Raw genomic sequence first — 230,686 nt, 5'->3', positions numbered from 1 at the left:
TATGGACTTCGCGACGCTATTCGACATCATTCGCGGCTCCGGCTACGACGGATACCTCGGCATAGAGTACGAGGGGGATAGCCTGCCGGCCCGGGAAGGCATCGAGAAGACCCGCGCCCTCGCCGAGCAAAGCTGGCCGCGCACCCCGGTCGTAACCGAAGCGGCAGTCGAACGGATCGACAGCACCCTGAGCGGCTTCGTCCGGGACGGCGACATCGCCGGCATATCCGCCCTGATCTATGAAAAGGGCGAAGAGAAGTACTTCGGCGCCTTCGGTGACGCGGACCGCGAACGCGACGTGCCCATGGACCGCAACACCATCGTACAGATCTACAGCATGACCAAGCCGATCACCGGCGTGGCCCTCATGCAACTGTACGAGCAAGGCAAATTTAAATTGGACGATCCCCTCGCGGATCACCTCCCCGAGTTCGCGGATGTCCAGGTCTATGCGGGCGGCGGCAGCGCAGGTAAAATGCAAACCCGGCAACCGGAACGTCCGATAACGGTCCGTGACATTACCCGGCACACCGCTGGCTTCTACAGCGGCGGGGATACGCCCGGCCTGCAGGAAGCCTACGCTGCTGCGGACGTCATGAACTACGAGAATACGCTTACGGAAATGGGCAGTCGGCTCGGTCGCCTTCCCTTGCTATTCGATCCGGGTAGTCAGTGGCATTACGGGCCATCGGTCGATGTCCAGGCTTTGCTGGTGGAGCGGCTATCCGGACAGTCCTTCGACGACTACCTACGCGAGCACGTACTCGATCCCCTGGGCATGAACGACACCCGCTACTTCGTTCCCGAAGCGGACCGCGACCGGCTCTCGGCCGCCTACCTGCGCGACGATGACGGCACGCTCTCCCAGCTCCCGAATGAGGACGCGCACGCATTTAATACCGAGCGGTGGGCGCTGACCCCCGGAGGCTTCGGACTCACCTCCACCCTGGACGATTACATGACCTTCGCCCGGATGCTGCTCAACGAAGGCTCGCTGAACGGAACTACCATTCTTCAACCGGCCACGGTCCGTTTGATGCGCACCAACCAGCTCGCCGATGACGTAAGCGAGCGGCTCTGGCTACCCAGCAAGGGGCAGGTCGGCTTCGGGATCGACTTCGCCGTGCGCCAACGCCCGCCCGCCACGGCGGAAGAAAACCCGGGGGCGGTTGGTGAATTTTTCTGGGACGGCGCCGCCAGCACGGTGTTCTGGGTAGACCCGGCCAATGAGTTAACGGCCGTCCTGTTCGTACAGCTATTTCCCTTCGACCGGGTCGGTCTGCACCACGATTTCCGGCGCGCGGTCTATGGCCCGTTTCGGGGGGTGTCAGCGGAATAGGACCGGCCTACTCCATATTCCCCGCGTCGCTTACCTTCCGGTACCGTTCTCCACAGCCTTCGATGCAGTGAAAACTTAGCTCCAGGGTCTCTCCCTGCAGCTCGAACGGTAACGGCCGCGCGCCCGCACAGTCCGGCGTCAGCGTACCCTCCGCAGTGGAATAGCTGCCGGTAGTTTCTTGATCTGCGGGAATGGCGGGAACGCAGAAGTTCTTATTCGATCGGAAGGTCCCGTCGGGCCGGAATACGAGTACCTTATCCGAAGACACGGGGCGAAAGGTGCCCGACCCGTCTCCCGGATCCGCGTACGATTCCCGGAGCTGCCAGGTACCGACCAGTTCGGGGGAATCTGCCGCCCCGTCTGTGGAGCAGGAAAGGATCGAGAGCAACAGGGTACTGACAAGGAGAATAGCAAGGCGCATAGCTGGATTTACCCGGAAGACGCCCCGCCGCCCTGAATCGTTGGCGGATGCGGCAGTTTACTACGCTTGTCCAGCATCAAAGGGGCCGAACCTTGCCCCCGGCTCCGACATACATCAAGAAACCAGCAAAAATGAAACAGTTACGTTACGACGACTACGGCGGAATTGACAAGATGTACCTCGCGGAGGTCGACAAGCCCGAGCCCGGTGCGGAAGAAATCCTGATTGAAGTAAAAGCGGCCGGCATCAATCCCGTCGACTGGAAGATCCGAAATGCGAAAATGAAAATGGTCGACGGTCACCAATGGCCGCGCCGTATGGGGCTCGAGTTCGCCGGCATCATCCGCCAGGTCGGCGACAAGGTGACCAACTTCGAGCCCGGAGAAGAGGTCTTCGGAGCCATCAGCCTGAAGGAAATGGGTGCCATGGCCGACTTCGTCGTCGTGACCCCCGATCAGATACACGCCAAGCCTCCCTCCATGAGCATGAGTGAGGCGGGCGGTCTGCCCCTCGTCGGAGCAACGGCCTACCAGGCGCTGCACGAGAAAGTCGACATGCGCGGCGTCGATGTCCTGATCAACGGCGGCAGCGGCGGCGTGGGTAACTCCGCCATCCAGTTGGCCCGAATGGATAACGCCAATGTTACCGCGGTGGCCGGCCCCCACCACCAGGACATCATGCGCGAACTCGGTGCCAACCGGACCGTCGATTACGAAACCACCGACGTGACAAAGGAGGACCACCGTTACGATATCATTCTTGACGCTTCCGGCACCTTGCCCTGGTCAGAAGCCAAAGCCCTGCTGAAGAAATACGGCACCTACCTTAATCTGCAGCCTGGCCTGACCAGCTACGTATCCAGCTTCGTCAACAACAAACTGAGCGATAAGAAGCACGTACCGATGCTAACGGACATTACGCATCACAGCCTGCACAAGCTTTACGACCTGGCCGAGGAACACGGCTTTAAGGTGAAGATCGGCCGCGAATACGGCCTCATGGAGTACAAAAAAGCCTTCACCGAACTGGAGAACGGTGAAGGCCCTGCGGGTAAGTGCGTCTTCCTGCCCTAAACGGCCGGACCACGATTACCTATTTGGCTTGAGCCATGCGAGCTGCGACGATTACTGGACGTAAGCGACTTGCTTGACGGCCCGTACGATTTTCTCCGCGTTCGGGAGGAACTCTTCCACGAAGCTGGCGGCGTAGCCCAGGTTTACGTCGGCGGAGTTCACGCGGATGACCGGCGCATCCAGGTAGTCGAAAGCCGACTTCTGGATCTCGTAGGCAATCTCGGAACTTACCCCGGCGAAGGGCCAGCTTTCGTCGATGACGACGCAGCGATTAGTTTTCTTGACGGATTCGACGATGGTCTTGCGGTCCATCGGGCGGATGGTGCGCAGGTCGATCACCTCTGCACTAATGCCCTCTCCTTCGAGGATCTTGGCGGCCTCCATGGTGGGCAGCATCATTTTATTGTAGCTCACCAGGGTTACGTCCGTACCTTCCCGGCGAACGGCGGCTTTGCCGATTTCGACCAGATACTCGCCTTCCGGTACCTCGCCTTCGTAGCCGTATAGCAACTCCGATTCCATCACGCAGACCGGATCGGGGTCACGGATGGCGCTCTTCAGGAGGCCTTTCGCGTCAGCGGGATCGGTGCAGGATACGACCTTTAGGCCGGGCGTGTTGGCCATCCAACTCTCGAAGGTCTGGCTGTGCTGCTGCGCCAACTGACCGGCACTGCCACTCGGGCCGCGGAAGACGATCGGGCAGGAATACTGGCCGGCCGACTGGCTGAGGGTCTTGGCGGCGTTGTTGACGATCTGGTCGAAAGCCAGGATGGCGAAGTTCCAGGTCATGAACTCCACGATCGGCTTGAGGCCGTTCATGGCCGCGCCTACGCCTATACCAGCGAATCCGAGCTCGGCGATGGGCGTGTCGATCACGCGCTCCGGACCGAATTCGTCCAGCATACCCTTGCTGACTTTATAGGCACCATTATACTGGGCGACTTCCTCGCCCATCAGGAAAACGGTGTCGTCACGACGCATTTCTTCGATCATTGCTTCACGCAGGGCGTCTCGGAGGGCTAATTTTCTGGCCATATTCGGTTTTAGTTTGCTAGCAGACCACCCGGAGGTGGGGCGGGCAAAAGTACGCTTTAGCGGCTAATTGCCCTAATGAAGTCAACCCGCTTTCCCCCCGGTGGGTTGTTGGAATAGTTCTGATTCGGTCACGCCGTTCGCTTATTCATCACTGCCCGGCAGTTCCGACATTCTTTCTCTACCTATGAAGCATTTCAAGCGCTCTACTACCCTACTTACCGCAGCCAGCCTGTTGTTACTGAGTTCCTGCAACCGGGGGTACGGTTGCCCGGGCACCAACTTTTCCGTGGAAGAGCTTGTTTCCGGACTAGTAGCGCTGCTCTTTTAGCGCAGTCTAACTCCCCAAGCCGTACCGAATGAACTGGACCCCGATTGACCGTATACACGACATCGAGGCGATTATCGAGCGCAGTCACCGCGTTCCCTGCCTGATACTCAAACACAGCACGACCTGCCCCATCAGCAGCCTGGCCAAGCACCGGCTCGAAAAGCAGTGGGATCTTGACGAAGCGGACCTTGAGCCCTACTACCTGGACTTGCTTCGCCACCGCGACATCAGCAACCACATCGCCTCTACCTTTGCCGTCCGGCACGAATCGCCTCAGGTGTTGCTGATCAAGAATGGAATGAGTGTCTACGATGCCAGCCATCTGGACATCCGCGTAGATGAACTGCGGCAGCCCGCCTAATGCAAGGGGAACTATTTCTTACCAAGGACGGCAGTCATAGCCTGCGGTCCCTGGAAAACCCGGCCCTTACCTATCACAGCACGCACGGTGCCATCAACGAAAGTCGCCACGTATTCGTAGAGGCCGGACTGCGTCGGTTGCTGGATGACGGGAAAACAGAGATTCGTATCCTGGAAATGGGCTTCGGTACCGGCCTGAACGCGTTGCTTACGCTGACTGAGCTTTCTAATTATCCGCACGCTAGCATATACTACGACACGTACGAACTCTTTCCCATCGACGAGGAACAGGCCGGCAAACTCAATTATCCGCAACAATTGGGGATAAACGCCGACACCTTTCAGGCTCTTCATCAAACTGAATTCGGAATAGAAACGCTCATCACCGACCGTTTTCATTTCCGCAAGTACCGGGAAAATTTTCTGGACGTCACACCGTCTCCGGTATACGACCTGATCTACTACGATGCATTCGCGCCGGAAGACCAGCCGGAGCTGTGGACGGCTTCCGCCATGGAGCGGTGTGCAACCTGGCTTAAGCCTGGGGGGGCGCTAGTCACCTACTGCGCTAAGGGGCAATTCAAACGTAACCTGCGGGCGGCGGGCTTTCGGGTGAAGGCACTACCGGGACCCGTCGGAAAGCGAGAGATCACCCTGGCGGATCTTGTTGATCTTGCCTAGCTTGCCGTAAAGCTCCATTGATTTCTTGTTGTAAGCCAGTGCGGCTTCCTCCGCGGTTCCGAACATACCGATATGCACGCTTCGGCGATTGACCGAAATGACGGCGCGGTAGCGATTATTTTCTTTATAAACGCCGGTGTAACCTATTTTGCTGGAGGAACGGCGCTTCCGGCTGGCTACGGAACGACTCCTGTACTCCAGGTTCTCGATCCGGCAATCCAGCTTGCTGCCATTGATCGATCCGACAAGTTTCCGTTCACCGGTTCGCTTGTGGGCTAGGTACCGCTCGGCAATTAACTTATGCAGGTAGATGGTTTCGGTCCGGTAGCCTTTCTTTGCCGTATCGCATTTGAAAGTCTTCTGGAATACCACGCAGCCGGAGGAGTGTAGGCGGAGATTGTTCAAGAAATCCAGTTCTTGTAAATGGGCATCTCGCTGTAGATCCTCGTATACATGGTCGTCCAGGATGGCCGTTTCCGGCGCATTTTTTAAGGGAACTCGGTGTTGCATGAGAATAATGTGTGTTATAGAGCTTGTGACAACTGCAAGAACAAAAAGCGAATTTGGTTGCGATTTTTTATCACAATTTTCTCAAATATAGTACTTATGATAAAATACAACCACTGAAATCAGGTAACAGACTCGATTTTTGATATACCGTGAGTGCCATACTAAAATCAGCATCTTTGTGAAAAATATTGACATTCTTGCCCGGACTGCTCAGTTGGCGCGCCTGGCCGACTCCAAGGTGGCCGACAATCCCCGCGTTGGTGCCGTCCTGCTACACGATGGCCGGATAATCGGAGAAGGCTACCACCACGAGGCCGGCGAGGCACACGCGGAAGTTAACTGCCTGGCCTCCGTGCGCGAGGAGGATAGAAATTTAGTCGCTGATTCTACCCTCTTCGTGAGTCTGGAACCCTGTTGCATAAAGGGTCGAACCCCGGCATGTACCGGGCTTATCCTCAAGGAGCAGATCAGGAAGGTCGTTTTTGCCCAACGCGACACCAGCGACGAGGTGTCCGGTCGAGGTGCCGGCATACTCCGGGAGGCCGGAGTGAGGGTAAAGGAATACCCGGACTTTGCGCCTACCGAGGCCACCAATGCGAACCGATTCATTTTTACCACCGAGCAGCGACCTTACGTTCTGTTGAAATACGCCCAGTCCGTAGACGGCTTCCTGCGCCCCCGGGACCGCGGGAAAAAGTACTGGATCACGAACGATATTTCGCGCCGCCTGGTGCATCGCTGGCGCACCAATACCAACGCTATCATTGTCGGTGCGCGCACCATCATCGAAGACAACCCGAAGCTGAATAGCCGGCTCTTCCCCGGTCCTGACCCCCGCCCGGTGATCATCGATCTGCGCGACCGGCTCACGGGCAAGGAAGCCATCTTTGGTTCAGGACAAAAACCGCTAGTGTTTACCGGTCGCAAACCGGCTAAACTCAAGGCCGAAACCATCGAGATCAAGGATAAGGAACTGAATAAAAAGGCCATGAAAAAGATCATGCGCAAACTCCACGCCCTCAAGTTCGGGCACGTAACCGTGGAGGGTGGAGCCGCCACGCTGACGGCCTTCCTTCAATTCGGTTTCTGGGACGAAGCCTGCATATTCACCGGCACCCCGCGCTTCGGCCGCGGATTGGCCGCGCCCGAGTTGCCCCCTTCCGCCGAACTCATCAGTACGGAGTACATCGGGACCGACCGGCTGGAGCGCTACCGCCACGCTCTAAAGGGTTAGGCTACCTGCGCGACCGACTTCGCCACTTATTTCTCCGGCATATTCCGGACCGCATCCGCGATGATATCGCAGGCCTCCCGGATCTCCGCTTCCGAAATGACCAAGGGCGGCGCAAAACGGATGATGTTCCCGTGGGTAGGTTTGGCAAGCAGTCCCCGATCCGCCAGTTCCAGGCAAAGATTCCAGGCGGCTTCCCCCTCCGGCGAATCATTGATGACCAGCGCGTTCAATAGACCCTTACCCCGGACCAGCTTCAGCCGGTCCGGATATTGGTCCACGAGTTGCTGCATCCGCTCGCGAAATAAGTTACCGAGCTGCCGAGCGTTCTGCGTGAGCTTTTCGTCCCGTACCACTTCCAGCGCTTCGCGGGCAACCGCGCAGGCTACCGGGTTCCCCCCGAAGGTACTGCCGTGCTGACCGGGCCGGATCACCCCCATGATGGCATCGTCGGCCAGCACCGCGGATACCGGATAGGTCCCACCGCTGAGGGCCTTACCCAGTATCAGTACATCCGGACGGGTGTAAGTTTCCTGGCGCTCGCAGTGACCGGCACAGCTGCAATCGCCGCAGATACGCAACAGTGCACCGGTACGACCGATGCCCGTCTGGATCTCGTCGGCTATAAACAGTACGTTGTTGTCCCGGCAGGCTTGCGCCACGTCGGGGATGTAGTTGTCATCGGGAACGAAGACGCCAGCCTCCCCCTGGATCGGCTCAACCAGGACACCGGCGATGGTGGACGGGTCTTTCGCCAGCTGTTGACGTAACGCATCCGTATCTCCATACGGGATAGATTCAAAACCCGGCGTGTACGGGCCGAAGTTGCCGCGTGCGTTGGGGTCGGAGCTGAAACTGATAATCGTAGTCGTTCGACCGTGAAAATTCTGCCCGCAGACGATGATGCGCGCCTGATCCGGAGGAATGCCTTTCACTTCATATCCCCACTTCCGGCAGATCTTGATGGCGGTCTCCACGGCCTCGGCCCCGGTATTCATCGGCAGCACCTTGTCAAACTGAAAGTATTCCGTCAGGTACTGCTCGTAGGGCCCCAGGCGATCATTATAAAAGGCGCGACTGGTCAGGGTAAGCCGCTCCGTTTGCGCCTGCATTACGGACACGATACGGGGATGGCAATGCCCCTGATTTACCGCCGAATAAGCCGACAGAAAGTCAAAGTACTGTTTCCCGTCGGTATCAAATAGATATACGCCGCGCCCTTCACTGAGCACCACCGGCAGGGGATGGTAGTTGTGTGCGCCATGACGATCTTCCAGATCGATGTATTCCTGTGCGGTCATATGCATGATTTGCAACGAAGGTAGAATATTACCATCCACCCGCGCCGCCGCCGCCGACACCGCCCCCTACCGATCCTCCGCCGGCCGATGCCGAACCGGAGGTGCCGGGCGGTGTACTGCTGCTTCCCACTACCCGATTGAAGTTGTCATTGAACCGGTGAGCCTGAAAGGCGCCGGCGCCACTCATCCATACCGGATTATACCCGTGCTGGCTGAGGAGGTCTCCAAAATAATCCGACCACTTGGTGTGGATCCCCAGGGCGATGGCGTAGGGAAGCAAAGCCTCGTAGTGGTCCTTATCCATCTTGGGAGCGTTCAGCAGGCGCTTCCGCTTTTCCTCGGGCAATCCGAGATAGTCACGCAGCGCCTCCAACTCCGTGCGCAGCGCGACAAGTTCGGCGGAGGGTTTCCGAATCAGCCAGGCGTACAGGAAGATCCCGATGCCCCCCAGCGATAAAAATCCGACAAAGGCCGGCAAGGCCCATCCCGTGGTATCCGATTTGAGAAGTAATACAGCGGGAATCAGGGTTGCCGTAAAGATGCCAACCAGGGGCAGCACCTTCCATCCGTTGGTCTGTACCTCGCGTCGCCCCGCATAAGTTTTTTTGACGCGCTCGGCATGCTCGTTGGCGATTTTCTGGAACTGCTTATCGTAGTTTTCTTCCAGCCGTAGTTCCGGCCCGTCAGCAAACAAGCGTTCGTACACGAATAGCTGTTCGGGGGCGAGCGCCGATGTTGGAGGTGCTTCTTCCGACGCACGCAGCACATACGTGTAGCTCGTTGAGAATACCCCGGCCTCTTCCACTTCCTCGATCCGCAGGTAGCCGCGGGTAGCCAGATAGAGAATGCTGGCGGTGAAATTGGGGATTGCGTTCGTATCGAAAGTGGTGTATACGTAGCCGGCAGCGGCTGGGGAGAGATCACCGGGAGGCGCGTAAACGGCTCCAACCGGGGGGCCTTCCGGATCGACACCATATTTCCGCCAACTCTGGTAACCGTACCAAAGCATGCCGATAGCAGCCAGCAGAAATAGCATGACGCTCCCTTCCCCCCGCCACCAGGGCACCGCGACGGATTCCTCAGCCGACATGGAGCCGGGTTTCGGTTCGTCAAAGTATCCGGGAGCGAAGCCCACCGCTACGGATAGCTGTTCACCGTTTCCCAGTTGCCCGGTAGCGGTAAAGGACATCCGTCCGCTATCCGCGGCGGTCATGGTGCAGTTTCCCGCCGCTTCCCGATTGCGGCCGGTGTAACAGCTGCGTTGCACCACTTGCAAATCCGGCGGAAGTTCGACCTCCGCACTGGCCCGCCTTACCGGCAGCGTGACGTCCGGTCCGATAATCTCCACCTGCAATTCATCCAGCTCTCCTTCGCGCACGACGGCCCGATCGATGCGATATCGTATACGGTAACCGTAGGTTCCGGGCCGTAGCATTACGTCCTTCTGCCCGGCGTAAATCGTAGTCGTTCCCCCACTTTTTTTAGTATGATAGTTCTCCTCGCGACCACCCCGCTCTACGGATAGAATACGCAGCGGATGCCGCCGGGAATCGGGTAAGGACCGGGTGATGCCCCGTTTAACCTGGTCCCCCTCGCTGATTACGGTGATGGTCTCCGTAATTTCCACGGACCGATCCGACCGCGGAAGCATGACGGCTCGCCAATCTGAAAATTGCTCCTGCCCCGGAAGGCTCAGGGCAAACAAGAAGAACAGGGAGAGGATAATTGAGCGCAAGGGATAAACTTTGGTAGGGAAAATAGCCTTTTCGTCAGCTTCCCGGAGAGTCCTTTCGACGAAGGTCCCCTACCGGCCCCCGGAGATAGACTATCTTTCGATATGCTGTGGATATTTCTTCTTTTTTCCGGCATGGTCATCCTCTACGCCCTCCTGATCTGGCTACCCAACCGGATCGTACAACCCCGGCGGCGACTGATCAATCTGGACCCCGGTGACCTTGGCTTTAAATTCGAGGAAGCAAACCTGAAGACGGCGGGCGGCCTCCTCCTTTCCTCCTTTTACGTGCCGGCCACCGTACCGCCGCGCGGTAACCTCGTGATGCTGCACGGGAAGGACAGCGCCAAAGAGGCCTACCTGGAATACCTGCCCCAGCTTATCCCCTACGGATACAATGTATTCCTGTTTGATGCCCGCGCCCACGGACGCAGCGGCGGACGGGTCACGACCTTCGGATATCACGAGTGGCGAGATGTCGTCGATGCGGTCCGTTACCTCAAGCATCTTTCGCCCGGTCTGCCCACCGGGGTGTTCGGGCACAGCATGGGCGGAGCGGTGGCCCTGCAGGCGATGGCCCGTACCAGCGAGATCGATTTCGGCATCATCGAGAGCGCCTTCACCCACCTGGGTGACATCACCCACGCTTACGCCTGCCGCGAAACGGGCGTAGCCCTACCCCGCCCCTTCACCGACGCACTCCTCGACCGCGCCGAACGAATCGCCGATTTTCGCCACCGGGATGTAGAGCCCGAGCGGGCCGCCGTCTCGGTCTGGCAACCCGTTCTAGTCGTCCACGGGGAAGCAGACCGCAGCATCGACGCCGATCACGGACGTCGACTCTACGCCGCGCTCGCCTCTACGGACAAGGAACTGTACATCGTACCTGGGGCGGCCCACGACGACCTGACCGAGACCGGTGGCGATACCTACTTCCGCAGGTTGCGCCTGTTCCTGCAGTTGGTTTGCGAGCGTGACTAGTTTCGAAAGCGGAAGGAAAGCGTAATTTAGTGCCATGCACAAAGCGAGTCGCGAAGAAATTCACCTGGTCGCCCGAAACAGCGATTGGCGAACGGAGGATGTCAAGCGAACGCTGGAAACCGATGTTTACGCCTCCGAACGAGATTGGCGCCGGCTGCTCGAATATTTGCTCCTCGGTGCGGGCGCGTCCTTTTTACTGAGCGGCATTTTTTTCTTCTTCGCGTACAACTGGGAGGCCCTTTCCGGACGTACCAAGATCGGTATCGCTCTCGGCACCTTTTTGATAGCCGGTCTTACCGGGTCCTTTGCTCCCCTCCCACGGCTCACCCGCTCGGTAGTACATACTGCGGCCGTCGTGCTGATCGGTGCCGTCCTGGCGGTTCTCGGCCAGGTGTATCAGACCGGCGCCAACGCCTATGATTTTTTCTTTGGCTGGTTGGTGCTCAGCCTACCGTGGGTAGTCTCCGTTCCCTTCGCGCCCCTCTACCTCGTTTTTGTCGGCCTGATCAACGCCGCCTTCATCACCTACACCCAGCAAATCGGTATCGAGCTCTCTTTCCTGGTTACCGGCATGCTCCTCTTCGGCTGTAACCTGATCTGCTGGATGTACCTCTGGTCCCGCTTCCGTACGCGCCCGAGTTTCAACTGGCTGTTGCAGCTGGTCGCCTTCTGGGCGGTCATCGTAGCCACCGTCAACATCAGTGCCGGGGCCTACGACGACTACCCACAGCAGCTGTTCTTTACGGTTCTCTTCGCCGCGCTGGCCTACGCCGGCTGGGTCTTGCTCGCCCTGCGCCAGCGTTCGATCTATTACCTCGCGCTGGTGGGTGGAGGCAGCCTCATCACCCTGAATTTTCTGCTGCTGCGCTGGGCGAATTTTCTCGATAGTTTCCTGCTTGCCGGCCTGCTCATCCTGGGTGGCGTGACCCTGCTGGTCCATTACCTTAACCGACTCAACCGCAGCTGGCGTGGACAGACGAACGATTGATTACCTCCAGGATCGCGCCCGGTCGCCCTTTACGATCCGGGAACCGGAACTGGAGGCGGACGAGCGCCTACGGCAGGGAAACGACAGCGACCAGGCGCTCCGCGTACTCTCCGGGCTGGGCGGTTTTCTGTCCAGTCTGCTGTTCCTCCTGTTCCTGTGGCTCACCAACTTGCTCGAGGAGCCAATCGTCTCCGTAGGCCTGGGTATCGTGCTCATCATCGTCACGATCCTCCTCGGGCGGACGCACAGGGAGGCCTTCCTGGCCACCACGACCGTATGCGGCTACCTGGTGGGCGTTGGCTTGATCATGGTGGGCCTGCCGCCGTCCATCGAAACCGCTTTTCTCGTTATTCCGGTGCTCGTTATCGCGCTGGCTACGGTGGTGTTCACCCGCAACTATTACCTGATCCTTTTGGCCGCCTTGTCCCTGCCCGGTTGCCTGGTATTTCTCCACTTGGTAGAGCAGTCCCCCTGGTGGACCTGGCTGGCACTGTTCGGTTGCGCTGCGATTCTGACAGGGCTCACTTTCTACGAGTACCGGCTGGTAAGCGACCGGCGACTCTCCCCGTTCCGGTCCGGTATCGCCGTGGGATTTATGCTCACCCTTGTCTGGTGCCGCTGGGTCGGTGTTCTCTTTCCGAATGCCGGCGGGATTCCGACCGTCCTGCCGCTCTTCCTGGGCTGCCTGCTGCTGCTGATTCTCAGCTTTCGTAATCAGCACCTGCTGGGTATCGGCCTTGCCATCGCGGGACTGGCCTACTTTACCGTACAGTACTACTACGATCTGCGGTGGGACCTGCTCGGAAAATCGATCAACCTGATGCTGGTGGGCAGTCTTCTGTTGGTAGCCTATTTCGTCCTCCACCGGATAAATGCCCGCAGCCGTGAGTAATTGGCGACGCATACTTCCCTTCCTCGGCGTACTCGCGGTTGTCGCTTACACCATCTGGTTCGTTGCCGACAAGGAACGAATCATCTCACGGGGTGAACTGGCCTTATTCGAACTGGCGCCCGTGGACCCGCGCTCCCTGCTACAGGGTGACTATATGCAGCTGCGGTACCGGATTGATGACGACCTCGTTCGCTCGGAGATACCGCCGCTCGGCTACCTGGTCTTCACTACGGACGACGCTAACGTAGCCCGATTCCAACGAATACAGCCCAACGTCTCCCCCCTAGCGGAAAGAGAACGGATAATACAATTCAGGCGGCGGCGCGCAGGTAGAATGCGCTCCGGAATCGTCAAGCTGGCCGCGGACAGCTACTTTTTTCAGGAAGGCACCGCGGAGCGTTTCGCCCGGGCCCGTTACGGAGGCCTGATGATCGATGAATTCGGTGAGGCCGTATTGGTCGGCCTGTGGGATGAGGATCGACAGCCTATAGCTCCGGCGCTGACCGGTCAATCCCTAGATAGCGGTCAATAAGATCGTGCCCCCAGTAGATAACCGGCGTAAGCAGGACGGCCATGGTAAACTTGAAACCGTACTGGACGGTAGCGACGGCAAGCAGGCGAGACCAGGGCCACGGTTCACTTACGCCCCCAAATAACTGGGGACCTAGCATGAAGGCGATGTAGAGAACTACGAAACTGTCGACCAGCTGACTGACCAGGGTCGACCCCGTAGCGCGGAGCCATAGGCGCGCGTTGCCCGTCCGCTCCCGAATTCGGTGAAAGACGAAAACATCGGTAAGCTGCGCCACGAGAAAGGCCGTGAGGGAGCCGACGATGATGAATAGCCCCTGACCGAAGGTTACCCGGAAGGCCGCCTGATTATCTGGAACACCTTGTACCTGCGCTCCGTCGCGCCACCACTCCGCCGGTTCGAGCTGAATAGCGAGAAAGATCATGAGAAAGGCATAGCCGATGAGGACCACGGTCAAGTAGCTAAGCAGGCGTACGCCCCGTTCGCCGAAGTACTCGTTCAGCAGGTCGGTGATCACGAAGACAACCGGCCACAGGAGTACGCCGGCGCTGAATTGCAGGGCCCCCTCTTCCCCAAAAAGATTGAGCTTCCAGGGTTCCAGACCGAGGGTGGTTTCCAGGGCGAATATCTTCACCCCGATCAGTTCGGCCACCAGCGCGTTGGCCACGAAGAATCCGGCCAGATAGATGAAAAGCCGGTTTGGGCGGCTATGGACAACGTCCCGGAGAGCTTTCAAAGGATTACTGGAATTGGTGCCACTGACAAACGCCGGAGGGCTAACTTACCGTCCATTACGGTACACCCCACCCTGCATGCGCATTTCTCTGTGGCTTTTTCTGGTTATTTCGGCTTGTACCTTGCCGGCTCAAAATTATGAAGATCGCATCAACCCCCTGGTCGGTATAGGCGACACCAGCCAGACGCACCAGGTCATACTCCGCGACTACACCCGCCTGCGGGGTACGGTGATGAGCATAACTCCGGACAGCCTGTACCTTCTCATGGCCACCGTCCCCGAACCCGTGGCCATTCCCACCGATGAGCTTCGCCACCTGGGCCTCTACGTTCCCGAGCAGTCATTGCCATTTCGGGATACACGCTCATCCGTTGCTATCCGCGATCTCGACGATCTCACCTATCTCCGTACGGCGCTTCCTTATTCAAGCGATCGGCGATTCAAATCGGTCATGCTGATCTACAACTCCATCGACTGGAGCCTCAACGATCACTTCCAGATCGGTACCGGACTGGCCGGGCCGCTGGGCATCCTGTTCAGCCAACGCTACCGCACCTCGCTGAATGACTACCTGCACATCGGGGTGAGCAACGAATTTCTGATCGTGCCGATCGCCGCCGCTGCGGGGGAGGAATTTCCGGTAGTTGGCGACCTGACCTCGATGCTTACCGTAGGGAGTGCCTCCCAGTTTTTTCACGCCGGCGTCGGTATGTTCTACGGCGGTGGCGGAGGATCGATCATGAACTTCCGCGTAGGTACGGGCGTGCGGGTAAGCCGCCGGTTGCACCTCTACGGAGAAATGCTAGGGTACTTCGACAAATTTGACGGTCTGGGCATCCTGCCATCGCTGAACGTGTCCGTCGCCAAGCGGAGGCACCGCTGGTCGTACGGCGTCATGGGGGTCTTTCTCGATGCGGAAAGCGTATTTGCCGCCCCGATTCCCTACATCAGCTATACCGTCTACCATTAGCACGCTAGCTTTGCGGCCGTGCAAGCGATTATCGGAACGGACCCGGCGGAAGCCGCCCAACGCCTCAGCCGCGGTGAACTCGTGGCACTACCGACCGAAACGGTATATGGCCTGGGCGGCCACGCCCTGAATCTACGGGCCGTCACCAATATCTTTCGCGCCAAGAACCGCCCCAGCTTCGATCCGCTAATTCTGCATCAATCGGACACGGACCGCATCTTTCGTTACGCCCGCCGCGTACCCGAGGGAGCCCGTGCGCTGGCGGAGGCCTGCTGGCCGGGACCACTTACCCTGGTGTTAGAGCGCCAACCTACCGTACCCGACCTGGTTACCGCCGGCCTGGGGACCGTTGCGCTGCGGGTACCGGACCACCCCCTGACGCGCGATGTGCTATCCCGCGTCGACTTCCCCGTAGCCGCGCCAAGTGCCAATCCCTTTGGTTACGTCAGCCCCGTGACCGCGCGGCACGTAGCCGACCAACTGGGTGACCGGATCGATTACATCCTGGACGGTGGCGCGTGCCGCGTGGGCTTAGAAAGTACCATCGTCACCTTTGACGGGAACGGCCAACCGATCGTCCTACGAAAAGGAGGCACGCCCGTCGAGCAGCTGGAGGACATTCTGCAGCAATCGGTCAGCGTACGGACCCATGGCAGTAGCCGACCGGAAGCCCCGGGCATGCTATCGCGGCACTATTCTCCCGGCGTACCGCTTACACTGGTTGAGCGAGCGGACGGGTCAGGTACCGCCGAGCACGCCATAGTACGGTTTGGATCTCCGGCACGCAACGCATACGAGTACAGTCTTTCGGAGAATGGCCAGCTGGAGGAGGCTGCTCACCGGCTGTTTGTCACCCTGCGCTCACTCGCGGACGCGGGATACCGGGAAGCTACCGTTGAAATGGTACCGGAAAACGGCCTGGGTCTGGCCATCAATGACCGTCTACGCCGGGCGGCACGGTAGCCGGTTTAACAATCCACCCTTTGCTGCGTTTTGGGAAATGCAACCCCCCTGACTATGCGTATTTTTTCAGCCCTGCTGCTGTTTTTACTGTGTGCCTGTGGCTCCGAACCGGAACTGACCGAGGAGCAAGTTTCCGCCCTGGAGGGACGCTGGGAACTCGTCGAGGCCCGCCGGGACAACGTCAAAACCGGCGTACTCGCCGGGCTTTACTTCGCTTTTGGTGAGGATGGCCGCTTCGAAACGAACCTGATGGCCGAGGATGCCCAAACGGGTACCTACGAGCGAACCGAGGAGGAGATCACCACGACGGGCGTAACGCCGGCGATGACCTACGAGATCGTCGCGCTGGAGGGGGACCGCCTACTTTTGCGTTCCCACTTCCAGGGCTTCCTGTTCGATTTCGATCTACAGCGGGGCCGGCCCGATTCGGAAGGACCGCCCTCCAAATAGATGATTACCGCAGAAAGAAATGCTGGAGATCACCGACGGTTTCAATCTGGCCGGCTTCTTCCTCCGTGAGGTAGTATTCTAATTTGCTCTCCAACCCGGCCACGAGCAGCTCGATGTCCATCGCGTCAAGAAAGAGGTCTTCGCGCAGCCTGGTGAAGGAATGCAGGCGGTGGTCCGGCGTGCGGAGCTCACTACTGAGCTTATGCATTAAGGCGGCGGTGCGATTTTGGTTGGGCAGAGCCCGGATGGCAGAAGCGTTCATAGGTTTCATTTGGCCGTGTCGTGGCTCTTGGGTAGTTAAGCGAATATTCGCTGGAAAGAACGTAAGGGAGTCTACAAGCGTTGCCTGAACCCTAAAATTTCTTCCAATTCAAACCGTTAAGTGTCTTCAGGCATTCCCTTCGGGCAAATGGGTTGTCCCTGATGCCGATAATCGAATAGTATTATGAGTGATTTTACCGGGCTTGAACGTCATGCCCCCCGCCGATGGAATACGGAACCCTTCGGTGAAAACAGCTGGACCATGTTTAAGGTCATCAGCGAATTCGTGGAAGGTTTTGAAGTGATGAATCGTATCGGGCCGTGCGTGAGCATCTTCGGTTCCGCCCGTACCAAGCCCGACCATAAGTATTACAAACTTGCCTCCGAGATCGGTCGGCTCCTCGTACGCGAAGGCTACGGCATCATCACCGGTGGTGGGCCCGGCATCATGGAAGCCGGCAATAAAGGCGCCCACGACAGCAAAGGGGCCAGCATCGGCCTGAACATCGACCTCCCCTTCGAGCAGAGCAGCAATGCCTACGTCGACCACGATAAGGACATCGACTTTCGCTATTTTTTCGTCCGCAAGGTGATGTTCGTGAAGTACGCCCAGGCTTTCGTCTGCTGCCCGGGAGGCTTCGGAACGATGGACGAGCTCTTCGAGGTCCTCACGCTCATCCAAACCAAAAAGATTTCCCCGGTACCGGTGATCCTCGTCGGGACCGAATACTGGTCCGGCCTGCGCGACTGGATCTTCAACACCATGTCGGAACGGGAGAAGACCATCAGCCCGGAGGATATGGACCTGATTCCCATTGTCGATAGCCCGGAGGACGTGCTGTCCATCATTCAGGAATTTTACGACGAGAAAGGCGGTCGGCTGGAGCCTAATTACAAGCTTTAACTTGCCGCCCCGGCCGATTCCGGTTCGGCTTCGAAGATATTCTTGTTTTCGAGCAGGCGGGTCGCGTGCTTGACGGAGCGGCGGTGCAGGAAGATATCCCTCACTATCTGCTTACGGTCGTGCGGGTTGCGGATGTGACGCCGGGCGTCCCGCAGCAGCGCGGCGATCTCGCCTTGAATAAACAATCGGTAGCTAAGTCCGCCGGCGGCCAATTCCAACAGGTGGTAAAGCATCTGAAAGAGCCGGCGCATGACCAGCGGATCTAATTTGGCGTAGCAGCGCATCTCCGACATCAGGGTCTGTAACACTTCCTGGTAGCTGTGCCTGGCGAACCAGACCTCGCCCCCCTCTTCCCTTCGGTAGTAATTGTACAGAGGGACCTCCATCAGCTTGGCGAGGATCTCCGTCTGCCGGTCGATGACCATCAGGGCGGTACCCGGGTCGTTAATGCCGGGTGACAGGGCCTTCAGCGCGATTTCGGTGAGCTGTTTAAGGTTCGGCAAATACCAATCGTCAAACTGACTCCGAATGGGTTCCACCGCCGATAGGACCTGCTCCACCTTGTCTTCGTCGAGCATTTGTTCCGACTGCATCAGGGGGAGGCCCTTGGGTACGTACTGCCCCTTACTGACGCCGATGTAAAAACGGGTGGCGCTCTCCTGCGCGAGCTTAGCCAGCGTGTCGTGGTCGACCGAACCGACGTAACCACTTATGGGAGAAGGCACGACGTACCATTCCCCGACGTTCTCCGGCACGCCCTGCTCCGCGTACCCCTGTTCCAATAGGGCGCTCTGGAGCTCCAAACTGTCCATCGCTTCCTTCGCGGTCGCGTTGACGATGCTGTCTACCTGGATTCGCTTGGTGATGGCCGTGACGAAGTAGACAAATAAACAAAGGCAGACAATGCCGAAGAAAACGCAGATGAGGATCGAGAAATTCGGGATCTTGTAATCGTCGCTACTCCGGATGGACAGAAGCACCGCGATATTCAGCACGATGGTGGCCAAGTTCAGGCCCATGACGAACTGCAGCGAACGATCCCCGGTCAATTTGGGCAGCAGTCGCGGGCTGTAGCTATTGGCCACCTGGTTGAGCAGAATCATGATCTGCGAGAAGGTGAAAACGGTCAGGGTGATGAGTCCGCCAATAAACATCCCGAGGATGGTCCGGGCGGTGTCCTGGCTCGTGATGGCCAGGGCGGGGAAGGTCTCCGAGGTCCAGTCACTGATCGTCGTGTTGTTCTCTAACCAGAAGAAGATGTAGCCGAACACCACGGCGGTAAAGATCATCGGCACCGGCAGGAACGCCACGCTGCGTACGGCTTCCTTACCGTAGTTCTCGAGGATGCGGTACAGCTTCTTAATACCGGGGTATTTCACGGACGGTTCCTTTAGTTTTCCCGCAGCGAACGGAGTATTCGCGCGACGGCGGGGCACACCAATGTGTTCCTCAGCGTCAACGGAAGGATGGGCAACATGTTTTTGCGGTCGGTGTGCGGATATTCCCGGCAGGCACGGGGCCGCGCTTCGTATACGCTGCAGTAATTATCGTCGCCCAGAAAAGGGCAGGGCGCCTGGTTAAGGACGTAATCACCCTCGTTATCCATATGGAGGTGACGGTCTACCAATTCCGCAGGACGAATCCCGAGATGACGGGCCAGCCGGTCGATATCGATGTCGCGAAATATCGGGCTGGTGGTTTTGCAGCAATTGGCGCAATCCAGGCAGTCAATGCGGCTGAACGCCTCCTCGTGCTCTCCGTGGAATTGCTCGTCCAGATCCCGTGGCGGACGGGCCTTGGTACGGGCTACCCATTTCTTGTTGGCCTTGTACTCGTGGCCGGCCCGTTCCATTTCCTTGGCTACGTCCATGCTTAAACGGCGATCGGAGCGCGGATCGCCGGCCATGGGTCGTAGTCCAGCAATTCGATATCGTCGTACTCCATGTCGAACATGGAAGGGGCGCGGTCCGCGAAGTGCAGCCGCGGCAGCGACCGGGGTTCCCGGCTACGTTGCAGCTTTGCCTGCTCCAGGTGATTCAGGTAGAGGTGGGCGTCCCCGAGGGTATGGACGAAATCACCAACCTTGAGATCGCACTCCCGTGCCACCAAATGGGTGAGCAGGGCATAGCTGGCGATATTGAACGGAACGCCCAGGAAGACATCGGCCGAACGCTGGTACATTTGGCAGCTTAGCCGGCCTTCGGCGACGTAAAACTGGAATAGCGTATGACAGGGGGGAAGTCCCGACTTAACCATTTCGGGTATCTCGGCAGGGTTCCAGGCGGTCACGATGTGGCGGCGACTATCCGGCTTACGGCGAATGTCCTCGACGACATTCCTTAGCTGGTCGACGCCGTTGAAGTTGCGCCACTGGCGTCCGTATACCGGGCCGAGCTCGCCCCACTCCCCGGCAAATGAAGCGTCCGCTTCAATACGTTTTGTGAAGGTTTTCATGGCCTCCTTCCATTCCGGGCTGTGCTTCGGCAAACTATCGGCCTGACCGGTTTCCTCCAGGTAGTGCTGGAACGGCCACTCGTTCCAGATACGCACTCCGTTCTGTACGAGATAGCGGATATTCGTATCGCCACGGATGAACCACAGCAATTCGTGAACGACGCTCTTCCAGTGTACCTTTTTCGTAGTCAGCAGCGGGAAACCGGCCGTCAGGTCGTATCGCGTCTGGTGGCCAAAGACCGATAGGGTGCCGGTCCCGGTCCGGTCGCCCTTCCGGATTCCGTCGCGCAAAATGTGATCCAGAAGATTGAGATATGCCTGCATGTCTGAACGATTGTGCCTTCACCCCGCCGATTGGGGGCGAAAGGTAAAACTATCGTGACGGATTCGCTCTTTAGAGACAAGTTTGTAAATCGACTTATTATGGAGGCCAACTTATTTTCCGGTAAAACGGCTATCGTGACGGGCGCGGCGACGGGCATCGGTCTAGCGATCGCCGAGTACCTGATCGAAAGGGGCGCCACGGTGGTGGTCAATGACCTGGACGCGGAGCGCACCGAAAAGGAAGTCCGCCGCCTCAACGATCTCGGCCGCGGCAAGGCCCTCACCTGTGCCGGCGATGCGAGTCGGGTCGACTTCGTGCGCGACATGGTTGACTATGCCGCCGGCCTCGCGGGAACCCGATTGGAGATGATCGTCGCGAACGCCGGCCTGACCGAGTTCGGAGACTTTTTAGACTTTACCGAGGAAAGCTTCGATAAGGTAACCTCCCTGAATCTGAAGGGAACGTTCTTCCTCACCCAGGCGGCGGCCCGGCATTTTCGGGATGCGGGTACCGGAGGGCGCATCGTACTGATCGGCTCCACGGTGGGCAATCGGGCCTACCCCAACCTGGTGGCCTACGGTATGTCGAAGGCGGCCATTGCCATGCTGGCGGAACAACTCACCCTGGATTTATCCCCCCACGGTATTACCGTGAATACCGTTTCCCCCGGAGCGACCCTCACCGAGCGCACGGAAGAGGAAGAACCGGATTACGCTGGCGTCTGGGCACAACTGAACCCGGACGGTCGCGTAGGGCTTCCGCGGGACGTCGCGGCGGCGGTCGGCTTTTTTCTCGGACCGGGAGCCGAGCACATTACCGGGCAGCAGATACTCGTGGATGGCGGATGGGCCAACTATTCCGCTTCGCCCTTTTTCGTCGACACCCTCCTGGCGGCGGAATCGAAAAAAGCGGATGTCTAGTTTCACCTTTTGTAGGTTTGCACGTTCAACAGACTGAACTACCTCACTAATTCGAATCTACTATGCATCGCAAGACTTTTTACGGCTTTTTGCTCTGCGCCCTCGTCCTCGCTTTCGGTTGTAACACGCCCTCTAATGGTTCCACCGAAGAGACGACGGATAACACGCCGACTTCCGAATCCGGTATGGAAACCGGAGGCAGCAGCATGCAGGGCAACGACCAATACACCGTCTCCATGCTGGATACGACGATCAAGAGCCCCCGCAAGGAACTCAAGGGAACGATCGACGGAGTTGACGTGACCATAAACTACGGCAGCCCCGCAGTCAACGAGCGCACCATCTACGGCGACCTGGTTCCCTACGGACAAGTATGGCGCACCGGTGCCAATGAGGCCACGCGGATCACCTTTTCCGAAGACGTTACCATCGGCGAGGAAAATAGTCTGGTTCCCGCCGGTACCTACTCCCTCTTTACCCTGCCGGCCGATAAAAACGACTGGACGATCATCCTGAACAAAACGGCCGATCAGTGGGGTGCCTACGATTACTCCGAAGACGACGACCTGATCCGGGTGAAAGGGATGTCCGAACCGGCCTCCTCCCCCGCCGAGCGAATGGATTTCGCTCTGGACGGCCAGTCGGTCGAACTCATGTGGTCGGACCTCGTCGTCAGCTTCCCGGTAATGGCGGCCGCCCGCTAACCTACTGTTGGTTTACCGCCCGGAGCCGCCGCCCCCCGGTTTGTTGCCCCGGCCGAAAATATCGCGCCCCTCGCTTGGTCTAGGTACCTCGCGGGGGGCTTCTTCGTATTTATGGTCGAAGACTTGCTCGTTTTCCCGCCAGTGCCCGGTTTGGTCTATCTCGAGGAGGTGATAGCTTCCGTCCGGGACTTGCACCGGTCCCTCACCGTTGCTCCCCGGCATCATGATCAGGTTTTCATAGATCAATCCCCCCAGTTCATCGTCCTCCCGTAGGGCAACAGTAGCCTCCGCGGCGTACTCCAGGATAATCCGGGCGCGGTCAGCCAGTAGCAGTCCGGAATCGGTGTAGGTAGTGAAGACGGGTAGTCCGAACTTCGGCCTTCCCTCCTCGTCGAAGTACAGCACATCCAGCACCTTGCGGCGGCGATAGGTGCTGTAACTATCATAACCCAGCACGAAGTAATACGGACGCCCTTCATAAGTGTCGCCGGGTAAAATGTCATAGACCGCGTATCCCAGCCAGTTGTCCGCGCCAACCAATGCATTCTCCGGGTTTTCCAACCAGTCATCCCCACGATCGACCAGGGGAATCAATTGCAGGTCCTTTGCGTTCCGTTGTATCGCCCCGTAATGACGGTATTGCTCGCGATCGACGTTTAGCTCCCAGGTAAAGATCCGGAATGTGCTGTCGGGGGCATACTGGATAGACAGGCCGGGGACATCCCCGAAAGCGTAGTCGAAGGAGTGAGGACGGTCGAGTGTTTGGACCAGCTGCTTGATCAGATCACGCGTAGCTTCGAACCGCTGGCCTTGGGCGCTATCGGTATAGACCCGCTTCACCAAAGTAGCCATGCGCTCCTTTCCCTCCTGCATCTCGACATGGTCGGCGTCCGACAGGCCCTGGGCCCTGACCAGCGAGGAGAAAAGAAATAAGGAACAGAGAAAGAACAGCTTTGAAAAGTCCATAGGTAGTCGGTAAATCCACTATAAGACGCCTCAGGCAACCGGAAAGTATGACCTGACCGGCTACATTTGCATAATGATAACAGTCGACTTTTCTAAGCGTACGGCTCTGGTCACTGGAAGCAGCCGCGGAGTAGGTCGGGCGACGGCCAAGCTACTGGCCGAGGCCGGCGCAAGGGTATGCGTTCATTACCGCAACGGACAATCCGAGGCGGAAGACGTGGTGGCTTCATTGAACGGTACGGGACATGCTGTTTTACAGGCCGACTTGGCAGACCCCCAATCGGCCCGAGATCTCGTGGACCGGGCGGTTCAGAAGCTGGGCTCCGTCAACTTGCTCGTCAATAACGCGGGAGTATTCCTCCCCCACCCCGTCGACGGCAGCCAGGACTTTGAAGAATGGCTGAGCATATTTACGCGAACCCTCAACACCAACCTGATCGGCCCCGCAGCGGCCGCCTACCAGGCAATTCAGCATATGCGTGAGCAAGGCGGTGGAACGATCGTGAACGTGGGCAGCCGGGGTGCTTACCGCGGCGAAGCCGGCCAGATCGGGTACGGCGCCGCCAAGGCGGGGCTACACAGCCTGAGTCAGTCGCTTGCCCAGGAGGTGGGGAAAGACAACATCACCGTACACGCCGTGGCACCCGGCTTCATTGAGACCGCGATGGCCCGGCCGCATCTACAGGGCGAGGCTGGAAAAGCGGTGAAAGCGCAAAGCCCGCTCAACCGGGTGGCAACGGTGGAAGAGGTGGCCCGGGCGATCCTGTACCTGGCCAGTCCGGAAGCCAAATTCACTACCGGGTCGGTACTTGATTTGAACGGTGCCAGCTACCTTCACTAATTATGGACGATACGGGCTGGTACGACATTTCGGAAACCTTCATCTACCACTTTGCCGAGTGGATCAAGCTCGGGGTGGAACTCTGTGGCGTGCTGGTCATCGCCTGGGGAGTGGTTGCATCGCTCTGGCTCTATGCTTCGCGCATCTTTACGCGAAAGGAGCAGGACTTCGTAGCCCTTCGCCTCACGCTGGCTCGCTACCTCATCGTAGCCCTGGAGTTTCAACTTGCGGCGGATATCATCAGCACGGCAATTGCGCCAGACTGGGATCAGATTGGCAAATTAGCCTCGATTGCTACCATTCGGACGGTCCTCAATTATTTCCTGGAGCGGGAAATCGACGAAGAGGTTGAGGCGGTCAGGAGCGGAGACCGGGAAACCTTCGAATCACGCATGGACAAAGCAAAGGATGCACCGACCGACGGAATCTGATCAAGCTGTCGCCTCAATGTAGCTGCTGTCAACGGGCTCCTGAACGGCCACTCGCCACTGCCTGCCGGAAAGCTGCATGGCACGGAATCGCGTCGTAGCGCGCGAGCTGTAATAGATCCATTCTTCCACCGGCCTTTCCCCGTGGCCCGCTTTGAGAACGCCCCGATTTTGGGACAAGACATGATATCGTTCGTCGCCGTTGCGCAGCGATGGGGGCGCGTCCGCTGCATCGAACCCCAGCATTTCCCGCTCCTCCGCGTCCAGAGGCCGTTCTTCAAAGTACACCCACTGATTTCCGTCCGGATAAGTGTAGAACTGCCGGACGGGTCCGGTAGCTAAGGGGCTGGCCTGCAGGACCTTTGAAACTTCGCGGTCGGGGACGTCGGTCCACTCGATGACTTCGGCACCGGTCAGGCGGTAGGGGGCGTCCCGCACCTGAAAGGCAGCTCCAATGGGGGCGTGGCAAAGCGCGAAATCATAACTCAGGTGATCGGCGTGCTCCTGGTGGTCGGAACTGGCGGGTGCTGCCGGTATGGGTGTCGGCGTCGGCGGGATGGGCTTGGATTGCACTTCCCTTCCTACTTCTTCCATTTCCCGCTGCATTTCCTCCGGGATGAATTTTTTCAGGAAACCAAGGTCAGGCATCTCGAATTGCTCCTCGACGGGAACGTCAACTATATCAAGGTATTCTTCAATCGCGCGTTCCACTTCTTCACCCAATGCTTTATCGGGAATCCCCCCCATCAACTTGACCTCCCGTTTATCCCGGGCGCGAAGTTTGAGCGCGTACAGCTGGGTCGTTTTGTTGCCTGACTTAACACTTCCGCTTCGTTTTAAGTACAGTTGCTTCACTTCCCGGGAAATGACGACCTGGTTTCTACTCAGACTGGGCAACGGGCCATGGGATACGGTCAACTGCTGGCTATTCACGGAGATGACCGTGCGATTCAGGAAGAGACAAAGTCCATAGTAGGCAACCAATAGGCCAATCAGCAGATGAACGCTGATGTATAGCCCAGCTCCGAAGAACAGGAACAGCAATAGAATACCGTTCCAGATGGCGGCGAAAAATAATAGGCCGTAGGCCGTGGAGGTACGCCAGCGGTAAGTGATGTTTAACCGATTGCCCTGACGCTCGATCTCCAGATTCTCCTGTTTTAACATGGGATTGAATATAGCACGCACGAAGTATTCCCCCTACGTTTATGCCTTCCGAACCTGCCGTGTTACGTCTGACATATAGGAATAGCAAATACCGCGATCATGGCCGATAAGTCGGAAGACCAGATTTACGATGAATTCTACGACGCCGTCAACATGGCACCCAAGGAGCTGGAAGAATGGTTGGACACCGAAGCATCCAAATCCGTCGGTGACGATAAATCGGGAGAAAGTACCGGTCACAAAAGCGGGAAGAAGATCGTTAAGATCAAGCGTAAAAAGAAGGATGACCTAACCCGGGGCGACTACGATCATATGCAAAAAGTCGTCAGTTACGTACATCGTCACCTGGCCCAGAGACCAGACGGTGACGCGGCCGGTACCGATTGGGCCTACAGCCTGAAGAATTGGGGACACGATCCCACCAAATGACCTTGCCCCTCCACCATTCGAAGAGCCATTCGCGTTGGGCCCCACAAATGCTTTGTCGGTGGCTCATTCTGCTATTTGCCGTATTGCCCTTAGGTGTCGGTAGCCAGCAACTGTACGACAACCAGATAGCGACCATCCGGGACATGCTTTCCCGCCGGCAATACGAGCAGGCGATAACGCAGAGTGAGGCGCTGATTGAATCCGGGCGCCAGCAACGGTTAGCTGATGTCGAGGGGCACGGCCAGTATTTACTCGGCCGGGCCTTATTGGAAAACCCGAAGGCGCGTGCCGAGGACCGGGTAAGGGGGATACAAGCCCTGCGCGTAGCTACCCAACGCTTCAATGATGCCGGCCAGGTGGCAGTGGTGGACACCATTACGGCCACCTTACGGGCCATCGCGGATTCCGCGGATGAAGCGTTTGCCCTGCCCTATCTATCAACCAAAGCGATGGGGTCCCGGCGGCCAACGGTGGAAGAAATCGACGAAACCGCCCTGACGGCGATCGTGGCCCTGCAAAACAAGGAGATCGAAGCGCTAAATGATAGCCAGCTCCGACAACTGCTTCGTATTCAGCAGCAGGACCTGGCGTTGGATTCCTTCAAATTTCAGTCGCTAAACGACAGCTTACGGTATCTGCGGCAGAATATTTTGCTAGAAGAGCAACGATCGCTGACGCGGGAAGAGGTCCAGCGTCGAAATTTTTTCATCGTGCTCGCCATCGGCATCTTGGTGGCTCTCGGCCTCCTCTACTTACGCTATCGCTCGGGGCAGCAATATCAGGAACGCATCCGGCAGGAACAGCAGCGATCCGACGAGCTGTTGTTGAATATCCTGCCCCAGTCCGTAGCGCGGGAGCTGAAAGAAACCGGGAAGGCGACCGCGCGGCGACACGAGCACACCACGGTCATGTTCAGTGACTTCGTCGGTTTCAGTCGCATCGCCAGTACCCGTGAGCCGGAAGATCTGGTGGCCGACCTGGACCGGACGTTCCGGGCCTTCGACGAGATTATCGAGCGGCACGGACTCGAAAAGATCAAGACCATTGGTGACGCGTACATGTGTGTTGCCGGCGTACCCGAAGTGGATCCGGAGCATGCCATGCATACCGTCCGGGCCGCCCTCGATATTCAGCAGTACCTCGCCGGCCACAGTGAGTTCCACGCCCGGATCGGCATTCATAGCGGACCGGTCGTCGCGGGTATCGTCGGACGGGATAAGTTTGCCTTCGACGTCTGGGGAGACACCGTCAATCAGGCCGCGAGGCTGGAAACCGCGGGCTGTGCCGGCGAAGTCACCATCAGTGAGGAAACCCGCAAGCTGCTGGGTACCGCCTTCGACTGTGAGCGGATCGGTACTTTCGAGGCTAAGAATATCGGCACGATGGATCGCTACCGGGTCTTGGATAACCGGCTCACGAAGAATCCATCGTAACCTTCTCGCTGCGGCAGATAACTATGGCTGTACTCCAGCTCCCAGCCCCGCCCGGCCTCCGAGGATAGAAAATGCTCCACCCGCTGACCGTTCTCCCGGGGCAGGATACTGCAGGTGGCGTACACCATTTTCCCTCCCTCCTTCACCATTCGGGAATAACTGGACAAGATGTTATCCTGCTCCGCCACTACCCGGTCGATCGTCTCGGGCGAAAGCTTCCACTTGGCGTCCGGGTTACGACGCAATACCCCGAGTCCGGAACAGGGCACGTCCAGCAATACGCGGTCGGCTTTTCCGGCTAGCCGCTTGATGACCTTTGTTGAGGTGATGGGACGGGTCTCCAGATTCGCTACGCCATTGCGTCGGGCGCGGCGCTTCAGTTCCTCCAGCTTCCAGCCGTGGATGTCGAGGCTAAGCAGCCGCCCCTTATTTTCCATCAGTGCGGCCAGGTGCAGGCTTTTACCCCCCGCCCCGGCACAGGCATCGATAACCAGCTGACCCGGCTCCACCTCCAGGGCGGGTGCCGCCTGCTGGCTGCTGAAGTCCTGCACTTCAAAGTGCCCCTGCTGGAAGGCCTTCGTACGAAAAAGATTTTTCCGCTCGGTGACCAGCAGAGAATGCTCCGCGATCGGTTCGACCACGATTCCTTCACGCGCCAGCTCTTCAATGACTTGCTTGCTATCCGCCTTCAGTGTGTTGACCCGTAGCACCACCGGCGCCTGATCGTTCAGGGCGGCAATCGTGGCCGGCCATTCGTCCGCTAGTTGCTCCTTCCCCACTTCATCCAGCCAGTCGGGGATACTCTCCCGCAGCACCAGCCGGTCTTCAGCCGCGATCAGCTTCTCCTTCACCCCCTGCTCATCCAGGCCGGCAAATTCCCGCCAATCCGGCAATGTAAAGCCCGCATGAATCAGGTGAATACCTATGAGTCGCCACCATTCAGCCGTACCCTTCGGCTCACTTCCCTCCACGTAGGCGTACAGCCGGTAGTACCGCACGATACCGTACGTATGCTCGGCGATGAACGCCCGGTCCTTACTGCCGCGCCGCTTATCGGCCTTCAGCACCCGCGCAATTTCTCGGTCGGCGTAGGCTTCCTCCTGGAAGATGTTTTGCAGGGCTTCGGCTATGGCCTGGATTTGGGCGGCGTAGAATTTCTTACTCAAGGGGTGAAGGGGTTAGGGGGCAAAAAGGTAAAGGGGTAAAGGTAGCGCGGTAGACACGGCTTCGTAGTCGTCCGGCACATTATATGAAGTTGTCACGCAGTCTGTCATGCCACCTTTACCCCTTCCAACCTTAGCCCCTTTACCCCTTGCCTCTACTCCACCGTAGACCCATTTATCGTATTCCCAAACATGACGGCGTTCATGAACAGCCGGTTCGTACCGTACCAGAAGGCGCGGAAGTTCGGGTTACTGGCAAAGGAGATCGTCCGGCCGCCACGGCTGCCACTGACGAGGACCGCGGCGCTGCCGGCGGCCTTTTCGGCGAAGCCGCGCGGGCTATAGCCGCTGATGAGGGGATCGTCACTGTAGCGCACGGGCGTTGCGTAGACGTTCTCGGCCGGTTCGTAGAGGAGGGTACCACTGCGGAAGACGGGGATTTCCTCCCGGTTCATGCCGAATAGCAGCGGGTGGGTCAGGTCGGCTTCGGTGCGGTAGATCGATCCACCGAGGACTTGACCGCCGCGGTCCCGATCGGCCTTTTCGTAGGGGCGCTGGGTGATGGCACTGTCTGGATTCGTGGTTTTCCGGACGGTGATGTCCGCCAGACCGTGGTCGGCCGCCCAGGTGCCGGCTCGCTCGACGGTGATGAAAACCTTATCACGGCCCATCCATCCCTGAAGGGCTTCGGCGACGGATTTATCCAGGCCGCTGTACCAGCCGTCGGGCATGATGATGGTATTGTAGCGGCTCAGGTCGGCGCGGCCGACTTCGTCGATGGGAAGCTTCGTGATCGGGATCCCGAACCGCTGGTCGAGCAGGTGCCAAGTTTCGCCGACATCAAGACTGCTGGTGCTGCCTTCGATCAGCAGGGCGATCTCTGGCTTGCGCAGGGTTTGGTAGGCGGAGCGGGAGCCAAGCATCAGCCCGCCGGGATCAACGGTGCCGCTGTTCGTAGTCACGATGTCGATGCCGGTTTCATCCTCTACCTCACTGACAATGCGGTGCAGTTCGTCGGCGTCCATGTCCTGGCCGTAGACCGGCACCATGGCCGTTCCCCGGCCCAGTTGATCCGCGCCCTGGCCAAGGGAGAAAGCCTGGTCGCTCACTTTCACCCGGACACCGGCATCCTGCAGTAAGTAGATCGCCTTCACCGAGTAATAGTCGTCGGAAGGGATAAAGTAGGCGTACTGCGCCTGCGTACGGTCGATATCGGGCGAGGTTTCGCCCATGGTGTAGTCCGACCACTCCATTTCTCCCGGTGCGCCGCCGCTCACCTGCCGATACGGGAGGTTGAAGGCCATGGGCAGCGAGAAGGTGGATACATCATAGAAGAGGCTGTCCTCGAATTCCAGGATCGGTTCGAAGGCCGCCTCGCTGAAGGGGGTCTTAGGTACGTAGTAGGCCGAACCTTCGTCGTTAGTACCATACTGTACGGGTAGTCCGTGGCGCGCCAGGATGTCGGCCAGTTCCCGCGAACGGCCGGGGTCGCCGTCGGTGTCGATGACGTACCCGTCTTCGGTCACGCCGTCCAGATTAAACTCCCGTTGGTAGGTCAGCAGGTCGTCGTGCAGGTTTTCCAGTGCTTCGTAGGTGCTCAGCGCGGTGGTCACCTGATTCCGGATGGTAAAAGGAAAGGTGAGGATACCGTTTTCGGATTCCTGCAGGTGGCCCCGCGAGCTGGCCTGCTCGAAGAGGATGCCCACCGTGCCGAAGATATCCGGGTAGGTAGATCCCTTGCCGTAGTAGAAGTCGTCGTAGCCCTCCCCACTGTAGTAGAGCGAGCCGATCTTATCCAGGGCGGCGGCATGGTATTCGCCGATGCGTCCGGTCAGCTCCTGGTTGACGGGGGCGGTCATCGGGTGCACGCGGGTAGGCTCGCCGGGCATGAAGAAGAAGGTGGCATCCGTACCCATCTCGTGGTGGTCGGTGAGCACGTTCGGCTTCCAGCGGTGGAACTGCGCGATCCGCGCCTGACTCTCGGGGTGCTGTACGGGTAGCCAGTCGCGGTTCAGGTCGAACCAGTAGTGGTTGCTCCGCCCGCGGGGGTAGGCCTCGTTGTATTCGCGGTCCTGGCCGTCGGCGGTCATGTTTTTGTTCTTGTGGCTATTTGCCCAGCTGGCGAAGCGGTTGAAGCCATCGGGGTTGTAGCAGGGGTCGAAGACGATAACGTTGTTGCTCAATAGCTCCCCCACCTCACTCATCGGCGCCGCGGCCAGGTAGTAGGCGGCCATTGGCGCGGCGTTTCCTCCGCTGGGCTCGTTCCCGTGGATACTGTAGCCCTGGTAAAGGACGCCGGGTACCTCCTCCAGGTCACCATCGCTCATGCCGCCCTCCGGGCTGCTCCAGTTTACGTGCATCTGGCGCAGTTCTTCCAGCCATCCGTGGTTTTCGGGGGTGGTGAAGATCAGGTTCAGCAAGGGGCGCTGCTCGTAGGTGTGACCGATCACTTCCAGACTTATGCGGTCGCTGCTCGCGGCGAGGGCACGCATGTAGGCCTGCAGCAGGTCGTGGCTGATGTGCCAGTCGCCGATCTGCCAGCCCAGAAACTCCTCGGGCGTGGGGATATCGGGATCGTAGTCCAGATCGGGGAGGTAGTAGGTCAGTGGCCGCCCCTCGTCACTATTGGCCGTTGGCCCGTCGGTCAGCGACTCAGGTAATATTTGCGCCGGAGCGCGGGCAGAAAGCAGGATGGCAAAGAGGAAGAGTAGATTGGTAGCTCGTTTCAATGGTCAGGGGGATTTTTATTCTTTTGTCTGGTAGATCGTTGGTCTCTGGGTGGGTGGTCGCAGCGGTTGGCGGGGGCAGGGTTAGCTTCTCGTTGCGGTAAGCTTGACCTTTTCCCAGGTAGCCTATTACCTGCGCTCCGTCGCCCAATTTATAAGTTTCTTAACCGAAGTTGTGAGCGGGGGGCGGTATTCTTGTCGGATGAGGTGCGTCAATCCGGGTAGCTACACGATATTTTTTTTGCTTTTGCTGGTCGGCCAACCGACTTGGGCACAGAACGTTACGGACACGGCATCGGTAGCTCGGATACTGCGTCGCGAAGGGGAGAAACTACTCCGGAAACCCGAGATTCGTTCCCTTTCGGTGGGGGTTTGGGTAGGCGGTGAGCCGGTAACCCGCCACTTCGGAGAGCTAAGTGCGGGTGAGGGAAATACACCTACCGACCGAACCGTCTACGAGATTGCCTCGGTCACGAAGACGATGGTCGGCTACCTCGCCGCGGCTACCGTCGAGACCGGGAAGCTATCCCTGGACGAGGATGTACGTACGTATTTACCGGCGGCTTATCCCAACCTGGAGATGGATGGCGAGCCGATTCGGATCAAGCACCTGCTGACGCATACCTCCGGTTTGCCCGGCTTCCTGCCCCTGGCCTGGAATGGGGTGTTCGAGACCTTCGCCGCCGACGTGCCGGACCGCTTCCACGAACTGGAGGAAGCATATGGCAAGGAGCAATTCTGGAAAGATCTCGCCACCGTCCAACTCACCGAAGCACCCGGTACGACCTACTCCTACAGCAGCGCGGGAACGGAATTACTGGCCTATATTCTGGAGAGCGTAAATGAAATGCCTCTGAGTGAGCAGCTTAGCTCGCTTCTGACGGAGCCGGCCGTAATGGACCACACCCACCTGCGTCTCGCGGGTACCAACGATGCGGTACGCGGCTACTGGATGGAAAACGACGAACCATCCGCGCTGAGCTATAATTCCCTGTGGGGCGGCGGGGTCGGCGTGACCGCTACCCTACCCGACCTGCTGCGGTACGCCGCGTGGCAACTAGGTAGTGACGATCCGGCGGTGCGCCGCTCGCACGAGGTGATTTATACCGACGGGAAATCGCGCCATATCGCCTACTGCTGGAACGTTTGGCGGGACAAGTACGGGACCTCCTACAACCACCACGGTGGCTCGTCGGGGACCCAAAACTGGCTGTACATTTTCCCGGACCGCGCTCTGGCGATCTCCCTCATCAGCAATCACAGCGGGCCCAAGACGGCGGGTCAGTTGAATCAGACCGTGCACCGGATCGTCAGGCAATTAGTGGACACCCGCCGCTAGGGCTAGGACAGGTCCACCGTCCGCCAGTAGGCCGGGAAATTACGGATGGCATCCACGTCCCGTTGGTGACACAGAAAGGGGCGGACGTCCTCCGCCAGCAGATCGAAGTCGAAGTCGGCGATGGTGCGCTGCAGAAACTTGCGGAGCTGGCTTTCGTTGCTGACCCGGAAGCGCTCGTCGAGGTAGCCGTAATCGGGGGCAGTACGTTCGAGGCACCAGGCGAGGTCGTAGAAATCCCTTCCCTTGGGTCGTTCACGCCCGACGATGGCGGCTATCTTCTGGCTGGCGAGCAGGGAGAGGGGAACGGCCGGCACCTCCGTTCCGATGCCGACCAGATTGATCGGAATAAGTTCGCGGTTATAGTGGAATTGCTGCTTCTCGGTGTCCATTTTGATGAACAGCTTGGCCTCGCGGTGACCGCTCAATTCGTAGCCGTAGAGCAGGCCCGGGAATTTGATGCTGCAGTGATAGGATCCCTCATAGGCGAACTTCAGTTCGATGCGAAAGCCGCGCAGTTCCATTTGTCTTTTGATGATGCGGGCCGTTTCTTCGAATTCCGCTACGGTGAGATCCTGGTTATCGAAGTCCAGCCCCTCGCTGAAGCGCTCGGTGCCGTAACAGATCCTGAGACAGGTGCCCCCGAGGAAGGTATAGCGGTGGGCGAATTTGCTGGTGAAGAGGATGGTGAGGATCTCGTACTGGAGGTACTCGCGGATGAGGAAATGCTTGCGTATGTGCAGCTCTTCGGGGTAGGCCTTGAGAAAGTGGTTGAGGTCAATCATCCGCGTAAACTTCTAATAGGACGCGATCCGCTGGCGAACTACCTGTCGGTTCGTAATGTAGGCGAAAAGCGGCAACCGGTCCCGGTTCAGTTCCGCCACGATGCCCCAGCGGTCGAAGCTCACTATACCGGCCCAAGCATGGTATCATAACCGTGGCTTTAAGCAGGCTTGATCGAGCAGGGCTATTCGGAGTAGGCAGTGTGGTAAAAATTGCCGCGCCCGGGCAAACTTTCAGAAGCGAAAGTCAAGCGTGATCGTGCGATACCTCAGCCGTGCCCCGGGATGAAGGTATACGGGTCAACGTTGCCGGAGCGCTTCGGGATGCCGGCGGGCGTAGGAAGATCTCGTCGCCTATGGGCGGCGGTACGGCCATTTCGTATCTCTTCAGCTAGGTATGAAAAGGAAATGGCTGGATGTCGACTGCCGCCTTAGCTTGAAGCTAGGCTCAGTAGCAACTATTTTTCACTGGTACGGAAAATTTAACCTCACTCTCAAATCATGAGAGTGCGTGCTTTCATATTTGCAGGAGTAAAAAGGCATAGCGCTAAGCACTTATTATCTCATTTTTTTAAAAATTCACCCTTTATGATCAATTCTAAGCCATTACTTCCTGAACAGCTAGCTTCCGTGAATGGAGGTGCCGACGGGGACGCTGCCTATGCAATCGGGGTAGTCGCGGGGGTGGCCGCGGCTGTCGTTTTGCTTCCGGTCGTCCCACTCATTGCTTTTTATGACATTTTCACCAATAAATTGTAATCGTATTATGAAGACATTAGATAATCAAACCTTGGTCACTGCTTCCGGGGGCCTGGCTCCCGTAGTCTTCGCTGTTGCCGGCGGTCTCGGATTCGGCGGCGTCGTTTACCTCATTGATCACCGCGAAGAAATCGTGGAAGGATTTAAGGACGGTTTCTGCTCCCTTTGGGGGTGTGAATAATGGATTTATACGCCCGGGCCGCTAAGCGACCCGGGCGGTTTTAATACTGGCAGTATGATTACTTCTTATGCGTTTCATCGCGTTCGTATTCCCCGCTCGTTGATGGTTACCTCATGTTTGATACTACTAGTGCTTGGTGGCACGGGTATATATATTCAAGAAGTACGCAAGACACAATTTTGGTGGTGGTATGGAATTGCCCCTAGCTTTCTGTCGGCGGTGGGTTTTCCATTTGCATTTACCCTTTTAAAGCTCTTACCAGGAGGTAAGCGAAAGCAGCGGGTCATTCTCTTATCTGTGAGTATACTGGTCTGGCATGCACTTTACGAAGGTGTTCTTTGGCTGGAAGGTCGCCCCTATGATTGGTGGGATAATGCGGCGGCGGTAGCGGGCTCCTTAATCGGTGCCTTCTTGCTGGAGTTGGTGTATTACCGGGTTTTACCAATTACCGATAAGCAGGTAATATCCGGGGAATAAGGGATACCGTCTAGCCACCCGAATGGGGTCTGCCAGGCAGTTTCTGCGGCCAAAGCGGCTAGTTTCGCGCACCTGCGCCCTGCCGCCCCGTTGCTACCTTACACCCGCCAAAACACGTTCACCTGATCATGTACGATAAGACCACCCTTGAAGCCTTTTACGAAAAGGAGGCCAGCCAACCCGAAAAGCCCTTCCTCCACCAGCCCTTCGGCGAGCGGTGGGAAACCTACACCTGGGGCGAGGCGGGCCGGATGGCCAGACGGGTAGCTACCTATTTACACCAACAGGGCCTGAAACCGGGTAGCCACATAGGGCTGGTGAGTAAGAATTGCCGGGAGTGGATCATCGCCGACCTGGCCATCATGATGGCGGGCCACGTGAGCGTTCCCTTCTTCGCCACCCTCACGGGCGAGCAGATCGGCGAGGTGATCGAGCTGGGGGATATCGACCTGCTCATGGTGGGCAAAACGGAAGTGTGGGAGAGCATGGCTACCGGCATACCGGACGACCTGCCTATCATCGCCTTTCCCTACTACGACGGCAACGCGCGGGTGAGCCGGGGAAAAGCCTGGGAGGAAATCCTCAACGAATGCCAGCCGATGGAGGGCAATCCCCTTCCCCCCCGCGATAGTCTCTGGACGCTGATCTTCACTTCGGGGACCACCGGCACCCCCAAGGGCGTCATGCTAAGTGTAGAGAACCAAATCGCCCTTATGCGGGAGCTCCACGATGAAAATCCACTCAAGATGGATTACTCCGGCAACAACCGCTACTTCAGCTTTCTCCCGCTCAACCACGTGGCCGAGCGCGGTACCATCGAAACGATGTGCCTGACCCATGGGGGCGAGATCTTCTTTACCGAAAGCATCGAGCGCTTCGCGGCTAACCTACAGGATGCCCATCCTACCTTCTTCTTTGCCGTGCCCCGAATCTGGGTGAAGTTGCAACAGGGCGTTTTGAAAAAACTGCCGCATAACAAACTGGACACCCTGCTCAAAATTCCCCTGGTGTCCTGGTTTATCAAACGCAAGGTGCAGAAGGGCCTGGGCCTGGACCAGTCGCGTCGCAACGTATCCGGGGCCGCCCCCATCGCCGAAGCGACGAAGAAGTGGTTTGCCCGTATTGGCATCCCCATCTCGGAAGCCTACGGCATGACGGAGAACGGCGCCGTGAGCCACATGATCTACGCCGATCAGCACCGTCCCGGTTCGGTCGGTCGTACGCTGCCGGGTACCGAATGCCGCATCGATCCCGAAACCCAGGAAGTACTGACCCGGTCGCCTAATACAATGGTCGGCTACTATAAGTCCCCCGATAAGACCGCCGAAACCCTGGACGCCGACGGTTGGCTGCATACCGGCGACCAGGGCCGCATCGACGAGGACGGCTTCCTCTACCTGACCGGCCGCGTCAAGGATACCTTCAAAACGGCGAAGGCGAAATTCATCGTCCCGAGCGAGATCGAAGACAAGTTCGCCGGCAACCCCGACGTCGACCAGATGTGCATCCTGGGTCTGGGGATGCCGCAACCCCTGCTCGTCGTCTCCCTATCGGAGATCGGCCAGGACCGCGACCGCGACGCCGTGCGCACCGACCTGGAGCAGCAGCTCGCCATAGTGAACGAAAAGCTGCCGAGTTATAAAAAGGTGGCTTCGGTAGTCGTGGCCAAGGAGCCCTTCAGCGTGGAGAACGATCGCCTTACCCCCACCCTGAAGGTGAAGCGGCCGCAGGTACACAATTTCTATCGCGAGCGGATGGAGGGGTGGATCATGGGCACGGAGCGAGTGATTTTCGAGGGGTAGTTGGCGGTCGTGCGGGTACCGGTCGGACGATTACCGGTCGCGCCGCTACCGGTTGGACGGCTAACCGTCCGACCGCTTTACGTGCCGGCGACCTTCTAAAAGTTAACCCTGAGTTGACATAACCCATCGCGTCCCGCTCTTCCGGCTCCGTCTTGCTTGCTTCCCGGCTCCCGAAGTCACCACGGATGAAAATCTGATGTCCCCGACCTGCAAACCGAAGTGCCCCGGAAGGAAAACGGGCCGTCCGTTAGTTGAGCTAAATGCAGCTCCTACCGGCCGTTAACGACCAGCATAACGCCAGGGAAATCGAGTCCGCTAACGTGGCGTTGAACCCGAAATATCGTTGCTGCCGCGGGGCGAAAACTTTAACTAAGCAGGCCTCATTTTACATACCTCCAGAATCTAAAATGGGAATAGTTTCGTAGTCTCAAATCAACCTCATTGAGACACCTCCATCTCCATTTTCTCGTCCTCTCCGTGCTTACATCATTGGTCGCCGAGGCTCAGTTGCAACGGGGAGATCATCTGCTTGGGTTCGGACAACACATCGCATTTCAAAACGTAGCGTACGACACACCGCTGGACGATGGGCTATTGTCTTTCGGAAGTGCAAGTGGAACGGGCGCCTCCATTCAGGTGTATTCGCTACCCAATTACAGCTGGATGCTTACAAATAGGTTCCAGTTGGCGGCCGGTCTCACGACGGCGGGACATCAGGGACTTGGCAGCGCTGACCTCTTCGGCTTGAACGTCGGCTTACGTGGGTACCTAACCAACGATCCCCGTGGTGCCGTCTATGCCGGCGTGGACTACCTGCGGCTAAGCGGTGAAACGGTGGGTGAACATGCCCTATCGGGTATTTATCCGAACGGGGGATTTACCGTGAATCTTGGCGAGACGGTGCAGATGTCTAACGAAGTTGGCGTATTGCTGGCCAACCACGACGTTTCCAGCCAATTGCTGTTTTCGATACAACTCAGCTTTTTACTGTGCCCTGCCGCGGCGGACACGGACCGCAAGGCACCCGACGTCGCCTCGGGCACCTTTATGCTGGGCACCGGCGGACTCAGCTATACCAGGGTAGCAACTACCGGCCAAAGTCAGCTTTTAGTGAGCCCTGAAGTGCACTATTTTGCCACAAGCACCACCGCTGTTGGGATTCGCGGAAAATATCAACGCGTCCTGGATAATAATCGCGGCATGGAAGGCCCCGCCCGCGCGGTCGGTGTCGGTATGTCCTTGCGCCAATTCCTGTATCCCCTCCAGCGTACATTCGTTCCCTTTGCGCAGGTCGGGTTCATTCACAATCGGTTGGAAGCGGATATACATAGTCTGGGCGACTACTTCTACCATTCGACGGAGGGAAGGTTTGTATCGCTGGACGCGGCAGTCGGCGGGCTGATTTTTCTAAAACCGGCACTGGCCCTGGAATTAGGAGTAGGATACACGGACATTCGTGCGGAAAGCCACCCCGCAGTCGGCAAGGAGCGAGCGTTGGCCCTTACGCTTGGCGGACGGTTTTTAATTAATTGACCTCCCGAAAATTAACCCTGAGTTGACATTGCTAGAGGCCGATCCGTCTCGTCAAGGTAGCGGCAAGGCTTCCCGATATACTTTTAAGGTTGATTTGGAGTTTAATTCTGGTCTTTTACACTCACCTATTACTCATGCGTTGTATATATTTCGTCGCGGCGGCTATGCTGTCGCTCTCGCTATCCGCACAACTTAAAAGAGGGGATCGCCTGGTTGGCTTCGGCCAACACGTCGCTTTCCAAAACGTGGCCTATGATATCGCGCTCGACGATGGCCTGCTAGCATTCGGGAGCGCAAGCGGTACCAATAATTCCACGGTTGTATTTTCCCTGCCCAACCACAGCTTCATGTTGACCGACTGGCTTCAGCTCGGTTTAAGTATGCGGACCGAAGGCCACCTCAGCTTAAAGAATAAAGATTACTTAGGGCTTGGGATAGGGTTGCGCGGCTACCTTCTAAATTCACCTCGTGGTGGGCTATACTTAGGCGGTGACTATCTAAACTTCTCGGGCTACTTGGTCGGAGAAAAGAACGTTTCGGCATTCTACCCGAACGGTGGGGTCACCATTCCCATCGGGGACGCCGTACAGCTGTCCAATGAGCTTGGATTCCTGGTCGCCAACCGGGATTTCCCGTCGCAAATGGTCTTTTCCGTTCAGCTAGCATTTCGGCTATCGCCGACCAAGAACGAAGCGCTGGCAAATGTTCCGGATGTAAAAATCAATGACTGGATGTTCGGTACGGGCAGCCTGTCCTTCAGTCGGGTTTCTTCAAGTGGCGTTCATCAACTCGTGATCAGCCCGGAGGCGCATTACTTCGCGACGCCAACTACCGCATTCGGCTTGCGGGGTAAATATCAGCGTGTTCCGGCGAATAACAGGGGGTTCTCGGGCGAGGCCACCGCCTGGGGAGCCGGCTTTACGCTCCGACAGTTTTTTCATCCCCTACGGCGACAATTCGTTCCCTTCGCCCAGTTGGGCATGCTGCATAACTGGCTGAAGGAGGAGAATCGGTATTACGGCTACTACGGTTCCGGGCAAATTGAGGCCAGGTATTTCTCCTTCGATGCCGCCATCGGGGCCCTCATCTTCCTACGTCCATCTATCGCTCTGGAGATGGGCGTTGGCTACGGCACCCTGCGCGGTGAAGGCCAGCGTGGCGTAAACAACGAACGCTCCATCTCGCTGACCTTCGGTGGACGCTTTTTTATCTCCAAAGAGTAACTATCCGCCAGTGGTCGGAACGTTAGCCATGAGAACGACCGCCTGACCCCGATGCCAAAGGTGACCCGGCCGCAGGTCCACCATCGCTACTGCAAACGAATGAGACGGTGGATCACGGGCGGGGATCGCGTGATGTTTGGGTAGCCTGGGTAGTCGGACCACCGGGAGTGAGACCAGACTGAATGATAAATATGTTCGGACGAATGACCGCCGAAAGGGCCGGCTACTTGGTGCGGTTAGCTAAAGACAGGCGCGGCCGTTGCCATCATCCATAATAATTGCCGTACTTTTCTTGGGACCCCGAGTGATCCGATGAACACTGCCGCATTACCTGCCCTGCTCCTTCTATGCCTGTTTCTGACAGGGGCCTGTACCGATCCGATACATCCAAACTTCGTCTTCGAGGAGGGCTTTCTGGTGGTAGACGGACGGATTACGGACCAGCCGGGAAAGAGTTTCGTGTCGATCCGGCGCAACGTACTCCTCTATGAGAACTATCGCCTGGTCGCCGTGGAAGGAGCCCGGGTGACGAGCCGGGACGACCTGGGGGAAACGGTAGAATGGGTATCCGACGATACGGTCGGGTACTTTCGGCCACCCGACGATTTTACGGCGATGCCGGGGCGCCAGTACGCGATCACCATAGCAACGACCGAAGGTGAACTGATCGAAAGTCCGCTGCAGGCCCTGCCACCACCGGTCTCCATTCGGGATGTAGACTATCGGTTCGACCAGGAGGCCTACTTCAGTGAATTACGGGACCGCTTCGTTCCGGCTCTGACCTTCTATACCACCGTAGCCGATCCACCCGATGTACCGAACTATTTCCTATACCGGTTGCGCAAATGGGAGCGGCAGTCCATCTGTGCTACCTGCACGCAGGGGCGTTATCGCGGCGGTGTCTGCGTGGAGGATCCCAACCTACGCAACGTTGCTTACTACGACTATCTGTGCTCCACCACCTGTTGGGAGGAGAGCCGGGTGCCGGGGCGGCGTGTATTCCGTGACGAATTCAGCGACGGTACGCTGACGGAGGGGATCGAAGCGGGGCGCATCGACCTCGACCGTTCCGGCGGCTTGCTGGTGGAAATAGAACAGGCTTCCATCAACAGTTCGACCTACGATTTTTCACGGAATCTGCTTGATCTGACCGAAGGCGGAGGCGGCCTCAACGCCCCACTGCCGGCCCCCCTCATCGGCAATCTCGTCGACAAGAGCGCTTGGTCTACCACCGTCCTGGGTAACCTCAGCTTGGAAAGCCTGACGGTGGCCCGAATATTCGTAGACCGGTCCGAACTGGGCGGAACGCCACTACCCCCGGAAAGACGCGTCAATCTGGAGCCTGCGGGGCCGGACCGCCCGACCGCGCCCTGCGAAGGAGCCAACCGCTCCCCCATCGCGCCCGACGGGTGGCTGGAATAACGCGCGATCATCCTTTCCAGCCTATGCAGCACGTATTCCTCGCTTTCTTCGTCCTTTACAATTCCCTTTCTCTTGCCCAGAATTATCCGCTTTCCGTATCCATCCTGACCGAATCCGGAAGCACCATGCCCTACGTGAATGTGCAGATAGAAGGGACGGAAAAGGGGGGCACTACGGATGAGGCAGGGAAGGTCAATTTTACCTTATCGGAGGGGCGCTATGCGGTACTGGCGACCTACGTCGGTTACGCCCCGGCCCGAATATCCGTAAGGGTGCCGGAAGAGGGGACCGTGACCATCCGCCTGGCTCCGGCCGGACAGGAACTCAATATGGTAACGGTACGGGCCGATAATTTGCGGGAGCGCCTGGAACGGCCCATACTGGGGGTGGAAAGACTGACCGTTACCGAGATCGAGGAGCTGCCCGCGGCCTTCGGGGAGGTGGACGTTTTACGCAGCCTGCAGCTTTCCAGTGGCGTCAATTCGGCCGGCGAAGCAAGCAACGGCCTGAGCGTGCGGGGCGGGACCGTAGACCAGAACCTCATCCTGTTAGACGGGGCACCGGTTTTCGCCCCGACGCACCTCTTCGGACTTTTTTCGGTGTTCACCCCCGACGCGGTGGGCGGGGTAGATCTGTACCGCGCGAATTTACCGGCCCGCTTCGGTGGGCGGGTCGCCTCGGTGGTCGACGTGCGCTCCAAAACCCCGACGGCCGACCGGCTGCAGTTGCGCGGAGGTATCGGTATCGTGTCGAGTCACTTGGGGCTGGAAACGCCCCTAACCGCTGACAAACGACTGAAGCTGCTGGCCGCCGGCCGCCTCGGGCTCAATGATTTCGCCTTCAAGTTCGTGGATCGCCTCAAGAAAACACGCAGCCGTTTCGGGGACGGCACGCTGCGTTTGCGGTACACGGCGAACCAGCAAAATATCTTCAGCTTCTCGGGCTTTTACAGCCGTGATTTTTACCAGGTCGACCTGATCAACCGGTTGGCGGGTGTGGTATCCGAGGTCAATCAGCAGCAGTACGCTACCTTGAACTCGACCCTCGACTGGCTCCATACGCCGAACGACCGTACCGGTTTACGGCTAAGGCTTACCCACAGTGACTACCGGCCGGAGGTTTACTTTCCGCAGCCGGATTCGGACCGCCGGGTCGAGTACGATTCCCGGATCCGCCAAGCCGGCGGGGAAATAGCAATAAATTATCGATCGGGTGACCGGCACCGGTTATCCGGCGGAGCACAGCTGACGGGCTACCGCATCGATCCCGGCAATCTGCGGCCGGCGGGGCTGGCGGGGCTCAATCCCGTGGCCCTGCCCCGCGAGCAGGCGGTGGAGGTAAGCGGCTTCATCGAATACGAATGGACGGTGAACGATCGGCTAAGCCTCTCCACCGGACTGCGGTACACCCACTACTGGCAGCTCGGCCCCGGGGAACAGCGGCGGTATACGGCAGGCGAGGTGGTAACCAGCGAAAGCCTAACCGATACGAAAACCTTCGGTTCCGGCCATACCATGGCGGAGTACGGCGGCCTGGAGCCACGCATCTCCTTGAACTACGCGCTGCACCCCCGCCTCAGCTGGAAGGCGGCCTATGCCCGCAACCGACAGTATCTGCAGAATATTTACAACGCCACGACGCCCCTGCCCTCCAGTCGGTGGAAAGTAAGCGACAACGTCATCCGTCCCCAACGGGCCGACCTCTGGAGCAGCGGCTTTTTTTGGTTGCCGGCCTCGGAGCGTTACGGCTACAGCCTGCAGGCCTACTACCGCAAAACCACCGATGTGTTGGAATACCGGCCGGGAGCCGATTTTTTTCTGGCTCAGGAGGTGGAGACGGATCTGCTTCAGGGTACGGGTACGGCATACGGACTGGAAGCGGGTATCAGTCGTAAACAGGGTCGCGTCACGGGGGAGATCAATTATGCCTACGCCCGCACCTTCACCCGCGTACCCGGCCCTACCCTGGCCACGAGCGTGAACCGCGGCGAACGGTACCCCGGCTACTTCGACCAACCGCACACGGCCAACTTTCACGTGGTGTACGACAACGGTAAGTCGCACCGTTTCGGATTCAATCTGGTGGTGCAGAGTAATCGTCCGTATTCCGCGCCCAATGGTACACTGATCGTGGGAGACCAAAGGGTGCCGGTTTTTCTGGAACGGAACAACGCCCGCCTACCCGTCTACCATCGGTTGGATTTCAACTGGACGATCCACAACGCCAGCCTAAAGAAGCGGCGGTGGGTAGGCGATTGGACTTTCACGGTCTATAATCTGTACGGACGGAATAATGCCCACAACATCTACTACCTGCCCCGCCAAACGCGCAGATTGAATAATGTATTCGGATCCAGTCCGCTGGAAAGCTATCGGCTGACCATTTTCGGAGCACCGATCCTCAGTCTGAGTTACCAGTTCAAGTTTGAATGAGCACCCTTTCGCCAGCCACCGGCCTACACCGATCCGTCCCCGTAGCGGTAGGGTTCGCCCCCGTACAGTTGGTCGGTAAAAATAGCCTCGTCGATGCCCGCCCGATCTTCCGGCTCCGAGGTGATTTCCACCAGGTTGCCCGCGGGGTCACGGATGTACAGCTGCAGCGAGCCCCCCGGTAATTCCCGGATGCGGCCCCACGGACGAACGTCCAGGATGCCCAGCTCCTTCATCCGGTGAAAGACGGCGCTGAAGTTATCTACGCGCAAGCAGAAGTGCCCCCGAAAGGACGGCGGCCCGTCCGGCAATTCAGCCAGGTGCAGTTCCTGGTTTTCATTTACGACTAAGAAAGCACCCGGGTAATCCAGGCCCTCGACACGACGCTCGGTAAATCCGAATTCGTCCACGTAGAAGTCGCGGCAGGCAGCCAGATCATCGACGATCAAGGTGACGTGTTGTATCCGGGTCATAAGGTCTAAGCTTCGGGATTGGTGGGTGGTGAGGTGACTTGATATTGCGCGATCGTATTGCGGCCAAGCTGAAACATATGTACCTCGTCCGGTCCGTCGGCCAGGCGAATGCTGCGGGCGTAGGCGTAGAAATCAGCCAAAGGGATATCGTTGCTGACGCCCAGGCCGCCGTGCAACTGGATCGCGCGGTCGATGACGGTGCACGCCATCCGCGGGCAAACGATCTTGATCATTGCCACCAGGTCCTTAGCTCCCTTGATTCCCAGCCGGTCGATGTGGTCGGCGGCCGAAAGCGTCAACAGGCGGGCCTGCTCGATCTCGCAGCGGCTGCGGGCGATCTCCTGGCGCACACTGCTGAATTTGGCCAGCGGTCGCCCGAAGGCTTCCCGCTCCCCTACCCTGGCACAGCTCATCTCCAGGGCCCGCTGCGCCACCCCGATCAGCCGCATGCAGTGGTGTACCCGGCCCGGACCGAGGCGTCCCTGGGCGATTTCAAAACCCTTACCCTCACCCAGTAGGAGATTGCTCACCGGCACGCGCACGTCCGTCAGGCTGATCTCGGCGTGACCGTGCGGACTGTCGTAGGTTCCGAAGGCCGTCAGCGGGCGCTCCACCTTCACCCCTTCCGCATCCGCCGGCACGAGAATCATGCTCTGCTGCCGGTGACGGGGCGCCTCGGGGTCGGTTTTGCCCATCACGATGTAGAAGGCACAATCGGGATGCATGGCCCCGGTGCTCCACCACTTTCGACCGTTGATGACGTACTCGTCGCCCTGACGCTCGATGCGGGTTTGGATATTCGTTGCATCCGAAGAAGCCACGGCGGGCTCGGTCATGAGAAAGGCGGAGCGGATCCGCCCGTCCAGCAGGGGAAGCAGCCACCGTTGTTGCTGTTCTGGGGTGCCGTACTTGGCCAGCACTTCCATATTACCCGTATCGGGAGCGCTGCAGTTGAATACCTCGCTCGCCCAGAGCACCCGTCCCATCATCTCGGCCAGGGGGGCGTACTCCAGATTGGTGAGGCCGGGACTGAAGTCCCCGTACTCTTCCGGCAAAAAGAGATTCCAAAGACCGGCCGCACGGGCCCGCTCCTTTAGCTCCGCCATTCGGGGAAACACCTGCCAGGGGTGTTGCTCCGTCCATTCCCGGTAGGCTGCCTCCACCGGGTAGACGTGCTCGGCCAGGAAGGCTTCGAGGTGACGAATGTTATCGAGCGTTTTATCACTGTGGGCAAAATGCATGAGCGGCTGGGCTTGTCCGGCCCGTAAGGTAGGATGAGCCGCCCCGGCCGACAACCGGACCAGCGGTATATTACTTCTCGTGCAACGCTTACGTCTTACCGTGCTGCTCCTTTTCGCGCTCGGATGCACCGATCCGGCGCCTTACCGTCCGAGCGACCTGAAGCCGGTATCGCGGCAGGAGTTGATCCGGCGCGCATTGCGCTTTGCGTACCCGAACGGCCAGCAAATGACCTACCGAAACGAAGCCGGGGAAATCATCCCGTACGACTCGCTCCTTACCATTCCCAACCCGACGCTTTACGCCCTCGACTATTATGAAAACGATGCGGGAGAGATCGTAGAAGCGGTGATCCGGGAGTCGACGGAAGCTGACCGGGATTTCCAGAAACGCTACCAGCAGGTAGCCAATACCGGCCCGGAGCTTCGCAAGGTCGAGGTGAACTGCTCGGACAAAGCGGCCTTTCTCCAGGGCGTATTCGAGCGTGACCAATCCTCCCGCCACGCCGGCCTATTAGACCGAAAAACCGATCACGAAAACCTGGAATTAATCACCAGCTTTTTGGATAAGTGTGGCGTGCCGGACCACGACGAAATCGACGATGTACAGCGTGCCGCCATATGGACGGTACTGCAGCACGGCCCGCGTGACGTACGACTGGCCTACCTCCCCCAACTCGAAGCCGCGGCCGGACGCGGCGACATCGGTCCGGGGGCCATAGCCATGATGCGCGATCGATTATTGGTCGAAGAGGGAAAGCCTCAGCTGTACGGTACGCAAGTGCATACCGACCCCGGAAGCGGCCAGAATAGCCTGCACCCCCTTTCGGACCCGGCCACCGTGGATCGGCGTCGCGCGGAAGTCGGCCTGGGACCGCTACGGGAATATCTGCAGCGGTTCGCTATCGACTTTGCTGTGCCGCAGCGGTAAAAGATTCCGTTTCCTTACGCAGCTTTCTACCTGCGCTCCGCCGCAAAAAGCTAACGTTTGGAAACGCCCAGACGTGCGAAGGCCCGGGCCGCCGCGCCGAATTTCTCCATCCGCTCATCCCGCGTGCCCCCGTCGCGGTAACGGCGGTAGAGCTGCTGGGCGATGACAGCGGTTTTCAGGCAGGCAAAAGCCTCGTACCAGGGCATGCGATTCAAGTCGAAACCGGTGGACTCCGCGTAGCGCTGTTTCAGGTAGTCCTTATCGGGCCAGTCGCCGACCAGGAGAGGGATGGGCATTTCGGCGGGGTCAATCTCCGGGTCCGGCCAGAAACTGAGGGTGCCGGCCAGGTCGATGAGGGGATCGCCGGTCGTGGCCATGTCCCAGTCGAAGACCGAAGTCACCCGGTCGGGCTCCCCGGGCTGGAACTGGCAATTATCGAACTTCAGGTCACCGTGGACGATGGATACCGCCTGCGGCTCCGGCACGTTTTCGCGGAGGGAGCGGGCCAGCCGCTCGACGTCGTCATTCGCTTCCGTTTGCGCCAATTTCCAGCGCTTAATCCAGCCTTCGAGCTGGCGTTTCGCGAAGCCTTCCGGTTTGCCCACATCCTGGAGGCCCGCTACTTCCACGTCTACAAGGTGCAAGTCCGCCGTAACCCGCATAAGGGCGTCCGTCAGCCGGCGCTCCACGTTATCGACATCAGCGAATTCGCTTGGCAGGCGATAGCGAATAACGACGCCCTCCCGGCGTTCCATGACCACGAAATCGGCTCCGATGATTCTGGGGTCCGTACAGAGATGTATGGCGGCGGGCGCAGGTAGAAAGCTTTCCGGCAAACGGGATAGCACCTGATATTCCCGACGCATATCATGCGCACCCGGAGCGATGGTACCGAAGGGCGGGCGGCGCAGGACGTAGGCGCGGTCGCCAAAACGAAGTTCGTAGGTCAGGTTCGCGTGTCCGCCCCGGAACTGGGTAATGGACAGTGGCCCCTCCGTCTCCGGAAGGTGACGGCGCAGGTAGGGTGCTAACTTTTCCAGGGGAAGTTCTTCTCCCGGCCGGGTATCCATGGCACGATCGGACATGCCGTCAAGGTAAGCGATTACTTCCGACTGACGGGGTACAGCTCCTGGTCGATATCGATGATCAATTCCCGCCCCATCCGCTGCAGTTCGGCGCGCTGGGCGTCGAGGAATTTACGGGTAAAACCGCGCGTGCCTTTCCACATATTGCGCATCGGTTCTTCCTGGCTGAACACGGTCGCACTTCCCCAGGCGGACCGCCGATCGTTGCCGTCGGTGACGGCGTAGGATGCTACCAGATCGGTGGGTACCGGCGTGATAGACTCCTCGCCCATTGTGCTGTAAGCGACGATAGCAAACACCACGTACATCCGGTTGACGTAATAAAACTGCCCTGGAGCCTGGCTCAGGGTGATGCTCAGTTTTTCTCCCCCCAGCTTTCGTTCCAGCCCCAGACTGTCGGCGGCCTGTATAACACCTTCGCGTACGTAGGCCAGCTGCTTTTCCGGGTCGAGGGAACATTCCAGGGTGTTGTTCCAACTCCAGTAGAGAATAGCGGGAATGAAGCTATTTTTTATTCGTTGGACCTCCGGACCGGTTCGGTTGTCGTCCGCATAGCGCAACACGATAGAAGAGGCAGCCGCCACCGGTGCTGTACCCTCCGCCTCGTACTCGGCCAGGTAGGTGCCGTAGCGAGCGGGACTCACGCAGGAGCTGGTGAACACCAGACAGGCAAAAAATAAGCGTAGTAGCATAGGGATAGGTGGGTGTACGAATGCGAGACGAAGGTATTTGAGGGCCAAAATCGTTACAACCACATCTCACCCCATGGCTGGAAAATTGCAGCCGGATTGCGCACCGGGCGGAAGATGGATTGTTTACCAGACATGAATCCGCCAACCGTACTCTACGCCTTTGATGAATTCGCCGTCCGTGCCCAGTGGCGCGTAGTAGACGATATCGTTATGGGGGGCCACTCCGAGGGCCACTTCGCCATCACCGAAGAAAAACACGGCCGCTTTTTCGGCGACGTAAGCCTGGAAGACGGCGGGGGATTCAGCTCGGTCCGCCACCGCTTCGAACCGCCCGTGGACGTCGCCGCTCACCACCGTCTTTTCCTGCGGATCAAGGGGGACGGCAGCGACTATAAACTTCGCATCAAAGCGGACCCGAAAAAGGATTTTGCCTACGTCCACCCGTTTTCCACCAGTGGCGACTGGGAAGTTATCGAGGTGCCGCTGACCGAGATGTATCCGGTCCGAAAAGGGCAAAGGCTCGATCAGCCAAACTTCCCCGGAGACCGGATCGGGGAAGTCAGTTTCCTGATCGCGAACGGTCGGGAACAGGCTTTCCAGCTCCTCATCGATCGAATGGAACTCTTGTAGCTTTCCCCGGCAAAGCCTATATTTAGGGTATGCCCGGCCCGAAAGAAACTTACACGTACGAACATCTGCTCCGCTTCGGTCAGACCTTGCTAGCCAGCTCGGTGGTCACCCTGGCGTTGAGCCTCATCTCCGTAGTTCGTGGCGAGCCTCTCGACCTGACCCTCTATCTGGACTTAATTCTGGTCCTGACTATCGTCCTGTACGCCCTTAATTACAGCCACATGTTCAACGGTGGCCTCGTGGTCGGTGAGGACGAGATTCGCAACAGCCGGCTCGTTTTGCACGATCAGGTGTGCAGCAAGGAGGAGATCCGCCGCATTCAGTTCGTAGCCTTACCTGCCCGGTTTACGACGCTCCTGACCGGATCCCGACTACGCATGACCGTCGTCTGTAGCCTGCAGGAAGATAACCTCGTGGTCGAAGTCAGTGACCTGCGGCACTCCCAGGATTTCATCGATGCGGTTGAAACCTTTGCCGCCGAACACGACCTCCCCGTGCGCTGGCAGAACGAGAAGGGGGAGTTCCTCAGCGCCGAATCCGATCAGCAACAGATCAGCCTGTAAAGTAGCCCTACCGATCGGCAGCAGGTACGTACCACAGCTGTGCCTGACAGTCGGTACCCCCTTCTAATTCCTCCTGGACCGTACGATCTACGATTTTGACACCTTCGGCCGCCATCCGTTCGAAGGTATCTATGCCCGTTTCGCCGAAGCCCTGACGGGTCCGGTGGATATTGAACCGGTTGCTAAAGGTGCGCCCGAAAGCCTCCTCCACGCCACTTTTCCCGAGCATAAACCCGAGCAAACCGCCCCAGGTGGCCGTGGGATTATCCGAGTCCCAGCCGGCCAGCGTACCTATTTTGATCGTCTCTTTAATATCCCCCTCGCCGTAGAACAGGCTGACCAGGCCGGCGGCAAAGTTGATGCCGGCGGCAAAACATCCACCGCAGTATAGCCCGCGCGCACCGACATCGTAGCCGTCTTCCTGCCGGACCTGGTACCGCTGGTATAGACTGTCGCGGGTAGCTTCCCAGGGTTTACCGTCGGCGTAGGCATCGGCCACGAAGTCGTACATAGCCGCGGCGTAGGAGGTATCGGGCAACACGCCGCGAGCCGCGCGGGCCAGTTCAAACACCCGGTAGCGCATGGGCAGTTCGTCCGGCAACGTAGCGGCCAGACTGTACATCGTAACGTAGAATTCGGAGATCGCCGTTGCTTGCCCGCTGGCCACGGTACGGATCGGAAAGAAGGCCATACGACGGGCCATGTCCGGGCGCCCGGGAGCAAACAGGCCGAATATCTCGGTGGTCAACTGGGCGTCGATCATATCGTAGTGTTCGTTGTTGCCCGGCTCGCCGGTGGCGGGGGGCAGAACACCCTCCCGCATCAGATCGAGAGCGCGCTGGTTCGAAACCCAGAGGTAGTTTTCCTCCTCGGCCCGGATATGCCGCAACCAGCCGTCGCGAATTTGCTCCGGGCTAAGCATGGCGGTTTGGTGCTCCGCCAGTAGCCACTGGTACATATATTCGATATCGGTATCGTCGTCGGCTCCCCACACTTCGTCGGGTCCGCGAAAAACAAAATCGATGGTGGGACTTAAGTCACTGGGTACCCCTTCGGCCCAAATACTGGGCTGATCGGCGCCCCCCCAATCCGCACGGGTGTAAAAGGGACCCGTACTCAAATCCCCGGCGTCGCCGATTTTATCCATTTCCGTGACCAGTCCGGTCCAGTTGGCAATGCACTGCCCCAGCCAGAAACCGTATAGTTTTTCAGCGTATCCGGCACGGGAAATCCGCATGTCCGTAGGCGCGGGCGAATAGGATGCATCTTCGGGACAGGGCGGAAGGGATATTTCCTGGGCGGTTGTCGGCACACCATAGAGGAGGAGGGCGGCGGCCAGTATGTAATGTCGCACGGGAGAGAATTGAACGGTCAGCGAACAGTAGATCCGCTACGGATCGCGTTGGAGTGATATGAAGCTAAGATATCCAACCATATTGATAGTCTGTCTACTGACGATTGTGGCCTGTAGCGAGCCGACTGACGAAGACGGGTACCAATTGCTCTTCAACGGCCAAGACCTGGACGGCTGGGAAGGAGATCCAACCTACTGGCGCGTCGAAAACGGTGAGATGATCGGCGAGATCACCCCCGAAACGGTAGTCGACCGAAACACCTTCCTGATTTGGCGGGGTGGCCGTCCCGCCGATTTCGACCTCCGCGTGGAATACCGGCTTAGCCCCGACGCGAACAGCGGCATCAATTACCGTAGCGAGGAGGTCGAGGGCGTACCCTTCGCCCTACGCGGCTACCAGGGCGACATGAACTATGCCGGCACCTACACCGGGATGAACTACGAGGAACGCGGCCGTACCACCATCGCCCGGCGTGGCGAGAAGGTCGTGCTCCCCCCGGTCGGGGACACCCTCGACGATTTCATTCTCCATAACCGCTGGGCACCCCGCCGGATCACGGATACCCTCTCGGATCCGGACGCTCCCCTGCGCGGCATCAATCCGGACCAGTGGAACGAGTACCGCATCCTCGCCCGGGGCAACCGGCTGCAGCACTTTATCAACGATACGCTCCTGAGCGACGTGACCGACGAAGACCCGGTGCACCGCCGGTCCGAGGGGTTGATCGGGGTGCAGGTGCACGTCGGTCCGCCCATGCAGGTACGCTTCCGGAACTGGCGCCTGCGGAAGATAGACGGAGAAGAGTGAGTTACTCCGCGGACGGGTAGATCAAATGATAATAGCGCAGGTCTCGGTCTACAATCCGCCAGGCCCGCAGCAAGCGGGCGTTTAGCTCGGATTCTTCCGGCACGGCGAAGGTCTGCCAGGCCAACACCGGGCAGTCGGTATTCAGTACGATCGTATCGCTCGTTTCGGCAGCAAGGTGTCGCAGGGCGGCCACTTCACAATTGTTCTGTTCGAAGCTCGGTTCATCCGCGAAGGTGTATACCAGGGCGATCGTAATCGGAAGTAAAAGATAAAGGGAGCGCCGTGCGGGCTGCATCGAACGGTAAACGGCCCGAACGCCCGCCACGTAACCGATCAGGCACAGCAGCGTGATGGGAAGGATGGTGTCGTACCGTAATATGTACGGTCGGTATTCCCGGTATCCCCCGAGCGGAAGGAGCAGGATGTACAGGCTAGCAAAGACGAGGCCGTAGCGATACCACCGGAGCAGCTGCTTATTACCTGCGCTCCGCCGCAAAAATCCATAGTTGATGGCCAATCCGGCCAGCAATACCGGCCAGGCCAGCTTTCCGGTGAATTGCCGGAAAATGCCCAGCGGAAGCCGCGCGTAGCGTTCGTCCAGGGAAATCGCATTATCGATGGTCAGGCTGTTAAAGCTACCGATCCACAACGCGTAGCCGGACAGGGCGGCGGCCCATAGGGCGAGTAGCAAATAGGATCGGTCTGCCCGAATGTCCGCCCAACCGGGCCGGTGCCGCAGGACATACCATCCGGCCGTGGCACATGCTACGCCGATGGTCGCGGGATTCAGCGGTCCGCTCAGGCACACGACCGCCGCCAGGGGAATCCAGAGCGCGATCTGCCATGCGGGCAGCGATTGCCGACCGTGGCCGTAGCGATCGATAAAGGGCAGCAAAAACAGCAGCAGCAGGGCGGCGGGCAGGGCGTAGAAGAAGGTGTAGGTGACCGAGGGGTCTACGATGCCGATGTGGCTGCGGTAGCCATTAGCCTGGAAGAAAGGGATGAAGAGCAAAGCAGTCACCCACCATCCCCGCGAGCTTAGCTTCCAGTGCCCCGTTACGACCCGGACGAATAAGGCCACCAGGAGCAGTTGGGTACCGATGCGGGCCATGGCGGCCGCCAGGTAGACGCTGGAGACCGGATCGGTGAAGTGCTGTAACCAAACGGGAAAGTGCAGGAAATAGGCCCGGAACGACCAGTGACAGAAAAAGCGATTGGGATTAGGATAAATCTGGCCTTCCAGCCAGGTAGATACTCCAAACGGATCGGCCAGCACGGAAAGCACTTCGGAGGCGGGAACCAGGTTCCAGGCCACGTCCCCATCCAGCGGATGGTGGTAATACTGCAGGAAGGAGTAGGCCGTGTCAGCCAGTACAAGCACCGGTATTAGAGCGAATAGCCAGCGGCGGTACCTGGACGACATAGGGTAAAGGTAATTACGTTAGCGAAGTCCGGGACTCCCCCCTTTACGCAAATTGGCATACTTTAGGCAAATGAAGCACCTTCCCTCGCCGCTCTGGATTGTTCTGCTGCTCTGTGTGTCAGCATGCGCCGCGGATACCAATACGGAAGAAGAACCCTCGCCGCCGCCCAACATCATCTACATCCTGGCGGACGACCTCGGCTACGGCGACCTCAGCTGCTACGGGCAGGAACTCTTCGAAACCCCGAACATCGACCGGCTGGCTGCCCGCGGGATGCGCTTTACCCAGCATTACAGCGGGAGTACCGTCTGTGCACCCTCCCGTTCCTCGCTGCTGACCGGCCTTCACACCGGGCACACCTTCATTCGCGGGAATAAGGAAGTCCGGCCGGAAGGTCAGTGGCCCCTGCCCGACAGCATCTATACCCTGCCCGAAATGATGCAGGACCAGGGTTACCGCACCGGGGTTTTCGGCAAGTGGGGGCTGGGTTACCCCGGTTCCGAGGGCGAACCGAACCGCCAGGGTTTCGACACCTTCTATGGCTACAACTGCCAGCGGCTGGCCCACCATTACTATCCCTATCACCTGTGGGATAATCAGGAGCGCGACTCGCTTCCCGCGAATGCCGGCGCGGCAAAGGGAAGTTATGCCCCTTCGCTGATTCAGGACCGGGTGCTGGACTTCATAGACGATAATCGCGACCGGCCATTTTTCCTCTACTACGCCCAGGTCATTCCCCACGCCGAATTGGCCGCACCGGACAGCCTGGTCACCGGCTTTGCCGAGCAGTTTGGCCCCGAGGAGGCCTGGCAGGGGACGGACGCGGGACCCAATTACCGGCAGGGTAACTACGAGTCCGTCGAGCGCCCGCACGCCACCTTCGCCGCCATGATCACGCTCCTGGACGAGCACGTGGGGGAGATCGTGGCCAAGCTGGAAGAACTTGGACTTACGGATAACACCCTCGTCATCTTCACCAGCGACAACGGGGCCCACGTAGAGGGTGGTGCCGACCCGGACTTCTTCGACAGCAACGGCCCGCTGCGGGGCTACAAACGCGACCTGTACGAGGGCGGGATACGCATACCGATGATCGCGTCGATGCCCGGCACCGTACCGACCGGCGAGACGGACCATATTTCGGCCTTCTGGGACGTCCTGCCGACCCTGGCGGAATTTACCGGCGCTCCGCCCCCCCCCGACCTGGACGGTATATCCTTTCTGCCCCTTTTGCGCGGCGGCGCGCAGGTAAAGACCCATGACTACCTGTATTGGGAATTCCACGAGCGGGGTGGCCGGCTGGCTATCCGGCAAGGTGACTGGAAAGGGGTGCGCTACAATGCCAAAGTCGAGCCCGATAGCCCCCTCGAACTCTACGACCTCGCCACCGACCTGGGCGAAACTCAAAACATCGCCGACCAGCATCCGGAGGTCGTCGCCCGGCTGGATTCCCTGCTCCGGGTAAGCCGTAGCGACTCCGAGGATTTTCCCTGGATCGTGGCGGCGGGAAAGTGAGTGATTGGTTGGCTTGCCCGGGTCCCGGAGCTCCAGCGTCGGGCAGCCACTCCCGAGCGCGGCTAGGGATGAATACCCTACCGACCGCTTCACAGACCTCCGTGTTCATTCCCACCAGGCGTGGCCCGCCTACAAGTCGGGAACCGGAAACCGCCCGCGGCTACATGAAAGGTAGATTACCAGTAAGTGCCAGAGGCATCCAATTCAAGCAAATTGGCGGAGCTAGAGCTCCTCCACCCGCCCAGGGTCCCGGAGCTCCAGCTCCGGGCAGCGACTACCGAGCGCGGCGAGGAACGTATATTACAGTGCGTCAGTTGTGCTCGCGAGTTATGCCAGGTCGTGTTTCTCTTGACCCGCTTTGAAGTCGGGAACCGAAAACCGCCCGCGGCTACATAAAAGGTAGATTACCCGTAAGTGCCACGTGCATCCAATTCAAGCAAATTGGCGGAGCTGGAGCTCCTCCACCCCGCCCAGGGTCCCGGAGCTCCAGCTCCGGGCAGCCAATACCGAGCGCGGCGAGGAACGTATATTATAGTGCGCCGTTGTGCTAGCGAGTTATACCAGGTCGTGTTTCTCTTGACCCGCTTTAAACTCGGGAACCGAAAACCGCCCGCGCCTGCATGAAAGATAGATTACCAGCAAGTGCCACGTGCATCCAATTCAAGCACATTGGCGGAGCTGGAGCTCCTCCTCCCCGCCCAGGGTCCCGGAGCTCCAGCTCCGGGCAGCCACTCCCGCGCGCGGCGAGGAACGTATGTTACAGTGCGTCAGTTGTGCTCGCGAGTTATACCAGGTCCTGTTTCTCTTGACCCACTTTGAATTCGGGAACCGGAAACTGCCCACGCCTGCGTGAAAGATAGATTACCAGCAAGTGCCACGTGCATCCAATTCAAGCACATTGGCGGAGCTGGAGCTCCTCCACCCCGCCCAGGGTCCCGGAGCTCCAGCGTCGGGCAGCCACTCCCGAGCGCGGCGAGGAACGTATGTTATAGTGCGTCAGTTGTGCTCGCGAGTTATACCAGGTCGTGTTTCTCTTGACCCGCTTTAAACTCGGGAACCGAAAACCGCCCGCGACTACATGAAAGGTAGATTACCAGCAAGTGCCACGGGCATCCAATTCAAGCACATTGGCGGAGCTGGAGCTCCTCCTCCCCGCCCAGGGTCCCGGAGCTCCAGCTCCGGGCTGCCACTACCGAGCGCGGCGAGGAACGTATATTATAGTGCGCCGTTGTGCTAGCGAGTTATACCAGGTCGTGTTTCTCTTGACCCGCTTTGAAGTCGGGAACCGTAAACTGCCCACGCCTGAATGAAAGATAGATTACCAGCAAGTGCCACGTGCATCCAATTCAAGCACATTGGCGGAGCTGGAGCTCCTCCACCCCGCCCAGGGTCCCGGAGCTCCAGCTCCGGGCAGTCATTACCTACCAAAACTCGTCTGCAAAAAGGGGTGCGAAAACCACCCGCTATTCCGGGTCCTGTGGTATTGACCAGCCAATCACCAACCTACCCTTCCACGACGTCGATCCGCAGATAGTTATCCTCCCCGACCAGTCGCCCGCCCTCGAGTTCGACTACGGAGACCGGAACGGTAAAATGAATCCCCTCCCCGGTGTCCACGAAAATTCGGTAGGATGCGCCGGTGTCGTCGGTGACGGTGAGCAACCCTTTATCCAGGTCGAGGACGTAGCTTCCCTGCAGCACGATGTGGTCGTCGGATAGCAACATAACCGATCCGTCATCCAAAAAACTGGCGCTAATGGCGCCCAGGTCGCCCGGATCGATGAAGCTACGCCGCGGCAACCTCTTTTCGTCGGTTGGCGTGGCCATCGGCCGGTTGCGTTCCAATAACAGGTAACTGCGGGAGAAACCGCGGTTCACCTCTTCGATGAATGCATCCGGCGGATAATCATTCGCTACCCCATCCGTCCGGGTGAAGGTGATGGGGACCTCGCCCCGCGGCGCTCCCATCACGATTCGCCCCGTGAACTGCTTATCACCAACACTATCGACCAGAATGATCTGGCTGTCCCGATACTGCCCCCGCTCCCGTTCGGATAAGACGATGACCGGTTGGCCAAAGGAGTTGTAAAGCGAAAACTCCGAAAATTCCAGCCCCGGGGCGGTGGCGCTCCAGTCTACCAGCCGGTTGACGAAATCCAGGGCATTCGGACGGGCATACACCGGAAATCCGGTGAAGCTTGGCTCGAAACTGGCCCAATACGTTTGTCCGAGATAGGTGTACTCGAATGGCTCCCTCGTTATCCAGGTCGTATCTAAGTCCAGAGTGGGACGATCGAGAGCGATTAGTCGCTGTCGGTCGGTATTCCCGATTACTCGAGGCGTGCCCGAGGCCTCTACGGACAAGACGTTACGCACGGCACCCAGGCCAAGCGTGGTATCGCGACCGCTGAGCAAGTTCGTGACGCGCAGTTCGTCTTCACCCACCTGGAATATGTCCCCCGAAGCCAGTGCACCGGCAAGCCCTCCGTCATTGAGAAATAAGTAATAGTCCCCGCCGGCTTCCCCATCCGAAGGCGCGGAGCATCCGCCAAACAATAGGAGGACGGACAGGAAACCGATAATCAGGTACTTCATAGACAAACTTCCGCAATACGGGCGACCGGCAGCAGTTGGGATTGCTCCGCAAACACTTCGCCCCGACCTGTACATACAGATCGGGGCGAAGAATGATCGTTAGGGCGGAATGAATCTTTAATTCAGAGCAAAACTGACGCCCGCACCGATGTTCCATCCCTGGAAGCCTACCTTGTCCCGAATGAAGGGTACGTCGTAGGGCTGGCTCAATCCGTGTTGGTAGCGCGCCTCGAAAAATACACCGGCCTTCTCTCCCAGGCGGGCCTTCGCACCAACGCCTCCGACGGCTGCGACGTGGAAGCGATCGTAGCGGATCGCGTCCAGGTTGATGGATGAGGAATAGAGGTCCAGTTCGATAAGTGCCTTCGCAGCGGTCGTCACCCGTCCCGAAGTAGCGTAACCCAGGGAGGGCCCGGCAATAAGGTAGGGTTGGATAGCGCTCTGGGTAGGCAGATTGAGCTGGATCAGCAGCGGTGCTTCTACGTAATCAAAACGGGTTTTGGCGCGCGCGCCGACGGGCAGGTTGATGCCTCCCAGATCGACGGATTCCTTGATGCCTATGGAGGCACCCCGACTGGTGTACTCCAATCCGGGTCGCAGACTGATGACCGGAGTCAGGGGAAGTTCCGCCGTAATACCGAAGGTGGCTGTACCGATTTGATCGAGCTGGTCCGTGACGCCGTCGAAGGCATCCCCGGATCGGATGTTGGACTGGCCGAAGCCACCGTATATACCCAGCGAGGTTTGTGCGGTAGCCAAACCGGCAAAGAGGAAAGTGAAAAGGGCAAGCAATTGGAGTTTCATGGTAGTCAATTTGCTGGTCAAACGGACTACCGAATTGCTTTGGCGCAAAGGAAGGGTTAAGGGGAGGGTTAAAGCTTGTTAACGACTTTGGTGCGCCGCGCCAATTGGTGTGGGATCACTACGTGCTTAATCGCTGTAGCTAGGCGCTTTCTAATTCTTTCTCGTCTCCCAACAGGATTCCGGCGAATACGGAAAAGGAAAGCAGGATGCCCGCCCCGATCATGATGTCGGTCCAGAATGCCGATCCGTACAGTTCGACTTTCAGGTAGGCTCCACCGAGAATGAGGAGGATGGCGGCGACGAATGTCAGGGGGTAGATAAGTTTCATATACTAATGCTTAGGTTTCAGGAGGACTAACTGGGTGTAACAGTCTTTAATACAACGAAATAAGGTCCGTAATTGGTTGACCGATTAAGCTTGCAAACCTCACTTTTTTTTCTTAAAAGCCCTATTTGGCAAAATATATCTGCTGCGGGTATCGAACGCCCGGCATCTACCTGTCTGGAAGCGGGTACGTATGCAGAATATTAGCAGGCGGGGTGCAAGACGGTAGGTCTTCGGACGGAGGCATTACTGGTTGTGGCATTGTCTGCTACGGTCCTGTAGAGTGACGGATTTTCCGGGGAGACGGGACGGGCGATGTATCTTGTCGGGGTACTTTATATTTCGATCGATCATGCATACATCCTTGTCTTTCGCCATTTTACTCTTCCTTTCTATGGGGCTTGGTGCCCAAATCACCACCGACTCGGTACAAATACCCGCTACGGATGTAGCTTTTGATATGGTTTCCCTGCCGGGCGGCTCTTATGATATGGGGGAAGCCGGTCGGACGGTGACAGTCTCCGCTTTCTCCATCAGCGCGCACGAAGTCACGCACGAAGCCTACCGCATCTTTCAGGAGCGCGAAAATGATACCCCGGTTGCGGCCGTTGATAATTGGGACGCGGACGCCGTGAGCCGGCCTTCACCGCCCTACCTGGATTTCACCTATGGCATGGGAACACGCGGCGGCTATCCGCAGGTCAATACCACGCAGCAGGCAGCCCTTCGCTACTGCGAGTGGTTATACGATAAGACCGGCCGCTTCTTTCGGCTGCCCACGGAGGCGGAATGGGAATATGCCTGTCTGGCCGGGGAAGAACCCGATCCGGCCGACCTGCACGATCTGGCCTGGCTCTATGAAAACGGAGAGGAAACCTACCATAAGGTGGGTGAAAAAGAACCGAATGCCTGGGGGCTTTACGATATGCTCGGCAACGTCAGCGAATGGACCCTCGATGAATACTACGACGACTATGCCGACCGGATCGGCGAGGAAGCCGACCCCTGGATGCGTCCCGACGGCAAGCACTCCCGCACGGTACGTGGCGGCAGTTTCGATACCTATACGGATGAGGCCGGATGCCGGACCCGGGAGAAGAGTAGTCCGCGCTGGCAGGCGCGCGATCCGCAAATACCGAAAAGCAAGTGGTGGAACGTAGACAGTCCGTTTCTCGGGTTCCGAATCGTCTCCCCGGAAAAACAACCCTCCGAAGAAGAGGTCCGGGCATTCTTTGCCGAGTCGATCGTGGACTGAGACAGCGGCATTCCGTATGGGCTCCGGCGGCTACCCTACGCAGCTAGCTAAACCCGCTTCTTGTGGGTCATAACTACGTCCAGAACACCCCAGCAAAGTGCTATCATGGCCAGGGCGAGCAAGACGGCGGGCCATCCATAGCCGTCGGTAGACCATCCATCGGCGGCAATGCCCGCCAGAAGGAGGAGCATACTGCTATAGAAGGAGACGAAATAGGGAATACGCATGGTGATGATCGCGGGTCGGGCGACACTGTTGTACATACACATAACCCACCCTTTTTTCCCGGGGTTCGGTCAATAATGCAAGTGGGCAAACAAAATTCAGTACTATACATCCGCAACTAATTACGCAACTATGGAAGCGGACGCATTGGCAGAGATGGGCTTTAACGGGGTCACCGCCCGCCTGAAGCGACTCAGCGATGCTTTTCTCTATCAAACCAAGGAATTCTATACCGGGCAGGGTGCGGGTATCGAGCCAAACTGGCACATGATCTTCGTGCTACTGGAGGAACACGACCAGCTTACCGTGACCGAAATGGCGGGCCGCCTGGGCCTGTCCCACCCCGCCCTGGTCAAGCTCACCAAAAAGATGAAGCGGAAGGGGTATATCGTATCGGTCCAGGACCGGGAAGACAAAAGACAGTACCAACTGCGTCTATCCGATAAAGCCCGCGAGGAACTTCCCCTGCTCCATGAATACTGGGCGGCCAGCGAACGGGCACTGGCGGACCTGATGAACGATTCGCGGGAGCTGCTGCGGCAGTTGTCCGTGGTGGAAAAGAACCTGACCGAAAAGGACTTTGCCGCTCGCGTGAGGGAGCACCTTACCTAATGCTAATCCCCTTAGACCTGTCCCGGTCTGCGACCGCCGGGAAACCGCATCCGGTACAGTTCCACCGCATGTATACCGCAGAAAACGACGCCCGAAACCACCAGCGGCACGGAAGCCAGCACTACACCGTAGAAGATGAAGAGGAAGTTCGATAGCAGGTGCCACATTCGGAAGCCACCCATATCTTTTTTGGTGGCAGCGAAGAAGCCGGCGGCAATGGCCAGATAACCCAGAAATTCAGTCAGCATCGTCATCGGTCGAAGCTTTACAGGTTGGACAATCTGGCGGTAAACACAGCGTGACGGTGCATTTACGTAACCAGTTACGCAAAGTTAACCGTATAAATGCGTAACGGGTTACGTTGTATACATATTTATTAAATTTTAATTGATTTTGACTGATATATGGCGTCGGAGCGCAGGGTAAATATGTATTCCGGGACCCATACCGTAACTTACTCTCCGCTTTTACTTAAACTTTCGATCATGCCATTAGACAGACGTTCCTTCCTCCAAAAAACCACCGCTTTGGCCGCCGCCGGCTTGGCCATTCACCCGGACCTCGCCGCCCGGGCTCACGTAAGCGGTGCCGATGTGATCCGCATCGGCCTCATCGGCTGCGGCGGCCGCGGTACCGGCGCGGCCGTTCAGGCGCTTTCTACCGAACAAAACGTAAAACTCATCGCGATGGGCGATGCCTTCCGCGATCGCCTGGATCAATCCTATTCCGGTATCAAGGGGCAGTTGGAGGAGCTGGAAATGGACCTCGGCCGCCTCGACGTGGACGAGGATCACAAGTTTGTTGGCTTCGATGCCTACGAGAAGATCATTCCGCTGGTCGACGTTGTCCTGATTGCCACCCCTCCGGGTTTCCGCCCCATCCACTTCGAGGCAGCCGTTGCCGCCGATAAGCAGATCTTCATGGAAAAGCCCGTGGCCGTCGACGGACCGGGCGTCCGGCGGGTCCTTGCCGCCGCCGAAGAAGCGAAAAAGAAAAAGCTCAATGTCGTCGTCGGCCTGCAGCGTCACTACCAGAAGATTTACACCGACGGCTGGATCGATATGCTGCAAAACGGTGCCATCGGAGACATCACCACCAGCTACGTCTACTGGAATAGCGGGGGCGTCTGGGTACGTCCGCGCCAGCCCGGGCAAACCGAAATGGAATACCAGATGCGCAACTGGTACTACTTCAACTGGCTCTGTGGCGACCACATCAACGAGCAGCACATCCACAACCTCGACGTCGGTAACTGGGTAAAGCAGGACTACCCCAAAACGGCCGCCGGCTTCGGTGGGCGCTACGTCCGCAACGGAAAGGAGCACGGGGAAATCTTCGACCACCATGCCGTAGAATACGAGTACGCCGACGGCAGCCGCATGATCAGCCAGTGCCGCCACTGGCCCGGCTGCGCCAATAAGGTCACGGAAGTATTCCAGGGCACCAACGGCTCCGCACCGGCTCCCGGTAAGCTGATGACCAAATCGGGCTACGCATTAATGGACTACAACGACCGCCGGGATCCCAACCCCTACCAGGTCGAACACGATCTTCTCTTTAAGGCCGTGGCCGACGGGGAGTATAAGTACGCCGATGCCGAAAATGGCGCGAAGAGCACCCTTACAGCGCTAATGGGGCGCATGGCGACCTACTCCGGACAAATCGTAACCTGGGAGGAGGCCCTGAACTCCGATCTCGACCTATCACCGGCCACTTACGCCTTCGATGCTCCACCACCGATTCTCCCTCTTGAGAACGGCTACTACCCTACCCCGGTACCCGGAGAAACGAAAGTCAAGTAGTCCACTGCACGGATTAACCTTACCGATCGGATGGCTGCTCGCGCTACTGCTGTGGGCGGCGAACGCCAGCGCACAGCAGGCGGTGGTCGACGAACGGCCGGTTATGGGCACCCCGTGGTCAATCACGGTTTACGCCACGGATACCGCTTCCGCACGGAGGGCTATCGTTGCAGCCTATGCGCGCGTCGAATCGGTAGAGCAGTCCATGAGCGATTACCGGAACGATAGCGAAATTAGTCGCCTGAGCCTTGCGCCGATACAGGTCTGGCACCCGGTCTCCCCGGATCTTTACCGGGTACTGCATTTCAGCCTTCAACTTGCCCGCTGGTCCGGTGGAGCCTTTGACCCGACGGTCGGCACGCTGAGTCGTCTCTGGAGGCGTGCCTTCCGACATCAGGAGTTCCCCGACCGGACGGCGATTGAACGCGCTAGAAGCAGCGTGGGCTATCAGTACATAGACATATGCGAAAAATCCATGCGCCTCGGTCGCGACAGCATGCGGCTCGACCTCGGCGGGGTCGCGAAAGGTTACGCGCTGGATGTAGCGGGAGAAGTACTGCGCCGGGCGGGTTTCCGCGCCTTCCTCATTGATGGGGGTGGGGACCTGCTGCTGGGTGATCCACCCCCCGGTCGTGCCGCCTGGCAGGTATCGACGCCGGTAGGGACAATAGATACGGCCCGCGTTGCCATCGCCACATCGGGGGCGACCTTCCGTTATCTGGAGTGGGAAGGCAGACGGTACAGCCACCTGATCGATCCGCGGACGGGACTGGGTATCGAAGAACCGCGAAGCGTTACCGTGTACGCCCCGACCGGAATGGTCGCCGACGGGATCGCTTCCGCGGTTAGCGTCATGGGCGAGGCGCCCTGGTCGGACCGCCGCGATCAATTCCCGGAGGTTTCTGTCCGGTGGTCGTTGCCAATGGGGCACTGGTAAATATGATGTTGGTGGAGGAACGGCGAACGGCATCTTAGTAGCAGTATTCCCTCCTTGTTCCGATACCCCGAATACCCATGCGTATATCGGATGCACAAACCGACATTTACAAGGCTAACTACGGCGGCGCGTCCGGCGTGTTGATCTCCGGTCTGGTCGGGTTCACGGCGGGTATAGGGGGTTGGTGGTCGACGTCAAGCGGGTCTACTGGATTCTGGAGGTTATTCTATTGGCCTCGGGTATGCTTAGCTTTTTGTGGCCCGCTGCATTCTACCTCCCGGCGCTGGCGAGCGGAATCCTGGAAGTGATTAGGGCGGTTAGCATGTTTCTCCGATTCGATCGCGGGTAAGCACAGCCGATGATCTTGTCTACAGCTTGGGAATATCCATCACACTCCTCCCGAAAGCGAAAATTCGCTCAAAAGAGCAACCCATCCCTTGACAGGTCCGTTATAGGACCGTAACTTCACAGCGAATTTTCGCTAACCCCAAATTGCAACGATCATGTCCAGTACGCTCACCGAACACAAAGTCCTGAAAGGCGGAGAATTTCTCATCGCCGACGCCGACTATCGGACCACCTTCATGCCCGAGGAGTTTACCGAAGAGCAACAGATGGTGAAGCAGATGGTCGACGACTTCATCGAACAGGAAATCCGGACCAATCTCGACAAGATCGAAAAGCAGGAAGACAACATCGCTCCCCGCCTGCTGGAAAAGATGGCCGAACTCGGACTACTCGGCAGCCACATGCCCGAAGCTTACGGTGGACTGGAGATGGACACGAATACCAACACCCTGATTTGTGATGTCATGGGCGGCAGTTCGGGATCCTTTACCGTCTCCTATGCGGCGCACACCGGCATTGGTATGCTCCCTATCCTCTACTTCGGCACCGAAGAACAAAAAGAAAAATACCTGCCCCGCCTGATCAACGGCGAGCTCAAAGCCGCCTACTGCCTCACCGAGCCAGGCTCCGGTTCCGACGCCATGGGGGCCAAGACCTCCGCTACGCTGGACGGCGATGCCTACGTGCTCAACGGCCAGAAGATGTGGATCTCCAACGCGGGCTTTGCGGATATCTTCATCGTATTCGCGCAGGTCGACGGAGACAAATTCACCGGCTTCATTGTACCCCGAAATCTCGACGGGCTTACCCTGGGTGCGGAAGAAGACAAACTGGGCATTAAGGGCAGTTCCACGCGCCAGGTCTTCTTCGAGGACGTACGCGTACCCGCCGAAAATAGCCTCGGCGAAATTGGTAAGGGTCACCTTATCGCCTTCAATGTCCTGAACGTCGGTCGTTTTAAGCTGCACGCCCTCAGCGTGGGTGGTGCCAAGCGGGCGCTGCAAGTCGGCATCCAGTACGCCAACGAGCGCATCCAGTTCAAGCAGCCCATCGCCAACTTCGGAGCCATCAAGTACAAGATCGGGGAGGCGGCCATCCGCATCTTCGCCGGCGAAAGCGCTCTCTACCGGGTCAGCCAGCAGATCCAGGACATGAATACCCAACTGAAGGAAGAAGGAAAATCCTTCTCCCAGGCTAAGCTCCTGAGCGCGGAAGAATACGCCATCGAGTGCGCCCTGCTGAAATTCCTGGGCTCCGAAACCCTCGACTATACCGTAGACGAGGTAGTGCAGATACACGGGGGCATGGGCTACAGCGAGGAAACCCTTGCCCCACGGATGTACCGCGACAGCCGCATCAACCGCATTTACGAAGGCACCAACGAGATCAACCGTCTGCTCAGCGTCGATATGTTGCTCCGTCGGGCCATGAAGGGCGCCCTCGACATCGTCGGCCCCGCCTGGGCGGTCCAGAAGGAGCTGAGCGGTATGCCTTCGCTGGAACGCCCCGAAGGAGAGTACGGGGAAGAGATCAAATCCGTCGCCGACTTTAAGAAGCTTATTCTCATGGTCGCCGGAGCCGCCGCCAAGGAGCAAATGGACGGCAAGATCAACCTGAAGGGAGAGCAGGAGATCCTGATGAACGTCGCCGACATGCTCGGTGATCTCCTGCAGGCCGAGAGCACCCTGATGCGGGTCCGCAAAATGCGCGCGGACGGTCTCGGCAAGCACGACATCGCCGTCTACGACGCCATCCTGCGCACCTACTTCCACGACGCCACCGCGCGGATGGCGAAGAACGCAACCGACGCCGTAGCCAGCTTCGTCGAAGGCGACCTGCTACGCACCTTCACGATGGGCATCAAGCGATTCACGAAGTACCCCCCGCAGAACGTGAAGGCCCTTCGCCGCCGCGTCGCGGATGTGCTGATTGAGGCTAATCTCTGGGCGCTATAGTGGCCAAGGGGTTATGGGAAAAGGTAGAAAGGGGTAAAGGCCGGTCGCTCACCATAGCCCCCTTACCCCTTCAGCCCTTAATCCTTTCTAAGAAAGAAAAAGGGGTTAAGGACTTGCGATCCTTAACCCCTTTTCTCGGTAGCCCCTTTACCCTCTGGTCTAAATCTTGACGACTTCGGCCTGGATGGGATAATCCGCGAGGATGCGGTTGGTGAAGGCCATGTGTCCGCGGGGGACGGCCAGGTACAACTTGCCGTGCTTGTAAGCGGCCAGCGAGCTGAGCAGGCGCCATTTGGTAACGACTTCGCGTACGTCGTCGGACTTCAGACCTAGTTCGAAGTAGCTTTTGCGACCGTTGACCTCACCGGTGACGTCGGGGATGAAGTATTCTTCGGAGTCCTTGCTGCGGCGAATCTTGGCGGGGGTTTCGTACCCTTCCGCGTTAGCCTTAATATTATCGAAGCCTTTCTTGGTTACGATCTTGTCAAGCAAGGTCTGGATCAACTCGGCATCTTTCTGCTGAGCGTCGGTGAGGATTCCGTTTTCCATTGTGGGTGGGAAGATTTAAGCTGGTAAATTGTAAAGCGAATATCCGTAAAATTATCCAGACCCGCCGGAGCGGCAGGGGTAGAATCGGCGTTGTTCGCAAGTGTTCCTATGAGAACGTCTTGAGGACTATTGCGGTTGATGCTTTGGGAAATTCCGGCCACCGTGTTGTACTTTACCCACCCTTGCTTAAACCAGAAGATCATGACTACCGACCAGCGTCCCTGGCTCGCCCAGTATCCCGCCGGCATTCCGGCAAACGTGGACGTCGAGACGCACGCTACCCTCAAAGACCTCCTAGCCGATACCACCAAACAGTTCGCCAACCGGCCCGCCTTCAATTGCATGGGCAAGGATATCAGCTACGCCGAACTGGATAAACTCAGCACCGCGCTGGGGGCCTACCTGCACTACCGCGGCCTGCAGCCCGGAGATAAGGTCGCGGTCATGATGCCCAACATGTTACAGTATCCCATCACGCTGCACGCCCTGCTCAAGGCCGGGCTGGTGATCGTGAATACCAATCCGCTCTACACGCCCCGGGAAATGAAGCACCAGTTTACGGACAGTGGCTGCAAGGGCATCGTTATCGCCGAGAATTTCGCCTCCAACCTGGAACAGGTCATCGGAGAAACCCAGATCAATACGGTCATCCTCACCACGATCGGCGGCATGCTGGGGTGGATCAAGGGCGGCCTGACCAACTTTGTCGTGCGCAACGTCAAGAAGATGGTTCCCACCTTCAACCTGCCCTCCGCGGTCAGTTTCCAGACCGCGCTCGACGAGGGGAAGAAGCACCCCCTGCCTAAGTTCGAGGGCCGTCCGGAAGACACCATCGCCCTGCAGTACACGGGCGGCACCACGGGCGTCTCGAAAGGAGCTATGCTGACCAATGCCAACCTGGTGGCCAACGCCCTGCAGGTCAAAGCCTGGTTGACGCTAAAAATGGACGAAGGCAGCGATCAGCGAATGCTGTGCCCCCTGCCCCTTTACCATATTTTCGCCTTCACCGTCAACTCCGTAGCGATTTTCTCCCACGGAATTTGCAACGTGTTGATCGTCAATCCACGGGACCTGAGCACCATCGTAAAGGCGTTCAAGGATAACAAGATCGCCGGCACCACCGGTGTGAATACCCTCTTCAACGGGCTACTCAACGACGATGATTTTACCGCACTGGATTTCCGCCACCTCCGTATGGCGGTCGGCGGCGGTATGGCCGTTCAGCGGGTAGTGGCCGAACGGTGGCAAAAAGTCACCGGCGTGCCCCTGACCGAAGGCTACGGCCTCACGGAAACCAGCCCCGTAGCGAGCTGTAACCCGCCAAACGAGACGCTTCGCCTCGGTACGATCGGCGTACCCCTGCCGAACACCATTATGCGCGTCTGGAACGAGGAAGAAAGCCGGGTTGCGACCTCCGAGGAACGCGGCGAAATCCAAATCAAGGGTCCGCAGGTCATGAAGGGGTATCTGAACCGCCCCGAGGATACGGCCAAGGTGCTCCGCGACGGCTGGCTCAGCACCGGCGATATCGGTATGATGTCCGAAGATGGCTTCTTCCGCATCGTCGACCGCAAGAAGGACATGATCCTCGTGTCCGGTTTTAACGTCTATCCGAACGAGGTCGAAGACGTGATCGCCGCGCATCCCAAAGTTCTGGAGTGCGCCGCCGTCGGTATCCCCAGCGAACGGTCGGGGGAAGTGGTAAAAATCTTCGTGGTAAAGAAGGACAAATCCCTCACCGAAGATGAACTGATCGCTTTCTGCCGCAAAGAGCTTACCGGCTATAAAGTACCCAAGGAAGTCGCTTTCCGGGATGATCTGCCGAAGAGTAACGTGGGCAAGATCCTTCGCCGGGAGTTGCGGGAGAGTTGAGTAGTCTGGTAGTGGGCCGTACCGCTGTAAATCATTAGCATGCATCTGGGCGACGGAGCGCAGGAAATAAGCCAATTCCTGAACGGAGAGAATCCGGTGACCATCGCCCGGAATATGATCGGCATGGAACTGATCACCCGCATAGACGGGGTGTTGACGAGTGGGCTGATCACCGAAACGGAGGCCTACTGGGCACCCGATGACCGGGCAAGTCACGCGCACGGGGGACGGCGTACCCGGCGGACCGAGCCCTTCTACGCCCGGGCGGGGACGAGCTATGTATACCTCTGCTACGGAATTCACGAGCTCTTTAACGTGATAACCGGACCGGCCGAAACACCGCATGCGGTCCTGATTCGCGCCGTGTCTCCCCGCCAAGGTCTAGAAGCTATGTTACAACGGCGTCATATGGAAAACTTAAAGCCGCAACTAAGCCGGGGACCCGGCGTTGTGTCGAAAGCTCTCGGGATAACGCGCGCTCATAACGCCCTCGACCTGCTGGACCCCTCCGCTCCCGTGCAATTGGCGTGGGGACCGGATCGCGTACCGGAGGAAGAGATCGCAACTACCCCCCGAATCGGAATCGACGGAGCCGGTGCGGAATGGGCCGCCCGCCCCTGGCGCTTTTACCGCCTGGGCACTCCTTACGTCAGTAAACTGAATGTCTTTAAATGAGTCGTTGGCCGTTTCCCGGATCTGCTTTTTACCTGCGCTCCGCCGCCCTATTTCTGCTGCTGCACCTGACGCTGGCAGTCTCCGCACAGGACGATGACCTGCGGTACTTCGACTATACCTACGTCGATAACATCCATACGGTCAAGCTGCGTATCGACGGTTTCCCCCACTCCTACCCCATCATCGAGCTGAACGGCGGCGCCCGGCTGCGCCTGAGCTTTGACGATCTGAACCAGGACCTCACCCGCTACTCCTACAGTTTTATCCACTGCAACCAGGACTGGACGCCCTCCAACCTGGGCCAAATGGAATACAACAGCGGCTTCGGTAACGATTACATCCAGGAATACGACTTCAGCCTGCGCACGCTTATGCCGTACACGCACTACGAGCTGGTCTTTCCCAATTCGAATATGCGCCTGGAGAAAAGTGGCAACTACTTGTTGGTTGTCTATGATACCCAACAGGATAACCGGCCGGTCATTACCCGTCGGTTCCTGGTCTCGGAGAACATCGCCGGCATAACGGGGCAAGTCACGCGGCCGGCCATCGTCGACAAGATCCACAGCCACCAGGAAGTGCAGTTGGTAGCCAACACCAAGCAATTACAGCCAAGGGCACCCCTGCAGGAATTGACCGCCACCATCCTGCAAAACGGCCGCTGGGATAATGCCGTCACCCAGGTGGAACCTAATCTGCTCGGCCGCGAAGTCGTCCAGTTCAACTATCAGGACCGCATCGTTTTTCGTGGGGGCAACGAGTTTCGTAATCTGGATATTCGGTCGGTACAGGCACCCCGTACGGACGTGCGCAGCATTACCAACGAGGGCGACCGCTATGCCATGCTCCTGGCACCGGAACTCACGCGGGGGGAGACGGCCTATTCACAGTACTTCGACCTCAATGGCGACTTCGTGAATTTCCGCAGTGATCGCCCGGTTTTGAACATCGCCGATGAAGAACTCCAGCAGTCCTTCCAGCGCCTGGACCTGGAGTACACCGGCGAATACGTAGAAATCACGCCGATCCTTAAAACACAGACCGGACTACCGCTCGAAGACGAGGTGTACGTATTCGGAGCCATGACCGAATGGCAGAAGAAGCCGCCCTACCGGATGGTATGGAACCCGGGCATTAGTGCGTACGTAGGTCGCTTTCTGGTCAAGCAGGGCTTCTACAATTATTATTACGTTACCGACGTGGACGTACCCGACGGAAGCCGCGCTGGCTACGCCGAGACGGAGGATAGCTACTCGGTCACCGAGAACGATTACATCGGCCTGATCTACTATCGCCCCCTGGGAGGCCGGTACGACCGGCTGGTGGGCACTACGGTGATCAATAGTAGCCTGTAGGCTGCTTTTCGTCCGCCGGTCTAGTTTCGGACGCCGTTTATAGATTAAATTTTCTTCCCGCGTCGAGAGCTTTAGTTTTGCTGGCCTAACAACATCAGCAGAATGCGGTTGCCTCTCTACTTATATCTCACCCTATTGGCTCCGGCCTGGATGATCGCGCAGAACGATACGGAATGGACCCTCGAGGAGGCCGTTACGTACGCCCGCGAAAACAGCCTGCAGGTTCGGCGGCTCGACAACTCGACGGAATTAGCCCGCCTGGATCTACAGCAGAGCAAGAATAACCGCCTGCCCAGTCTGAATGGCGGAACCAGCGTCAATCTCCTCCTTGGCCGGAGTATCGACCCGACCACCAACACCTTCGAGGCCCAGAATATCTTCTCCCAGGGCTATCAGCTACAGGGAGCCGTAACGATCTACGACGGCGGCCTGCTGCGCAACAGTCTGAGGCAATCGGAAATCGATCTGGAGGCCGCACAGACGGATGCCGCGGTAACCGCCAATAATATCGGCCTGCAGGTAGCCAATAGTTATCTGACGATTTTGCTGTCGCAGGAGCAGCTTACCAATGCCCGCGTGCAATTGGAGCTTATCGATACCCAGCTGGCAAACACCGATGCCCAGATCCGGGCCGGTAGTCTGGCGGCCGCGCAGCGCTTTGATCTCGTAGCCCAGCAGGCGGCCAACCAGCGGACGGTCGTTGAATTGGAAAACCAGGTACAGCTGGCGCTGCTGGACTTACAGCTTCTGCTCGAGCTGGACCCCGATCAGGATTTCAGTATTGTCAACCCCGTCCAGGACTTCGAGGAAGGGGACCTCTTCGCGGACTACGATCTGCAGCAAGTGCTGAATTCGGCCCGACAGACCCAGCCCTCCATCCGCGCCGCCGAACTGCGCCGGACATCGGCCGATCTGGCGATCGACGTGGCCCGTTCGGGCTTACGGCCCACCCTGCAACTGTTTGCCAACCTCTCAACCAATTACTCCAGTATCGCTAAGGATTTCGCTAACCCTGATGACTCGAATGCGGAGATTGTACAGGGTCCCGCGGTACCGGTCTTGATCAACGGGGAGGAAACCACCATATCTTCCTTCAACCAGACGGGCGTAGTTTATCCGAACCTCGGTTACTTCCCGCAGCTCGATCAAAACTTCAGCCAGGGGATCGGTATGAGCCTCAGTATACCCATCTACAACCAGAACCGGAACCGGATCAATGTACAGCGGGCCGAGGTTCAGCGGATTGGCACGGATATCGAGGTATCACAGGCGGAAAATCAACTGCGCTCTGATGTAGAGCGCGCACTGGGCGATTTACGTGCCGCCCGGCAAACGTACCGCGCCGCGGAGGTCAGCCTCAATGCCGCCCAGCAGGCTTACGACGCGACCGACCGCCGTTACTCGGCCGGTGCGGCGAACAGTTTGGATCTTACGACCGCAGCCAATCGTTTGGAACAGGCGCGCGTAGAACTCACCCGTTCCAAGTACCAGCTTATTTTCAATCGGGAGGTCATCCAATTTTACCTCGGTCAGGAGCTATCCCTCAATTAACCACAGCAAATTTTATCTAGCATGTCTCGCAAAGCCATATTTCTGGTCCTGGCCGTTATCATTCTTGCCGTCGTCGTCGGCCTCATCGTTAGCAACCGGCCCGAAGAGGGTACCCGGGTATTCGCCCAGGAGGTGGAGCTTCGTGACCTTCAGGAGGTCGTCAGCGCCAGTGGTAAAATATTTCCCCAGACGGAAGTAAAGATCAGCTCGGACGTATCGGGAGAGGTGGTCGAACTCTACGTCGAGGAAGGAGATAGCGTCGTACCCAACCAGTTGTTGGCCAAGATCGACGCCGACGCCTATCAGTCACAGGTTGCCCGCGGTGTCGCCGGCGTGAATAGCAGTAAAGCACAGCTCGCGAATGCCCGCGCACAAATCAAAACGCAGCAAGCCCAACGGGAACAGATTGCCGCGCAGCTCGCTAATGCCGAGGAAATTTTGGAACGTAACCAGCAGCTCTACCAGGACGGCGTCATCAGCGAGGCGGAGCTGCAAACCAGCCAGGCCAACGTGCGCGGCCTCGAAGCCAACCTGAGTGCCGCGGAAAGCAACATTCAGGCAGCGGAAGAAAGCGCCCGCGGTGCCCAGTACAATATTGAGTCCAGCGAGGCTACCCTGAACGAATTACGGACAAGTCTTCGCCGTACCACGATCTACGCCCCCATGGGCGGTGTCGTTTCCCTACTGAATGTCGAGCAGGGCGAACGCGTAGTCGGTACCATACAGATGACGGGTACCGAACTGATGCGCATTGCGAACCTGAATGCCATGGAAGTACGGGTGGAAGTGAGCGAAAACGACGTACCCTCCGTCAGCCTCGGCGATAAGGCGGAGATCGAAGTGGACGCTTACCTCAACCGGACGTTTTCCGGCACGGTGACGCAAATCGCGAACAGCAGCACGACGGCGGGGCTGGCCGACAATGTGCTCAATAGTGACCAGGTCACCAACTTCGAGGTCCGCATCAGTATCGACCAGGAGAGCTACAACGAACTCATCTCCGAAGGCAACACCTACCCTTTTCGCCCGGGCATGTCCGCGAGCGTCGATATCCTGACTAAACTGGCGGAGGACGCGGTGAGCGTTCCCATTGAATCGGTGGCCACCCGGGAAATGGATTCGGAAAGCGACGAGATGACCGGCACCGCTGACTTACAGGAGGTGATCTTCCTCGTGCAGAATGACACCATCGCTCAGGTACCCGTAACTACCGGCCTGCAGGATGCCAAATACATACAGATTCTGACGGGCGCTGAAGCGGGTCAGCTGGTTGTGGCCGGTCCCTACACCGCCCTTAGCCGCACCCTCAGTTCCGGTGAAAAGGTACAGGTAGTGGAGAAAGACACCTACTACGCGGATAACCAGGAATAAAGAAAACACCCCGGGTATCGCATTGGATCCCCGGGGTGTCAACATGGTAAATTAAAAAGCTTCAGGAAGGCCGGGCGAACAAGCGTTCGCCCGTGCCTTTGCGTTTTATCAAAGGTCTCTTCGTTACATTCACAAGGCTGATCCGTAGTATCTATTAGTATCGAACGCGATCGTCAGGCAGATAGGCAAGGACGATGAACTACGAACCAAAGGTGGCTACTTCAAATATAGGGCTTGCAAATACACGGCGCAACACCTATTTGGTGTTTTCATCAACCAGGCCGCGTGAAAATCGGCATTACCGATTGTAAACACGTGTCGGATTATGCGTCCGTAACCAACAAAGAAAGGAATGAATCTACCGGAAGAGAATCCCGGGGGTAAGCGTCTTAATCGTTGAAAACCTCGACGTCGCGATTTTTAACGATCAGATCGGTGAACTTACCCTTAAAGCGGGTGGCCTTGACGATGTGATTATCGATCCAATGGTAGTTACCACCCCGGGGCTTACCCATGAGCATCCCGTGGTATTTGAAGTTATGACGGTTGAGCCACTCTTCGGTTATCTCGCGGTGTTCTTCGGTCCGTGAGGTGAAGAAGGTGATGATGTGCCCATCCTCGTACCATTTGTTGACGATGCGCAGCGCATCCGGGTAGGGCAGGCAGGTAGACATACGCTCCGGTTCTTCGTTGGGGATATCGTCACACACCGTGCCGTCGATGTCGATCAAGAAGTTCTTGACGCCTGCGGGGAGGACCGGGCTGATGAGTTCGCCTTTTTCGTTGAAGGTTGTTTCCAAGTCTTTTTCGGGGGTAGCCATACTATTTTGTGGTATTCCGGGTCGATTTATAGCCTGGACGCCCGCCGCCGGGAAGGCCGAAAGGGGAGCGATTTCAAGCCGTAATGATGCAAAGGTACGGTACCCTAACGCATCTGACCGGCCGTTTGCTGTATAAGTTCCGTTATTTGCCGAATCCAAAGTCAATTCCATGCAACATGTCGCGCTCGTTACGGGTGCCTCTTCCGGCCTCGGTGAAGCGCTCGCCCCGCTGCTGGCCCGCCACGACTGGCGGGTTTACGGTATGAGCCGCAGGACGGTTGACCTGCCCGGGGTAACGCCCCTTCCCGCCGATATAAGTGACGAAACCAGTCTCCAAGAGGCCATGGGTGAATTAGTCGCCGTTGAGGGGCGGCTGGACGCGGTCATCCACTGCGCCGGCATCGGCGGCGCCGGTCCGGTGGAGGATATGCCCACGCCGCGTGCCCGCCGCATCATGGAAACGAATTTCTGGGGAAGCTGGAATCTTTGTCAGGCCACCCTCCCCTACCTGCGCGAGAGTCCACGCGGTCGGTTGTTACTCGTGAGTAGTATCGCCGGACATATGGGTATTCCTTTTCGGTCGGTGTACTGTGCCAGCAAAGCCGGTGTCATCGCGCTCTCCGACAGTCTACGGCTGGAATTACAGGGTTCCAATGTGCAGGTGGCCTGTATCAGTCCGGGCGACATTGCCACCAACTCGATCGCCACCCAGTACCGGCAACCCGCTGCGGAGGTGAATAGCCTTTACCGCGAGCGGTACCGGCGAGCGGACGACGCCATGGCGGGGAACGTGGACCACGGGATGACGGCGGATTACGTAGCGGAGCAGATATTTAAAATCCTGGGCAAAGACCAGTTAAGCCCGCAGTACGTTATTGGTGAACCCATCCAAAAAATCAGCACCTTAGCACACCGTCTTTTACCCGGCCGCGCGTGGGAATGGGTACTGGGTCGATACTACGGGTAAATGGGTTGAACAACCGCTTGGGGAAGGCGTTGAAAAAAACTATTATGAGTAATTATTCGCACCTGGCAAACGCCCATCCGGGCTATATCGAAAAGCTATATCAGCAGTACGTAGCATCACCCGATTCCGTAGACGATAGTTGGCGGGATTTCTTTCTCGGGTTTGATTACGGCTCGGAAAAATCCGGCGGCTCCGGCCTACCCACCACCGGGGAGGGCGAAGTAGATTGGACGCACGTTCAGAAGGAGCTCAATGTATTCGCGCTGATCAAAGCCTACCGTATCCGGGGGCACGTCGCATCCAGCATCGACCCGATCCAGGAATTTAAGGATCCGGAGGCAGGCCTCAACCTGGAAGATTTCAATCTGGGCGAGGAAGATCTGGATACGTCCTTCAAAGCCGCCCACCACTTGTTCATGCCGGAAGGGAGTACCCTGCGGCAAATCGTCGCGAACCTCAACCGGATTTACCTGAGCAGCATCGGTTTTGAAACCGATCACATCTTCCACCGGGAGAAGCGCCGCTGGCTACGGGAGCGTATCGAGAAACACCACCCGGAGGAAGCATACGGCCTGGATATCGACGACAAACGGCACATCCTGGAAACGCTCAACGACGCGGTCGGATTTGAGGACTTCCTCAAAACCAAGTACCCCGCCCAGAAGCGTTTCGGACTGGAAGGCGGAGAAGCCGCCATCGTGGTGCTGGATACGATCATTTCCGAGGCCTCGCGTGATGGCGTGGAGGAAGTGGTGATCGGTATGGCCCACCGCGGACGTCTAAACGTGCTCGCCAATATTATGGGCAAGAGCTACGAGAGCATCTTTCAGGAGTTCGAGGGAGTCATTCCCGATAAGCTTAGGGGTGACGGCGACGTGAAGTACCACATGGGGTACAGCTCCATCATCGCTACCCGGACCGACAAATCCGTGAACGTCAAACTGGCCCCTAACCCCAGCCACCTCGAGGCCGTCGGACCGGTCGTGGAAGGTTTTGCCCGTGCGAAGGCGGATGTTCTCTACGCCAACGATTACGACAAGATCGTCCCCATTCTGGTGCATGGCGACGCTGCCGTTGCCGGTCAGGGGGTAGTATTCGAAACCGCCCAGATGAGCGGGCTCGAAGCCTATACCACCGGTGGAACCATTCACCTGATCATTAACAACCAGATCGGCTTTACCACCGATTACGAGGATGCTCGCACCAGTATCTACGCCAGTGGGGTGGCCACGGTAATCGAAGCTCCGGTTTTCCACGTCAACGGGGACGACCCCGAGGCGGTGTACTACGTATCCAAGCTGGCAATGGAGTACCGCAATCGGTTTAACTCCGATGTCTTCATCGATATGCTCTGCTACCGGAAGAACGGCCACAACGAGGGTGATGACCCGGGCTACACCCAACCGGGTATGTACGAGCGCGTAAAGCGACACCCGAATGTCCGGCAGGTATACACCGAGCAACTCGTCTCCCGTAAGGACGTCGACTCGAAGCTGGCCAAGGAAATGGCCAAGAAGTTTAAGTCTCAGCTTCAGTCCGTTCACACCAAGGTAAAGAACAGCGACCTCCCCTACAGCTACCAACCACCGGAGAAGGCGTGGAGTGAACTCAATCGCGACCACTGGGAGTACAGCTACTTCGAGGAATCTCCGGTGACCGGAGTCTCTATCGACAAGATGAAGGCCATCCTGAAGCACATCACTACCCTACCCGATGGCTTCGAACCTGTGAACAAGGTTAACCGCCTCTACAACAACTACGAACAGTCGGTCAACAAAGATCAACTGGACTGGGCCCTCGGGGAACTCAGTGCCTACGCCACCCTGCTGATGGAGGGCCATGACGTTCGCATGTCCGGTCAGGACGTACGCCGTGGCACTTTCAGTCACCGACACCTGGTACTCAAAAGCCAGGACGGAGAGAGCACCTATAATCGCCTGGATGGACTAAGCGAGGACCAGGGGAAGATGCGGATTTTTAATTCGCTGCTTTCGGAATACGCCGTGCTTGGCTTCGAATACGGTTATAGCACCGCCAGCCCCGATAATCTGGTAATCTGGGAAGCTCAGTTCGGTGATTTTGCCAACGGAGCGATGACCATCTTCGACCAGTTTATAAGCAGCGGCGAAAGCAAGTGGGGCCGCATGAACGGTTTGACCGTACTGCTTCCCCACGGCTACGAGGGACAGGGACCCGAGCACAGCAGCGCCCGCCTGGAACGTTTCCTTCAGCTATGCGCGGAGTTCAACATGATCGTCGCCAACCCTACCCTGCCGGCCAACATGTTCCACCTGCTGCGGCGTCAGTTGACCTGGAATTTCCGTAAGCCACTCATCGTCATGACGCCGAAATCCGGCCTGCGTAACGATCGGGCAGTCAGTTCCGTCGACGAATTTGGACCGGGAACGCGCTTCCAGGAGGTCCTTGATGACCCGACGGTAAAGGATGCTTCCGGTATTAAGCGGCTTCTTCTCTGTTCGGGGAAGGTCTACTTCGACCTGGTAGCTTACAAGGAGGAAGAGAAACGGGACGACGTAGCTATTGTCCGCATCGAGCAACTCTTCCCTTTACCCATCAAGCAGATCAAGCAGATTCGGGAGCGCTACGCCGACGCCGAAATGTTGTGGGTGCAGGAAGAAAGTCGAAATGCGGGAGCGTGGAGCTATATCAGCGATCAGTTTCTGTACAACAAGAGCCTGGGGCTGAACCAAATTCTCCGCTATGTCGGACGACCGGCGACGGCCTCGCCAGCTACCGGTTACAAACCGGTACACGCCAAAGAGCAAAAAAGCCTCGTGGAGGCGGCGTTCGAAAAGGCGTAGAACGGAGTTCGCCACCCGATCTCAGCTTATTACCGATATCCGAACCCGGTCGTGGATGGTACCATCCACGACCGGGTTCGGCGCTTTACGGAAGTTGGGTGAGCATGTTAGTGAGCGGTGAAGTAAGCACCTGCCCTCTATTCCTCTTCCTCTTCCTCTTCGGTACCGGCAGGCCGACAAATGAGCGGCAAAAGGGAATCGTACCAATCGATCAGCGCTATGGAACGGGCGAGCGTCAGATCCTCACAGGCTTCGGCGAGCATGTTCTTGTCCAGGCGAGCTTGGCCCCTGATGATACGAAAGCGACCGTCACGGGGAAACAGGTCCACGGCCTCGTCCATTTTGATTAGCGCTTCGGGAAAAGCAGTAGAGTCGGTGAGCATCGCTTGGGCGTCCTGCATTAATCGCAGAGCCTGGCTGTAGTCGTCGACAACGTAAGCACAGCCCTCGTCCGTAGGAATGAAATTCAGGGTTACATCCTGGGCGCTGGTCACCTTTTTACCCTCGAATTCCGCAGGTATCCACTGATTGAAGGTTCCCGTCGCGGCATCGATTGCCTCACTGGTGAAATCTACCCCGAGGTTATTATAGTCGATGATGTCGTTGACGGTCACCAGGCCGGTAGGATGTATGAAGAGCTGCATATCCATTTGGCCGGTCGCGCAGCTGTCCTGAGGAATATCGGGGTAATCAATCACCCCATCGAGATAGCCCGCCAGATCGCCGTCGTTGCTAACAAAGCTCGCTGACTGCGTGAGATCGGTATACACCGTATCCCTGCCTATAACGACGTAGGGCTTGGGTTCTTCCAGTCGGAAACGGATGGGAAGGACGAATCGAAAGCGAACCGGCACACTGTCCTTAATGGCGGGGCGCCATAGGACTTCCCTGCTCATCCCAATTACACTACGGAGAGCCGATATGCCGATGCCACCACCGGGATCGCGAAGTATCTCCGGGCGGTTAATCATTCCGTTGGGTTCTACGATAAAGGCGACGACGGCGGTTCCACTGATATTCTGCTCCCGCGCTTCCGCCGGGTATAGCGCTCTTTTGTAAACGTAGTCGAGTAGGAATTGCTGCGCACACTGTGACTTGGCCGCAGCAGTCGTGTCGTATTGCTCACAGGGACTAGGAAATCGGGGAGCCTCGTCGGCAAAGCTGTAGATAGTCGTATCGATCGCAACGGTTTGCGTCGTATCCTGGCCACTCACCCACAGCGGAAGCAGAAGCAGTAAACCGACAAAGCCTTTAATTAAATGATACATACGGTTAAGAAGTAGGCCGCACCCGAATCGCATTAAAATACAGGTTCGGAGCCAGCGGGGTTAAGCTATAGTCCAGGCGTTTGGACACCACCAAGGTTGCGTTGGGTGAATACAAAAAGATCATGGGTTGATTTTCGTAGACGATCTCCTGAAAACGCTGGTACAAAGGTGCCCTGGCTACGGAATCTGTGGTAGCGGCTATCCGACGGATCAGGCTGTCCGCCTCGCTGTTGCTGAAGTGTCCGCGATTTGTACCGCTGGGCGGAATCGCCGTTGAATACCATCCCTGGGAGAAATCATCCGGAGTGGGGTCAAAGCCAAGGCCGTAGAATGAGGCCACGAAATTGCCGGCGTTTAGTCTATCGATCAGCGTCCGGCCTTCCTGCCTGACTACGCTGATATCTACTCCTACTTCTGCCGCGGTCTGGGCGATGTACAGACATACCCCTTCGCTGACCGGGTTGGCATAGGTCAGCAGAGTAAAACTGAGCTCCTGTTTATCTCCGTTTAGGCGTCGATCCAGAATCCCGTCCCCGTCCGTGTCCGACCAACCGGCCTCCGTCAGCAACTTCCGGGCTTGGTCGAGGTCAAAGGAGAGCGGGGTGAGCTCGCGGTTGTAATAATCTTTGGAAGGGAGCACCGGCCCGGTTATCCGCTGTGCCAGGTCGGGAAAGAATTTCTTGATAAGCAGGTCCACGTCAACGGTATGGGCCAGAGCGCGACGGGTCAGGCTATCGTTCAGTATCGGCTCATTCTGATTGAGCAGAATGGAATAATATTTAAAACTTGGAATGGAGACGAAGTCATAAATGGGTTTTAGATAGGCCTCGTCCCGGAGCATCAGGAACTGATCGATGGGCATATCGACAACCATGTCTACCAGTTGATCACGCAGGGCATTGGCCGTCGTGGTGTTGTCTGAAATAATTTCAAAAGTCAACGCCTGGGGTACAGCCTTCAGGTATTCCTCCCGGCGCTCTTTCGCCCAGTAGTCCTGCCGGAGTCGCAGCCGTATTCGCTGCCCGTCTTCCCATGACTTCAACTCATAGGGTCCGCTCCCGACTATCTTATCCGGCTTGTAGCCGCGTTCGGGACTATTGAAATCATCGGCGAACCGACGCATACCGTCGTTGGTCTCGCTTAGCCGTTCGGCATTCTCCGCATCAGTGAGTTCTTTTACAGCCACATCATCCAGTAGTCCTTCGGGATCGTAGGCGTACCGGGGGAAGACGTACAGGTCACCGATCGCCTCAGCGGACAAAACATAGGGTCGCTTCGTGAGCACACGGAAGGCCATGGAATCCGTTCCGGTCATGACCACGTCCGAGATCATGCTGTAATACGAACGATAGGGTCCCGCGCCAACTAGTGGATTCAGCAAAGCCTTGAGACTGAAGATCACGTCACCAGCCGTCACCCGGCTGCCATTAGGCCAGCGCGCAAGGCTGTCTATACGGTAATCGTACGCTAATCCACCGTCGGGGAGGGAGGTGACGGTGGGCACCGATGCCAGAGCAGGATCCAACTCGTAGGTTTCCGGGTTATGCCGGTTGAGCGTCTGAAATATGTGTTCAGCTACGTAGCGGGTAACGCTCTGTAAGGTGAGTAAAGGATTGAGCGTGGGCGGCTCGCTTTTGAGTACGATCCGTACTTCCTCACTATTTCTGCTATCCGGAAATTCGCCGGTTGGTGTAGTCTCCCCAGCGCAGCATAACATCATGCCGACCAAGGCGGACAATACTAACAAACGAAGATTCATGGGGCGTAGACAAAGTTCAAAAATGCAGGAGTCAAAGGTAGTAAACGCAACGCGCCCGATAGAGGCTATCGGGCGCATGCGCGTATATTAATCGTACTACTTCAATGGCTCCTCTTTGGGTTTCTCGGGTTTGGAGTGACCATTCTGGACCACTAGATGTTCCGGTAGTTGCATTCCACTCTGTTTTAGGAAGTCACTTAGCTGGGGAACCATGCCATATAGTCCCTGAACGAAATTACCTACTCCCTTACCGCTACCGTTATCATAAACAACGACTTTTTCTATGTCGATGTCTTTGATCGCGTCGGTCTGAATCCGACTAAGTTCGGCCAGTTTATCGAGCATCAGGTAGTTGATCGCGCTCTGCGCATCGCCACCGGAGGCCTGTACTAGTTTCTGGAAGCCGTCGGCCTGCTTACGCAATAACTCCTCCATACCCTGTGCTTCCGCCTGGTACTTCAGCAGTACGGCATCCGCTTCACCACGGGCGATCTCCCGCCGTCTTTCGGCCTCGGCCTGGGCCGCGATGATGGCTTTCTGCTTTTCTATATCGGCTACTACTACCTGCTCGGCTTCCATACGGGCCTTTTCGGTAGCAGCGCGGGCGATTTCGGCATCCTGCTCCGCGCGGTAAGCCTCTTCCCGAGCCTTGGCCTCCGCAACTTTTCGGGCCGCTTCCGACTGGCGACGGGCCTCCGCCATAGCGACGTCGCGGGCGGCGTTACTTTCGGCGATCTTGATTTCAGCGGTGTTCTTACCCTGGGTCGCCTCGGCGCGGCTGGCGGCCTCTCCAATCTGCGCGAAACTTTCCGCCTCGGACACCTTGATACGGCGTTCGCGCTGCGCTTCCGCTTCCCCGATCTCCGCCCGGCTATTGGCGGCGGCTACCTGAATACGCTGTTGCTGGAGGGCGGCGGCCTCCCCGATTTCGGCCCGGCTATTCGCGTCCGCTACTTTGGAACGCTGATCCTGCTGGGCTTCGGCCTCACCGATGCTGCCCGTCCGGAGCTCATTGGCCACCTTGATCTTGGCATCGTTGATGGCTTTCGCCGCGGCCTCCTGGCCTAATGCCTTGATGTACCCGCTTTCGTCCTGGATGTCCGTAACGTTGACGTTGATCAGTTCCAGACCAATCTTGTGCAGTTCTTCCCCGACGTTGCGGTAAACACTTTCTACGAATTTGTCGCGGTCGATATTGAGCTCCTCGATATCCATATTTGCAATCACGAGGCGCATCTGCCCCATGATGATGTCGTGGCTCAGGTTGCTGATATTGGTCCGGTCCAGCGCCAGCAGCCGCTCTGCAGCAGCCAGCATCAGGTGAGGCTTGTTGCTGATTCCAACGGTAAACTGTGCCGGAACGCTAACCCGGATATTCTGCTTGGAAAGGGCATCCTGCAGGTTCACGTCTATGGACAAGGGGGTCAGATCAAGGTATTGGTAGTCCTGAATAACCGGCCACACAAAGGTTCCGCCACCGGCGTAGCACTTAGCGGAGGCGTCACTACCCGTCCGCCCGTAGACAACCAGAATTTTATCACTGGGACAGCGTTTGTAGCGGCTCACCAGCCATACGGCAAAGATCATGATCAGCGCCACGATGGCAGCAGGCAGTATTAGAAATTCCATTTTACAAGGATTTATGGGTGAGTGTATTCCGGCCGCAAACGACGGTTTCCGCCGGCAACGTATAGTTGAAGTTATATAAGGTTTGGCGTATTAGCCACATGCCCAACCGGCCGAACCAGTACCACGCCGTCATCGGTGCATTCTTCGACGGTGATAAGCGTGCCCGTTGGGATCACCGCCTTTTGTGTACTGCGTGCCTTAAGTTCGCGTAGTCCCCCTTTTACTTCCACCCGGACGATACCCTCCCCCCCGGCGGGTATGCGGAGATACACCGTACCCTTTTGCCGAAGGGCATCTTCGGCCTGCCAGTTCACGTCGGCCTCTTGCCCGAGCAACCAGGAAACTACCAGCGAGAGTAGGTAAACCGCTACGGCGCCCGCCGCAACGCCGGCTAAAAGCGAAAGGAGAGGATTGGAAGAAGTGATGAGCATAATCCGCATCGTCCACGATCCAATTGACAAAAAGGTTAGGGTTGCCTTTACGATACCTACTCCACCCATTCCGGGAGAGGCTTCTCCTTCGGTGTCAGCATCGATGTCCATATCGAGATCCATACCGCCTATGATCCCCATGATCAATAGCAGTACCAATAATCCGCCGGTTATGAGCGAGAGGTAAGTAAGTAGCGTGATCATGAGTGAGCGGTTTTAATATAATATTAACGCTCAACCCATTACTTACCGTTTACCTGAAAGGTGGTCACCCGTCGATGGAATATCGCCCTTGGTCTATGATGACTCCATAGAAGGACTAGAAGGAAGCCTGCCGATGCAACTAGACCCGACTGAGCCCCGACAAATAGGGAGCATGGCAGCCGAGAAGAAGGGAGAGTACCGGCCAGGCAAACGCCATGAGATCTATCCGTAAATCAGGAACAGGATAACCCCCAGCATAAAGAGTATCGCGGCGGGTTGGAGGGGGGCATGCGATTGATTAGTCATGGCGAATGAAGGATGCTTGAATCAAAAACGAACGATCGACAAACAAGTTGCGTTTTAGCTTGATAAACCGACATTAAACTTGTTATCTGCCGTAAATATAGATTTTTATTTCATTTTACGGATACGTGTCAACACCATGTCCATTTTTTCACACACAAAAAAGGCCCTCCGCGGTAACGGAGAGCCTTTGACTCTTTAGGAAGTAGCGACCTGCTACAACTTGGAAACGATTCCGGTAAGCTTGTACTTGCCGGCAATCGTGCGTACGGCGGTTTGAGCATCAGTGACGTTGTCAAAGGAGCCGGAGTATACGCGATTGATCACCTCACCGTCCTCCTTGGTGACGGAACGGTAGTAAACGTCTTCCATTCCCTGATCTTTCAGTTCCTGGACTCGCCGGACGGCGTATGTCTCGTTCGTGTAGGCGGCCAACTGAATGGCAAATGATTCTTGTTCGAGGGCCACTTCCTCCGTAACACCCCGCGCTTGCTGCTTGCCGGGGGCAACGGTGGGCGAAGGTGGAGTTACGGTTTGCTCGTATGCGACCGGTTCTCCCTTCGGAGCCTCGGATATTGCCGGAGCGGGAGCGGGAGCCACGACCTCACGGGTGAAGACGCTGGGACGCTCGTCTCCGTCAGTTGCGGAAGCCGGACGCAGGACAGCGGATGGCGGTACCACTTCTTCGGCCACCGGAGCGGAAACTTCCGCCGCGGAGGCGACGTCCTGATGGGGAACCGGATTCCAGTTGCTGAAGCCGTCCGGCTGGATCGTGACTTCCGACCGGTTGTCCATACCGAGTTCCCTCGCGGCTGTGTTGCTCAGCGTAACTACGCACTCCGGGCATTCTTTGCCCCGGTCGGTAACCCGAACGACGACGGATCGGCCATTCTCAATATTCGTAACCCGCAGCAGTGTTCCTAAGGGCAGGACGGGATGACTTCCGGTTAGCTCGTTAGCCCGGTAGATTTCACCGTATGCGGTGGTAGTACCGTCGGCTTCCTTATCGTAGATTCCGGCAAGTCCGCCCTCACGGATCTCCGCGGCCGAGGCGTATGTTGTGGGGGTCGCCGTAACTTCTTTCGGATGGGTCGCGGGGGTGGGTTTATCCCACTCGAAGCTCTGAGCGCTAAGCGCGGTGGCCGATATGAGCAGACTAAAGCAAAGTAAGCGTTTCATCAAGGGGTGAAATTAGGGTAGTTAGGCGGGTAAGACGCATGGCCCTACTAAAAGTAAGGACCAAAAGTGACTTTACCCGGGTGAATATAACCGGTCAGTACGCCTTTTGCTCAAAATAGGGTCCGGTTTGGGGCTAATTTAACGCTTCATTATCGGTTTGCCACTTCCGCACCTCCCGCCAGGCGTAGGCCTCGTCTTCCCACCTGAGTAGCTCGACCACGTTCGGTCCTTTATAATTCAGGAACCAGGTTTCGATAATTTGTTTGGCCGCGTCATTACCCAGTGAAAAGTCCAAGAAGGTCGTGACGTCAAGGGTTCGGTCGGCCGGGTCGGCGGCCACGGCTATGATTTTAGTGTCAATCTCCCCCCGGTCGCGAAGCATCAACGCTCCTATCGGGACGACGCGCAATAAGGTACCGGTGGGTACGCTCTCCCCGATTACCAGAACGTCCAGCCCGTCCCCGTCACCACCCCGGTCACTGTCCATCAGCGTAGAAGGAACGAAGCCGTAATTGCCCGGATAGGGCAAAAAGCTGATCACCCGCGTCCCGCCGTCCTCAAGTGTATCATTTATGTAGCCACGCCCTGGATGGTATTCGATCTTGTGATTGGTCCCGGCGGGTATTTCAACGATGACGTTTAGCGCATCGCCGTCAATGCTGGGCAAGGTATAGGGGTCTACCAATACCGATTCAGCATCGACGTCGGAGTCGGCCGAACAGGCTACGAGCAAGCAACAACCAAGGTAAAGCAGCACGCGCATGGAGGTGTGTTTGGGAATTCCGCGCTAAGGTGCGAAATATCCTACGGTGCCCCCTACCCAGGTTTTCCCCTTATTGTAGCGCACCCCGATCATTTCACCCTTAGACAGGCGGACGAGATTGTTGACCAGTATCGGCCGTTCTTCATCCGGGGGCCAAAGGTACATCATGCGTAGTTCCACCCGCGCCGGCTCATCCGGCGTCTCCACGATCGGCACGTAGTTCACTTTCTTCTGTAAAATGTAGTGTTCCGGTTCATCGATCGCCTGGAGATCCTCGATCGTCGGGTGCAGGTTCACCCCCATACCGGCAAAGCTGTACAGTGGCTTTAGAACGTAAGCGGACAGGTCCGCCGGGTATTGGTCCAGTTCCGATAAAAAATGGGTTTCCGGAACGTAGGGGCTATCCAGAAAGGGGAGGCTGAACTTGCTGATCAGGAAAAACCAGTTCGGATGGCCCGCCCATTCCACCTCCGCCTCCTCGATCAGGTTAAACTTTCGTTCGAGATCGGTGCGGGCCTTTAATTCATCAAAGATGACCCGGTTAAAGATGCGGTGCACTTGCGTTCGCTCCCCGTCACGGTCGTAGTACAGTTTTCCGTCTACCAGATCTACCTCGGTGATACATACCTCACTGATGCCCAGTTCCGCACAGGCCACGATGAAGTCGATACGTGTTGTTTGGCTTTTAGGGTCCACCTCCAGGAGGATGACATGCCGCGGGTCGTGTCCGCCCAGAATTGTTTCTCGCAGTAGTTCCAGGTATTCCGCATCGCTGGATCCGTCGAAGCGGGCGGAGAAGCCATCGGGAATGGTAAAAAAGCGACGGAAACTGCGGTCGAGCAATCCCTGGAAGAAATAGAGAGAAGGGAAGCCCTGTACCTCCACTAACTGAGGAACGACCGTGCCATCTTCCGCCCGACAAACACCGAAGTCCAACTGCAGGAACAGCGGTCGCTCGTCCTGATTGGGTACATTCTCTCCGGGAGGAATGGCCCGGGCGGCCTGTTCAGCGTAACCGGGCGCGGTGACGGTCCCGATGATATCCGTACACGCCTGAAAGACTTTCTCCCGGAAGTCGGCGGGAAAGAAAACGGGGGTCTCCGCTACGTGAAACTTCGGGTCGTGATTGTACTGTCCACCCAGCCAGGCCAGCATGGCCTGGTAAGCTTCGTTGGAGAACGTATCGTTGTAGCGGCGGCGGATAGCTGGTATCATCAATAGGGTAACCCGCCCCAAATGGACATGTTTGCGACTACTCCCGTGTAGCCGCTACGGGGTCCTGATGGTCTACCGTCCCTACCCCGCCGTCGTGATCCAAATCCTGGTGGAAGATCCGCTCCATAAGGGAGAATAATTCGGGGTGCTTGTGGGCGAAGGCAGCCGGCCGATTGAAGAAGTATTCAGCTGCCACCGCAAAGAATTCGGCCTTATTGGTAAGGGCATATTTATCGATGTCAGAATCGCCATGCTGAATAGCCGCCATCTCGGAACGGATCATCTCCACCCAGGGGATCAGGTACTGATTGTCGAGGAAGTAATCGGGAATGCCGTCCGTCTCCCCGTCTGCTTTATCTAGCAGGTGGGTGAATTCGTGAATGCCGGTATTATTGCGCCCGGCGTTCTCGAATCCGGCGCGCAGGGCATGCTGGGATAGCAGGAGTTTCCCGTTCATATAGCCACCGCCTACCATACCGGCGATCGTGCGGTCCGCACCCTCCGTTGCAAAGGTTTCCTTGTTGAAGGTATTGGGATAGAGGAGCACCTCACGCAATTTCGGATACTGGTTCCAGTCGTCGAAGCCGAAGGTCGGAATGATGCCGCTGGCGGCTACCAGCACGCGGTCCAGTTCGGTCACTTCCGTATCGATACCGGTGATGGTTACCCGTTGGAAAAAGTAGCGCATCCGTTCCTGGAAACGTTTTTTCTCCTTCCGGTCGAGGGTCTTATAATAGGTCACCCTTTTCCTTAGCAGACGTCGCCATTGCTTCCGAAATTCGGGCAGTGGGCCCAACGGTTCGTCGCGAAACAGGTAATAAATCAGTCCGCCGGCCAGGCAGAGCACAAGCACGGCGACAAATGTGGTGGAGTAGGTCATTCGGTCGTTTAGATAAGGTTGTTTGCGGCGGAGCGCAGGTACAACGTAACTCAGTAAATCCCGTGCCCCGCCACAAATGTTCGAGACCCGGCACTCACCGACGGACGCACTCCCGACCCCAGGCTATATTGCGCCATGCAAGTATTAGATCGATTCCTCCGATACGTGGTTGTCGACACCCAGTCCGACCCTAATTCCCCCTCCCAGCCTTCAACGGCTAAGCAGTTTGACCTGGCTCGATTGCTATTTAAGGAGCTGCAGTCGCTGGGCGTTACGGATGTGGAGCTTGACGAACACGGCTACGTCTACGCTACGGTGCCGGCTACCGCCGGCCACGAAGACGCACCGGTCATATGCTTCTGCTCGCATATGGACACCAGCCCGGACGCCAGCGGAACGAACGTCAAACCCATCGTTCATGAAAACTACGACGGTACGGATATACACCTCCCGTTGGGTAGCCAGATCGTCATTCGGGCCAGCGAGTTCCCGGGCCTTTCCGACAATATGGGTGAGACCATCGTTACCTCCAGCGGCGACACGCTCCTGGGTGCCGATAATAAATCCGGTATAGCCGCCATCATGGCTGCCGTAGAGTATCTGATGCAGAATCCGGATGTACCGCACGGTCGGCTACGAATTCTATTCACGCCCGACGAGGAGATCGGCCGTGGCGTAGACGCCGTGGATATGGATAAACTTGCTGCCGACTTCGGATATACGATCGACGGAGAAGCCCGCGGCAGCATGGAAGATGAGACGTTCAGCGCGGATGCGGCCATCATTACCATCGAGGGGGTAAGCGCCCATCCGGGTTTTGGCAAGGACAAGCTGGAAAACGCCGTGAAGATTGCCGCCGATATCGTGGCGGCGCTGCCGCGTATGGGATTAAGTCCCGAAACCACGGAAGACCGGGAGGGCTTTATTCACCCGGTAAGCATATCAGGGAAAGCGGAAAGTGCCCGCATCGATTTTATCCTGCGCGACTTCGCTACCGACCAGCTGGTCGACCATGCCGGTGTCTTACAGGCCATCGTCGATGAGGTCGGACCGCGCTACCCCAATAGCCACATCAAGCTCGAGGTCAAAGAACAGTATCGCAACATGAAGGAAGTGATCCAGGATCACCCCCGCGTGGTTCGGCTGGCGGAGGAGGCCATTAGGTCGGTAGGTTTGCCCGTGCGAAAGGCAGCTATCCGGGGCGGAACGGACGGATCCAGATTGAGCTTTATGGGCTTACCCTGCCCCAATATTTTTGCCGGGGAACACGCCTTTCATTCTCCCTTTGAGTGGGCGAGCGTATACGAGATGAAGAAAGCCGCTGAAGTAATCGTAGCCATCAGCCAAAACAATGTGAAATGAGCATGATCTGGAAGACACCTCCTACCCTGGAAAGCATGAACGGAATGGGGCCGAAGACCCTGGGGGACGCACTCGGTATGGAGTTTGTCGACTTCGGCGATGACTATCTGGTGGCGGAGATGCCGGTGGACGAACGAACCGTCCAACCCTTTCGGTTACTGCACGGTGGTGCCTCCGTAGCGCTGGCGGAAACGCTCGGCAGCGTCGCGGGCTTCCTGGTGCTGGACGAGCCTGACAAGTATATCGCGGTGGGTGTGGACATTAATGCCAGCCACCTTAGAAGTGTCCGGGAGGGCGGTCGGGTCAGGGGTACCGTTCGGCCGGTCCGGGTCGGTCGAAGCGTACAGGTGTGGCAGATTGACATTACGGACCAACGTGGAAAACTGGTGTGTGTATCTCGCTTGACCTGTCAGGTAGTCCCCCGTCGATAATTTTTTTTGGATTTCGCCGATTGCCTAGACCGTCAAAAATTGCGCTTCGTCCCCGTCGGCCGTCACTTTGTGAGCAAGAGCCGCCGGGCGTCGGAACAAATTATCGGAGTAAACCTGCAAGGCTCCCTCACGTTGAATACATACTACCTGCGCTCGCCGCCCAAAGCTTTGAGGTTCAGTAGGTAAAGTTATAATTTTGCATCAAAGACACCCACTATGATTAAGTCTAACTACGTAAAGTCCAAGAAACAGTACAAAGTCTCCTTTGACATTCCGCAGGAACGAGTTGGCAAAGACCGGGACGTTCGTGTACTTGGCAACTTCAATGACTGGAGCTGGGACGACGGCCTCAAACTCAAGAGCGCCAAGAGTTCCTACACCGGCACCACGGAACTTCCGGCCGGCCATTACCAGTTCCGCTACCTCATAGACGGTCATCATTGGGCCAACGACGACAGCGCCGAAGCCTATACCGATAGCGGACACGGCACGCAAAACTGCTGCTTCTCCCTGGAGCAGGTAGCCGAGGGCACAAAGCCCGCCGCCAAGAAGGCTGCCAAAGCCCCCGCCGCCAAAAAGACAACGACTAAGAAGACCGGTACCAAGTCGGCCGAGAAAATAGAGGCTGCTAGCTCAGCGCCCGCCACCAAGCCGGTCGTAACGCCCAAGGCCAAAAAAGCCGCCCCCGCAAAAAAAGCTCCCGCTAAGAAGGCTACCGCTACCCAAGGCGATGACCTGAAGAAGATCGAGGGCATCGGACCCAAGATTGCCGGGCTACTGAACGAGGCAGGCATCATGACCTACTCTGACCTGGCAAAGGCCAAGGAAAAGCAACTCGCCGACGTCCTACAGAAAGCCGGAGCCCGCTTCCGCCTCGCCAAGCACGATACCTGGCAGGAACAAGCCAAACTTGCCGCCGAGGGGAAGACCGAAGAACTGAAGAAGATGCAACAGGAGCTAAAGGGCGGCCGCAAATAAGACACTTTTTAGTCACGCAGGCTATCGGGATGTGCCACTCCTTCGGGGAGTGGGTACAGTTCCATGTAGTAACTGGTGTATTCGATCCGGCAAATGGCGCCCGTGACCGCGTCAACCACGAACCCCGGCCACCACAGTAAATTGATGAACGTGATGCCATTCACCCGATTTCGCAGGAGTTGGGTGGATGGCTCGTGGTTTTCGAGCTCGTACGTCAGATAACGGGCCCGGGTAGTACGCGGGATTCGTGTGCGTAGCGGCGTACGCCCGAGAAAATGATTATCGAGGTACACGGCCGCCCCCGCCGGCCGGGAGTCAAACAGGACGTCGTCGGTGGTGCCGGAGAAAACGGTAGCACAGCTGCTGCATAGCATTATCCACACGGCACAGATCAAGTAAATTTTTTCCATGGGTTTAGATTTTGTCCTTCTAAGATGGGGGACTTGAACCTGTAAAATGCCGCCCGCAACTAACTATAGGAAGTATTTAACATAGCCGGCCTTTTCACGTTACCACCCTTAAGTCATATTAACTTTTAAACCCATTTTCCACGTGCCAGACACCGTTCTCTCTCACTCGCTCTTTACCGATTACGACATTAATTTATTCCGCGCCGGCAAGAATTTCCGCATCTACGATAAGCTGGGCAGCCACGTCATCGAAGTAGATGGAAAAAAGGGAACTTACTTTGCGGTCTGGGCACCCAGTGCCAAGTCGGTTGCCGTCATGGGCGACTTCAACGGCTGGGACAAAGGCTCGCACCCGCTTAACCCCCGTTGGGACAGCAGCGGCATCTACGAAGGATTCGTGGAGGGCGTAGAAAGTGGAACGATCTATAAGTATGCCGTCGAAGCCCAAAACGGCGATATCCTCGAGAAGGGAGATCCTTACGCACGCTTGTGGGAGACTCCTCCTAAAACGGCCAGCATCGTCTGGGATACCTATTACGAGTGGGAAGACTCAGACTGGATGGGTGACCGGTACAAGCACAACGGGATCGATAGTCCTTACTCCGTGTATGAGGTCCACCTCGGAAGCTGGCGCAAGAATGAAAAGAATGAAAGCCTGAGTTACCGGGAGCTCGCTACCGAACTGGTCGACTACTTGAAGGAGATGAACTACACGCACGTAGAGTTCCTGCCGGTGATGGAGCACCCGTACTTCCCGAGTTGGGGTTACCAGATTACGGGATACTTTGCCCCGAGTAGCCGCTTCGGTGGCCCGCAGGATTTCATGTACCTGGTCGACAAACTGCACGCGGCGGGCATCGGCGTCATCCTGGACTGGGTGCCCAGTCACTTCCCGAATGATGCCCACGGCCTGGCGCAGTTTGATGGAACCCACCTCTACGATCACGCCGATCCGCGTAAGGGTTTCCACCCCGATTGGAAAAGCGCCATCTTTAACTACGGGCGGAATGAGGTTCGCTCCTTTCTTATCTCCAACGCCCTCTTCTGGCTGGACCGCTACCACATTGACGGGCTGCGTGTAGACGCGGTGGCCTCGATGCTTTACCTCGATTACAGCCGCAAGCAAGGGGAGTGGATTCCGAACCAATACGGTGGGAACGAAAACCTGGAAGCAATCGAATTCCTGCGCGAGTTCAACGAAACGGTCTTCCGCGAGTACCCGGATTCCATGACCATCGCCGAAGAATCCACTGCGTTCAGCGGAGTTAGCCGGCCTACTTACATCGGTGGACTGGGATTCGGCCAAAAGTGGATGATGGGCTGGATGCACGACACCCTCAGCTACTTCAAAAACGACCCCGTCCACCGGAGCTACCACCACGGCGAGTTGACCTTTTCGCTGGTCTATGCATTCACCGAGAATTTCATGCTGCCCCTGAGCCACGATGAGGTCGTACACGGTAAAGGCCCCATCATCGACCGGATGCCCGGTGACGAATGGCAACGCTTTGCCAATATGCGCTTGCTTTACGGCTACATGATGACCCACCCCGGCAGTAAACTCAACTTCATGGGGGGTGAATTCGGTCAGTCTACCGAATGGAGCATCGAACGCGGAATCGACTGGAGCCTGACGCAATATAAGCCCCACGCTACCCTACAGGCTTTCGTAGCCGATCTGAATCACCTGTACCGCACAACGACCGCCCTGTACGAATACGCCTACAATCCGAAAGGTTTCGAGTGGATCGATATCGGCGATCACCAGAACAGTGTACTAAGCTACCTGCGGCGTGGCAAGGAAGAAGACGACGTGGTCGCCATCATCCACAATTTTACGCCTGCCGTCCGCTCGAAGTATCGGGTAGGTGTTCCCTTCGAAGGAACGTACACGCCGGTCCTCAACAGTGACGACGAGAAGTACGGTGGTACGGGTAACTATACACAGGAGGCCATGCAGTCGGTACCCAGCGAATGGAACGGGCGGCCCAGCCACATAGAACTGACGCTGCCTCCCCTGGCCACGTTAGTGTTCCGCTTTACACCCGACAAGAAGAAGGCTAAGAAAGCTAAAGCCAGCAAATAGCAGGCAGGACATTCAAAACAGAATGCAGACCGGAATGGGGGCAGTCGTACTAGCTACGTAGTCCAACATTCCGGTCTCTTTACTTCGGCTTAGGGTGGTGATGTTCTTGGAGCGTTGATTGGCTACGAGCAGGAAATCCTCCTCTGGCGAAAGCGCAAAATTGCGGGGCCAATCGCCGGCGACGGATTCATATTCCAGCGGGGTTAGGGCGCCACTCTCCTGATCGACTTCAAACACCACGATGCTGTTATGGCCACGGTTGGATCCGTACACGAACCGGCCGTCGGAGCTGGTGTGTATATCGGCGCAATAGCTTTCCCCGGTAAAATCATCAGGCAGCGTGGACCAGCTGTCAACGACCTGTAATTCCTCTCCGACACGGGAAATCTGGGTCACGGTGCTATTTAACTCATTAATCACGTAGATCCATTCGCCGTTCGGGTGAAGGCTCAGGTGGCGCGGTCCGGCGCCGTCTTCCATAGCCACGGATGGAGGATCGGCGGGGATGAGGTCTCCGGGTTCGCCGTCTATCCGGTAGTGCCAGACTTCATCCGTTCCGAGATCCACGGCCAATACTTCCTTATCGCCATTGATAAAGTAGGAGGAGTGCGCGTGGGGTTCTTCCGCTCCCCGCTGCCGGTGGTCCTGTAGGTCTAGGGGGTCGCTGAGTCGGCCGTCCGGATTGAGTTGTAGCAATTCCAGGCTACCCGCCGTATAGTTGGCCACGGTGACGTAGCCGTCTTCACTGACGTTAATGTGGCAAGGGCCTTCACCGCCGGCTGTTTGTCGATTGATGGGTTGCAGGCTGTCTCCCTCCACCGAGAAGCTGACAACGCGGCCCGCTTCGCCGTTGAGTTGCTCGACGGATACAAGGTGGCTGCGGTCGCTGTCGTAGGCGATAAAGGATGGATTATTGGCCTCTCCAACCCTGCTGCCATCGGTGATCGTTCCATCTTTCTCCAGCGTAAAACGGTAAATCCCCGGCTCGTGGACGCCTTCATCGTCGTAAGTACCCAGCAGAAAGGTCGTGCCCGGCTCCTCGGGGTTGACTGGCTCCGATTCGGGCGTGGATTGGGAGGCGCAGGCAACGAGGAACAGGAGGGGAAAGAGGTAGTGCGTATTAGACATCGGATGTGACAGTGGTGAAAATTTGGCAGACATCGGATGTCCTGCCGGTTGTCAGACGGCTAAATCTACCACTTTCCGCTAATCCAGGATGTCCATCTGCAGTAGCTTTCTGCCCAGCTCGATGTTGCACAGTCTGTCTGCAGAGTCAACATGACCGGCGTACTCATTATAGGAGCTGTATGGCCATTCTCCGGGATGCTTCACCAGATTAGCCTTTACCGGATTGTAGTGAACGTACCGCAGCCCGTAATGGAACGGTAGTAAGTGGTGCTTGCAGCGGGTGCGTTGTTGAAAGCGAGATCCGGTGAATCCGATGGTCCGATTGTACCCCTGTGAGAACCCCATCAGCGTCCTGCGGACGGCCTCGCTAATCGCATTCGTAGGCAAGCGTTTCATGACCTTTCCGTCCCGTTTCAGCACGACGTCCAGTGGATGATGCGGGGTAATCAATAAATGAAAATGGTTGGGCATAACACAGTACCCGAGGATGTCGGCAGCTGCCGCGAAATTCGACCTCACTTTATTGATAAAGTACAGATAGTTCTGGTGGCTGGTAAAGAGGGTACGGCGATCGTTAGCCCGATTGTACAGATGGAATACCTCCGGTAAAGCTTCCGCTTGTGGGAATTGTGCGTCCGTAATCATTGGATAGATATTGATGAGATCACAATGACGGAGTCCTCGCTCGCATGAGGTGAGAGTCGTGTTAATTCTTGCCTGACACATCCGATGTCTGACAAATTGACAGAACTGACACATCCGATGCTTAGGGGAGGGTTAGAAGCCTACACGTATCCCCGCAAACCAGTTCCGACCAGGTGCCGGCTGGTAGTAGCGACCACCGAATTGGGGGTTCAGATCATTGCCGAAGCTCATAGTTTGATCGAGCAGATTGCTCCCGCCGATATAAGCATCCAGGCGAGTACGGGCGAGATCTCCCCGCCACCCCAGGCGGCCCCGCACCAGATGGTAGGCTTCACCATAGACTGAGTTTCCATCGTTGAGGGGGATGGCATCGGTGTAGTTTTCGGTAATGGTGGTATAGAAGCCACCGGGAAGGGCCGCCGTTGCTTCAAGATTAACCACGTGCGGGGCGGTACCCGGGAGCCGGTTTCCGGAATAATCATCTCCCGCCCGCTCGTAAGAATCATAGGCGAAATCGTGGTAGGTGTAGCTTCCGTAGAGATTTAACCAATCGGTGGGACGGTAGCTAAGGGCCAGTTCCAGTCCACGCTGGTTGGTATTACCGGCGTTGCGGAACAATTGCGTGCCCCGCTCATCGGAATACGTACTGATGGCATTATCGAGGCGGAGGTAAAAGAGCGCCAATTCGTACTGTACACCGTTTAGATTCCCCTTTGCGCCGACTTCATAATTCGTTCCCCGTTCGGGCTGCAGGGAGACGTTAATACTGCCTTCGTTCGTGCGGAACTCATCGAGGGTCGGCGGACTGAACCCGCTGCTGACGGTAGCGTAGAGGCTATACCCACCAAAATCGCGAAGCACCGAAAGGCGGGGGCTTGCCACCGGGTCGATGCTGCTTTCGATGATGGCCGGCTCGCCAGCGGCATCGAACGTCCGGTCAACCCGGTAGCGGAGGTCACTGAAACTCAACCCCAGCGCAAAACGCCAGGCACCCAGATCGTATGTCGCCTGGGTGAACAGTACGTATTGCGTACTTAGGATTTCATCGCTGAAGTTCAGCTGTGTAGGGGTACCGGTTTCGTTGCCGAAGTTATTGGCCATGCGCATCTGTAACTGGGATTCGGCCCCGGCACTGATCTTCAAGACGGAGCCGGCCAGCGGGAGGGTGTAATCAAACGCCGTGCGACCGCCGGTGCCCAGGTTGGTTTCGCGCTTGTAATCAAAATTGAAGGGGTGATCAAAGTAGAAACCCGTACCGTAAAGGGTGGTAGCATTTTGCCAGCGGCCACTGGACCAATCGTGTGTCAGCCCGACAAGAAGATTGTCGTAGTTAATGCTGGCATTGGTTTCCGAACTTCCCGGACGGGCCTGGCGGCGATCGGCGGCGTACTGTTCGGCGTTGAGACCGCCGGGTAGCTCGTAGTACAAGTTAGTGTAGAGCGCATGTAGCTGTAAGCTTCGGTTCGTGCCGGTCGCCCAGCCGGTGGAGAACTGCGCCGTTTGCCGCCGGAGCGCGCTCTGCTCCCGGTACCCGTCCGTTTGTTGGTGGGCGAGCCGGAATTGGTAATGGCCGTCGTTGGGATTAGCGGACCGGTTTGCCGAACCCCACTGTACCTGCGCTCCGCCGCGAAAAAACCCGTAGGAGCCGCCCGAGATATCTACGCTTGCGTGTTCGGACAAGGTGTCGGTGGATAGGAGCAGCGTACCCGCCGTACCGGCGCCGTAAAGGCTTCCGGCTGGTCCGCGGATCAGCTCTACGCGGTCAATATTGTTTACATCGAGGAAGTTGAGCGGGGTGTCGCCACCGGGCTCGGTGAGGGGAATTCCGTTCCAGTAAATTTTAATATTCCGTACGCCGAAGGGGCTACGCAGCGTACTGCCCCGTACGCTGATCCGGTAGCTGCCCGGGGCCCGTTGTTCGAAGCGCACACCTGGCAGCCGGTTCATGGCCGGCAGGAGATCGGCCGTAGGGATCAGCTGTAATTCCCGTTCGGCAAGGGTACTCACGCTGGCGCCTACCCGATAGCCGGCCACCTCGTCGCGAAAGGCCGTAACGGTGGCGTCGGGGAGGGTGTAGAGCGTGTCCACCTGAGCCCAAAGGCCAGCTGAAAACAGAAGCAGAAAAAGGACACGGTACATGCAATCAATTTCTACCGAAAGCGCCCCAGCCCCAAAGTTGTTTTGTCGGTCCGTCGCCTACTTCCGATTATGCCGTTGCCGCAGGCTGTACTGCGAAGGTTACCCGACCCGTTCGACCGGGCAGGTCATACAGTGACTCCCGCCCCGACCGCGGCTCAGCTCGGCACTGGGAAGGGTGATAATCGTTTTACTGAGGGTGTGTACGTCCAGCTCCCCATTGCCCGCCCGATCAATGACCTCTTGGGCCGCTACGACCGTGTAGCCATTCTGCCGAAGGGCCTCGGCGGTAACCGGATTACGATCGTAGGTCAGCGCTACCCCCGGTGCTAGGGCGACTAGATTGCAGCCGTCCGTCCACTGTTCGCGCTCCTGGAACGGGCTGCGGCCGTTACCGGCGGCTATGAAGTTGGCTTCGGGATCAATCTCGTTGACAATGCACTCCTGGAGACTGGTGTAATGCAGGGTTTCACCCGTGTGCCGCCAGACTTCCACGCCGGACTGCCGCCCGCCTTCCAGGATAATGGGTTCGAAGCATACGTAGTCGTGCCGGTCGATCTGTGTAAAGATGGTATCCAGGTGCATGAAGCTACGTTCCGAGGGTACGCTCACCCGCACTACATTCTTTACCACGCCGCGCGCGAAAAGGTCGTCGGCCAGTTGGCGTATGCTGTAGGTGGTGGAGCGCTCGCTGTCGCCGATGAGCAGGAAGTCGCGATGGAGTAACATCACGTCACCCCCTTCCATATATACCTTTTCCCCCTGGCGGCTCGGGGGATATTTATCCACGTCGTTGAGGTTGATCACGCGTCCACTGTTCCAAAGTTCGGCGAACATGGGGTGGCCGACGATGACCATCCGCGTCAGATAGTTTTCCCGGCTACGTGCCTGCTTAGCTGCTTTGGTGACCAGCACGTGATCGTTGATGGTGACGGCAATGTCGCGGGTAAAAATGAAGTTGGGGATGGGATCGAAAAGCACCCGATCCTCCTCGGGTTCGTAGCCGGTAATGAGGACGTTAGCCAGCTGTTCCGGTGTCAGCTTGCCCAACTTTTCCACGTACATGTGGGGAAGCTCTTCCCACTGGACAATCAGTTCGAGCGACTCGGCGGTTACCTTCGGAGAGGCTTCGATCGCTTCCGCCAGGAGCGTTCCGATCTCGAGGACGCCGTCAGCACCGAGAAAGGTGCGGAGCAAATCGGTAAACACGTCGTGCTCCTCCTGGAGACGGGGGACGTAGACGATATCGTCAAAGAGGAGTTCCTCCGCGCGGCGGGGCGTAATGGTGGAAGTACCGGCGTCGGGTCGGTGAACGATCACGCGCTGTAGGCGATCGATCTCGGAATTTACTTGGATGGGCATGGAGCGAAGGTATGACAAGGTCGTGACGCTCCCCGAAGGATGGTGGCAGTTAGCCAAAATCTAAAAAAAAGCTAAATTTTGTGCCACTATCCCAAGAAGCTTCGGAATTTTGCCGTTACCGAGGTAACGTCCGTCTAACTACCTGATATATACTGATATGAAATTCGTTAGTGCCGTATTCTGTCTGATTGCCTTTTCCACCCTTTTTGCTAACCCAAGCTATACCTGGACCGCAGAGGAAAACAGCGAGCAGGAAGCGTACATCGAACGCTTCAAGCGCATCGCGATGGAAGAGATGGAGCGTTCCGGCGTTCCAGCCAGTATTAAGCTGGCGCAGGGTATCCTGGAGAGTAACTCCGGAAAAAGCTATCTCGCCCGGACGGCCAAAAATCACTTCGGCATCAAGTGCGGCAGCAACTGGAAGGGCGACGCCGTATACCGTGAAGATGACGACTATGACGACCGCGGCCGACTGACGAAAAGCTGTTTTCGCCGCTACCACAACGCGGATGCCAGCTACGTCGCCCATTCCGAATTCTTGCGCGACCCGAATAAGGCCTTCCGTTATGGCTTCTTGTTTCGCCTGGAACCGACCGACTATAAAGGCTGGGCGAAGGGACTTCGCAAGGCGGGCTACGCTACCAATCCGCGCTACCCGGAACTCCTCATTACGTTGATCGAGCGACACGGGCTGCACCAGTATGATGTTCCGGGCGAAATCGACCCCATCGACCTCGAGGTACCCGTGGAGGAGGCTATTACCGGCATCCTTAATACCAATGACGTCAATTACTACGTCAGCGGCGCTCCCGTTAATTTGCAGGCGGTAGCGCAGCAGGTAGATGTGAGCGTCCGCCGTCTACTCGACTATAATGAAAAGCTGGTATCGGAGAACCAGACCGTCCCTGCCAACGAACGCATTTATCTGCAGAAGAAGCGGCGCGCCTACCGTGGCGGTGACCGGTACCACACGGTAGCAGCGGGAGAAGACCTCTACGACATTGCCCAGCGCTACGGAGTTCGCGTCAGCAATCTTGCCCGCCGGAATCGCCTGGGGGAACAGGCAAGACCGGCGCCGGGCGAACAGATAAAGCTACGCGGGTGGAAGGTGCGCAATCCGCCCCGCCTGGCGCAGGCCGGAGCGGAGCCCGATCCCGTTGTTCCGATGACGCCGACGCCCGGCCGCACGACTGAACCCGCCACGATTGACGAGGATGGATTTCTGGATATGGGTGACCCCATCTCCCCGAATACCCCGATTCCAGAGCCGGATCCACAACCCGTAGTGGAGCCGGAGCAACCCGTCATTACCCCACCCGCCACGACACTGCCCACCAGTCCCAACCAACCCGCGGAAGTCTACCACGCGGTGGTATCCGGAGAAACCCTGTATGCGATCAGCCGTCGGTATGGCGTGAGCATAGAGGAGATCCGCCGCCTGAATTCCCTGACGGGAAATACCATCTCGGTTGGCCAGCAGTTGCGTATCCGCTAATTTACGGGCATGATCCGCCACCTCCTGCTCTTCTTTGCCCTGCTACCACTTAGCTTATCCGCTCAATTCATCGAAGAGGAAGGCGTATACGGCGAGGACTGGGGCGGTTACCTATGGGGCGTCCGGGGAGGATTGAGTCTGGGTAGTCAGGATTGGTCGAATATTGAAACGGAACTGAATCTTGGCTTCCACGGGGATCTGTTCCTCGAAAGCATACCCGCCCAGGGTACTTTCAGCTTTTGGGGCAGCCTGGGGTATCACCAAAGAGGGAGCCGGATCAGTCGTAGGCGCGCCATAACCTTTCAGGGAAACGGCGTCGTATTACCCGCTGACGACTTCGTGTTTAATAACGTAGCCCTGAGCATCGGCGGCAAGCAGGTCGTAGCTGCTCTCGGGCTCAGTGATGCATATTATATGATCGGCGTTCGTGCCGAATACAACGTGAGTACCAATCTGGGAGACTACGACATTCTCAGCTCCACGCAGGGGATTGCCTTCCGCAGCGCTTACCCGCTTGACTCTTACGAATTCATCAACCGGTTTACCTACGGTGCCACCGTTGGCGGCGGGCTGGTGATGCCGCTCAGTGAGCGCATCGGGGGCTTCGTCGAGTTGACGGCGCAACCCGACCTGAGCTTTCAATACAATCAGGGGCCGATCAACAACGTCCGCGATCCCTTTGGAAGTGGGAATACCACCCTTGGAGAACGAGCCATCCGCAACTTCACCATCGAGCTTAGCGTAGGCCTTCGGTTCCTGCGCAAATGGCGCTATGTAGACTAGCATGGGGTTAGGCGAATTGTTCCGGAGCCTTGGCAGTCTATTCTTTCCCAGCCTGTGCCTCAACTGTCGCAGGACACTGGCGAGCCCGGACGAACTGCTTTGCGTGCGCTGCGGTAACGAGATGCCCGTCTCCGATAGCTACCGCCATGCGGAAAACGCGGTCACGGACCGGTTGGCCGGCAGATTTCCGCTCACCTTCGGCGCGCACGCTTATACCTTTCGCGAGGGTACCGTATGCCAGGCCCTCATCCACGCCCTGAAATACCACGATCGGCCCGATGTGGGAGTTGCGCTGGGACGGCAATTCGGCACCATCTTACAGACGGCCGAGACCTTACACGATGTAGCGGGGATCGTGCCGGTACCCATTCATCGTCGGCGGCGCAGGCAGCGGGGATACAACCAGGCGGAGAAGATCGCCGAGGGGCTTGCGGAAGCACTTCAGGTTCGGGTGTATCCACGAGCGCTGCGACGGACGGCCTTTGCCGGATCTCAAACCAAGATGGGCAAACTGGAACGACTGGAAAATGTCCGCCATTCTTTTACCGCCGGCGAAGGAGATTTTACCGGAGCGCATCTGATCATAGTGGATGACGTATTGACCACCGGGGCTACCCTCGATTTTTGCGCACATGCCTTACTTGAAAAGCACGCGGGACTGCGTGTCAGCGTCGTCACGCTGGCGGTTGCGGAAAAATAGCAAGTCGGTAAGTCAGGAAAATGCAAGGAGTTGCCGAACAGTCCGGCAAAACGGCGGGATTGCTTACTTTTGCGCATGGAAGACAACAAAAGCACCCACGATCGCTTTGCCGTGCAGGGCCTGACCTTCGACGATGTCCTGCTACTACCGGCTTATTCCGAAGTTCTTCCCCGGGATGTGGACTTATCCAGTCAACTCACGCGCGGTCTTCGGCTGAATGCCCCCATCGTTTCCGCGGCTATGGATACCGTCACCGACGGCCGGTTGGCTATTGCCATCGCCCGACAGGGAGGGATCGGGATCGTACATAAAAATATGACCATCGCCCAGCAGGCTGCTGAGGTACGTAAGGTGAAGCGCTCGGAATCGGGCATGATCGTGGACCCGGTAACCCTTAAACACGACGCGACCGTCGCCGATGCCAAAAACCTGATGGCGCAGCACCGGATCGGGGGCATTCCCATCGTGAATGATTCCTTCGAGCTCGTGGGTATTCTGACGAACCGCGACTTACGCTTTGAAACGGCTTCCGACCGCCCGATCAGCGAGCGGATGACCACGGAAAAACTGGTTACGGCACCGGTAGGGACGACCCTGGAGCAAGCCAAGCAGATCCTACAGGGTTACAAGATCGAGAAATTGCCGGTTGTCGACGACAGTGGGACACTGGTTGGCCTGATCACCTACAAAGACATTCTAAAAGTTCAGAACTACCCCAATGCCTGCAAGGACTCCTACGGTCGACTGGTTGTTGGCGGAGCTATCGGCGTAACGGCGGACATGCTTGAACGGGTACAGGCCCTAGTTGAAGTCGGGGTTGACGTCATTACGATCGACACCGCACATGGCCACAGCCAGGGTGTATTGCAGGCCGTATCGCGGGTTCGGGATACCTTCCCAGATTTGCAAATCATCGGAGGCAACGTAGCCACTGGCGAAGCGGCAAAAGCACTGGCCAAGGCAGGTGCAGATGGGGTAAAGGTGGGTGTTGGCCCGGGTTCGATCTGTACCACCCGCATTGTCGCCGGGGTAGGCGTACCGCAGCTTTCCGCGATCGCCAATGCCGCCGAGGCGCTTAAGGGAACGGATGTACCCGTGATCGGCGACGGTGGCATCCGCTATTCGGGAGACATCGTCAAGGCGCTGGCGGCAGGCGCATCGACGATCATGGCCGGCAGTCTGTTTGCCGGCGTCGACGAAAGCCCCGGTGAAACCATCCTTTACGACGGTCGCAAGTTCAAGGTTTACCGCGGTATGGGATCACTGGGTGCCATGAATAAAGGAAGTAAGGACCGCTATTTCCAGGACGTGGAGGACGACGTGAAAAAGCTCGTACCGGAGGGCATAGAAGGACGGATACCTTACAAGGGCAGTCTCGCGGAAGTCGTTAACCAGTACCTGGGCGGACTACGCGCCGGAATGGGCTACTGTGGAGCAGCAACGATCACCGATCTGCAGCAGGCGGAGTTCGTGCGCATCACGGGTGCCGGTATTATGGAGAGCCACCCCCACAATATCACCATTACTAAAGAGGCTCCGAACTATAGCCGTAGGTAGGCAGCTACCTACTTTTTGATGGGGTAAGGCACAAAAAAAGGCCCGCCGGATTACCGACGGACCGCTTACATACACTCACCTTATCTTATACGCTTAGTTCGTTGATTATCTAACCCACACCTGGGAAAGGTGTTCAATTTTGTGAAAAAAAATTGAATAATTTTCCAATTACCCGATTCTGGCGGGCCTAAACGGGTTCATCTCTTACAATCTGCCCCTTTTGACAATTTTATTCACAAATGTGATTTAGCAATCGTTCCCGCGTAACTGCTTAACTTTGCCGTTCAAATCTGATCTACCATGACCGTACCGGCCTATATTTGGGCGTTGTTTTTTGGTGCCATACTTACGGTATCGGCCTGTAGCCAGGATGACTGCCAGGGCAGTGATATGGACATCGATGAATACGTCACGGCGAAAATCGACTCGCTCGGTGGTGACACCTCCATGCTCAACCGGCTGATTTACATCATCGACGAGCCAGGTGGAACGGAGCGCCCGACGGCGACAAGCCAGGTAGAGGTGACGTATACCGGCAAGACGACGGAGGGGGACGAATTTGACAGCACGGGAGACGTGCCGGTGACCTTCCCGCTAGACCAACTGATCCAGGCGTGGCAGATTGGGCTCCCACTCATCGGCCGCGGCGGTAGAATACGGATGTTCGTGGAGCCTCGCCTGGCTTACGGAGCGAACGAGGCAGCTAACTTATGCCCCAACACCGCGCTTATCTTCGACGTCCAGTTGATTGACTTCGAATAACCACTTAGTTATCCGTCAACTCACCCATACCGAAGTTCCCCGGCAAGCCCGGAGCTATCCGATCACGCTTCTATTACCCGACTGGACGAACCCACGCAACGTAGGGGCCGCTTTCAGATTGGCGGACGCGGCTGGCTTAAATGGCATTGTCCTGGCTGGATCCACCCCCCGCCCACCTAACTCAAAAATCGGCAAGACGGCCCGCTCCACCGTGCGCACCGTGCCCTATACCGAGGTGGCGGATCCCCTCACTTATCTACGTGCGGCGCGTGAGCGAGAGGCGTATATCCTTTCTCTGGAATTTGCGGACAATAGTCAATCCCTATTCGACTTTGCCCCTCCGGCCGGAGAGATCATTCTGATTGCCGGCAATGAGTCCGTAGGAATATCCGAGGACCTATTATCACTCAGCAATGCTGCGGTCCATCTACCCATGCACGGACAGAATACCTCCATGAATGTCTCGGTGGCCGTCGGGGCGGCCGTCTATTTACTGCTTATGAAGTTGCAATAGCGCCTGGACTTCTTCATCATCCACCAGTTCGGGATGCCAATTGAAGAGCAGGTCGTACTCGTCGTAATACTGGCTAAGGGCATCGTGCAGTAAGGCGAGGGCCCGCTGCCGGCGACCACAAAGCATGAGGATGGCGACGGTGCCGAAAGCCAGGGCGGCATCATCGTAGGCTTCCACGACCTCCTCCAGCATTTTGATGGCGTCTATTTCCCGTCCGTGCTCGACCAGGAACAGCGCGTAGGAAACGTAAGCATCGCTGAACTGCTCGTCCATCTCGATGGCCTTCAAGAACGCTTGTTCGGCCTCCAGGGGAGCATTCGTAGCCGAGCTGCAGAGGGCGAGGCCCAGCCAGCAATCGGCGGTGTGATTGGGTAGCTCGACGGCACGACCGTAGTTGTAGGCAGCTACGCCCCATTTTTCTTCCGCCACGCAGCATTCGGCGATGTACTGAAAGATATCGTACATCTGCGGGTCCAGTTCAACGGCACGGAAATAAGCGCGCTTGGCCTCGGTGATCTGATCGAGCATCTGATAACTGCGTCCGATGCGCATACAGGTTTCGTAACTTTCCTCCGCTTCGTCGGATTCAAAGTAAGCGTTGTACGCCTGCAGTGCCGGCTCGTACATTTCGAGATCGAAAAGCTTGTCGGCGTATTCCAGATCGTAGGAACTACGTGCCTCATTCAGGGACCGGGCATTGGCAAAGGCATCCAGTGCAGCGAGATCGTCACCACCGTCGTCGTGCCAGAGGCCGAAGTAGAACCAGGATAAGTCGCTGAAGGGATCGCGGTCGGTCTGCCGCTTCAGCAGGTCGCCGATCTCGCGCCGAAAGGCGGAAAGTTCCGGAGCATTCAGCAACTCATCGTAGGCGGGTTCCTGATAGGGATCCAACCGAATGGCTTCCGAGAGCGCTTCGAAGCTTTCGCGGTAGCGATTTTCCTGCATACAGAGTAGTCCATCGAAGAAAGCGAGCAGGCTCAGCTTCTCGTCTTCTTCCACGACGTTGTACAACTGATCGAGGGCGGTGCGGGCTTCTTCCTGGTGCTCGAAGTGAACGTAAATCTCCAGGCGCAGCATCATGACTTCTTCGTCATTTGGGGCGTAGATATTCAACTGCTCCAGGGTCGAAAGGGCATCGTCTTCTTCGAGATTGATCTTGTGGATCAATGCCTTCCACTTATAAAAATCGGGTGTGTACGTGTGTTGGGTGATGGCTAAATCGGCCACTTCCAGGGTTTGGTCGTAATCGTGCTTACCGAAGTAATGCATTAATAACTCTTCGAATTCCTCTTCGGAGAGAAAGACCGCATCCCCGCTGAGAGCCCCTTGTTCGTACCTGGCCACCAGGGCCATCAGCGCCTTTTCGCGCTGGTCGTTGCTCTTTCTATTCATACCGGTCATCGCCCCCGGCTTAATCGCCTGGACCATTGGCTGGGGATCGTGGTAAAAATACGGTTTCGGAGGCAGAAAGTTGCATGGACGGACGGGTATATAAACCGACTTGTCCGCCTCCGTCCAGTCGAGCTTAAGATGTTCCCAAACACAATATCTTGTCTAGGATGCCGCCGGTGAGAACCTCAATGCCCCGTCAACCCTTACCTTAGCCGGGAGTTATTCCGCTGCGCGATACGCGGCCTCCCCCGCCTTCATTACTGATCCAACAACCAACCGATGCCAAGACTGATAATCGTACTGCTGCTTGTCGTAGCGGCCAAAATCTCCGCCCAGGAACTTTACAACGTGCGTATCGGCACATTCCAGGACGTGCGCGCCGATGACTTTGCCGAGCTTTCCGAACTGGGTTTCGTGTACGGTCTGCCGATGGACGGCCAGCTCACGGATGTTTATATCGGTAATTATACGTCCGAGGACCGGGCTACCGACGTAACGGAGAACTTACAGAACAGAGGATTTCGCAACGCGGCTCCCTTCATCCTGCCGGTATCGGAGAAGGAGGCTACGGATTACATCCAGATTGCGCTTCGCGGACGCGGAAGAGAACTCAACTGGGCCGAGCTTGAGCGGGCGGGGACCCTCTACGTCGACGCAAGGGATGGGGTTACGAAGGTGGTTGCCGGCCCCTACGCGAATGCCGAGGCCGCCAACGCTGCCCTTGCCCGAATCCGTGAACTCGGCTACGGCGATGCGTTTACCCGGTCGATCAAGCCGGGAAGGCTAATCTCCGTCGGACTTTTTGAGACAGGCATAAAAAAGCCCCTGATTCCGATTGATTTGTCTCGAGCACCCGTACGACCTTCCGGTCCCCGGGACAGCATTTCACCTGCGCCGCCGCCGCCCGCACCTGTTCCCGCGGCGCGGCCGGCAGATACGGTCGCTACGGCTTCACCCGCCACCAAACTTCGCGGAGAAGCCGCCTTAGCCGAGGCCGTCCGGCCGGTCCCGGTGACCAAACCCAGCCTGCCTGAGATTGACGTCGAAACGAAACGACATTCCGCCGCGGAACTCCAACGGGTTCTCAAAGAGAAAGACTTTTACCAGGGCAGCATAGACGGATACTACGGAACGGGTACCCGCGGTGCCTTCGAAAAGGCCTGGAATGAGCTGGAGGAACTGAAAAATTACCGCCTTCTAGCCGGGATGAACGATCCGGGCCGCTCTACCGCCGGCCCCGTGAGCTGGCCGGAGATGCTCGTACTTTCAGTCATTGCCGGGGATCTGGCGGCCGGCCTGGCCAACGTAGATCGGGAGTCCGAGCTATCACGCGAACGAGCCGCTCTGTTTCAGGCAACCGGAAAACTCTCCGCGGCGGAATCTTCGGAGGCACGAAACTGGGAGTCAACCGTCTGGAACAATCTGAACGACTGGGCCGTAGAGGACCCGCTCCACGCGCGTTTGCTCAGTGCCCTGCGCGTAGCCTACTACCAGTCACAGGTTCGCCTGGAAGCCATGTACCAGCAACGCGGTCTTAGTGCCACAGAATCCCGGGATCTTGCCACCGCCGCGCTGCGGAACGTACTGGCGGCTGATTTGGATCGCTTTCTCTAAGCCATCCTACTCCTCTTCCATAGGCTGCTGGAGCCCGTCGTAATCTTCCCGCCGGGAGATGATCATCTGGTACAGCATATCTTTTAAGGCGGTCATTCCCTCACCCGTAACGGCGGAGATGTACAGGCTTGGCAGATCCGTTGGTACTTCCCCCGCGCGGAGTCGCTTCAGCTCCTCGTCGACCATATCGGCCCGGGTTAGCGCCAGCACGCGAGGTTTATCCAGCAGTTCCGGGTTGTACTGCTTCAGTTCGTGTAGCAGAATACGGTACTGCTTCTTGATGTCATCGGCATCGGCCGGAATACAGAAGAGCAGGGTTGCATTCCGTTCGATGTGGCGCAGGAATCGGTGCCCCAATCCCTTACCCTCGTGCGCCCCCTCGATAATCCCCGGAATGTCCGCCATGGCAAAAGACTTGCCGTCGCGATATTGTACCATACCCAGGTTGGGAACGAGGGTTGTAAATTCGTAATTGGCGATCTCCGGTTTCGCCGCGCTGACCACGGATAAGAGGGTTGACTTGCCTACGTTGGGCAGCCCCACCAGGCCGACATCGGCAAGCACCTTCAGCTCCAGGATGTACCAACCTTCGGTACCTGCTTCTCCGGGTTGGGCGTATTCGGGGCTTTGGTTGGTACTCGATTTAAAGTGGGTGTTACCAAGTCCGCCCCGGCCGCCTTCAAGGAGGACATACTCCTCTTCGTGAGCTGTGACCTCTACAAGAAATTCGTTCGTCTCCGCGTCGCGGGCAATGGTGCCCAGGGGCACTTCCAAGATGACGTCATTGCCACTGGATCCCGTTTTATTGTTTTCACTGCCACGCTGGCCGTGCTCGGCACGGATATGCTTCTTGTACTTAAATTGTAGCAGCGTCCAGAGATTGCGGTTACCGCGAAGAATGATGTGTCCGCCACGACCGCCATCGCCGCCATCCGGACCGCCCTTCGGGATTCCCTTCGCCCGGTAGAAATGCCGGGAGCCTGCCCCTCCGTCCCCGGAGGTCAGGTTAATCTTTACGTAGTCAACGAAATTTGCCTTTGCCATACGGGTTCTCAACGGCCCGAGGGCCCCGGTGTGCGCTACAGGCTGTCTTTGGACTCCCGGCCGATGATGGCATCGATCTCCCGGGAAACCTCTTCCGGCGTCAGGGAACCGTCAACGCGGTGGGCCAGACCCAGCTCGTCGTAGAAATCATAGACCGGCGAGGTGTAGTTGACGAAATTTTCGTAGCGGGTCCGAATGACGTCTTCCTTGAGGTCGTCGGCACGTCCGCTGGTGGCTCCGCGCCCCAGGATACGCGTTACGATGGTGTCTACCTCGACATCGAGGAGGATCAGCGCGTTGATCTGGCTGTCCCTTTCCCGCATAAGGTCGTTCAGTTCAGCCGCTTGTGGATCAGTGCGGGGAAATCCGTCAAAAATGATACCGGGAACATCGGGGTGTTGATCCACCCGCTTGCGAAGCATGGCGATCGTGACTTCATCGGGCACCAGGTGGCCGGCGTCCATATACGATCTGGCTTCCTTGCCGAGCGGGGTATTGCGGCTAAGTTCCTCCCGAAACATGTCTCCCGTACTGATGTGCAGGAAATTGTGTTTGTCCACCAATAAACCGGCTTGGGTTCCCTTTCCGGATCCTGGAGGGCCAAATAATATAATGTTGTACATAGTGGAGGTCGTGAGTGGGGCGCAAATATAGAAAAGGCAGCCGGTTAACTCCGAGCTACGTACTGGTTAAGTAGGAAGCGGAGGTTTTCGTAAAGGGGATCTCCGCTCCGGAGCACTTCATCAACATGACGCCACTCAGCCCGCAGAATATCCTCTTCGGTTTCGGGAACCAACTGCTGCTGCGTCGTCGTCATGCGGTACCAGTAAGTAGGCTTCAGAATGCGGTTTTTCTTACCGCGATAAGTGTGGTAGGTGACGGGTAACGGCTCACCGAGCACTAATTCCGCTAGCCCCGTTTCTTCTTCTACCTCCCGCAATGCGGCGGTGGGTCGATCCTCCCCGTCGTCTAGTTTCCCTTTTGGCAAATCCCAGGAGCCGCGCCGAAAAATGAAGAGTTGTTTGCCGTTCTCGGTGTTGGTTACCACGCCGCCGGCAGCTTCTATCCACCGGTAATGAGACTGAAAATCGGCCCATAGCGCTTCAACATCGTCCGTCAGCAACTCGATAGAGGTGACCTTCTGACTGGCTTTCTCCAGCGTGTCAACGTAGTTAAGCAGGCTCTTCTTCTTGCCGGTATACCGGGCAACGAGATGGGTGTCGGGGGCGGTGTCGCCGTATAGCCCGGGGGAGGAAAGCTCCCGGAGAGCCAGCGGACGATCGTTGATATAGATTACGTACATTTGCGCGAAATTTACAAACTATGGACACATCCCGTCGAATCGCCCGCCAATTATTGGCGGTCGAAGCCGTAAAGCTCCAACCACGGGAGCCTTTTACCTGGGCCAGCGGCTTGCGATCGCCCATTTACTGCGACAATCGCGTCTTGCTGTCATACCCGGCTATTCGCACGGAGGTGGTCGATGCCTTGGTTGAGGTTGCACAGACCATCCCGGGAATTGACGGGATCGCGGGCGTAGCTACGGCCGGCATCCCCCATGGTGCCCTGCTGGCCGATCGGATGGGTGTTCCGTTTGTCTATGTGCGCAGTTCCGCTAAAGAGCACGGACGCCGTAACCAGATCGAGGGTCGCCTGGATCCCGGCAAGCGTTACCTGGTGATAGAGGATCTAATTTCCACCGGCGGCAGCAGCCTAAAAGCGATCGAGGCACTGCGGCAGGCGGGGGCCGAGATTGCCGGTGCGGTAGCCATTTTCACCTACCAGTTCCCGGCGGCGGAAAGAGCTTTTCAAAACGCCCAGGTTCCGCTGGTCACCGTGAGTGACTACGAGAGCTTACTGGCAGAATCAAAGGAAGCGGGTCGCATCACCGACGAGGAAGCCCAAACCCTGGCCGAATGGCGACAGGATCCCCGCGCCTGGAGCGACAGCTTCTCCGCAGAACATTAGCTCACTTTTCGAATTACATCGATCCGGTCTACTTAAGTACCACCGCGAAATCAGGGTGTACGGCTATTAGGCAATAGAGTACCTCGTACTGATCCTTTGCCCCTCCTTTATGCTTTAAATACCTCGTATTCCGCATCGCTATAAACACCGAAGTTACCCCGAACCGCCTTCTATTTTCAACCACTTTGAACAACCAACATGTCGATTTTAAACGATTCTTCAGAAAGATTTTTACACGATTACCTGAATAACGCCTCCCCCACCGGCTTCGAAAGTGCCGGACAAAAACTCTGGATCGATTACATCCGGCCTTACGTTGACGAGATCGCTCTCGACACATACGGCACGGCTTACGGCGTCATCAACCCCGGCAAAGATTACCGCGTGGTAATCGAGGGTCACGCCGACGAGATCAGCTGGTTTGTGCACTACATAACCGATAACGGCTACCTGTACGTGGTTCGCAACGGAGGGAGCGATCACATGATAGCGCCCTCCAAACGGGTGAATATCCACGGAGAAAAGGGCATCGTCCGGGGCGTCTTTGGCTGGCCGGCGATTCATACCCGCCGGGGCGAGGATAGCAAATTAGCACCTAAGATCGAGAATATCTTCATTGATATTGGGGCAAAGGACAAAGACGAGGTCCATGAAATGGGCGTACAAGTTGGGAGTGTAATCACCTACCCCGACGATCTGGAAGTCATGAATGATCGCTACTACTGTGGCCGTGCGCTGGACAATCGCATGGGCGGTTTCTGTATTGCGCAGGTTGCGCGCCTCATCCGGGAGCGGAACATTGATTTACCTTTCTCGCTCTACATCGTCAACTCCGTACAGGAGGAAGTAGGATTACGCGGGGCCCAAATGATTGCCGATCGCATCAAGCCGCAGGTTGCCATCGTAACCGACGTGACCCACGACACGAATACGCCCATGCTTGACAAGAAAAAGGTAGGGGACGTCAAAGCCGGTAAAGGGCCCAGTGTTACTACCGCTCCGGCCGTTCACAACAAACTGCTCCAACTGATCATCGAGGCCGCCAGGGAGAACGATATTGATTTTCAGCGCGAGGCTAGCAGCCGGGCGACCGGGACCGATACCGACGCCTTCGCCTATTCGAACGGAGGGGTAGCCTCGGCACTGATCAGCCTCCCGCTGAAGTATATGCATACTACCGTCGAAATGGCCGCTAAGAGTGACGTGGAAGGTGTAATAGAACTTATCCTCCACAGCCTTGAGAAGATCGAAGACGGAATGAGCTTTAATTACTTCGAAGTGTAGCACCCTGGTTTATGCGCAATCCTCTGCTGAACTGGCTCTTCTACGGGCATATCTGGATTGCACTTGCGGCCCTGGCACTTAGCTGGCAGTCCACCTACCTCGCGGGCGGCCAGCCAAGTCTGGGTGCTATTCACTTTTTCGTACTGGCAGCTACACTCGGGGTGTACACTCTGCACCGTCTGCTTAGTTTCCATCGAGCCGGAGGACAGCCCGACGGGCGCCGTTATCGGGTAGTTGCCAAACACCCACGACTAACGCTGCTGGTAGGGTGCGGAAGTTTGGTCGCCGCTACGGCCACCATTCTCCTCATACCCCTGTCGCAATTTTGGCCGGTTGTTTTTGCCGTACCGTTCACGTATTTCTATCTCATTCCGATCTATCCGGGTGGCCCCCGCCTGCGCGATTTTCCCTACCTCAAAGTAATCTGGGTTGCCCTGGCCTGGACACTCATGACGCACGTCTTCCCTACCCTACCCCACCATTTGGGAATAGAGGCCCTGATCCGTTTCCTGTTTACGCTGGCCATAGCCCTGCTTTTTGATACGCGGGATGTAGCCCTGGACAGACGCCAACTCGTCAAGACGCTTGCCGCCAATTATCCCCGGCTCAACCGGCGTCTCGCCCTATCGCTCTTGCTGGGGTGCGCGCTGCTATCCCTCTACGCGTATCCCGGTGCTACAGGCGGTAAACTTGCTTTGGCCTACGGCACCGGGATTGGGTTTGGCGCATTCGTAGGCCCCGAACGGGGCGAGGATTACTATGCGGTGATCATCAACGGCCTTCTTCTACTCCCGCCGCTCGCGCTTACGTGGTGACGGAAGCATAGCGCTTAGCGATAAGCGCGGCACCGTAGGCGCTGGCCTGGGGAGTGTGGGCCACTTCCACGCGACGTCCGCTCCGTTCAGCAAGTAGATCGACCCAGGCCTGGGAGCGCGTAAATCCACCACTGGCGTAGATCACCTCCGCCGGGCAGGTAGCTTGTTCGACTTGTCGGAGAATCTCTATTACGTTGTCCGTCACTCCCAGAAGTACGGCGCGCGCCATATCCACGGCCGTATGGTTGCCGCGTAAGTTTTGGAAAGAGGCCGTAGCCAGGGCGTCCCAAATGGGCGCACGCTCTCCATTCAGGTAAGGAAGGAATCGAAGGTCGGTATCCGGTGCGCCAGTGGCGGCTTCGATCATATTTCCGATGTTATCGAAGTGGCTGCCCAACAAATCAAATAGCCATTCGATCACTTTTCCCCCGTTGTTGGTTGCTCCCCCAAGAACGGCGTAATCGTCAAATAAAAGGTAGTTGAAAAGCTGGTGATCGGTTCCGGCGTTGAAGCCCTTGTGCGTAACCCGCACCGCCCCGCTGGTGCCAATGGTCAGGGAAACCTTGCCCGGCTCCAAGAGTCCACTGCCAAGATTAGCCAGGCAGCCATCTGATCCACCTATGTACAGCGGAATATCGGCTACTCCCAGCCGGTCAGCGATGTCCGTTTTCCAGTTAAGACAATAGCCCGCAGGTACGACACGGGGTAAGCGAAGCGGAAAGGGCTTGCCATTCGCAGCCACCCGTAGCGCGTCCTCATCCCACTCGCGGGTTTCCAGGTTCAGCAAGCCGGTGGCGCTGGCCAATTGCTCATCGAGCAGATGACCGTCCGTTGTCCATTTGTCAACCAGGAAAGATTTAAGATCGCTGAGATAGGTAGCTTTCTCTAGCTCAGCCGGGCGTTCCTCCGTCAGCCAGCGCATTTTGACCATCGGAGACATAGGGTGGACCGGCGTTCCGGTACGGTGGCGAAGCTCGTCGCGCTCATCCGGGGAGAACTGATCCATTACGGCCTGTGAGCGGATGTCGGCCCACGTCATGATCGGCCCGGTCGGAGCTCCGGATGCGTCCAGCAGCAGCACGCCGTGCATCGGGCAACTGATCCCGATACCGGCAGGGCGCTGGGGAAGGACGGCCATTAATTCCCGGAGTAGTTTTTCGGCTACGGCGATGATCTCGTCGACGTCCTGTACCGCCGCCCCCTCGTCGGGATAATAGAGTTCGTATCCACCGCTTCGTTCCTCTACCATTTTGCCGTCCTCATCGAAGGCACAAACTTTGGCGGAGGTAGTACCCAGATCTAAACCGAGATATAGAGGCATGGAGAATACTTAGAGGGTAGCGATCGTGCGGTTAGGAATTCGATTGCCGTAGTTACGCATGCAGAGCACCTTTTTTTCGAGGGCTTCCACGACCGGAACCGTAAAGTCGACACCTTCCAGGATACCTGCTCCCCGTAGTCCGCCCGGACTTTCCAGGTTGATCTCCAACAGCCGGGTGCCGGCGATGTCTACGCCAACTAAAAACATACCGTCGGCAATAAGCTTCGGCCGGATGAGCTCGATCATCTTCAAAATTTCCGGGGTGATCTCGGCTTTTTTCCCGGATCCACCGGCGTGCAGATTGTTCCGCACATCGTCATCCGCACTCATTCGATGTACGGCCGCGTAATGGCCATCCACCATCAGGGGTTCGCCGTTCATCAGAAACAAGCGGATATCCCCCTTCGCCGCGGCGGGCATAAACTCCTGCGCGATAACGTACCCGTTCTGACTGATGACTTCCACGATCTGATTCAGGTTGGGGTGATCATCTTCCCGGACTACAAAAACGTTCTTCCCCCCGGAACCGAGCAGTGGCTTGAGGATAATATCATTATGCTCTTCTTCGGCAAAGCGGCGGATCTCTTCAATTCGCCGCGTGATGATCGTTCGTGGACGTACGCTTTCCGGAAACTGCTGGAGATACATTTTATTCAACGCATGGCTCAGACCGAATGGATCGTTGACGACGATCGTGCCCTGGTAGGATGCAAGTTGTCCGAAGCTGAGTCCGGCGTTGGTAGCCCAGTTCCGGTCCGCGGCATCTTCTCCCGGATCGTTGCGCAGGTAAATCACGTCCAGTTCGTCAGTGAAGATGGGGCGTGCATCCTCGAGGTTACCGTGAAGCGCCTGGTGGTAAGCTTCCGGCTCGGCATAGTCTCCCGGGGGGGCGAAGTAACCCAAACCGCCCACGCGACCGTCCTTTACGTAGTCGAGTTTGCCCACGGAATAATAGAATACTTCGTGTCCGCGCTGGTGCAGACGGTGGGCCAGGACGGTGGTGGTATAAGTCGGCCCTTCGGTTTCAACGCGATTGACAACGAAGGCTAGCTTCATAGGTGAGCTCATGGTAATGGTTTGGGGGAGAGTATGTATGAATTGTATGTTATGGCTACCGTGGAATCAGATCGAAGACCGTCATGCCCGCCCGTAGTCGGTTCAACTTCGGATGGCCGGCCTCGCGGTCTTCCCGGAAGTACCGAGGAATAAGCGGTGGTGGACGAAGGATACCCCTGCGGGTCAGTTCGTCGAGCAGGGGAACGTAATCCAGTCGCAACTTACCGACGAAAAGCGGCTCCAGATCACCACCTTGCCGCAGGTAATCCAGCAGTTCTACCAGGCCACGCAGGTAGACAGCGTCTTTCGTAAAGCCGCCGCCCCGGAATATGCGCGCCGTCGTATAGAAGGCGGTACGTGCTGACAGTCCGTGATGTTCGTGCAGCAGGGCAAAGGTGTCCGGGAACGAGTTGCCCCGAAGCATGTAGGCAATCCCTACGACCCGGGCCGCCAGATTGCGTAACCGACCGGGCGTGATACCATCGACAAACCATTCGCCAAGGACCGCCAGACCTTCCTGGAGGTCCTCGTAGCCGGGTGTACCGGAGTGGAGCAGCGTCAACGGTTGGGCCTGCCCGTTCCAGTATGTCAGAACGTGCGTACCGATCTCGTGCTGAATGAGCGCTTCGACCCGGCGGCGCGGCACCCGCAGCTTATGACCGATGTTCAGTACGCCCTGAGAGACCATGAGCCCGCTAAGATCGTCGCGAATAAGCGCGCTCGGCTTGGCCACCGGATACTGTTCGGATAAGTAGGCAAACTCGCTTTCACACGCAGCCAAGAATTCCCCGGCATCAAGGGTGGCTTCCTCATCCGACTTTTTTGGTGGTGGAACCACCGTCAGCAAACTGTTGGCAATATTCAGAAGCTCATCGTCCACGCCCCCGAATACCTGCATGCTGCCGTAACGAAAGTGCTCGTTACCGCGATTAGCCAGCATGTCCAGCATACGAAACAACTCGTCACGCTTGTCGCGCAGCGTGTAGGCAAGAGTTGCGTCTTTTACCCGGTCAATAGGCAGATTAAATAGTTCCCGCTTTACCCCTTCCGGATCGACCGGCAGAAAGCGATAGTGAAAGTTGGGTTCGGTGCGATATCCAGTCTCGGCGAAACGATCAAATGCCTCGTCGTCATTCGTCGCCGTTACCAGAAGCAGGAACGGAAAGCTATTGGATATCTCCACCAACTTACGGTCGATCTCCCACACCAGGTCGCTGACCCGATGATTACCCAATTGGTCAAAATGGGAGGCATTGTAGGTGGTTTCCAGACGAACGAAATCAAAAAACGCGCGACGTAGCGCCGTGTGGAGACCGTCACGGAAGTTTCGCAGGACCAACGGGAAGGGACGTCCACCCTCGCCGAGGAAGAAGGCGTTGATCTCCATGCCCAACAACAGGATATCGCGACGCTTCAGGTCTTTTTCTTCCAGCAATGGCCGAGGTCCGGTGTTCCGGGTTCTGAAGTCTTCCCTCAGCTCGATGGTTGGCGGGGAATCAGGTCCCTTCACGCTTTTCAGGTGATCGATCAGCGTTTCACTTACCGCGGAGGGGTGATCCGGGGCAGCATGGACGACCATCCGTGGCGTAGTTCCTTCGTCGTTGACCCAAAGTTCGAGCACCATAACGCCACCGAAACGATCCGATAATTCCGCCAGCAGGTTGCCCAGAAAATCGATGAAGTCTACTGGTGGGTCTTCATCCCACCCTAACACGCAGTAAGCAGTTTCATCCGCGTGCAGATCGTAATCGTGATCCTGCTTTCCGTACCGGTATACGGTCAGAAAGGGCACCGCCCGGGCAAGATATAGTTTACCGCCCCCGGGAAGCTCCAGCAAAACGGGGTCGTCGGCATCCAGCCGCGCTAGTACACCGTCCACATCGTAAGTGGTATGTGTCGTGATTTCAGCCATATAATTTATGCTTGTAGACTTTCGTTGACCCGAGCCCTCGCGGATAGGACGGGATCGAAAGTCCCGACCAGAGCTTCCTGCAACTGTTGCAACACCGAAGTATGCACCTCATTGGTGTGCTCGTCCATAAAGATCTTTTTAAACTCGATCGACAGCACGCACGACACCCCGGGGAACCGATCGTGCAGCCAATGATTGAAGTGCCCTCCGGGAAACTTCACGTTTTCACGTACGTCAAGTGGCTCGCCATTCAGCCCGTGGGCGCGCATACTTTCCATAAATACCTCAACGACGGGAGCCCACCGCTCCCGGTCCATATTGCCGGTACCGACGTTGACCACCGGGTTTGCTTCCGGGTCGGCGGGCATCCGATCGTTCTCTTCACGACGGTGATTGTAGGAGTGAATATCGTAGAGAACGAAACTTCCGAATCGATCGACAACGGACTGTAAAAAGCCCTCCACCTCTTGGTAGAAGTTGTCGTACGCGGACAAGGACCGGTCGACCATCGCGCTGTCGGGACGGTGTCGCCACACGTTCAACCCCCAGGCATCCGCCGGTTCGAGGTATACGGCACTGTCGCGACTTCGATTCAGATCCACTTCAAAGCGGCTGTGCAGGCCGACGATGTGCGGCTCCCGCAGTCGGGCCCAGGTGGCCGTGTGGGGGTCTTCTTCGTAACGCCGCTCCAACTCATCCAGGGCGAAACGGTCCTGCAACGCTTCGCGTACGGCCGCCCCGTCGTGGATAGCGGTTAGAACGAGCGGTGCCGGGGCGCCGGTAATAGTAAAGTAGCCTGATTGATCCTGCATACCTATCCAACTTGGGTAGCATGGTGATGTTTGGTGGCGTGCCTCGCCTTCCGCTACGAGATCAATTATCCCATAAAATTTAAGGATATTTGTCCTATGCAGCTCAGAGACCGTCTATTACCGTTCCTCCTCACACTTTTTGCTCTTCCCCTCGTAGGCCAACGCGCCATTACCGTCGAGGACATGCAAGCCTGGAATGAAATCCAGGGCGAAGCAGTCAGCGCGGATGGTAGCCATGTTGTTTACAGCCTGGTACCGGACGTTGGAGACCCGGTCGCGATCGTCCGGCGCGTAGCCGATGGCAGTGAAAAGCAATTCGCGAGGCTTCACGATGCCCGGTTCACCTACGACGGCAAATACCTTCTGGGAACCCTTAAGCCATCGCGCGATACCGTTTTGCACTACAAACGGAAGGAAGAAGCGAAAAAGCTAAAGGCGATGGATACCCTGCTCGTCTGGAACTTGGCTACCCAGGCAGCGGAACTCTACCCCGAGGTGTACGAGGTCAAGACCAGCGAACGGTCGGGGGACATTTTCGCCTATACCACCGCAAGCCTGCTACCCGACAGCCTGGCAAAGGGCCTGGATGAGGACGCCCGTCGTCTTGTCGTACGTCGTTTTGCCAACCAAGACAGCTTTTACCTGGAAGGGGTCGTCGACTTCCAGCTCGCCCGCGATCAACCCATTGTCGTTGCTCAGCGCACGAAAAAGGACAGCACCTGGAGTACCGGGATTTTACGCGTTGACCCCACGGACCTGGAATGGCAAACCCTCAGTTCGGGTTTTCCCCGCTACGGCGGGCTCAACCTGAGCTACGACGGCGAGCATGTGGGCTTCCTGAGTAGTGATGCGGATGAGGACGAAAAGCAACCCCCTTATGTCCTTCACTATTGGACAGCGGGACGCGATTCCGCGTTTGTGACAACTGACCGGGACATGGACTGGCTACCCAGTGGATACCGCATCAGCGACGACCGCCGGCCAAGTTTCAGTGAGGATGGATCGTATCTGTTTTTCGGCACCACGCCCCGCCGACCGGAGCTTGACACTAATGACATCTCCAGCGAACTCGCCGACGTCGAAGTATGGACCACGGAGGATCCCCTACTCTATACCCGGCAAAACAACACACTCGATCAGGACCGCCGCTTTACCTACCTGGCCGTGTACCGCACGACACAGGATGAATTCGAGCAGATCGCAACGCCGGAAATGCCGGAGGCTAGCCTACCCGACGACGGAAAGGGAAGTCACGTACTCCTTTATAACGAGTCGCCCTATTCCAAAGAAACCATGTGGACCGGTGGCCCGGGTGGGCGCGATGTCTGGATATTCGACCTCCAAACCGGTGAACGCACCCCGGTCCTGGAAGGTGAGCCCGGATATTTCCAATGGTCTCCGGAAGGCCACTACATCAGCTGGTACAATCCGGTTGATACCGTTTACCGTGCCTACGATGTCAGACGTAAGGAGATAAACGACCTAACGACCAACGAGACGGGCATCTTCTACGATGAACTGAACGATCGCCCGATGGACCCCTACCCCTACGGAACGGCCGGGTGGACCGAAAACGATGAGTCGCTCATCATCTACGATCGCTATGATCTTTGGGAAGTCGATCCCCGCGGAGGAGAAGCGACCCGCCTGACCAACGGCCGTGAAGACGGGATAAGCTACCGCTTTCAGGACCTGAACCCCGAGCAGGCAGCCGTGACCTATCCTCTGCTGTTGGTCTTCCAGCGTGATGCCGATTATTTCGGCGGTTATGCCCGATTGGACGAAGAAGAAGACGTGACTCAGCTCGAAGCGGGCCCCTATAGCTTCGGGCACTTCAGCAAGGCCCGTAACGGCGAGAAGTATCTCTATACCCGGGAAAGCTATACCGAATTCCCCAACCTTCGGGTCACGGAGCGCCTGGAAGACGTTGGCGAAGTTATCTCCGATGCCAATCCGCAGCAGGGTGACTTTGACTGGGGAACGATCGAGGAATACAATTGGATCGATCACGAGGGGCGTGAACTTCGCGGGCTGCTGGTGAAGCCGGCCGACTTTGACAGCACACGGCAGTATCCCATGCTCGTTAACTATTACGAGCGAAGCAGCGAAGGCCTCTACCGCCACCGGACGCCGCAGCCAGGACGATCTTCCATTAATTATCCCCACTACGCGAGCCGGGGTTACGTCATTTTTAATCCGGACGTAATTTACCGGGAGGGCTATCCCGGCGAGAGTGCCTACAACTGTGTGATGAGCGGTATCAGCAGCCTGCTACAGGAAGGGTTCATCGATAAGGAACGCATCGGCATGCAGGGACACAGCTGGGGCGGCTACCAGGCGGCTTACCTGGCTACGAAAACCGACCTCTTTGCGGCTATCGAATCCGGCGCGCCCGTCGTTAATATGTTCTCCGCTTACGGGGGCATCCGCTGGGGAAGCGGCCGGAGCCGCCAGTTTCAGTATGAGCGTACACAGAGCCGGATCGGCGGCACGATTTGGGAGTACCCGCTGCGTTACATCGAAAATTCACCGCTCTTCTTCACTGACAAGATCAACACCCCCATCCTGATTTTACATAACGACGCTGACGGGGCCGTTCCCTGGTACCAGGGTATCGAATGGTTCACCGCCCTGCGCCGTTTGGGCAAGCCCGCCTGGTTCCTCAACTACCGTGGAGAGCCTCACTGGCCGCTAAAGGCACCCAACCGTGCGGATTTCCAGACGCGTATGGCTCAATTTTTCGATTACTTCCTACTGGATGCGCCAAAGCCGAAATGGATGAACGAAGGAGTCAGCCCACTACAACGGGGAATCGAGCAGAATCTGGAGCCCGCCGGGGAGTAGTCCTTACGCGGGTAACCATTGGATGCTGCGCAGTTCGAAGGTCTCAAGCTGTGCATCGTCCAAAACTAACCGGAGGTGACCGCGGCCGTCCGTCCCCTGCACCACGGCGGTAAACACTTCATCGTCCGCCACCCGCCGGAAGCGGTGTCGCTCGCCGAGCCGGTACAAGCGCTCGTGATACGCGGCATGGAGCCTGTCGAAACCTTGGGTCTCCAATTCATCGTACCAGTAGGTGAAGCCGGCGAAGATGTGCTCCAGCAATGACGACCGATCGACAGCTTCTCCCAGGATGTGGTACAAACTAGTGGCGGATCGTTGCAATTCGGGGGGAAATTCGCGCTCGTTCACGTTGAGTCCCACGCCAATCACCGACCACTGTACTCCCGATCCGCGCAGACCGTTTTGAATCAGGATGCCGCCGAGCTTTCGATTGCCAGCGTACAAGTCATTCGGCCACTTGACCCGCAATTGCTTTTCGTCCAGAGTTGGAAGCATCGTCGTCAATCCGCGGTGTACCGCCAGGGAGGCATACTGCGTGAGGGCAAATATTCGGTCGACTGACAATTGGTCAGGCATCACCAGCATGCTAAAGGTCAAATTGTCGCCGGGCGAACTATGCCACCGGTTCGCACCCTGTCCCCTTCCCGCTGTTTGATCGTCGGTAATGTAAACTGCCCCGTGGGGCACTTCCTCCGCGCCGCTTAACGCCTGTAAGAGCGCATCATTCGTAGACCCCATATGGGCGAACCGGCGGGCAACTTTAGGTACGAGCAAATTGTTTGTTTTACAACTTTATAGCGGTAGCGCGCCGATTTTCGGAACGGTGTTTGCTACCTTCATTGTGCTAAATTCTCGATTTGAATACATCCACAGAATCTGTACGCAACAAGATTGCTCCGAAGATGGAGCAGCGGCTTGACGTAATCCTGGACAGTATCCGGGACATCAAAGGTAAAAACATCCTCCGGCTGGATTTACGGAAACTAGACGACCGGCCAGCGGAGTTCTTCTTTATCTGCGAAGGTGAATCCACCACACAAGTACGTGCCATTGCGGAAAACGTGCAGAAACGCATGAAGCACGAAATGGGCGAAATCACTAAAAACTCCACCGGCAGCCGGCCTTCCAACTGGGTTTGTCTGGATTATTTTGACACCGTGATCCACGTCTTCTATCCCGAAACCCGGGCCTTTTACCAGATCGAAGATCTCTGGAGCGACGCCGTTGCGACAGAATTCGACACCCTGTAAAGGGCAACCCCAAAAAGTGTGCGACTACCCAACGAATTAGGCCGCCGCACGTTAGCCTTTAGATATGAGCACAAACAATCAGAATAATAAGTCCGAGGGCAACGGCGGACCTAAATTCCAGAGCTACTGGATTTACGCGATCATGTCGGTCGTGCTGCTGGCCCTGGTGCTTACGAATTGGGGCACCGGCACTTCGAGCCAGATTCAACTCGACCGCCTCAACGAGATGATTAAGGACGATGCCATCGGTGCCATTACCCTCGTCAACGGCGAACGTGCCGAGATCTACCTCAAAGAGGACAAAAAATCTCTCCCCCGGTACGAAGACGCCGCGCCGGAAGGTATGGGTGGAAGCCGGTATGACTACTACCTGGAAGTCACTGATGCCAGCTCTTTCACGCGTTTCGTCGACCGCGCCTACGAGGAAGAAAATGTCAACTTTTCCGACCGTGTTCAGGTCAACTCCGAAAATCGGACGGACTGGCTCGGAAGTACGCTTCAGTGGTTACTTCCGCTCGCGGTCATTGCGTTCATCTGGATTATCCTGATGCGTCGCCTGGGCAGTGGCGGCGGGGGTCCCGGAGGTCAGATCTTCAATATCGGCAAGTCTAAGGCGACCCTTTTCGATCAGAACAGCAAGGTAAACATCACCTTTGCCGACGTGGCCGGACTGGACGAAGCCAAGGAAGAGGTGATGGAGGTCGTCGACTTCCTTAAAAACCCTAAAAAATATACCGCCCTCGGTGGTAAGATTCCGAAGGGCGTATTGCTGGTAGGCCCTCCGGGTACTGGTAAGACCCTGCTTGCCAAGGCCGTGGCCGGAGAAGCGGGCGTACCCTTCTTTACCATGAGTGGATCGGACTTCGTAGAGATGTTCGTCGGTGTAGGTGCATCTCGCGTACGCGACCTCTTTAAGCAAGCCCGTGAGAAAGCGCCCTGTATCATCTTCATCGACGAGATCGACGCCATCGGACGCGCCCGCGGCCGGGCAAATATGCAAGGTGGCAATGACGAGCGGGAAAATACCCTCAACCAGCTACTGGTTGAAATGGACGGATTCAGTACGGACAAAGGCGTAATCCTCATGGCCGCTACCAACAGGCCCGACGTTCTCGACTCCGCTCTGCTGCGACCCGGACGTTTTGACCGCCAGATCAGCATCGACCGGCCCGACCTTCAGGGCCGGGAAGCGATCTTTAAGGTCCACCTGAAGACGATCAAAACCAACGACACGGTCAACGCGCTCACGCTAGCGGAAATGACCCCCGGTTTTGCCGGCGCCGAGATTGCCAACATCTGTAACGAAGCGGCCCTGATCGCCGCCCGTCGTAACCAGGACAGCATCGGACTCGATGACTTCAATTATGCCCTAGACAAGGTCATCGGTGGATTGGAGAAGAAGAACAAACTGATCAACCCCGACGAGAAAAAGATCATCGCCTACCACGAGGCAGGGCATGCCATCTGCGGATGGTATCTGAAGCACGCCATGCCTCTGGTCAAAGTAACGATCGTTCCCCGCGGAGTTGCCGCCCTCGGCTACGCCCAATACCTCCCCAAGGAGCAATACATTACCCGTACCGGGCAAATGCTTGATATGATGTGTATGACCTTCGGCGGAAGGGCGGCCGAGGAAGTCGTGTTTAACGAAATCAGCACCGGCGCGCAGAATGACCTCGACAAGGTGACCAAGATGGCCTACGATATGGTCACGGTCTACGGTATGAACTTCGACGTCGGACAGGTGAGCTTTTACGGTATGAGCCGCGATAGCTACCAACGTCCGTACTCCGATGATACCGCCACCCTTATTGACGATCAAGTCAGGGAGCTGCTGCAGGGCCAGTACGAACGTGCCAAACAACTTCTGATCGACAAGCGCGAGGAAATGCAGAAACTTGCCGAAGCACTGCTCGAGAAAGAGGTGCTCAGCCGCAAGGACCTGGAAGAGTTGATTGGCCCGCGTCCCGCGGATGCCGAAGAGGGAGCGCAGGACTGGGCCGGCGTTGTCGACAACTCGCATGACCCCAATAACAACGGCAAAGTAATGCCCTAAGCGTGTAGTTCACGGCCACCCGACCGCCGCTCGAACATACCCGATTACCGACCTTTTGCCAGAATGGCCCCCAGCGTAAAAGCGTGGGGGCCGTTTTGCTTAGGGGTTTTCTTATCTTCACCGGACTTAGACCTTAGCAACCCTATTATCTCGATCAGTGACCGAGCCAGCTCCTCCCGTCGATGCCCTGCTACAAATGCACCAGGATGCCTTCAACCTGGTGTCGGAGGGGGTACTATGGGTTGACTCCTCGGGACGTATCCAATACGGCAACGAGAGCGCCGCGAAATTGCTGGGCTACAGCAACAACGCGCTACAGCGGTCTAGCTACTTTGAGGTCAATCCGCACTTCAGCGTACTGGGTTGGCGAAAGTTCTGGAACCGCTTAGGGGATATCGGGAGCGAGCACTTCGATACGGAATTTGTCAATCGCGACGGGAAGCTGTTCAGTGTCCGTGGCCGGGCGGCTTTCGATATATACAGCATCGATCCCGAGCTCTGCCTGATCGTCTTCTCCGCAACCGAAGCCGGCAAACGGGATGCCGACCTCCTGGAAGCCGTACAAACCGACGCCCAGATCGGGAGCTGGGAAATCAATTTCAGTTCCAAACAGGTTTATCTCTCTCCCCTGATCCGCCAGTGGCTCGGACTGGCTGCCGACCGTTCCTTTCTTCCGGCCGACGAGATGCTCGGAGTCGTGCAGGAGCAGTTGGTCACGGACTACGACCGCCTGCGTCCTGTTTTTAAGCAACTTAAAAAGGCAAAATCGGTAGAGGAAACCCGCATCATGCTGCGCAGCCGGTCATCGGACGAAAACACCAGTCCCACCGAATACGTGGTCCGCGCCCGATCGGTGGAAAACGAGCTCGAAGTATACAAGATTTACGGTACCCTGGCCCGTACCGATATCGGTGCGGTCGGGGTAACCGAACTTCCGCTGGAGGAAGAACTCTTTCGCCGCACGCTGGATCAGCAGCTGGAAGCAACGTTCATCATTACCTATTCGGAGCGCAAAATCGTTTATTCCAACGACCGCGCCGCCGAATTATCGGGCTACTCCCGGCGAAGCCTGCTGAACCTACCGATCACCACGCTGTCGGCCCGCCCGAATGCAGAGGAAGTAAGTGCGCTCTATCCTAAACTGCGCGAGGAACGCTACTTCGAATACCCTACCCAGATCGTACGTCAGGACGGTTCCTCCGTACCGGTCAACGCCCGTATGCATTACTTCTCCATCGGGGAAGAGGAATACATGGTGCTCGTCGCCCAGGACCGGAGCGAGGAAGTACACGATGGGGAAAATATTCAGCTCTACGCCAGCACCCTGGATTCCCTGCAGGAATGGGTCATCTGGCTCGACCCCGCCAAAAACGTCGCCCTGCTGAACGAGGCGGCACGCCGTAAATTGAGCAGGAAGACCAGCCGGGATATCGAGGGCATGGCCATCGATGAGCTTATGCCCGACCTGATCGTACCCTCCCTGTCCGATATTCGCCAGGAGAAGATCGACGGCCGATCGCGCAGCGCCACGGAATACATCTTCAGCACCGTCAGCGGTGACGATCGGACGCTGCAGGTGAGATTTGCTCAGGTAGAGGCAGGTAATCAACGGTACCTGTGCCTGATCTGCCGCGACGTCACCCTCGAGCAGAACAACCGCCGCAAGCTGCAGAAGACCAAGCGTCGTGTCGACGAGCTCACCAAGCAGTTACAGAGTGAAAACGAAACCCTGCGGGAACAGATCGAACAGGTCAATACCGGCGGGGCCATCATCACCGTATCCAAAAAATACCAGAAGATACTCGGCCAGATCGCGCAGGTTGCCGACACCGATGCGACCGTGCTCGTTACCGGAGAAACCGGTACCGGTAAGGAACTACTGGCCCAGTCCATTCACAAGTTCAGCAGCCGGGGCCGCAAACCCCTCGTTAGCGTCAACTGCGCCGCTCTGCCGGAAAACCTGATCGAAAGCGAACTCTTCGGTCACGAACGCGGAGCCTTTACCGGCGCGGTTGCCCAAAAGAAGGGCAAATTCGAACTTGCGGACGGCGGAACGATCTTCCTCGATGAGATCGGAGAACTGCCCCTCGACATGCAGGCCAAATTGCTGCGGGTACTGCAGGAAGGCGAAATTCAACGCATCGGATCCACCGACGTCATCCACGTGGATGTGCGCGTGGTAGCCGCCACGAATCGAGACCTGGAAAAGATGATCTACCAGGGCGGATTCCGCGAAGACCTCTTCTACCGGCTAAACGTCTTCCCCATTCACAATCTCCCTCTGCGGGAACGCCCGGAAGACATCCCCGTGCTCGTGAAGCACTTCGCCAAGGTGTACTCGGATCGGATGGGCCGCAATATTACCCACATCAACCCCAACGACATCAAGGCGCTCGAGAGTTATGAGTTCCCTGGCAACGTCCGTGAGCTTATCAACCTGGTCGAACGGGCGGTGATCACCTCCCAGTCGTCCACGCTCAATCTAAGCGCGAGTCTGCGAGCCCTGCGCCGGTCGGACCGGGTCGACGAAAACGCCTCCTTCCGCAGCGAGAAGATCGTGCCCTTCGAAACCATGCAGCGCCAGTACATCATCGAGGCCCTCAAGCGGACGAACGGCAAGGTGACCGGTCCCGGCGGAGCAGCGGAATTGCTCGACCTGAATGGACGTACGCTCATGTCCAAGATGAACAAGCTCGGTATCAACCGGAATAAGTTTACCTCCTAGGCATCCCAAGCGAACCCGCGATTTTCCCTAGCTTACCCGGATGAAACGTATCACCTGCCGCGAACCCGGCACTTTCGTCTTGGAAGAGGTCGCGGCTCCCGCTCCCGGCCCCGGAGAGGCCCACCTGCGTATTCACCGCGTCGGAATCTGCGGCACGGACTTACACGCCTTCCAGGGTAATCAGGCCTTTTTTACGTACCCGCGCGTCCTAGGCCACGAACTTTCGGCGTCGATCATCTCCATCGGTCTTAACGATCAGGGTCTGCGGGCGGGCGACCCGGTAATCATCATGCCCTACCTTTTCTGCGGTCATTGCCTGGCCTGCCGTTCGGGAAAAACGAATTGTTGCCAGAACCTCTCCGTGCTCGGCGTCCACGTGGACGGCGGTATGCAAGAGGAAATCACCCTCGACAGCAAGTACCTGCTATCGGCCGGCACCCTGTCGGAAGAGGAAATTGCCATCGTCGAACCGCTGGCCATAGGCGCTCACGCGCTGCGACGGGGGGGCGTTACCTCCGACGATACGATTGCGGTAGTGGGATGCGGCCCGATCGGTATCGGCATTATGGCGCTCGCGCGCACGCTTGGATGCCGCGTCATCGCCCTGGATACCAACCCGGCTCGCCTCGATTTCGTCAAGCAGGCATTCGGCGTCGCGGATACCGTATTGGCAAATGATGGCGCCGGAGCGCAGGTAAAAAGCATTACCGGAGGCAACCTGGCCACCGTGGTTTTCGACGCTACCGGCAACCGGCGTGCGCTGGAATCCGGTCATCAGTACATGGCGTACGGTGGGCGATACGTACTCGTCGGTCTAAGCAAGGACGAACTCAGCTTCCGCCACCCCGAAATTCACGCCAAAGAGACGACGCTTCTCTGTAGCCGTAACGCTACCCGGGAAGACTTCGAATGGGTGAGGCAAACGCTGGAAAACGGGGAATTCCCAACGCGCGAATACATTACGCACCAGGTCCCCTTCCCGGAAATGATCGAGCACTTCGACAGTTGGACCCAGCCCGATACCGGCGTTATTAAGGCCATGGTGGATTGGACCAATAGCTGAAGCGGTCCCATAGCCACTTTAAGCAAGGACCCGGCGCTCATTCCCATCACGTGAAATGTGGTTAATTTAACCGCTGTCACCCATCCTGTACACTCCGCTGCGGCCGAGCATTCGTCGATCATAACCTATGAAAACAAACCTAGCAGATAAGATTGTCGTCATTTCCGGTGGTGCCGGCAAACAGGGTAGCATCGGTCAGGTCATGCTGCAACGGCTGGTGGATGAAGGCGCGATACCCGCCATCATAGACAAAAGCGAACGGGGAAAAGAGTACGCCGAGCAACTCCAGCGGAAGGGCATCGATGCGCTGTTTATCCAAACGGACGTTACCCGGCCCGAGCAGATCGAAAGCGCCGTCCAACGGATCGGTGACAAATACGGCCGGATCGATGTGCTGATCAATAACGTAGGCGTAAATGACGGCGTAGGGCTGGACGGTAGCGTCGACGACTTCATGGCCAGCCTACGACTGAACCTGGTCAGCTTTTGGTGCCTGACAAAATACTGCTTTCCCTACCTGAAAGCCAGCCGGGGCAACGTGTTGAATATTGGGTCAAAGGTTGCCCTCACCGGCCAGGGATCGACTTCCGCTTACGCCGCCAGTAAGGGAGGGGTGCTGGCACTCACCCGGGAGTGGGCCGTGGATTTCGTCCCCCACCAAATGCGGTGTAATGCCATCGTGATCGCCGAATGCTATACGCCGTCCTACGAAACCTGGATCGAGGGCCTAGATAACGGTGAGGAAAAAAGGCGGTCCATCAACGAAAAGATTCCACTCGGTCAGCGGATGACCACCCCGGAGGAGATCGCGAATACGGCCCTGTTCCTGATTTCCGATCTTTCTTCCCACACTACCGGGCAGTTCGTCTTCGTCGACGGCGGGTACGTCCATCTCGACCGCGCCCTACTCTCCCAAGCCCGATAGCATGTCCGAACAGTCCGCCATCGTCAGCCGATCCGTTCTGCTGCCCTTCATCATCGTTACCTCCCTCTTTGCGCTGTGGGGCTTTGCCAACGATATCACCAACCCGATGGTCTCGGCCTTCAAGAAAGTACTCGAACTGGATAATTTCCAGGCTTCCTGGGTGCAGTTCGCCTTCTATTTCGGGTACTTCACCATGGCACTTCCCGCGGCGATTTTCGCGAAGAAGTATTCCTACAAGAAAAGCATCATCATCGGGCTGGCGCTTTACGCTACCGGCGCGCTACTCTTCTACCCCGCCGCTTCGTGGGAGAGCTACGGCTTCTTTCTGCTGTCGCTTTACATACTCACCTTCGGGTTGGCCTTTCTCGAGACGACGGCCAGTCCGTACATCATGTCGTTAGGATCGGAAGAAACCGCTACCCGCCGGCTGAACCTGGCCCAGGCCTTCAACCCGATCGGGGCCCTTGGCGGTCTGATTGTCGCCAAGCAATTTATCCTCTCCCGGCTACAGGTCGAGCAGATCGGTGCGGAAGCTTATTCTGCGCTTCCGTCCGCCGAGCAGACCGCGGTGCGGGTGGCGGACCTGCAAGTCATCCGCGATCCGTACGTAATGCTGGGCGTTGTGGTCATCGCCATGCTCATTCTCTTCCTCGTGGTGAATATGCCCGAGAAGGCGGAAACCGAGGACAAACTAGGTGTACGCGCCGCCATTGCCCGCCTGTGGAGGCAGCCCCGCTTCGCGGGAGGGGTAGTCGCCCAGACCTTTTACGTGGGGGCCCAGATCATGTGCTGGACCTACATCTACCAGTATGCCGAGTCGATCGGTATAGCCAATGCCGACGCCGTTCCCTACGGCATTTCCGCCCTCGTCATTTTTCTGGTGGGCAGGTGGATCGGTACGTACATACTCAAATTTGTCAGTGGGGGAAAATTGCTTTTCGCTTTTGCCGTCGGCGCGGTGGTAATGTGCCTGCTGACCATGTTTATCGTCGGATCGCCAGGGCTGTATGCACTGGTCGGGATCAGCTTCTTTATGTCGATCATGTTCCCCACGATCTACGGCATCGCGCTGGAGGGCCAGGGAGAAGACGCGAAATTCGGTGCCGCCTTTCTGGTCATGGCTATCGTGGGCGGTGCGCTCATGCCGACCCTGCAGGGACTCATCCTGGATATGGGCGGGGGTGGCTACACCGATACGCTCGTGCTCGGTGTACCGGAGGTAAATTTCAGCTTCATTTTGCCGCTGGTCTGTTTTGTGGCGGTCGGCCTGTACGGCTGGCTGGTCTTTACCCGGTGGCACGAGCCGGATCCATTGGTAGCGGAGGCCCCGCCCCGCCCCTAAAGCGCGCCCCATGACCCACTACCTGCTGTGTGACCTCAAAGACGATCCCGAACTGATCGCGGAGTACGAAGCCCACCACGCCCCCGGTCGGTGCTGGCCGGAGGTGACCGATGCCATACGCGAGGCCGGCATCCTGGAAATGCAGATCTACCGGGCCGGAAATCGGCTGATGATGGTGATGGAAACCGGAGAGCAATATACCGAAGAACGTCACGCCGCCATCAATGCCTCCCGGCAAAAGGTTCGGGCGTGGGAAGCCCTGATGGATCGCTATCAAGATCGCCTACCCTTTGCTGAGGCTGGCGTAAAATGGGTACCGATGCATCAAATCTTCCGCTTACAGGATCAAGCCTAGCCATTCCTACTCTCCGATAACGATCAGTCGGTGGTCCTCCAGGGCAGCCTGGCGGTAAGTCGACACTTCCAGAAAGTCCGGGTAGCGGGCCATCTCCAGGAACCGTTGCAGAGAAGGGTACCGCACGATCAACATCCGGTCCCACTTTTCATCCTTGGGCCCGACGAGGGTCAAAAGCGGCTGTCCTTCGAGAAGTACCTTTGCACCAAACACTTCCAGAATGGGTACCGCCGCCTTCAGGTACTTGGCATACATCGCCTCACCGCTAAGCGTATCTCCCGTAGCGATTGCACGGTACCGCAGTAGATTAAGCATGCGAACCGGTCGTGACCGGTCTAGTGTCTTCAATTGCTCGATTTGCTGTTCCGTTGAAGTTGTATAACCCATACCGTTCATTTGATTGCGGACTTATGAGAACATATCAAGATACGGACACGCTGACTGTATTCGAGAGTGCCCTCTTTCGTACCACCACCATAATGATCGTCGGTTCCGATCACCTGCTATTGGTTGATCCGAACTGGCTACCCGACGAAATCGACGAGATCGGCAGGCAAGTGGATAAATATAAAGGCGACCGCGACTGCCACCTCCTGTTCACCCACTCCGATTACGATCACATTATCGGTTACGGCCGTTTTCGGGATTTCAACGTGATCGCTTCCCGGGCCTTCGTCGACCAAGCTAAACGGGAAGACATCCTCCAGGAAATCCGAGACTTCGATGACCAGTACTACATCGAGCGCGATTATCCCATCCTCTACCCCACCGTCAATACCGTAATCGACGCGCCGGTCCATTCCATCCGGCTTGGAGGTGAAGATTACGAGATACACCAGGCCCCCGGCCACAACGACGACTCTATCGTCGTGCTCAACCGCTCCCGCGGCATTCTGGTGGCCGGCGACTACCTCAGCAATGTGGAATTTCCCTACGTCTACGATTCGGTGAAGCGATACCGCTCCACGCTGGACCTATTTGAAAAGCTGCTGCGGGAGCGGAACATCGGTCTGCTCATTCCCGGTCACGGCGACCCGACGGATAGTCAGACGGAGATGTGGAATCGCCTGACGGAAGCCCGCCGGTACCTTAACGATCTGGAGGAATCCGTAAGAAGGAAGCGGCCCTTCGATCTACCCGGCCTGTTCCGCCGGTACCGCTTTCCGAAAATTATGCAGTCCTTTCACGAGGGCAACCACCGGAAAATGGTCGCGTACGTCAGTGGGACGGACGGGGCTACTAGGAATGGATGATGGTGACCACCTACCTTAGCTCCCTATGAAAAGCGTTGATCCTGCGTTTACCGCCCTAATCCATTACGAAGCGGCACACCGTATCCTGATGGGGTATATGGACTATTACTACCGCTTCAAGCTGATCACCAAGCGAGCACGGCTGCGCTTCGAGCAGCGCGACTGGCACGGTACGCAGGCCGACGCGGTAAGCCGCATTTCCCTATACCGGCAGGAAGTAAGCAAAACCACCGCCAGCCTGCAGCAAATGCTGGAGGCGGTGCACCCGGACGATGACTTTTGGAAGCAGGTGAGCGATGCCTTCGCCGAGGAAATCGCGCACTTCAATACCCGCAACATCGCCGAAACCTTCTTCAATTCCGTCTACCGGCACACGCACGGTATCGGCGCGGACCCATCCGTAATGTTCGTGGTACGCACCGGCAGCTACCGGGAGTACCAGGGCCTGACTTCCATCACCTACGACTTCGATCTCACCGGTGTACCCTTACGGGACGTGATCTACCAGGTCCTGGACCGGTTCCCCTTTACGGTGGAGTGGGAAGACCGCAACCGCGACATCCGCCTCGTGGCCGAACGTTGGGAATCCCACCCGGCCGGCGGGGCACAGCGTCTCGAAGTACTGACCTCGGTTTTCTATCGGAACAAATCGGCCTACATCGTCGGCCGGGTATTGGATGGGGAGCACGTCTATCCATGGATCCTTCCCCTCCTGCATCCACCGGAAAGGGGCATCCTCATTGACGCCCTTTTGCTGGAAACCGACCAGGTAGTATCCATCTTCAGCTACCACCGCTCGTACTTTTTGGCGGACATCAGCGTCCCCAGTGACATGGTCGACTTTCTCCACACCTTCATGCCGAGTAAACGCATCAGTGAGCTATACAACGCCATCGGTTTCGAGAAGCACGGCAAGACGGTTTTCTACCGGGAGCTACTGCGCCACTTCCGCGATACGGCCAGCGATCCACAGGAGGTATTCACTTCCGCCCCGGGCATAGCGGGTATGGTAATGTACGTGTTTACCAGTCCGCGGCTGAATATGGTATTCAAGATCATCCGCGACCAATTCGCCCCGCCCAAACAAGTCAGTGCGGAGGTGGTGAAGGAAAAGTACGACCTCGTCAAGCGCCACGACCGGGTTGGCCGCATGGCCGACAGCTACCTTTTCGAGAAGCTCTCCCTTCCGCGGGAACGTTTCGCGGAGAGCTGCCTGGAAGAACTGCGTAAAACGGCGCCCTCCAAAGTGGAGCTGCTCGACGATAGTGTCATGATCTCCCACGTGTACGTCGAAAAGGAAATGACACCCCTGAATATCTTTCTCCAGCGGGCCGACGAGGCGATGGCCCAGAAGGCGCTCCGGGACTACGGACGGGCCATCAAACAACTGGCCGCCGCGAATATCTTTCCGGGTGACCTGCTCATGAAAAACTTCGGCGTGACCCGCGTAAACCGGGTTGTCTTTTACGACTACGACGAGATCGAACTGGTGACGGATTGCAATTTTCGGCACATTCCCGAGCCGCGGACGCCCGAAGAGGAGATGGCCAGCCACCCGTGGTATTACGTCGGGCCGAAGGACATCTTTCCGGAGGAATTTCCGGCTTTCCTGCTCCGTTCCGGTGCCCAACTGAATTACCTTAAATCACAGCACGGCGAGATATTCGACGCCGACTTCTGGAACGACGTCAAGCAGCGCCTGCTCGCGGGCGAGATCATGGACGTCTTCCCCTACCGTACGGGGTGGCGTTTTCTACAGACGCCTCCAAAGGTCAGCAACTGATTACTCCCTGCCCACTACCCATTTCGTACGAAGGGTACTCGTTTCGTCGTAACCCAGTCTGCGATAATCGCCGTGTAGCTCGAACTCGATAAAGCCGGCTTCCTGGTCCAGGTAAATTTCCAACGGCGCCTGACCGGGCGCCACGCGGTAGTAATCCGAAACGACCGTATGCTTTTCCAACCGGATACCGTCATGGGTATAGACAGCCGGAATGCTGTCGAGGTCGGCGAAGACCTTGACCTTGCCCTCGTGGCGATCGTCAACGGTGATCCGTCGGAGGCTGTCCTGGCTTTGAACGGTTTCGGCCGATCCGCGCTCGACCCGCAGGGAGTCACTGTAAAAGGAGAATTCTCCACCGTAGGGCAGTCGCGTGACCTCCCAGGCGCCGACCGAGCGGATGGAGTCCCCCTTATTCGTCAGCCAGTAGGTGAGCCCGATATCGGAATTCGGTCCCAGACGGTACCGCTTTTGCAGAACGAGTCCGGTTTTCGGATCCTGTTTACTGATGAGCAGGACGGAGTGGTCTTCCACCTTCTGTACCGAGTACGGCTCCCTGTCGAGAGTCGCGGGGGGCGGCCACGACCAATCGGCCTGGGGCGCCGGCCATGCCGTACTGCCGAACTGGAAACCGCTGCTGTCACGAGTAGTCGGCAAAACTTCCTGGCCGGCGTACTGCAGGCTCACCAGCCTTCCGCCGAGTCGTGGATCCACCTGAATGGTCAGGCTGTCGCGGGTCAGGGTGATCACGTCCTCCCCCTCCGCGTCTGCTTTATCCGGATTACAGGCACAGACGGTAAATGCCAATAGCAGCACTGAAAAATAGCTGGTGTATGCTTTCATCATCCGGTTTGGGTGGCTGAACGCTTAAGAAGATTTATTTGGACATGCACGAAGGTAGGCACCCGGTACCGGACCGATCCTCGTCGTGTAAAGGATTAACTAATCAGCAGACGCACCGCTTTCGGGGCAGGAAAACTGCCCGGGTAACCGCGTGCATCCGCGACGGTACGCGATCCGTATCCCTATTATCGGCCCCGGCCGGGAGCAGCGAAGCGTCCTTCATTGCATACGAATGCACTCCACCGGGAGCCATTGAAAGATGGGCGACCTCCCGTATCCTTCTCTTCGCGCCGGCCGTCCCGCGGGGCAGAAAATTTTTTCACCCATCGTGGGTAACCTTTTCGCCCTTCCCGCATAAACGGCAAGGAAGATACACTATAGAACACCGTATTTCAGCCGGTCCTCTGATAGCACCTAGGCTTTTTTAGATTTTTAGACGGTAGCGCTCGGCCCCTGCGGGTCGGGCGCTCCTTATTGTAACGCCATACGCTCCATCGGACGAACAGCAGCGAAAGGCTCGCTTTCTGGACGCTGGTAAGATCATCAACCCATTCGTTACGCCCTGGAAAGCAACTCGTGGAAGGTGGAAGCGGAGTCGGTCGGCTGCCGGGTGTCGCTGTCGGCGGTGGAAACGGGAACCACCCGGCAAGGCTTCCCCTCAAACGGAAAGGTATCGCCCAGCCCGCTGGCCGGCGATAGTTGCGCGCAGGGCAGCCCTCTTCGCTTCGCGCGGCGTACGCTTGAAAAATTCGGATCGTAGGCCTCGATAACAACGGATTTGCCGGGAAATAAGGAGCTTTTCCGGACTTCCCCTCTATAGCGCCCGCAATCAACCGGTAGTTGGACACTTTTCCGGAGTCCGGGGTAACACTTTTCGTGCTTACGGTATAAACGACACAGGAAGCACATGGTGGACTAGGATATTCCTAACCACTCCTTTGATAGCACTGATGCTTTGTATTTTGCGGTAGCGCCCGATCCCTACGGATTGGGCGCCCTTTATTTCGCCGCGGTCTATCTTGTCCGCCGCCCTATGACCGACCACCTTCTCCAACTGGCTCCCGACCCCAAGACCCTCGAAGCGGGTCGTCGGTTGTTCTACAGTCGCCGCTGGCGCCTGCTCGGCGGTGACGGCGAATGGCTGTGGGGAGAGTTCGACTACAACGGCCGGCGGGCCATCGAATCCGCCGTCCAGGTTGCGGAGGGTAAGTTCTTCTGCAGTTGCCGGGCACGGGCACGGCCCTGCGCCCACGGTCTGGCCCTGGTATTCTTGCTTAAAAACAACGCCGATCGCTTTACCGTCGGCCAGCCCCCGGACTGGGTGCGTTCGGTGCAGCACCATTCTTTCCGTCCCGCGCGCGAGATCAAGGACGAGGAAAAGGCCGACGACCGGCTGGCCGCCCGGCTCGACCTAATGACCGACGGCATCAACGAACTCGAGCTGCGACTGCTGGACGTAGCCCGCCAGGGCATTGCCGACACCCTCGGCCAGGGACCGGACACCTGGACCGCCATCGCCACCCGCCTCACGGACGCGAAGCTTCCCGGCCTGGCGGGCCGTATCCGCCGGCTGATCGATTTACCGGAAGAAGAAGCCGAGCATACCACCGCCCGCACACTGGGCGACCTCTTCCTCTTCATTCGGTCGTGGCGCATCCGCGATGAATTCAGCCCCGACCGGCGGAATGAGTTGTACCAGACGGCCGGCATCAACACCCGTCGCGGCGATCTGCTGCAACGTCCCGGCAAAGCCGACCACTGGCTGGTCATGGGTACCGTCGAGGGGGAGGAGGACCGCCTGCGCTACCGCCGGGTCTGGTTGCGGGGCGAAAAGAGCAAACGCTACACTCTCCTACTGGACTACGTTTTCGGGCGGGCGCCCTTCGAGCAATCCTGGCCGCTATCGGCCTCTTTCGAAGGCAGCGTGCATTACTATCCCGGCAGCTACCCGCAACGGGGCATCTTTCCAGAACCACGCGCGGGAGGCCGGCCGTACGATGGCCTGATCGGATATACCACATTCGAAGAAATGCTGGCGAATTATCGTCGGGCGATCGGCGTGAACCCCTGGCTCATTCACTACCCGGTGTACCTGGCGGAAGTTAGACCGCTCAAGGCCGGCCGCCAGTTACTGCTGGTGGATAGTCAGCAGAAATCCGTTCCCGTCACGCCGGCCTTCGACGGTTTTTATCGCCTGCTCGCGGTTTCCGGTGGGCAGGCGGTGGCCATCTTCGCGGAATTCGACGGCTACCGGCTGCGGCCGTTGAGTTTACTGACGGAAACGGGATTCGTGCCCGCGGAGCAGCCGGCCAGCTAGTCTTCCAGCTGCACGCGCACCATGCGCCACTTGCCCTGGAGGTCCTTGCGCCGTTCCACCCGCCGGTACCCCAGGTCGCGGAACATGCGCATCACCTGATCGCTGTTATTCTCGTTCGTTTCTGCGTAGACGTAGCCACCGGTGCGCAGAGCGGTAAGTCCGATCTCGCCGATCTTGCGGTAGAATACCAGGGGATCGTCCTCAGGCACGAACAGCGCCAGTTCGGGCTCGTGGACCAGCACGGATTCGCCCATCTGCTTGCGCTCGGACGGTGGGATATAGGGCGGGTTACTCACGATAATATCGTAGAGCCCCTCGTGGGCCAGTCGACCTTCCAGTACGTTCCCCTCCTTAAAGGTGACGTTGGATTGCAGCGCTTCCCGGTTCTTGTCGGCCACTTCCAGCGCTTCCTTACTGACGTCTACTCCTTCGCACATCCACTCCGGCCGCCGGTCCTGGATGGCCAGCGGGATACAGCCGGATCCGGTACCGAGGTCGACGATGTGCCGGGAGGTACCGGCCGGATGATCGTCGAGGATCCACTCTACCAGCTCCTCGGTTTCCGGACGGGGGATGAGGACGGCGGGCGTGACGGTGAGTTGCAGACCGTAGAAATCGGCGATGCCGGTCACGTACTGCACCGGCTCTCCGCCGTGCAGTCGATTGAGCGTCACCCAGGCGAGCAGTTCTTCGTCGGAAGTGAGCATACGGGGCCGGTTGCCCTGCCGCCAGCCGAAAACGTCTTCCATGACCAGTCGGGTGACAGAGGCGGCCTCACCGGCCCCGAGGGCCGTCTTGAGTTCACGGATGAAGTGTTTCGAAAGATCGTCGGTACGCACGGGGAGGACGTTGGCGGCCTGGGTCAGAAGGAGTTCTTCCACATCATCGATTCCATCGGCCGGTCGCTTACGCTGTTGTACTTCGCGTTGGGCTTCTTGTTGTAGTAATTCTCGATGTCGCCGTCGACACCAAAGTAGATCAATTGTCCGATCGGCATGCCGGCGTAGACGCGTACGGGATGGGTACAGCTGATCTCCAGCGTCCAGTGGTTACAGAAGCCGACGTCGCCCTTACCGGCGGTGGCGTGAATGTCGATCCCCAGCCGGCCCACGCTGCTCTTTCCCTCGAGAAAGGGGACGCTGCTGTGGGTCTCGGTGTATTCCAGGGTGACGCCGAGGTAGAGGGTATTCGGATGTAGGACGAATCCTTCCGGGCCGATGGTCATTTCCTCGATCTCGTTGTGTTGCCGGGCGTCGAGGATGTGGTCCTTGTACCGGGCCAGGTGCTTACCGAGATGCACGTCGTAGCTGTTGGTACCCAGGTTGGCCCGGTCGAAGGGCTTGATCACGATCTCGCCGCGGTCCATGGCCGCCAGTATCTTCTTGTCACTCCAGATCATGGCGCAAAGGTAGCGTTTCCGGTTTGTCCGGCTGGCTTTGACAATGTTAAGTGCTGCCGCTCCGCAATGGCGGGTCCTATTCCACGGCTTCTACCCGCTCGATTGCCACGGTGGCCTCGTAGGTTTCGACCGGCCGAAAATCCTCCAACCAGTAGTCGGTACTGTACACCGTGAGCTCGAAAGCGTCGTCTTCAAGGGGACGGGATTCCATCCGGTAGAGGATGTGCTTCGCGGTGGGAAAGCTACCGCCCTTTAACTCGTCTTCGTACAAGCGGTGCAGGAGGGCGTGCCCGTCCATAGCCGGAGCCAGTAGGCGCAGTACCAGTGCCGGGTCCGGATTAGTGAGAAGATCGGCGGCATCCTGTTTGGTGCTCACCCGGATCACCAACTGGCGTCCGTCGGGTTTGGGGTGGCCGCCGTTGAACGCCGCGTAGAGTAAGCTCCCAACCCGGTAGAATCCGGCGTGGTGCTCGGGTTCGGGGTATTCTTCCCACAGCCTCTCCGTGTCCATTTCGTGGCTGCTGTTCTGCCGCTGCCCCTTGGTCAGGGTGCCTTCGGGAAAGACGTAAGAAAGGAGAAGGTCGGCGGCCTCCGCCTTGGGCAGGTCGGCCAGTGACATATAGGCCATTTCCTGAATCTCCTTATCGGACAATTCGGATTGGTCACCGTATTCCGTCAGGGACAGGATCTCCCGAAAGTCATCGGTCGTCCAGTCTCCCGGTAATTGCAGGAGCGAATCGGTGGATACCTGGCTGACTACGAAAGTTACTTGCATAGGATAAGAACGTGGCGGAAGTTCCCTTGTGCGGCGGAGCGCAGGTAGAATGAGCGTCGTCGAAGTCCGGTCTCCCAAAACGACCGGCTTTATACCTGCGCCCCGTCGCAAAATTTTCATTATCACGCACGCGATCAGCTGGTTACCGTATATTCGCCGCGCACTACGCACCCGCAAACCTTAGCTGTTTCTTTCATGACACGTCACATCCTGATGGCGGCCCTGCTGGTGTTGGTCGTTACCGATCTACCGGGGCAATTCGAAGTACACGTAGATGCAAGTGCGCTTGCCCGGAGCTGGGACGTCTCCCCACTTGGGCTCAATCTGAATACCCTCACCGACGGAGACGATAATCGCGTAGCCGGTGCCCGCCCGCTGTCGGAGGCCATCGCGGAAACCGGCGTTACCTATCTGCGGTTTCCGGGCGGGGAAAAATCCGACGTCTACGAATGGGCGGCCCCGCCCTACGACGACCCGGCCACCTCCGGGCTCCTGCGTAAGGGAGACACCCTCGACTGGCCCTTCACAGACACCCGTTTCTGGAACAAGGAGCTGGACTCCTGGGCCAACGATAACTACAACTTTGACGACTTCATGGCGGACTGCCTGGCTACGGGGGCCGAGCCGGTCATTTCCGTGGCCTTTGACGGCATGTACAAACCGCCCACCGAGTTGAGCACCGCCACGCTGACGAAGGAACAAGCCCTCGAAATGGCCGTCGAATGGGTACGCTACGCGAATGTGACCCACGACTACGGCATAAAATACTGGATGCTCGGCAACGAGACCTGGAAGGATGAGACCTACGCCGGCGTAAGACCCGCCTGGGATGTCTACGGCCGGGATGTCGCCGAATTCGCGGCCGCCATGAGGGAGGTGGATCCCACGATCCTGATCGGGATTAACGGCGATAACACGAATGACCTGTATACGGTCCTCCAGGAATGCGCGGACGTCGTGGACTTCATCGACGTACATACCTATCCCGCTTTTTTCTATCCGCCTTTCGCTTATTATCAGGACTACACGGATTACCGCGACGATCTCATCGATCCCATCCATATGGTGAATACGGCGCAGGCCGCCATCGACCGCCTGAGCGATAAGCAACTGCGGGACAAGCTATTCGTGACCGTCATGGAAACCTCCGCCACCACTTTCTTCGTGGATGACGTGGTCACGCCCTGGCTGACGGGCAACCACCTGGGGCTGTCGCTAGCGAATTTCGACGTGATGGCGCAGCTCCTCGAGGACGACCGCGTGAAGATCGCGCAGTACTGGAACTCCCGGTGGATCAACCCCGATGCCGGCATATCGCATACCTACGATCTGTTCACCGGAACGAACGAGCTGAATGCCAGCGGTCAGGCCGTGGCGCTATTGGCAAATGAGGTCCTGGATGGCATGCTGGCAACTGAATCCGATGGACGGGTGCGCACCTTCGCTACCGGTTCCGCGGACGGTGAGTTGCTTACGATCTTTCTCCTCAACAAGGCCACGGAGGCTTCCCCCACTACGCTGACCGTGGATGGATTCGTAGACCTGGCCGTAGGCAGCCAATCCGTTTTCAGCGGACCATCGGTATCCGGAGTAAAGACGACTTACCGGGATGAAGAGACCGTCATTCTTGAGAACAACACGATTTTGTTGGACCTGCCGGCCACTTCGCTCACGGTTTTACGCTTCGACCGGGCGCAGACAGGAACGACGTCCCTCCCCGTGACCCTTATTGAATTCGATGGAGTCGCAAGCGGGGAAGGCAATCGTCTTTGGTGGTCGGCCCAGGAAACAGGTGCTTTTGCGGGTTACGGGATCGAGCGAAGTACCGGCGACGGCGATTGGCAACAACTCGCCTTCGTGCCGGCCAACACCGGCCCGTCACCTTCTACGTACGAGTACACCGACACACCGGGCACCACGGCGTACTACCGGCTGCGGCTGCAGGAGGCGGATGCTACCTTTCGGTATTCACCCACCATCCGGCTAACGGGAAGCCCCCTGAACACCTTCGCGTACCCAAACCCGACCCGCGGTCCCGTCCGCCTCTCCCGGGAACTGGTGGGCAGAGCGTTCAGGGTTACTAACGATATGGGCCGTACCGTACGCACCGGACGAATCGCCCCTTCGGGTATCGTGTCGCTTAGCGGACTACCCGGCGGAATATATCACCTCATCCTGGAGGATACTACCCCATTTCGTGTCGTGAAGCGGTAGGGTGGCTACACCTAATCCGGACTTCATCCGTTAATTTGGGTGAAAGCTTTCCCTATGCGCCGTAGACTATCCCTATTTATCCTCCTGCTTGTTTTCAGCGCCGCCGCCCGGGCCTCGACCATTCTTATCCCGATGGACGATAGCCAGACTGACCACCTGAAAGCCTACGGCATCGCGTACTGGGTACTCAACAACGACATCGAAGCCTGGTGGCTGCTCAATTACCGCGGCGGCAGTTTCGCCTTCCAGCACAGTCGTGCCTTCGAGCGGGAATGCCTGGCCCGGGGTGTCAAATACGAGGTGATTCCCGACAGCCGCTTTAACGGCATCCTGGAGGAGATTGCCGACCCCGAACGGAACATGGACGCGATGAAACTGGAGAAAGCACCCAAGATCGCCGTCTACACCCCCGACTACAACTTCCGGGAGGGTACGGAGGTCCAGCCCTGGGACGACGCGGTGACCCTGGTACTTACCTACGCCGAGATCCCTTATGAGACCATCTACGATACCGAAGTACTCAACGACGAGCTGGCGCAGTACGACTGGCTGCACCTGCACCACGAAGACTTCACCGGACAATTCGGACGGTTTTACCGCAGCTTCCACACCGCGCCCTGGTATCGGCGGCAGGTAGCGTACCAGGAAGAATTAGCGGCGAAAAACGGCTATGAGAAAGTCAGCCAACTGAAACTGGGCGTCGTTAAAAAGGTCCGGGAATACGTCGGCGGCGGCGGCTTCATGTTCGCCATGTGCTCGGCCACCGACAGCTACGACATCGCCCTGGCCGCCGACGGCGTAGACATCAACGCCCAGTACTACGACGGCGACGGTGTCGACCCCCAGGCCCAACAGAAATTGGACTTCAGCAAGACCTTCGCCTTCGAGAACTTCCAGCTGGAACGCAATACACTGGAATACGAGTTCAGTTCCATCGACCACAATCCCCGTCCCGTCACCCCCGAGCAAGACTACTTCACGCTATTCGACTTCAGCGCCAAGTGGGACCCCGTCCCCACCATGCTCACTCAGAACCACGTCCGCACCGTTAAGGGCTTCATGGGGCAGACCACCGCCTTCCGCAACCAGCACATCAAGAGCAGCGTCCTGGTACTCGGGGAGAATAAACCTGCCAGCGAAGCGCGCTACATCCACGGTCAATTCGGGGAGGGTTTCTTCACCTTCTACGGTGGCCACGACCCGGCGGACTATCGCCACCTGGTGAATGATCCGGAGACGGATTTGAGCTTGCACCCGAATAGTCCCGGTTATCGGCTGATCCTCAACAACATTCTCTTTCCGGCGGCTAAGAAGAAGAAACGGAAGACGTAGTAGAGGCTCGCTGCGCTCGCGGTAGGGGCCTGCGGCCGGTAGAGCTCGCTGCGCTCGCGATAGAGACTGGATGCGCTGCGCTTTTCAGCAGTAGAGCGCCCTTCGGTCGCGGTGGTACTTGAGTAGATGTTTATATCAGTTACCTGGCTAGAGCACTTTCCAATTGGCAAAGCGGGCCGGGTTGTTGAGCATATAGGTCAATAATTTGCCGACCTCTTCGGATAGCTGACAGAGTTCCCGGTACTGATTTTTGTCTATGTATTTAGTATCAAAAGCGAAATCAAGCCAGACCTGCGTCTCATAATTTTCAGCGATCGCTATCGATAGTTTTGAGCGATAATGTCTGGGATACGAGCGCACCCCGTACACTTCCGCGAGATTGGCACATACGGAGCGCGACGACCTGCGAATCTGATCAATCATACTGTACTCCACACGGGGGAAGTTGGCGGAAATACGATAAACGGATCGGGCCTGCACGAAGGCTTTGCGATAAGCCGCCCAGGTACGAAATCCAGAGGTATGCATCTTTAGGGTCAATTGATTTGTCGCAAACCTCTCCACTCCTGTTCCCACTAGTCGTCAACTAACCGTTTACTTGCGTATATATTCGTTTGCAAACGCTTAGAAAGAAATAAAAATAAGCTCGCCTCTACCCGCGACCGCAGGGAGCTCTACCGCGAACGAAGTGAGCCTCTACCGCGAGCAAAGCGAACTCTACACGCGACCGCAGGAAGCTCTACCGCGAGCAAAGCGAACTCTACACGCGACCGCAGGAAGCCTCTACCACGAGCAAAGCGAGCTCTACCGCAAACGAAGTGAGCCTCTACTTATGGCAGAAATCACACTTATTGATCGGTCGTGCCGAGGTGTTGATGGCCTTGCCCCGCGTGAGGCTCACCACCCAGGCAACCGACATGGTTAAGCGGTGCACCTTGTCGAGCATACTCATCTTACGGCTGCAGCGCGGACATTTGGCCGGCCAGAGGTAGTCCCTGAAAATCGATGTCATCATAGCGGAAATGATACTTTTGCAATTACAATTTAATACCTTGATTCAGATCTTCGTTACCGGCGGCACCTTCGATAAGGAATATGACTACGTGACGGGCAAACTGTTCTTCCGCGACAGTAGCCTGCCCAAAATGCTGGAAGTCGGCCGCTCCACCCTCGACGTCAATATTCGTACCCTTATGATGGTCGACAGCCTGGAGATCGGCCCCCAGGACCGCGAGAACATCGCTAACAATTGTCGCCGGGCGGAAACCGACCAAATCCTCATCACGCACGGCACCGATACCATGACCGACACGGCCGAGCACCTGGCCAAGGCCGACATCCGCGGGAAGACCATCGTCATTACCGGCGCCATGATCCCCTATGCCTTCGGCAGTTCTTCGGACGGATTCTTTAACTTGGGCAGTGCGCTGGCCTTCGTGCAGTCGCTTCCCGCCGGAGTATACATCGTGATGAACGGTCGCTATTTCACCTGGGACGGGGTACAGAAGAACCGCGCCACCGGATTATTTGAAGCTATTTAACCGAACCTACCTCCTATGATGCCCGCCTGGCTGGCCCGTTTCATGTTCCGCCTGAACGGTATGCGGTTCGTCGACCACAACCACGGCGACTGGCCGAAAAAATGCGTGGTCCCAACGGGTCCGCACACCAGTAATCGGGACTTTCCCTACGGCATCTACGCCCGGGCGGCGGCGGGGCGCTACATCCAGTTCGTAGCCAAGTCGAGCCTATTCAAGGGGCCGGCGGGATGGGCGATGAAGTTTATGGGGGGCGTCCCCGTCGTACGGGAGAAACGCACCAATTTCGTGCAGGCCGTTGCCCAAATCTTCGAGGAGCGCGACGAGTTCTATCTCTGCATCGCCATGGAAGGCACCCGGAAAAAGGTCGACCGCTTTAAGACCGGCTTCTACTGGATCGCCCGGGAGGCGAACGTCCCCATGGTCTTCGCCAAGTTCGACTTCGGCAACCGGGTGATCGAATTCTCCAAACCCTTCTACCCTACCGGCGACGTCCGCGCGGACTTTGACTTTATCTACCGCTACTTTGACGGGGTGGAGGGGCTGGTGGCTGGGAATAGTTTTGAGTATGATCCTTTGGTATTGGAGGAGCTGCCTTCGGGAGAAAGCTCAACACAGATTACGTCGGATTAGGGCACGGATTCTCACAGATTACATGATGTATCGCTTGATGCCCTCCTGCATGTTTTTGACGTTGAAGTTCATCAACAAGCCAATCTTGCAGCCTGAAAGCCGTAAGTAAGTCAGTATCTGTGCGGTATGCACCGGTGCAAAATCTTCAACGGCTTTCAGTTCAAGTATTACCCGATTTTCAACCAGCAGATCCACCCGGTAACCGCCATCCAATTGCACGCCTTGGTAGTGAACCGGAAGCGGTCGTTGTCGATCGACCTGCAATCCTTGCTGACGGAGATCGAAAGCAAGACACGTTTCGTATACAGATTCCAAAAGGCCGGGTCCCAAAGCTTTGTGGACACGGAAAGCAGCGCCACGCACGGCATACGTGATGTCATTTATTTCTCTCATGGTGGTCGAATAAGACCACTAAAATAAACAAAATGTTTTAATCCGTGAGAATCCGCGCCCTAATCTGTTACAATCTGTGTTTAAATTTTTTCAAGGACCATAGCCGAAGCCCCACCCCCACCATTACAAAGCGTAGCTAACCCATACTTCCCCTCCCGGGAGTGCAGCACGTTGATCAGCGTCACCAAGATGCGGGCACCAGAGGTACCCAGCGGGTGACCCAGCGAAACCCCACCACCGTGGACGTTCATATTATCCCCTTTCAGGCCTAGTTCCTTGGCGAAGGCCATGGGCACGACGGAGAAGGCCTCGTTCACTTCGAGGTAATCCATATCTTCCATCGTCAGGCCCGCACGCTCGGCGGCCAGGGGGGCGGCCTTCGTGGGGGCGGTGGTGAACCACTGCGGCTCGTGGGCGGCATCGGCGAAGGAGACGATCTTGGCCAGGGGCGTCAGGCCTAGTTCGTTGAGGGCGCGCTGGCTGACCAGGACGAGCGCCGCGGCCCCGTCGTTGATGGTACTGGCGTTGGCGGCCGTCACGGTGCCTTCCTTGGAGAAGGCGGGGCGCAGGCTGGCCATCTTGTCGAACTTGACCTTCTTGTACTCTTCGTCTTCGTCGATGACCAGGTCGTCGCCGCGGCGCTGGGGTACGCTGACCGGGACGATCTCATTCTTGAAAATTCCCTTCTCGGTGGTATCGGCGCTGCGCTTGTAGGAATTGGTGGCGTATTCGTCCTGCTCCTCGCGGGTGAAGCCGTACTTGGTGGCCGTGGCGTCGGCGCAGGTACCCATGGCGTTCTGATCGTAGGCATCGGTGAGGCCGTCCTTGGTGAGGCCGTCGATGAGCTTGCGGTCGCCGAACTTGGCGCCCCAGCGGGCATCGGCCACGTAGTAGGGTATGTTGGACATGCTCTCCATGCCGCCGGCCACAACCACGTCGTGGTGACCGAGCATGATGGTCTGTGCGCCAAACATGACGGCTTTCATACCGCTACTACAAACTTTATTGACGGTAGTACAGGGTACGGTATTCGGAATACCGGCACCGAGTGCGGCCTGGCGAGCAGGAGCCTGCCCGAGGTTCGCACTGACCACGTTGCCCATAAACACTTCCTGTACTTTATCTGCCGGAACGCCGGACTTCTCCAGCGCTCCCTTGATGGCCGCACTTCCCAGCTGCGTGGCGGAAAGCGAAGCCAGGGCTCCTCCAAAGGATCCGATCGGGGTACGGACGGCGGAGACGATGTAAACGGGGGGGTGGTTGTGCTTGGGCATGATCCTGAATTTTGGCTAAGATAGTTGTCTTGCTAACAGTTGGTAAATGGTAAAAGGTTGGACAGCTCATCAGTCCGGCTTAGCTCCCTCATCTCCCTTATCTTGAGAGCAATCCGCTTACCTAACCCACACACCTGACTGGATGATCCGGATCGGTTTCCTGTTTTTTTGCCTCTACGCTAACGGCATCCTCGCCCAAAAACCGCTCGTGGAAGCGGTGGAAGATAAGGGAGGTTATCGGATCGAAGTAACCAACCCTAGTTATCTCCCCGTGTCCATGATCTTCAATTTCCAACTACAAAATCTCCGGGTGGACGGCGGGGTGGATACCTTGGTCGTGCGACCGAACTCGCGCCAGACGGTGCACCGGTTATGGGCCGTCAGTCCAAATCGGGGCTACAGTTTTCGGTACGATTACACCTACCATACCGGCGATTACCGCGTTCGCCGGTACGACACGGCTTACGTCTACGAATTGCCGTTCCGTGGAACAGTGCCCCGCCGTGTGATACAGGGCTACAATGGTCGTTTTTCACACACTGATCGGGCAGCCCTCGATTTCGACATGCCCGAGGGCACTGAAATTCATGCCGCCCGCCCCGGCCGGGTGGTGGAAGTAATCAATAACAACGAATCAGGTTGCTCGGACCCAATTTGCATGAACTTCAGCAATCTTGTCCGCATCCTCCATAGAGACGGAACGATCGCCGAGTACGTTCACCTCCGCCAGCATGGCACAACGGTGAAAATAGGCCAGAAAGTAAACAATGGGGACTTAATCGGCTACAGTGGCAACACCGGCTTCAGCACCGCGCCCCATCTGCATTTCGCCGTGTACCAGCAGCGTTTTGGTCACCGCATCTTTTTACCTACTACTTTTCGCACCGCTTTTGGACAGGTTATCCTGGTACAGGGCAAAAGTTACAGCCCTCAAAAGAGCGAGTGATTTCCCTTGCGCTACGTAGCCTTTGCAGAACTCGTGCAACAGCATGAATTAAACGATGTTTCTTGCGACGGTGCGCTGGATAAAGCACTTGACACGGACAGGAACGCCCCATAGCAGCAAGAGACAATCGATGCCATAGCGGGCGTAACCATAAGGATGTCACAACTCATAATTATTCCGTGGTCCTTCGGGTATCCTGTGCAGGACCCTCCTTCGTTACGATGCGTTCGATATGCTGTCGCAGCAATCGCTCATCCGGTTTCGGGCAGTTGTTGCAGATCACCCCGCCGCCCGCGTCTACGAGTAAGTAGCGGGGTGCGCCCACCATACCGATGGCTTCTTCCACCTTATCCGTGCTCCCCGGCCAGAATAGCTGGTCAGTGGTAGGCATGTCGTGGCCGGCCACGTAATCTTCCCAGCGGTTACGTGGTGTCGCATAGCCCAGGTACACCAACCGCAAATCAGGGAAGGAACGAAGTAAGGCTTCCTCGTGGGGGTACTGTCGCACGCACGGGACGCAGCCCGGAAACCACAACTTATACAACACCGGGCGGCCGCGGAACTGCCGGGCGGGCACAATGGTGCGGGATGCCGGATCAGTAAAGGTCGCGGATAGCAAATTCATTACCCCGTCAGTAGTAGACCTCACCGCACGTAGCGAGTCCCGCAAATTGGAAAGAAAACTAACGTAAGGATCGGGGAGCTGCGAGGTGGCCTCGGCAACTAACTCATCCTTCACCGTATAGGTGGTCCGATCGTAGAGTTCCGATTCCACGAAGCGGGCTAGCCGTTCTTCCCGTTGCGGACTTTGCGCATCATGGTTTACTAGTATCCGCTCCAGCGTCGCCCGGCGAATAGCACTCTTGAGATCCTCCGCTACTCCATCTCCGACGGTTACGGAGGTATGGAAATTGCGCAAGCTGTAATACCCGGGACAATTCCTGCTGTTCTCATCACGGAGCAAGTCATTCAACCATATGCTGGTCGAATCGGGGAGCGATAGGGTGTCGGCCATAGCCATGCGTCGGTACCCCCGTATCGTCTCCATCTCCGTAGCGACCGCATATTCAGCTTCGGAGTGGACAAACGTCAGCAACCAGTCCGGATAGGCACCCCCGGCTTTCCACGCCGCCCGTTTGCTATCCAGCGAATCCAGCCGGTTCGCGTAGAATCGTTCCACCTCCGCCCATTCTCCCCGCACCGGTGTATCGGGCCCCTGTACGGGCAGCAGACTATCGAGCGTGGCAAGGGGGGCGTAGATCCGGTGTATTTCCTTGAATCCCTGCCCCGTCCAGACTACCGTGCGATCCTTTCCCGGAAACAGGTACGGAGACAGTTTGCCCAGCGGAGAAATGAACAGATAAGCACGTTCCGGCGCGTAAAGATGGGACGTAACCCGAAAGGTGTCACCGGGTGCTAGGGTATCGTTAAGCCCTTCGCGGTAAAATTCCATGTTTCGATGCTGCCAGCTCAGCGCGAGGCTATCCTCTCCGCGGTTGACCAGACGGAATTGCGTCGGCACCCGGTGGAGAAAGTCCAGGTCCGCCCAGGGCGGGGCCTGCTCTGCATTTTGCGGCGGAGCGCAGGAAGAAACCATGACCAGAAACAGGAAAGCTTGCCAACAACGACAGACAGGGAAACGCATACGACCGGGAGATGCCCTCAAGGGCCAATATGGTGTAAGCGGCCTCCGGTAATTTCACCTTGTTCTACCTTTACCCCATGAAGCAAATCAGCGAACTGCTCGGCTTACTCGATCTCGAACGCCTGGAGGTCAACCTCTTCCGCGGAGAAAGCCGCACCGTGGGTAGCGCCCGGGTATTTGGCGGGCAAGTGCTCGCCCAGTCGCTGGCGGCGGCCATCCAGACGGTCCCCGAAGACCGCTACGTCCATAGCCTGCACGGCTACTTCGTGCTGCCGGGCGACCTGGAGATACCCATCGTTTTCGAGGTAGACCGGATCCGCGACGGCGGAAGCTTCACCACCCGCGCCGTCAAAGCCATCCAGAACGGGCAAGCCATCTTTCACCTGACCGCCAGCTTTCAGCTCGATCAGCAGGGCTTCGACCACCAGGTCGATATGCCGGAGGTGCTGATGCCCGACGAACTGGTCAGCTACGAAGGCATGGCCAAGCAGTTCGGAGATCAGCTACCCAACAACATCCGCAAGATGCTCAGCATCGAACGACCGCTCGAGTTCCGGCCGGTCGAGTTCCTTAATCCCTTTAACCGGGAGAAATACGCACCCAGCCGCAACGTGTGGTTGCGTACGAAGGGCGAAATGCCGGACGACCGTCGTCTACAGGCCCTGGTACTCGCCTACGCCAGCGATTACAACCTGCTCACCACCGCCCTCCTTCCCCACGGGCGTGCCACCGACTACCGCAACCTGCAGATGGCCAGCCTCGATCACGCCATGTGGTTCCACCGGCCCTTCCGTACCGATGAGTGGCTGCTCTACAGCATGGACAGCCCCAGCACAAGCGGGGCGCGGGGATTTACCCGGGGTAATATTTTCAATGCGGAAGGCAAATTGGTGGCCAGCGTGGTACAGGAGGGGTTGCTGCGCGAAAAATCGTGAGTCCCGGACTTCTATTACAATCATTGACGTAGCCCGAAAACCGGCCCCATACATGGCAGATAAAATGTACCTCATCGTCGGTTTCGTGATCTTTGTTATCGCACTGATCGTGTTCCTTATCTGGCTGATCAGACACCAGCGGAGCACCACGAGTGAGACCCAGTCCGCCATTTCCGACCGGGACCTTTTACGCAGAATCGCCGGTCAGCCCGATGGCTTCGTTACGCCGGCCAGCCTTTCGGAGCAGACGCAGCTGAGCAAGGGGGTCGCGCGAATACGCCTGCAGGCATTGCACCAGGCCGGCATCCTCGACCAGGCGCATAACGCTGGGCTGACCAGCTATTATTCCCTACGACATCCCCTGACCGACCGGGAAATAACGGAGCTTTCCCCCGAGCCCTTCCTGACGGTAGAGGATGTCATTACGCTGTTCGAATTGTACGATTACCGCCCGCGAGACCAGGACCTCATTCTCAGCACCGGCCTACCGCTCCGGCTAATCCGCCGGGAGATGAAGTATTTCGCTGACCAGGGCGTTGTCGACACGCTATTCGCTTCGGACGGCTACGGAAAACAGTCCCAGCGGATCTACGTACTGAAGGAACCGTATCGGAGCCAACCGGACCAATTCCGCGGTCGCGCCGAAGCCGACAATCTGGAGCTGAGAACGATTCTGCGGAACGACAACTTTATCGTTTAACAATACCTAGTCGTCTGCCCAGCGATAGCTGGTCCGCCGACGGGTCGCAGGACGAAGGACGAAGGACTGAATAATTGAGGGACTGAATTGCTGAATAGGCTGCCGCACGTTGACCCGCTCCCCCGGTAGACGGGGCTACCGCTAGGCGGAAGAGGGACTGAATCACTGATCAGGCTGCCGCATGTTGTAGCGCTCCCGGGGCAAACGCGCTACCGCTCGGCGGACCGGGGAGAGCTTACTTGCCCGCCGAAGAGTCTAGTGACCATCGATGGCCGTGAGCGACCGTGGAGGGGACTAACCCATTTCGTACCTTTGCGGCCATATACCCGTTCCTTTCCCCAATACCGACCAAATGCTTACCGCCACCGGCATCTACCAGCAATACGGAGACCGCGTCCTCTTCGACCACGTGACCTTCACCATTGGGACGCGCGACAAGGTCGGCCTGGTCGGCCGCAACGGGGCCGGTAAGTCCACCATGCTCAAAATCATCGCGGGAGACATCTCTTCCGACGAGGGTAAGGTGCAGCGCGAGACCGGCTCAACGCTCGGCTTCCTGCACCAGGAGATGGACCTGCCCACCGGCAATACCGTCATGGAGGAAACCCTGACGGCCTTCGCCCACATCCAGGAGATGGAAGACCGGCTGGAGGAACTCAATAAGGAAATGGAGGTGCGTACCGACTATACCTCCGACTCCTACTCGGACATGCTGGAGGAATTCACCCACCTCACGGAGAAATTCGCGCTGGTCGGCGGGATCACGATGGAAGCGGAAGCCGAGCGCGTACTGAAGGGACTGGGCTTCGCACAAAAGGACTTCAACCGGCAGACCACCGAGTTTTCCGGCGGCTGGCAGATGCGCATCGAACTGGCCAAGATGCTGCTCCAGCGGCCGGATTACCTGATGCTGGACGAACCGACCAACCACCTCGATATTGAGTCGATCATCTGGCTGGAAAACTGGCTGAGCAGTTACGCCGGGGCGGTCATCACCATCAGTCACGACCGCCAGTTTCTTGATAACGTCACCAATCGTACGCTGGAAATAGAGCTCGGCAAGGTCTACGATTACAAAGCGGGCTACAGCAAGTACATAGAACTTCAGGCCGAGCGCCGCGAGAAGGCCGAAGCCGCTTACCTCAACCAGCAAAAGGTGATTGCCGACAAGGAGCGGACCATCAACCGCTTCATGGCCAAGGCTACGAAGACCAAGATGGCGCAGTCGATGCAGAAGCAGCTCGACAAAATCGAGCGGATCGAACTCGACGAGACAAACACGGCGGTGATGAACCTGCGTTTCCCACCCGCCCCCCGCTCCGGTGCCATCACGCTGAAGGCCAAGGACGTGACCAAAACCTACGGTAAGCTCAACGTCCTGCGCGGCGTGGACTTAAAAGTAGACCGGGGCGATCGCGTCGCCTTCGTCGGGCAAAACGGGCAGGGAAAGACTACGCTGGCCAAGATCCTGATCGGCAAAATACCGGCGACCAAGGGGGAGGTCGAACTGGGCCACAACGTAAGCGTGGGCTACTACGCCCAGAACCAGAGCGACGCCCTCGACGGCAATAAGACGCTGCTGGAAACCATGGAAGAGGCCAGTCCGCCCGAAATGCGGACCCGACTACGCGGCATTCTGGGGGCATTCCTCTTCACCGGGGAAGACCAGGATAAGAAGGTGATGGTCCTTTCCGGTGGGGAACGTGCCCGCCTCGCGCTGGCCTGTATGCTGCTGAAGCCCTTCAATCTGCTGGTACTGGACGAACCGACCAACCACCTGGATATGGCCAGCAAGGACATGCTCAAGCAGGCCCTGATGGACTACGACGGCACCCTGCTGGTGGTCAGTCACGACCGGGAGTTCCTAGCGGACCTGACGGACCGCACGATCGAATTCCGGGATCACCTGCTGTACGAGCACTTAGGCGACGTCAACACCTTCCTCGAAAAGCGGCAGCTGAATGACATGCGCAGTGTCGAGCTGGAAAAGCCGAAGCAGAATGGCTCATCGTCGGATATGGCGTCCGGTCTTTCAGAAGCTCCTTTACCTGCGCCCCGTCGCAATCTGAATAACGAGGAGCGGCGTGCGCTTCAGAAAGAGGTTAGCAACGCCGAGCGCAAGATCGAGCGTCTGGAAAAAGAGATCGAAAAGATCCACCTGAAGATGTCCGACCCCAACTTCTACGACGATGCGGAGCGGGTGGAAAAGGTGACCGGCCAGCTCAAGGAAAAGCAGTCCGAGCTGGAGAAGGTGATGGAAGAGTGGGAGGCGGCCAGCACCGAATTGGGCGACTGACCCCATACCTATGGGGCGGTAAGTATCAGGTAAGTGTAAGCTTTCCGGCAAATATTTCGCGGGCAGGAATTTTACCTTTAAAAAATTCCTAATTCTGAGCTAATCGCTATACTTTTTGGCGGCACCAAGCGTATAATACGCAACGGGTTCGCCTGGTGTTCATTTGTCTCTCATAATCCCGGAAAGTTGAAAACTCACCCCATGAAAACCGTACTCGCACGACTGACATTTCTGGCATTATGCCTGATGGCCTTCGCGAATACGAACCTCACCAACCTTGGCAATCCCGCCAACTACCAACGCTTCTCGCTGCCGTTTTATGCCCAACCGGTAGCCGTGACCTTTGACCCCGGCATGCTGGTCGACGAACCGGCTACGCTGAGCAATGCGTCCATACGCCATACCTATAATCAACTGGAGAAACGCCCCACGCAGGTCCTGCTGAATCACCTGCTGGCGGCAAAGGGGCAGTACCGGCTGAACGACTTCTTGTTCTTCAAACTGGCCCGCCACACGCTAAATTCCATTTACGGCGGCGAATCTCCCCTCGTACAGAACATCACCCTGTATAAGCTACTGATCGACAGCGGATTCGATGCCCGGCTCACCTTCCGAGGCGACCAGCTCTTCGTGAACGTATACACTACGGAGGACCTGTTTGAGGTGCCCATCATCCAGTCGAACGGACGCACCTACGCCAACATCAGCTGCCTGGCGGGCGACTGCAAGGGCCGGCAGCGGCTGTATATCTTCAACGAGCATCCCAATCCCCGCGGCAAAAGCTTTGGCTTCCAACTACCGGCCTGGCCGCAGCTGGTGGAGCAGCCCACGGAAAAAGCCCTGGAATTTAAGTACCACGGCGTCACGCAAAAAATGAACGTCACCTTCGACAAAACGATGGTGGACATCATGACGGACTACCCCTTCATCCACGAGTACTGCTATCTCGATACGCCGCTCTCCCCCACCCTTTCGGCAAGCCTGATTCCGCAGCTGGACGCCCTGATGCGTGGCATGGATACCCAGCAGAAGCTGGAACTGATTACGAGCTTCACCCGCTCGGCCTTCGCCTACAAAGAAGATAACGAATACTTCGGCCGTTCGAAGCCAATGGTACCGGAAGAGGTCTTCGGTTACAGCTACAGCGACTGCGAGGACCGTTCGGCTCTCTTCTTCGCCCTGGTGCGGGACATGCTGGATCTTCCCATGGCCGTCATCGCCTACGACGATCACCTGACCGTGGCCGTCGGCACCGATATTCCCGGCGATTCCTTCAACTACCGTGGGCAGCGTTACGTCTTCTGCGACCCCACCGGCCCCCGCAACAGCAGCCGGATCGGGCAGGTACCCCCCGGCTACGAGGACAAAAGTTTCACCGTCATCGGAACGTATAACTAGTTGTTAACTAAGCGATTACCTGACAAATTTCTAATTAATTCATCCAGTTGTACCGAATTGTTACATTTGCGGCCCGAACGGCCTGAAACAAATCGCGACCTGAAGGCTTTGTTAGGTATTTAAAGAACAGTTGTATGTATTGGACCCTCGAACTTGCTTCCCACCTGGAGGACGCCCCCTGGCCCGCCACCCGCGATGAGCTGATTGATTACGCCATCCGCTCCGGTAGCCCCCTGGAGGTGATTGAAAACCTACAGGCCATGGAAGACGAAGGCGAAAGCTACGAGGCCATTGACGATATTTGGCCCGATTACCCACGCAAGGATGACTTCCTCTTCAACGAGGACGAATACTAGCCTTCCGATTTACGGACCGGCCAGCGAAAGCCGATGACCCACGGGTTATCGGCTTTCTCCGTAATATGGCGTCCATAATTCATTCCCCGCTGAAGTTCCGCCCCTTGACGAAAGAGAAATACACGATCGCCATCGACGGCTATAGCGCGTGCGGTAAATCCACGCTGGCCCGCGCACTGGCCCGCCGGCTGGGCTACAGCTACATCGACACCGGCGCCATGTACCGGGCCGTTACCCTCCATCTACAGCGTGAAGGCATCCACCCGGACGACGTCGAACGTGTCCGGGATGCCGTTCCGCATATCCATATCGAGTTTCGGCCGGAGGATAACCACGTCCTGCTAAATGGCGATGACGTGGAAGACGAGATTCGCGGACTGGCCGTCAGCCAGATGGTTTCCCCGGTAGCCGCCCTGTCAGACGTCCGGCGCGCCATGGTGGAGCAGCAGCGTAAGATGGGCAGGAACGGTGGGGTCATCCTGGATGGCCGGGACATCGGTACGGTCGTTTTTCCGGACGCCGATCTAAAACTGTTCGTCGTCGCGGACCAGGAAACCCGTACCGACCGGCGACTCAACGAATTGATAGCGGCCGGACGGGATGCCAGCCGGGAAGATGTGGCCGCGAACCTGAAGGAGCGCGATTACATCGACAGCCACCGCGAGGACAGTCCACTACGACAGGCCGAAGATGCCATCCTCCTCGATAACACCCATCTCAACCTGGAAGAGCTTATCGAACGCGGCGTGGAGATGGTCGAAGCCATTAAAAAAGGCTGAGGATCCACTCAAAGATGGCGATGGTTATCCAGACCAGGATCACCATGAATACGAGAATAGCTACGATCACGGCGATGACCACCGGCCAGACACTGCCGGTATGTTTGCCCTCCTCGTAATATTCCCGCATCAGTTCGGCGTTGCGGTAGTTGGCCTTGTATACCAGGTCAAAAATGTTCCCCAGGACGGGCACCGAGCCGACGATCGCATCGAGAAACACGTTGACCAGCATACGCGCCACCAGTTTGGGGCTGGCACCGTGGCGCGCCATCGTGGCGACCAGCGTACCGGACATTCCCAGCGAGAGCATATCGCCCGCCCCGGGTACCAGGCCGAGAATAAAATCGAGCCCGAAACGAATGTCCGTTCCCGGAATGCGAAACTTGGTATCCAGCACGCGGCTGAAGGTATCGACCCAGCGTAGCTGGGGAATCGCACGCTGCTGATCGGTCAGAATGGGGTGATCTCGTTTATCCATGTATACCCATCAAGCGTGGTAGCTGGGTATTGGTTCGTTACCACTAGCGAGGAAGTACCTGAATGGCCCGTACCCCTCTACTATCCGAAGTAGTTACCTCCAGGGTGTAGATACCGGGCGGAAGGGCGGACAGGTCGATATCCAAGCGGTCAACACCACTCGCCTGCTTCGTGTACAGGACCTGCCCCAGACTGCCTATAACGCGTAAACGCTGCAAGGGGGCGGCGGGCAGGTCCGCCAGGGTGATGGAGCCGGAGGTTGGATTCGGAAAAACGGTAAAGACAAGGCCTGCCATATCGGGATTGAAAAGCCCGGTGGTTGGTTCGCCGGGCAGGTCGGTACGGAAGTAGGTCACTCCTCCCCTTTCGTTGCCAATCACAAGCTCGATGCTACCGTCGTTGTCAAAGTCACCCACTCCCGGGGCCGTGTATCCACCCAGGTCGATGCCGGCGACGGTATCACCGAGAGAGATAAAGGGTTGTGTATAGTCGGTAAAGGAGTAGGCTTCCAAGGTGCCGGATCGGTTGCCCGTCAGTAGCAGAAACCGGTCATCGTAGGTGATCACCCGGGGCGTAGGGTGTCCGCTGCTTAAGCCGGGCTTGTTGGTGTTGATGCCGCCCAGCTGGAGGAAATTGCCCTCCGCCTGCTCGTCGGGGTCGAAGCGTGGGTTACCGGCAGTACCGATATTCCGGTAAAAGCGGATCCGTCCGTCAAAGCCGCCAACGACAAGGTCGTTGCGTCCGTCCCGATCGAGATCCACGACCTCCGGCTTGGCTTGTTGCACCGCGTCGATTTCCATGTAGTTGAAAACCGGGTCGGCAAAATCGGCCGGACGGCCCGGACCGGCCAGATTCTCGAAGTAGATCAGCTGCCCGGAACGCTGGCCGATAACGGCATCCACGTCACCGTCGCCATCCAGGTCACCGAATGCCGGAGCGAAGGCGGAGGTACTGGCCCGAAAACGGCTTAGGTCGAGGTAATCCGTGTCAATGAGCTCGAAGGAGGCCTCGCCGTTGGTCGCTCCCGTATTGCGGTAGAGGCTTAGCTGGCTGTTCAGCCCCCCTTCGCGGTCGTAATTTTCGGTGTTTCCGATGACGAGATCCGGTCGGCCGTCCGCATCGTAATCGAAGGCGGCGGGCAGGCCGCGGGTTCCTAAATCAATAGCGTCCCTTACCAGGTACTGGCTATCCTGAAAGACAAAGGCAGGGGCCGCATCGGTTCCGGTATTGCGATAATACCAGCCGACGTTGACGTCTTCGGCGTTCAGGGTCTGGCTCGGGGAGGCGAGGAGGTCGCGTTTGCCGTCGTCATCGACGTCCAGGTGGTAGGCCCCCGGGAAGTAGGGAATACGCACCGGTACGCCACTGCTCTGCCAGGCCGTATCCTGGGCACTGATCCAGGCCGTTTCAGCGTCCCCCTTATTCAGGCCGAGCACCAACTGCTCGAAGGAAATGTCTCCCAACATGACGTCCTTCAGTCCATTGCCGTCGATATCGAGTGTCAAAACGGTCGATCCGGAGTGCCTCGGCCCCACCCGCGTCGTGTCGGATAACGATTTGCCAAAGCAGGCCCCGGCGGTGGGGGCCAGATCGAGCGCGGAGGTCTGGCCGCTTTCGTAAAACCCTCCCCAGCAATCGGTTTCCAGCTCGTAGAGAAGCGTATCCGTTCCGAAGCCACGCTCCACGCTGTAATTCCTGTAATACTCCACATAACCACCGGCCACGCTAAAGGTGAGAATGTCGAGATCGCCGTCGCCGTCCAGGTCATCGACCGCGGGATAGTCGATGGAAGTGACAAAAATCGGGATGGTACCGTTATTGAATGGATACCGGAGTCCGGCGTAGGTCGGGTCTTCGGCAAAGGATAGCATTCCCCCGGCTGACCGGTACCCCCGGTGCACCCGGAAGCCGTCAAACTCCGCGGAGTAGGCAAAAAGGTCCGCTATCCCGTCGCTGTTGTAGTCGCGTAGCAAAACCCAATTCGTCAAATCCTTCGGGAAGCCCGCCAGGAAATCCGGGGCCGGCCGGTAATCGCCATTGCCATCCCCCCGCAGCGCGATTTGGGCATCACCGCCCCGGTCGAATATATACAGGTCCATTAGTCCGTCGCCATCCAGGTCGGCCCGCATGAACTGGGGCGCATTCAATCCACCCAACCAGGCCAGGGGCAGATTGCGCCCCGCTTGATCCGCTACGTCCGGATAAGCCGGCACCATGGCGAATTGCGCGACGAGCAGGCAGGGAAGAAGGAGTTGGGCGGCAGCAAGGAATCGGCGCATGTCATTTCGAATTAATCAAGGTACGCCGGTGGGCGGCGATTGTTTGTCTGCTACTGACCGATGGCCTGTTTTTCGGCAAGCAAAGGGCTGGCGTATATTACCGACCCAAGCTTACCATATGCCCCGATCCAAATTTACCCTCCTCCTAACGGTATTTCTATTCTGTTTGGCCGGACTTAATGCGCAAACCCGCGTGAGCGCCGCGGATGAGGGGCTGCTGATCGAGGGTACCAATTCGGGGGAGACGATCGAGCTGAACGGAGAAACGGTGGAGGTGACCCCCACCGACGGAGGTTGGCTGATCGCCGCCGAACCGGGCATCCAACTCCTGCGCGCGGGGGATCACACCGAACTCTACCACCTTTCCGAGGGAACCGGGCCGGACCGGCTACGGCGCATTCCCCTTTGGCTGTCCATTCTCCCACCGCTGATCGCGATCGGGCTGGCCCTGATCTTTAAGGAAGTAATCATCTCCCTCTTCGCGGGCATCTGGGTAGGGGCCTTCATTGCCGGTGGATTACGCTTCGAGGGCTTCCTGGGGGTGATCAAGGCGCTGTTAACCACGGTGGATACGTACCTGATCAACTCGCTGAATGACGGCGGCCACCTTTCGGTCATCGTATTCAGTTTGCTCATCGGCGGCATGGTCGCCATCATCAGCCGCAACGGTGGTATGGCGGGGGTGGTGAACCGGATGACGAAATACGCCACGAACCCGCGCCGGGGACAATTCGTCACCTGGCTGTTGGGCGTAGCCATTTTCTTCGACGACTACGCCAATACGCTGATCGTCGGCAATACGATGCGCTCCGTGACCGATCGCTTTCGCATCAGCCGGGAAAAGCTGGCCTACATCGTGGATTCCACGGCGGCCCCGGTAGCCTCGGTCGCTTTCATTACAACCTGGATCGGGGCGGAATTAGGCTACATCGGCGACGGCATCGAACAGGTGGAGCACTTCGCCAACACCACTCCCTACGCGGTCTTCATCGAATCGCTGAAGTACAGCTACTATCCGGTGTTTACCCTGGCCTTCATCCTCTACCTGATCTATCAGCGCCGCGATTTCGGACCCATGCTGGCCGCCGAAACGCGGGCCCGGACCACCGGCGTACTTAAGGCTACGGCGCTGGAAACCGATGCGGTCGACGACCAGGAGGACCTGGATCCCGTACCCGGGGCACCGCTGCGGGCACGTAACGCCGTAATCCCGGTCATGACGGTAGTGGTGATGACCATTGTCGGCCTGCTCGATACCGGTCTGAATTCGCTGGCCGGCGCGATGGAGAACCCGCCGCCCACCACCGACTGGGGTGCGGTGTGGGGCGCCCTGGACGGCGGATTTTTCGGTAAGCTGGGCCTGACCATCGGCGCCGCCGATAGCTATGTCGCTCTGTTGTGGGCCAGTATGAGTGGCGTGGTAGTCGCGCTGATCCTAAGCGTTAGCCAGAAGATTATGAACATCGGACAAACCATCGGGGCGTTGACGGCCGGCTTCAAAGCCATGTTCTCCGCGGTTATGATCCTCACCCTGGCCTGGGCCCTGGCGCTTACGACCGAGGAACTGCACACCGCGACCTTCCTCGTCGAATTACTCGGAGATGCGCTGAACCCCTACTTGTTGCAACCCGTCATCTTCGTCCTGGCAGCGGTGATCAGCTTCTCGACCGGGTCCAGTTGGAGTACGATGGCCATCCTTTACCCGATTGCTATTCCCCTTACGTGGACCGTCGCCATGCTTTCCGGTTGGGCGGAACCGGATGCCGCCGGCCTGCTGTACAATGTTATCAGTACGGTGCTCGCGGCGAGCGTGCTCGGTGACCACTGTAGCCCGATTTCCGACACGACGATTCTTTCCAGTCTGGCCTCCGATTGTCATCACATCGATCACGTACGCACGCAGTTGCCGTATGCCCTTACGGTAGGGTCGGTGGCGTTAGCGGCCGGATTCTTATCGACGGCGCTCGGTGGCGGCTGGCTGGTGTGTTTGTCTTTGATGGGTAGCGGTCTCGTACTTCTCTTTTTCGTCGTTCGGTTCGCGGGAAAGACCATGCAGATGGACGACTGATCAAGTTTTGGCGGTCATTCCGTCTTCCCTACATAGTAAACATTGATATTACCGTACGACGCGACCAGGCTGTCGAGCAGGGGCGCGATGTCCGGACGTTGCTCGAAGGTGCGCGTATTGGAGTAGAGGTAAGAAACGTCATCATTGTCGACGACGTCCGCTATCCAACCGGGCTCCAGCGCATCATTCCCGAAAACGTAGCCCCGCTTACGGATCAACCAGGTGATGATCTGCATGGAATTATCGTTGAGGACAATGACCTTCTCGTCCGGACCGGTGATTGCCTGCAGTTCCCTCTGGTATTTATAGGCATCCATTACCTGACCGTTAAACGAGCCGTAGTAGCCCTCCCATCTCGGGTCGCGGAGCTCGGAGGCAAACACCGGGGCGGCGACCACCGGTGATATCAGCAAGGGAAGGGCGAGGGCGTATTTCCATCGCGGCAGTAAAAGGCACCACCGCCAAACCCTCTCCAAACCGGCCGTTACCACGATGTACAACCACGGCAGCAAGGGGAGGAGGTAGTAATCGTGGACGAAGGTTATCGTATTCCACTGCAGAATGACAAACAGCAAAGTGATAAAGGCCAGGGACCAGACATACTTCCCGTAATTAACCCGGACCAGTCGGTTGCCTACCGGCACCAGTGCTCCGAGGATAAAGAACGGCCAGATCGGGCGCGAACTCAGGTCGTAGGGGATGTACTGCTCCATCCAGTGGTACAGAATGCGCATATTCTCCTGATGGGTATTGGTGCTTCCGAAAATACCGTAGAGGGCCGGACTGCTGCCCCAGGTTGGCATTACCGTAGCGTACCAATTTATGGTAGCGGAAAAAAAGACGAGGTGGGTGAGCGGATACGCGACCGCGTCCCGGGTGATGCGCCGGTGTCGGATGATTTCCGCCACCACGAAAACGATCCCTATGATGCCCAGCATCGCAAAAGGCAATTTGGCCAGGCTGGATAGCATCAGCGCGATGGCGGACGCGAGCAGCTGCCACCACCGCCGATCCCGGAAGTAGCGAAAGGAAAAGAACAGGAACCAGATGCCCGCAGAAAGGGCGAACATGTCAGGGATCACGTTAACCGTATAAAAATAGAAGAGCGGACTGAACTCCAGCAGCACGGTTCCCGCGAGGGCAATGCCGGGCGAAAATCCCATGGTTCGTAAGAGGCCGAAAAAGCCGACCAGCCCTGCAATACCAATCAACCAAACGCAGACCCGGGCGGTAAGGACATCCTGGCCGGTAAGGCGTACGACCTGGGCGATTCCCCACTGCATAATGGGGAACTCTAAGCGCAGTAAATTTTTCTTAGCCCCATTTAACGAGCTGACCCTGGGTGAGCGAATGTCGTTATCGTAACGTTCAAAATTACGAACGTTCCACATGGTCTGGGTCTGTCGCCAGTCGTGCATACCGATGATTTCGCGGGGAAACACGTCAACGTGCATCACGAAACTGACGGCGAAGCTGACAATCAGCCCCGCGAGATACAGGTATTTTAGGTGCATTATCACAAAGGTATAACGTCATCAGACTACAGCCAACGCAAGTACCAAAACGCTCAGCTGATCAGGTATCCGTGGCTAATGGCCAATGCCTCCGGAGATAAATGCGCAAACTCGGGATGCACCGGAACCCGACTCAGCGCGGTTTGGTCTCCGGTCCGGACTTCCTCTTCGCGAATCGGTAGACCCACATCCCGATACATATGCACGTAATCCGGCCACCGCAGTCGGTTCTGGGGTTGGATGTCGTTATCGATCCGGGCCCATTCCTTCGCGCTGAAGCGCAAAAAGTTATAGATGGTGATGCGGTCGTCCATGTGAGCGAAGTGGTCGGACAGGTCGACGAAGTGACTCATCACGCCTCCGGATTTCCATACCCGTTTAAATTCCAGAAGGATGCCGCGCAGTACGTCCGGATAGACGTGCTCGAAGGTATTGTTGGAGCAGATAAGATCGAAAGTGTCATCATCGAAAGCCAGTTGACGGGCGTCCATAATGCGGGCATCCAGGTGGATGGCGGCATTGAAAGCGGCAATATCAGCGGGCGGATCGACACTCAGTCGTTGGAGGTTCGCTAACCGGTCGGGGCGGATATCCGGCACGAAACGGGCAAGCCGCCCGTCGGCGTGGTACGCCAGGATTCTCCGCAGCGCTATGAGTTGACGGTCAACCGTCATCCAGCTCCGAATATCTACCGATACGACACGGTCGAATCCCGCCAGGTAAAGCAGGGTGGGCACGATGGGATACCAACCGGTCCCCAATTCCAGGGCCGTGGCTTCCGCCATCGGCACTGTAGCGTATTTATTGTAGAACCGTAGGTGATCCCGGGCGGCTTCCAGCTTGTAGCCAAAGTGCTCGTCGTCCAGTTCGACGCCTTTGGTCACGTACTTTTGGAAAAAGAAATTGATCCGCTCCTTGTAGGGCAGATACGAGATGGCCTTCTGAACCACGGCTTTCAACACCCACTTCTTCATCAGACCTTCCTGCGTTCCCAGTAATTCTGGCTTTCCACCTCCTCCAGAATCTGCAGGTAAGAGTAGTAGCGCAGATCCGTAACCCGGTCGTCCCCTTCCTCTACCGATTCCTTGACCGCGCAGCCGGGCTCATTGCGGTGCAGGCACGAGCCACCAAAGCGGCAATCCTCGCTGAGGGCGAATATCTCCCGAAAATTATGCGCCACGTCCTGCGGCTTCAGGTAGTTAAAACCGAGGGTTTTGATGCCGGGCGTATCGATCAGTTCCCCTCCGAAGCTCAGTTGGTACAATTCGGCGAAGGTGGTGGTATGCTGTCCCTTACCGGTGTAGTCGCTCAGTTCGCCGGTCCGCAGTTCCATCCCGGGTTCGACGGCGTTGACCAGGGTGGACTTCCCTACCCCGCTCTGTCCGCTGAGGAGGCTCCGCTTGTCGGTCATCAGGTCCCGCAGTTCGGCGATACCCGTTCCGGTGGTCGCACTCACCAGTAGGACGCGATAACCGATGTCGGCGTAAATGTCGCGGATCACCCCGTAGGTTTCCATCTCCTCCTCTCCGTAGAGGTCAGCCTTGTTGACCACGATGGTAGTCGGAATACTAAAGGGCTCGGTCATCAACAGAAAGCGATCGATAAATCCGAGTTTGACGCTTGGATCGACAATCGTCGTAATCAGGATGGCCTGATCGACATTGCTCGCGATAAGGTGGAGGTCGTGTTTCCGGCGCGGACTTTGGCGAACGACGTAATTCCTGCGGTCGGCGATGCCCCGTATGGCGCCGGTCTCGGCATCGTTGTTGGTGTCCACCTCTACGGTAACGCGGTCGCCAACGGCAATGGGGTTGGTCAAATTCATGTCGTCCAGTCGGAACTTGCCGGCCACGCGGCACCGCAGCTCCCGGTCCCCCTCGGGGGTCAGCTCATCCAGCAGTACGTTATACCAGCTGCCGGTTGATTTAATGACGGTACCTTCGATCATAGGGTGCGTTGGCGAAAAGGTGAGCGGCAAGATACAGGGATGTGGCGGGATGGTTTGGTGGTTCGAACCGACTTCCCGATTTTAAAGGATGGAAAGAACACATCACTACGCTACCACCGTCACCTGGACCGGCAACCGCGGCAGCGGAACCCTCGATTACCGGGCCTATACCCGCGATCACCGTATCGAAGTTCCCGAAAAGCAACATCCCATCCAGGCTTCCAGCGATCCCCAGTTCCGCGGTGACCGCCAGAAGTACAATCCGGAAGAACTGTTCGTCTCCAGCCTTTCCTCCTGCCACATGCTCTGGTACCTGCACCTCGCAGCCGTAAACGACATCGTGGTCCTGGACTACACCGACCGGGCGGAAGGAACCATGGTAGAATTGAAGGAGGGTTCCGGCAGATTCACCGGTATTACCCTGTGCCCCCAGGTCAAAATTTCCGATCCCGCCCAGATCGACCAGGCCAACGCCCTCCACCAAGCCGCCGGAAAGAAATGCTTCCTGGCCGCCTCCGTCAATTTCCCCATTCAATACAAGCCCAACACCATCACCTAACCCACACCCAGTACCCAGTACCCAGTACCCAGTACCCAGTACCCAGTACCCACAACACCCCGCACCCCAACCTAACCGTTTATAAACGAGTATAATCGAATATATACGTTTAAATGCGTATTACCTGCGCTCCGTCGCCCTTACTTGCGGTTCACAACAACGAAATCATGTCCACCAATCCCGAACTGGAGCTCGCCCATCGTTACATCAGTCAGACCGACCGGCACATCTTCCTGACCGGTAAAGCAGGAACCGGCAAAACGACTTTCCTGCATAAGATCCGGGACGCCGTCCTGAAGCGGAAGGTAGTCGTAGCTCCCACGGGGGTAGCCGCGATCAATGCGAAAGGGGTAACGATACACAGCCAGTTTCAACTTCCCTTCGGCGTGCTCACCCCCGATCGCCTGCAGGCCGAGTTACGCAAGCATCGCCTGGGGCGGGAAAAGGCGGATGTCCTGCGGGGGCTCGACCTGCTGGTTATCGACGAGATCAGTATGGTTCGCGCCGACGTACTGGATGCCCTGAGCGCGGTCCTGTCCAAGTACCGGGCGGATAAACGACCCTTTGGTGGGGTACAGTTGCTGATGATCGGCGACCTTCACCAGCTCCCCCCCGTAGTCCGCGATAATGAATGGACGGAAATGAGACACCACTACGAGACCCCCTACTTCTTCGGTAGCCGGGAATTGGGGCGGGCGGGCGTGATCACCATTCAGCTGAAGCACATCTACCGACAGTCGGACGGCGATTTCATTGACTTACTGAATCGGGTCCGGCATGATCGGATGGACGAGGCTACTCTCTCGTTGTTGAACACCCGCTACCGGGGTCCTGAATTCGAGCCGGGACCGGAAGAAGAATACATTACGCTCACTTCCCACAACCGCACGGCCAACACCATCAACGATCGGCAGCTGGGGACCCTTTCCACGCCGGTGCATCAATTCGAAGCGGAAATCGAAGGGCAGTTTCCCGCTTCCATGTACCCCAATGATCCGAAGCAGCTATTTCGCGTCGGAGCGCAGGTAATGTTCAATAAGAACGACAGTGTCGGCCGCACCTACTACAATGGTAAAATCGGCCGGATTACGGCCATCGAGGGGGATCGAATTACGGTCGCTAGTCCGGGAGAGGATTCTATCTCGGTCACCCCCGTTGTTTGGGAAAACAGGAAGTATGAGCTCAACGCTAAAAGTAAGGAGGTAACCGATTCCGTAATCGGCACCTACACCCAGCACCCCCTGCGATTGGCCTGGGCCATCACCATTCACAAGAGCCAGGGACTGACCTTCGAGCGCGTAATCATCGATGCGGCGGCGGCCTTCGCTCACGGGCAGGTTTACGTTGCGCTTAGCCGGTGCAAAACCTTCGAGGGCATCGTGCTGCGCAGCCGGATCGGTGGCGGCAGTGTCAAAACGGATCGGGTGGTCAGTAATTACTCTAGCCAGGCGGAGCAACAGGCGCCAACCGCGGAAGACCTCATGGCCGACCGCCGGCGCTACCAGTACAACTGCCTCCGCGAGCTTTTCGAATTCTCCGGTACAGACCGGAAGCTGGCTCAACTCGAGCGTAGCCTCTTCGAGCACGAGAAAGCCATTCAGGGGGAAGCGCTAGGGGAAGTACGCGATATCCGGAAGCGCCTGGAAGAAAAAATCGGACAGATCGGCCGGAGTTTTCAATTACAGCTAAAGACCTACGAGCAGGCGGCTCACTTACCCAGCGAGAGCGACGAGCTGGGTGACCGCCTCAAGAAGGCCGGGGACTATATGGTACCCGCCATCAAAGAATTGTATGCCAACCTGGGGCAGTCCTCATTCATGTCCGACAACCGAAAGGTATACGATGCCGTAACCGAGCGAATGAAGGAGTGCGGACTTGACATGGCCGTCAAGCTTCGCTGTTTCGAGTCGCTGGCGGAAGGTTTTACCCCGGACCAATACCTGCGAGCCCGTACGGATGCCATTCTGGACTTTAAAAAGGAACCAAAGCGGTCATCCCGACAAGCAAGCCCCCCTGCCGGGCATGTCGAGCATCCGCAGTTGTACCTTCAACTGGCCAAGTGGCGCAACGACCTTGCCGAAACGGAGGGCATACCGGCTTACCGCATTTTACACAATAAAGTACTGTTGGCTATTACCGAGATCCTGCCTTCCGACCGAAGAGGCCTTCTGGCGGTGCCCGGTTTCGGTCCGCGATCCTTCGATCAGTACGGGGAGGAAATTCTGGCAATTGTCGATGCCTTCGTGAGTGAGCACACCGAAGAGCTGATTCGCAATAGCTACGCTCAGCAGCCGGCACGGCCACCGAAAGCGGACACCTATGCGTTGACCCTGGAGGCCCACCGTCAGGGCAAAAGTGCCCGTGAAATAGCCGAAGCACGCGGGCTCGCGGTGGGAACCATCCATGGGCATTTAGCTCGCTTCGTCGCCGAAGGGAAGGTCCTGGCTGATCAACTATTAACTCCGGAGCGCCTGGATCCGCTGGTTGCCCTACTGACCACAGATGAAGAGCGTAGTAAGAAAGAGGTCTACGATCATTTCAATGGCAGCTACGACTACGGGGAGATTGCCATTGCTCAGGCGAAGGTGAATCTTGATTCAGCGGATACCGCTGCTTGAACCATACGGGCATAAAAAAAGAGGCAACAAGTTGCCTCCCAATAACCCCAAAAAACCAAATGAAAACTAATTCTTGCGTAGGGCAGCAGGATTATCTACCGCTTTAACGCCCCGTTAAGGTAAAATAAATTTAAATACTCCCAAGGAAACCGGCAACATTTTTTTTCTACGTTCCCATTTTCTTACTGCAGCGCCCGCTTTAGCACGTCCGCAACCCGCATAAAGGGGAAAGCGTTATCTTTGTCCTATGAGAAATCGGTCCATTATTCGCGCCATAATTATTAGCGGTACTCCGTGTCCGTAGGCTGGCCGTTGTAACAAACCGACCGAAAGCTCCGACGGACCCACCCGCTCGGAGCTTTTTATTTTTGCACCCCCAATCTCCCCCACTACCGTATGTATAAGGAATTCAAGAACCTGGATCTGCCGGCCATCGACAAGGAAATTCTCGCTTTCTGGGAGGAGAATGACATCTTTCGGCGCAGCATAGTCGAGCGTCCCAAAGATCAACCTTTCGTTTTCTACGAGGGACCGCCCAGCGCAAATGGTCAGCCGGGGATCCACCACGTGATGGCCCGCACGATCAAGGATATGTTCTGCCGCTTCCAGACCCTCCAGGGCAAGCGGGTAGAACGCAAAGGTGGGTGGGATACGCATGGTCTGCCCATCGAGCTCAAGGTCGAATCCGAACTGGGCATCACCAAGGAAGACATCGGCGACAAGATCAGCGTAGACGACTACAATAAAGCCTGCCGGGAGACGGTCATGCGCTTCAAAGACCGCTGGGACGATATCACCCGCAAGATGGGCTACTGGGTCGATCTCGATAACCCCTACATCACCTACGAGCGGGAGTATATGGAGTCGGTGTGGTGGCTGCTCAAGCAGATCTACGACAAGGGTCTCATCTATAAAGGCTACACCATCCAACCTTACAGCCCCGCCGCGGGTACGGGACTCAGCTCCCACGAGCTCAACATGCCCGGCGCGTACCAGGATGTGACGGATACGACGGTCGTCGCCATGTTTCCGGTTCAAGGGGGAAAGGGGGAAAGGGGAAAAGGGGAAAAGGGTGAAAACTCCAACGCGCGCCCTTTACCCCTTAATTCCTTAACCCCCTACCCCCTTTACCTAATAGCCTGGACCACCACCCCCTGGACCCTACCCAGCAACACCGCCCTCACCGTAGGTCCGAATATCGACTACGTGCGGGTCACCACGATCAATCCCTATACGGAGGATAAGGTCGACGTCATCCTGGCCGAGGCCCTGATCGACAAGTGGTTTGGCGGGAATAACCAGCCTAAAGTGCTGGAGAAAAGTGAGACGTTTAAGGGTTCCGAACTCGTCGGATTGCGCTACGAGCAATTGCTTCCGGGCGCTACCCCGCAGGATGGAGATGCCTTCCGCGTTATCCCGGGCGACTTCGTCACGACCGACGCGGGTACCGGCATCGTACACACCGCGCCCAGCTTCGGTGCGGACGATATGATGGTTGGTAAGGCCAACGGTATCGGGTCGCTCACCCTGGTCGACAAGACCGGTCGGTTTACGGAGGACGCCGGTCCCTTTGCCGGTCGCTACGTGAAGAACTATAAAGACGAGGAAGATTACGTAGACGTCAACATCGACATCGCCGTTCACCTTAAAAAACGGGGCCAGGCCTTCAATGTGGCCAAGTACAATCACAGCTACCCCCACTGCTGGCGCACCGATAAGCCCGTACTGTACTATCCCCTCGATAGCTGGTTCATCAAGTCCAGTGCCGTTAAGGAGCGGATGCAGGAACTGAACCGGACCATCAACTGGCAGCCCGCCAGCACCGGGGAAGGCCGCTTCGGCAAGTGGCTGGAGAACCTCCAGGACTGGAACCTCAGCCGGAGCCGCTACTGGGGCATCCCCCTGCCGATCTGGCGCAGCGAAGAAGGGGAAGAAGAGGTCTTTATCGGTTCCCTGGCGGAATTGGAAGAGCAAGTCAGCTTGGCCAATGAAAAGCTTGGCCTGGATCAATCCGTGCCCGAGGATATCCACCGCCCCTACATCGACGAAGTCGTGCTGTGGAAGAACGGCAAGGAACTCCGCCGGGAACTCGATCTGATCGATGTCTGGTTCGACTCGGGCAGCATGCCGTACGCCCAGTTTCATTACCCCTTCGAGAACAAGGAGCTGTTTGAGCGCTCCTACCCCGCCGACTTCATCGCCGAGGGCGTCGATCAGACCCGGGGTTGGTTCTATACGCTCCATGCTATCGCCACCATGGTCTTCGACTCGGTGGCTTACAAGAATGTCGTATCCAACGGCCTGGTACTGGACAAGGAGGGCAAGAAGATGTCCAAGCGGCTGGGCAATGCCGTCGATCCCTTCCTGACCATCGACACCTACGGCGCCGACGCCACCCGCTGGTACATGATCAGCAACAGCGATCCGTGGGACAACCTCAAGTTCGACCTGGACGGAGTCAAGGAAGTGCAGCGTCGCTTCTTCGGCACCCTATACAATACCTACGGCTTCTTCGCCCTCTACGCCAACATCGACGACTATAATCCCGTCGGTGATGAGCCCGTGGCCGTGGAAGACCTCGCGGAAATCGATCGTTGGGTACTCAGCCGGCTAAACAGCCTTACCGTAGCGGTCACCCGTCACTTTGCGGAATACGACGCCACCCCCGCCTGCCGGGCGATCGAGAGCTTCGTCAACGACGAACTCAGCAACTGGTACGTTCGCCAGAGCCGCCGCCGTTTCTGGCGCGGAGAGATGACCACGGATAAGCGGGCTGCTTACCAGACGCTGTTTACCTGCCTGACGCGGGTGTCGCAATTGATGTCGCCCGTAGCCCCCTTCTTTGCCGACTGGCTGTACCGCAATCTCGCCCCCGCCGGCGACATCGAGAGTGTTCACCTGACCTACCTGGCTGCCGCCGACGAAGCGACGATCGACGAAGACCTGGAGCAGCGTATGGCCTACGCCCAGCGCATCTCTTCGCTGGTGCTGAGCCTGCGCAAGCGGGAAAAGCTGCGGGTGCGTCAGCCCCTGCAGAAGATCCTGGTCCCGGCGCTCAGCGACGAGTTCCGCCGCCGGGTAGCGGACGTTGCGCACATCATCCAGTCGGAAACCAACATCAAAGAGGTCGAATTCCTCACCGACGATGGCTTCCTGAAGAAGACGATCAAGCCCAACTTTAAGGTACTCGGTAAACGTCTCGGGAAGCAGATGAAAGCCGCCGCCGCCGCTATCAGTCAAATGACGGAAGAAGCGATCGGACAACTGGAAAGCCAGGGCACCTATCCCCTCGACCTGAACGGCGAAGCGGTCGAGATCACCTCCGCCGAAGTAGATATCCTCACGGAAGATATTCCCGGCTGGAAAGTCGCTACCGACGGCGAACTCACCGTAGCCCTGGACGTCAACGTCACCCCGGAACTCGAACGGGAAGGCCTTGCCCGCGAACTGGTGAGCCGCATCCAAAACCTCCGCAAGGACTCCGGCCTGGACGTCACCGACCGCATCGACCTGCAAATCGCCGCATCCGCCCCCGTACGCGAAGCCGTATCCACCCACCGGGATTACATCATGGAAGAGACCTTGGCCGATTCGCTAAGCTTCGAGGACGGCCTGGATGCCGAACCCCTCGACCTGCCCGGCGATGAAACCGCCAAGGTGGCCCTAGCCGTAGCCGCCCAAACCCCAAACTGATGGCCAAGACCCTGATCATATTGGGCAGTGCCCGTGGCGAAGGCAACACCGCCAAAGCCGCCCAACAGCTGGAATCCGACATCGGCGGTAAACTGGTCGACCTGCTGGACTACCGGATTGCCCCCTACGACTACGAAAACAACTACCCGGAAGGCGACGACTTTATCGCCATGGCCAAACGCCTGGTCATCTACGACCGCATCGTCTTCGCCAGTCCCGTCTACTGGTACAGCATGAGCGGCCTCCTGAAGGACTTCTTCGACCGCCTCACCGACCTGCTCACCTTCCACAAGGACATCGGCCGTCGTCTCCGCGGTAAACAAATGGGGGTCCTCTCCTGCTCCGCCGAGCAAACCGTCAATCCCGGTTTCTACGAGCCTTTCCGCCTCTCCGCCGAATACCTCGGCATGACCTACGGCCCGGAATGGCACGCGTGGGTGCGGGGCTCGCGGGTAGAGGTTCAGATGGTCAATGGGTGAATTCGTGAAGGACTGAATTAGTGAATTTCCCCGCAGGACAGCGCACAGGACCTATGCCGATTCCGCAAACTCGCAGGTCGCCGGCTACCGCCAGGCGACACTCCGAGGTCCTGCGGCCGTAGGTACAGCTAGAAGCACAGGACCTCAAAGCGTGCTGGCACCTTTGAGGGTCCGGCAGACAATGAGAAACCTGCAAGCGGTGAATGGTTAACGCAGGCCGCACACTCGCAGGTTGCCGGCTACCGCCAGGCGACGCTCCGAGGTCCTGTGGCCGTCGGTTTGGGGATAAGCACAGGACCTCAAAGCGTGCTGGCACCTTTGAGGGTCCGGCAGACAATGAGAAACCTGCAAGCGGTGAATGGTTAACGCAGGCCGGACACTTGCAGGTCGCCGGCTACCGCCAGGCGACGCTCCGAGGTCCTGTGGCCGTCAAGCTGGGAATAAGCATAGGACCTCAAAGCGTGCTGGCACCTTTGAGGGTCCGGCAAGCAACGAGAAGCTCACTAGCGGCAAATGGTCAACGGGTTCCGGACACTCGCAGGTCGCCGGCTACCGCCAGGCGACACTCCGAGGTCCTCAGGCTGTCGTGAGGGAGAAGCACAGGACCTCAAAGTGTGCTCGCACCTTTGAGTGTCCGGCCAAATCCCCCGCCCGCACCCGAGCACAGCGAGGGGCAATGTCCTCCAACTCACTAATTCAGTCCCTCACCAATTCACCAATTGTCACCCGTCCGCCTCCGTCATCAACCGGGAATCAATAACAAACCGCAGCCCCAGCGGAATCTCCGCCGAGAAACTAGCCCCCCTACCCTCGGTGACGTCCAGGGTAAGGTGGGTATGCTTCCAGTATTCGTACTGAAATTTGGACATGTAAAACTTACAGCCGTGCACCTCACCTAGCAGGACGTCATTATCCTCGTCGACCATCAACTCCCCGTCGGGGAAGCACATGGGCGAGGAACCGTCGCAGCAGCCACCGCTCTGGTGGAACATGAGGGGGCCGTGTTTTTCCTTTAATTGATCGATGACGTCGCGGGCGCGATCAGTGATGTCTACTTGGGGCATGGGGATATCTTTTAAAAATGGCCGACCGGTGGGTACCGGCCGGCCATGATGGTTTTGGGTTAGTGGGATAGCCACCGGCCTAGAAGAAGCCCAACTTTGCCTTGTTGTAGTTGATGAGCATGTTCTTGGTCTGGCGGTAGTGGTCGAGCATCATCTTATGATTCTCGCGGCCGATACCCGACTTTTTGTACCCACCGAAGGGCGCGTGGGCGGGGTAATCGTGGTAGCAGTTCACCCAGACGCGACCGGCCTTGATGGCGCGGGGCAGGCGATAGGCTTCGTGCATGTCGCGGGTCCAGACGCCGGCACCCAGTCCGTAGAGGGTATCGTTGGCGATCTCGATGGCCTCGGCTTCGTCCTTGAAGGTCGTTACGCAGAGTACAGGGCCGAAGATCTCCTCCTGGAAGACGCGCATCTTATTATTCCCCTTGAGCACCGTCGGCTTGATGTAGAATCCGCCGGAGAGGCTATCTACGTGGGCGGCACCGCCACCGGTCAGAACATCGCAGCCCTCTTCCTTACCGATCTTAATGTATTTCAGGATCTTCTCGTACTGGTCGTTACTGGCCTGGGCGCCCATCATGGTTTCGGGGTCGAGGGGGTTGCCCATCTTGATGGCTTCCACGCGCTCGATGAAGCGCTCGATGAATTGGTCGTAGATCGACTCCTGCACCAGCAGGCGGCTCGGGCAAGTGCACACCTCACCCTGGTTGAGGGCGAACATGGCGGCACCTTCAAGGCACTTGTCGAAGAAGTCGTCGTCGGCTTCCATCACGCTCTCCATGAAGACGTTGGGACTCTTACCGCCCAGCTCCAGGGTGACGGGAATGATGTTCTTCGATGCATACTGCATGATCAACTGCCCGGTGGTGGTTTCCCCGGTGAAGGCGATCTTGTTGATGTCCGGGTGGCTGGCCAGCGGCTTACCGGCTTCTACGCCGAATCCATTAATGATATTAAGCACACCGGCGGGCAGCAGGTCCTGGATCATCTCCATGAGGATGAGGATGCCGACGGGTGTCTGCTCGGCGGGCTTGAGCACCACGCAATTACCGGCGGCCAGGGCGGGGGCCAGTTTCCAGGCGGCCATCAGGATGGGGAAGTTCCAGGGGATGATCTGTCCGACCACGCCCAGCGGCTCCCAGATATTCATGGACACGGTATCGCTGTTCAGCTCGGCTACGCCACCCTCCTCGGCGCGGATGACGCCGGCGAAGTAGCGAAAGTGGTCGATGGCCAGCGGCATATCGGCGGCGCGGGTTTCGCGGATCGCCTTACCGTTGTCCCAGGTTTCGGCGCGGGCCAGTACCTCCAGGTTTTCCTCCATCACGTTGGCGATCTTCAGCAGGATATTGCTGCGCTCGGTAGCGGAAGTGTTGTTCCAGGATTCGGCGGCCTTCCAGGCGGCCTTCACGGCCTTATCGACGTCTTCCTTGGTGGAGCGCGGGATGCGGGTAAAGGAATTTCCGTCGACCGGCGATACGTTATCGAAGTACTCGCCATTGGTAGGGGCAACCCATTCTCCTCCGATGAAATTCTCGTACTGGTCTTTGAATTTGGGCTTCTGTAGTGTTTCGGCGGTGGTAGTGGCGGTGGTGCTCATGATCGTTTGTTTGGTTAATAGTTAAAAGCGTAGCAAGGCACAGGTGGAATTGGGCGGCGGAGCGCAGGTAGAATCCTGTCCAATCGTCTCGTGCTGTTGTAATATCCAAAGTACCCTATACCTCTTACCAAAACTTGCACAATCCTGCATTCCACTTGCAGAATGCTATAATCCTTCCACTAATCGCGACAATGCCATAATTATATAGGGTCTATCTTGATCAACTAGCCCCTATATTCTGTATTGTTACCGTATGCTTCAAATCGACGAATTACGTAGCACCTCTCTGCAGACCCTGGTGGAAAACCGGACGACCTATAGTATGGAATCGCTGGAGCTAAACCTCTTCGAAACCCACGAGTCGGCCGACGCGGTTGACCTGCAGTTTGATCAACCGGTACTGGCCAGCATGATCCGGGGTCGGAAGATCATGCACCTCCGCGAAGAACCGGGCTTCGCCTTTCTGCCGGGCGAATCCATCCTGCTGCCCGCCAACGAGCGGATGGTCATCGATTTTCCCGACGCCACCGAACGTCAGCCCACCAAATGCCTGGCTCTGGCCATCGACGAAAACGAGGTCGCCAGCGTGCTGCGCCTGATGAACGAGCGACGCCCCCGGGCCGACGGTTCGGAGTGGTCGGCCAGCGATTATAATTTTCACTTTACGCAGCAACCCGCCATCACGCAATTGCTCCAGCGGCTGGTATTCCTCTGCGCCGAGGGGCACCCTTCCAAAGATCTATTCGTGCACATGCACCTGCGGGAATTGCTAATTCGCATCATGCAGTCGGAGTCCAGGCAATATCACCTGCGCTCGGCCGGCGACCGGGCCACTCGCAGCCCCCTGGATGCGGTCATTACTTACGTACGCAACCACCTGGACGAGAAACTAACCGTCGCGCAGCTCAGCCGCATCGCCTGTATGAGCGAATCGGGATTCTACCGCGCCTTCCGGAACGAACTGGATTGCTCTCCCGTAGAATTCATCAACAGCGAGCGATTAAAGCTCGCCGCCAGCCTACTCCTCGACCCCCAGCGCAGCATCCGGGAGATCGCCTTACGTTGCGGCTTCAATAGCGTCAGCTACTTCACGCGCATCTTCGGGGAGCACTTTGGCAGCACTCCCGGCGCCTACCAGGAGGAACAGGTCACGCTCAGTTTTCCCAATACCGACGATAAGTAGGGTAAAAACTGTAGTGGCGATGGCGACGCTGCCCTTCGAACAGCTCCGTTAGTTGTCTCGCGCCGTCAGCAAACGTATCCAGCAGCACCTCTTTTTCGGCCATGGCGGCCGCATCGGCGAAGGCCTTTACGGTGCTCGCGTGGTAGGCCTCACTATCGATCCGGCGGGCGGCAATGTACTCGGCCATTAGCTCCGCCCGGTAAAGGTGAAGTTCTACCAGGTCCTTCGGAAAGATGGATACCGCCGCGAATTTTTTGATCAGCTTCCGCGATAGCGATCGTCCCCGCTTGCCCCGCCCCCGGGCCGGAAAGAAAGCTTTGCGTAGCGCGGTTTTGTACTTGTCGACCACCTTTTGGGGGTCAGTCAATTCCATCTGGTAATACTCCTTCAGCACCGGGAACCGGGCGTACAGCCGCTGTAACTCTTCCCGGAGCTCCTCTTCCTCCAGGTGGTTGATGTATTTGTTGAAATCGCGCTTCATGTGCGGCAAAGTTATCGATTAGGTGCTCCGCGTAGTCGTCTCTTGGTCATTTAGCACCGACGAGGCTCCGACGCCATCTTAACTCAATGTAAACTTCCGCAGGCTACCGGCCCAACCGCTATCCGTCCAACTATTTCCCGTCCGACCGCTAGCTTAGCAAACATGCCGACCCTTACCCTACCCCTCACCCGCGCCGAAGATGGAACGCAGTACGCCGGTGTCTACTCCACCGTTTTCCTGATCCCGACCCAGGAGATTGCAGACCTTCTGGCCCGACCGCACAACGCCAACCGCGTGATCTGCCGGATCAACGACACCGTGGAAATACACGCCGGCCTGATGCCCGATGGGAAGGGCGACTACTTCATGACCGTCAATAAGCAACTGTGCCAAAAGTGCGGGCTGGAGATCGGGGATATGGTCAAACTGGAAGTCCGGCCTGACGACAGCGATTACGGTATGCCCCTGCCCCCCGAGGTCGCCGAGCTATGGGAGCTGGATCCGGAGGCTCGGGAAGTTTTCCATACGCTGACTCCCGGCAACCAGCGAAACCTACTATACCAAATCGACAAGCTGAAGCGGCCGGATAGCCGGGCGAAAAAGGCCGTCCAGATTCACGACTACCTCAAGGCGGTGAACGGAAAGCTGGAGTACCGGGGATTGAATGCATTTATTAAGGCCGACAATCGGTAAGCTGTTTCTACCTGCGCTCCGCCGCCAAATTGCACGGCTTATATTACCTGCAAATTCCGACAATGAAATCCCGCGCGACCCTCATTATATTGTTGCTTGCTTTGGTCAGCTACCTGCCGCTTGTCGGACAGGGTGCCACCGATACAACCCGCAGTGAACGCTTCAAGGCACTGGAATTTCGCAACATCGGCCCCTTCCGCGGCGGCCGGACTAATGCCGTGACAGGTGTTCCCGGGCAGCCGCTGCGCTACTATTTCGGCGGCGTGGGCGGGGGCATCTTCCGCAGCGACGACGCAGGCCAGAGCTGGCGCAACATCTCCGACGGGCAACTGAATACCGGTTCCATCGGGGCACTCGTAGTAGCAGCCAGCGACCCGAATGTCATCTACGCCGGCACCGGCGAGCATGCGGTACGCGGGGTCATGACCTCCCCGGGTGATGGTGTGTATAAATCGCTCGACGGCGGGGATACCTGGCAACACATCGGCCTGGAAGATAGCCGCCACATCTCGGAGATCGTCGTGCACCCCAAGGACCCGGACCACGTGCTCGTAGCCGTTCAGGGTGCCGTACACGGGGATAGCGAAGTCAGGGGCATCTACCGAAGCACGGACGGCGGGCAAAACTGGGAACAAGTGTTCTATGTGGACGCCACCACCGGCGCGGCCGACCTCAGTATGGACCCCAGCAATCCGCGTATTCTCTACGTTGGCATGTGGGACCACCGTCGCTACCCGTGGCAAGTACGGAGCGGCGGACCGGGCAGCGGCATCTATAAATCCATAGATGGCGGCGACAGCTGGGAACAACTCACGGAAGGGCTACCCGACACACTGGGGAAAGTGGCGGTGTCCGTCAGTCCGGCCATGCCGAACCGTGTTTACGCCAACATCGAGGCGGAAGGCGATAAAGGAGGCGTCTACCGCAGCGACGACGGCGGAAAGAACTGGCGGCAGGTCAACAGCGACCGCGTCACCGTGGCCCGCGCCTGGTACTACATCGAGATCTTCGCCGATCCGGTAAATCCCAATGAGGTATACGTGCTCAACGCCCCGGTGCTGCACTCCATCGATGGAGGCGCCAGCTTCTCCACGATCTCGGTCAATCACGGCGACCAACACGACCTCTGGATCAACCCGGAAAACCCCGATAATATGATCCTGGGTAACGACGGCGGCGCGGCCATCACCTTCAACGGCGGGAAGAGCTGGAGCAGCCAGGATAACCAACCCACCGCCCAGTTCTACCGGGTGACCACGGACGAGCAAGTCCCCTACCGCATCTACGGCGGGCAGCAGGACAACAGTACGGTCGACATCGTCAGCCGGACCCGCGTCGGTGGTATCGGCACCTCCGACTGGCATCCCACGGCCGGCGGGGAAAGCGCCTTCCTGGCCTTCGACCCCGAAGATCCGCGCTACGTGATGGGTGGCAGTTATCAGGGTAACATCTCCGTTTACGATTCAAAAACGGGCACCGAGGTCGACGTGATGGCCACCCCCGTAGCGGGTCTGGCTGCCTCACCCTCCGAGATGAAGTACCGCTTCAACTGGAACGCACCCATCGTCACTTCCCCCCAGGACCGCAGCGTCTTCTACCACGGCGGCAACAAAGTGCTGAAGAGCACCGATATGGGTCGCAGCTGGCAAGAGATCAGCCCCGACCTGACCCGCAACGACACCTCCAAGCTCGTCGACGGGGGTGCCCCCTTCACCAACGAAGGCGCGGGTGGCGAGATCTACGGCACCATCACCTATATGGTCGCCAGCCCCCACCAGGCCGGCCAGCTGTGGGTAGGTACGGACGACGGCCGCGTGTGGCTCACCCGCGACGACGGAGGCGACTGGACAGAAATCACGCCCAAGGGCATGGGGGAAAAGCTGGTCAACGCCATCGAGGTTTCTCCCTCCAACCCTGGGACCGCCTACCTGGCGGTGACCAATTATAAATTCGATGACTTCACCCCCGAGGCCTACCGGACGACTGACTACGGCGCCAGCTGGGAAAGCATCGGTGATGACTTCGGTCCGAACGAATTCGTCCGGGTTATCCGCGAAGACCCCGAACGCCCCGATCTACTCTACGCCGGCACCGAACGCGGGCTATACCTATCCTTCGACGGTGGCGGTAGTTGGGAAAAGCCGCGATTCAACTTGCCGGACGTTCCTATCCTGGACCTGACCATTGCCGACAACGATCTCATCGTGGCCACCTCCGGCCGGGCCTTCTGGATTCTGGATGATCTGGGTGCTCTCCAGCAAACGGGTAGCGAGTTGCCCGATAATCTCAGCATCTTCGACCCCAAGCCCACCTACCGCTACACCCTCAGCTCCGGTGGCGGAATGGAGGCCGGCGAGGGAGAAAATGCCGCCGCCGGCGTGACCTTCGATTACTATCTCCCCACCGAAATGGATACCACCGAACTCACGCTGGAGGTAGTCAATGCCGCGGGGGATGTCATCCGCCGGTACAGCAGTCAACCGAAGAAGGGAAAAAGCTGGCCCGGCGGCCCGCCCGCCCCCACGGCCCTGCCTACCGAAGAAGGACTGAACCGCTTCAACTGGGACCTACGCCGCGAAACCCTCCCTCCGGTGGAGGGCATCTTCGTACTCGGTGACTACCGGGGAGGGCTCGTGGCTCCCGGCACGTACACCCTCCGTTTGGCGAGCCCGGAGGATACGGTCACCGCCACGGTAGAGGTCAAGGCCGATCCCAGTCTGGATGCCGGTCCACAGGCCTACGCCGACCAGGAAGCGATCCTGGAAGGAGCCGAGGAAGGTGCGCGGGACATTCACCGCGCCGTCAACCGACTACGCCGGGTCCGTATGCAGGTGAAGGCACTCAACGAAAATGTCGCCGATATGTCCGGCACGGACGACCTGGTAGCGAAAGGCAAAGACATCATTGAGCGCATCACGGAATGGGAAGAAAACCTGATCCAACCCGATCAGAAGACCTTCCAGGACGTCGTCAACTTCCCGAACCGCCTCAACGCCGAGTTCATGGATCTGAAAAGCCGGGTCGACGGACCGGTGCCGGTAGTCACCGAAGGAGCAAAGCAGCGCATGGAAGAACTGCAAAGCGACTGGCAGAATTATCGGCAGGTCCTGGACCGTATCATCGACGGAGAAGTAGCCGACTACAATGCAACATACCGCGAACTGGATCTGCCGGCCGTCATCGTTCCCCCGGCCGACGAGGAAACTATGCGGTAGCTTTACGATACCCAAAAGCCTACCAAATGAAATGCTTCCTTTCCCTCCTGGCCGTCGTTCTCCTCACCCTGCCGTGTACGGGGCAGGCGGTTGACAGTACCAGCTTCTCCGTTCCTTTCACGAAATTTAGTCTGGACAATGGCCTGGAGGTAGTGCTGCACGTAGATACCTCCGACCCGGTGGTTGCCGTGGCGCTCACCGCTCACGTCGGCTCGGCCCGGGAGAAGGAGGGACGTACCGGCTTCGCCCACCTCTTCGAGCACCTACTCTTTCTCGAGTCGGAAAACCTGGGAAAGGGCGGACTGGACAAAATGAGCGCCCGCATCGGTGGTAGCGGAGCGAACGGTTCAACGAGCCGCGACCGAACGAACTACTTCCAGACGGTTCCGAGTGACGCCCTGGAGAAGATGATCTGGGCCGAAGCGGATAAGCTGGGGTGGTTCATCAATACGGTGACGGAGCCCGTCCTCGCGAAGGAAAAGCAGGTCGTCAAAAACGAGAAGCGCCAGGGCGTGGACAACCGGCCCTACGGGCACAACAACTACGTCATCGACAAGAACCTCTACCCCGCCGGCCATCCCTACAGTTGGCAGGTGATCGGCTCTCTGGAGGACTTGCAAAACGCCACGCTGGCCGACGTCAAAGAATTTTTCCGGCGCTGGTATGTCCCCAACAACGTGACCCTGGTGGTCAGCGGTAACTTCGAGCCCGCCCGGGCGCGTAGCCTCGTGGAGAAATACTTCGCGGAGATACCCGCCGGGGAGCCCATCGAGCCGCTGCCCGCGCAACCCGCCGAACTGGCGGAAAGCGTGCGGCTCTTCCACGAAGACAACTTCGCCCGGCTGCCGCAACTTACCATGGTGTGGCCTACCGTTCCTCAGTATACGCCGGATGCCTACGCGCTGGACGTATTGTTGCAGTACCTCTCGGATGGTAAGGAAGCACCGCTTAATGAGGTGATCGTGGAAGAGAAAAAGCTGGCACCGGACGTCGGCTTTTACGGCTACAACTCCGAATTGGCCGGTGATGCCCGCCTGCAGGTGCGCGCCTTCGCCGACACCCCGCTGGATTCGGTATGGGCCGCGGTACGGGAGGCCTTCGCCCGCTTCGAGGAGAATGGTATACCCGCCGCGGACCTCCAGCGCATCAAGGCCGGACAGGAAACGCGCTTCTACGCCGGGCTATCGAGCGTATTGGGCAAGGGCTTTCAACTGGCGCAGTACAACATCTTCGCCGGCGACCCAGGATTCGTGGAAGACGATATTCAAAACATCCTGGACGTGACCGCGGATGACGTACGCCGGGTTTACGAAACGTACATCCAGGGAAAACCCTACGTGGCTACCAGCTTCGTTCCGCTCGGGCAGTCGGAATTAATGCTATCCGAGAGTACCCGCGCCGAAGTCGTGGAAGAGAAGATCGAGACCGGTGCGGAGGAGGAAGTCGACCCATCCGAATCGGCGCAGTACACCCCTACCCCATCCACCTTCGACCGGTCGGAGGAGCCCGAATTCGGCGAGGAACTACCCATCACCACCCCGGAAATCTATCAGCAGGAACTGGCCAACGGGCTTACCGTCTACGGCGTGGAAAACGACGAGGTACCGCTCGTCAACTTTACCCTGGTCATAGAAGGCGGTCAGCTCCGTGATTCGCTGGATAAGCCAGGCGTCGCTTACTTCCTGGCAGAGATGATGACGCGCGGAACGAAAACGAAGACTCCGGCGGAGCTCGAGAATGCTATCGAACTACTCGGGGCCAGCATCAACGTTCGGGCGGGCACCAAATCACTTACCGTTTCCGGTACGACCCTGGCCCGCAATTATCCCGCCACCATCGACCTGCTCACGGAAATACTACTCGAGCCGCGTTGGGATACCGACGAGATGGAGCTCGTCCGCCTGGAAACGCTCAGTCGCCTGGAGCAGGACAAGGCCGAGCCCAACGCAATCGCTGCAAACCAGTGGGATCAGCTGCTGTACGCGGAAAATGACATTCGCAGCCGCAATATTCGGGGTACCGAGGCTTCCGTATCGGAGATCACCATGGCGGATTTGAAAACCTACTACGAACGCTTCCTTTCCCCCAACGTCAGCAACTTTCACCTGGTAGGTGCGCTCGACGAGACCGAGGCCATTGCCGCCCTGAAAGACCTCACGGATCGGTGGGGAGCCCGGGAAGTCCCGCCCACCGACTGGCCGGCCGTTCCCTCCGTCGATACGGCACGCGTATACTTCTACGACGTACCGGGCGCCAAGCAATCCGTCCTGCTGATCGGTAACCCAGCCCTGGCGGCAACGGACGACGACTACTACCCCGCCACCGTAATGAACTACATCCTTGGCGGCGGCGGCTTCGCTTCCCGGCTCACGCAGGATCTGCGGGAAGGCAAGGGGTACACGTACGGCATTCGTTCGGGCTTTACCGGTTCGACGGACAACGGAACCTTCCAGATCGGAACCGGGGTACGCAGCAACGTAACGCTCGAAGCCACCGAGGCCATTAAGGCCATCCTGGATGGCTACCCCGACACCTTCAGCGAGCAGGACCTGGAAACCACGCAAAGCTTCCTTACACGGTCCAACGCCCGGGCTTTCGAAACGGCGGGGGCCAAGCTTGGCATTCTCGAGAACCTCAGCACCTACGGTTGGGATGTCGATTATTTGGCCGAGCGGGAAGCGGTGGTCCGCGGTATGACCCGCGAGCGGATCAGTGAACTCGCCTCCACCTACCTACAGCCCGAGCGGATGATCTGGCTTATCGTGGGTGACGCTGAAACGCAGCTGCCCCGGTTGGGTGAACTGGGCTTTGGGGAGCCGGTCAAGTTGAATTAGCGGGGCAATACCACCGGGTATCATCTCGACCTTGGAGCATGCCGGCCCTTGCCAAATCTCAGATTGAGCGCCCTCCAAGCCGGGAAACGCTGATTTAAGCCGCCGCGATCCACGCATCCACCTTCCGCTCCAGCACCGCCAGCGGCACGCAGCCGCCCTCCAGTACCAAGTCGTGGAATGCCTTGATGTCGAAGCCATTACCCAGTGCCTCCTCGGCACGAGCCCGGAGTTCGCGGATCTTGAGTTGCCCGACTTTATAGCTCAGCGCCTGGGCCGGCATCGCCATGTATCGCTCGATCTCGGCGATGATGCTGGCCTCTCCCTCGGCCTCGTTCTCCAGGCTGTACTGGATGGCCTGTTCCCGACTCCAGCCCTTACTATGGATTCCGGTATCGACTACTAGCCGGATGGCACGGTGCATCTCCGCACTCAACATGCCGAAGTACTGGAAGGGATCTTCGTAAAGTCCAAGTTCCTTGCCCAGGCTTTCCGAATACAGCGCCCAGCCTTCGCCGTAGGCACTGTACCAAAGATTACGCCGGAAGGCGGGCAGCTCCTCGTTCTCCTGCTGCAGGCTGAACTGGTAGTGGTGACCGGGAATGGCCTCGTGCAGGAAGAGATCCTCGTCGCTGAAGACGTTGTATTCCTCCACGCTAGGGATCGGCACGTAGAAGATCCCCGGGCGCGATCCATCCTGGCTGCCGGGGTTGTACTCCGCCGAGGCACTCGCCTCCCGGAAGGACTCCGTGCGCCGAACCTCGAATTCAGTCTTCGGTGTCTTGTTGAAGAGCCGCTCGAGCTGCGGTTGCATCCGCTCGTGGATGGCTTCGAAGTTGGCAATCACCTCCTCCGGCTGGTCGAAGGGCATGAGGTCGGCGTTGGTGCGAACGTAGTCGAAGAAGGCCTGCAGGTCCCCGTCGAAGCCGACCTGTTCCTTTACGCCCTCCATTTCCTCGCGGATGCGTGCTACTTCGCTCAGCCCCAATTGATGGATCTCGTCGGCCGTCATATCAGTCGTGGTGTAAAGCTTAATCAAGTGATTGTAGTAGGCCTCGCCGTTCGGTATGGCGTCGATGCCACTGGTTTCGCGGGCCTGGGGGATGTACGCGTCGCGGACGTAGCTCGCCAGATCGGTGAATAGCGGGATCATGCGCTGCCCCACCATGCCCCGGAAAGCTCCCTGTAGCCGTTCGCGCTCCTCCGTGGGAAAGGAGTCCGGGATCATAGTTGCCGGCCCGTAGAACAGGTGCTCTTCTACCGGCTCGGCCGCCATGGATTCCAGCTGGGGCAGGAGCTTCAGGGCCAGGGCGCGGGGTAGCAGGTACCCCTTGGCGGCGCCCCGTTCCATATTTAGTCGGGCGGTGTCCATCAGCACGGCAAAGTCCTCGGCCCGCGCCAACCAGTTGTCGTAGTCCTCGACGGTGTTGAAGGGTTGGGCGCCTTGCCCGCTGGCCAGCTGGCCGATCATTAGGTGGGGACCGGTAAATTGATCCAGGGGCAACAACTCGGTGGTGAAGTCCGCGCCCTGTAGCGCGATGTTCAGCTCCCACTCCAGCACATCGTAGCTCACCTGCTGGGTTTCGCCTAGCACGGACCGGTCGATACCATTCAGCCGGTTGAGGTAATCCTGGTAGAAGCCGCGGCTTTCGGCCTTGTACTGCTCGGTCAGGTTATTCGGCAGCCGGTCGTTGTAGCGGTCATCGCCCAGCATAGTTGCCTCGACGGGGCTCAGTTGCAGCCGCCCCTCATGATAAGTGGTTAGTAGCTCATCAAAGGCGGTTGCCGCCTGCGTGTCCACCTCCCGCTCAGTTTCCGGCGGGTCGTTTTCACAGGCGAATACGGACAGGCATACTAACAGGAGAAGGAAGCGCATAAATAATTTGGCTTAGGGGCTTACGAAAGATGGGCGGCGGAGCGCAGGTATAAAGCTGATTCACTGCAGGAGGAGCCACTACCGAAGAAATTCCATTCCAAATGTAAGATTATCCCGCTTTCGGCAACTTACCCGTCGTTATGCAAAGCGAAGCAACCTTCCTGCACCATTTACGGCAACACCGGGGCATCCTCGTGAAGGTGAGCCGGATCTATGCCGACCGCACCGAAGACCGGCTGGACCTGCAACAGGAAATCACCTACCAGTTGTGGAAGGCCTACCCGTCTTACCGCGGCGATAGCGCTTTCTCTACCTGGCTGTACCGGGTTGCCCTGAATACCGCATTGGGCCGGTTCCGGCGGAGGACCCTTCGGCTCTTTTACCCGACCACCCTACCGGAGCCCCCGGCCCCAAATAACGAAGATCCCGCTCTGGAGCGGCTCTTTACCGCTATTCGTCAATTACCCCGTTCGGACCGGGCGCTACTCGCGCTGTACCTCGAAGACCTGTCGCTGAAAGAGATCGGAGAGGTACTCGGCATCACCGCCAACAACGCAGGCGTGAAGCTGCATCGCGCCAGAACCAAACTCAAATCCATTCTAAATCCATCATCATGAACCTGGAATCGGCCAAGCATACTTGGCAACAAATCAACACCGACGCCACCGCCCAGCTTCCTCCCGATCAACTGCAGGTCCGGTGGTCCCACCCGGCCCTGGATGGATTACGCCGCCAGCTTGTGTTCGAGGGAGCCTGTTGGATTATCTTCCTGGCCGTATTCTACACCGGCCTGGACGGCGATCAACGACCTATCGGCTGGACCGTCGCCCTAGCTTTGGGTCTGCTACTTCTGATCGCCCATGCCGTTGCAGGCTACCGCTTGGCGGCGCGTCCGATCGGGGCAGAACCGGTACGCGAGGCAATCAGCAGGCAGATCGGGGCCATTCGAAGCTACAGCCGCGTATCCATCATCCTGCGTACCCTGACCCTCCTGATCCTTTTCGGCTTCCTGCTATCTAACGTACCCGACCTCTGGCAATGGAGCCGGTTTTGGGTGGCCGGGGCAATCCTGGCCTTTACCGCCATAACCCTCTTCGTTCAGTTTCGCTTCTGGCGGAGTCGTATGCGCAAACTGAAGGACACCCTGCACGCCCTGGACGTTGAAGAATGAGTTAGATCAATAGGTGATCGCCAGGATCTCGAGCTTCCGCAACTCATTTCCCAGGCGGAAATCGGCCCGTTCCCCGACGCGCAAGCCCGTGATGGCTTCCGCTATGGGGGCGGTGAAGCTGATTTTCTTCTCCTTCACGTTGGCTTCGTCAACTCCAACGATCTGAAATTCCTGGGTGCGGTTTCCCGGTTGCTGGCGCAGCTTCACCCGGGCACCGAAACGGATTTCGTCCTGCGGCTGGTCTTCCGGCACGAGCACCCGGGCACTGGTGATGCGCTGATTCAGCAGGTTCAGTTTCCCGTCGATGACGGTGGCGGCACGGCGGCGCTCGTCCTCATTGTCGCCGGGTAGATTAGCCTTATCGGCCTCCAGGGTACGGCGTTCGGCCTGCAAAGCTTCCAACCCGGCCGGCGTAACGTAATTGGTAGCGCCCACGGGAAGCGGGGGACGGGCCGGTATGATGGGTAGGGTTTCCTGATCTGATTCCTTGACGAAGCCTCTTGACATGATTAGATATTTACACTTCCAACGGATTACGGGGGTGGGGAGTTCCCGAAAGGAAAGGGTGCGACGACTTATCCAGGCCAAATTGCGCTATCATTGCACCCCATGGCCGCTCGTCTCCGGTACTGGCTTTTCCGTCTGCTGTCCGCCCTGCGCTGGTATGGCCGGGCCGGTACGCGCTACGACGTACACTCCCCCTTTCTCAGCGCGTTCGTCCGGGAAGTCTACCGGGATAGAAGGACGTTCTATGCATTCGGACTTATCGATCGCATCCGCAAGTACTGGTCAGGACAAAAGCAGTCAATCAGGCTAATGGAACTAGGCGCCCCGAGCCGCACTACGACCTCCACTACCCGAAGCGCGGCCAGTCTTGTAAGCAGCAACGCGATCGGTAATACGTCGGGCCGCTTTCTGTTTCGTTTGTGTTTATGGGTTCGGCCCGCCCGGATCATCGAGTTTGGTACGAACGCGGGAATATCCACCCTTTACCTGCACCTGGCCGACACGCGTACTCCCCTGCTTACGGTCGAAGGAAATCCGGAAGTCGCCGAGCTGGCCCGCACCACTTTTGCCAAAGCACAGGTATCCTCCAGCCTCTGTCTGTTCAACGACCGGTTCGGGGATTGGCTTGGGGCGCACGGCGACCTCGCCAGCGAACGAACCCTCTTGTTTTTGGATGGTAATCACCAGCGGCAGCCGACGCTCGATTACGTAAATGCTTTACTGCCCCGGCTGACTACGGACAGCGTGATCGTCGTAGCGGATATCCACTGGTCCGAAGAAATGGAAACGGCCTGGGAAGATTTGCAGAAGCTACCCGCGGTGACGGCTTCGGTGGATCTGTACCACTTCGGGCTGTTGTTTCTACGTCCCGAATTGAACGGCCCACACATCACGCTTATCCCCACGCGGTATAAGCCCTGGCGGGTAGGCTTCTTTAGCTGATTTATTCGTAATCTTCCCAGTCCTCGACCGCACCCCGGCGATCCAGCTCGATGCGGTCGATCAGCCGTAGAATGATATCGATGCCGGCGGAATTGACCCCGAGCTGATTACGAAGGCGTAGGGCCCGCTCAATACGGGGAACCTGCGTTTCGGGGATCAGGATGATTTCCTTCTGCTGCTGCACTTCGAAAATGCCGTGATCCAGAAATTCTTCGATCACGATCGTTTCACACTGGTGAAAGCTGCAGAACTGTTGGATGGTGATGTAGGCTACTCCGGAATTCATGTCTATCGATTTGACTAGCGGCCGGCCAGCTGCTCAAGGGTTTTCTTCTCCTCCGCGGACAGCTTTTCGGGCAGCTGCACCGTAAGATCGAGGTATAGATCTCCGGAGGTGGACTGTTTATAAACGGGCAAGCCCTTACCCTTCAATCTTACCCGTTTGCCGTTGGGTGTGTTCTGCGCTACCGGCAGGTTAACCGCGCCAGTCGGGGTATCGACCGTAATCTTACCCCCCAGCAGCATGGTGTATAAATCTACGGGGACGGTCTTGTACAGGTCCGCTCCCTCGCGTTGATAGTCGTCGGGCGTGGCCACCCGGAAGGTAATGTAAAGGTCACCGGCGGGCCCGCCACCCGCTCCCGGACTGCCTTGCCCGCGCAGGCGTAGTGTTTGGCCGTCTTCCACGCCCGCGGGAATGGTTACGCGTAGCTGCTTTCCGTTGACGGTCAGTACCTGCTTATTGTCCTGAAGAACGTCTTCCATTGGGACCCGTAATTCCGCCTCGATATCGCGGCCGCGAAAGGCACGGCCGCTTTGGCCGCCGAAGCTGCTTCCCGCTCCCGCGCCGCCGAACATATCGCGGAAGAAATCGGAGAAATCCGCTCCCTCGCCTCCGCCGGAATAGGTATACTGTCCACCGAAGGGATTGCCGCCTCCGCCGTACCCGCCGAAGTTGCCCCCGCCGCCGGCACCTTGCTGCCGACGGGCTTCCTCAAAGGCTTCGGCGTGCTCCCAGTCCTTACCGTACTTATCGTACTTCGCCCGCTTTTCCGGATCACTGAGCACGGCATATGCCTCGTTGACGGCCTTAAATTTTTGTTCGGCCTCCGCATCGTCTGGTGCCACGTCCGGATGGTACTTCCGGGCCAGTTTGCGGAAGGCCTTCTTCAGTTGCTTCTCGTCGGCGGATTTATCTACGCCGAGGGTTTGGTAGTAGTCAATAAACTGTGCCATGTAACGTGCTAATTTTCGCCGCTCCCCTTGTGGAGGGTAGGTACGACCAGGGCAATGATCGTGCCAACCGCCGTGCCCACCAGGACGTCGGTAAAGAAGTGCCGGCCGGCCCGCATTCGTCCGTAGCTAACCGCCGCCGGCAGCAGCGCCGCTCCCAGCCAGACGTAGGGCCGGGCATTGCTGTTCGGGTAGAGATCGTTATAGAGCTTGGCGGAAGTAATCGCAAAGTAGGCCGTGGTCGCACTGTGCCCGCTGAAGAAGGAGTAGCGGCTGGATTTTTTCAGCTTGGTATCCAGCGGCGCGTCCGTGTTGTAATTATAGGGTCGCGGCCTGCGGACCAGCACTTTTGTCAGGTTAATCAGGCCGGAATTAATCATCGCGCCTTGAAAAACGATCAGGGCGGCACTGTTGAAGTTCTCCCGGCCGGGGCGGTCAAGTAAAAGGAAAAAGGGACTGGCAAAACTGGCCAGCAGTATCTTATCGGTTGCCTCGTCTGCGCGCAGGCTCAGGTGCCGGGTGCTGAACATATCAATCCCCGGTATACGATCGATCTCCAGGATACCGATGTCATCCTCGGTCAGTGGTGTCACCCGCCGGTCAAGCAGAACGGAAGTTACCGTGAGGCTGCCGCCCAAGCCAAGCAGCGCGGCGTTGGTGCCGTTGCTTGGGTTGTAGGGTCGTAAGCCCTGTCCGGGTAATACCTGGCCGACCAGTAAAAAGATAAAGAGGTAAAGCAGCGTTGGAAAACGGTACATAGGGTAAGGTCCTTGTGGTTGCCTAACGAAGGTCCGGTAAAATTGTGCTACTCCAGTCCTAAATCCGCGCGCAGGGGTCGGTTGGCGTTAGCGTTTTGCGACCAGTAAGGCTCCGTCCGCTGTTGGTTGAGCGTGGCCGTGGTCGTCAGGGTGGTATCCCCGCTCGGATAAGTCTCCGTCCAAGCCCGGATAACGTAGGGGGGATCCGCTTCGTAAGTGATCTCCAGCCGCCGGGGCAGATCGGTGTATTCCAGGCTATAGGTTTGCAGACTGTCGCCAACCGCCGCATTACTCGCCCGGGCGGGAGCGGCCCGGTAGGCTTGGTGGGTCATGAGTAAATATCCCGTGCTGGGAATTACCTGGAACGAGCCCTCGGGCAACTTTCCCCCGATGCGAATACGATTGAAAATTTCGTCCTCCAAAAAGTCTGCTGCCAACGGTACATCCTGGTCACCCTCCCGCTCGAAGTAGCTACGGAGTTGCATCCGCCACTTGTCACTCCCGGTGTAGTTCAACTGGGTGTAACTCTGTCCGCACCAATCCTGGGAACTGGTGGTCACCTTCAGGGTGTTGGGGTAGGTCGTTCCGTCGGTTGGCGTGAAGACCGAGGTCATGAGGGAGTAATCGTAGATGCCGGTCACGAAGCGGCGAATCAGATTGGTCTTGAGCACGGCGGCGGATGTTCCCGATTCCGCTCCGCCCCCTTCGTCCTTTACCTGGCGGTCGGCCAGGAAGGGTTCGCTGACCTGGATCAGCACAGCCTGCCCCTCGCGCAACTCGCCATAGCGGGCCTGGCTTAGTGTGTACGTAGAAATTTCAGCTTCCCCCTGATACCAATAATCACTGAGTTCCCCTCCAAAAATGGCGGTCCCGGATTGCACGGCTTCGTCACTATTTACAATGTTAGAATCAACGGAAGCGTTACAGGCCTGCAAGAGCAATCCCAAAAGGGAAATTTGAATGATCTTCATACAGGTACAATGAATCACCCCGTCCGTGCGTGGCACGAATGGGGCAACAGTTTAAAAAAGTCTTACATTAGCGGCGATAGTTTACTAATGCACTCATTGTACTTGTGGCTCCGTCTTCGGACGGAGCCCAAGCTTTGGTAGACTCGCCCCCCAGTCCCAATTTTATGCGGACCGCTCATCTAATCGTTTTACATCTCATCTTGTTCGCGAGCAGTTACGTTTTTGGTCAGCGGTCTGACCGGGAACGTGCCGTAGCTGCCTTCGACGACGGGATGCAATATATACTGGACGGCAAACTGGACCGGGCCACCAAGAGCCTGCGCCAAGCGGTCAAATTCGACCCCAAATTCTTACCGGGCGTACGTTCACTGGGCACGGCATGTAGCCTGCAAAAAGACTACGCCTGCGCGGTGGATGCCTACCAAAAGGTGCTGGCATCCGATTCCACTTTTTCACGGCTCCTCTATTATCAATTGGGCGAAGCCTACCTCCAGGCCGGCGAGCCCCGGGAGGCCCTGGCTTACCTGCTACAATTTCAGGATCTACAGAATCGGGACCGTGGCGACTTCGGCCTCATGGGCGAACAAGAGATGGCCACCGAGAAGCGAATCGTGGAGCAACAACTAGCCGGAAGCATCCTTGCCGCCCAGATGTGGTCGGACAGCACGACCTACGTCAACGCAAGCGCGCTCGTTAACATGGGTAAGCCGATCAATAGCGAAGACAATGACTACTTCCCCTTCTTCACGAATGACCTGACCGGCGTGCTTTACACCCGGCAGGAACCGCGAGGAGACGAAGACCTGATCATCGCCAGACGGCGCGATATCACGGCGAAGTTCCGTACCTCCCGTTTCGGCAATTTCAACACCCAACAGCCGGAAGGCATGTGTACTATGGTTCGTGACGGCGAGACGATCTTCTTTACCCTTTGTCATGAGAAAGAAGGCGGCAGCGGTTGCGATATCCACTCCGGCGTACTGATCGATGGCAGCATCGAGCATACACAGCGCCTGCCCAACTACCTTAACTCCTCCACCTGGGATTCCCAGGCGGCAATCAGCTGCGACGGTCGACAGCTCTTCTTCGCGAGCACGCGTCCCGGAGGCATTGGCGGCAGTGATCTGTACCGCTGTTATCGCCTGCCGGATGGCGGATGGTCGGAACCCATCAACCTCGGATCCGGCGTGAATACCCCTTACGACGAGGAGGCTCCTTTCCTGAGCAATGACTCAGAGACCCTGTACTTCTCCAGTATGGGGCACGAGAGTCTCGGCGACCAGGATATCTTCTATAGCCGCTGGGATGCCAGCCGTGAAATGTTTACCAAAGCCATGAACATTGGCGCGCCCATCAACAGCGCCGCCCGGGAACTCGGCTTTCACCTATCCGCCGACGGTCGCCGGGGTTACTTTGCCAGCGACCGGGCCGGCGGGGAAGGCGGACTGGATATCTATACCTTTATACTTAATGAGGAACTCACCGGAAAGGAAGTAACATATGTTTCCGGATACGTCACGGACAGCCTGACCGGCAAACCCATCGCCAACCAGGCCGTACCGATTGCCGGTGGCGACGTCTTCCGCACGAACTACGCCGGCCGCTTCTTTATCTGTGCCCCACCCGATGCGAGCCTTTCGCTACGGGTGGACAACTCGGATTACCTGCCCTACCGCAACGCTTTTGATATTCCCAGGTGGGATAATAGCGCGCCCTACCGCATCGATGTGCGGCTCGTCCCACCCGTGAATGCTCCGGTGGCGAAACCTACGGTCAAAAAGAGAGCATCTTACACTAAGGAAAGCCGGGCTCTATTCGCCTTTGAAAAAAGCGCGCTTACCCCGGAACAGAAAGCATCCCTGTCGGCATTCGTCCAATCCCTGGACCGCGACCAAATCAAATCCATCGCGCTGATCGGGTTCACCGACGAAACCGGTACTATAGCATACAATATGCAGCTGAGCCAGCAACGGGCGGAGGCCGTAGGCAGCTACCTGCGCGAATTGGGAATCCCCGAAAACCTGATCGTTATAGAGGAAGGCAGGGGCGAAATCGCCGGACGGGAAGAAAAAAACCTGAATCGGCGGGTCGACATCGTGGTGACATTGCAATGAGGATAACATTCACGTAACGAACATTTAGGTACGCATTTCATTATTCTCTTTCACATTGCGTCAACCTATTTCGTTTACCTTTTACTGATCCCACTATGCGATACCTGACTCTATTGCTGTTCGCTTTTACCTGTACCGCCCTCTCCGCCCAGACGGAAGGCACCCCTTCCTACTGCGAAGAGGGTCCGTCTACCTATGGGGAAGCCGGAGTTCCCGGTGGCGCGACGGCACCGTCCCTGCCCAAATTTTCCACCACACCTACTACGGAGTACAAGGTGCAAGTGGCCATTTTGCGCTATACCGATCCCTCCGAATACCCATTTCACCCTACCTTAGTAGCCCGCTATCGCCCCTGTGAGCAGGTTTGGGTCGTAGAGAGCCGGGAAAGCTTCACCGATCGTGAGGAAGCCGTGGCCCTACAGAAGACCCTGGAAGAAGCCGGATACGGCGATAGCTACATTACCGACCTGGTAGCCTACCAGTAAATAATCCTGAATGCGCGCTCTCCTTTACTCCAGCCTCTTTCTTTTGCTAATTGCCGGATGTGCCGGGGAGACAGAACCAGCCGCCGAACCACAGTCCTTCGGAGAGGCCTTTACCGCGAGCGACGTACAGCCGGCGGAATCACTATTGGCGACTTACAACCATGACGCCCTCAGTGATTCCGTCAGTACTACCCTACGCGGTACGGTTAACGCCGTATGCCAGGCCAAGGGTTGCTGGATGACCATAGACGCCGGTAACGGCGAGGAGATGACCGTAACCTTTAAGGATTACGGTTTTTTCATGCCTAAAGACATCGACGGGCAGGAGGTAGTCATGCACGGGGTGGCCTATAGCCAATTGACCCCGGTCGATGAACTACGCCACTATGGTGAGGACGCGGGACAGTCCGAGGCGGAGATAGCACTTATTACGGAGCCACGGCGCGAGCTGCACTTCCTGGCTGACGGGGTTCAACTCGTCCCCTAAAGGCGGAATACGATTCTTATGATTGTATTTAGTCACTAGCCGAAATGTAGTACGATAACTCCGTACGCTTCATTCCGCAAATAGCTGATAGACAGTAAGTTATAATTTTGGCACGCCATTTGATATAGTGATGGCGAGTAACCGCGGCACCGCCCGCAACCAATTTATAACAGTAAGCTATCAGCACTATGACTAATCAAGAATTCACACAGGAGATTAACAAACTTGAAAATCTGTTATTCTCTTTCGCGCTGAGATTAACGCGTAACCACCAGGATGCGCAGGATCTTATGCAAGAAACCAGCATGCGTGCTTACCGTCACCGCGATAAGTTCACCATGGGTACCAACTTCAAAAGTTGGGTTTCTACCATCATGCGTAATACATATATCAATCGCTACCGCAAAGAGAAAAGCCGTAAGCACGTGAATCAACCTATTGAAACCTTCACCTTCGCTCTGGAGAGCACCAGTGCCATCCCTAACCAAGGTGAGCACGACATGCGCCTTAAAGAACTTAACCGTATGATGAGCACGATTGGTGAAATCTACAGTGTACCGTTCCTCATGTTTTACCGGGGATATGAGTACAAAGAAATAGCCGCCCATTTAAACATCCCTATCGGCACCGTTAAGAGCCGCATTTTCCTGGCCCGCCAGAAGATGAAAGGAATGATCGGCAACCGCAACTAGGCCTCGGCCCGACCCTTAATCTACGACCGTCTACACAAAGCAAGTTTCCAGCGTACTACTTATTAGAGAGACAGAACACTTTTCCAATGCTAGCTTGAGACCCTAGCATTTATTTAGAGAGACCAAGTTTTAACGATCCTAGCGTGAGACACTAGCGTTCATTTTTTGAGAGACCTTTTTTACCGATTCTAGCGTGAGACACTAGAGTTTATTTTGAGAGACCTGTAATATCTATTAGACACTTTATCACGGACAGACACCATTTAAAGAAGTTTTGGAGCAATAGCACTTGACAATGCACTTTCCAATTTAACCAGAGCTTCTACACGTTTTTACATTATCCAATTCCCGGTGAGATTCATTATCACTCATCGGATTTTGAATCCAGGGGGCCGGCAATTCGCCGGCCCTTTTATTTTTCCGTTACTTCACCGCCCTTATGAATGAGGATTTTCTAGCGCGGCTCTACCACAATCACTTAGAGGCGAATAAACTCCCCTCCCCCCAGCTCATCGAAGAGTGGCTGAACGGCATACTGGCCTTCCTGTTTCCCGAACTCAGTACGCTCAAATTCGAATCGGAAGCTACGTTCCGGGACCACTATCGAACGAACGATCTGAAGTTATTCTCCATCCTGACGGGGATGTCCGAAAGCTTTCGCCTGCCACAACTGAATAACGTCCGCGACCAATTCGAAGAATGCCTGCCCGAATTGTACGCCAGTTTGATCGAGGATGCGGAAGCGATTCTGGCCGGCGACCCCGCAGCCATCAACCGCGTGGAGGTCATAACTACGTATCCTGGTTTTTACGCGATCGCCGTTTACCGCATCGCGCATACCATGCACCGTTTTGGAGTGGGTCTGCTGGCCCGCATGCTTACCGAAATCGCTCACGGTACCACGGGCATCGAAATTCATCCCGGAGCTACCATTGGCCGACGTTTCTGCATCGACCATGGAACCGGGATCGTGATTGGTGAAACGGTGGATATCGGCGATGATGTCAAGGTATATCAGGGCGTGACCCTGGGCGCGCTCAGCGTAAAGAAGGAAATGGCCCGCACGAAACGCCATCCGACCATCGAAAACGGGGTGGTGATCTATGCGGGCGCTACGATCCTCGGCGGCGATACCGTGATCGGCGCGAACAGCATCATCGGTGGAAACACCTGGATCGTCCGTAGCGTCCCGCCCGAAAGCCGGATCTATTACCGGGAGCCCAGGATGGAATGACCCCAGTAAAGTGATCCGCATACAAACCGCTTATAATCACTACCTTCGCCCCATTATAAATCGCGTAGGCCGGAGATACATGGCTTGCGTTTAACAAGCCATGATGGATATTAAGCCTAACGACGCTCCGGAAGAGGAGACCGTCTATTTCGATGAATTAGATCTCGTCGACGAATTACTCGACGCCCTGGACGATATGGGTTTCGATAAATGCACCCCCATTCAGGCCAAGGCCATTCCCCCATCGCTGGAGGGGCGCGACGTGCTCGCCGTAGCCCAGACCGGCACCGGTAAGACCGCCGCCTTCCTGCTTCCCATCCTGGATAAGCTTACCCGCGAACCGGTCAAGAAGGTCAACACCATCATCCTGGAGCCGACACGGGAACTGGCGATGCAGGTTGACCGCCAGCTGGAAGGTTTCAGTTTCTATACCCCCGCTTCCTCCATCGCCATCTACGGTGGCCGCGACGGACACAGCATGGAACGGGAGAAAAATGCCCTTAAAACGGGAGCCCCGCTTGTAGTAGCTACCCCCGGCCGGCTGATCGCTCACCTCGATCTGGGCTACGCCGATCTGAGCGGCGTACGCCACCTCGTGCTCGACGAGGCCGACCGCATGCTCGATATGGGCTTCGTCAATGACATGATCAAGATCATCGACCTGCTCCCCAAGGACAAACTGCAGATCCTGTTCTACTCCGCCACCATGCCGGGTAAGATCCGCAAGTTCTCCCGGGAAATCCTGAAGAACCCCGTCGAGATCAGCATCGCCATTTCGAAGCCGGCCGAAAAGATCGACCAGAAAGCCTTCGACGTAGCGGACTGGGCGAAGATTAGCCTGATCGAACACATCCTGAAGGACAAGAAGGACCTGGAGCGCATCCTGATCTTTTGCGGCCGGAAAAAGACCGTGCGCGACCTCACCCGCCGCCTGCAACGTAAGGGGCACAAGGCCGAGGCCGTGTCTTCCGATCTCGAGCAGCAGGAGAGAGAGGACCGTCTGAGCGACTTTCGTTCCGGTAAGATTCCCATCATCATCGCCACCGACGTACTGAGCCGGGGTATTCACATCGACGGCATCGACCTGGTTATCAACTTCGACGTTCCCGGTGACGCGGAAGATTACGTACACCGCATCGGCCGTACCGCACGCGCCAGCGCGGAGGGGGAAGCCATCACCCTGATCAGCAAGGAAGACCGGCACCGCTTCAAGCGAATTGAAGAGCTGGTCGAAATGGAGGTACGCCGCGTACCCCTACCCGATGAGTTGGCCGACGCACTACCCGGTCAGGGCGGGGAAGGAGACAAGCAAAAGGGAGGCCGGGGCAAAGGTCGTGGCCGGAAAAAAGGCGGCGGCGGTGGCGGCGGTCGTAGACGTAACGACCGCGGCAAAGGCAGCCGCAATAACGGCGGTTCAGAAGACGGCGAAAACAAGGGCGGCGAGAACAGCAGTGGCGGTGGACAGTCCTCGGGGCGTAAGCGCTTCGGTCGTCGTCGTCCACGGCATGACTCTTAGGGTATAAGCTTTATATCCTGCGCCCCGTCGCCCTATTACATCTCTTCTGTCACTCAGGCTTGGGTCGCGTAGACCATCCGGCGTAGTGAATCCGCGATTTCGTGGAGGTTACCGTTTTTACGATTGGTCAGTATCACGATCGTTAAATCTTCCACCTTCCGGTGCTGCACCAATGCTTCGAAATTATGGGAAGCGCCGTGGTGCAGGTGGAGCAACAAGTCCTCATCCGACCAATCAGCCCGCCCCAGCGCAGCCTGGACGTTATCGCCCGAGCGCGCTTCCGCCGAGAGGGAGCGCACGGATGCTGGTGTAAGCAGGGTGAAGCTGTCCAGTTTACGGATCCATTGGTATAGCCCCGTCGTCGTTACGCAAACCGTCGTCAATTGGTAGCGGAGGTCATCTACCTTCCCCTGCTCGTCGAAGGGAGGGCCATCCGGGCGGTATCCCGATACGGGTAATGCTCCATGACTGAAATCCCCTCCATACCGTGGGGGTAAAAGAATTCCTCTTCCAGAAATACGGGGAACGGTAAAGCCGTGATCCGCTCCACGATCCGTTGTAGGAGAAACGGGCTGTAATGGGTATAGCTATAGTCCGTTCCCGGCGGAAACAAGAGCGCCGGCCCGTGGACGAGCCTATCAAGAATGGTTTCCTGATCCGGAGGCACGGACCGACCGAACCACTTTTCCCAATCCACCTCCGGCAGCCCACTACTGTATTGCAAAAGGTGGCGGATCGTCACCTGCCGGCTCCACGCGGGAAGCTCAGGTAAGTACTCCGCGATCGGCGCTTCCAATTCCACCAGCCCTTCTTCCACCAGCAGCATAATGGCGGCGGCTGGAAATTCTTTCTGAATAGATCCGATAGCGAAATGATGAAAGATAGTGAGCGGGCGCTCCTCCGTCGGATCGGCGAATCCGAACGACCGCTGGTACAGGATCGAATCACCCCGGGCAATTAGCACGTTGCCATTCAGCAGGCCTTGGTCAAAAAGAGCTTCCAGGTAGCCATCAACCTCCCGTGGCTGTTGGTGGCAACCCACCCACAGGCTTAGCAGGATACCGGCGAAAAGATAGCGGGGCATGAAAACTGGCTTTACATAAAGGACGCGAAAGCCGGTCGCCCGTTGCACCGCACTCGCTTTACGACACTAGACGACCTTTTGGTAGCCTTCGCTGGCCATGGGGCCGCCGATGCTCATACCGCCGTCTACGTCGTAGCTGATGCCGTTGATAAAATCGGTTTCGTCACTGGCGAGATAGCGGATCATGCTGGCGATTTCCGCCGGGTGGCCGGGGCGCTTGGAAGGAATCAGTTTCCGCTTTGTATCCAGAGCATCCTCGGGGTGGGCATCGTTCATCGGCGTGGTGATCTCACCTGGCCGGACGCCGTTCACGGTGATGTTGGTGCCGGCCAGCGCGAAGGCGGCACACTTGATGAATCCCCCTAGGGCGTGCTTGGTCATCGTGTAGACGGTGTCGACCGGGCTGGCGATGTGCTCGTGTACGCTGGTGACTACGATGACGCGACCGGGCGTAGTACGCGGCGAGGTGACCTTGCCGGTCAGCACCTTACGTGCCATGGCCGCGATCTCTTCGAATCTGCTTTCCTCCCCTTCCGAATCTAGCCCCAGCATGTACCGCACGCCCCGCTGCATGGCCAGCACGGCCCCGAAGGTATTTACGCGAAATAGCTTCTCCATATCCTGCAGTTCCAGGTCCGGGAAGACGTTCATTTCCATCTGGCCGGCGTTGCTCACGAAAATATCCAGGCTACCGAGCTCCCGTACCATCGCGTCTACCGCGGGCCCGGCGGCGTTCGGGTCCGTCAGGTCCATATGTTGGATGAAAACGCGGCGCCCGAGTTTGCGGATGGCCTCCGCGGTCAGTTCGGCGTCGTCGCGGTGGTGGGCATAGGTCAGGGCGATGTCGCAGCCGTCCTTTGCCAGGGTAAGTGCGGTATAGCGCCCGATGCCGGTGTCCCCGCCGGTTACGATAGCATTGCGGATACGGCCGGCGGGTACGTCACGCCGCCCGGGGGGCGTCAGGGTTTCCAGTAATTCGTCGACGGTAGTTACCTCGCTGTTCATGGTTGGTGTTTTACCGTAGATGTGACCATCCATCAGGCTTGTTCGACCCTCCCCCCGACGAGCGACCATTCAACTGAAGTAACACGGCGCACCCGCGAAAATTACCGTTTGGGCAGTCCACGCAGCCCCTCGAAAACCAACTTCGCAACTTCCCGTGCACCCTCCGGCTGGAAGTGCGTATTATCGTTTTGCCCGTCGGGGTATGCAGGGTACTCGTCCGCTGGGAGATTCATGAAGTAGTGGGTGGTCACGTACTCCCGGCCTCTTGCGCTGAAGGCATCCATAGACAACTGATTGAGGTCGATCAGGGCCGTCCCGGTTTCTTCCGCGACGGCCCGTGCGGCGGCCGGATAGTCTCCGTGTACATTCACCAGTCTATCGTTTTCCCAGGGATAATTGCGCGCCACCGGGGTGAGGATGACGGGCGTAGCGCCCTTTTCGCGGCTTTGGCTGACGTAGAGGCGCAGAAATTCCTTGTATCCCTCCGGGTCGACGTAGCGCTCGGGTTTTGACGCGGCCGCGTCGTTGTGTCCGAATTGCATGAGAACGACGTCACCCGGTCGCAGGGCTTCGTAAACCGAACGCCAGCGTCCCTCCTGAAAGAAGGTGCGGGTACTTCTTCCGCCACGTGCCCGGTCGTCGATCACCACGCTGTCGGCGGTAAGGAGGGGAGTAAATCCGTTCAGGTCGGTCGTGTCGAAGAATCCCTGAAAGACCTGCCCCCATCCGGTTACGGGGTAGCGCGTCTGCATATAATCCTCGCCGGGCTCGTAATTGTCAGCGTAGTCAGCTGCGGTAGAATCCCCTATGAGGTAAAGAGTGGAGACTTTCGGATCGGCCTCGGTACACCCCATCGCGTACACCAGCCCGAATACCAGATATAAATTTCGCATACCGACTTCAGGGAATTTCCCTAAAGCTAGTTGCGTCGGTGCGCTCCCCTAAGACCCGTATAGAAATTGCTAGTAGTTAGTTGATTCCGGTGGTGTGCCCGCCGCCCAAACCATGCTTACAGACAAAATTTTGGGCGGCGGAGCGCAGGTAAGAGCAATTTCGTGAAAGGGAAGCAACTCAGCCAATCTCTATCCCGGCCGCCCGGAACATTTGCCGCACATCCTCGGCAATGGGAAAAGACTTCAACGGTGGCACGTTGGCACCGCCCGGGTTGCCCACGGGTACTTTCCCCACGAAGGACTTTACCCCGCCGACCAGCAACCTGGGCAACTGACCGGCAATCTCTTTTCCGCTCTTGATCCGGAAGCCGAACAGCAGCATTTTCCAGTGTACGTAAGTGTGTTGCACGGGATAGCGCTGCCCGATGATGTGGGCCCGTTCCAGGTGATACCACGCTATTTGCAAATCACCGCTACTATACGACTGGCGGTAAGCCACGAGCTCGGTGGCGAAGTAAGGCTTAAGCTTGTCCGGGATGCTTGTATTTATTGCCATAGTGCTGTCGCGTTGCCCGTATAAAACTAGCGACTTCCGAGCGAAGTTGTCCGTGCCGGATTCGCGGCCTGACCGGTGGATTCCCGGATCGGCACGTACCATCCCCCAGGAGCGTATGCCCAACCGATGAAACCGCCTGCAAAATGCAGGTGATTATCTTGACCGGGGAGGCTTGCTACGACAACCAATTCAGGTGGCGAACGATTACCTTTGCACCCCCCAACCGAAGCCAACGTATGCACGCCCTTACCCCCCGCCACGACCAATTTCGCAATCGCCACATCGGCCCCTCCCCGGAGGAAAGGGAGGCGATGCTGCAAACCATCGGCGTGGAGTCGCTGGAAGCGCTGATCGACCAGACCGTACCGGAAAACATCCGGGTTCGGGAACCGCTCAACGTTTCTTCCCCCATCAGCGAATACTACTACCTCCAGCACCTGAAGGGCATCGCGGACCGGAATAAAGTCTTCCGCAGCTTCGTCGGTATGGGTTATTACGGTACGATCACGCCGTCGGTGATTCTACGCAACGTCTTCTGCAACCCCGGCTGGTACACCCAGTACACCCCCTACCAGGCCGAGATCGCCCAGGGCCGCCTGGAGTCCCTGCTGAACTTCCAGACGATGGTCAGCGACCTGACCGGCATGCCAGTCGCCAACGCCAGCCTGCTGGACGAGGGCACCGCCGCCGCGGAGGCCATGACCATGTTTTACGGTCACCGCAACAAGCGGGTGAAAGCCGAGCCGGCTAACGTCTTCCTCGTATCGGATCAGGTACTCCCCCAGACGCTCGCCGTACTGGAAACACGTGCCGAGCCACTGGACATCGAGGTGCGCGTGGGAGCAGCGGCGGAGTTCGAGTTGGACGAAGACCGGGTATTTGGGATCTTGCTACAGTACCCCGGTGCTAACGGACAGATCGGTGACTACCGCGGACTGGCCGAACAAGCCCGCGAGAAGAACATCACCGTGACGGTAGCGGCGGATCTACTGGCCCTCACGCTCCTGACGCCTCCGGGCGAATGGGGTGCGGACGCAGTGGTAGGAAATACCCAGCGCTTCGGCGTACCCATGGGCTTCGGCGGACCGCACGCGGCATACTTTGCTACCCTCGACACCTTCAAGCGGCAGATCCCCGGACGCATCATCGGCGTCAGCCAGGACCGGCACGGCAACTTCGCCCTGCGCATGGCCCTGCAGACCCGCGAGCAGCACATCCGCCGTGAAAAAGCCACTTCCAACATCTGCACGGCCCAGGCATTACTGGCCAATATGGCGGCGATGTACGCCTGCTACCACGGCGCGGAGGGGCTGACGGCCATCGCCAAGCGGACCCACCACTTCGCCGTCATCCTGGCGGACACACTGAAACAGGCCGGCTATTCACTGCCCACCGACGCTTTCTTCGATACCCTGCAGGTAGATGTCTCCCCGGAAAAGACGGCCGAGATCCGGCAGCGTGCCGAGAAGAACGGTTACAACTTCTTCTACCCGAGTACCGGCGGTATCCGGATCAGCTTTGACGAGACCGTCGCTACGACCGACCTGCAGGCGATCTGTCGCATCTTCGAGGCGGATCTGGCCTATAAGGGTGCTGAGCTGGAGGAAGATGGTGGGGTATCCGGTATTGAGACGCGCATTTTACCTGCGCTCCGCCGCAAAAGTGAATTCCTGACGCACGCCAACTTCCGGAATTACCGCACGGAGACGGAAATGATGCGCTACCTCAAGCGGCTCGAGAACAAGGACCTGAGCCTCATGCACAGCATGATCCCGCTCGGTTCGTGCACCATGAAGCTCAACGCCGCTACGGAGCTCATCCCCGTTAGCTGGCCGCAGTTTGCCGACATCCACCCCTTCGCCCCGATCGAGCAGGCGCAGGGATACAGCGAGTTGTTCCGCGAGCTGGAGCACGACCTGGCGGAAATTACCGGCTTTACCGCCTGTAGCCTGCAACCCAATAGCGGCGCCAGTGGGGAGTACGCCGGCCTGATGGTCATTCGCGCTTACCACCAGCACCGCGACGAAGCCCACCGGAACGTGGCCCTCATCCCGGAAAGCGCCCACGGTACCAACCCCGCCAGCGCGGTCATGGCCGGCATGCAGGTCGTGGTCGTCAAAAGCGACGAGGCCGGCAACGTGGATATGGACGATCTGCGCGAGAAAGCCGAGAAGCACAGCGATGATCTCGCCGCCCTGATGATCACCTACCCGAGTACCTACGGCGTCTTCGAGACCGGCGTCGTGGAAATGTGCGACCTGATCCACGAGCATGGCGGTATGGTGTACATGGATGGCGCCAATATGAACGCCCAGGTGGGATTGACCAGCCCCGGCCGCATCGGTGCCGACGTTTGCCACCTGAACCTGCACAAGACCTTCGCGATCCCGCACGGCGGTGGCGGCCCCGGCATGGGACCGATCTGCTGCAACGAGGCCCTCGCCCCCTTCCTGCCCGGCCACCCGCTGCAGAAGACGGGCGGTCAGAAGGCCAGCTCGGCCGTGGCGTCCGCCCCCTGGGGAAGTGCCAGCATCCTGTTGATCAGCTATGCTTACATCAAGATGCTGGGAGCTTCCGGACTGCAGGCCGCCAGCGAGTATGCCATTTTGAACGCCAACTACATCAAGGCCCGGGTCGAAGACGCTTATGACGTCCTCTTCACCGGCGAGAACGGCCGCTCCGCCCACGAACTGATCCTGGACCTGCGTCCCTTCAAGTCGGTGATGACCGCCGGGGATCTCGCCAAGCGCCTCATCGATTACGGCTTCCACGCGCCGACCCTCAGCTGGCCGGTAGCCGGCACCGTCATGATCGAACCCACCGAAAGCGAAAGCAAGGAGGAACTGGACCGCTTCTGTGATGCCCTCATCGCCATCCGCGAGGAAGCCGACGAGGTCGCCCGCGGGGACACCGATGCGCAGGACAACGTACTGGCCAATGCCCCCCACACCATCGCCGAACTGACCGCCGACGAATGGGTACACGCCTACCCGCGCTCCAAAGCCGCCTACCCCCTACCCTATCTCCAGCAAGGGTTCAAATTCTGGCCCAGCGTTGCCCGCGTGGATGACGGCTACGGAGACCGGAATTTCGTTTGTACCTGTCCGCCTATGGAGGAGTATCGGTAGGGTTGGATGATGGGTTATAGGATATAGGTAATAGGGTATAGGGCTGTGCCCTGAGCTGGCCGCCCCTATGCCCTATATCCTGATACTGTCCCGCCAGCTATCCCCTATATCCTATTACCTGATACTACCCTAGCCGCTAAACCCCCATTCCAGTATCCGCCGGTCATCGCCCGCGGTGAGGAGGGTGTCGGCATCCAGCCAGGCCAGGGTGTTGACGCTGTTGACGTGGCCTTTGTCGCGCACGACTTCGGCGACTTTGATCAGGCTGAGATCGGTGCTGTTCCAGATTTTGACCGTTTTGTCGCGGCTGGCGGTGGCCAGGTAGTCGCCTTCGGGATGGACGGCCAGGGCATTAACGGTCATGAGGTGGGCAGTGACCGATTGTTCCGGCCGGAGTGTTCCGTCGAGGACGGACCAGCGGCTGAGGCCGGCGTCGCGTCCTCCGGAGAAGAGATACTCGCCGTCGGGTGAGAAATCCAGGGCGAAAACGGATGGAGCATGCGCCTCGGCGGTAGCCAGGAGCGAAAGATCTTCCCGTTGCAGGAGGTAAATTTTACCGTCACTGGCCCCTACCGCCAGGCGGTCGTAGGTGGGGTCGTAGGCGATACGGCGCAGGGAATTGCGGGAAAGCGGCAGGCTCTCCAGCTTGCGGGCTTCCCCAACCGACCACTTCGTGAGTATGCCATCGCCCCCCGCCGTGTATAAGAAGTCCTCAACCCGCATTACCGAAAATACCCCGTGCTGGTGATGCGCAACGTGGCGGTTGCGGTCCGGCGTGTCGGGGTAGAGCCAGTGTACGCCACCGTCCAAAGCACCGGCCACCAATCCATCCGGGATGGTGGTAACGGACAGAAATTTGCCCCCTTCGACACTGGCCACGACCCGTCCGAAATCGACGTCGTCCCGGTGCCAGTGTACGAGGTAGCCGTCGGCGGCAGCGGAATAAAACCCAGCTCCGTGGGGCTTTAGATCGTAGATGGCGGCGCGGTGGCCGGAACGTACCGTCAGGCGATTTAGCATAGGTAACGCGAACAACGTGTTAGGAATGAGAGTTTTAGGGACATATGAAGTATATCTTCACCATATTACTCGCCTGGACCCTGGGATATATTCTGCCCATGTTTGCTTCCGTGATGCAAGCATTGGTGGCCATGATTTTTGTAGGACTAGTTGTACTTTGCGTGATGTATTACATCCATACGCGCATCACCGCCGTCCGTTTATAGAAATCACTCGTTGCCGCTCTTTTTTCACGAATCCATCCATCCTCCCGGAGAATGGGGCCTCTGGCGCATCAACGAATCGGAGCAGTGGCTGCGCCGCGAACTCGCCGTGCACCAACATGAAGAATGCCAGCTACAGGCAATCCGCGGGGAGGAACGTCGCCGGGAATTCTTAGCCGCCCGCTTACTGCTGCACGAAATGAGTGGCCGCCAACAGCGGGGTCACCTCATCAAGGATACCGACGGTAAACCTCACCTGGAAGACTCCCTCTTTTTCGTATCCATTAGCCATACGGTCGGTCTGTCGGCCGCGATGGCGCACCCGCACGTTTGCGGCATTGATGTCCAAAGGATAGTCCCCCGTATTACGCACCTCGCTCCAAAGTTTGTCAGCGAGGATGAACGACCTTTTCTCCTACCCTCCGAAGCGTTGATACAGCTGCACCTGATCTGGTCGGCCAAGGAGGCGATGTATAAAGCCTACGGTCGCCGGCAGCTGGACTTCAAGGAGCACCTGTTCGTTAACCTGGAGGGCTATCGACCGGATATCAGCGCGGCTACCGGAGTTATTCAGACGGCGGAGACGCGGATGGAGTTTTCGCTGGATTGGAAGGTGTACGCGGACTTTGTTCTGGTGGCGGCGGTGGAGGTTTGAGGGGTTCCGGCTTCGCCGGTGGTTCGCGCTCGGAGAGCGCTTCGTACATCGCTGTCGGAGACAGCTTTTTACTCGCGCTGTCGGAGACAGCCTTGTACCGGCGCTGATGGAGACAACGGGTTACTGGAACCAGCTGGCGTACTTCAGGTAGGCGGCCGCGATGCGTTCAATGGTATCAGCCCGTTGCTCGGGGGCTAGATCCTTGATCTTCTTGGCGGGAATGCCGGCGTAGACGCTGTTGGCTTCGCAACGCATACCGGCGGGTACGACGGCCCCGGCCCCGATGATTACGTTGCTCTCTACGACGGCATCGTCCATAACAATGGCGCCCATACCGATCAGGACACTATCGTGAATCGTACAGCCATGTACGATAGCTCGGTGGCCAACGCTGACATCGTCGCCCACCACGGTCGCGGCGCGCTCGTAGGTACAGTGAATACAGGCCCCATCCTGGATGTTGACGCGGTTGCCGATGGTGATGGTATTGACATCGCCCCGAACGACGGCGGTAAACCAGACGCTGCAGTTGTCGCCCATCGTGACTTCACCGATTACGGTTGCGTTTTCAGCGAGGTAGCAATCCTTACCGAAGGTGGGGGTATGCCCGCGCACCGCTTTGATGAGTGCCATGGATCAGATGAGATCGTCGTCCTCCTCTTCCACCTTCTTGCGGCGGCGGCTCTTCTTTTTGGGAGCCGGCTTTGCCTTCGGCGGGGGCGGCTTCTTGATCTTGGAGATCACCTTGTTAGGTCCTTCCTTTCGTTCGTTGGCCCGGCGGGCTAGATCCTGGGCGGTCACGTCGAGGACACCGCTGGCCTGCAGCTTCATTCCCTCCAGACTCTTCGTCGTGGTGGGTACGGCTTCCAGCCGTTTGCGGTCGATCAGTTTGCCCGTGACGGAGCAGACACCGTAGACCTTATTCTTTATCCGCAGCATGGCGTTTTGCAGATCCTGTACCTGGTCGCGCTTGCGAAGGACTTGCTCGTTCAGCATTTCGAGCTGGTTGACGGAACTGGAGTCTTGGGTATAATCCGCTCCGAACCCTTCGGAAATATTTTCCGAGAATTCGCTTACCTGATCGCGAAGTGCCTGTAGTTCCTTCTTAGCCTGCTGGTAATTCTCCTTGATGATTACTTTGAACTCCTCGAGCTCTTCATCGCTATATCTTTCCATTCTTACGCTGGTTCTTTCAAATTTTCGGGTGGGTGCCCCGGACCAATGGCTGGCACCGGGCAACATAATACGCCCGGTGAGCAATCAATGTTATGTTTTTTCTCCGAGAATGCAAACCTATTGACTTCGGAGGGCCCCTTCTTTCCTCTCTTGCAACCCCTATGGCCGTGACCGGTTTATAAAAGACTACCCAACTACGGGTAATTGTTATTTTTGCCCCTGAAAACCTCTTCCCTATGGCCATAATGATTACTGACGACTGCATTAACTGCGGAGCCTGCGAGCCGGAATGCCCCAATAACGCCATCTACGAAGGCGGCGTGGAGTGGACCATCTCCGATGGAACCACGGTGAACCAGCCGTATAAGATCGAGACGGGCCAGACCGTCGACCCGGACGAGGACCAGGAGCCCGTCAGCGACGAATTTTACTACATCGTCCCCGATAAGTGCACCGAGTGCGTCGGTTTTCACGAGGAACCCCAGTGCGCCGCGGTTTGCCCGGTCGATTGCTGCGTGCCCGATCCCGAGCGGGAAGAAAGCGAAACCGTACTAGCCGCACGGCAAAAGACGTTGCATGCCTAAGGGAGCGGTATCTTCGTCGCCACCCGCAAACTTTGCCCGTGCTTCGATCGCTTGCCCTCTGTTTTTTCCTTTTTATCACTAACCTACTTTACGCCCAGGGTGCCCCCCTGCCGGTGAACGAGGAGGGGTATGACCTGGTCCAGCGGTTATACAATCGGTACGGTTATCAGAAGTTTACCGCTCCCGCCGCCGACTTCAACCTCCGGCCCGCCAGCCGGGCTGATTTGGTCCGGCTAGTAAAAACCTACGAGAGCCTTTACGGAAAGGAGTGGTCGACCGTAGACCGTTACCGGGTTAACCGCTTTTACCAGGACAACAACGAGTGGCTATCCTTGCCGCCTTTCGAATCCGCTAATGACCCCGACCGCGCCCCCTATTTCATCGGAGAGGGCTTTGCCGTAGCCTCGGAAAGCAGTCCACTGTATGAGAAGTCCGACAAACCGATCTTCAATACCTTTTACGAAACGCCCGCCTTCCTCTTTCAGCACAACCGCGAAGACTTTTACCTCCGCGTGAATCCGGTCCTGGACTTTCGCTACGGTAAGCAGGCAAATGAGGAGCAAGATTATTTCTACAACCGCCGCGGCCTTCGCTTACGTGCCGGAATTGACGACCGCTTTTTTCTGCATTTCGAAATTCTGGAAACGCAAGCCGGCCTGCCGAACTACCTGGTCAACTACTTCCGCGAACGTCGAGCCTTACCGGGCGCCGGATTTGTCAAAACCGAATTTTCTTCCAACCTGGTTAATGTCGCGCGGGGCTACGATTACCTAAATGGTGCGGGTTACCTATCGGTCGACATCAGCCGCCACGTAGGTGCACGCATCGGTTATGGCCAACACTTTATCGGCGACGGGGAACGATCCCTGATTCTTAGCGACTTCAGCAACAACTATCCCTTTCTGGAGATCAACTGGCGAATCTGGAAGTTTCACTATCGCAACCTCTTTGCGGAGTTGACTCAGGGTCCGGTATTCGATACGGGCACCGGTTTGCCGCTTCCCAAGAAGTATCTGGCCGCCCACTATCTATCGATCAACATCGGAAAACGGCTGTCGCTAGGTCTGTACGAAGCAGTGGTCCTTAGCCGGGAGAATGGATTCGAGTTGTCCTACCTCAATCCGGTTATTCTTTACCGCACGGTGGAAGGCAGTATCGGTAGCCCCGACAACGTATTAATCGGCCTGACCGGGAGCTATAAACTGCCCCTGCGAACGACGGTCTACGGTCAGTTCGTCCTGGACGAATTTAAATTTGACGAGCTGTTCGTGGAACGCCGTGGTTGGTGGGCGAATAAGTGGGCCTACCAGATCGGGCTACGCCATACGGATCTACTCGGCGTCGATCAACTGGACGTGGTGACGGAAAGAAACGTAGCCCGACCATTCGTATACACCCACGATGGGCCGAGCAGCTACACGCAGGTCGTGAACCCCCTTGCCCACTCGCTCGGAGCCAACTTTAAGGAAAACCTGCTGGGCATCGATTACCGCCCTCTTCCCCGCCTGCAGCTGAGCGGCCGGGTGTATCTAATCGAACAGGGTGAAAGTACAGATGACCGCATCATCGGGGAGAACATCTTCCTGTCCTCCGACCTGCGCCCCGCCGATAAAACGTACGGGAATGAGATCGGGCAGGGTATCAACTACACCAATACGATTCTACAACTCTGGGCCAGCTATGAAGTGAGACCAAACCTGTGGGTAGAAGCGGAATTTTTTTCCCGGCAGAAGGACTCGCAGCTGGCAGACCGGGATCTCGAAACGACCGTGGTTAACGGCGGTATTCGCTGGAACATCGCCCGGCGTCGGGAGGCTTTCTGACGGTTCATTTACCCGTAGCGACGGTTCACCGGAATTGCCTTGTGGCCGGTCGCTTCCGGCGGGTACTTAGCGGTAACCATTCCGACTATGTACCCTCACTACCTTCTTCTTTTCTTCCTACTCGCCCAGGGACTTACCGCCCAACGCATTAGCGGTAACCTGTTCGACGCCCAATCCGAAATGCCGCTCATCGGCGCTACCGTGGAATTACTTCTCCCGGATGCAACCAGGGGCACCACGACCGATACCGAAGGACGGTTTGAGATTGCAGCCGTCCCCCCGGGCCGGCAGACCCTTCGGATCAGCTATCTAGGCTACGAATCGCAAACGATCCCCAATATCCTCGTCACCGCCGGCAAGGACGTCCACCTCGATCTATCGCTGGAAGAAAGGGTGACGGACCTGGAAACGGTAACGGTTCGCGGGGGTACGGAGCGGGGGGCGGTCAACGAAATGTCGACCATCTCCACCCAGCAGTTCACCGCCGAACAGGTCAACCGCTTCGCCGGCGGGCGGGCCGACGTCAGCCGCCTGGCCGGCAACCTGGCGGGAGTGGCTACGGCCGACGATAGCCGCAACGACATCGTGATCCGCGGAAACAGCCCTTCCGGACTCCTGTGGCAGCTCGAGGGGATTCCCATACCTAATCCCAACCACTTTGCTACCCTGGGCACGACGGGCGGTCCCGTTTCCGCCCTGAATCCCAACCTGCTTGCCAGCAGCGACTTTTCCACCTCCGCCTTCGCCGCCGAATACGGCAACGCCCTCTCCGGCGTCTTCGACCTGCGGCTGCGGCGGGGGAATCGCGACCGCTACGAGTTCATGGGGCAGCTGGGCACCTTCTCCGGTCTGGAATTCATGGCCGAAGGACCACTGCGCGGTAAGGGATCCTTCGTCGCGAGCCTACGCAACAGCTTCGTCGGGCTCACCGAAACGCTGGGCATCGATATCGGCACCAATGCCACCCCCGACTACCGCGATTTCACCTTCAACCTCGACTTCGGTAATCGGAAAGCCGGCACCTTTTCGCTGTTCGGCATCGCGGGGACCAGCAACATCGATTTCCTGGCGGCGAAGGTGGATTCCACCGACCTGTTCGCCAACCCCGGGCGAAATAGCTATCCGCGCAGCTACTTCGGCGTGGTCGGTCTGCGCCATAACCTGATCACGGGTGATAACACTTACCTGAGAACGGTAATCAGCGGTAACCTTCAGGGGAACACCTTCCAGGAGTTCGCCGTAGACGAAGAGTTGCAGGACGACTTGTTGTACACTGAAGTAGATGATCGTACCACGGGCATCAATTTCAAATCCTACCTGAACAGCAAGCTGTCCAACCGAACCACCGTTCGGACAGGTATCCAGACGGACCTGATGCAGCTGCGCACGCTGGTAGACGACCGCGACGGGCAACCCGATCGCGATGAGGACGGATTGCCCGACCTGGATCGCCTCCGGGATTTCGATGGCCATTTTCAGCTCCTACAGGCGTTCGGGCAGGCTCGCTACCGCGCGGGTTCCCGCTGGACGCTCAACGCCGGCCTCCACCTCCAATACTTTTCGCTCTCCGAATCCTTTGCGCTCGAACCCAGGATGGCCACCGCCTACGAGGCGAGCCCGGCGCTTATCCTTACCGCCGGTTACGGTCGCCATTCCCAGGTTCCTTCCCTGCCGGTCTTCTTCTTTCGGGATCTGACTAACGGCCAGAGCGACACCAATCAGGATTTATCATTTCTGCGGGCCGATCACTACGTAATGGGTGCGGCACTCCATCTGGGGCCGGCGTGGAAAGTCAAGACCGAGGTGTACTACCAGCATCTATTCGATATTCCGGTAGACGGCTTTCCCTCCAGCTTTTCCTTGCTAAACGCCGGAGCCGACTTCGTCTTTCCGGAGCGGGGCAGCCTGGTCAATGAAGGAACCGGGGAAAATTACGGCGTCGAACTCACCCTTGACCGAAGCTTCCGGAACAATTGGTATTTCCTCCTCACGAGCTCGGTCTTCGAAAGCCGGTACACGGGCAGCGACGGCATTCAGCGGAACACCGCCTTCAACAACGAATACGTCGGCAACCTGCTGGCCGGCAAGGAGTGGCCCTTCGGCAAGCAGCGCCGTCACCGCTTCACCCTCAACACCAAGCTGACCACTTCCGGGGGGAGGTACTATAGCCCGGTGGACATAGTCGCGAGCCGGGAGGCGGGCGTAGACCTGCGCAACGAAGAACTCGCCTATTCCGAACGCTACGCCGGCTACTTCCGCTGGGACCTCAAGTTCGGCGTTCAGCTTAATTCAGCCGGCAAAAAGTTCAGCCAGAGCTTCTTCATCGACCTGCAGAATCTGACCAACCGGGAGAATGTATTTCAGCAACGCTATAACCCCGTAACGGGCCGCGTCAATACCGCTTACCAGTCGGGCTTCTTTCCGGATGTCCAGTACCGCGTGCAGTTTTGACCTATCTTAGTCGTATGCTGCTGAGCCGCGAAGAACGCATCCGTTACCTGGGCTTCGACGATCACTGGGCCATGGCGCTCGGCATTCCGTTCCTGGCCGGTCTGGCGGCGGTATTGTTTATTGCCGGCCGGGAAGGAAGCGACTACAACTGGTCCGTCTGCCTTTCCTTCAGCTTCATGCATACCCTGATTTACTGGGTCATCAACCGGCGCGTGGTCGTCTACCTGCGGCGGCGCTATCCGGGGGAAAAGGATACCCCCCGCCGCATCCAGTTGATGACCGCCTTCTCGGTTACCTTCGCTCTGGCGGTCGAATCGGTGCTGAATTCGCTGGTCTTTCCCCGCCTCGATTGGCTAGTCGGTGCGGGCTACGGCGCGGCACCCTTGTCTTTTGAGGTCACCGTGGCCACTACGCTCTGCCTCATGGTATTGGCCATCTACGAGTCGATTTACTTTTTTACCCGTTATCGGCAGAGTCTGCTCGAGCAGGAACGTCTGATGCGGACCGACGTGCAGGCCCAGCTGGAAACCCTGAAGCAACAGGTGAACCCGCACTTTCTCTTCAACAGCCTTAACACCCTGGTCCAGGTCATCCCCGAAGACACAGACAAAGCCGTGCTCTTCACCCAGCGCCTGTCGGCGGTCTACCGGCGCATCCTGGAGTACCGTCACCGGGACCTGATCACCCTGGAGGAAGAACTCGAGGCGCTCAAGGACTACGTCTTCCTGATGAAAACGCGCTTCGAAGACAAACTGCTCGTGACGTATTCGGGCGGCGGAGCGCAGGTAAAGAGCTTGCCGGACAACTTCGAAGAATCCGTTTTCCTCGTTCCTTTATCCCTCCAATTGCTCGTGGAAAACGCGATCAAACACAATGTCGTCAGCGAGGACCACCCGCTTCGGATTGAGATCATCCTCACGGCGGAAGCAGTGAACGTGGTCAATAATCTACAGCCCCGAAGCCGTCGCAAGAACAGCACGGGCTGGGGCCAGGACAATCTCCGGCAGCGGTATCGTCTGGCGGGCGGGGCACAGGCTACCGTTGCCGTCACCTCCACGCACTACCGCGTTACCCTCCCCTTACTTCGACTCGAGAATACGCCCGAATATGCTACCGCATAGTTGTTGGATTCTGGAAGACGAACCTCCCGCAATGCGTCGGCTGCGGGAAATACTGGCCCGGGTCTCGCCGGTTACGCAGATTACCTTTTCCACGGACTCCATCGCCCCGGCCCGTGCTGCCTTAAAGGAGCGCCCGCACCCCGACGTCATCTTCAGCGACATTGAGTTGGCCGATGGTGTAAGCCTCGACTTATGGGAGACGGTCAAATGTTCCTGCCCGATCATCTTTACTACGGCCTACGATCAGTACGGCGTTCGTGCTTTTCGCACCAACGGGGTAGACTACCTGCTGAAGCCGGTTACCGAAACGGAGCTGGTACGCGCGTTGGATAAAGTTAGCCGCATCCGTCAGCCCTCCACACCAGACTGGGGTGCGCTGTCCCGGATGATTTCACCGCCCGCAAAGAACTACCGACAGCGCATGCTGGTCCGGTACCGCCAGGATTGGATACCCATCGAAACGGATCAGCTGAGGCAGATATACAGCTCGGATGGGGTTACGCTCGCCACCGGCACCGACGGCAAGCGCTATTTGCTGGACGGGACCCTGGACCGGCTCGCCGACGAACTGGACCCCGATCTTTGGTTTCGCATCAACCGGGGTCAGATCGTCCACGTTCGGGGAGTTCGTAAGGTGACCGCTTACTTTAATCACCGCCTGGCCCTGGAACTAGATACCGAGGGCGCCGGGGAAAACATCGTGAGCCGACAACGGGTAAAGGCGTGTCGGGAGTGGCTCGGTAATTGATTTACCTTTGCGGCATGGCACTACCCTCCCCCGCTTTCGTCATCGAAGAAGATCTGCTCCGTCGCAACCTGGAAATCGTCTCCGACGTCGCCTCGGCCTCCGGGGTCGAGATCATTCTGGCCCTGAAGGCATTCGCATTTTGGCCGGCCTTCCCGGTGATGGCCGAATACCTGCCGGGCGCTACCGCCAGCAGCCTGAATGAGGCTAAACTGATCGCGACCCACTTCGGCCGCAAGCCCCACGTGTACGCCCCCGTGTACCGGCCCGGTGAGTTCGAGGAGTTGGCCGGTATGTCGGAGCACCTCACCTTCAATACCCTCACCGAGCTGGAGCGCTACCGGAGCCAGTGGGAAAAGCTAGGGACAAGCGTCGGCTTACGCGTGAATCCCCAGTACAGTCCGGTGGAAACCGACCTCTACAATCCCTCCAACAAATTCGGTCGCCTCGGTGAAACGCTTCCCAACTTACCGACCAAGCCACCTAAGGGGCTCAAGGGCCTGCACATTCACACGCTCTGCGAAAGCGACGCCGCCGCTACCGCCACGCTGATCGAGCGGACCCGCGCGCAGTTTGGCCACTATCTCGAGCAGATCGAATGGCTCAACCTGGGGGGTGGCCACCTGATGACCCGCGAGGGCTACGACCTCGAAGGCTTGATCAAAACCCTGCGCGATCTCCGCAAACGGTACCCTCACCTCCAGGTAATCCTGGAACCGGGCAGCGCCCACGTTTGGCGGACCGGCTACCTCAGTGCCACCGTGCTCGACATCGTCAACAACTACGGCTCGGCCACCCTAATGCTCGACGTCAGCTTCACCTGCCATATGCCGGATACGTTGGAAATGCCCTACCGGCCGGTGGTGCGGGGTGCCAGCGAGCAGGAAAAAGACGGATTTGCCTACCCCTACCGCCTCGGCGGCATGAGTTGCCTGGCCGGTGACTACCTGGACACCTATTACTTCCGCCAACCCGCTCGCGTGGGCGATACCCTCATCTTCGAGGATATGGCACACTACACCACGGTGAAATCCACCATGTTCAATGGCGTTCCCCATCCGGATATCGTACTGGTAGACGCCGACGGGGAGATTCTACAGCAACGCAGCTTTGATTTTGCCGACTACGAACGGCGGATGGGATAATTCCATGCCGCGTGAGCCACAGCCCTTCGGAATTTTAGGCCGTAGCCGAATTTATAAAGTAGACCCCCCCAAGGAGTACCGCTCCCGCTAGCATGGACTGGATGGTGATCGCCTCCCCATTCAGCAGACCGCCGAGGAGAACAGCCACTACGGGATTGACGTAGGTGTTGGTGGATACCTTATCCGCGCTCACCTGTCCGAGCAGGTAATTAAAGGCGGAGAAGGCGATGATCGAACCGAAGACCACCAGGAAGAGCCAGGCTAAGGCGGAGCGCTGCGTCACCTCCTGCCACGACCACCCGGCCCACTCGTCCAGGGAAAAGCTGAATAACAGCAGTACCAGACCGGCCCCAAGCATTTGCATGGCGGTTGCGCGCATGCGGTTTTCACCAAGATCCAGCCGTTGGCGGAGCAGCATCCCCGCACCCCAGCAGAGCATACCGGCGGCAATCCCCAGCAGGCCATACGTGCTTTCCCCTCCACCCACGGCAATCGGTTGGGTGATCAGGAGGGCCATCCCACAGATGCTGACAAAGGCTCCGAAGAATGCCTTTACCGGGGGGCGGCTGGATAGAAAGCCCCACATCATAAACATGACCACCAGGGGTTCAAAAGCGATGATCAGGGAGGTCGTGCTGGTGGGAATATACTGTTGTGCCCAGACCACGGCTCCGGTGCCGACGCTTAACAGCAGGACGCCGATCACGGCACTATTCAGCGCGTGGCGGGGCTTGGGAAGCGTCCGGTCTCCCCGAAGGAGGGTAAAGGCGTAGAGGAGTGCACCGGCCGTGAGGAAACGCGTAGCGCCCATGCCGAAAACCGGAATGGAATCGATGGCCCAGTAGTTAGCCAGATAGGTAGACCCCCAGACGACGTAGGTAATGAAAAAGGCCAGCAGGATGTATAGGCGGTCACGTCCCATATTGAAACTGTACTTTTGCGGGGTATCCACGAAGGTGCCCGTCCAATAACTTCACCCGGATGGGTTAATGCCTTTTTAAAAATTCCGTTTTGATGACCGACATTGCAAGAATACTTTCCGCTAGCGCATTAGTTCTGCTTTGCCTGACCTTTTTTGGTTGCGATAATTCCGGCACGGCACCCGCCAGCGCCGCCCCCGCCGCCAGCCCGGCCCGGGCCACTTCCGGTCTGGATATCGTATTCGTGAAAGTAGATAGCCTGCAGGCCGGCTACACCGCGGTAGCCACGGAATTACAACGATTGGAAGAGAACTTCCTGAAGGCCCAGGAAAACCACGCCGGCCGCGTCAAAGCGCTCGAAAACGAGGTAAAGGGTTTGCAGAATCAGATGCAGCAGGGACTGCTCGCCCCCAACAAGGTCCAGGCCGAACAGCAGCGCATCGCCCGCAAGGAACAGGAAATCATGCAGCAGCGCGATCTGGCCCTGAACAGCATCCAGGAAGACCAAATGCGCATCCAGCAGAACTTCAGCGAGCGCGTCAAGGCCGTACTGGAAGATCTCCAGGAGGAAAACGGCTACGATTTCATCCTCAACCAGGGTCAAAATTCCGCCGTGCTCATCACCAACGACGACTACGACATCACCAGCCTGGTCCTTCAGCGCCTGAACGCGACATCCGACAGCATCCAGTAGTCCTACCGGCATGCTCCTACCCTTCCTTTTTCAGATCGGTTTTCTACCCGTAGATATCTGGGATATCTTCGACGTGCTCGTCGTCGGTTACCTGATCTACTGGCTTTACCGCCTCCTGAAGGGAAGCATCGCGCTGAACATCTTCGTTGGGATCGTCGCGCTGTTCTTCAGCTACCAGGCGTTCACCGCGTTGGGGATGGATCTGCTGAGCAATATCCTGAATCAATTCATCCAGGTAGGCTTCATCAGTCTGATCATCATCTTTCAACCCGAGGTACGACGGTTTCTCCTCCTATTGGGCAGCGGCACCATCCGGCAGCGCGACAGCTTCTGGAACCGCCTCTTGGGCCGTCAGGAATTCGACCGGGAACACGCTCCCCAGACGGCCATCGTCCGGCGCGCCTTTCTGCGTATGGCCCGCCAACGCACGGGTGCCCTCATCGTCTGCACCCAGGATGCCGATCCGGATACCGTCATCACCGGCGGAACGGAAATCGACGCCGATATCAGTTATGGCCTGTTGGTGAGTATTTTCCACAAGGAAAGCCCACTGCACGATGGCGCGGTCCTTATTTCCAATCGGCGCATCGTTAAAGCCAGCGCCATCTTGCCCGTATCCGAAAACTCCGAATTACCGGCGGCCGTAGGCCTGCGCCACCGTGCCGCGGTGGGTGTAACGGAAAAGATCGATGTCGCCTGCTTCGTGGTATCGGAGGAGACGGGTAAGATCAGTTTCGCCCACGGCGGCGTACTGGAGCGCGGCATCTCCGAAGAGCGTCTGACAGAGCTGCTGGATATGTATTTGTAGTCAGGGTCCCGGAGGTTCAGGGACGGTACGGGTCGTGGAGCTCCAGCCCCAGGTATCAATCCCAGCTCAAACGCCTCGCCCAATATCATAGCCCTGTCCAGTACGGAAACATCCACCAGCTAACGGTACATACGGCGGAGCTGGAGCTCCGCCACCCCGAACAGGGTCCTGGAGCTCCAGCTCCAGGCGTAATTCTCACCTCGAACGCCTGGCAGCATAGAAAAGCCCTGTCTGATACGGAAGCATAGACCAGTTACTAAAGCATCCGGCGGAGCTGGAGCTCCGCCACCCCGAACAGGGTCCTGGAGCTCCAGCTCCAGGCAAGATTCTCTCCTAGAACGCTTGGCAGCATAGAAAAGCCCTTTCCAAGACGGAAGCCTAGACCAGCTAATAAAGCATCCGGCGGAGCTGGAGCTCCGCCACCCTGAACAGGGTCCTCGAGCTCCAGCTCCAGGCAATATTCTCTCCTCGAACGCCCGGCAGCATATAAAAGCTCCATCCGAGACGGAAGCATAGACCAGCTAATAAAGCATCCGGCGGAGCTGGAACTCCGCCACCCCGAACAGGGTCCTGGAACTCCAGCTCCAGGCGTCAGTCTCACCTCGAACGCCTGGTAGCATATAAAGGCTCTTTCCGATACGGAAGCATAGACCAGCTAATAAAGCATCCGGCGGAGCTGGAGCTCCGCCACCCCGCACAGGGTCCTGGAGCTCCAGCTCCAGGCGTAAGTCTCACCTCGAACGCTTGGCAGCATATAAAAGCCCTTTCCGAGACGGAAGCATAAACCAGCTAATAAAGCATCCGGCGGAGCTGGAGCTCCGCCACCCCGCACAGGGTCCTGGAGCTCCAGCTCCAGGCGTAAGTCTCACCTAGAACGCTTGGCAGCATATAAAAGCCCTTTCCGAGACGGAAGCATAAACCAGCTAATAAAGCATCCGGCAGAGCTGGAGCTCCGCCACCCCGCACAGGGTCCTGGAACTCCAGCTCCAGGCTTTTTTTCTCATCATCCAGGCTAGGCCTTGGTAAGCCTTCCAAACCATTAACGTGAGTAAGCTACTAAGCGAGAGACCCGGCGAGTCCCGATTTACGTGACCCCGCACCCGCGCACCCCGCACCCTATATCACCGACTGCTTATTCCGCCCCAGAATAAAGTAAAGCACCGCACCAAGGAAGGGAATAACCAGAATGACTACCCCCCAGATCAATTTCTTTTCCATCGGATAGGGCTTCTGCACCAAATCGATGACGGCCCAAACGACCAGGATAAAGGCCAGGATGCTGCCGATCGCCCAGATACCGATGCCGGCCCCTACGGCCTCGCCCGCGGACACGTCTTCCCCGCAGGCAGTGAGTAAAACGGCTAGCAGGATGGTCACCGAAATGGGAATGTATTGCTGGATTTTCATAGTGTTTCCTTTGTTGGTATAACCCATCGGACGGGCAGGCATGTTCGGCTTTCCGACTTATCATTGTACCTGCGCTCCGCCGCCCTAACCTTGACGGCACCTGCGCGTTAGCCAACTAAAACCAAAGATCATGACCACCCAGGAATACATCGACCAGCACCGCGACCGCTTTCTCGAAGAACTGAAGGCCTTAATTCGCATCCCCAGCATCAGTACGGCCTCCGAGCATAAGGAGGATACACGGCGTTGTGCCGCCAACGTACAGGAATACTTAGTGCGGGCGGGCCTGGACAAAGCCGAACTCTACCCCACCGACGGCCACCCGATCGTGTACGGCGAGAAGATTATCGATGCGTCCCTTCCTACGGTCCTGATCTACGGCCACTATGACGTGCAGCCCGCCGACCCCCTCGACGAGTGGGATACGCCCCCCTTCGAACCGACGGTCAAGAAAACGGAGCACCACCCCGACGGTGCCCTCTTCGCCCGCGGCGCCACCGACGACAAAGGCCAGATGTTTATCCACGTCAAGGCGGTGGAAGCCATGATCCAGACGGATAGCCTCCCCTGCAACGTCAAGTTCATGATCGAGGGGGAAGAGGAGATCGGCAGTCCCAACCTGGTACCCTTCATCAGTAAGCATAAAGACATGCTGGCCGCCGACGTCATCCTGGTCTCCGACACCAGCATGTTGAGCAAGGATTCCCCCAGCATCACGGTCGGTTTGCGTGGACTGACCTACCTCGACGTGAAGGTGCGCAGCGCCCGTGCCGACATGCACTCCGGCCTGTTCGGAGGTGCCGTAGCCAACCCAATCAACGTGCTGTGTGAGATGATCGCCAGCCTGAAGGATGAGAACAAGCACATCACCATTCCCGGCTTTTACGACGACGTCGAGTTCCCCAGTGACCGCGACCGCCAGCTCATGCGGGATGCCCCCTTCGACGAGCAGGAGTATATGGACAGTCCCGGCGTATTCGGCCTGGAGGGCGAAACCGGCTACACCACCTACGAGCGCACCGGCATCCTCCCTACGCTCGACGTGAACGGGATCTGGGGTGGCTTCACCGGTGAAGGTTCCAAGACCGTCATCCCGGCCGTCGCCAACGCCAAGATCAGCATGCGCCTCGTCTCCAACCAGGACTACCACAAGATCACCGAGCTCTTCACCAACCACTTCAAGGCCATTGCCCCGGACTCCGTCAAGGTAGAGGTATACCCCCACCACGGCGGCCAGCCCTACGTTACCCCCACCGATACCGAAGAGTACCGCGCCGCGGCGGAAGCGGTGAAGGAGGCTTTCGGCAAGGAGCCCGTGCCGATGTATGAAGGCGGGTCCATTCCCATCGTTTCGAAGTTTAAGGAGGTGCTGGGTATCGAGACTATTTTGATGGGCTTCGGCTTCGATACGGATGGTTTGCACTCGCCTAATGAGCACTTCGGGTTATGGAATTTTTATAAGGGGATTGAAGTGGTGCCGGCCTTCTTCTCCGCTTACGCGGCTCGGAAATAGATGCGTGTGTTATGGGTTTATTTCCTTCTCGCTGCTTCGCAACTTAAAGCTCGTTTGATAGCCTCGCTGCTGCGCAGCTTGGGAGGTTACTTCAACACAGATTTCGCGGATTAATGGCACGGATTCAACACGGATTTTTGTAGCTGCCGCTATTCGTTCGCGGTATAATATGCTCGCTGCTGCCGCAGCTTCGTTATTGAGCAGCATTGTCCTCTTTTGAGACGCCTTCGCTGCTGGCGCAGCTTGGGGAGGTGTCTTCAACACAGATTTCGCGGATTAATGGCACCGATTTAACACGGATTTCCCGTACACACTCTGGCGGGATAGTAAAGGCTGAATGAGGGTTTCATCCGAGTTGTGGTAGGTAAGAAAGCAGGAGAACTTTCCTATTGCTACGCGTTCGCTTTGCTTTGTGTGAAACGCGAATGCAAGTTTACTTTACATAACGTACCGCTTGATTCCCTTCTGCAAGTTTTGGACGTTGAAATTGATCAATAATCCGAGCTTCTTGCCGGACAGGCGCAGGTAGGTGAGCAGCTGGGCGGTGTGAACGGGTTCCAATCGTTCTACAGCCTTTAGTTCCACAATCACTTGATCCTGGACCAGCAGGTCGATCCGGTAGCCTACTTCCAGGCTGATCTCCTGGTAGCGTAGCTGCAGCGCGGGCTGTTGCCGTACCTGAAGTCCTTGCCGCCGCAGCTCATAGCAGAGGCAGTTTTCGTACGCGGATTCCAACAGCCCCGGTCCGAGTTCCCCATGTACGCGAAATGCAGCCCCCCTAATAATGTAGGTGATGTCATTTAATTCCATCCCGTAAAACTGCGCGGCCCCACTCTACTATAATGCGAGTGGTGTTAAATCTTATCAAGAATTAGCCGACGCTTACAAATTGCCCTTTCACAAAAGGCGAGTCAACCCGTGAACGCAGTATTAAAATGCTCGCAAAGCTGCGGCAGCAGCATACACCGTCCAAAAAATCTGTGATCAATCGGTGCCCTAATCTGTGGCCATCCGTGTTTAAACCTACCCCACAAGCTGCGAAGCAGCGAGTAGGTCACCAATACAAACGCAGCCTACCAGCTGCGGTAGCAGCATACACCGTCCAAAAAATCTGTGATCAATCGGTGCCCTAATCTGTGGCCATCCGTGTTTATACCTACCCCACAAGCGGCGTGAGCAGCGAGTGCGCAGCACCACCTACTTCCGCACCCCATCCTCCCCAATAAACTGCTTCCGCACCAACTCATCCACCGTAGGCTCCCGCACGTCCAGCACGGCACCGGAGAAAAACAGCGTCTTCCCCGCCAAAGCATGATTAGCGTCCAGCGTCACCACCTCGTCGTCCCAGTCGAGGATCTTGGCGTTGACGTCCTTACCGGCGGAGTCGGTGAGCGTGATGTACTGCCCCTTCTCCAGCAGACCGGGCTCGATCTGCTCCCGCTCGTTTTTGAAGATGCCGATGGGAGCCTTCAGGATGTGCGAATCGTTAGGTTGCCCGTAAGCGTCGTCCGGGCTGAGTAGAAAACTAAATCCCATACCGCTTTTCAGGCCGAATAACCGCCGTTCCCAGGCCGGGAGCATCCGTCCGGTACCGAACATGAATTTGAAGGGGTAATTGACGTCCATCCGTTCGAGAAGGGCGCCGCCCGGGCCGCCGTCGCGTACCTCGTAGGTCAGGGTGACTATGGCGTGATCGTCTATGGTCATGGGAAGGGGTTGTCGGTTAGTAGTTAGGCGTGTAGGTAGGGACAGTTAGCGGGCCATTTGGGTTCGCATTGCGGCGCAGCGCAGGCAGAAACCTCCCCCCTACATGCAACCCTTTTCAATACCCATCGTACATTGGTTGTCCCAGCAAATATTATTTACATGCCCTTGATTAGAAGCCTTGCCGCTCTCCTTCTCCTCTTAACCTGCAGCATCCTTCCTGGCCAAACGCGTCTGCTAAGCGACCCGGCTATGAGCGAGACCCACCTAGCCTTCGCCTATGCCGGCGACCTATGGGTAGCCGATCGCGACGGCGGTAACGTCCGCCGCCTCACCATCGGGGAAGGAGATGAGTACGGACCGGTATTCAGCCCCGACGGACAAACCGTCGCCTTCACCGGAGCCTACGACGGCAACGTGGATGTGTATACGGTCCCCGTGGAAGGGGGCATTCCTGAACGACTGACCTGGCACCCCTACGACGACGAGGTCCAGGGATTCACACCGGAAGGAGATCGCGTGCTTTTCACTTCCCAGCGGAACGTCTTCACCAATCGCTTCAATCGGCTATTCACCATCGGTTTGGACGGCGGACAGGTCGAGCAACTCCCCATCCCGACCGCCTTTTCCGGAGCGTATTCCGGCGACGGACGGTACGTAGCCTACAGTCCGAACTACGACGCCTCCGGGATGTGGAAGGGATACCGCGGCGGTACGGTTTCCCGTATCTGGATCTTCGACACGACGGACAACTCCGTCACCGAGATTCCCAAGCCGGAAAGTGGCAGCAACGACATGCACCCCCAGTGGCACGACGGCCAGGTCTACTTCCGCAGCGACCGCGATGGGGAGTACAATCTGTACGTCTATGATCCCGCTACGGAGAACGTAGAGGCGTTGACCACCTACGACGACTTTCCCGTATTCGGTCCGCAGGCCGGTCCGGAGGGGATCGTCTTCGAGCAGGCCGGGTACCTGCACGAGCTGGACTACGCCACCGGGGAAAGCCGGCAACTGGACGTAACGGTCAATGCCGACATCCTGGACGTGCGGCCCCGCTATGTCTCCGGCGCGGAGCACGTACGGTCGGTGGGTGCCTCGCCCTCGGGTACCCGACTAGTATTCGACTACCGCGGCGAGATCGTGACCGCCCCCTACGAGAATGGCGACGTGGATAACCTGACGCACACGCCGGGTGTCCACGAAAGCTACCCGGCCTGGTCACCTGACGGAAGAACGATCGCGTACTTCAGCGATGCCTCCGGGGAACATGCTTTACACCTGCGCTCCGCCGCCCAAAACGAGGTGCGGGAGATCGCACTGGACGGCACGGGCTTCTATGCCTATCCGCACTGGTCGCCCGACAGCAAGCGACTAGCCTTTGTTGATAATGGCCGCAACCTGTACGTCCTGGATGTCAGCTCCGGTAAGATCAGCAAGGTCGACCAGGATGAAAACTACTCCCCCGGTGCCTACCGCGACCTGTTCGGTTCGTGGGGACCGAACGGCCGCTACCTCGCCTATACCAAAAATACGCGTACCAACTTCGAGCAGGCTTACGTCTACGACACCGAAAGCGGAACCTCAACGGCGGTGACCGACGGCTTAGCGAACGCCACCGAGCCCACCTTCGACCCCAGCGGCAAGTACCTCTACCTGGCGGTTTCCACCGACGCCGGACCGGTCGTCAACTGGTTCCAGCAATCGAGCAACGATATGCGGTCGACCAATGACCTCTACCTGATGACGCTCCAGAAGGAAACCACCAACCCCCTCATGCGCCGCAACGATACCGAAGCGATTATGAGTGAGGAGGATAAAGCGGACGAGGATGAGGAGGAAGACGACACGGAAGAAGAACCCGTCGACTTCACCATCGACTTCGAGGGGCTTTCTAACCGGGTGGTCCACCTGCCCGTCCCAAATGGCAATTACCGAAACCTGGCCAGCGCGAAGGAGGGGGAACTGCTCTTTATTGGCTCCAACGACCAAGGCAGTAAAATGCACCGCTTCAGCCTGGAGGACCGGGAGGTGAAAGACCTGATCGATGCCAGTGGCTTCGGGGTGACCGGCAACGGAGAGAAATTGCTGGTTTACCAAGGGGATAAGTACGGCATCACCGCCCTCGCCGATCCCAAGGCGGAAGACCTCAAGCCGGCGGATAGCTATAACCTAAGCGTCCGGATCGACCCCCAGGCGGAATGGCACAACATCTTTGAAGAGATGTGGCGGGTGAACCGCGACTACTTCTACGACCCGAATATGCACGGCGTGGACTGGGACGCGATGAAGGAGAAATACGAGCCCTTCCTGGCGGACGTCAAGACCAGCGACCAGCTGTACCGTGTCATGCGCATGATGGGTAGCGAACTTGGCGTCGGCCACCACCGCTTCGGCAGCACCGGTACCCCACTGGATGACCGGGAAAGCGTGGGCGGCGGCTTACTCGGTGCCGATTACGAGGTAGCCAACGGACGCTACCGCTTCGCCAAGATCTACGGCGGCCTCAACTGGAACCAGGACCTGGAGGCACCCCTGATGGCCCCCGGCGTCAACGTGGAAGAGGGCGATTATTTGCTGGCCGTTGATGGGCAGGAAGTCACCGCCGATGACAACCTGTACCGCTTCTTCGAGCGTACCGCCGGTCGTAACGTCGACCTGCGCGTCGGCCCGAACGCCGATGGCTCCGATGCCCGTACGATCACGGTTACTCCGGTCGAACAGGAATTCAGCCTGCGCAACCGTGACTGGGTGGAAGGCAACCTGCAAATGGTGAATGAAGCCACGGACGGGCGGGTTGCCTACGTGTACGTGCCCAACACCGGCTACGGCGGCTTCGCCTACTTTAAGCGCTACTTCTTCCCCCAGGTGAATAAGCAGGCGGTGATCGTGGACGAGCGCTTCAATGGCGGCGGCCAGATTGCCGACTACTACATCGAGCTGCTGATGCGCCCCTACCAGAACAGCTGGACCTACCGCTACGGCGAGATCCAGCACGCCCCGATTGCGTCCATCCAGGGTCCGAAGGTGCTGCTGATCGACGAGACGGCCGGCTCGGGGGGGGACCTCTTCCCCTACCTCTGGCGGCAGAACGAACTCGGCCCGATCATCGGTAAGCGGACCTGGGGCGGCCTAGTGGGCGTACTCGGCTACCCGGAATTTATCGACGGCGGATCGGTCACGGCCCCGAACGTGGCCTTCTGGGACGAGGATGGCTACCGTGTGGAAAACGAAGGGGTGGCCCCCGACATCGAGGTCGAGCAACTACCCGAGGCCGTGATTGAAGGGGAAGATCCACAACTACAGCGCGCCATCGACGAGGTGCTACGCATGCTGGAGGAAAATCCCTCGAAGCGGCCCGAGCAGCCGCCCTTCGAAGCGCGGGGCAGCGCCACCTTCGGAAAGGGTTGACGCTGAGCCGACAGCATTTTCCAGGATAGAGACTTTTTTGAAGCGGACGGGCGTTGTAAAATTGCCCTTGTCTTCCGTATTAACCTACCCGGCCGTCTTCTCACTTTAGTCTCTCTCCCCATGAACGGCAACACCCCCTCCCCCACCCGTACGGCCCTGCAGGCGGCCGGCGGCATCCTGCTAGCTGCCAGCTGTGTTTACCTCTTGCTCCACGGCACCGAAATCCTGGCGGGCAACCACTACGTAGACTGGTCCCTTGTCCGGGCCCTCTGCCTCATCGGTTTCCTGACGCTTACGTACAGTTTCTACGAAGTGCATACCGCGATGGAGCGGGCGCGCTAAGTGGACGCTGAATTCCAACCGCTGGACTATTCCCGCCCCACCCCCGACGAAATGACGGCCCGGGCCGCGGCTCTCTACGCCGACCTGAAAACCCGCCGTACGGTACGGGAATTCTCGGATGCGCCGGTTCCGCGGGAAGTGATCGAGCACATCGTGCATACCGCCGCCAGTGCCCCATCCGGCGCCCACAAGCAGCCGTGGACCTTCTGCGTGGTCGAGAACCCGGCGATCAAGGAGCGAATTCGCGAAGCCGCGGAACGGGAGGAATATGAGAACTACCACGGGCGGATGTCCGACGCGTGGCTGGCCGACCTGGAGAAATTCGGTACCGACTGGCAGAAGCCCTTCCTTACCACGGCCCCCTACCTGATCGTGGTCTTCAAGAAGGCTTACGACCTGGACGAAGCGGGCAACCGCCACAAGAACTACTACGTCAACGAATCGGTCGGCATCGCCTGTGGCTTCCTGATCGCGGCCATTCATCACGCGGGCTTGGTGACGGTGACGCACACCCCCAGCCCGATGAATTTTCTGCAGGAGGTGCTTGGCCGCCCGGAGAACGAGCGGGCCTACCTGTTGCTGCCGGTGGGTTTACCGGCGACGGGGGCTAGGGTGCCGGTGATTGAGCGGAAGGGGATTTCCCAAGTTTTAACCTGGTACTGAATTATCCGTTATATTGGATATCTAATCTTAAATATGCAATCGCCCCTTGCTATACCTCCTGCTATTTCACCTCTTTACTCCACCAAGAGACTGAGTTTAGACGAATTTCTGTCACTATGCAAGGAAAATCCGGAACTTCAGGCAGAGCTAGAACCCGATGGTAGAATAAAGATTATGAGTCCGGTATCTTTTGGAAGTGGCCGAAATGAAGCGAAATTTATCATAAAACTTGGTATTTACGCGGAAGAAGTAGGAGGGGAGGTAGCAAGTAGTGCGGTGGGACTTAAGCTTCCAGACGGCTCTGTTAGAAGTCCTGACGCCTGCTATATAACAAAAGAGAAGATTGCGAATTTCACCGATGAGGATTTCCGGCATTTTCTTCCTGTGGTTCCTGAATTCGTAGTCGAAGTGGCGTCACCTTCCGATGCCATCACTGACTTAGAAGCCAAGATGCGCGAATCCTGGATCGCCAACGGCGTTCGCCTCGCCTGGCTAGCCGACGTAGATAACGACCGCCTCTGGATCTACCGCGCCGACCGCTCCGTAGAACTCGTCAGCCCGCTCGACCGCACGATCACCGGCGAGGACGTGCTGCCTGGCTTCACCTTCGACCTGAACCTGCTCTCCTAGCCTCCCGTTTACCCAGGTATGTGGACGTGCCCCAAATGCGAGCGCCCCTTCCGCCGTGAGGGACAGCATCACTACTGCAGCGAAAAGACCATCGACGAGATCTTCGAGGGGAAGCCCGACGAGGTCGTCATGGCTTTCGACGACGTGCTCATCGCCACCGCCGAGTGGGAACCCAACCTCATCACGCCCGCCCGCAAGGCGATCATGTTTACCAACAAAAAGGCCTGGATGGTCGTGCGCCCCATGACCAAGGTACTGGAACTCGCCTTCTTTACCGATAAGATGATCCACAGTCCGCTCCTCCATAAATCAACGCTCGATCACATGGGCAAGAAGAAGTACCGGCATACGATCCGGCTCTCCGGCCCGGATGAACTCACGCCCGAGGCCGTGTTGCTGATGCGCAAGGGCTACGATTGGGGGAACCGCTAGCTTTGCCGCATCTTCGCGGTATGGCTGATAAACTCTGGCAAAAAGACTACCCCCTCGACCAACGCATCGCCGATTTCACCGTCGGCCGCGACCGCGAACTGGACCTCGAGCTCGCCCCCTTCGACATCCTGGGCTCCATCGCCCACGTGACGATGCTCGAAGAAGTCAACCTGATTGATGCGGCGGCGGCGCGCAGGTGTAAAGCCAAACTCCGGGAGCTGTACCGACAAGCTACCTCGGGCCAATTCACCATCGAAGACGGCGTGGAGGACGTCCACAGTCAGGTCGAACTGATGCTCACCCGGGAACTGGGCGACGACGGTAAGAAGATCCACTCCGGCCGGAGCCGCAACGACCAGGTGCTCGTCGATTTACGCCTCTATTTCCGGCAGCGTATCCAGGGCATCGTGGAGCAGACGGCCGAACTGAGCCGTACGCTGACCGAACTGAGCGAGGAGCACCAGGATAAACTGATCCCCGGTTATACCCACCTGCAGGTAGCCATGGTCAGTAGCTTCGGCCTCTGGTTCGGTGCTTATGGGGAAGCCCTCATCGACGATCTCCGGCTGTGGAAAGCGGCCTACGATACCGTAGACCAAAACCCCCTCGGCTCGGCCGCCGGCTACGGATCCAGCTTCCCCCTCGACCGTGACCGTACGACGGAATTACTGGGCTTCCAGTCGCCGGTAGTCAACGTCGTAGCCGCCCAGATGGGCCGCGGCAAGACGGAGCTGACCGTCGCTTTCGCCATCGCTAGCCTGGCGCAAACCATCGGCAAAATGGCCATGGACGTATGCCTTTACAGCAGCCAGAACTTCGGCTTCCTACAGCTGCCCGACGACCTCACCACCGGGTCGAGCATCATGCCGCACAAGAAGAATCCGGACGTCTTCGAGCTCCTGCGCGGCCGCTGCAATCTGCTGCAAACCCTGCCCACCCAGATGAGCCAGCTGACCGGCAACCTGCCCAGCGGCTACCACCGGGACTTCCAGCTCCTGAAAGAGGCCATCTTCCCCGCCCTCGACCAACTGGAGGACGGACTGGCCATCGCGCTCTACGCCCTTCCCCGCACGAAGGTCCACGCCCAGGAATTACCGACCGATCCGCGCTACACCTTCCTCTACAGCGTGGAGGCGGTGAATAATTTGGTATTAAAAGGCGTGCCCTTCCGCGATGCTTACAAACAAGTCGGTGCCGACATCGAGGCGGGGACCTTCACCCCACCCACCGAACTCAGGCACACCCACCTGGGCAGCCTGGGGAATTTGGGGAATGAGCGGATCGCGCAGAAGCGGGAGCAGGTGCTCGGAACGTTTGGTTTTCAGCGGGCCGACGAGTCGCTGCGGAAGCTGTTGAGCTAACGCGGGTCGTCGTCCGGGGTATCCCACTTCGAGCCGCCGATGTCTTCGCCGCGGGCGGTGGCTAGTTGGACGTCAAGGGCTTCCAGTAGCCGAGCGCCAACGAAGCTGACCAAGGGAACGTAATCGCCCTCATCCGCGGCGGATAGCGCCCGGTAGTATTCCAGTCGGTTGGACACCGGGATGATCGTGGCCGGAAAACCGGCGCGCATAAGCGCAAAATTCATCACCATTCGCCCGATACGACCGTTGCCATCGTCAAAGGGATGTATGGCCACGAATTCATGGTGGAGCACCGTCGCCCGCAAGAGAGGATGAAGCTCATCTTCCCGTTCCGCCAGTTCGTACCAGTCCAGTAGTTCTCGCATTAGCCCGGGTACGGCGTTCGGCTCGGCGAAGTAGTGCATCTTGCCGCTGGCGGTCCGGACATGGTTGGGTTCGCGCTTGTACACGCCTACATGAATAGTGCGGAACACACGCCGCCCATCCGGCGTAATCGCCCGCTGGGGATAGTCCTCCTTCAGCATGATCTGGTGCAGCTGCCGTACGTCCGTTTGGCGCAGGGGGCGGTCGCCCTTCACCATATCCAGCATCACGTTGACGGCATCACGGTGACCGATGATGTCCAGGTGGTCCTTGAGGGGCTTACCCTTCGCGGTGATGCCGTAAAGCAATAGCGTCAGCGTTTCGCCGTAGGTCAGCTGGTTCCCCTCGATGGCGTTGGAATTGTAGTTCCATATCCGTAGCGTTTGCTGCAGCACGTGCTCTTCCATATTCCGGCTGATGGGCCGGCGGGCGTCTATGTCCGCCTTTATGGCGGTAGCTTGCTCGAGCACCGGTAGCTGCTGCAAATCGGCCCATTTCACCTTTTGGCGGATGCGTTCGCCGTATGGCCGTTCGGGTTCCGCTACGGCGGCGCTGTCACCTGGGTACCGGTGGGCCTCCCGTCGACCGTCGGTAAAGACCAGCATGGGTTCCTTGCCGATCGCCGCCGCCAGGTTTACGATGGTGGATAGCTTGGTATCCGTCGGGGAGTTGATCAGTTTAGAAACCTGCCCCTTGGTTACCCCGAGGCGACTGGCGAATTCGGATTGGGTAATCCCTTCTAGCTTTAGGAAAGCTTTCACCTCTGCGACCATTGATTCGTGCAGAAAGGATATGGTGCCGTTTCGGGACATGCTCGGACAACAAGTTTACTTAGCGATAAATTACGCAACCCGCTTGTTTCCTCCAAAGGAAACATCCTTGATCTTACTGTCGGTTTTGTAAACTGAAGATTGAAGCCACCGAGGTGTAAATGCGCAAACCCGCACGCTAGCCTGGCTTATTGTTTCATTACCCGCTCCACGGCGGTTCCCCGCGGACCGGATAGCCGCAGCAGATAGGTCCCGGCCGGTAGTGATCCGAGGTTAAGTTCGCCCGTGACGACCGGACGGGTAAGTACGGCCGCACCGGAGGTGGCAAAGACGGTGACGGTGTATTCCTCCCCCCTGGGAATATCCAAACGAAGGATCCCGGTGGTTGGATTGGGAAAAATCTTTATTCCCAGGTCGGCAGGTTCCGCGGTGATATTGGAGGTAGGCTCCTCGGTGCCGCCTCCGTTTACCTGACGAATATAGCTTTCCGGTGTGGTAAGTATCTCTTCGAGTACGCAGGGATACAGCGCCATGGTGTAGGCTTTGAACCCGTCGATCTTTCCTCGGAAGTGGTGTGCATTGCCCGGCCGGTCGCCCTCCATATTATCCGCCGTTCCGATACGGAACGGTACGCTACTGGTGATAATTGGCGCGGGCAACACAAGCTCAGCCACCAAACTGCTATCCAGGTAGAAGGACAAGGCATTTTCCGGGGTGACGTTGACCACCACTTGGTGCCATTCGTTCAGGGTAAGTGCCGTGGCTGCACTGCTGAATTCCGGGTAGCGTTCCCCGTACCAGACGTGTAGCCGCAGGCTATCGTCGGTCATGGACAGGCGAAGGCTACGCTCCCCGTTAAGCCAATTGTATTGGCTGAAGAGGTGTCCCGACTGCTGGCCAGCAACCAGGCTTTCCGGGTAAAACCAGGCCGCCAGGGCGAAGTCATTCCCCTTTATGGCCTCCGATCCCTCTACCGTGACGTGAGAGGTACTTCCGTTGAAGTAAGCCGCCGAATCCGGAGCCCCGAGAACGTCTTCCCCGAAGGATAGATCGTCGAAGCTAAGCCGGTAGCCGTCTGCTTCCAGGCCCTCATCAAAATCGAGACCTACCGTCACCGGTACGGCATCGTAGAGGTCGAGATCCTCGGCCAGAACGGCGATCTGCGCGGTGGTGAGGGCAGAACTGTACATGACCACTTCGTCCATTATGCCGTAAAAGTGATGATCGTTGCCAGGAAGGGTTTCTCCGTATTCGTTGCTGTTTCCCATACGGATCGGTTCGCTACCGAGTCGCATGGGCCCTTCCATCTGCTGTTCGGTCAGCAGGCAACCGTTCAGGTAAAACAGGAATCGATTATCGGCCGTAACGGTGAGCGCATAGTGGTACCATAGGTTGTCCTGTATAGGTACTGCGATCTCCAAACGGTCTGGTAATTCCGGGCCGTCCCAAACCAGGGCCACCAGTTCGTTGTCCGAAATTCCGATGCGGAAATTGCGCTGATTAGTAAACCAGGCGTACTGGTTAATGATACTGCTGGTCTGTTCGGAGTCCGCGATTCCGAAGGAATTGAAGTAACCGCTGATGGTGAAGTCGTTGGCCGGCGTGACACCCGTCTGCCGGAACTGGATTACGCTGGAATATCCGTTGAAGTAAGCCGCCTGCAGGACGTTTCCGGAACGGTCCGCCCGGTAGCCGATATCCGTGGAGATTACGGAGAGCTGGTTATCGCTCTGGTCCGCCGGGATACCGTCGAAGGAAAACCGGAATAGTGGCGGAGGAAAGTCCTGAGCGGTAAGCGTACCGGCCATACATACCATGGCCACGAGGAGCGAGAAAATCGGTTTCATAGAGTGGAGTGTGAAAAGAAGACTTTTACCAAAAGGCAGCAAGTCGTAAAATCTACACTACAAGGTAGGTATTTCGTAGCTATTTACCTGCCTAGCCCCCTACACCTCCTGCAACTCCACCAACTTCCGGTACGCCCCACCCCGCTCCAGCAGTTCCCCGTGGGTGCCCCGCTCGATGATGCGGCCGGCATCCAGCACGATGATTTCATCGGCGTTCTGGATTGTGCTGAGGCGGTGGGCAATCACCAGGGCGGTGCGGTTCTGCATCAGTCGCTGGAGGGCTTCCTGTACGAGCCGCTCGGATTCGCTGTCCAGCGCGGAAGTAGCCTCGTCGAGGATCAAGATGTCCGGATTGCGGAGCACCGCCCGGGCGATGGTGAGGCGCTGCCGCTGCCCGCCACTGAGTTTTGTGCCCCGGTCACCGATATTGGTATTGAACCTATCTGGTGACGCCGCGATGAAGTCGTAAGCATTCGCCACCCGCGCGGCATGCTCAACCTCTTTCTCCGTTACGCCCTCCATGCCGAAGACGATGTTGTTGTAGATGGTGTCATTGAACAGGATCGCCTCCTGGCTTACGATACCGAAGCGTGAACGCAACTCTTGCAGCGGGTAGTCGCGCAAATCCCGTCCGTCCAGCAAAATCCGTCCTTCGGTTGGATCGTAGAATCGCGGCAACAGGTCCGCGATGGTGCTCTTCCCTCCCCCGCTGGCGCCGACCAAGGCAACCACCTTTCCGGTAGGTATCGCAAAATTCAGATCCTGAAGTACCGCCCGTTCCCCCGGTTGATAGCGGAAGGAAACATCCTCGAATTTAAGTCCGCCGTCCGAAGGAGTGGAGGATGTATTAACTGAATCGTTGAATGACGTCTCCGCCGACTCACCGGTTGGAAGATGGCTCTTTACCTGCGCTCCGCCGCCATGGTTGCCCTTAACCCCTTCTCCCCTTCCATCCTTTACCCCTTCACCCGTAACATCCAGCACCGCCTCCACCCGCTCCAGCGCTCCCAGCCCCTTCTGCACGTTGTACCAGGCCTTGGAAAAATTCTTGGCCGGATCGATGACCATATAAAAGGCGAAGATGAAAGCGATAAAGGTCCCCGCCTCCATCGTGCCGGCGAATACCTGGCGGGAGCCGTACAGCAGCAGCACGGCCACGGTGGCGATGCCGAGGAATTCCGTGAGCGGACTGGACAAATCGCGCCGCCACAGCAGGCGCGTCAGGCTGTAGCGGTAAGTGTCGTTTAGTTCCGCGAAGCGACCCGATTGGTAACGCTCCGCGCCGAACGACTTGATGATGCGCAAGCCGCCCAGGCTCTCCTCGGTGCGGCTGACGATGTCGCCTAGTTTGTCCTGTACTACGCCACTGCTACGCTTGAGCCGCTTGCCCAGTCCACCGATGACCACGCCGGTGAAGACCATCAGCCCGAACACGAACAGCGTGAGCGAAGGACTGACAAAGATCATGAAGGTCAGCGAGCCGATGATGATGAAGGGCTCCCGGAAGATGGCCTCCAGCACGTTCAGGATACTGCTCTCTACCTCCTGCACGTCGCTGGTGATCCGGCTGAGCAGGTTTCCCTTTCGCTCCTCCGTGAAGTAGCCCAGGCGCAGCCCCAGCAGGTGAGTATACAGCTCGTTGCGCAGATCGCGGATGATGCCGTTGCGGACCGGTGCCATAAAAAAGAGCGCCAGGTAGCGGAACAGGTTCTTGAGCAAAAACGAGAGCAAGATGAATCCACAGACGTAGGTGAGCGCGGTTTCCCTCCCCTGCTCCTGGATCCACTGCGTCACTTTATACCCGCCGTACTGCTCCAAATCCTCGAGTGATGCAATGGCGTCGGGTGCGGTCAATACCGGTTCCGTCTGCTCGAACAGCAGGTTAAAGAAGGGCTGAAAAATAGGAATGCTCACCACGGTGAAGATCGCCGTCAGGATGTTGCAGACGATCGCCACGGCCACCAGCCCCCGATAGTTTCCCATGTAGCCGAGCAGGCGGCGGAAGGATTGCATAGGGCAAAGGTAGGTTATAGTGGGTAGGGCATAGGTTATAGTCGTTTCTTCCCGGTGCTGACTACCCGCTATGCCCTACTTGCTTCCAACTACCCTGTCTAGAACTGAAATACGTTGACCCAAAATCAGCGATTTTATGTCTAGCCACCGCATCCGCCCCCGGCGCCGGTTTAGCCTCGATTTTAAGCGCGCCCGGGTGCGCGACTTTGAATCCGGAACCTT

General features: G+C 57.7%; 205 protein-coding genes (1 of these 205 cut by a window edge). 116 read left to right on the top strand and 89 right to left on the bottom strand.

What is annotated here, in order from left to right; translation table 11 throughout:
- On the top strand, positions 1-1,339 hold the 3' portion of the coding sequence (locus tag DRW39_RS14820) for a serine hydrolase (protein WP_116107837.1). 773 nt of this gene lie to the left of the window's left edge; 1,339 of the gene's 2,112 nt are visible here — the last part of the coding sequence; its start codon lies off the left edge, out of view; it ends in the stop codon at positions 1,337-1,339.
- A gap of 7 nt (positions 1,340-1,346) precedes the next feature.
- On the opposite strand, the gene DRW39_RS14815 is transcribed toward DRW39_RS14820, so the two are convergent.
- Positions 1,347-1,760: a lipocalin family protein gene (locus tag DRW39_RS14815; RefSeq protein ID WP_116107836.1), complete on the bottom strand. Its 414-nt coding sequence runs from the start codon at positions 1,758-1,760 to the stop codon at positions 1,347-1,349.
- A gap of 131 nt (positions 1,761-1,891) precedes the next feature.
- On the opposite strand from DRW39_RS14815, the gene DRW39_RS14810 reads away from it, so the two are divergent.
- Entirely contained in the window at positions 1,892-2,833 is a 942-nt protein-coding gene (locus DRW39_RS14810; RefSeq protein WP_198664899.1) for an NADP-dependent oxidoreductase, read from the top strand.
- A gap of 51 nt (positions 2,834-2,884) precedes the next feature.
- Here DRW39_RS14810 and DRW39_RS14805 read toward each other — a convergent pair whose 3' ends face one another.
- Complete coding sequence (locus tag DRW39_RS14805) at positions 2,885-3,868, bottom strand: pyruvate dehydrogenase complex E1 component subunit beta (RefSeq protein ID WP_116107834.1); 984 nt, start codon at positions 3,866-3,868, stop codon at positions 2,885-2,887.
- Between the two features lie 184 nt (positions 3,869-4,052).
- On the opposite strand from DRW39_RS14805, the gene DRW39_RS22290 reads away from it, so the two are divergent.
- From DRW39_RS22290 to mnmD, 3 genes are read left to right on the top strand one after another with little or no spacing between them, the layout of a single operon-like run.
- Complete coding sequence (locus DRW39_RS22290) at positions 4,053-4,196, top strand: hypothetical protein (protein WP_157976136.1); 144 nt, start codon at positions 4,053-4,055, stop codon at positions 4,194-4,196.
- A 28-nt stretch (positions 4,197-4,224) separates the two neighbouring features.
- Positions 4,225-4,557 carry a bacillithiol system redox-active protein YtxJ gene (gene ytxJ / locus DRW39_RS14800; protein WP_116107833.1) on the top strand — a complete coding sequence of 111 codons (333 nt, stop codon included), beginning with the start codon at positions 4,225-4,227 and terminating at the stop codon, positions 4,555-4,557.
- Positions 4,557-5,237: a tRNA (5-methylaminomethyl-2-thiouridine)(34)-methyltransferase MnmD gene (gene mnmD, locus DRW39_RS14795; protein ID WP_116107832.1), complete on the top strand. Its 681-nt coding sequence runs from the start codon at positions 4,557-4,559 to the stop codon at positions 5,235-5,237. The genes ytxJ and mnmD overlap by 1 nt, the downstream gene beginning before the upstream one ends.
- Here mnmD and DRW39_RS14790 read toward each other — a convergent pair.
- Positions 5,178-5,747, bottom strand: coding sequence for an AP2 domain-containing protein (locus DRW39_RS14790; RefSeq protein ID WP_116107831.1), 570 nt, complete (start codon positions 5,745-5,747; stop codon positions 5,178-5,180). The two genes, mnmD and DRW39_RS14790, sit on opposite strands and share 60 nt — an antisense overlap.
- A 178-nt stretch (positions 5,748-5,925) precedes the next feature.
- On the opposite strand from DRW39_RS14790, the gene ribD reads away from it, so the two are divergent.
- Complete coding sequence (gene ribD, locus DRW39_RS14785) at positions 5,926-6,981, top strand: bifunctional diaminohydroxyphosphoribosylaminopyrimidine deaminase/5-amino-6-(5-phosphoribosylamino)uracil reductase RibD (RefSeq protein ID WP_157976135.1); 1,056 nt, start codon at positions 5,926-5,928, stop codon at positions 6,979-6,981.
- 26 nt (positions 6,982-7,007) lie between these two features.
- Here the strand turns inward: ribD and rocD are convergent, their stop codons facing one another.
- Both rocD and DRW39_RS14775 read right to left on the bottom strand, forming a co-directional pair.
- Positions 7,008-8,285: an ornithine--oxo-acid transaminase gene (gene rocD / locus DRW39_RS14780; RefSeq protein WP_116107829.1), complete on the bottom strand. Its 1,278-nt coding sequence runs from the start codon at positions 8,283-8,285 to the stop codon at positions 7,008-7,010.
- Positions 8,286-8,307: 22 nt separating this feature from the next.
- Positions 8,308-10,014 (bottom strand): DUF2207 domain-containing protein, encoded by a 1,707-nt coding sequence (locus DRW39_RS14775; RefSeq protein ID WP_116107828.1) that lies wholly within the window; start codon positions 10,012-10,014, stop codon positions 8,308-8,310.
- 102 nt (positions 10,015-10,116) lie between these two features.
- Here DRW39_RS14775 and DRW39_RS14770 point away from each other — a divergent pair, with 102 nt between their 5' ends.
- Genes DRW39_RS14770 through DRW39_RS14755 form a run of 4 tightly spaced genes read left to right on the top strand, consistent with a single transcriptional unit; the run spans position 10,117 to position 13,404 of the window.
- Complete coding sequence (locus tag DRW39_RS14770) at positions 10,117-10,992, top strand: alpha/beta hydrolase (RefSeq protein WP_116107827.1); 876 nt, start codon at positions 10,117-10,119, stop codon at positions 10,990-10,992.
- 34 nt (positions 10,993-11,026) lie between these two features.
- Complete coding sequence (locus DRW39_RS14765) at positions 11,027-11,980, top strand: DUF2157 domain-containing protein (protein ID WP_116107826.1); 954 nt, start codon at positions 11,027-11,029, stop codon at positions 11,978-11,980.
- Positions 11,961-12,872, top strand: coding sequence for a DUF4401 domain-containing protein (locus DRW39_RS14760; protein WP_116107825.1), 912 nt, complete (start codon positions 11,961-11,963; stop codon positions 12,870-12,872). Before DRW39_RS14765 ends, DRW39_RS14760 begins: the two co-directional genes overlap by 20 nt.
- Positions 12,865-13,404: a GDYXXLXY domain-containing protein gene (locus DRW39_RS14755; RefSeq protein WP_157976133.1), complete on the top strand. Its 540-nt coding sequence runs from the start codon at positions 12,865-12,867 to the stop codon at positions 13,402-13,404. Before DRW39_RS14760 ends, DRW39_RS14755 begins: the two co-directional genes overlap by 8 nt.
- Here DRW39_RS14755 and DRW39_RS14750 read toward each other — a convergent pair.
- Positions 13,358-14,140, bottom strand: coding sequence for a queuosine precursor transporter (locus tag DRW39_RS14750; RefSeq protein WP_116107823.1), 783 nt, complete (start codon positions 14,138-14,140; stop codon positions 13,358-13,360). The genes DRW39_RS14755 and DRW39_RS14750 overlap by 47 nt on opposite strands.
- 76 nt (positions 14,141-14,216) lie before the next feature.
- Between DRW39_RS14750 and DRW39_RS14745 the strand changes: the two genes are divergently transcribed.
- Genes DRW39_RS14745 through DRW39_RS14735 form a run of 3 tightly spaced genes read left to right on the top strand, consistent with a single transcriptional unit; the run spans position 14,217 to position 16,523 of the window.
- Positions 14,217-15,110, top strand: coding sequence for a hypothetical protein (locus tag DRW39_RS14745; protein ID WP_116107822.1), 894 nt, complete (start codon positions 14,217-14,219; stop codon positions 15,108-15,110).
- An 18-nt stretch (positions 15,111-15,128) separates the two neighbouring features.
- The gene (locus DRW39_RS14740) at positions 15,129-16,073 is read left to right on the top strand and encodes an L-threonylcarbamoyladenylate synthase (RefSeq protein ID WP_198664898.1); all 945 of its coding nucleotides are present in this window, start codon (positions 15,129-15,131) and stop codon (positions 16,071-16,073) included.
- A gap of 54 nt (positions 16,074-16,127) precedes the next feature.
- Entirely contained in the window at positions 16,128-16,523 is a 396-nt protein-coding gene (locus tag DRW39_RS14735; protein ID WP_157976132.1) for a hypothetical protein, read from the top strand.
- Between the two features lie 4 nt (positions 16,524-16,527).
- Here the strand turns inward: DRW39_RS14735 and DRW39_RS14730 are convergent, their stop codons facing one another.
- Positions 16,528-16,785 (bottom strand): hypothetical protein, encoded by a 258-nt coding sequence (locus DRW39_RS14730; protein ID WP_116107820.1) that lies wholly within the window; start codon positions 16,783-16,785, stop codon positions 16,528-16,530.
- Positions 16,786-16,968: 183 nt separating this feature from the next.
- Between DRW39_RS14730 and DRW39_RS14725 the strand changes: the two genes are divergently transcribed.
- On the top strand, positions 16,969-17,688 hold the full coding sequence (locus DRW39_RS14725; protein ID WP_116107819.1) for a TIGR00730 family Rossman fold protein: 720 nt from the start codon (positions 16,969-16,971) through the stop codon (positions 17,686-17,688).
- On the opposite strand, the gene DRW39_RS14720 is transcribed toward DRW39_RS14725, so the two are convergent.
- The 3 genes from DRW39_RS14720 to thyA are packed head-to-tail and all read right to left on the bottom strand — an operon-like array spanning position 17,685 to position 20,466.
- Entirely contained in the window at positions 17,685-19,067 is a 1,383-nt protein-coding gene (locus tag DRW39_RS14720; RefSeq protein WP_116107818.1) for a DUF2254 domain-containing protein, read from the bottom strand. The genes DRW39_RS14725 and DRW39_RS14720 overlap by 4 nt on opposite strands.
- Positions 19,068-19,078: 11 nt before the next feature.
- Complete coding sequence (locus tag DRW39_RS14715) at positions 19,079-19,558, bottom strand: YkgJ family cysteine cluster protein (RefSeq protein ID WP_116107920.1); 480 nt, start codon at positions 19,556-19,558, stop codon at positions 19,079-19,081.
- A gap of 2 nt (positions 19,559-19,560) precedes the next feature.
- Complete coding sequence (thyA, locus tag DRW39_RS14710) at positions 19,561-20,466, bottom strand: thymidylate synthase (RefSeq protein ID WP_116107817.1); 906 nt, start codon at positions 20,464-20,466, stop codon at positions 19,561-19,563.
- A gap of 99 nt (positions 20,467-20,565) precedes the next feature.
- Between thyA and DRW39_RS14705 the strand changes: the two genes are divergently transcribed.
- Both DRW39_RS14705 and DRW39_RS14700 read left to right on the top strand, forming a co-directional pair.
- Entirely contained in the window at positions 20,566-21,387 is an 822-nt protein-coding gene (locus DRW39_RS14705; protein ID WP_116107816.1) for an SDR family NAD(P)-dependent oxidoreductase, read from the top strand.
- Positions 21,388-21,449: 62 nt separating this feature from the next.
- On the top strand, positions 21,450-22,091 hold the full coding sequence (locus DRW39_RS14700) for a DUF2911 domain-containing protein (protein WP_232830159.1): 642 nt from the start codon (positions 21,450-21,452) through the stop codon (positions 22,089-22,091).
- 12 nt (positions 22,092-22,103) lie between these two features.
- On the opposite strand, the gene DRW39_RS14695 is transcribed toward DRW39_RS14700, so the two are convergent.
- Positions 22,104-23,057: a hypothetical protein gene (locus DRW39_RS14695; RefSeq protein WP_116107815.1), complete on the bottom strand. Its 954-nt coding sequence runs from the start codon at positions 23,055-23,057 to the stop codon at positions 22,104-22,106.
- 73 nt (positions 23,058-23,130) lie between these two features.
- Between DRW39_RS14695 and DRW39_RS14690 the strand changes: the two genes are divergently transcribed.
- Together DRW39_RS14690 and DRW39_RS14685 are read left to right on the top strand one after the other, a co-directional pair.
- On the top strand, positions 23,131-23,898 hold the full coding sequence (locus tag DRW39_RS14690) for an SDR family NAD(P)-dependent oxidoreductase (RefSeq protein WP_116107814.1): 768 nt from the start codon (positions 23,131-23,133) through the stop codon (positions 23,896-23,898).
- A 2-nt stretch (positions 23,899-23,900) separates the two neighbouring features.
- Positions 23,901-24,329 carry a DUF1622 domain-containing protein gene (locus DRW39_RS14685; RefSeq protein WP_116107813.1) on the top strand — a complete coding sequence of 143 codons (429 nt, stop codon included), beginning with the start codon at positions 23,901-23,903 and terminating at the stop codon, positions 24,327-24,329.
- On the opposite strand, the gene DRW39_RS14680 is transcribed toward DRW39_RS14685, so the two are convergent.
- Entirely contained in the window at positions 24,330-25,493 is a 1,164-nt protein-coding gene (locus DRW39_RS14680) for a hypothetical protein (RefSeq protein ID WP_116107812.1), read from the bottom strand.
- A gap of 99 nt (positions 25,494-25,592) precedes the next feature.
- Between DRW39_RS14680 and DRW39_RS14675 the strand changes: the two genes are divergently transcribed.
- Both DRW39_RS14675 and DRW39_RS14670 read left to right on the top strand, forming a co-directional pair.
- On the top strand, positions 25,593-25,922 hold the full coding sequence (locus DRW39_RS14675) for a DUF3140 domain-containing protein (RefSeq protein ID WP_116107811.1): 330 nt from the start codon (positions 25,593-25,595) through the stop codon (positions 25,920-25,922).
- 83 nt (positions 25,923-26,005) lie between these two features.
- Positions 26,006-27,355, top strand: a complete 1,350-nt coding sequence (locus DRW39_RS14670; protein WP_157976131.1) for an adenylate/guanylate cyclase domain-containing protein — start codon at positions 26,006-26,008, stop codon at positions 27,353-27,355.
- Here DRW39_RS14670 and DRW39_RS14665 read toward each other — a convergent pair.
- Positions 27,313-28,521, bottom strand: coding sequence for an RsmB/NOP family class I SAM-dependent RNA methyltransferase (locus DRW39_RS14665; RefSeq protein ID WP_116107809.1), 1,209 nt, complete (start codon positions 28,519-28,521; stop codon positions 27,313-27,315). The genes DRW39_RS14670 and DRW39_RS14665 overlap by 43 nt on opposite strands.
- Positions 28,522-28,673: 152 nt before the next feature.
- A complete protein-coding gene (locus DRW39_RS14660; protein ID WP_232830158.1) occupies positions 28,674-31,247 on the bottom strand; it encodes a M14 family zinc carboxypeptidase in 2,574 nt (857 codons plus the stop codon).
- Positions 31,248-31,446: 199 nt separating this feature from the next.
- On the opposite strand from DRW39_RS14660, the gene DRW39_RS14655 reads away from it, so the two are divergent.
- Positions 31,447-32,583, top strand: a complete 1,137-nt coding sequence (locus DRW39_RS14655; protein ID WP_116107808.1) for a serine hydrolase domain-containing protein — start codon at positions 31,447-31,449, stop codon at positions 32,581-32,583.
- A 2-nt stretch (positions 32,584-32,585) separates the two neighbouring features.
- Here DRW39_RS14655 and DRW39_RS14650 read toward each other — a convergent pair whose 3' ends face one another.
- Positions 32,586-33,365: a nucleotidyl transferase AbiEii/AbiGii toxin family protein gene (locus tag DRW39_RS14650; protein WP_116107807.1), complete on the bottom strand. Its 780-nt coding sequence runs from the start codon at positions 33,363-33,365 to the stop codon at positions 32,586-32,588.
- Between the two features lie 763 nt (positions 33,366-34,128).
- On the opposite strand from DRW39_RS14650, the gene DRW39_RS22285 reads away from it, so the two are divergent.
- The 7 genes from DRW39_RS22285 (at position 34,129) to DRW39_RS14620 (ending at position 43,191) form a co-directional block, all read left to right on the top strand.
- Complete coding sequence (locus tag DRW39_RS22285; protein ID WP_157976130.1) at positions 34,129-34,302, top strand: hypothetical protein; 174 nt, start codon at positions 34,129-34,131, stop codon at positions 34,300-34,302.
- 54 nt (positions 34,303-34,356) lie between these two features.
- The gene (locus DRW39_RS14645) at positions 34,357-34,779 is read left to right on the top strand and encodes a hypothetical protein (RefSeq protein WP_157976129.1); all 423 of its coding nucleotides are present in this window, start codon (positions 34,357-34,359) and stop codon (positions 34,777-34,779) included.
- Between the two features lie 128 nt (positions 34,780-34,907).
- Positions 34,908-36,581: an AMP-binding protein gene (locus DRW39_RS14640; protein WP_116107805.1), complete on the top strand. Its 1,674-nt coding sequence runs from the start codon at positions 34,908-34,910 to the stop codon at positions 36,579-36,581.
- Positions 36,582-37,022: 441 nt separating this feature from the next.
- Positions 37,023-38,114 (top strand): hypothetical protein, encoded by a 1,092-nt coding sequence (locus DRW39_RS14635; RefSeq protein ID WP_116107804.1) that lies wholly within the window; start codon positions 37,023-37,025, stop codon positions 38,112-38,114.
- Between the two features lie 134 nt (positions 38,115-38,248).
- Entirely contained in the window at positions 38,249-39,337 is a 1,089-nt protein-coding gene (locus DRW39_RS14630) for a hypothetical protein (RefSeq protein ID WP_157976128.1), read from the top strand.
- A gap of 312 nt (positions 39,338-39,649) precedes the next feature.
- Entirely contained in the window at positions 39,650-40,759 is a 1,110-nt protein-coding gene (locus DRW39_RS14625; protein ID WP_116107802.1) for a DUF4249 family protein, read from the top strand.
- 23 nt (positions 40,760-40,782) lie between these two features.
- Positions 40,783-43,191, top strand: a complete 2,409-nt coding sequence (locus DRW39_RS14620; protein WP_116107801.1) for a TonB-dependent receptor — start codon at positions 40,783-40,785, stop codon at positions 43,189-43,191.
- 23 nt (positions 43,192-43,214) lie between these two features.
- On the opposite strand, the gene DRW39_RS14615 is transcribed toward DRW39_RS14620, so the two are convergent.
- A complete protein-coding gene (locus DRW39_RS14615; RefSeq protein WP_116107800.1) occupies positions 43,215-43,661 on the bottom strand; it encodes a VOC family protein in 447 nt (148 codons plus the stop codon).
- A gap of 5 nt (positions 43,662-43,666) precedes the next feature.
- Positions 43,667-44,902 (bottom strand): acyl-CoA dehydrogenase family protein, encoded by a 1,236-nt coding sequence (locus DRW39_RS14610; protein ID WP_116107799.1) that lies wholly within the window; start codon positions 44,900-44,902, stop codon positions 43,667-43,669.
- 79 nt (positions 44,903-44,981) lie between these two features.
- On the opposite strand from DRW39_RS14610, the gene DRW39_RS14605 reads away from it, so the two are divergent.
- Complete coding sequence (locus DRW39_RS14605; RefSeq protein WP_157976127.1) at positions 44,982-45,830, top strand: DUF6624 domain-containing protein; 849 nt, start codon at positions 44,982-44,984, stop codon at positions 45,828-45,830.
- Positions 45,831-45,880: 50 nt separating this feature from the next.
- On the opposite strand, the gene DRW39_RS14600 is transcribed toward DRW39_RS14605, so the two are convergent.
- Together DRW39_RS14600 and DRW39_RS14595 are read right to left on the bottom strand one after the other, a co-directional pair.
- Entirely contained in the window at positions 45,881-46,915 is a 1,035-nt protein-coding gene (locus tag DRW39_RS14600; protein ID WP_116107797.1) for a phosphotransferase family protein, read from the bottom strand.
- A 17-nt stretch (positions 46,916-46,932) separates the two neighbouring features.
- A complete protein-coding gene (locus tag DRW39_RS14595) occupies positions 46,933-47,607 on the bottom strand; it encodes a hypothetical protein (protein ID WP_116107796.1) in 675 nt (224 codons plus the stop codon).
- Between the two features lie 132 nt (positions 47,608-47,739).
- Between DRW39_RS14595 and DRW39_RS14590 the strand changes: the two genes are divergently transcribed.
- A complete protein-coding gene (locus tag DRW39_RS14590) occupies positions 47,740-48,237 on the top strand; it encodes a CIA30 family protein (protein ID WP_157976126.1) in 498 nt (165 codons plus the stop codon).
- A 29-nt stretch (positions 48,238-48,266) separates the two neighbouring features.
- Positions 48,267-48,800: a hypothetical protein gene (locus DRW39_RS14585; protein ID WP_116107794.1), complete on the top strand. Its 534-nt coding sequence runs from the start codon at positions 48,267-48,269 to the stop codon at positions 48,798-48,800.
- 7 nt (positions 48,801-48,807) lie between these two features.
- Here DRW39_RS14585 and DRW39_RS14580 read toward each other — a convergent pair whose 3' ends face one another.
- Entirely contained in the window at positions 48,808-50,091 is a 1,284-nt protein-coding gene (locus DRW39_RS14580) for an ADP-ribosylglycohydrolase family protein (RefSeq protein ID WP_410503597.1), read from the bottom strand.
- A 145-nt stretch (positions 50,092-50,236) separates the two neighbouring features.
- Here DRW39_RS14580 and DRW39_RS14575 point away from each other — a divergent pair, with 145 nt between their 5' ends.
- Complete coding sequence (locus DRW39_RS14575) at positions 50,237-50,962, top strand: DUF1080 domain-containing protein (protein WP_198664897.1); 726 nt, start codon at positions 50,237-50,239, stop codon at positions 50,960-50,962.
- 1 nt (position 50,963) lies between these two features.
- On the opposite strand, the gene DRW39_RS14570 is transcribed toward DRW39_RS14575, so the two are convergent.
- Positions 50,964-52,385 carry a hypothetical protein gene (locus DRW39_RS14570; RefSeq protein WP_116107791.1) on the bottom strand — a complete coding sequence of 474 codons (1,422 nt, stop codon included), beginning with the start codon at positions 52,383-52,385 and terminating at the stop codon, positions 50,964-50,966.
- A gap of 70 nt (positions 52,386-52,455) precedes the next feature.
- On the opposite strand from DRW39_RS14570, the gene DRW39_RS14565 reads away from it, so the two are divergent.
- On the top strand, positions 52,456-53,901 hold the full coding sequence (locus tag DRW39_RS14565; protein WP_116107790.1) for an arylsulfatase: 1,446 nt from the start codon (positions 52,456-52,458) through the stop codon (positions 53,899-53,901).
- A 1,503-nt stretch (positions 53,902-55,404) separates the two neighbouring features.
- On the opposite strand, the gene DRW39_RS14560 is transcribed toward DRW39_RS14565, so the two are convergent.
- From DRW39_RS14560 to DRW39_RS14550, 3 genes are all read right to left on the bottom strand, one after another.
- Positions 55,405-56,496 (bottom strand): hypothetical protein, encoded by a 1,092-nt coding sequence (locus DRW39_RS14560; RefSeq protein WP_116107789.1) that lies wholly within the window; start codon positions 56,494-56,496, stop codon positions 55,405-55,407.
- Positions 56,497-56,613: 117 nt separating this feature from the next.
- Positions 56,614-57,300 carry a porin family protein gene (locus DRW39_RS14555; RefSeq protein ID WP_157976125.1) on the bottom strand — a complete coding sequence of 229 codons (687 nt, stop codon included), beginning with the start codon at positions 57,298-57,300 and terminating at the stop codon, positions 56,614-56,616.
- A gap of 139 nt (positions 57,301-57,439) precedes the next feature.
- Positions 57,440-57,628 (bottom strand): hypothetical protein, encoded by a 189-nt coding sequence (locus tag DRW39_RS14550; RefSeq protein WP_116107787.1) that lies wholly within the window; start codon positions 57,626-57,628, stop codon positions 57,440-57,442.
- 349 nt (positions 57,629-57,977) lie between these two features.
- Here DRW39_RS14550 and DRW39_RS14545 point away from each other — a divergent pair, with 349 nt between their 5' ends.
- The gene (locus DRW39_RS14545) at positions 57,978-58,880 is read left to right on the top strand and encodes a formylglycine-generating enzyme family protein (RefSeq protein WP_116107786.1); all 903 of its coding nucleotides are present in this window, start codon (positions 57,978-57,980) and stop codon (positions 58,878-58,880) included.
- A gap of 47 nt (positions 58,881-58,927) precedes the next feature.
- Here DRW39_RS14545 and DRW39_RS14540 read toward each other — a convergent pair whose 3' ends face one another.
- The gene (locus DRW39_RS14540; RefSeq protein WP_116107785.1) at positions 58,928-59,143 is read right to left on the bottom strand and encodes a hypothetical protein; all 216 of its coding nucleotides are present in this window, start codon (positions 59,141-59,143) and stop codon (positions 58,928-58,930) included.
- A 94-nt stretch (positions 59,144-59,237) separates the two neighbouring features.
- Here DRW39_RS14540 and DRW39_RS14535 point away from each other — a divergent pair, with 94 nt between their 5' ends.
- Positions 59,238-59,717, top strand: coding sequence for a MarR family transcriptional regulator (locus tag DRW39_RS14535; protein WP_116107784.1), 480 nt, complete (start codon positions 59,238-59,240; stop codon positions 59,715-59,717).
- Positions 59,718-59,728: 11 nt separating this feature from the next.
- Here the strand turns inward: DRW39_RS14535 and DRW39_RS14530 are convergent, their stop codons facing one another.
- Positions 59,729-59,971, bottom strand: coding sequence for a YgjV family protein (locus DRW39_RS14530; RefSeq protein WP_116107783.1), 243 nt, complete (start codon positions 59,969-59,971; stop codon positions 59,729-59,731).
- Between the two features lie 231 nt (positions 59,972-60,202).
- On the opposite strand from DRW39_RS14530, the gene DRW39_RS14525 reads away from it, so the two are divergent.
- The 3 genes from DRW39_RS14525 (at position 60,203) to DRW39_RS14515 (ending at position 64,759) form a co-directional block, all read left to right on the top strand.
- On the top strand, positions 60,203-61,519 hold the full coding sequence (locus DRW39_RS14525) for a Gfo/Idh/MocA family protein (RefSeq protein ID WP_116107782.1): 1,317 nt from the start codon (positions 60,203-60,205) through the stop codon (positions 61,517-61,519).
- The gene (locus tag DRW39_RS14520) at positions 61,443-62,456 is read left to right on the top strand and encodes an FAD:protein FMN transferase (RefSeq protein ID WP_116107781.1); all 1,014 of its coding nucleotides are present in this window, start codon (positions 61,443-61,445) and stop codon (positions 62,454-62,456) included. The genes DRW39_RS14525 and DRW39_RS14520 overlap by 77 nt, the downstream gene beginning before the upstream one ends.
- A 503-nt stretch (positions 62,457-62,959) precedes the next feature.
- Positions 62,960-64,759, top strand: a complete 1,800-nt coding sequence (locus DRW39_RS14515) for an acyl-CoA dehydrogenase family protein (protein WP_116107780.1) — start codon at positions 62,960-62,962, stop codon at positions 64,757-64,759.
- Positions 64,760-64,918: 159 nt separating this feature from the next.
- Here DRW39_RS14515 and DRW39_RS14510 read toward each other — a convergent pair whose 3' ends face one another.
- A complete protein-coding gene (locus DRW39_RS14510; RefSeq protein WP_116107779.1) occupies positions 64,919-65,308 on the bottom strand; it encodes a hypothetical protein in 390 nt (129 codons plus the stop codon).
- A 201-nt stretch (positions 65,309-65,509) separates the two neighbouring features.
- Here DRW39_RS14510 and DRW39_RS14505 point away from each other — a divergent pair, with 201 nt between their 5' ends.
- From DRW39_RS14505 to DRW39_RS14485, 5 genes are all read left to right on the top strand, one after another.
- Positions 65,510-67,180 carry an AMP-binding protein gene (locus DRW39_RS14505; RefSeq protein WP_116107917.1) on the top strand — a complete coding sequence of 557 codons (1,671 nt, stop codon included), beginning with the start codon at positions 65,510-65,512 and terminating at the stop codon, positions 67,178-67,180.
- Positions 67,181-67,219: 39 nt separating this feature from the next.
- Entirely contained in the window at positions 67,220-67,855 is a 636-nt protein-coding gene (locus DRW39_RS14500; protein WP_116107778.1) for a DNA-3-methyladenine glycosylase, read from the top strand.
- The gene (locus tag DRW39_RS14495; RefSeq protein ID WP_116107777.1) at positions 67,852-69,210 is read left to right on the top strand and encodes a DUF5103 domain-containing protein; all 1,359 of its coding nucleotides are present in this window, start codon (positions 67,852-67,854) and stop codon (positions 69,208-69,210) included. Before DRW39_RS14500 ends, DRW39_RS14495 begins: the two co-directional genes overlap by 4 nt.
- Positions 69,211-69,312: 102 nt before the next feature.
- Positions 69,313-70,761, top strand: a complete 1,449-nt coding sequence (locus DRW39_RS14490) for a TolC family protein (RefSeq protein WP_116107776.1) — start codon at positions 69,313-69,315, stop codon at positions 70,759-70,761.
- Positions 70,762-70,782: 21 nt separating this feature from the next.
- Positions 70,783-72,132, top strand: a complete 1,350-nt coding sequence (locus DRW39_RS14485) for an HlyD family secretion protein (protein ID WP_116107775.1) — start codon at positions 70,783-70,785, stop codon at positions 72,130-72,132.
- A gap of 389 nt (positions 72,133-72,521) precedes the next feature.
- On the opposite strand, the gene DRW39_RS14480 is transcribed toward DRW39_RS14485, so the two are convergent.
- Positions 72,522-72,953: a phosphoheptose isomerase gene (locus DRW39_RS14480; protein ID WP_099105161.1), complete on the bottom strand. Its 432-nt coding sequence runs from the start codon at positions 72,951-72,953 to the stop codon at positions 72,522-72,524.
- 169 nt (positions 72,954-73,122) lie between these two features.
- Between DRW39_RS14480 and DRW39_RS14475 the strand changes: the two genes are divergently transcribed.
- Both DRW39_RS14475 and DRW39_RS14470 read left to right on the top strand, forming a co-directional pair.
- Positions 73,123-73,920, top strand: coding sequence for an SDR family oxidoreductase (locus DRW39_RS14475; RefSeq protein ID WP_116107774.1), 798 nt, complete (start codon positions 73,123-73,125; stop codon positions 73,918-73,920).
- A 44-nt stretch (positions 73,921-73,964) separates the two neighbouring features.
- Positions 73,965-76,742 carry a 2-oxoglutarate dehydrogenase E1 component gene (locus tag DRW39_RS14470; protein ID WP_116107773.1) on the top strand — a complete coding sequence of 926 codons (2,778 nt, stop codon included), beginning with the start codon at positions 73,965-73,967 and terminating at the stop codon, positions 76,740-76,742.
- 137 nt (positions 76,743-76,879) lie between these two features.
- On the opposite strand, the gene DRW39_RS14465 is transcribed toward DRW39_RS14470, so the two are convergent.
- The 8 genes from DRW39_RS14465 to DRW39_RS14430 all read right to left on the bottom strand — a co-directional run bounded on the left by DRW39_RS14465 (position 76,880) and on the right by DRW39_RS14430 (position 86,373).
- The gene (locus DRW39_RS14465; RefSeq protein ID WP_157976124.1) at positions 76,880-78,010 is read right to left on the bottom strand and encodes an energy transducer TonB; all 1,131 of its coding nucleotides are present in this window, start codon (positions 78,008-78,010) and stop codon (positions 76,880-76,882) included.
- A 4-nt stretch (positions 78,011-78,014) separates the two neighbouring features.
- Positions 78,015-79,769: an ABC transporter substrate-binding protein gene (locus DRW39_RS14460; protein ID WP_198664896.1), complete on the bottom strand. Its 1,755-nt coding sequence runs from the start codon at positions 79,767-79,769 to the stop codon at positions 78,015-78,017.
- A 96-nt stretch (positions 79,770-79,865) separates the two neighbouring features.
- Entirely contained in the window at positions 79,866-81,398 is a 1,533-nt protein-coding gene (locus tag DRW39_RS14455; protein ID WP_116107770.1) for a flotillin family protein, read from the bottom strand.
- A 71-nt stretch (positions 81,399-81,469) separates the two neighbouring features.
- Positions 81,470-82,033: a hypothetical protein gene (locus tag DRW39_RS14450; RefSeq protein ID WP_116107769.1), complete on the bottom strand. Its 564-nt coding sequence runs from the start codon at positions 82,031-82,033 to the stop codon at positions 81,470-81,472.
- Between the two features lie 519 nt (positions 82,034-82,552).
- Entirely contained in the window at positions 82,553-83,515 is a 963-nt protein-coding gene (locus DRW39_RS14445) for a septal ring lytic transglycosylase RlpA family protein (protein WP_116107768.1), read from the bottom strand.
- A 133-nt stretch (positions 83,516-83,648) separates the two neighbouring features.
- Positions 83,649-84,278 carry an inorganic diphosphatase gene (locus DRW39_RS14440; RefSeq protein ID WP_116107767.1) on the bottom strand — a complete coding sequence of 210 codons (630 nt, stop codon included), beginning with the start codon at positions 84,276-84,278 and terminating at the stop codon, positions 83,649-83,651.
- 24 nt (positions 84,279-84,302) lie between these two features.
- Positions 84,303-85,493: a hypothetical protein gene (locus tag DRW39_RS14435; protein WP_116107766.1), complete on the bottom strand. Its 1,191-nt coding sequence runs from the start codon at positions 85,491-85,493 to the stop codon at positions 84,303-84,305.
- A 37-nt stretch (positions 85,494-85,530) separates the two neighbouring features.
- Entirely contained in the window at positions 85,531-86,373 is an 843-nt protein-coding gene (locus DRW39_RS14430; RefSeq protein WP_116107765.1) for a zinc-dependent peptidase, read from the bottom strand.
- A gap of 135 nt (positions 86,374-86,508) precedes the next feature.
- Here DRW39_RS14430 and pepT point away from each other — a divergent pair, with 135 nt between their 5' ends.
- The 3 genes from pepT (at position 86,509) to DRW39_RS14415 (ending at position 89,144) form a co-directional block, all read left to right on the top strand.
- Positions 86,509-87,735 carry a peptidase T gene (gene pepT, locus DRW39_RS14425; protein WP_116107764.1) on the top strand — a complete coding sequence of 409 codons (1,227 nt, stop codon included), beginning with the start codon at positions 86,509-86,511 and terminating at the stop codon, positions 87,733-87,735.
- 2 nt (positions 87,736-87,737) lie between these two features.
- Entirely contained in the window at positions 87,738-88,166 is a 429-nt protein-coding gene (locus DRW39_RS14420; RefSeq protein ID WP_116107916.1) for a hotdog fold thioesterase, read from the top strand.
- A gap of 216 nt (positions 88,167-88,382) precedes the next feature.
- Positions 88,383-89,144 carry a helix-hairpin-helix domain-containing protein gene (locus DRW39_RS14415; protein ID WP_198664895.1) on the top strand — a complete coding sequence of 254 codons (762 nt, stop codon included), beginning with the start codon at positions 88,383-88,385 and terminating at the stop codon, positions 89,142-89,144.
- A gap of 8 nt (positions 89,145-89,152) precedes the next feature.
- Here the strand turns inward: DRW39_RS14415 and DRW39_RS14410 are convergent, their stop codons facing one another.
- Complete coding sequence (locus tag DRW39_RS14410; RefSeq protein WP_116107763.1) at positions 89,153-89,554, bottom strand: PEGA domain-containing protein; 402 nt, start codon at positions 89,552-89,554, stop codon at positions 89,153-89,155.
- A 142-nt stretch (positions 89,555-89,696) separates the two neighbouring features.
- Between DRW39_RS14410 and glgB the strand changes: the two genes are divergently transcribed.
- On the top strand, positions 89,697-91,640 hold the full coding sequence (gene glgB, locus DRW39_RS14405) for a 1,4-alpha-glucan branching protein GlgB (protein ID WP_116107762.1): 1,944 nt from the start codon (positions 89,697-89,699) through the stop codon (positions 91,638-91,640).
- A gap of 12 nt (positions 91,641-91,652) precedes the next feature.
- On the opposite strand, the gene DRW39_RS14400 is transcribed toward glgB, so the two are convergent.
- The 4 genes from DRW39_RS14400 to DRW39_RS14385 all read right to left on the bottom strand — a co-directional run bounded on the left by DRW39_RS14400 (position 91,653) and on the right by DRW39_RS14385 (position 96,911).
- Positions 91,653-92,768, bottom strand: a complete 1,116-nt coding sequence (locus DRW39_RS14400) for a lactonase family protein (protein ID WP_157976122.1) — start codon at positions 92,766-92,768, stop codon at positions 91,653-91,655.
- Positions 92,769-92,846: 78 nt separating this feature from the next.
- Positions 92,847-93,413 carry a transposase gene (locus tag DRW39_RS14395; RefSeq protein WP_116107760.1) on the bottom strand — a complete coding sequence of 189 codons (567 nt, stop codon included), beginning with the start codon at positions 93,411-93,413 and terminating at the stop codon, positions 92,847-92,849.
- Positions 93,414-93,545: 132 nt separating this feature from the next.
- A complete protein-coding gene (locus DRW39_RS14390) occupies positions 93,546-95,552 on the bottom strand; it encodes a TonB-dependent receptor family protein (protein WP_116107759.1) in 2,007 nt (668 codons plus the stop codon).
- Positions 95,553-95,651: 99 nt separating this feature from the next.
- Positions 95,652-96,911, bottom strand: coding sequence for an arginine deiminase family protein (locus tag DRW39_RS14385; RefSeq protein ID WP_116107758.1), 1,260 nt, complete (start codon positions 96,909-96,911; stop codon positions 95,652-95,654).
- A gap of 157 nt (positions 96,912-97,068) precedes the next feature.
- On the opposite strand from DRW39_RS14385, the gene DRW39_RS14380 reads away from it, so the two are divergent.
- The 6 genes from DRW39_RS14380 (at position 97,069) to DRW39_RS14355 (ending at position 102,722) form a co-directional block, all read left to right on the top strand.
- Positions 97,069-98,406, top strand: coding sequence for a glucosaminidase domain-containing protein (locus DRW39_RS14380; protein WP_116107757.1), 1,338 nt, complete (start codon positions 97,069-97,071; stop codon positions 98,404-98,406).
- Between the two features lie 9 nt (positions 98,407-98,415).
- Positions 98,416-99,189 (top strand): hypothetical protein, encoded by a 774-nt coding sequence (locus tag DRW39_RS14375; RefSeq protein WP_116107756.1) that lies wholly within the window; start codon positions 98,416-98,418, stop codon positions 99,187-99,189.
- 1 nt (position 99,190) lies between these two features.
- The gene (locus tag DRW39_RS14370; RefSeq protein WP_116107755.1) at positions 99,191-99,889 is read left to right on the top strand and encodes a ComF family protein; all 699 of its coding nucleotides are present in this window, start codon (positions 99,191-99,193) and stop codon (positions 99,887-99,889) included.
- Between the two features lie 75 nt (positions 99,890-99,964).
- Positions 99,965-101,446, top strand: coding sequence for an IMP dehydrogenase (guaB, locus tag DRW39_RS14365; protein ID WP_116107754.1), 1,482 nt, complete (start codon positions 99,965-99,967; stop codon positions 101,444-101,446).
- Between the two features lie 300 nt (positions 101,447-101,746).
- Positions 101,747-102,208, top strand: a complete 462-nt coding sequence (locus tag DRW39_RS14360) for an FKBP-type peptidyl-prolyl cis-trans isomerase (protein WP_116107753.1) — start codon at positions 101,747-101,749, stop codon at positions 102,206-102,208.
- Positions 102,195-102,722: a TrmH family RNA methyltransferase gene (locus tag DRW39_RS14355; RefSeq protein WP_116107752.1), complete on the top strand. Its 528-nt coding sequence runs from the start codon at positions 102,195-102,197 to the stop codon at positions 102,720-102,722. The genes DRW39_RS14360 and DRW39_RS14355 overlap by 14 nt, the downstream gene beginning before the upstream one ends.
- Here DRW39_RS14355 and DRW39_RS14350 read toward each other — a convergent pair.
- Entirely contained in the window at positions 102,699-104,123 is a 1,425-nt protein-coding gene (locus DRW39_RS14350; RefSeq protein WP_157976121.1) for a tetratricopeptide repeat protein, read from the bottom strand. The two genes, DRW39_RS14355 and DRW39_RS14350, sit on opposite strands and share 24 nt — an antisense overlap.
- A gap of 270 nt (positions 104,124-104,393) precedes the next feature.
- Here DRW39_RS14350 and DRW39_RS14345 point away from each other — a divergent pair, with 270 nt between their 5' ends.
- A complete protein-coding gene (locus DRW39_RS14345) occupies positions 104,394-105,728 on the top strand; it encodes a peptidoglycan-binding domain-containing protein (RefSeq protein WP_116107750.1) in 1,335 nt (444 codons plus the stop codon).
- Positions 105,729-105,734: 6 nt separating this feature from the next.
- Here the strand turns inward: DRW39_RS14345 and obgE are convergent, their stop codons facing one another.
- The 3 genes from obgE to DRW39_RS14330 are packed head-to-tail and all read right to left on the bottom strand — an operon-like array spanning position 105,735 to position 108,075.
- A complete protein-coding gene (gene obgE / locus DRW39_RS14340; RefSeq protein WP_116107749.1) occupies positions 105,735-106,772 on the bottom strand; it encodes a GTPase ObgE in 1,038 nt (345 codons plus the stop codon).
- A 35-nt stretch (positions 106,773-106,807) separates the two neighbouring features.
- Complete coding sequence (locus DRW39_RS14335; RefSeq protein ID WP_116107748.1) at positions 106,808-107,395, bottom strand: adenylate kinase; 588 nt, start codon at positions 107,393-107,395, stop codon at positions 106,808-106,810.
- A 44-nt stretch (positions 107,396-107,439) separates the two neighbouring features.
- Entirely contained in the window at positions 107,440-108,075 is a 636-nt protein-coding gene (locus tag DRW39_RS14330; RefSeq protein ID WP_116107747.1) for an NUDIX hydrolase, read from the bottom strand.
- Positions 108,076-108,095: 20 nt separating this feature from the next.
- Between DRW39_RS14330 and pyrE the strand changes: the two genes are divergently transcribed.
- From pyrE to DRW39_RS14315, 3 genes are all read left to right on the top strand, one after another.
- On the top strand, positions 108,096-108,740 hold the full coding sequence (gene pyrE, locus DRW39_RS14325) for an orotate phosphoribosyltransferase (RefSeq protein ID WP_116107746.1): 645 nt from the start codon (positions 108,096-108,098) through the stop codon (positions 108,738-108,740).
- Positions 108,741-108,938: 198 nt separating this feature from the next.
- The gene (locus tag DRW39_RS14320) at positions 108,939-110,024 is read left to right on the top strand and encodes a M42 family metallopeptidase (RefSeq protein WP_116107745.1); all 1,086 of its coding nucleotides are present in this window, start codon (positions 108,939-108,941) and stop codon (positions 110,022-110,024) included.
- Between the two features lie 11 nt (positions 110,025-110,035).
- Complete coding sequence (locus DRW39_RS14315; RefSeq protein WP_116107744.1) at positions 110,036-110,839, top strand: hypothetical protein; 804 nt, start codon at positions 110,036-110,038, stop codon at positions 110,837-110,839.
- Here DRW39_RS14315 and DRW39_RS14310 read toward each other — a convergent pair.
- From DRW39_RS14310 to DRW39_RS14295, 4 genes are read right to left on the bottom strand one after another with little or no spacing between them, the layout of a single operon-like run.
- Entirely contained in the window at positions 110,829-112,160 is a 1,332-nt protein-coding gene (locus tag DRW39_RS14310) for a gluconokinase (RefSeq protein ID WP_116107743.1), read from the bottom strand. The genes DRW39_RS14315 and DRW39_RS14310 overlap by 11 nt on opposite strands.
- Before the next feature lie 9 nt (positions 112,161-112,169).
- Positions 112,170-113,216, bottom strand: coding sequence for a glutathione synthetase (locus DRW39_RS14305; protein WP_116107742.1), 1,047 nt, complete (start codon positions 113,214-113,216; stop codon positions 112,170-112,172).
- 55 nt (positions 113,217-113,271) lie between these two features.
- A complete protein-coding gene (locus DRW39_RS14300; protein ID WP_116107741.1) occupies positions 113,272-115,128 on the bottom strand; it encodes a flavohemoglobin expression-modulating QEGLA motif protein in 1,857 nt (618 codons plus the stop codon).
- A gap of 5 nt (positions 115,129-115,133) precedes the next feature.
- Positions 115,134-115,940: an N-formylglutamate amidohydrolase gene (locus DRW39_RS14295; RefSeq protein WP_116107740.1), complete on the bottom strand. Its 807-nt coding sequence runs from the start codon at positions 115,938-115,940 to the stop codon at positions 115,134-115,136.
- A gap of 96 nt (positions 115,941-116,036) precedes the next feature.
- On the opposite strand from DRW39_RS14295, the gene DRW39_RS14290 reads away from it, so the two are divergent.
- Complete coding sequence (locus DRW39_RS14290; protein WP_157976120.1) at positions 116,037-118,784, top strand: prolyl oligopeptidase family serine peptidase; 2,748 nt, start codon at positions 116,037-116,039, stop codon at positions 118,782-118,784.
- Between the two features lie 3 nt (positions 118,785-118,787).
- Here DRW39_RS14290 and DRW39_RS14285 read toward each other — a convergent pair whose 3' ends face one another.
- Positions 118,788-119,558, bottom strand: a complete 771-nt coding sequence (locus tag DRW39_RS14285; protein ID WP_157976119.1) for a biotin--[acetyl-CoA-carboxylase] ligase — start codon at positions 119,556-119,558, stop codon at positions 118,788-118,790.
- Between the two features lie 83 nt (positions 119,559-119,641).
- Here DRW39_RS14285 and rsfS point away from each other — a divergent pair, with 83 nt between their 5' ends.
- The 7 genes from rsfS to DRW39_RS14250 all read left to right on the top strand — a co-directional run bounded on the left by rsfS (position 119,642) and on the right by DRW39_RS14250 (position 128,500).
- Positions 119,642-120,034, top strand: a complete 393-nt coding sequence (rsfS, locus tag DRW39_RS14280) for a ribosome silencing factor (RefSeq protein ID WP_232830155.1) — start codon at positions 119,642-119,644, stop codon at positions 120,032-120,034.
- 64 nt (positions 120,035-120,098) lie between these two features.
- Entirely contained in the window at positions 120,099-122,090 is a 1,992-nt protein-coding gene (ftsH, locus tag DRW39_RS14275) for an ATP-dependent zinc metalloprotease FtsH (protein ID WP_116107736.1), read from the top strand.
- A 157-nt stretch (positions 122,091-122,247) separates the two neighbouring features.
- On the top strand, positions 122,248-124,815 hold the full coding sequence (locus tag DRW39_RS14270) for a sigma 54-interacting transcriptional regulator (protein ID WP_116107735.1): 2,568 nt from the start codon (positions 122,248-122,250) through the stop codon (positions 124,813-124,815).
- 40 nt (positions 124,816-124,855) lie between these two features.
- Positions 124,856-125,878, top strand: coding sequence for a zinc-binding alcohol dehydrogenase family protein (locus tag DRW39_RS14265; RefSeq protein WP_116107734.1), 1,023 nt, complete (start codon positions 124,856-124,858; stop codon positions 125,876-125,878).
- Positions 125,879-126,005: 127 nt separating this feature from the next.
- Complete coding sequence (locus DRW39_RS14260; RefSeq protein WP_116107733.1) at positions 126,006-126,803, top strand: SDR family oxidoreductase; 798 nt, start codon at positions 126,006-126,008, stop codon at positions 126,801-126,803.
- Between the two features lies 1 nt (position 126,804).
- Positions 126,805-128,145: an L-fucose:H+ symporter permease gene (gene fucP, locus DRW39_RS14255; RefSeq protein WP_116107732.1), complete on the top strand. Its 1,341-nt coding sequence runs from the start codon at positions 126,805-126,807 to the stop codon at positions 128,143-128,145.
- 10 nt (positions 128,146-128,155) lie between these two features.
- Positions 128,156-128,500 carry an L-rhamnose mutarotase gene (locus DRW39_RS14250; protein ID WP_116107731.1) on the top strand — a complete coding sequence of 115 codons (345 nt, stop codon included), beginning with the start codon at positions 128,156-128,158 and terminating at the stop codon, positions 128,498-128,500.
- A 6-nt stretch (positions 128,501-128,506) separates the two neighbouring features.
- Here DRW39_RS14250 and DRW39_RS14245 read toward each other — a convergent pair whose 3' ends face one another.
- Positions 128,507-128,848: a DUF1330 domain-containing protein gene (locus tag DRW39_RS14245; protein ID WP_157976118.1), complete on the bottom strand. Its 342-nt coding sequence runs from the start codon at positions 128,846-128,848 to the stop codon at positions 128,507-128,509.
- Positions 128,849-128,910: 62 nt separating this feature from the next.
- Here DRW39_RS14245 and DRW39_RS14240 point away from each other — a divergent pair, with 62 nt between their 5' ends.
- Positions 128,911-129,753 carry an MBL fold metallo-hydrolase gene (locus tag DRW39_RS14240; protein ID WP_116107729.1) on the top strand — a complete coding sequence of 281 codons (843 nt, stop codon included), beginning with the start codon at positions 128,911-128,913 and terminating at the stop codon, positions 129,751-129,753.
- A gap of 25 nt (positions 129,754-129,778) precedes the next feature.
- Complete coding sequence (gene aceK, locus DRW39_RS14235; RefSeq protein ID WP_116107728.1) at positions 129,779-131,536, top strand: bifunctional isocitrate dehydrogenase kinase/phosphatase; 1,758 nt, start codon at positions 129,779-129,781, stop codon at positions 131,534-131,536.
- On the opposite strand, the gene DRW39_RS14230 is transcribed toward aceK, so the two are convergent.
- On the bottom strand, positions 131,537-132,379 hold the full coding sequence (locus tag DRW39_RS14230; RefSeq protein WP_116107727.1) for a DUF4380 domain-containing protein: 843 nt from the start codon (positions 132,377-132,379) through the stop codon (positions 131,537-131,539).
- A gap of 1,030 nt (positions 132,380-133,409) precedes the next feature.
- Here DRW39_RS14230 and DRW39_RS14225 point away from each other — a divergent pair.
- Complete coding sequence (locus tag DRW39_RS14225; protein ID WP_116107726.1) at positions 133,410-134,693, top strand: hypothetical protein; 1,284 nt, start codon at positions 133,410-133,412, stop codon at positions 134,691-134,693.
- On the opposite strand, the gene prmC is transcribed toward DRW39_RS14225, so the two are convergent.
- The 3 genes from prmC to DRW39_RS14210 all read right to left on the bottom strand — a co-directional run bounded on the left by prmC (position 134,690) and on the right by DRW39_RS14210 (position 136,867).
- On the bottom strand, positions 134,690-135,574 hold the full coding sequence (prmC, locus tag DRW39_RS14220) for a peptide chain release factor N(5)-glutamine methyltransferase (protein WP_116107725.1): 885 nt from the start codon (positions 135,572-135,574) through the stop codon (positions 134,690-134,692). The genes DRW39_RS14225 and prmC overlap by 4 nt on opposite strands.
- Positions 135,556-136,092: a dCTP deaminase gene (gene dcd / locus DRW39_RS14215; RefSeq protein WP_116107724.1), complete on the bottom strand. Its 537-nt coding sequence runs from the start codon at positions 136,090-136,092 to the stop codon at positions 135,556-135,558. Before dcd ends, prmC begins: the two co-directional genes overlap by 19 nt.
- A 76-nt stretch (positions 136,093-136,168) precedes the next feature.
- Positions 136,169-136,867, bottom strand: coding sequence for a hypothetical protein (locus DRW39_RS14210; RefSeq protein WP_116107723.1), 699 nt, complete (start codon positions 136,865-136,867; stop codon positions 136,169-136,171).
- A 195-nt stretch (positions 136,868-137,062) separates the two neighbouring features.
- Between DRW39_RS14210 and DRW39_RS14205 the strand changes: the two genes are divergently transcribed.
- Both DRW39_RS14205 and DRW39_RS14200 read left to right on the top strand, forming a co-directional pair.
- Positions 137,063-139,081, top strand: a complete 2,019-nt coding sequence (locus tag DRW39_RS14205) for a hypothetical protein (protein WP_157976117.1) — start codon at positions 137,063-137,065, stop codon at positions 139,079-139,081.
- Between the two features lie 54 nt (positions 139,082-139,135).
- A complete protein-coding gene (locus tag DRW39_RS14200) occupies positions 139,136-140,413 on the top strand; it encodes an asparagine synthetase B (protein ID WP_116107721.1) in 1,278 nt (425 codons plus the stop codon).
- Between the two features lie 147 nt (positions 140,414-140,560).
- Here DRW39_RS14200 and DRW39_RS14195 read toward each other — a convergent pair whose 3' ends face one another.
- Together DRW39_RS14195 and DRW39_RS14190 are read right to left on the bottom strand one after the other, a co-directional pair.
- Entirely contained in the window at positions 140,561-140,941 is a 381-nt protein-coding gene (locus DRW39_RS14195; protein WP_116107720.1) for a four helix bundle protein, read from the bottom strand.
- A gap of 298 nt (positions 140,942-141,239) precedes the next feature.
- Positions 141,240-141,428: a hypothetical protein gene (locus DRW39_RS14190; protein WP_116107719.1), complete on the bottom strand. Its 189-nt coding sequence runs from the start codon at positions 141,426-141,428 to the stop codon at positions 141,240-141,242.
- A gap of 37 nt (positions 141,429-141,465) precedes the next feature.
- Here DRW39_RS14190 and DRW39_RS14185 point away from each other — a divergent pair, with 37 nt between their 5' ends.
- Both DRW39_RS14185 and DRW39_RS14180 read left to right on the top strand, forming a co-directional pair.
- Positions 141,466-141,954 carry an asparaginase domain-containing protein gene (locus tag DRW39_RS14185; RefSeq protein ID WP_116107718.1) on the top strand — a complete coding sequence of 163 codons (489 nt, stop codon included), beginning with the start codon at positions 141,466-141,468 and terminating at the stop codon, positions 141,952-141,954.
- 15 nt (positions 141,955-141,969) lie between these two features.
- A complete protein-coding gene (locus tag DRW39_RS14180; RefSeq protein WP_232830154.1) occupies positions 141,970-142,584 on the top strand; it encodes a 1-acyl-sn-glycerol-3-phosphate acyltransferase in 615 nt (204 codons plus the stop codon).
- An 18-nt stretch (positions 142,585-142,602) separates the two neighbouring features.
- Here the strand turns inward: DRW39_RS14180 and DRW39_RS14175 are convergent, their stop codons facing one another.
- Together DRW39_RS14175 and DRW39_RS14170 are read right to left on the bottom strand one after the other, a co-directional pair.
- On the bottom strand, positions 142,603-142,977 hold the full coding sequence (locus tag DRW39_RS14175; protein ID WP_116107717.1) for a GxxExxY protein: 375 nt from the start codon (positions 142,975-142,977) through the stop codon (positions 142,603-142,605).
- An 80-nt stretch (positions 142,978-143,057) separates the two neighbouring features.
- Positions 143,058-144,251, bottom strand: a complete 1,194-nt coding sequence (locus DRW39_RS14170) for an acetyl-CoA C-acyltransferase (protein ID WP_116107716.1) — start codon at positions 144,249-144,251, stop codon at positions 143,058-143,060.
- 142 nt (positions 144,252-144,393) lie between these two features.
- On the opposite strand from DRW39_RS14170, the gene DRW39_RS14165 reads away from it, so the two are divergent.
- Positions 144,394-145,197 carry a M23 family metallopeptidase gene (locus DRW39_RS14165; RefSeq protein ID WP_116107715.1) on the top strand — a complete coding sequence of 268 codons (804 nt, stop codon included), beginning with the start codon at positions 144,394-144,396 and terminating at the stop codon, positions 145,195-145,197.
- A gap of 172 nt (positions 145,198-145,369) precedes the next feature.
- Here DRW39_RS14165 and DRW39_RS14160 read toward each other — a convergent pair whose 3' ends face one another.
- Positions 145,370-146,794: a TlpA family protein disulfide reductase gene (locus DRW39_RS14160; protein ID WP_116107714.1), complete on the bottom strand. Its 1,425-nt coding sequence runs from the start codon at positions 146,792-146,794 to the stop codon at positions 145,370-145,372.
- Between the two features lie 125 nt (positions 146,795-146,919).
- On the opposite strand from DRW39_RS14160, the gene tesB reads away from it, so the two are divergent.
- The 6 genes from tesB to cmk all read left to right on the top strand — a co-directional run bounded on the left by tesB (position 146,920) and on the right by cmk (position 153,306).
- Positions 146,920-147,777 (top strand): acyl-CoA thioesterase II, encoded by an 858-nt coding sequence (tesB, locus tag DRW39_RS14155; RefSeq protein WP_116107713.1) that lies wholly within the window; start codon positions 146,920-146,922, stop codon positions 147,775-147,777.
- 52 nt (positions 147,778-147,829) lie between these two features.
- Positions 147,830-148,477: a hypothetical protein gene (locus DRW39_RS14150; protein WP_116107712.1), complete on the top strand. Its 648-nt coding sequence runs from the start codon at positions 147,830-147,832 to the stop codon at positions 148,475-148,477.
- Between the two features lie 352 nt (positions 148,478-148,829).
- Entirely contained in the window at positions 148,830-150,773 is a 1,944-nt protein-coding gene (locus DRW39_RS14145) for an ABC-F family ATP-binding cassette domain-containing protein (RefSeq protein ID WP_116107711.1), read from the top strand.
- Positions 150,774-150,974: 201 nt separating this feature from the next.
- Complete coding sequence (locus DRW39_RS14140) at positions 150,975-152,171, top strand: hypothetical protein (RefSeq protein WP_157976116.1); 1,197 nt, start codon at positions 150,975-150,977, stop codon at positions 152,169-152,171.
- A 134-nt stretch (positions 152,172-152,305) separates the two neighbouring features.
- Positions 152,306-152,527: a DUF2795 domain-containing protein gene (locus DRW39_RS14135; RefSeq protein ID WP_068220307.1), complete on the top strand. Its 222-nt coding sequence runs from the start codon at positions 152,306-152,308 to the stop codon at positions 152,525-152,527.
- Between the two features lie 65 nt (positions 152,528-152,592).
- Positions 152,593-153,306, top strand: coding sequence for a (d)CMP kinase (cmk, locus tag DRW39_RS14130; protein ID WP_116107709.1), 714 nt, complete (start codon positions 152,593-152,595; stop codon positions 153,304-153,306).
- Here the strand turns inward: cmk and DRW39_RS14125 are convergent.
- Positions 153,293-153,784: a DUF4112 domain-containing protein gene (locus DRW39_RS14125; protein WP_116107708.1), complete on the bottom strand. Its 492-nt coding sequence runs from the start codon at positions 153,782-153,784 to the stop codon at positions 153,293-153,295. The genes cmk and DRW39_RS14125 overlap by 14 nt on opposite strands.
- Positions 153,785-153,827: 43 nt before the next feature.
- On the bottom strand, positions 153,828-156,062 hold the full coding sequence (locus tag DRW39_RS14120; protein ID WP_116107707.1) for a T9SS type A sorting domain-containing protein: 2,235 nt from the start codon (positions 156,060-156,062) through the stop codon (positions 153,828-153,830).
- Between the two features lie 118 nt (positions 156,063-156,180).
- Between DRW39_RS14120 and DRW39_RS14115 the strand changes: the two genes are divergently transcribed.
- Complete coding sequence (locus tag DRW39_RS14115; RefSeq protein ID WP_116107706.1) at positions 156,181-158,130, top strand: Na+/H+ antiporter NhaC family protein; 1,950 nt, start codon at positions 156,181-156,183, stop codon at positions 158,128-158,130.
- 14 nt (positions 158,131-158,144) lie between these two features.
- Here the strand turns inward: DRW39_RS14115 and DRW39_RS14110 are convergent, their stop codons facing one another.
- From DRW39_RS14110 to rsgA, 3 genes are read right to left on the bottom strand one after another with little or no spacing between them, the layout of a single operon-like run.
- Positions 158,145-159,644, bottom strand: coding sequence for an ArnT family glycosyltransferase (locus DRW39_RS14110; protein ID WP_116107705.1), 1,500 nt, complete (start codon positions 159,642-159,644; stop codon positions 158,145-158,147).
- A 53-nt stretch (positions 159,645-159,697) separates the two neighbouring features.
- Positions 159,698-160,618, bottom strand: coding sequence for a class I SAM-dependent methyltransferase (locus DRW39_RS14105; protein ID WP_116107704.1), 921 nt, complete (start codon positions 160,616-160,618; stop codon positions 159,698-159,700).
- Complete coding sequence (gene rsgA / locus DRW39_RS14100; RefSeq protein WP_198664894.1) at positions 160,618-161,592, bottom strand: ribosome small subunit-dependent GTPase A; 975 nt, start codon at positions 161,590-161,592, stop codon at positions 160,618-160,620. Before rsgA ends, DRW39_RS14105 begins: the two co-directional genes overlap by 1 nt.
- A gap of 88 nt (positions 161,593-161,680) precedes the next feature.
- On the opposite strand from rsgA, the gene DRW39_RS14095 reads away from it, so the two are divergent.
- From DRW39_RS14095 to DRW39_RS14080, 4 genes are all read left to right on the top strand, one after another.
- Positions 161,681-162,151 (top strand): OsmC family protein, encoded by a 471-nt coding sequence (locus DRW39_RS14095; protein ID WP_116107703.1) that lies wholly within the window; start codon positions 161,681-161,683, stop codon positions 162,149-162,151.
- A gap of 113 nt (positions 162,152-162,264) precedes the next feature.
- Complete coding sequence (locus tag DRW39_RS14090; protein WP_116107702.1) at positions 162,265-164,769, top strand: HRDC domain-containing protein; 2,505 nt, start codon at positions 162,265-162,267, stop codon at positions 164,767-164,769.
- 396 nt (positions 164,770-165,165) lie between these two features.
- The gene (ileS, locus tag DRW39_RS14085; RefSeq protein ID WP_116107701.1) at positions 165,166-168,462 is read left to right on the top strand and encodes an isoleucine--tRNA ligase; all 3,297 of its coding nucleotides are present in this window, start codon (positions 165,166-165,168) and stop codon (positions 168,460-168,462) included.
- Positions 168,462-168,941, top strand: a complete 480-nt coding sequence (locus tag DRW39_RS14080) for a flavodoxin family protein (protein ID WP_116107700.1) — start codon at positions 168,462-168,464, stop codon at positions 168,939-168,941. The genes ileS and DRW39_RS14080 overlap by 1 nt, the downstream gene beginning before the upstream one ends.
- Positions 168,942-169,663: 722 nt before the next feature.
- On the opposite strand, the gene DRW39_RS14075 is transcribed toward DRW39_RS14080, so the two are convergent.
- Together DRW39_RS14075 and DRW39_RS14070 are read right to left on the bottom strand one after the other, a co-directional pair.
- Positions 169,664-170,005 carry a DUF779 domain-containing protein gene (locus DRW39_RS14075; protein ID WP_116107699.1) on the bottom strand — a complete coding sequence of 114 codons (342 nt, stop codon included), beginning with the start codon at positions 170,003-170,005 and terminating at the stop codon, positions 169,664-169,666.
- A 79-nt stretch (positions 170,006-170,084) separates the two neighbouring features.
- Positions 170,085-171,608, bottom strand: a complete 1,524-nt coding sequence (locus tag DRW39_RS14070) for an aldehyde dehydrogenase family protein (protein WP_116107698.1) — start codon at positions 171,606-171,608, stop codon at positions 170,085-170,087.
- A 253-nt stretch (positions 171,609-171,861) separates the two neighbouring features.
- Here DRW39_RS14070 and DRW39_RS14065 point away from each other — a divergent pair, with 253 nt between their 5' ends.
- Positions 171,862-172,791, top strand: a complete 930-nt coding sequence (locus DRW39_RS14065) for an AraC family transcriptional regulator (RefSeq protein WP_116107697.1) — start codon at positions 171,862-171,864, stop codon at positions 172,789-172,791.
- On the opposite strand, the gene DRW39_RS14060 is transcribed toward DRW39_RS14065, so the two are convergent.
- The gene (locus DRW39_RS14060; RefSeq protein ID WP_116107696.1) at positions 172,763-173,272 is read right to left on the bottom strand and encodes a DUF6155 family protein; all 510 of its coding nucleotides are present in this window, start codon (positions 173,270-173,272) and stop codon (positions 172,763-172,765) included. The two genes, DRW39_RS14065 and DRW39_RS14060, sit on opposite strands and share 29 nt — an antisense overlap.
- A gap of 162 nt (positions 173,273-173,434) precedes the next feature.
- On the opposite strand from DRW39_RS14060, the gene DRW39_RS14055 reads away from it, so the two are divergent.
- The 3 genes from DRW39_RS14055 to DRW39_RS14045 all read left to right on the top strand — a co-directional run bounded on the left by DRW39_RS14055 (position 173,435) and on the right by DRW39_RS14045 (position 180,014).
- Complete coding sequence (locus tag DRW39_RS14055) at positions 173,435-173,965, top strand: YdeI/OmpD-associated family protein (protein WP_116107695.1); 531 nt, start codon at positions 173,435-173,437, stop codon at positions 173,963-173,965.
- 62 nt (positions 173,966-174,027) lie between these two features.
- Positions 174,028-177,180, top strand: a complete 3,153-nt coding sequence (locus DRW39_RS14050; protein ID WP_116107694.1) for a WD40/YVTN/BNR-like repeat-containing protein — start codon at positions 174,028-174,030, stop codon at positions 177,178-177,180.
- A 26-nt stretch (positions 177,181-177,206) separates the two neighbouring features.
- The gene (locus tag DRW39_RS14045; RefSeq protein WP_116107693.1) at positions 177,207-180,014 is read left to right on the top strand and encodes a M16 family metallopeptidase; all 2,808 of its coding nucleotides are present in this window, start codon (positions 177,207-177,209) and stop codon (positions 180,012-180,014) included.
- A 94-nt stretch (positions 180,015-180,108) separates the two neighbouring features.
- Here DRW39_RS14045 and DRW39_RS14040 read toward each other — a convergent pair whose 3' ends face one another.
- Positions 180,109-181,887 carry a DUF885 domain-containing protein gene (locus DRW39_RS14040; protein ID WP_116107692.1) on the bottom strand — a complete coding sequence of 593 codons (1,779 nt, stop codon included), beginning with the start codon at positions 181,885-181,887 and terminating at the stop codon, positions 180,109-180,111.
- Between the two features lie 140 nt (positions 181,888-182,027).
- Between DRW39_RS14040 and DRW39_RS14035 the strand changes: the two genes are divergently transcribed.
- Both DRW39_RS14035 and DRW39_RS14030 read left to right on the top strand, forming a co-directional pair.
- Positions 182,028-182,504 carry an RNA polymerase sigma factor gene (locus DRW39_RS14035; protein WP_116107691.1) on the top strand — a complete coding sequence of 159 codons (477 nt, stop codon included), beginning with the start codon at positions 182,028-182,030 and terminating at the stop codon, positions 182,502-182,504.
- Positions 182,501-183,058, top strand: a complete 558-nt coding sequence (locus DRW39_RS14030) for a hypothetical protein (RefSeq protein ID WP_116107690.1) — start codon at positions 182,501-182,503, stop codon at positions 183,056-183,058. The genes DRW39_RS14035 and DRW39_RS14030 overlap by 4 nt, the downstream gene beginning before the upstream one ends.
- 6 nt (positions 183,059-183,064) lie before the next feature.
- Here the strand turns inward: DRW39_RS14030 and DRW39_RS14025 are convergent, their stop codons facing one another.
- Positions 183,065-183,565 (bottom strand): GreA/GreB family elongation factor, encoded by a 501-nt coding sequence (locus DRW39_RS14025; RefSeq protein WP_116107689.1) that lies wholly within the window; start codon positions 183,563-183,565, stop codon positions 183,065-183,067.
- Positions 183,566-183,667: 102 nt separating this feature from the next.
- Between DRW39_RS14025 and DRW39_RS14020 the strand changes: the two genes are divergently transcribed.
- A complete protein-coding gene (locus DRW39_RS14020) occupies positions 183,668-184,507 on the top strand; it encodes an O-methyltransferase (protein ID WP_116107688.1) in 840 nt (279 codons plus the stop codon).
- Between the two features lies 1 nt (position 184,508).
- On the opposite strand, the gene DRW39_RS14015 is transcribed toward DRW39_RS14020, so the two are convergent.
- The 4 genes from DRW39_RS14015 to DRW39_RS14000 are packed head-to-tail and all read right to left on the bottom strand — an operon-like array spanning position 184,509 to position 187,469.
- A complete protein-coding gene (locus tag DRW39_RS14015) occupies positions 184,509-184,793 on the bottom strand; it encodes a chaperone modulator CbpM (protein ID WP_116107687.1) in 285 nt (94 codons plus the stop codon).
- 14 nt (positions 184,794-184,807) lie between these two features.
- Positions 184,808-185,743: a DnaJ C-terminal domain-containing protein gene (locus tag DRW39_RS14010; RefSeq protein WP_116107686.1), complete on the bottom strand. Its 936-nt coding sequence runs from the start codon at positions 185,741-185,743 to the stop codon at positions 184,808-184,810.
- An 8-nt stretch (positions 185,744-185,751) separates the two neighbouring features.
- Positions 185,752-186,498, bottom strand: coding sequence for a phosphatase PAP2 family protein (locus DRW39_RS14005; RefSeq protein WP_116107685.1), 747 nt, complete (start codon positions 186,496-186,498; stop codon positions 185,752-185,754).
- Positions 186,499-186,545: 47 nt separating this feature from the next.
- Positions 186,546-187,469, bottom strand: coding sequence for a septum formation inhibitor Maf (locus tag DRW39_RS14000; protein WP_116107684.1), 924 nt, complete (start codon positions 187,467-187,469; stop codon positions 186,546-186,548).
- Positions 187,470-187,669: 200 nt separating this feature from the next.
- Here DRW39_RS14000 and DRW39_RS13995 point away from each other — a divergent pair, with 200 nt between their 5' ends.
- From DRW39_RS13995 to DRW39_RS13970, 6 genes are all read left to right on the top strand, one after another.
- Positions 187,670-189,583, top strand: a complete 1,914-nt coding sequence (locus tag DRW39_RS13995; RefSeq protein WP_198664893.1) for an OmpA family protein — start codon at positions 187,670-187,672, stop codon at positions 189,581-189,583.
- A gap of 95 nt (positions 189,584-189,678) precedes the next feature.
- Positions 189,679-190,068: a hypothetical protein gene (locus DRW39_RS13990; protein ID WP_116107682.1), complete on the top strand. Its 390-nt coding sequence runs from the start codon at positions 189,679-189,681 to the stop codon at positions 190,066-190,068.
- A 10-nt stretch (positions 190,069-190,078) separates the two neighbouring features.
- Positions 190,079-190,555, top strand: a complete 477-nt coding sequence (locus DRW39_RS13985) for a DUF4920 domain-containing protein (RefSeq protein WP_116107681.1) — start codon at positions 190,079-190,081, stop codon at positions 190,553-190,555.
- Between the two features lie 188 nt (positions 190,556-190,743).
- A complete protein-coding gene (locus tag DRW39_RS13980; protein ID WP_099105240.1) occupies positions 190,744-191,247 on the top strand; it encodes an RNA polymerase sigma factor in 504 nt (167 codons plus the stop codon).
- Positions 191,248-191,686: 439 nt separating this feature from the next.
- Complete coding sequence (gene epsC / locus DRW39_RS13975; protein WP_116107680.1) at positions 191,687-192,481, top strand: serine O-acetyltransferase EpsC; 795 nt, start codon at positions 191,687-191,689, stop codon at positions 192,479-192,481.
- Positions 192,482-192,584: 103 nt separating this feature from the next.
- Positions 192,585-193,997, top strand: coding sequence for a DEAD/DEAH box helicase (locus DRW39_RS13970; protein ID WP_116107679.1), 1,413 nt, complete (start codon positions 192,585-192,587; stop codon positions 193,995-193,997).
- Positions 193,998-194,050: 53 nt separating this feature from the next.
- Here DRW39_RS13970 and DRW39_RS13965 read toward each other — a convergent pair whose 3' ends face one another.
- The 5 genes from DRW39_RS13965 to DRW39_RS13945 all read right to left on the bottom strand — a co-directional run bounded on the left by DRW39_RS13965 (position 194,051) and on the right by DRW39_RS13945 (position 197,535).
- Positions 194,051-194,380: a hypothetical protein gene (locus tag DRW39_RS13965; RefSeq protein WP_116107678.1), complete on the bottom strand. Its 330-nt coding sequence runs from the start codon at positions 194,378-194,380 to the stop codon at positions 194,051-194,053.
- A gap of 17 nt (positions 194,381-194,397) precedes the next feature.
- Positions 194,398-195,081, bottom strand: a complete 684-nt coding sequence (locus DRW39_RS13960) for a serine hydrolase domain-containing protein (protein ID WP_116107677.1) — start codon at positions 195,079-195,081, stop codon at positions 194,398-194,400.
- Between the two features lie 66 nt (positions 195,082-195,147).
- Positions 195,148-196,086 carry an SDR family oxidoreductase gene (locus DRW39_RS13955; RefSeq protein WP_116107912.1) on the bottom strand — a complete coding sequence of 313 codons (939 nt, stop codon included), beginning with the start codon at positions 196,084-196,086 and terminating at the stop codon, positions 195,148-195,150.
- 101 nt (positions 196,087-196,187) lie between these two features.
- Complete coding sequence (locus tag DRW39_RS13950) at positions 196,188-196,979, bottom strand: rhamnogalacturonan acetylesterase (protein WP_116107676.1); 792 nt, start codon at positions 196,977-196,979, stop codon at positions 196,188-196,190.
- A gap of 178 nt (positions 196,980-197,157) precedes the next feature.
- Positions 197,158-197,535 (bottom strand): DUF3703 domain-containing protein, encoded by a 378-nt coding sequence (locus tag DRW39_RS13945; protein WP_116107911.1) that lies wholly within the window; start codon positions 197,533-197,535, stop codon positions 197,158-197,160.
- Between the two features lie 236 nt (positions 197,536-197,771).
- Between DRW39_RS13945 and gcvP the strand changes: the two genes are divergently transcribed.
- A complete protein-coding gene (gene gcvP, locus DRW39_RS13940) occupies positions 197,772-200,663 on the top strand; it encodes an aminomethyl-transferring glycine dehydrogenase (protein WP_116107675.1) in 2,892 nt (963 codons plus the stop codon).
- Positions 200,664-200,792: 129 nt separating this feature from the next.
- Here the strand turns inward: gcvP and DRW39_RS13935 are convergent, their stop codons facing one another.
- Positions 200,793-201,683: a WD40 repeat domain-containing protein gene (locus tag DRW39_RS13935; protein ID WP_116107674.1), complete on the bottom strand. Its 891-nt coding sequence runs from the start codon at positions 201,681-201,683 to the stop codon at positions 200,793-200,795.
- 216 nt (positions 201,684-201,899) lie between these two features.
- Between DRW39_RS13935 and DRW39_RS13930 the strand changes: the two genes are divergently transcribed.
- The gene (locus DRW39_RS13930) at positions 201,900-202,541 is read left to right on the top strand and encodes a 4'-phosphopantetheinyl transferase family protein (RefSeq protein ID WP_116107673.1); all 642 of its coding nucleotides are present in this window, start codon (positions 201,900-201,902) and stop codon (positions 202,539-202,541) included.
- A gap of 120 nt (positions 202,542-202,661) precedes the next feature.
- Here the strand turns inward: DRW39_RS13930 and DRW39_RS13925 are convergent, their stop codons facing one another.
- Together DRW39_RS13925 and DRW39_RS13920 are read right to left on the bottom strand one after the other, a co-directional pair.
- Entirely contained in the window at positions 202,662-203,174 is a 513-nt protein-coding gene (locus tag DRW39_RS13925) for a gamma carbonic anhydrase family protein (protein ID WP_116107672.1), read from the bottom strand.
- 3 nt (positions 203,175-203,177) lie between these two features.
- Positions 203,178-203,717 (bottom strand): TraR/DksA family transcriptional regulator, encoded by a 540-nt coding sequence (locus tag DRW39_RS13920; protein ID WP_116107671.1) that lies wholly within the window; start codon positions 203,715-203,717, stop codon positions 203,178-203,180.
- A gap of 236 nt (positions 203,718-203,953) precedes the next feature.
- Between DRW39_RS13920 and DRW39_RS13915 the strand changes: the two genes are divergently transcribed.
- The 6 genes from DRW39_RS13915 (at position 203,954) to nspC (ending at position 211,586) form a co-directional block, all read left to right on the top strand.
- Positions 203,954-204,301, top strand: a complete 348-nt coding sequence (locus DRW39_RS13915) for a 4Fe-4S dicluster domain-containing protein (protein ID WP_116107670.1) — start codon at positions 203,954-203,956, stop codon at positions 204,299-204,301.
- A gap of 38 nt (positions 204,302-204,339) precedes the next feature.
- The gene (locus DRW39_RS13910; protein ID WP_157976115.1) at positions 204,340-206,124 is read left to right on the top strand and encodes a hypothetical protein; all 1,785 of its coding nucleotides are present in this window, start codon (positions 204,340-204,342) and stop codon (positions 206,122-206,124) included.
- Positions 206,125-206,211: 87 nt separating this feature from the next.
- Complete coding sequence (locus DRW39_RS13905) at positions 206,212-208,575, top strand: TonB-dependent receptor (protein ID WP_116107668.1); 2,364 nt, start codon at positions 206,212-206,214, stop codon at positions 208,573-208,575.
- A gap of 14 nt (positions 208,576-208,589) precedes the next feature.
- Complete coding sequence (locus tag DRW39_RS13900) at positions 208,590-209,696, top strand: sensor histidine kinase (protein ID WP_116107667.1); 1,107 nt, start codon at positions 208,590-208,592, stop codon at positions 209,694-209,696.
- Positions 209,683-210,444 carry a LytR/AlgR family response regulator transcription factor gene (locus tag DRW39_RS13895; RefSeq protein WP_116107666.1) on the top strand — a complete coding sequence of 254 codons (762 nt, stop codon included), beginning with the start codon at positions 209,683-209,685 and terminating at the stop codon, positions 210,442-210,444. The genes DRW39_RS13900 and DRW39_RS13895 overlap by 14 nt, the downstream gene beginning before the upstream one ends.
- 14 nt (positions 210,445-210,458) lie before the next feature.
- Entirely contained in the window at positions 210,459-211,586 is a 1,128-nt protein-coding gene (nspC, locus tag DRW39_RS13890; RefSeq protein WP_116107665.1) for a carboxynorspermidine decarboxylase, read from the top strand.
- A 34-nt stretch (positions 211,587-211,620) separates the two neighbouring features.
- Here nspC and DRW39_RS13885 read toward each other — a convergent pair whose 3' ends face one another.
- Positions 211,621-212,508 carry an EamA family transporter gene (locus tag DRW39_RS13885; protein WP_116107664.1) on the bottom strand — a complete coding sequence of 296 codons (888 nt, stop codon included), beginning with the start codon at positions 212,506-212,508 and terminating at the stop codon, positions 211,621-211,623.
- A gap of 92 nt (positions 212,509-212,600) precedes the next feature.
- Here DRW39_RS13885 and DRW39_RS13880 point away from each other — a divergent pair, with 92 nt between their 5' ends.
- Together DRW39_RS13880 and cdaA are read left to right on the top strand one after the other, a co-directional pair.
- Complete coding sequence (locus DRW39_RS13880) at positions 212,601-213,200, top strand: OmpH family outer membrane protein (protein ID WP_116107663.1); 600 nt, start codon at positions 212,601-212,603, stop codon at positions 213,198-213,200.
- Between the two features lie 10 nt (positions 213,201-213,210).
- Positions 213,211-214,008 (top strand): diadenylate cyclase CdaA, encoded by a 798-nt coding sequence (gene cdaA / locus DRW39_RS13875; protein ID WP_116107662.1) that lies wholly within the window; start codon positions 213,211-213,213, stop codon positions 214,006-214,008.
- 1,116 nt (positions 214,009-215,124) lie between these two features.
- Here cdaA and DRW39_RS13860 read toward each other — a convergent pair.
- A complete protein-coding gene (locus DRW39_RS13860) occupies positions 215,125-215,415 on the bottom strand; it encodes a PLD nuclease N-terminal domain-containing protein (protein ID WP_157976114.1) in 291 nt (96 codons plus the stop codon).
- Between the two features lie 130 nt (positions 215,416-215,545).
- Here DRW39_RS13860 and DRW39_RS13855 point away from each other — a divergent pair, with 130 nt between their 5' ends.
- On the top strand, positions 215,546-216,928 hold the full coding sequence (locus DRW39_RS13855; RefSeq protein WP_116107658.1) for a dipeptidase: 1,383 nt from the start codon (positions 215,546-215,548) through the stop codon (positions 216,926-216,928).
- Between the two features lie 438 nt (positions 216,929-217,366).
- On the opposite strand, the gene DRW39_RS13850 is transcribed toward DRW39_RS13855, so the two are convergent.
- Positions 217,367-217,738, bottom strand: coding sequence for a GxxExxY protein (locus DRW39_RS13850; RefSeq protein ID WP_116107657.1), 372 nt, complete (start codon positions 217,736-217,738; stop codon positions 217,367-217,369).
- Positions 217,739-218,125: 387 nt separating this feature from the next.
- Complete coding sequence (locus tag DRW39_RS13845) at positions 218,126-218,635, bottom strand: peptidylprolyl isomerase (protein ID WP_116107656.1); 510 nt, start codon at positions 218,633-218,635, stop codon at positions 218,126-218,128.
- Between the two features lie 249 nt (positions 218,636-218,884).
- Between DRW39_RS13845 and DRW39_RS13840 the strand changes: the two genes are divergently transcribed.
- The 6 genes from DRW39_RS13840 to argH all read left to right on the top strand — a co-directional run bounded on the left by DRW39_RS13840 (position 218,885) and on the right by argH (position 225,471).
- Complete coding sequence (locus DRW39_RS13840; RefSeq protein ID WP_116107655.1) at positions 218,885-222,043, top strand: S41 family peptidase; 3,159 nt, start codon at positions 218,885-218,887, stop codon at positions 222,041-222,043.
- Positions 222,044-222,163: 120 nt separating this feature from the next.
- A complete protein-coding gene (locus DRW39_RS13835; RefSeq protein ID WP_116107654.1) occupies positions 222,164-222,385 on the top strand; it encodes a hypothetical protein in 222 nt (73 codons plus the stop codon).
- A complete protein-coding gene (locus DRW39_RS13830; protein ID WP_232830153.1) occupies positions 222,386-223,048 on the top strand; it encodes a nitroreductase family protein in 663 nt (220 codons plus the stop codon). It begins immediately after the preceding gene.
- Between the two features lie 33 nt (positions 223,049-223,081).
- Positions 223,082-223,678 carry a Uma2 family endonuclease gene (locus DRW39_RS13825; RefSeq protein WP_116107653.1) on the top strand — a complete coding sequence of 199 codons (597 nt, stop codon included), beginning with the start codon at positions 223,082-223,084 and terminating at the stop codon, positions 223,676-223,678.
- Between the two features lie 18 nt (positions 223,679-223,696).
- On the top strand, positions 223,697-224,110 hold the full coding sequence (locus tag DRW39_RS13820) for a DUF5655 domain-containing protein (RefSeq protein WP_116107652.1): 414 nt from the start codon (positions 223,697-223,699) through the stop codon (positions 224,108-224,110).
- Between the two features lie 20 nt (positions 224,111-224,130).
- Positions 224,131-225,471: an argininosuccinate lyase gene (gene argH, locus DRW39_RS13815; RefSeq protein WP_116107651.1), complete on the top strand. Its 1,341-nt coding sequence runs from the start codon at positions 224,131-224,133 to the stop codon at positions 225,469-225,471.
- On the opposite strand, the gene DRW39_RS13810 is transcribed toward argH, so the two are convergent.
- The 3 genes from DRW39_RS13810 to DRW39_RS13800 all read right to left on the bottom strand — a co-directional run bounded on the left by DRW39_RS13810 (position 225,468) and on the right by DRW39_RS13800 (position 230,464).
- On the bottom strand, positions 225,468-226,646 hold the full coding sequence (locus DRW39_RS13810) for a Fic family protein (protein WP_116107650.1): 1,179 nt from the start codon (positions 226,644-226,646) through the stop codon (positions 225,468-225,470). The two genes, argH and DRW39_RS13810, sit on opposite strands and share 4 nt — an antisense overlap.
- Positions 226,647-226,792: 146 nt before the next feature.
- Positions 226,793-228,451 carry a LamG-like jellyroll fold domain-containing protein gene (locus DRW39_RS13805; RefSeq protein WP_116107649.1) on the bottom strand — a complete coding sequence of 553 codons (1,659 nt, stop codon included), beginning with the start codon at positions 228,449-228,451 and terminating at the stop codon, positions 226,793-226,795.
- Positions 228,452-228,550: 99 nt separating this feature from the next.
- Positions 228,551-230,464 (bottom strand): ABC transporter ATP-binding protein, encoded by a 1,914-nt coding sequence (locus tag DRW39_RS13800; protein WP_116107648.1) that lies wholly within the window; start codon positions 230,462-230,464, stop codon positions 228,551-228,553.
- Between the last annotated feature and the right edge of the window lie 222 nt (positions 230,465-230,686).

The organism is Lewinella sp. IMCC34191 (assembly GCF_003390935.1).
Lineage (GTDB): Bacteria > Bacteroidota > Bacteroidia > Chitinophagales > Saprospiraceae > Neolewinella.
The sequence above is the reverse complement of the archived record's forward strand: the minus strand, read 5'-3'. Positions and strand labels throughout refer to the sequence as shown.

Excerpts from the sequence above, each read along its gene's own strand:
- DRW39_RS14815 (WP_116107836.1), bottom strand. The coding sequence starts at position 1,760 with ATGCGCCTTGCTATTCTCCTTGTCAGTACCCTGTTGCTCTCGATCCTT.
- DRW39_RS14810 (WP_198664899.1), top strand. The coding sequence starts at position 1,892 with ATGAAACAGTTACGTTACGACGACTACGGCGGAATTGACAAGATGTAC.
- DRW39_RS14805 (WP_116107834.1), bottom strand. The coding sequence starts at position 3,868 with ATGGCCAGAAAATTAGCCCTCCGAGACGCCCTGCGTGAAGCAATGATC.
- DRW39_RS22290 (WP_157976136.1), top strand. The coding sequence starts at position 4,053 with ATGAAGCATTTCAAGCGCTCTACTACCCTACTTACCGCAGCCAGCCTG.
- ytxJ (WP_116107833.1), top strand. The coding sequence starts at position 4,225 with ATGAACTGGACCCCGATTGACCGTATACACGACATCGAGGCGATTATC.
- mnmD (WP_116107832.1), top strand. The coding sequence starts at position 4,557 with ATGCAAGGGGAACTATTTCTTACCAAGGACGGCAGTCATAGCCTGCGG.
- DRW39_RS14790 (WP_116107831.1), bottom strand. The coding sequence starts at position 5,747 with ATGCAACACCGAGTTCCCTTAAAAAATGCGCCGGAAACGGCCATCCTG.
- rocD (WP_116107829.1), bottom strand. The coding sequence starts at position 8,285 with ATGCATATGACCGCACAGGAATACATCGATCTGGAAGATCGTCATGGC.
- DRW39_RS14770 (WP_116107827.1), top strand. The coding sequence starts at position 10,117 with ATGCTGTGGATATTTCTTCTTTTTTCCGGCATGGTCATCCTCTACGCC.
- DRW39_RS14765 (WP_116107826.1), top strand. The coding sequence starts at position 11,027 with ATGCACAAAGCGAGTCGCGAAGAAATTCACCTGGTCGCCCGAAACAGC.
- DRW39_RS14745 (WP_116107822.1), top strand. The coding sequence starts at position 14,217 with ATGCGCATTTCTCTGTGGCTTTTTCTGGTTATTTCGGCTTGTACCTTG.
- DRW39_RS14735 (WP_157976132.1), top strand. The coding sequence starts at position 16,128 with ATGCGTATTTTTTCAGCCCTGCTGCTGTTTTTACTGTGTGCCTGTGGC.
- DRW39_RS14730 (WP_116107820.1), bottom strand. The coding sequence starts at position 16,785 with ATGAACGCTTCTGCCATCCGGGCTCTGCCCAACCAAAATCGCACCGCC.
- DRW39_RS14725 (WP_116107819.1), top strand. The coding sequence starts at position 16,969 with ATGAGTGATTTTACCGGGCTTGAACGTCATGCCCCCCGCCGATGGAAT.
- DRW39_RS14715 (WP_116107920.1), bottom strand. The coding sequence starts at position 19,558 with ATGGACGTAGCCAAGGAAATGGAACGGGCCGGCCACGAGTACAAGGCC.
- thyA (WP_116107817.1), bottom strand. The coding sequence starts at position 20,466 with ATGCAGGCATATCTCAATCTTCTGGATCACATTTTGCGCGACGGAATC.
- DRW39_RS14705 (WP_116107816.1), top strand. The coding sequence starts at position 20,566 with ATGGAGGCCAACTTATTTTCCGGTAAAACGGCTATCGTGACGGGCGCG.
- DRW39_RS14700 (WP_232830159.1), top strand. The coding sequence starts at position 21,450 with ATGCATCGCAAGACTTTTTACGGCTTTTTGCTCTGCGCCCTCGTCCTC.
- DRW39_RS14695 (WP_116107815.1), bottom strand. The coding sequence starts at position 23,057 with ATGGACTTTTCAAAGCTGTTCTTTCTCTGTTCCTTATTTCTTTTCTCC.
- DRW39_RS14690 (WP_116107814.1), top strand. The coding sequence starts at position 23,131 with ATGATAACAGTCGACTTTTCTAAGCGTACGGCTCTGGTCACTGGAAGC.
- DRW39_RS14685 (WP_116107813.1), top strand. The coding sequence starts at position 23,901 with ATGGACGATACGGGCTGGTACGACATTTCGGAAACCTTCATCTACCAC.
- DRW39_RS14680 (WP_116107812.1), bottom strand. The coding sequence starts at position 25,493 with ATGTTAAAACAGGAGAATCTGGAGATCGAGCGTCAGGGCAATCGGTTA.
- DRW39_RS14675 (WP_116107811.1), top strand. The coding sequence starts at position 25,593 with ATGGCCGATAAGTCGGAAGACCAGATTTACGATGAATTCTACGACGCC.
- DRW39_RS14655 (WP_116107808.1), top strand. The coding sequence starts at position 31,447 with ATGAGGTGCGTCAATCCGGGTAGCTACACGATATTTTTTTTGCTTTTG.
- DRW39_RS14650 (WP_116107807.1), bottom strand. The coding sequence starts at position 33,365 with ATGATTGACCTCAACCACTTTCTCAAGGCCTACCCCGAAGAGCTGCAC.
- DRW39_RS22285 (WP_157976130.1), top strand. The coding sequence starts at position 34,129 with ATGAAGACATTAGATAATCAAACCTTGGTCACTGCTTCCGGGGGCCTG.
- DRW39_RS14645 (WP_157976129.1), top strand. The coding sequence starts at position 34,357 with ATGATTACTTCTTATGCGTTTCATCGCGTTCGTATTCCCCGCTCGTTG.
- DRW39_RS14640 (WP_116107805.1), top strand. The coding sequence starts at position 34,908 with ATGTACGATAAGACCACCCTTGAAGCCTTTTACGAAAAGGAGGCCAGC.
- DRW39_RS14630 (WP_157976128.1), top strand. The coding sequence starts at position 38,249 with ATGCGTTGTATATATTTCGTCGCGGCGGCTATGCTGTCGCTCTCGCTA.
- DRW39_RS14625 (WP_116107802.1), top strand. The coding sequence starts at position 39,650 with ATGAACACTGCCGCATTACCTGCCCTGCTCCTTCTATGCCTGTTTCTG.
- DRW39_RS14620 (WP_116107801.1), top strand. The coding sequence starts at position 40,783 with ATGCAGCACGTATTCCTCGCTTTCTTCGTCCTTTACAATTCCCTTTCT.
- DRW39_RS14615 (WP_116107800.1), bottom strand. The coding sequence starts at position 43,661 with ATGACCCGGATACAACACGTCACCTTGATCGTCGATGATCTGGCTGCC.
- DRW39_RS14610 (WP_116107799.1), bottom strand. The coding sequence starts at position 44,902 with ATGCATTTTGCCCACAGTGATAAAACGCTCGATAACATTCGTCACCTC.
- DRW39_RS14600 (WP_116107797.1), bottom strand. The coding sequence starts at position 46,915 with ATGTCCGATCGTGCCATGGATACCCGGCCGGGAGAAGAACTTCCCCTG.
- DRW39_RS14595 (WP_116107796.1), bottom strand. The coding sequence starts at position 47,607 with ATGCTACTACGCTTATTTTTTGCCTGTCTGGTGTTCACCAGCTCCTGC.
- DRW39_RS14590 (WP_157976126.1), top strand. The coding sequence starts at position 47,740 with ATGAATCCGCCAACCGTACTCTACGCCTTTGATGAATTCGCCGTCCGT.
- DRW39_RS14585 (WP_116107794.1), top strand. The coding sequence starts at position 48,267 with ATGCCCGGCCCGAAAGAAACTTACACGTACGAACATCTGCTCCGCTTC.
- DRW39_RS14570 (WP_116107791.1), bottom strand. The coding sequence starts at position 52,385 with ATGTCGTCCAGGTACCGCCGCTGGCTATTCGCTCTAATACCGGTGCTT.
- DRW39_RS14565 (WP_116107790.1), top strand. The coding sequence starts at position 52,456 with ATGAAGCACCTTCCCTCGCCGCTCTGGATTGTTCTGCTGCTCTGTGTG.
- DRW39_RS14560 (WP_116107789.1), bottom strand. The coding sequence starts at position 56,496 with ATGAAGTACCTGATTATCGGTTTCCTGTCCGTCCTCCTATTGTTTGGC.
- DRW39_RS14555 (WP_157976125.1), bottom strand. The coding sequence starts at position 57,300 with ATGAAACTCCAATTGCTTGCCCTTTTCACTTTCCTCTTTGCCGGTTTG.
- DRW39_RS14550 (WP_116107787.1), bottom strand. The coding sequence starts at position 57,628 with ATGAAACTTATCTACCCCCTGACATTCGTCGCCGCCATCCTCCTCATT.
- DRW39_RS14545 (WP_116107786.1), top strand. The coding sequence starts at position 57,978 with ATGCATACATCCTTGTCTTTCGCCATTTTACTCTTCCTTTCTATGGGG.
- DRW39_RS14540 (WP_116107785.1), bottom strand. The coding sequence starts at position 59,143 with ATGTACAACAGTGTCGCCCGACCCGCGATCATCACCATGCGTATTCCC.
- DRW39_RS14535 (WP_116107784.1), top strand. The coding sequence starts at position 59,238 with ATGGAAGCGGACGCATTGGCAGAGATGGGCTTTAACGGGGTCACCGCC.
- DRW39_RS14530 (WP_116107783.1), bottom strand. The coding sequence starts at position 59,971 with ATGACGATGCTGACTGAATTTCTGGGTTATCTGGCCATTGCCGCCGGC.
- DRW39_RS14525 (WP_116107782.1), top strand. The coding sequence starts at position 60,203 with ATGCCATTAGACAGACGTTCCTTCCTCCAAAAAACCACCGCTTTGGCC.
- DRW39_RS14520 (WP_116107781.1), top strand. The coding sequence starts at position 61,443 with ATGCTCCACCACCGATTCTCCCTCTTGAGAACGGCTACTACCCTACCC.
- DRW39_RS14515 (WP_116107780.1), top strand. The coding sequence starts at position 62,960 with ATGTCCAGTACGCTCACCGAACACAAAGTCCTGAAAGGCGGAGAATTT.
- DRW39_RS14510 (WP_116107779.1), bottom strand. The coding sequence starts at position 65,308 with ATGGAAAACGGAATCCTCACCGACGCTCAGCAGAAAGATGCCGAGTTG.
- DRW39_RS14505 (WP_116107917.1), top strand. The coding sequence starts at position 65,510 with ATGACTACCGACCAGCGTCCCTGGCTCGCCCAGTATCCCGCCGGCATT.
- DRW39_RS14500 (WP_116107778.1), top strand. The coding sequence starts at position 67,220 with ATGCATCTGGGCGACGGAGCGCAGGAAATAAGCCAATTCCTGAACGGA.
- DRW39_RS14495 (WP_116107777.1), top strand. The coding sequence starts at position 67,852 with ATGAGTCGTTGGCCGTTTCCCGGATCTGCTTTTTACCTGCGCTCCGCC.
- DRW39_RS14490 (WP_116107776.1), top strand. The coding sequence starts at position 69,313 with ATGCGGTTGCCTCTCTACTTATATCTCACCCTATTGGCTCCGGCCTGG.
- DRW39_RS14485 (WP_116107775.1), top strand. The coding sequence starts at position 70,783 with ATGTCTCGCAAAGCCATATTTCTGGTCCTGGCCGTTATCATTCTTGCC.
- DRW39_RS14480 (WP_099105161.1), bottom strand. The coding sequence starts at position 72,953 with ATGGCTACCCCCGAAAAAGACTTGGAAACAACCTTCAACGAAAAAGGC.
- DRW39_RS14475 (WP_116107774.1), top strand. The coding sequence starts at position 73,123 with ATGCAACATGTCGCGCTCGTTACGGGTGCCTCTTCCGGCCTCGGTGAA.
- DRW39_RS14470 (WP_116107773.1), top strand. The coding sequence starts at position 73,965 with ATGAGTAATTATTCGCACCTGGCAAACGCCCATCCGGGCTATATCGAA.
- DRW39_RS14465 (WP_157976124.1), bottom strand. The coding sequence starts at position 78,010 with ATGTATCATTTAATTAAAGGCTTTGTCGGTTTACTGCTTCTGCTTCCG.
- DRW39_RS14460 (WP_198664896.1), bottom strand. The coding sequence starts at position 79,769 with ATGAATCTTCGTTTGTTAGTATTGTCCGCCTTGGTCGGCATGATGTTA.
- DRW39_RS14455 (WP_116107770.1), bottom strand. The coding sequence starts at position 81,398 with ATGGAATTTCTAATACTGCCTGCTGCCATCGTGGCGCTGATCATGATC.
- DRW39_RS14450 (WP_116107769.1), bottom strand. The coding sequence starts at position 82,033 with ATGATCACGCTACTTACTTACCTCTCGCTCATAACCGGCGGATTATTG.
- DRW39_RS14445 (WP_116107768.1), bottom strand. The coding sequence starts at position 83,515 with ATGAAACGCTTACTTTGCTTTAGTCTGCTCATATCGGCCACCGCGCTT.
- DRW39_RS14440 (WP_116107767.1), bottom strand. The coding sequence starts at position 84,278 with ATGCGCGTGCTGCTTTACCTTGGTTGTTGCTTGCTCGTAGCCTGTTCG.
- DRW39_RS14435 (WP_116107766.1), bottom strand. The coding sequence starts at position 85,493 with ATGATACCAGCTATCCGCCGCCGCTACAACGATACGTTCTCCAACGAA.
- DRW39_RS14430 (WP_116107765.1), bottom strand. The coding sequence starts at position 86,373 with ATGACCTACTCCACCACATTTGTCGCCGTGCTTGTGCTCTGCCTGGCC.
- pepT (WP_116107764.1), top strand. The coding sequence starts at position 86,509 with ATGCAAGTATTAGATCGATTCCTCCGATACGTGGTTGTCGACACCCAG.
- DRW39_RS14420 (WP_116107916.1), top strand. The coding sequence starts at position 87,738 with ATGATCTGGAAGACACCTCCTACCCTGGAAAGCATGAACGGAATGGGG.
- DRW39_RS14415 (WP_198664895.1), top strand. The coding sequence starts at position 88,383 with ATGATTAAGTCTAACTACGTAAAGTCCAAGAAACAGTACAAAGTCTCC.
- DRW39_RS14410 (WP_116107763.1), bottom strand. The coding sequence starts at position 89,554 with ATGGAAAAAATTTACTTGATCTGTGCCGTGTGGATAATGCTATGCAGC.
- DRW39_RS14400 (WP_157976122.1), bottom strand. The coding sequence starts at position 92,768 with ATGTCTAATACGCACTACCTCTTTCCCCTCCTGTTCCTCGTTGCCTGC.
- DRW39_RS14395 (WP_116107760.1), bottom strand. The coding sequence starts at position 93,413 with ATGATTACGGACGCACAATTCCCACAAGCGGAAGCTTTACCGGAGGTA.
- DRW39_RS14390 (WP_116107759.1), bottom strand. The coding sequence starts at position 95,552 with ATGTACCGTGTCCTTTTTCTGCTTCTGTTTTCAGCTGGCCTTTGGGCT.
- DRW39_RS14385 (WP_116107758.1), bottom strand. The coding sequence starts at position 96,911 with ATGCCCATCCAAGTAAATTCCGAGATCGATCGCCTACAGCGCGTGATC.
- DRW39_RS14380 (WP_116107757.1), top strand. The coding sequence starts at position 97,069 with ATGAAATTCGTTAGTGCCGTATTCTGTCTGATTGCCTTTTCCACCCTT.
- DRW39_RS14375 (WP_116107756.1), top strand. The coding sequence starts at position 98,416 with ATGATCCGCCACCTCCTGCTCTTCTTTGCCCTGCTACCACTTAGCTTA.
- DRW39_RS14370 (WP_116107755.1), top strand. The coding sequence starts at position 99,191 with ATGGGGTTAGGCGAATTGTTCCGGAGCCTTGGCAGTCTATTCTTTCCC.
- guaB (WP_116107754.1), top strand. The coding sequence starts at position 99,965 with ATGGAAGACAACAAAAGCACCCACGATCGCTTTGCCGTGCAGGGCCTG.
- DRW39_RS14360 (WP_116107753.1), top strand. The coding sequence starts at position 101,747 with ATGACCGTACCGGCCTATATTTGGGCGTTGTTTTTTGGTGCCATACTT.
- DRW39_RS14350 (WP_157976121.1), bottom strand. The coding sequence starts at position 104,123 with ATGACCGGTATGAATAGAAAGAGCAACGACCAGCGCGAAAAGGCGCTG.
- DRW39_RS14345 (WP_116107750.1), top strand. The coding sequence starts at position 104,394 with ATGCCAAGACTGATAATCGTACTGCTGCTTGTCGTAGCGGCCAAAATC.
- obgE (WP_116107749.1), bottom strand. The coding sequence starts at position 106,772 with ATGGCAAAGGCAAATTTCGTTGACTACGTAAAGATTAACCTGACCTCC.
- DRW39_RS14335 (WP_116107748.1), bottom strand. The coding sequence starts at position 107,395 with ATGTACAACATTATATTATTTGGCCCTCCAGGATCCGGAAAGGGAACC.
- DRW39_RS14330 (WP_116107747.1), bottom strand. The coding sequence starts at position 108,075 with ATGTACGTAATCTATATCAACGATCGTCCGCTGGCTCTCCGGGAGCTT.
- pyrE (WP_116107746.1), top strand. The coding sequence starts at position 108,096 with ATGGACACATCCCGTCGAATCGCCCGCCAATTATTGGCGGTCGAAGCC.
- DRW39_RS14320 (WP_116107745.1), top strand. The coding sequence starts at position 108,939 with ATGTCGATTTTAAACGATTCTTCAGAAAGATTTTTACACGATTACCTG.
- DRW39_RS14315 (WP_116107744.1), top strand. The coding sequence starts at position 110,036 with ATGCGCAATCCTCTGCTGAACTGGCTCTTCTACGGGCATATCTGGATT.
- DRW39_RS14310 (WP_116107743.1), bottom strand. The coding sequence starts at position 112,160 with ATGCCTCTATATCTCGGTTTAGATCTGGGTACTACCTCCGCCAAAGTT.
- DRW39_RS14305 (WP_116107742.1), bottom strand. The coding sequence starts at position 113,216 with ATGAAGCTAGCCTTCGTTGTCAATCGCGTTGAAACCGAAGGGCCGACT.
- DRW39_RS14300 (WP_116107741.1), bottom strand. The coding sequence starts at position 115,128 with ATGGCTGAAATCACGACACATACCACTTACGATGTGGACGGTGTACTA.
- DRW39_RS14295 (WP_116107740.1), bottom strand. The coding sequence starts at position 115,940 with ATGCAGGATCAATCAGGCTACTTTACTATTACCGGCGCCCCGGCACCG.
- DRW39_RS14290 (WP_157976120.1), top strand. The coding sequence starts at position 116,037 with ATGCAGCTCAGAGACCGTCTATTACCGTTCCTCCTCACACTTTTTGCT.
- ftsH (WP_116107736.1), top strand. The coding sequence starts at position 120,099 with ATGAGCACAAACAATCAGAATAATAAGTCCGAGGGCAACGGCGGACCT.
- DRW39_RS14265 (WP_116107734.1), top strand. The coding sequence starts at position 124,856 with ATGAAACGTATCACCTGCCGCGAACCCGGCACTTTCGTCTTGGAAGAG.
- DRW39_RS14260 (WP_116107733.1), top strand. The coding sequence starts at position 126,006 with ATGAAAACAAACCTAGCAGATAAGATTGTCGTCATTTCCGGTGGTGCC.
- fucP (WP_116107732.1), top strand. The coding sequence starts at position 126,805 with ATGTCCGAACAGTCCGCCATCGTCAGCCGATCCGTTCTGCTGCCCTTC.
- DRW39_RS14250 (WP_116107731.1), top strand. The coding sequence starts at position 128,156 with ATGACCCACTACCTGCTGTGTGACCTCAAAGACGATCCCGAACTGATC.
- DRW39_RS14240 (WP_116107729.1), top strand. The coding sequence starts at position 128,911 with ATGAGAACATATCAAGATACGGACACGCTGACTGTATTCGAGAGTGCC.
- aceK (WP_116107728.1), top strand. The coding sequence starts at position 129,779 with ATGAAAAGCGTTGATCCTGCGTTTACCGCCCTAATCCATTACGAAGCG.
- DRW39_RS14230 (WP_116107727.1), bottom strand. The coding sequence starts at position 132,379 with ATGATGAAAGCATACACCAGCTATTTTTCAGTGCTGCTATTGGCATTT.
- DRW39_RS14225 (WP_116107726.1), top strand. The coding sequence starts at position 133,410 with ATGACCGACCACCTTCTCCAACTGGCTCCCGACCCCAAGACCCTCGAA.
- dcd (WP_116107724.1), bottom strand. The coding sequence starts at position 136,092 with ATGATCTGGAGTGACAAGAAGATACTGGCGGCCATGGACCGCGGCGAG.
- DRW39_RS14210 (WP_116107723.1), bottom strand. The coding sequence starts at position 136,867 with ATGCAAGTAACTTTCGTAGTCAGCCAGGTATCCACCGATTCGCTCCTG.
- DRW39_RS14205 (WP_157976117.1), top strand. The coding sequence starts at position 137,063 with ATGACACGTCACATCCTGATGGCGGCCCTGCTGGTGTTGGTCGTTACC.
- DRW39_RS14200 (WP_116107721.1), top strand. The coding sequence starts at position 139,136 with ATGCGCCGTAGACTATCCCTATTTATCCTCCTGCTTGTTTTCAGCGCC.
- DRW39_RS14195 (WP_116107720.1), bottom strand. The coding sequence starts at position 140,941 with ATGCATACCTCTGGATTTCGTACCTGGGCGGCTTATCGCAAAGCCTTC.
- DRW39_RS14190 (WP_116107719.1), bottom strand. The coding sequence starts at position 141,428 with ATGATGACATCGATTTTCAGGGACTACCTCTGGCCGGCCAAATGTCCG.
- DRW39_RS14180 (WP_232830154.1), top strand. The coding sequence starts at position 141,970 with ATGATGCCCGCCTGGCTGGCCCGTTTCATGTTCCGCCTGAACGGTATG.
- DRW39_RS14175 (WP_116107717.1), bottom strand. The coding sequence starts at position 142,977 with ATGAGAGAAATAAATGACATCACGTATGCCGTGCGTGGCGCTGCTTTC.
- DRW39_RS14170 (WP_116107716.1), bottom strand. The coding sequence starts at position 144,251 with ATGCCCAAGCACAACCACCCCCCCGTTTACATCGTCTCCGCCGTCCGT.
- DRW39_RS14165 (WP_116107715.1), top strand. The coding sequence starts at position 144,394 with ATGATCCGGATCGGTTTCCTGTTTTTTTGCCTCTACGCTAACGGCATC.
- DRW39_RS14160 (WP_116107714.1), bottom strand. The coding sequence starts at position 146,794 with ATGGTTTCTTCCTGCGCTCCGCCGCAAAATGCAGAGCAGGCCCCGCCC.
- tesB (WP_116107713.1), top strand. The coding sequence starts at position 146,920 with ATGAAGCAAATCAGCGAACTGCTCGGCTTACTCGATCTCGAACGCCTG.
- DRW39_RS14150 (WP_116107712.1), top strand. The coding sequence starts at position 147,830 with ATGGCAGATAAAATGTACCTCATCGTCGGTTTCGTGATCTTTGTTATC.
- DRW39_RS14145 (WP_116107711.1), top strand. The coding sequence starts at position 148,830 with ATGCTTACCGCCACCGGCATCTACCAGCAATACGGAGACCGCGTCCTC.
- DRW39_RS14140 (WP_157976116.1), top strand. The coding sequence starts at position 150,975 with ATGAAAACCGTACTCGCACGACTGACATTTCTGGCATTATGCCTGATG.
- DRW39_RS14135 (WP_068220307.1), top strand. The coding sequence starts at position 152,306 with ATGTATTGGACCCTCGAACTTGCTTCCCACCTGGAGGACGCCCCCTGG.
- cmk (WP_116107709.1), top strand. The coding sequence starts at position 152,593 with ATGGCGTCCATAATTCATTCCCCGCTGAAGTTCCGCCCCTTGACGAAA.
- DRW39_RS14125 (WP_116107708.1), bottom strand. The coding sequence starts at position 153,784 with ATGGATAAACGAGATCACCCCATTCTGACCGATCAGCAGCGTGCGATT.
- DRW39_RS14120 (WP_116107707.1), bottom strand. The coding sequence starts at position 156,062 with ATGCGCCGATTCCTTGCTGCCGCCCAACTCCTTCTTCCCTGCCTGCTC.
- DRW39_RS14115 (WP_116107706.1), top strand. The coding sequence starts at position 156,181 with ATGCCCCGATCCAAATTTACCCTCCTCCTAACGGTATTTCTATTCTGT.
- DRW39_RS14110 (WP_116107705.1), bottom strand. The coding sequence starts at position 159,644 with ATGCACCTAAAATACCTGTATCTCGCGGGGCTGATTGTCAGCTTCGCC.
- DRW39_RS14105 (WP_116107704.1), bottom strand. The coding sequence starts at position 160,618 with ATGAAGAAGTGGGTGTTGAAAGCCGTGGTTCAGAAGGCCATCTCGTAT.
- rsgA (WP_198664894.1), bottom strand. The coding sequence starts at position 161,592 with ATGATCGAAGGTACCGTCATTAAATCAACCGGCAGCTGGTATAACGTA.
- DRW39_RS14095 (WP_116107703.1), top strand. The coding sequence starts at position 161,681 with ATGGAAAGAACACATCACTACGCTACCACCGTCACCTGGACCGGCAAC.
- DRW39_RS14090 (WP_116107702.1), top strand. The coding sequence starts at position 162,265 with ATGCGTATTACCTGCGCTCCGTCGCCCTTACTTGCGGTTCACAACAAC.
- ileS (WP_116107701.1), top strand. The coding sequence starts at position 165,166 with ATGTATAAGGAATTCAAGAACCTGGATCTGCCGGCCATCGACAAGGAA.
- DRW39_RS14080 (WP_116107700.1), top strand. The coding sequence starts at position 168,462 with ATGGCCAAGACCCTGATCATATTGGGCAGTGCCCGTGGCGAAGGCAAC.
- DRW39_RS14075 (WP_116107699.1), bottom strand. The coding sequence starts at position 170,005 with ATGCCCCAAGTAGACATCACTGATCGCGCCCGCGACGTCATCGATCAA.
- DRW39_RS14070 (WP_116107698.1), bottom strand. The coding sequence starts at position 171,608 with ATGAGCACCACCGCCACTACCACCGCCGAAACACTACAGAAGCCCAAA.
- DRW39_RS14065 (WP_116107697.1), top strand. The coding sequence starts at position 171,862 with ATGCTTCAAATCGACGAATTACGTAGCACCTCTCTGCAGACCCTGGTG.
- DRW39_RS14060 (WP_116107696.1), bottom strand. The coding sequence starts at position 173,272 with ATGAAGCGCGATTTCAACAAATACATCAACCACCTGGAGGAAGAGGAG.
- DRW39_RS14055 (WP_116107695.1), top strand. The coding sequence starts at position 173,435 with ATGCCGACCCTTACCCTACCCCTCACCCGCGCCGAAGATGGAACGCAG.
- DRW39_RS14050 (WP_116107694.1), top strand. The coding sequence starts at position 174,028 with ATGAAATCCCGCGCGACCCTCATTATATTGTTGCTTGCTTTGGTCAGC.
- DRW39_RS14045 (WP_116107693.1), top strand. The coding sequence starts at position 177,207 with ATGAAATGCTTCCTTTCCCTCCTGGCCGTCGTTCTCCTCACCCTGCCG.
- DRW39_RS14040 (WP_116107692.1), bottom strand. The coding sequence starts at position 181,887 with ATGCGCTTCCTTCTCCTGTTAGTATGCCTGTCCGTATTCGCCTGTGAA.
- DRW39_RS14035 (WP_116107691.1), top strand. The coding sequence starts at position 182,028 with ATGCAAAGCGAAGCAACCTTCCTGCACCATTTACGGCAACACCGGGGC.
- DRW39_RS14030 (WP_116107690.1), top strand. The coding sequence starts at position 182,501 with ATGAACCTGGAATCGGCCAAGCATACTTGGCAACAAATCAACACCGAC.
- DRW39_RS14025 (WP_116107689.1), bottom strand. The coding sequence starts at position 183,565 with ATGTCAAGAGGCTTCGTCAAGGAATCAGATCAGGAAACCCTACCCATC.
- DRW39_RS14020 (WP_116107688.1), top strand. The coding sequence starts at position 183,668 with ATGGCCGCTCGTCTCCGGTACTGGCTTTTCCGTCTGCTGTCCGCCCTG.
- DRW39_RS14015 (WP_116107687.1), bottom strand. The coding sequence starts at position 184,793 with ATGAATTCCGGAGTAGCCTACATCACCATCCAACAGTTCTGCAGCTTT.
- DRW39_RS14010 (WP_116107686.1), bottom strand. The coding sequence starts at position 185,743 with ATGGCACAGTTTATTGACTACTACCAAACCCTCGGCGTAGATAAATCC.
- DRW39_RS14005 (WP_116107685.1), bottom strand. The coding sequence starts at position 186,498 with ATGTACCGTTTTCCAACGCTGCTTTACCTCTTTATCTTTTTACTGGTC.
- DRW39_RS14000 (WP_116107684.1), bottom strand. The coding sequence starts at position 187,469 with ATGAAGATCATTCAAATTTCCCTTTTGGGATTGCTCTTGCAGGCCTGT.
- DRW39_RS13990 (WP_116107682.1), top strand. The coding sequence starts at position 189,679 with ATGCGATACCTGACTCTATTGCTGTTCGCTTTTACCTGTACCGCCCTC.
- DRW39_RS13985 (WP_116107681.1), top strand. The coding sequence starts at position 190,079 with ATGCGCGCTCTCCTTTACTCCAGCCTCTTTCTTTTGCTAATTGCCGGA.
- DRW39_RS13980 (WP_099105240.1), top strand. The coding sequence starts at position 190,744 with ATGACTAATCAAGAATTCACACAGGAGATTAACAAACTTGAAAATCTG.
- epsC (WP_116107680.1), top strand. The coding sequence starts at position 191,687 with ATGAATGAGGATTTTCTAGCGCGGCTCTACCACAATCACTTAGAGGCG.
- DRW39_RS13970 (WP_116107679.1), top strand. The coding sequence starts at position 192,585 with ATGGATATTAAGCCTAACGACGCTCCGGAAGAGGAGACCGTCTATTTC.
- DRW39_RS13960 (WP_116107677.1), bottom strand. The coding sequence starts at position 195,081 with ATGCCCCGCTATCTTTTCGCCGGTATCCTGCTAAGCCTGTGGGTGGGT.
- DRW39_RS13955 (WP_116107912.1), bottom strand. The coding sequence starts at position 196,086 with ATGAACAGCGAGGTAACTACCGTCGACGAATTACTGGAAACCCTGACG.
- DRW39_RS13950 (WP_116107676.1), bottom strand. The coding sequence starts at position 196,979 with ATGCGAAATTTATATCTGGTATTCGGGCTGGTGTACGCGATGGGGTGT.
- DRW39_RS13945 (WP_116107911.1), bottom strand. The coding sequence starts at position 197,535 with ATGGCAATAAATACAAGCATCCCGGACAAGCTTAAGCCTTACTTCGCC.
- gcvP (WP_116107675.1), top strand. The coding sequence starts at position 197,772 with ATGCACGCCCTTACCCCCCGCCACGACCAATTTCGCAATCGCCACATC.
- DRW39_RS13935 (WP_116107674.1), bottom strand. The coding sequence starts at position 201,683 with ATGCTAAATCGCCTGACGGTACGTTCCGGCCACCGCGCCGCCATCTAC.
- DRW39_RS13925 (WP_116107672.1), bottom strand. The coding sequence starts at position 203,174 with ATGGCACTCATCAAAGCGGTGCGCGGGCATACCCCCACCTTCGGTAAG.
- DRW39_RS13920 (WP_116107671.1), bottom strand. The coding sequence starts at position 203,717 with ATGGAAAGATATAGCGATGAAGAGCTCGAGGAGTTCAAAGTAATCATC.
- DRW39_RS13915 (WP_116107670.1), top strand. The coding sequence starts at position 203,954 with ATGGCCATAATGATTACTGACGACTGCATTAACTGCGGAGCCTGCGAG.
- DRW39_RS13905 (WP_116107668.1), top strand. The coding sequence starts at position 206,212 with ATGTACCCTCACTACCTTCTTCTTTTCTTCCTACTCGCCCAGGGACTT.
- DRW39_RS13900 (WP_116107667.1), top strand. The coding sequence starts at position 208,590 with ATGCTGCTGAGCCGCGAAGAACGCATCCGTTACCTGGGCTTCGACGAT.
- DRW39_RS13895 (WP_116107666.1), top strand. The coding sequence starts at position 209,683 with ATGCTACCGCATAGTTGTTGGATTCTGGAAGACGAACCTCCCGCAATG.
- nspC (WP_116107665.1), top strand. The coding sequence starts at position 210,459 with ATGGCACTACCCTCCCCCGCTTTCGTCATCGAAGAAGATCTGCTCCGT.
- DRW39_RS13885 (WP_116107664.1), bottom strand. The coding sequence starts at position 212,508 with ATGGGACGTGACCGCCTATACATCCTGCTGGCCTTTTTCATTACCTAC.
- DRW39_RS13880 (WP_116107663.1), top strand. The coding sequence starts at position 212,601 with ATGACCGACATTGCAAGAATACTTTCCGCTAGCGCATTAGTTCTGCTT.
- cdaA (WP_116107662.1), top strand. The coding sequence starts at position 213,211 with ATGCTCCTACCCTTCCTTTTTCAGATCGGTTTTCTACCCGTAGATATC.
- DRW39_RS13860 (WP_157976114.1), bottom strand. The coding sequence starts at position 215,415 with ATGAAAATCCAGCAATACATTCCCATTTCGGTGACCATCCTGCTAGCC.
- DRW39_RS13855 (WP_116107658.1), top strand. The coding sequence starts at position 215,546 with ATGACCACCCAGGAATACATCGACCAGCACCGCGACCGCTTTCTCGAA.
- DRW39_RS13850 (WP_116107657.1), bottom strand. The coding sequence starts at position 217,738 with ATGGAATTAAATGACATCACCTACATTATTAGGGGGGCTGCATTTCGC.
- DRW39_RS13845 (WP_116107656.1), bottom strand. The coding sequence starts at position 218,635 with ATGACCATAGACGATCACGCCATAGTCACCCTGACCTACGAGGTACGC.
- DRW39_RS13840 (WP_116107655.1), top strand. The coding sequence starts at position 218,885 with ATGAGCGAGACCCACCTAGCCTTCGCCTATGCCGGCGACCTATGGGTA.
- DRW39_RS13835 (WP_116107654.1), top strand. The coding sequence starts at position 222,164 with ATGAACGGCAACACCCCCTCCCCCACCCGTACGGCCCTGCAGGCGGCC.
- DRW39_RS13825 (WP_116107653.1), top strand. The coding sequence starts at position 223,082 with ATGCAATCGCCCCTTGCTATACCTCCTGCTATTTCACCTCTTTACTCC.
- DRW39_RS13820 (WP_116107652.1), top strand. The coding sequence starts at position 223,697 with ATGTGGACGTGCCCCAAATGCGAGCGCCCCTTCCGCCGTGAGGGACAG.
- argH (WP_116107651.1), top strand. The coding sequence starts at position 224,131 with ATGGCTGATAAACTCTGGCAAAAAGACTACCCCCTCGACCAACGCATC.
- DRW39_RS13810 (WP_116107650.1), bottom strand. The coding sequence starts at position 226,646 with ATGTCCCGAAACGGCACCATATCCTTTCTGCACGAATCAATGGTCGCA.
- DRW39_RS13805 (WP_116107649.1), bottom strand. The coding sequence starts at position 228,451 with ATGAAACCGATTTTCTCGCTCCTCGTGGCCATGGTATGTATGGCCGGT.
- DRW39_RS13800 (WP_116107648.1), bottom strand. The coding sequence starts at position 230,464 with ATGCAATCCTTCCGCCGCCTGCTCGGCTACATGGGAAACTATCGGGGG.